This window comes from Candidatus Baltobacteraceae bacterium, from assembly GCA_035502855.1.
Lineage (GTDB): Bacteria > Vulcanimicrobiota > Vulcanimicrobiia > Vulcanimicrobiales > Vulcanimicrobiaceae > Aquilonibacter.
Genome location: DATJTX010000016.1, coordinates 1 through 230082, shown reverse-complemented (window position 1 = coordinate 230082; position 230082 = coordinate 1). Strand labels below are relative to the sequence as shown.

The 230082-nt window shown below is 63.3% G+C and carries 216 protein-coding genes and 2 tRNA genes; 102 read left to right on the top strand and 116 right to left on the bottom strand.

The genetic code is table 11. From position 1 onward, the window contains the following. Nucleotides 1–96: 96 nt before the first annotated feature. Nucleotides 97–246: a DUF5679 domain-containing protein gene (locus tag VMF11_04320; GenBank protein HTU69526.1), complete on the bottom strand. Its 150-nt coding sequence runs from the start codon at nt 244–246 to the stop codon at nt 97–99. Between the two features lie 104 nt (nt 247–350). On the opposite strand from VMF11_04320, the gene VMF11_04315 reads away from it, so the two are divergent. Then, nucleotides 351–1208 carry a DNA-processing protein DprA gene (locus tag VMF11_04315; GenBank protein HTU69525.1) on the top strand — a complete coding sequence of 286 codons (858 nt, stop codon included), beginning with the start codon at nt 351–353 and terminating at the stop codon, nt 1206–1208. Nucleotides 1209–1219: 11 nt separating this feature from the next. Here the strand turns inward: VMF11_04315 and VMF11_04310 are convergent, their stop codons facing one another. After that, complete coding sequence (locus VMF11_04310; protein HTU69524.1) at nt 1220–1558, bottom strand: hypothetical protein; 339 nt, start codon at nt 1556–1558, stop codon at nt 1220–1222. Nucleotides 1559–1763: 205 nt separating this feature from the next. Here VMF11_04310 and VMF11_04305 point away from each other — a divergent pair, with 205 nt between their 5' ends. Further along, nucleotides 1764–2225 carry a 23S rRNA (pseudouridine(1915)-N(3))-methyltransferase RlmH gene (locus tag VMF11_04305; protein ID HTU69523.1) on the top strand — a complete coding sequence of 154 codons (462 nt, stop codon included), beginning with the start codon at nt 1764–1766 and terminating at the stop codon, nt 2223–2225. Nucleotides 2226–2250: 25 nt separating this feature from the next. Then, nucleotides 2251–3906, top strand: coding sequence for an arginine--tRNA ligase (argS, locus tag VMF11_04300; protein HTU69522.1), 1656 nt, complete (start codon nt 2251–2253; stop codon nt 3904–3906). 37 nt (nt 3907–3943) lie between these two features. Here the strand turns inward: argS and VMF11_04295 are convergent, their stop codons facing one another. The 10 genes from VMF11_04295 to VMF11_04250 form a co-directional block, all read right to left on the bottom strand. Beyond that, nucleotides 3944–4264 carry a type II toxin-antitoxin system PemK/MazF family toxin gene (locus tag VMF11_04295; protein ID HTU69521.1) on the bottom strand — a complete coding sequence of 107 codons (321 nt, stop codon included), beginning with the start codon at nt 4262–4264 and terminating at the stop codon, nt 3944–3946. A gap of 4 nt (nt 4265–4268) precedes the next feature. Further along, entirely contained in the window at nt 4269–4424 is a 156-nt protein-coding gene (locus VMF11_04290) for a hypothetical protein (GenBank protein HTU69520.1), read from the bottom strand. Nucleotides 4425–5017: 593 nt separating this feature from the next. Then, entirely contained in the window at nt 5018–6511 is a 1494-nt protein-coding gene (locus VMF11_04285; GenBank protein ID HTU69519.1) for a S53 family peptidase, read from the bottom strand. A gap of 6 nt (nt 6512–6517) precedes the next feature. Then, nucleotides 6518–7570, bottom strand: a complete 1053-nt coding sequence (locus VMF11_04280) for a mechanosensitive ion channel family protein (GenBank protein ID HTU69518.1) — start codon at nt 7568–7570, stop codon at nt 6518–6520. Nucleotides 7571–7599: 29 nt separating this feature from the next. Further along, nucleotides 7600–8676, bottom strand: coding sequence for an AI-2E family transporter (locus tag VMF11_04275; protein ID HTU69517.1), 1077 nt, complete (start codon nt 8674–8676; stop codon nt 7600–7602). After that, the gene (locus tag VMF11_04270) at nt 8661–9122 is read right to left on the bottom strand and encodes a GNAT family N-acetyltransferase (GenBank protein ID HTU69516.1); all 462 of its coding nucleotides are present in this window, start codon (nt 9120–9122) and stop codon (nt 8661–8663) included. Before VMF11_04270 ends, VMF11_04275 begins: the two co-directional genes overlap by 16 nt. After that, nucleotides 9119–9685 carry an orotate phosphoribosyltransferase gene (gene pyrE, locus VMF11_04265; GenBank protein ID HTU69515.1) on the bottom strand — a complete coding sequence of 189 codons (567 nt, stop codon included), beginning with the start codon at nt 9683–9685 and terminating at the stop codon, nt 9119–9121. Before pyrE ends, VMF11_04270 begins: the two co-directional genes overlap by 4 nt. After that, nucleotides 9678–10388 carry an orotidine-5'-phosphate decarboxylase gene (pyrF, locus tag VMF11_04260; GenBank protein HTU69514.1) on the bottom strand — a complete coding sequence of 237 codons (711 nt, stop codon included), beginning with the start codon at nt 10386–10388 and terminating at the stop codon, nt 9678–9680. The genes pyrE and pyrF overlap by 8 nt, the downstream gene beginning before the upstream one ends. A gap of 10 nt (nt 10389–10398) precedes the next feature. After that, on the bottom strand, nt 10399–11382 hold the full coding sequence (locus tag VMF11_04255; GenBank protein HTU69513.1) for a dihydroorotate dehydrogenase: 984 nt from the start codon (nt 11380–11382) through the stop codon (nt 10399–10401). Beyond that, complete coding sequence (locus tag VMF11_04250) at nt 11358–12182, bottom strand: dihydroorotate dehydrogenase electron transfer subunit (protein ID HTU69512.1); 825 nt, start codon at nt 12180–12182, stop codon at nt 11358–11360. The genes VMF11_04255 and VMF11_04250 overlap by 25 nt, the downstream gene beginning before the upstream one ends. 118 nt (nt 12183–12300) lie before the next feature. On the opposite strand from VMF11_04250, the gene VMF11_04245 reads away from it, so the two are divergent. After that, complete coding sequence (locus VMF11_04245) at nt 12301–12441, top strand: hypothetical protein (GenBank protein ID HTU69511.1); 141 nt, start codon at nt 12301–12303, stop codon at nt 12439–12441. Between the two features lie 89 nt (nt 12442–12530). Here VMF11_04245 and VMF11_04240 read toward each other — a convergent pair whose 3' ends face one another. Beyond that, on the bottom strand, nt 12531–13133 hold the full coding sequence (locus VMF11_04240; protein HTU69510.1) for a hypothetical protein: 603 nt from the start codon (nt 13131–13133) through the stop codon (nt 12531–12533). Nucleotides 13134–13386: 253 nt separating this feature from the next. On the opposite strand from VMF11_04240, the gene VMF11_04235 reads away from it, so the two are divergent. The 5 genes from VMF11_04235 to VMF11_04215 are packed head-to-tail and all read left to right on the top strand — an operon-like array spanning nt 13387 to nt 17487. Then, nucleotides 13387–13977, top strand: a complete 591-nt coding sequence (locus VMF11_04235; GenBank protein ID HTU69509.1) for a sigma-70 family RNA polymerase sigma factor — start codon at nt 13387–13389, stop codon at nt 13975–13977. Then, nucleotides 13974–14345 (top strand): hypothetical protein, encoded by a 372-nt coding sequence (locus VMF11_04230; protein ID HTU69508.1) that lies wholly within the window; start codon nt 13974–13976, stop codon nt 14343–14345. The genes VMF11_04235 and VMF11_04230 overlap by 4 nt, the downstream gene beginning before the upstream one ends. 10 nt (nt 14346–14355) lie before the next feature. Further along, nucleotides 14356–15033: a response regulator transcription factor gene (locus VMF11_04225; GenBank protein HTU69507.1), complete on the top strand. Its 678-nt coding sequence runs from the start codon at nt 14356–14358 to the stop codon at nt 15031–15033. Next, complete coding sequence (locus tag VMF11_04220; protein HTU69506.1) at nt 15030–16457, top strand: ATP-binding protein; 1428 nt, start codon at nt 15030–15032, stop codon at nt 16455–16457. Before VMF11_04225 ends, VMF11_04220 begins: the two co-directional genes overlap by 4 nt. 31 nt (nt 16458–16488) lie before the next feature. Beyond that, nucleotides 16489–17487: a hypothetical protein gene (locus VMF11_04215; protein ID HTU69505.1), complete on the top strand. Its 999-nt coding sequence runs from the start codon at nt 16489–16491 to the stop codon at nt 17485–17487. 5 nt (nt 17488–17492) lie between these two features. On the opposite strand, the gene VMF11_04210 is transcribed toward VMF11_04215, so the two are convergent. From VMF11_04210 to VMF11_04190, 5 genes are all read right to left on the bottom strand, one after another. Beyond that, the gene (locus VMF11_04210; protein HTU69504.1) at nt 17493–17918 is read right to left on the bottom strand and encodes a GNAT family N-acetyltransferase; all 426 of its coding nucleotides are present in this window, start codon (nt 17916–17918) and stop codon (nt 17493–17495) included. Next, nucleotides 17908–18705, bottom strand: a complete 798-nt coding sequence (locus VMF11_04205; GenBank protein ID HTU69503.1) for an MBL fold metallo-hydrolase — start codon at nt 18703–18705, stop codon at nt 17908–17910. The genes VMF11_04210 and VMF11_04205 overlap by 11 nt, the downstream gene beginning before the upstream one ends. Continuing rightward, complete coding sequence (locus VMF11_04200; GenBank protein HTU69502.1) at nt 18695–19000, bottom strand: helix-turn-helix transcriptional regulator; 306 nt, start codon at nt 18998–19000, stop codon at nt 18695–18697. The genes VMF11_04205 and VMF11_04200 overlap by 11 nt, the downstream gene beginning before the upstream one ends. Nucleotides 19001–19285: 285 nt before the next feature. Next, nucleotides 19286–20512 (bottom strand): DUF1501 domain-containing protein, encoded by a 1227-nt coding sequence (locus VMF11_04195; protein ID HTU69501.1) that lies wholly within the window; start codon nt 20510–20512, stop codon nt 19286–19288. 8 nt (nt 20513–20520) lie between these two features. Next, nucleotides 20521–21969 (bottom strand): DUF1800 domain-containing protein, encoded by a 1449-nt coding sequence (locus tag VMF11_04190; protein ID HTU69500.1) that lies wholly within the window; start codon nt 21967–21969, stop codon nt 20521–20523. 35 nt (nt 21970–22004) lie between these two features. On the opposite strand from VMF11_04190, the gene VMF11_04185 reads away from it, so the two are divergent. Beyond that, entirely contained in the window at nt 22005–23633 is a 1629-nt protein-coding gene (locus VMF11_04185) for a carboxyl transferase domain-containing protein (GenBank protein ID HTU69499.1), read from the top strand. An 8-nt stretch (nt 23634–23641) separates the two neighbouring features. On the opposite strand, the gene VMF11_04180 is transcribed toward VMF11_04185, so the two are convergent. The 3 genes from VMF11_04180 to VMF11_04170 form a co-directional block, all read right to left on the bottom strand. Continuing rightward, complete coding sequence (locus VMF11_04180) at nt 23642–24343, bottom strand: hypothetical protein (GenBank protein ID HTU69498.1); 702 nt, start codon at nt 24341–24343, stop codon at nt 23642–23644. Between the two features lie 132 nt (nt 24344–24475). Then, nucleotides 24476–25216: a molybdopterin-dependent oxidoreductase gene (locus tag VMF11_04175; GenBank protein ID HTU69497.1), complete on the bottom strand. Its 741-nt coding sequence runs from the start codon at nt 25214–25216 to the stop codon at nt 24476–24478. Then, nucleotides 25213–26016 (bottom strand): cytochrome b/b6 domain-containing protein, encoded by an 804-nt coding sequence (locus VMF11_04170; GenBank protein ID HTU69496.1) that lies wholly within the window; start codon nt 26014–26016, stop codon nt 25213–25215. The genes VMF11_04175 and VMF11_04170 overlap by 4 nt, the downstream gene beginning before the upstream one ends. A gap of 60 nt (nt 26017–26076) precedes the next feature. On the opposite strand from VMF11_04170, the gene VMF11_04165 reads away from it, so the two are divergent. From VMF11_04165 to VMF11_04140, 6 genes are all read left to right on the top strand, one after another. After that, nucleotides 26077–26865 carry an enoyl-CoA hydratase-related protein gene (locus tag VMF11_04165; GenBank protein ID HTU69495.1) on the top strand — a complete coding sequence of 263 codons (789 nt, stop codon included), beginning with the start codon at nt 26077–26079 and terminating at the stop codon, nt 26863–26865. Further along, nucleotides 26862–28754 carry an acetyl-CoA carboxylase biotin carboxylase subunit gene (locus tag VMF11_04160; protein ID HTU69494.1) on the top strand — a complete coding sequence of 631 codons (1893 nt, stop codon included), beginning with the start codon at nt 26862–26864 and terminating at the stop codon, nt 28752–28754. The genes VMF11_04165 and VMF11_04160 overlap by 4 nt, the downstream gene beginning before the upstream one ends. Next, nucleotides 28751–29677 carry a hydroxymethylglutaryl-CoA lyase gene (locus VMF11_04155; GenBank protein ID HTU69493.1) on the top strand — a complete coding sequence of 309 codons (927 nt, stop codon included), beginning with the start codon at nt 28751–28753 and terminating at the stop codon, nt 29675–29677. Before VMF11_04160 ends, VMF11_04155 begins: the two co-directional genes overlap by 4 nt. A 59-nt stretch (nt 29678–29736) precedes the next feature. Then, on the top strand, nt 29737–30360 hold the full coding sequence (locus tag VMF11_04150; protein ID HTU69492.1) for a hypothetical protein: 624 nt from the start codon (nt 29737–29739) through the stop codon (nt 30358–30360). A gap of 247 nt (nt 30361–30607) precedes the next feature. After that, complete coding sequence (locus VMF11_04145) at nt 30608–31765, top strand: amidohydrolase family protein (GenBank protein HTU69491.1); 1158 nt, start codon at nt 30608–30610, stop codon at nt 31763–31765. Then, nucleotides 31762–32904, top strand: a complete 1143-nt coding sequence (locus VMF11_04140; protein HTU69490.1) for a glycosyltransferase family 4 protein — start codon at nt 31762–31764, stop codon at nt 32902–32904. Before VMF11_04145 ends, VMF11_04140 begins: the two co-directional genes overlap by 4 nt. On the opposite strand, the gene purK is transcribed toward VMF11_04140, so the two are convergent. Continuing rightward, nucleotides 32901–34031, bottom strand: coding sequence for a 5-(carboxyamino)imidazole ribonucleotide synthase (gene purK / locus VMF11_04135; protein HTU69489.1), 1131 nt, complete (start codon nt 34029–34031; stop codon nt 32901–32903). The two genes, VMF11_04140 and purK, sit on opposite strands and share 4 nt — an antisense overlap. Then, nucleotides 34028–34513, bottom strand: coding sequence for a 5-(carboxyamino)imidazole ribonucleotide mutase (gene purE, locus VMF11_04130; GenBank protein HTU69488.1), 486 nt, complete (start codon nt 34511–34513; stop codon nt 34028–34030). The genes purK and purE overlap by 4 nt, the downstream gene beginning before the upstream one ends. A 42-nt stretch (nt 34514–34555) precedes the next feature. Between purE and VMF11_04125 the strand changes: the two genes are divergently transcribed. Genes VMF11_04125 through VMF11_04115 form a run of 3 tightly spaced genes read left to right on the top strand, consistent with a single transcriptional unit; the run spans nt 34556 to nt 36712 of the window. Then, nucleotides 34556–35716 carry a cellulase family glycosylhydrolase gene (locus VMF11_04125; GenBank protein HTU69487.1) on the top strand — a complete coding sequence of 387 codons (1161 nt, stop codon included), beginning with the start codon at nt 34556–34558 and terminating at the stop codon, nt 35714–35716. After that, nucleotides 35688–36461: an SDR family NAD(P)-dependent oxidoreductase gene (locus VMF11_04120; GenBank protein HTU69486.1), complete on the top strand. Its 774-nt coding sequence runs from the start codon at nt 35688–35690 to the stop codon at nt 36459–36461. The genes VMF11_04125 and VMF11_04120 overlap by 29 nt, the downstream gene beginning before the upstream one ends. Next, nucleotides 36458–36712 carry a hypothetical protein gene (locus VMF11_04115; protein HTU69485.1) on the top strand — a complete coding sequence of 85 codons (255 nt, stop codon included), beginning with the start codon at nt 36458–36460 and terminating at the stop codon, nt 36710–36712. The genes VMF11_04120 and VMF11_04115 overlap by 4 nt, the downstream gene beginning before the upstream one ends. A 3-nt stretch (nt 36713–36715) precedes the next feature. On the opposite strand, the gene VMF11_04110 is transcribed toward VMF11_04115, so the two are convergent. Further along, nucleotides 36716–37294: a hypothetical protein gene (locus tag VMF11_04110; protein HTU69484.1), complete on the bottom strand. Its 579-nt coding sequence runs from the start codon at nt 37292–37294 to the stop codon at nt 36716–36718. A 100-nt stretch (nt 37295–37394) separates the two neighbouring features. Here VMF11_04110 and VMF11_04105 point away from each other — a divergent pair. From VMF11_04105 to VMF11_04080, 6 genes are all read left to right on the top strand, one after another. Further along, nucleotides 37395–37467: transfer RNA gene (locus VMF11_04105), tRNA-Ala, on the top strand. 391 nt (nt 37468–37858) lie between these two features. Beyond that, nucleotides 37859–38281 carry a hypothetical protein gene (locus VMF11_04100; GenBank protein ID HTU69483.1) on the top strand — a complete coding sequence of 141 codons (423 nt, stop codon included), beginning with the start codon at nt 37859–37861 and terminating at the stop codon, nt 38279–38281. A 203-nt stretch (nt 38282–38484) separates the two neighbouring features. Beyond that, a complete protein-coding gene (locus tag VMF11_04095) occupies nt 38485–38820 on the top strand; it encodes a response regulator transcription factor (protein HTU69482.1) in 336 nt (111 codons plus the stop codon). A gap of 114 nt (nt 38821–38934) precedes the next feature. Next, nucleotides 38935–39177, top strand: coding sequence for a hypothetical protein (locus VMF11_04090; GenBank protein ID HTU69481.1), 243 nt, complete (start codon nt 38935–38937; stop codon nt 39175–39177). A gap of 19 nt (nt 39178–39196) precedes the next feature. Next, nucleotides 39197–39622 carry a hypothetical protein gene (locus VMF11_04085; GenBank protein HTU69480.1) on the top strand — a complete coding sequence of 142 codons (426 nt, stop codon included), beginning with the start codon at nt 39197–39199 and terminating at the stop codon, nt 39620–39622. A 276-nt stretch (nt 39623–39898) separates the two neighbouring features. Beyond that, entirely contained in the window at nt 39899–40567 is a 669-nt protein-coding gene (locus VMF11_04080) for a hypothetical protein (protein HTU69479.1), read from the top strand. A 195-nt stretch (nt 40568–40762) separates the two neighbouring features. Here the strand turns inward: VMF11_04080 and VMF11_04075 are convergent, their stop codons facing one another. Further along, complete coding sequence (locus tag VMF11_04075; protein ID HTU69478.1) at nt 40763–42778, bottom strand: acetoacetate--CoA ligase; 2016 nt, start codon at nt 42776–42778, stop codon at nt 40763–40765. A gap of 242 nt (nt 42779–43020) precedes the next feature. After that, nucleotides 43021–43407 carry a DUF6582 domain-containing protein gene (locus VMF11_04070; GenBank protein HTU69477.1) on the bottom strand — a complete coding sequence of 129 codons (387 nt, stop codon included), beginning with the start codon at nt 43405–43407 and terminating at the stop codon, nt 43021–43023. Nucleotides 43408–43741: 334 nt separating this feature from the next. Between VMF11_04070 and VMF11_04065 the strand changes: the two genes are divergently transcribed. Further along, on the top strand, nt 43742–44782 hold the full coding sequence (locus tag VMF11_04065) for a hypothetical protein (GenBank protein HTU69476.1): 1041 nt from the start codon (nt 43742–43744) through the stop codon (nt 44780–44782). Between the two features lie 3 nt (nt 44783–44785). Here the strand turns inward: VMF11_04065 and VMF11_04060 are convergent, their stop codons facing one another. Next, nucleotides 44786–46573 (bottom strand): feruloyl-CoA synthase, encoded by a 1788-nt coding sequence (locus VMF11_04060; protein HTU69475.1) that lies wholly within the window; start codon nt 46571–46573, stop codon nt 44786–44788. A gap of 143 nt (nt 46574–46716) precedes the next feature. Here VMF11_04060 and VMF11_04055 point away from each other — a divergent pair, with 143 nt between their 5' ends. Further along, the gene (locus tag VMF11_04055; protein HTU69474.1) at nt 46717–47439 is read left to right on the top strand and encodes a hypothetical protein; all 723 of its coding nucleotides are present in this window, start codon (nt 46717–46719) and stop codon (nt 47437–47439) included. Between the two features lie 24 nt (nt 47440–47463). Here the strand turns inward: VMF11_04055 and VMF11_04050 are convergent, their stop codons facing one another. Further along, the gene (locus VMF11_04050) at nt 47464–48285 is read right to left on the bottom strand and encodes a helix-turn-helix transcriptional regulator (protein ID HTU69473.1); all 822 of its coding nucleotides are present in this window, start codon (nt 48283–48285) and stop codon (nt 47464–47466) included. An 86-nt stretch (nt 48286–48371) separates the two neighbouring features. On the opposite strand from VMF11_04050, the gene VMF11_04045 reads away from it, so the two are divergent. From VMF11_04045 to VMF11_04030, 4 genes are all read left to right on the top strand, one after another. Then, a complete protein-coding gene (locus VMF11_04045; protein ID HTU69472.1) occupies nt 48372–49307 on the top strand; it encodes an SDR family oxidoreductase in 936 nt (311 codons plus the stop codon). Between the two features lie 205 nt (nt 49308–49512). Then, on the top strand, nt 49513–49917 hold the full coding sequence (locus VMF11_04040; GenBank protein HTU69471.1) for a hypothetical protein: 405 nt from the start codon (nt 49513–49515) through the stop codon (nt 49915–49917). Between the two features lie 4 nt (nt 49918–49921). Then, the gene (locus VMF11_04035; protein ID HTU69470.1) at nt 49922–50311 is read left to right on the top strand and encodes a hypothetical protein; all 390 of its coding nucleotides are present in this window, start codon (nt 49922–49924) and stop codon (nt 50309–50311) included. Between the two features lie 98 nt (nt 50312–50409). After that, nucleotides 50410–51651, top strand: coding sequence for an MFS transporter (locus tag VMF11_04030; protein HTU69469.1), 1242 nt, complete (start codon nt 50410–50412; stop codon nt 51649–51651). Between the two features lie 9 nt (nt 51652–51660). Here the strand turns inward: VMF11_04030 and VMF11_04025 are convergent, their stop codons facing one another. After that, a complete protein-coding gene (locus tag VMF11_04025) occupies nt 51661–53661 on the bottom strand; it encodes a hypothetical protein (GenBank protein HTU69468.1) in 2001 nt (666 codons plus the stop codon). A 73-nt stretch (nt 53662–53734) separates the two neighbouring features. On the opposite strand from VMF11_04025, the gene VMF11_04020 reads away from it, so the two are divergent. After that, nucleotides 53735–55012 carry a hydroxyacid-oxoacid transhydrogenase gene (locus VMF11_04020; protein HTU69467.1) on the top strand — a complete coding sequence of 426 codons (1278 nt, stop codon included), beginning with the start codon at nt 53735–53737 and terminating at the stop codon, nt 55010–55012. Between the two features lies 1 nt (nt 55013). Here VMF11_04020 and VMF11_04015 read toward each other — a convergent pair whose 3' ends face one another. Both VMF11_04015 and VMF11_04010 read right to left on the bottom strand, forming a co-directional pair. Continuing rightward, entirely contained in the window at nt 55014–57116 is a 2103-nt protein-coding gene (locus VMF11_04015; GenBank protein HTU69466.1) for a PQQ-binding-like beta-propeller repeat protein, read from the bottom strand. 35 nt (nt 57117–57151) lie between these two features. Beyond that, nucleotides 57152–58219: a PAS domain S-box protein gene (locus tag VMF11_04010; GenBank protein ID HTU69465.1), complete on the bottom strand. Its 1068-nt coding sequence runs from the start codon at nt 58217–58219 to the stop codon at nt 57152–57154. A 19-nt stretch (nt 58220–58238) separates the two neighbouring features. Here VMF11_04010 and VMF11_04005 point away from each other — a divergent pair, with 19 nt between their 5' ends. Beyond that, nucleotides 58239–59435: a PQQ-binding-like beta-propeller repeat protein gene (locus VMF11_04005; GenBank protein ID HTU69464.1), complete on the top strand. Its 1197-nt coding sequence runs from the start codon at nt 58239–58241 to the stop codon at nt 59433–59435. On the opposite strand, the gene VMF11_04000 is transcribed toward VMF11_04005, so the two are convergent. From VMF11_04000 to VMF11_03990, 3 genes are all read right to left on the bottom strand, one after another. Then, nucleotides 59432–60634 carry a flagellin gene (locus VMF11_04000; protein ID HTU69463.1) on the bottom strand — a complete coding sequence of 401 codons (1203 nt, stop codon included), beginning with the start codon at nt 60632–60634 and terminating at the stop codon, nt 59432–59434. The two genes, VMF11_04005 and VMF11_04000, sit on opposite strands and share 4 nt — an antisense overlap. 78 nt (nt 60635–60712) lie before the next feature. Then, nucleotides 60713–61153, bottom strand: a complete 441-nt coding sequence (locus tag VMF11_03995) for a GreA/GreB family elongation factor (GenBank protein HTU69462.1) — start codon at nt 61151–61153, stop codon at nt 60713–60715. Beyond that, nucleotides 61150–62499, bottom strand: a complete 1350-nt coding sequence (locus VMF11_03990; GenBank protein HTU69461.1) for a sugar porter family MFS transporter — start codon at nt 62497–62499, stop codon at nt 61150–61152. Before VMF11_03990 ends, VMF11_03995 begins: the two co-directional genes overlap by 4 nt. Nucleotides 62500–62537: 38 nt before the next feature. On the opposite strand from VMF11_03990, the gene VMF11_03985 reads away from it, so the two are divergent. After that, the gene (locus VMF11_03985; protein HTU69460.1) at nt 62538–63317 is read left to right on the top strand and encodes a serine hydrolase domain-containing protein; all 780 of its coding nucleotides are present in this window, start codon (nt 62538–62540) and stop codon (nt 63315–63317) included. Here the strand turns inward: VMF11_03985 and VMF11_03980 are convergent. Both VMF11_03980 and VMF11_03975 read right to left on the bottom strand, forming a co-directional pair. Then, a complete protein-coding gene (locus VMF11_03980; GenBank protein ID HTU69459.1) occupies nt 63298–66366 on the bottom strand; it encodes a hypothetical protein in 3069 nt (1022 codons plus the stop codon). The genes VMF11_03985 and VMF11_03980 overlap by 20 nt on opposite strands. After that, nucleotides 66363–69557, bottom strand: a complete 3195-nt coding sequence (locus VMF11_03975) for a hypothetical protein (protein HTU69458.1) — start codon at nt 69555–69557, stop codon at nt 66363–66365. Before VMF11_03975 ends, VMF11_03980 begins: the two co-directional genes overlap by 4 nt. Nucleotides 69558–69863: 306 nt before the next feature. Between VMF11_03975 and VMF11_03970 the strand changes: the two genes are divergently transcribed. Next, on the top strand, nt 69864–70508 hold the full coding sequence (locus VMF11_03970) for a lytic transglycosylase domain-containing protein (protein HTU69457.1): 645 nt from the start codon (nt 69864–69866) through the stop codon (nt 70506–70508). Here VMF11_03970 and VMF11_03965 read toward each other — a convergent pair. Continuing rightward, nucleotides 70484–70972 (bottom strand): HAD family hydrolase, encoded by a 489-nt coding sequence (locus tag VMF11_03965; GenBank protein ID HTU69456.1) that lies wholly within the window; start codon nt 70970–70972, stop codon nt 70484–70486. The two genes, VMF11_03970 and VMF11_03965, sit on opposite strands and share 25 nt — an antisense overlap. Further along, the gene (gene thiC, locus VMF11_03960; GenBank protein ID HTU69455.1) at nt 70969–72516 is read right to left on the bottom strand and encodes a phosphomethylpyrimidine synthase ThiC; all 1548 of its coding nucleotides are present in this window, start codon (nt 72514–72516) and stop codon (nt 70969–70971) included. Before thiC ends, VMF11_03965 begins: the two co-directional genes overlap by 4 nt. Before the next feature lie 239 nt (nt 72517–72755). Between thiC and VMF11_03955 the strand changes: the two genes are divergently transcribed. The 5 genes from VMF11_03955 to VMF11_03935 all read left to right on the top strand — a co-directional run bounded on the left by VMF11_03955 (nt 72756) and on the right by VMF11_03935 (nt 80019). After that, nucleotides 72756–73712, top strand: a complete 957-nt coding sequence (locus VMF11_03955) for a FecR family protein (protein ID HTU69454.1) — start codon at nt 72756–72758, stop codon at nt 73710–73712. Nucleotides 73713–73715: 3 nt separating this feature from the next. Next, nucleotides 73716–74588, top strand: coding sequence for an EamA family transporter (locus VMF11_03950; protein ID HTU69453.1), 873 nt, complete (start codon nt 73716–73718; stop codon nt 74586–74588). Nucleotides 74589–74643: 55 nt separating this feature from the next. Continuing rightward, the gene (gene aceE, locus VMF11_03945) at nt 74644–77301 is read left to right on the top strand and encodes a pyruvate dehydrogenase (acetyl-transferring), homodimeric type (GenBank protein HTU69452.1); all 2658 of its coding nucleotides are present in this window, start codon (nt 74644–74646) and stop codon (nt 77299–77301) included. 6 nt (nt 77302–77307) lie between these two features. Continuing rightward, entirely contained in the window at nt 77308–78855 is a 1548-nt protein-coding gene (locus tag VMF11_03940) for a dihydrolipoyllysine-residue acetyltransferase (GenBank protein ID HTU69451.1), read from the top strand. Between the two features lie 129 nt (nt 78856–78984). Then, complete coding sequence (locus VMF11_03935) at nt 78985–80019, top strand: GGDEF domain-containing protein (GenBank protein ID HTU69450.1); 1035 nt, start codon at nt 78985–78987, stop codon at nt 80017–80019. Here VMF11_03935 and VMF11_03930 read toward each other — a convergent pair. Then, nucleotides 80001–80954: a WYL domain-containing protein gene (locus VMF11_03930; protein HTU69449.1), complete on the bottom strand. Its 954-nt coding sequence runs from the start codon at nt 80952–80954 to the stop codon at nt 80001–80003. The genes VMF11_03935 and VMF11_03930 overlap by 19 nt on opposite strands. Nucleotides 80955–81012: 58 nt before the next feature. Between VMF11_03930 and VMF11_03925 the strand changes: the two genes are divergently transcribed. Further along, nucleotides 81013–81363 carry a VOC family protein gene (locus VMF11_03925; GenBank protein HTU69448.1) on the top strand — a complete coding sequence of 117 codons (351 nt, stop codon included), beginning with the start codon at nt 81013–81015 and terminating at the stop codon, nt 81361–81363. On the opposite strand, the gene VMF11_03920 is transcribed toward VMF11_03925, so the two are convergent. From VMF11_03920 to VMF11_03905, 4 genes are read right to left on the bottom strand one after another with little or no spacing between them, the layout of a single operon-like run. Further along, a complete protein-coding gene (locus VMF11_03920) occupies nt 81348–81995 on the bottom strand; it encodes a TMEM175 family protein (protein HTU69447.1) in 648 nt (215 codons plus the stop codon). The two genes, VMF11_03925 and VMF11_03920, sit on opposite strands and share 16 nt — an antisense overlap. A gap of 6 nt (nt 81996–82001) precedes the next feature. Then, nucleotides 82002–84752, bottom strand: a complete 2751-nt coding sequence (gene acnA / locus VMF11_03915; GenBank protein HTU69446.1) for an aconitate hydratase AcnA — start codon at nt 84750–84752, stop codon at nt 82002–82004. Further along, a complete protein-coding gene (locus VMF11_03910; GenBank protein ID HTU69445.1) occupies nt 84749–85930 on the bottom strand; it encodes an HRDC domain-containing protein in 1182 nt (393 codons plus the stop codon). Before VMF11_03910 ends, acnA begins: the two co-directional genes overlap by 4 nt. Next, on the bottom strand, nt 85927–86526 hold the full coding sequence (locus tag VMF11_03905) for a VTT domain-containing protein (GenBank protein ID HTU69444.1): 600 nt from the start codon (nt 86524–86526) through the stop codon (nt 85927–85929). The genes VMF11_03910 and VMF11_03905 overlap by 4 nt, the downstream gene beginning before the upstream one ends. 51 nt (nt 86527–86577) lie before the next feature. Here VMF11_03905 and VMF11_03900 point away from each other — a divergent pair, with 51 nt between their 5' ends. After that, nucleotides 86578–86955: a vitamin K epoxide reductase family protein gene (locus VMF11_03900; GenBank protein ID HTU69443.1), complete on the top strand. Its 378-nt coding sequence runs from the start codon at nt 86578–86580 to the stop codon at nt 86953–86955. Here VMF11_03900 and VMF11_03895 read toward each other — a convergent pair. Together VMF11_03895 and VMF11_03890 are read right to left on the bottom strand one after the other, a co-directional pair. Further along, entirely contained in the window at nt 86941–87159 is a 219-nt protein-coding gene (locus tag VMF11_03895) for an RpiB/LacA/LacB family sugar-phosphate isomerase (protein HTU69442.1), read from the bottom strand. The two genes, VMF11_03900 and VMF11_03895, sit on opposite strands and share 15 nt — an antisense overlap. Nucleotides 87160–87239: 80 nt before the next feature. Next, the gene (locus VMF11_03890; GenBank protein HTU69441.1) at nt 87240–87623 is read right to left on the bottom strand and encodes a hypothetical protein; all 384 of its coding nucleotides are present in this window, start codon (nt 87621–87623) and stop codon (nt 87240–87242) included. A 66-nt stretch (nt 87624–87689) separates the two neighbouring features. Here VMF11_03890 and VMF11_03885 point away from each other — a divergent pair, with 66 nt between their 5' ends. Further along, nucleotides 87690–88325, top strand: coding sequence for an NUDIX hydrolase (locus VMF11_03885; protein HTU69440.1), 636 nt, complete (start codon nt 87690–87692; stop codon nt 88323–88325). Continuing rightward, nucleotides 88322–89242, top strand: a complete 921-nt coding sequence (locus VMF11_03880; GenBank protein ID HTU69439.1) for an MBL fold metallo-hydrolase — start codon at nt 88322–88324, stop codon at nt 89240–89242. Before VMF11_03885 ends, VMF11_03880 begins: the two co-directional genes overlap by 4 nt. 76 nt (nt 89243–89318) lie before the next feature. Here VMF11_03880 and VMF11_03875 read toward each other — a convergent pair whose 3' ends face one another. From VMF11_03875 to VMF11_03865, 3 genes are all read right to left on the bottom strand, one after another. Beyond that, entirely contained in the window at nt 89319–90137 is an 819-nt protein-coding gene (locus tag VMF11_03875) for a nucleotidyl transferase AbiEii/AbiGii toxin family protein (protein HTU69438.1), read from the bottom strand. Then, on the bottom strand, nt 90127–90696 hold the full coding sequence (locus tag VMF11_03870) for a type IV toxin-antitoxin system AbiEi family antitoxin domain-containing protein (GenBank protein HTU69437.1): 570 nt from the start codon (nt 90694–90696) through the stop codon (nt 90127–90129). The genes VMF11_03875 and VMF11_03870 overlap by 11 nt, the downstream gene beginning before the upstream one ends. Before the next feature lie 300 nt (nt 90697–90996). Beyond that, nucleotides 90997–91980, bottom strand: coding sequence for an NAD(P)-dependent alcohol dehydrogenase (locus VMF11_03865; GenBank protein ID HTU69436.1), 984 nt, complete (start codon nt 91978–91980; stop codon nt 90997–90999). 59 nt (nt 91981–92039) lie between these two features. On the opposite strand from VMF11_03865, the gene VMF11_03860 reads away from it, so the two are divergent. Then, nucleotides 92040–92903, top strand: coding sequence for a hypothetical protein (locus VMF11_03860; protein HTU69435.1), 864 nt, complete (start codon nt 92040–92042; stop codon nt 92901–92903). Here the strand turns inward: VMF11_03860 and VMF11_03855 are convergent. Further along, complete coding sequence (locus VMF11_03855) at nt 92900–93676, bottom strand: hypothetical protein (protein ID HTU69434.1); 777 nt, start codon at nt 93674–93676, stop codon at nt 92900–92902. The genes VMF11_03860 and VMF11_03855 overlap by 4 nt on opposite strands. A gap of 125 nt (nt 93677–93801) precedes the next feature. Between VMF11_03855 and VMF11_03850 the strand changes: the two genes are divergently transcribed. The 4 genes from VMF11_03850 to VMF11_03835 are packed head-to-tail and all read left to right on the top strand — an operon-like array spanning nt 93802 to nt 95499. After that, nucleotides 93802–94056 (top strand): hypothetical protein, encoded by a 255-nt coding sequence (locus VMF11_03850; GenBank protein ID HTU69433.1) that lies wholly within the window; start codon nt 93802–93804, stop codon nt 94054–94056. 12 nt (nt 94057–94068) lie between these two features. Then, nucleotides 94069–94305 (top strand): BolA/IbaG family iron-sulfur metabolism protein, encoded by a 237-nt coding sequence (locus tag VMF11_03845; protein ID HTU69432.1) that lies wholly within the window; start codon nt 94069–94071, stop codon nt 94303–94305. 4 nt (nt 94306–94309) lie between these two features. Next, a complete protein-coding gene (locus tag VMF11_03840; GenBank protein ID HTU69431.1) occupies nt 94310–94666 on the top strand; it encodes a glutaredoxin domain-containing protein in 357 nt (118 codons plus the stop codon). Next, nucleotides 94666–95499: a sulfurtransferase gene (locus tag VMF11_03835; protein ID HTU69430.1), complete on the top strand. Its 834-nt coding sequence runs from the start codon at nt 94666–94668 to the stop codon at nt 95497–95499. The genes VMF11_03840 and VMF11_03835 overlap by 1 nt, the downstream gene beginning before the upstream one ends. Here VMF11_03835 and VMF11_03830 read toward each other — a convergent pair. After that, nucleotides 95486–96910, bottom strand: coding sequence for a hypothetical protein (locus VMF11_03830; protein HTU69429.1), 1425 nt, complete (start codon nt 96908–96910; stop codon nt 95486–95488). The genes VMF11_03835 and VMF11_03830 overlap by 14 nt on opposite strands. 31 nt (nt 96911–96941) lie before the next feature. Between VMF11_03830 and VMF11_03825 the strand changes: the two genes are divergently transcribed. Next, nucleotides 96942–97370, top strand: coding sequence for an EVE domain-containing protein (locus VMF11_03825; protein HTU69428.1), 429 nt, complete (start codon nt 96942–96944; stop codon nt 97368–97370). 23 nt (nt 97371–97393) lie between these two features. Here VMF11_03825 and VMF11_03820 read toward each other — a convergent pair whose 3' ends face one another. The 4 genes from VMF11_03820 to ppk1 form a co-directional block, all read right to left on the bottom strand. Then, the gene (locus VMF11_03820; protein HTU69427.1) at nt 97394–100471 is read right to left on the bottom strand and encodes a TonB-dependent receptor; all 3078 of its coding nucleotides are present in this window, start codon (nt 100469–100471) and stop codon (nt 97394–97396) included. Nucleotides 100472–100636: 165 nt separating this feature from the next. Further along, nucleotides 100637–102601 (bottom strand): hypothetical protein, encoded by a 1965-nt coding sequence (locus VMF11_03815; protein HTU69426.1) that lies wholly within the window; start codon nt 102599–102601, stop codon nt 100637–100639. Nucleotides 102602–102654: 53 nt separating this feature from the next. After that, nucleotides 102655–105657, bottom strand: a complete 3003-nt coding sequence (locus tag VMF11_03810; GenBank protein HTU69425.1) for a TonB-dependent receptor — start codon at nt 105655–105657, stop codon at nt 102655–102657. A 111-nt stretch (nt 105658–105768) separates the two neighbouring features. Then, complete coding sequence (ppk1, locus tag VMF11_03805) at nt 105769–107874, bottom strand: polyphosphate kinase 1 (GenBank protein HTU69424.1); 2106 nt, start codon at nt 107872–107874, stop codon at nt 105769–105771. A gap of 41 nt (nt 107875–107915) precedes the next feature. Between ppk1 and VMF11_03800 the strand changes: the two genes are divergently transcribed. Genes VMF11_03800 through VMF11_03785 form a run of 4 tightly spaced genes read left to right on the top strand, consistent with a single transcriptional unit; the run spans nt 107916 to nt 110738 of the window. Next, nucleotides 107916–108482: an ABC transporter permease subunit gene (locus VMF11_03800; GenBank protein ID HTU69423.1), complete on the top strand. Its 567-nt coding sequence runs from the start codon at nt 107916–107918 to the stop codon at nt 108480–108482. Next, on the top strand, nt 108479–109354 hold the full coding sequence (locus VMF11_03795; protein ID HTU69422.1) for a glycine betaine ABC transporter substrate-binding protein: 876 nt from the start codon (nt 108479–108481) through the stop codon (nt 109352–109354). The genes VMF11_03800 and VMF11_03795 overlap by 4 nt, the downstream gene beginning before the upstream one ends. Beyond that, nucleotides 109351–110127, top strand: a complete 777-nt coding sequence (locus VMF11_03790) for an ABC transporter ATP-binding protein (GenBank protein HTU69421.1) — start codon at nt 109351–109353, stop codon at nt 110125–110127. Before VMF11_03795 ends, VMF11_03790 begins: the two co-directional genes overlap by 4 nt. Continuing rightward, nucleotides 110124–110738, top strand: coding sequence for an ABC transporter permease subunit (locus VMF11_03785; protein HTU69420.1), 615 nt, complete (start codon nt 110124–110126; stop codon nt 110736–110738). The genes VMF11_03790 and VMF11_03785 overlap by 4 nt, the downstream gene beginning before the upstream one ends. Here VMF11_03785 and egtD read toward each other — a convergent pair. The 3 genes from egtD to VMF11_03770 are packed head-to-tail and all read right to left on the bottom strand — an operon-like array spanning nt 110735 to nt 112764. After that, the gene (gene egtD / locus VMF11_03780; protein HTU69419.1) at nt 110735–111736 is read right to left on the bottom strand and encodes an L-histidine N(alpha)-methyltransferase; all 1002 of its coding nucleotides are present in this window, start codon (nt 111734–111736) and stop codon (nt 110735–110737) included. The genes VMF11_03785 and egtD overlap by 4 nt on opposite strands. 36 nt (nt 111737–111772) lie before the next feature. Beyond that, nucleotides 111773–112252: a hypothetical protein gene (locus tag VMF11_03775; protein HTU69418.1), complete on the bottom strand. Its 480-nt coding sequence runs from the start codon at nt 112250–112252 to the stop codon at nt 111773–111775. 11 nt (nt 112253–112263) lie between these two features. Next, a complete protein-coding gene (locus VMF11_03770) occupies nt 112264–112764 on the bottom strand; it encodes a lytic transglycosylase domain-containing protein (GenBank protein ID HTU69417.1) in 501 nt (166 codons plus the stop codon). A 212-nt stretch (nt 112765–112976) separates the two neighbouring features. On the opposite strand from VMF11_03770, the gene VMF11_03765 reads away from it, so the two are divergent. The 9 genes from VMF11_03765 (at nt 112977) to VMF11_03725 (ending at nt 123397) form a co-directional block, all read left to right on the top strand. Further along, nucleotides 112977–113504, top strand: a complete 528-nt coding sequence (locus VMF11_03765) for a hypothetical protein (GenBank protein HTU69416.1) — start codon at nt 112977–112979, stop codon at nt 113502–113504. Between the two features lie 17 nt (nt 113505–113521). Then, nucleotides 113522–114718, top strand: a complete 1197-nt coding sequence (locus VMF11_03760; protein HTU69415.1) for a glycosyltransferase — start codon at nt 113522–113524, stop codon at nt 114716–114718. A gap of 475 nt (nt 114719–115193) precedes the next feature. Further along, nucleotides 115194–118031: a tetratricopeptide repeat protein gene (locus tag VMF11_03755; protein ID HTU69414.1), complete on the top strand. Its 2838-nt coding sequence runs from the start codon at nt 115194–115196 to the stop codon at nt 118029–118031. A 76-nt stretch (nt 118032–118107) separates the two neighbouring features. Continuing rightward, complete coding sequence (locus tag VMF11_03750) at nt 118108–119736, top strand: DUF6531 domain-containing protein (GenBank protein HTU69413.1); 1629 nt, start codon at nt 118108–118110, stop codon at nt 119734–119736. A 15-nt stretch (nt 119737–119751) separates the two neighbouring features. Continuing rightward, a complete protein-coding gene (locus VMF11_03745; GenBank protein ID HTU69412.1) occupies nt 119752–121500 on the top strand; it encodes a toll/interleukin-1 receptor domain-containing protein in 1749 nt (582 codons plus the stop codon). Then, nucleotides 121497–121982 (top strand): hypothetical protein, encoded by a 486-nt coding sequence (locus tag VMF11_03740; GenBank protein ID HTU69411.1) that lies wholly within the window; start codon nt 121497–121499, stop codon nt 121980–121982. The genes VMF11_03745 and VMF11_03740 overlap by 4 nt, the downstream gene beginning before the upstream one ends. Nucleotides 121983–122000: 18 nt before the next feature. Then, the gene (locus VMF11_03735) at nt 122001–122360 is read left to right on the top strand and encodes a hypothetical protein (protein HTU69410.1); all 360 of its coding nucleotides are present in this window, start codon (nt 122001–122003) and stop codon (nt 122358–122360) included. 317 nt (nt 122361–122677) lie between these two features. Continuing rightward, entirely contained in the window at nt 122678–122971 is a 294-nt protein-coding gene (locus VMF11_03730) for a hypothetical protein (protein ID HTU69409.1), read from the top strand. An 87-nt stretch (nt 122972–123058) separates the two neighbouring features. Next, entirely contained in the window at nt 123059–123397 is a 339-nt protein-coding gene (locus VMF11_03725; protein HTU69408.1) for a hypothetical protein, read from the top strand. A 161-nt stretch (nt 123398–123558) separates the two neighbouring features. Here VMF11_03725 and VMF11_03720 read toward each other — a convergent pair whose 3' ends face one another. The 3 genes from VMF11_03720 to VMF11_03710 all read right to left on the bottom strand — a co-directional run bounded on the left by VMF11_03720 (nt 123559) and on the right by VMF11_03710 (nt 127840). Continuing rightward, the gene (locus VMF11_03720) at nt 123559–125814 is read right to left on the bottom strand and encodes a protease pro-enzyme activation domain-containing protein (GenBank protein ID HTU69407.1); all 2256 of its coding nucleotides are present in this window, start codon (nt 125812–125814) and stop codon (nt 123559–123561) included. A 296-nt stretch (nt 125815–126110) separates the two neighbouring features. After that, nucleotides 126111–126884 (bottom strand): SDR family oxidoreductase, encoded by a 774-nt coding sequence (locus VMF11_03715; protein HTU69406.1) that lies wholly within the window; start codon nt 126882–126884, stop codon nt 126111–126113. Further along, complete coding sequence (locus VMF11_03710; protein HTU69405.1) at nt 126881–127840, bottom strand: ROK family protein; 960 nt, start codon at nt 127838–127840, stop codon at nt 126881–126883. Before VMF11_03710 ends, VMF11_03715 begins: the two co-directional genes overlap by 4 nt. 95 nt (nt 127841–127935) lie before the next feature. Here VMF11_03710 and VMF11_03705 point away from each other — a divergent pair, with 95 nt between their 5' ends. The 4 genes from VMF11_03705 (at nt 127936) to VMF11_03690 (ending at nt 134291) form a co-directional block, all read left to right on the top strand. After that, nucleotides 127936–128616 (top strand): YkgJ family cysteine cluster protein, encoded by a 681-nt coding sequence (locus VMF11_03705; GenBank protein ID HTU69404.1) that lies wholly within the window; start codon nt 127936–127938, stop codon nt 128614–128616. A 30-nt stretch (nt 128617–128646) separates the two neighbouring features. After that, nucleotides 128647–131634 (top strand): hypothetical protein, encoded by a 2988-nt coding sequence (locus VMF11_03700; GenBank protein ID HTU69403.1) that lies wholly within the window; start codon nt 128647–128649, stop codon nt 131632–131634. A 34-nt stretch (nt 131635–131668) separates the two neighbouring features. Continuing rightward, complete coding sequence (locus VMF11_03695; GenBank protein ID HTU69402.1) at nt 131669–132082, top strand: hypothetical protein; 414 nt, start codon at nt 131669–131671, stop codon at nt 132080–132082. A 79-nt stretch (nt 132083–132161) separates the two neighbouring features. Continuing rightward, entirely contained in the window at nt 132162–134291 is a 2130-nt protein-coding gene (locus VMF11_03690; GenBank protein HTU69401.1) for a sugar-binding protein, read from the top strand. A gap of 20 nt (nt 134292–134311) precedes the next feature. Here the strand turns inward: VMF11_03690 and VMF11_03685 are convergent, their stop codons facing one another. Genes VMF11_03685 through VMF11_03660 form a run of 6 tightly spaced genes read right to left on the bottom strand, consistent with a single transcriptional unit; the run spans nt 134312 to nt 139178 of the window. Next, nucleotides 134312–135274, bottom strand: coding sequence for a threo-3-hydroxy-L-aspartate ammonia-lyase (locus tag VMF11_03685; protein HTU69400.1), 963 nt, complete (start codon nt 135272–135274; stop codon nt 134312–134314). Beyond that, a complete protein-coding gene (locus tag VMF11_03680) occupies nt 135264–135629 on the bottom strand; it encodes a hypothetical protein (protein HTU69399.1) in 366 nt (121 codons plus the stop codon). Before VMF11_03680 ends, VMF11_03685 begins: the two co-directional genes overlap by 11 nt. Continuing rightward, nucleotides 135626–137212, bottom strand: a complete 1587-nt coding sequence (locus tag VMF11_03675) for a peptide chain release factor 3 (GenBank protein HTU69398.1) — start codon at nt 137210–137212, stop codon at nt 135626–135628. The genes VMF11_03680 and VMF11_03675 overlap by 4 nt, the downstream gene beginning before the upstream one ends. After that, the gene (locus VMF11_03670) at nt 137209–137700 is read right to left on the bottom strand and encodes a hypothetical protein (GenBank protein HTU69397.1); all 492 of its coding nucleotides are present in this window, start codon (nt 137698–137700) and stop codon (nt 137209–137211) included. The genes VMF11_03675 and VMF11_03670 overlap by 4 nt, the downstream gene beginning before the upstream one ends. Before the next feature lie 2 nt (nt 137701–137702). Continuing rightward, complete coding sequence (locus VMF11_03665; GenBank protein HTU69396.1) at nt 137703–138743, bottom strand: hypothetical protein; 1041 nt, start codon at nt 138741–138743, stop codon at nt 137703–137705. A 3-nt stretch (nt 138744–138746) separates the two neighbouring features. After that, nucleotides 138747–139178: a hypothetical protein gene (locus VMF11_03660; GenBank protein HTU69395.1), complete on the bottom strand. Its 432-nt coding sequence runs from the start codon at nt 139176–139178 to the stop codon at nt 138747–138749. 81 nt (nt 139179–139259) lie between these two features. On the opposite strand from VMF11_03660, the gene VMF11_03655 reads away from it, so the two are divergent. The 6 genes from VMF11_03655 to VMF11_03630 are packed head-to-tail and all read left to right on the top strand — an operon-like array spanning nt 139260 to nt 145411. Then, nucleotides 139260–139994, top strand: a complete 735-nt coding sequence (locus VMF11_03655; GenBank protein HTU69394.1) for a hypothetical protein — start codon at nt 139260–139262, stop codon at nt 139992–139994. 51 nt (nt 139995–140045) lie between these two features. Next, nucleotides 140046–140963, top strand: coding sequence for a COX15/CtaA family protein (locus VMF11_03650; GenBank protein ID HTU69393.1), 918 nt, complete (start codon nt 140046–140048; stop codon nt 140961–140963). Beyond that, nucleotides 140960–141820, top strand: a complete 861-nt coding sequence (locus tag VMF11_03645) for a heme o synthase (GenBank protein HTU69392.1) — start codon at nt 140960–140962, stop codon at nt 141818–141820. The genes VMF11_03650 and VMF11_03645 overlap by 4 nt, the downstream gene beginning before the upstream one ends. Next, on the top strand, nt 141813–143162 hold the full coding sequence (locus VMF11_03640; GenBank protein ID HTU69391.1) for an MFS transporter: 1350 nt from the start codon (nt 141813–141815) through the stop codon (nt 143160–143162). Before VMF11_03645 ends, VMF11_03640 begins: the two co-directional genes overlap by 8 nt. Nucleotides 143163–143171: 9 nt before the next feature. Continuing rightward, nucleotides 143172–144821, top strand: coding sequence for an acyl-CoA dehydrogenase family protein (locus VMF11_03635; protein HTU69390.1), 1650 nt, complete (start codon nt 143172–143174; stop codon nt 144819–144821). Further along, on the top strand, nt 144818–145411 hold the full coding sequence (locus VMF11_03630; GenBank protein HTU69389.1) for a hypothetical protein: 594 nt from the start codon (nt 144818–144820) through the stop codon (nt 145409–145411). The genes VMF11_03635 and VMF11_03630 overlap by 4 nt, the downstream gene beginning before the upstream one ends. A 25-nt stretch (nt 145412–145436) precedes the next feature. Here VMF11_03630 and VMF11_03625 read toward each other — a convergent pair whose 3' ends face one another. From VMF11_03625 to VMF11_03585, 9 genes are all read right to left on the bottom strand, one after another. Further along, entirely contained in the window at nt 145437–145637 is a 201-nt protein-coding gene (locus VMF11_03625; GenBank protein ID HTU69388.1) for a hypothetical protein, read from the bottom strand. A 2-nt stretch (nt 145638–145639) separates the two neighbouring features. Then, nucleotides 145640–145855: a hypothetical protein gene (locus VMF11_03620; GenBank protein HTU69387.1), complete on the bottom strand. Its 216-nt coding sequence runs from the start codon at nt 145853–145855 to the stop codon at nt 145640–145642. Nucleotides 145856–145970: 115 nt separating this feature from the next. Continuing rightward, complete coding sequence (locus VMF11_03615; GenBank protein HTU69386.1) at nt 145971–146594, bottom strand: cytochrome c oxidase subunit 3; 624 nt, start codon at nt 146592–146594, stop codon at nt 145971–145973. Nucleotides 146595–146602: 8 nt separating this feature from the next. Continuing rightward, nucleotides 146603–148273, bottom strand: coding sequence for a cytochrome c oxidase subunit I (gene ctaD / locus VMF11_03610; protein HTU69385.1), 1671 nt, complete (start codon nt 148271–148273; stop codon nt 146603–146605). Between the two features lie 18 nt (nt 148274–148291). Next, on the bottom strand, nt 148292–149428 hold the full coding sequence (gene coxB / locus VMF11_03605; protein ID HTU69384.1) for a cytochrome c oxidase subunit II: 1137 nt from the start codon (nt 149426–149428) through the stop codon (nt 148292–148294). 69 nt (nt 149429–149497) lie between these two features. Next, nucleotides 149498–150196: an N-acetylmannosamine-6-phosphate 2-epimerase gene (locus tag VMF11_03600; GenBank protein HTU69383.1), complete on the bottom strand. Its 699-nt coding sequence runs from the start codon at nt 150194–150196 to the stop codon at nt 149498–149500. Beyond that, nucleotides 150193–151029, bottom strand: coding sequence for a BadF/BadG/BcrA/BcrD ATPase family protein (locus VMF11_03595; protein HTU69382.1), 837 nt, complete (start codon nt 151027–151029; stop codon nt 150193–150195). The genes VMF11_03600 and VMF11_03595 overlap by 4 nt, the downstream gene beginning before the upstream one ends. Beyond that, complete coding sequence (locus VMF11_03590) at nt 151029–151334, bottom strand: hypothetical protein (GenBank protein HTU69381.1); 306 nt, start codon at nt 151332–151334, stop codon at nt 151029–151031. The genes VMF11_03595 and VMF11_03590 overlap by 1 nt, the downstream gene beginning before the upstream one ends. Beyond that, nucleotides 151331–152689: an FAD-dependent oxidoreductase gene (locus tag VMF11_03585; protein HTU69380.1), complete on the bottom strand. Its 1359-nt coding sequence runs from the start codon at nt 152687–152689 to the stop codon at nt 151331–151333. The genes VMF11_03590 and VMF11_03585 overlap by 4 nt, the downstream gene beginning before the upstream one ends. 69 nt (nt 152690–152758) lie before the next feature. Here VMF11_03585 and VMF11_03580 point away from each other — a divergent pair, with 69 nt between their 5' ends. Beyond that, nucleotides 152759–154228 (top strand): amino acid permease, encoded by a 1470-nt coding sequence (locus VMF11_03580; GenBank protein HTU69379.1) that lies wholly within the window; start codon nt 152759–152761, stop codon nt 154226–154228. On the opposite strand, the gene VMF11_03575 is transcribed toward VMF11_03580, so the two are convergent. The 8 genes from VMF11_03575 to VMF11_03540 form a co-directional block, all read right to left on the bottom strand. Continuing rightward, a complete protein-coding gene (locus VMF11_03575) occupies nt 154206–156215 on the bottom strand; it encodes a hydantoinase/oxoprolinase family protein (protein ID HTU69378.1) in 2010 nt (669 codons plus the stop codon). The two genes, VMF11_03580 and VMF11_03575, sit on opposite strands and share 23 nt — an antisense overlap. Nucleotides 156216–156224: 9 nt before the next feature. Next, complete coding sequence (locus VMF11_03570; protein HTU69377.1) at nt 156225–157322, bottom strand: cytochrome c; 1098 nt, start codon at nt 157320–157322, stop codon at nt 156225–156227. A gap of 2 nt (nt 157323–157324) precedes the next feature. Next, nucleotides 157325–158860: a PQQ-binding-like beta-propeller repeat protein gene (locus VMF11_03565; GenBank protein ID HTU69376.1), complete on the bottom strand. Its 1536-nt coding sequence runs from the start codon at nt 158858–158860 to the stop codon at nt 157325–157327. A gap of 211 nt (nt 158861–159071) precedes the next feature. Continuing rightward, nucleotides 159072–159809, bottom strand: coding sequence for a serine hydrolase (locus VMF11_03560; protein HTU69375.1), 738 nt, complete (start codon nt 159807–159809; stop codon nt 159072–159074). Continuing rightward, nucleotides 159806–161197 (bottom strand): dipeptidase, encoded by a 1392-nt coding sequence (locus tag VMF11_03555; protein ID HTU69374.1) that lies wholly within the window; start codon nt 161195–161197, stop codon nt 159806–159808. Before VMF11_03555 ends, VMF11_03560 begins: the two co-directional genes overlap by 4 nt. Nucleotides 161198–161210: 13 nt before the next feature. Further along, nucleotides 161211–163193: a hypothetical protein gene (locus VMF11_03550; GenBank protein ID HTU69373.1), complete on the bottom strand. Its 1983-nt coding sequence runs from the start codon at nt 163191–163193 to the stop codon at nt 161211–161213. Beyond that, entirely contained in the window at nt 163190–165094 is a 1905-nt protein-coding gene (locus VMF11_03545; GenBank protein HTU69372.1) for a glycoside hydrolase family 20 zincin-like fold domain-containing protein, read from the bottom strand. Before VMF11_03545 ends, VMF11_03550 begins: the two co-directional genes overlap by 4 nt. Continuing rightward, nucleotides 165094–165489: a hypothetical protein gene (locus VMF11_03540; GenBank protein HTU69371.1), complete on the bottom strand. Its 396-nt coding sequence runs from the start codon at nt 165487–165489 to the stop codon at nt 165094–165096. Before VMF11_03540 ends, VMF11_03545 begins: the two co-directional genes overlap by 1 nt. 54 nt (nt 165490–165543) lie before the next feature. On the opposite strand from VMF11_03540, the gene VMF11_03535 reads away from it, so the two are divergent. Next, nucleotides 165544–166593 carry an adenylate/guanylate cyclase domain-containing protein gene (locus tag VMF11_03535; protein ID HTU69370.1) on the top strand — a complete coding sequence of 350 codons (1050 nt, stop codon included), beginning with the start codon at nt 165544–165546 and terminating at the stop codon, nt 166591–166593. Between the two features lie 15 nt (nt 166594–166608). On the opposite strand, the gene VMF11_03530 is transcribed toward VMF11_03535, so the two are convergent. Next, nucleotides 166609–167319, bottom strand: a complete 711-nt coding sequence (locus tag VMF11_03530) for an NAD-dependent deacylase (GenBank protein ID HTU69369.1) — start codon at nt 167317–167319, stop codon at nt 166609–166611. Between the two features lie 62 nt (nt 167320–167381). On the opposite strand from VMF11_03530, the gene VMF11_03525 reads away from it, so the two are divergent. Continuing rightward, the gene (locus VMF11_03525; protein HTU69368.1) at nt 167382–167900 is read left to right on the top strand and encodes an anti-sigma factor; all 519 of its coding nucleotides are present in this window, start codon (nt 167382–167384) and stop codon (nt 167898–167900) included. Further along, nucleotides 167900–168724 carry a GNAT family N-acetyltransferase gene (locus VMF11_03520; GenBank protein ID HTU69367.1) on the top strand — a complete coding sequence of 275 codons (825 nt, stop codon included), beginning with the start codon at nt 167900–167902 and terminating at the stop codon, nt 168722–168724. Before VMF11_03525 ends, VMF11_03520 begins: the two co-directional genes overlap by 1 nt. A gap of 6 nt (nt 168725–168730) precedes the next feature. Here the strand turns inward: VMF11_03520 and VMF11_03515 are convergent, their stop codons facing one another. Continuing rightward, nucleotides 168731–168916, bottom strand: coding sequence for a hypothetical protein (locus VMF11_03515; GenBank protein ID HTU69366.1), 186 nt, complete (start codon nt 168914–168916; stop codon nt 168731–168733). 52 nt (nt 168917–168968) lie between these two features. Continuing rightward, on the bottom strand, nt 168969–169364 hold the full coding sequence (locus VMF11_03510) for an AraC family transcriptional regulator (protein HTU69365.1): 396 nt from the start codon (nt 169362–169364) through the stop codon (nt 168969–168971). A gap of 114 nt (nt 169365–169478) precedes the next feature. Here VMF11_03510 and VMF11_03505 point away from each other — a divergent pair, with 114 nt between their 5' ends. Genes VMF11_03505 through VMF11_03495 form a run of 3 tightly spaced genes read left to right on the top strand, consistent with a single transcriptional unit; the run spans nt 169479 to nt 173257 of the window. After that, nucleotides 169479–170999: a helix-turn-helix transcriptional regulator gene (locus VMF11_03505; protein ID HTU69364.1), complete on the top strand. Its 1521-nt coding sequence runs from the start codon at nt 169479–169481 to the stop codon at nt 170997–170999. Between the two features lie 27 nt (nt 171000–171026). Continuing rightward, nucleotides 171027–171731 (top strand): hypothetical protein, encoded by a 705-nt coding sequence (locus tag VMF11_03500; GenBank protein ID HTU69363.1) that lies wholly within the window; start codon nt 171027–171029, stop codon nt 171729–171731. A 14-nt stretch (nt 171732–171745) separates the two neighbouring features. Beyond that, the gene (locus VMF11_03495; protein ID HTU69362.1) at nt 171746–173257 is read left to right on the top strand and encodes a PQQ-binding-like beta-propeller repeat protein; all 1512 of its coding nucleotides are present in this window, start codon (nt 171746–171748) and stop codon (nt 173255–173257) included. 4 nt (nt 173258–173261) lie between these two features. Here VMF11_03495 and VMF11_03490 read toward each other — a convergent pair whose 3' ends face one another. Next, the gene (locus VMF11_03490) at nt 173262–175322 is read right to left on the bottom strand and encodes a PQQ-binding-like beta-propeller repeat protein (protein ID HTU69361.1); all 2061 of its coding nucleotides are present in this window, start codon (nt 175320–175322) and stop codon (nt 173262–173264) included. Nucleotides 175323–175544: 222 nt separating this feature from the next. Here VMF11_03490 and VMF11_03485 point away from each other — a divergent pair, with 222 nt between their 5' ends. Both VMF11_03485 and VMF11_03480 read left to right on the top strand, forming a co-directional pair. Continuing rightward, nucleotides 175545–176378, top strand: coding sequence for a hypothetical protein (locus VMF11_03485; protein ID HTU69360.1), 834 nt, complete (start codon nt 175545–175547; stop codon nt 176376–176378). Nucleotides 176379–176406: 28 nt separating this feature from the next. Beyond that, nucleotides 176407–176862 carry a DUF3237 family protein gene (locus VMF11_03480; protein ID HTU69359.1) on the top strand — a complete coding sequence of 152 codons (456 nt, stop codon included), beginning with the start codon at nt 176407–176409 and terminating at the stop codon, nt 176860–176862. Here the strand turns inward: VMF11_03480 and VMF11_03475 are convergent. Then, the gene (locus VMF11_03475; GenBank protein ID HTU69358.1) at nt 176859–177737 is read right to left on the bottom strand and encodes a transcriptional regulator; all 879 of its coding nucleotides are present in this window, start codon (nt 177735–177737) and stop codon (nt 176859–176861) included. The two genes, VMF11_03480 and VMF11_03475, sit on opposite strands and share 4 nt — an antisense overlap. A 237-nt stretch (nt 177738–177974) precedes the next feature. On the opposite strand from VMF11_03475, the gene VMF11_03470 reads away from it, so the two are divergent. Continuing rightward, the gene (locus VMF11_03470; GenBank protein HTU69357.1) at nt 177975–178352 is read left to right on the top strand and encodes a helix-turn-helix transcriptional regulator; all 378 of its coding nucleotides are present in this window, start codon (nt 177975–177977) and stop codon (nt 178350–178352) included. Between the two features lie 154 nt (nt 178353–178506). On the opposite strand, the gene VMF11_03465 is transcribed toward VMF11_03470, so the two are convergent. From VMF11_03465 to VMF11_03445, 5 genes are all read right to left on the bottom strand, one after another. Beyond that, complete coding sequence (locus VMF11_03465; protein HTU69356.1) at nt 178507–179757, bottom strand: HipA domain-containing protein; 1251 nt, start codon at nt 179755–179757, stop codon at nt 178507–178509. Continuing rightward, nucleotides 179754–180062 carry a helix-turn-helix domain-containing protein gene (locus VMF11_03460; protein HTU69355.1) on the bottom strand — a complete coding sequence of 103 codons (309 nt, stop codon included), beginning with the start codon at nt 180060–180062 and terminating at the stop codon, nt 179754–179756. The genes VMF11_03465 and VMF11_03460 overlap by 4 nt, the downstream gene beginning before the upstream one ends. A 131-nt stretch (nt 180063–180193) precedes the next feature. Continuing rightward, nucleotides 180194–180287 (bottom strand) — tRNA-Sec (locus VMF11_03455). A gap of 180 nt (nt 180288–180467) precedes the next feature. Further along, the gene (locus tag VMF11_03450; GenBank protein ID HTU69354.1) at nt 180468–182708 is read right to left on the bottom strand and encodes an EAL domain-containing protein; all 2241 of its coding nucleotides are present in this window, start codon (nt 182706–182708) and stop codon (nt 180468–180470) included. A 90-nt stretch (nt 182709–182798) separates the two neighbouring features. Beyond that, a complete protein-coding gene (locus VMF11_03445) occupies nt 182799–183191 on the bottom strand; it encodes a hypothetical protein (protein ID HTU69353.1) in 393 nt (130 codons plus the stop codon). A 76-nt stretch (nt 183192–183267) separates the two neighbouring features. Here VMF11_03445 and VMF11_03440 point away from each other — a divergent pair, with 76 nt between their 5' ends. Then, nucleotides 183268–184551 (top strand): HAMP domain-containing sensor histidine kinase, encoded by a 1284-nt coding sequence (locus tag VMF11_03440; protein HTU69352.1) that lies wholly within the window; start codon nt 183268–183270, stop codon nt 184549–184551. Between the two features lie 72 nt (nt 184552–184623). Further along, nucleotides 184624–186450 (top strand): translational GTPase TypA, encoded by a 1827-nt coding sequence (typA, locus tag VMF11_03435; GenBank protein HTU69351.1) that lies wholly within the window; start codon nt 184624–184626, stop codon nt 186448–186450. Nucleotides 186451–186720: 270 nt separating this feature from the next. On the opposite strand, the gene VMF11_03430 is transcribed toward typA, so the two are convergent. The 3 genes from VMF11_03430 to VMF11_03420 form a co-directional block, all read right to left on the bottom strand. Continuing rightward, nucleotides 186721–187287, bottom strand: a complete 567-nt coding sequence (locus tag VMF11_03430) for a hypothetical protein (GenBank protein ID HTU69350.1) — start codon at nt 187285–187287, stop codon at nt 186721–186723. Nucleotides 187288–187357: 70 nt separating this feature from the next. Beyond that, on the bottom strand, nt 187358–188935 hold the full coding sequence (locus VMF11_03425) for a DHA2 family efflux MFS transporter permease subunit (protein HTU69349.1): 1578 nt from the start codon (nt 188933–188935) through the stop codon (nt 187358–187360). Between the two features lie 26 nt (nt 188936–188961). Beyond that, a complete protein-coding gene (locus VMF11_03420; GenBank protein HTU69348.1) occupies nt 188962–189117 on the bottom strand; it encodes a hypothetical protein in 156 nt (51 codons plus the stop codon). Nucleotides 189118–189351: 234 nt separating this feature from the next. Between VMF11_03420 and VMF11_03415 the strand changes: the two genes are divergently transcribed. Then, nucleotides 189352–189693, top strand: a complete 342-nt coding sequence (locus tag VMF11_03415; GenBank protein HTU69347.1) for a metalloregulator ArsR/SmtB family transcription factor — start codon at nt 189352–189354, stop codon at nt 189691–189693. A gap of 14 nt (nt 189694–189707) precedes the next feature. Here the strand turns inward: VMF11_03415 and VMF11_03410 are convergent, their stop codons facing one another. Both VMF11_03410 and clpB read right to left on the bottom strand, forming a co-directional pair. Beyond that, nucleotides 189708–190355: a hypothetical protein gene (locus VMF11_03410; protein ID HTU69346.1), complete on the bottom strand. Its 648-nt coding sequence runs from the start codon at nt 190353–190355 to the stop codon at nt 189708–189710. 7 nt (nt 190356–190362) lie between these two features. Further along, a complete protein-coding gene (gene clpB, locus VMF11_03405) occupies nt 190363–192993 on the bottom strand; it encodes an ATP-dependent chaperone ClpB (GenBank protein ID HTU69345.1) in 2631 nt (876 codons plus the stop codon). Between the two features lie 102 nt (nt 192994–193095). On the opposite strand from clpB, the gene VMF11_03400 reads away from it, so the two are divergent. Beyond that, a complete protein-coding gene (locus VMF11_03400; GenBank protein HTU69344.1) occupies nt 193096–194202 on the top strand; it encodes a hypothetical protein in 1107 nt (368 codons plus the stop codon). Here VMF11_03400 and VMF11_03395 read toward each other — a convergent pair. The 6 genes from VMF11_03395 to trxA form a co-directional block, all read right to left on the bottom strand. Then, complete coding sequence (locus VMF11_03395) at nt 194183–195190, bottom strand: adenosine deaminase (protein ID HTU69343.1); 1008 nt, start codon at nt 195188–195190, stop codon at nt 194183–194185. The two genes, VMF11_03400 and VMF11_03395, sit on opposite strands and share 20 nt — an antisense overlap. Nucleotides 195191–195200: 10 nt before the next feature. Next, complete coding sequence (gene selB / locus VMF11_03390) at nt 195201–197072, bottom strand: selenocysteine-specific translation elongation factor (protein ID HTU69342.1); 1872 nt, start codon at nt 197070–197072, stop codon at nt 195201–195203. A gap of 9 nt (nt 197073–197081) precedes the next feature. Further along, a complete protein-coding gene (locus tag VMF11_03385; protein HTU69341.1) occupies nt 197082–198470 on the bottom strand; it encodes an amino acid permease in 1389 nt (462 codons plus the stop codon). A gap of 167 nt (nt 198471–198637) precedes the next feature. After that, nucleotides 198638–198958 carry a hypothetical protein gene (locus VMF11_03380; GenBank protein HTU69340.1) on the bottom strand — a complete coding sequence of 107 codons (321 nt, stop codon included), beginning with the start codon at nt 198956–198958 and terminating at the stop codon, nt 198638–198640. Between the two features lie 54 nt (nt 198959–199012). After that, nucleotides 199013–200353, bottom strand: coding sequence for an L-seryl-tRNA(Sec) selenium transferase (gene selA, locus VMF11_03375; GenBank protein HTU69339.1), 1341 nt, complete (start codon nt 200351–200353; stop codon nt 199013–199015). 103 nt (nt 200354–200456) lie between these two features. After that, nucleotides 200457–200783: a thioredoxin gene (gene trxA, locus VMF11_03370; GenBank protein ID HTU69338.1), complete on the bottom strand. Its 327-nt coding sequence runs from the start codon at nt 200781–200783 to the stop codon at nt 200457–200459. Between the two features lie 62 nt (nt 200784–200845). Between trxA and VMF11_03365 the strand changes: the two genes are divergently transcribed. After that, on the top strand, nt 200846–201349 hold the full coding sequence (locus VMF11_03365) for a hypothetical protein (protein HTU69337.1): 504 nt from the start codon (nt 200846–200848) through the stop codon (nt 201347–201349). A gap of 297 nt (nt 201350–201646) precedes the next feature. Here the strand turns inward: VMF11_03365 and VMF11_03360 are convergent, their stop codons facing one another. The 4 genes from VMF11_03360 to VMF11_03345 form a co-directional block, all read right to left on the bottom strand. Continuing rightward, on the bottom strand, nt 201647–203011 hold the full coding sequence (locus VMF11_03360) for a hypothetical protein (GenBank protein ID HTU69336.1): 1365 nt from the start codon (nt 203009–203011) through the stop codon (nt 201647–201649). Nucleotides 203012–203163: 152 nt separating this feature from the next. Next, nucleotides 203164–203685, bottom strand: a complete 522-nt coding sequence (locus tag VMF11_03355) for a hypothetical protein (protein HTU69335.1) — start codon at nt 203683–203685, stop codon at nt 203164–203166. 329 nt (nt 203686–204014) lie between these two features. Further along, nucleotides 204015–206519, bottom strand: a complete 2505-nt coding sequence (gene gyrA, locus VMF11_03350) for a DNA gyrase subunit A (GenBank protein ID HTU69334.1) — start codon at nt 206517–206519, stop codon at nt 204015–204017. Between the two features lie 103 nt (nt 206520–206622). After that, complete coding sequence (locus tag VMF11_03345; GenBank protein HTU69333.1) at nt 206623–207000, bottom strand: hypothetical protein; 378 nt, start codon at nt 206998–207000, stop codon at nt 206623–206625. Here VMF11_03345 and tsaE point away from each other — a divergent pair. The 8 genes from tsaE (at nt 206999) to VMF11_03305 (ending at nt 211783) form a co-directional block, all read left to right on the top strand. After that, on the top strand, nt 206999–207436 hold the full coding sequence (gene tsaE, locus VMF11_03340; GenBank protein ID HTU69332.1) for a tRNA (adenosine(37)-N6)-threonylcarbamoyltransferase complex ATPase subunit type 1 TsaE: 438 nt from the start codon (nt 206999–207001) through the stop codon (nt 207434–207436). The genes VMF11_03345 and tsaE overlap by 2 nt on opposite strands. Beyond that, nucleotides 207433–208104: a tRNA (adenosine(37)-N6)-threonylcarbamoyltransferase complex dimerization subunit type 1 TsaB gene (tsaB, locus tag VMF11_03335; protein ID HTU69331.1), complete on the top strand. Its 672-nt coding sequence runs from the start codon at nt 207433–207435 to the stop codon at nt 208102–208104. The genes tsaE and tsaB overlap by 4 nt, the downstream gene beginning before the upstream one ends. Beyond that, entirely contained in the window at nt 208101–208637 is a 537-nt protein-coding gene (rimI, locus tag VMF11_03330) for a ribosomal protein S18-alanine N-acetyltransferase (GenBank protein ID HTU69330.1), read from the top strand. Before tsaB ends, rimI begins: the two co-directional genes overlap by 4 nt. Before the next feature lie 32 nt (nt 208638–208669). Further along, on the top strand, nt 208670–209233 hold the full coding sequence (gene yqeK / locus VMF11_03325; GenBank protein ID HTU69329.1) for a bis(5'-nucleosyl)-tetraphosphatase (symmetrical) YqeK: 564 nt from the start codon (nt 208670–208672) through the stop codon (nt 209231–209233). Continuing rightward, nucleotides 209134–209562, top strand: a complete 429-nt coding sequence (gene rsfS / locus VMF11_03320; protein ID HTU69328.1) for a ribosome silencing factor — start codon at nt 209134–209136, stop codon at nt 209560–209562. The genes yqeK and rsfS overlap by 100 nt, the downstream gene beginning before the upstream one ends. Next, the gene (locus VMF11_03315; protein HTU69327.1) at nt 209559–209705 is read left to right on the top strand and encodes a hypothetical protein; all 147 of its coding nucleotides are present in this window, start codon (nt 209559–209561) and stop codon (nt 209703–209705) included. The genes rsfS and VMF11_03315 overlap by 4 nt, the downstream gene beginning before the upstream one ends. Nucleotides 209706–209748: 43 nt before the next feature. Beyond that, nucleotides 209749–210789 carry a TPM domain-containing protein gene (locus tag VMF11_03310; GenBank protein ID HTU69326.1) on the top strand — a complete coding sequence of 347 codons (1041 nt, stop codon included), beginning with the start codon at nt 209749–209751 and terminating at the stop codon, nt 210787–210789. Between the two features lie 157 nt (nt 210790–210946). Continuing rightward, nucleotides 210947–211783 carry an arginine deiminase-related protein gene (locus tag VMF11_03305; protein ID HTU69325.1) on the top strand — a complete coding sequence of 279 codons (837 nt, stop codon included), beginning with the start codon at nt 210947–210949 and terminating at the stop codon, nt 211781–211783. On the opposite strand, the gene VMF11_03300 is transcribed toward VMF11_03305, so the two are convergent. Further along, nucleotides 211764–212315, bottom strand: a complete 552-nt coding sequence (locus tag VMF11_03300; protein ID HTU69324.1) for a hypothetical protein — start codon at nt 212313–212315, stop codon at nt 211764–211766. The two genes, VMF11_03305 and VMF11_03300, sit on opposite strands and share 20 nt — an antisense overlap. Nucleotides 212316–212405: 90 nt before the next feature. Continuing rightward, entirely contained in the window at nt 212406–212750 is a 345-nt protein-coding gene (locus tag VMF11_03295; GenBank protein ID HTU69323.1) for a hypothetical protein, read from the bottom strand. Nucleotides 212751–212841: 91 nt separating this feature from the next. On the opposite strand from VMF11_03295, the gene VMF11_03290 reads away from it, so the two are divergent. Further along, the gene (locus VMF11_03290) at nt 212842–215895 is read left to right on the top strand and encodes a hypothetical protein (GenBank protein ID HTU69322.1); all 3054 of its coding nucleotides are present in this window, start codon (nt 212842–212844) and stop codon (nt 215893–215895) included. Between the two features lie 11 nt (nt 215896–215906). Here VMF11_03290 and VMF11_03285 read toward each other — a convergent pair whose 3' ends face one another. Genes VMF11_03285 through VMF11_03265 form a run of 5 tightly spaced genes read right to left on the bottom strand, consistent with a single transcriptional unit; the run spans nt 215907 to nt 221943 of the window. After that, complete coding sequence (locus tag VMF11_03285; GenBank protein HTU69321.1) at nt 215907–217433, bottom strand: hypothetical protein; 1527 nt, start codon at nt 217431–217433, stop codon at nt 215907–215909. 10 nt (nt 217434–217443) lie between these two features. Next, nucleotides 217444–219009 carry a hypothetical protein gene (locus VMF11_03280; GenBank protein HTU69320.1) on the bottom strand — a complete coding sequence of 522 codons (1566 nt, stop codon included), beginning with the start codon at nt 219007–219009 and terminating at the stop codon, nt 217444–217446. A gap of 59 nt (nt 219010–219068) precedes the next feature. Beyond that, nucleotides 219069–219506 carry a PadR family transcriptional regulator gene (locus VMF11_03275; protein HTU69319.1) on the bottom strand — a complete coding sequence of 146 codons (438 nt, stop codon included), beginning with the start codon at nt 219504–219506 and terminating at the stop codon, nt 219069–219071. Next, on the bottom strand, nt 219499–221298 hold the full coding sequence (locus VMF11_03270; GenBank protein HTU69318.1) for an AMP-dependent synthetase/ligase: 1800 nt from the start codon (nt 221296–221298) through the stop codon (nt 219499–219501). The genes VMF11_03275 and VMF11_03270 overlap by 8 nt, the downstream gene beginning before the upstream one ends. Nucleotides 221299–221337: 39 nt before the next feature. After that, nucleotides 221338–221943 (bottom strand): ComEA family DNA-binding protein, encoded by a 606-nt coding sequence (locus tag VMF11_03265; protein HTU69317.1) that lies wholly within the window; start codon nt 221941–221943, stop codon nt 221338–221340. Between the two features lie 74 nt (nt 221944–222017). Here VMF11_03265 and leuS point away from each other — a divergent pair, with 74 nt between their 5' ends. Both leuS and VMF11_03255 read left to right on the top strand, forming a co-directional pair. Further along, nucleotides 222018–224495 carry a leucine--tRNA ligase gene (gene leuS / locus VMF11_03260; protein HTU69316.1) on the top strand — a complete coding sequence of 826 codons (2478 nt, stop codon included), beginning with the start codon at nt 222018–222020 and terminating at the stop codon, nt 224493–224495. Then, nucleotides 224492–225730: an FAD-dependent oxidoreductase gene (locus tag VMF11_03255; GenBank protein ID HTU69315.1), complete on the top strand. Its 1239-nt coding sequence runs from the start codon at nt 224492–224494 to the stop codon at nt 225728–225730. The genes leuS and VMF11_03255 overlap by 4 nt, the downstream gene beginning before the upstream one ends. On the opposite strand, the gene VMF11_03250 is transcribed toward VMF11_03255, so the two are convergent. Then, the gene (locus VMF11_03250; protein HTU69314.1) at nt 225702–226640 is read right to left on the bottom strand and encodes an NAD-dependent epimerase/dehydratase family protein; all 939 of its coding nucleotides are present in this window, start codon (nt 226638–226640) and stop codon (nt 225702–225704) included. The genes VMF11_03255 and VMF11_03250 overlap by 29 nt on opposite strands. 54 nt (nt 226641–226694) lie before the next feature. Between VMF11_03250 and VMF11_03245 the strand changes: the two genes are divergently transcribed. The 3 genes from VMF11_03245 to VMF11_03235 form a co-directional block, all read left to right on the top strand. Beyond that, complete coding sequence (locus VMF11_03245) at nt 226695–228929, top strand: DNA internalization-related competence protein ComEC/Rec2 (protein ID HTU69313.1); 2235 nt, start codon at nt 226695–226697, stop codon at nt 228927–228929. Between the two features lie 18 nt (nt 228930–228947). Next, complete coding sequence (locus VMF11_03240; protein ID HTU69312.1) at nt 228948–229592, top strand: hypothetical protein; 645 nt, start codon at nt 228948–228950, stop codon at nt 229590–229592. 63 nt (nt 229593–229655) lie between these two features. Beyond that, on the top strand, nt 229656–230082 hold a 427-nt coding region (locus tag VMF11_03235), incomplete at its 3' end, for a hypothetical protein (GenBank protein HTU69311.1).

The window sequence follows — 230082 nt, the reverse complement described above, 5'->3', positions numbered from 1 at the left end:
AACGAAAAGGCCGTCCAGCGTCCCCGCCGTCCGGCCCTTCGAAAATTTGGTTCGCGAGGGGAACGCCTCGCCGGCGTAGGTTTTGGGCTGCAAAACCTACGAGGCGGCGCCTATCTTGAACATCTTCGTACCGCACTCGGGGCACTTGCCTTCGGTTGCGGGACGGCCGTTCTTCATCGTGATCTGGACCGCGTCTTTGATCTGTCGCTTGGTTTTACACTTGACGCAATACGCTTCTGCTGCCACCTGTGGATCCTCCAGAGCTTCGGGCGAGGTGCGGGTCCCCGTATTCGGGTATGCCCCTTCGCCTCCCCCTAGACGACGAGGGCGCCGTGCGGGAAGGCTGCGGCGTGGATGCTCCGGAGTATACCACCCGGGCGGCCTTCGAGGACGCCCGCGGTGGACGGGATTTCGCCTGGGACGGAAACGGCCTCTGGCGCTGCGGTTCGCTGGCGGGCTTGCGGCAGCCAAGCGTGGCGATCGTCGGAACGCGAGCCGCGACGCCGTACGGGAGGCGTTTGGCGCGTAGCTTCGCGCGCGAACTTGGGGCAGCCGGCTGCTGCGTGATCTCGGGCCTGGCGCTCGGGATCGATGCGGCAGCGCACGAGGGCGCGCTGGACGCCGGCGCGCCCACCGTCGGCATCTTGGGCAGCGGTCACGCCCGTTTCTTCCCGCAGCGGAACCGCGAGCTCGCCGAACGCATGCTCGCAGGGGGCGGAGCGGTCCTCTCGCCCTTCCCGCCCGAGCAAGAGGCCGCGCCGTGGCATTTCCTTGCGCGCAACGCGATCGTCGCGGCGCTCGCCGACGCGGTGCTCGTGATCGAGGCGCCGGCGCGCAGCGGCGCGCTCAACACGGCGGGGTGGGCCGCGCCGCGCATCCCCGTGCTGGCCGTCCCGGGCGATGTCGACCGCGCGCACGTCGCCGGTTGCCACGCGCTGATCCGCGACGGCGCAATTCTCGCGCGCTGCGCCGCCGACGTGCTCGAAGTGTTGCATCTTCCCGGCCGCAAGCCGCCTCCGGCGATTCGTCGCGACGGCGCGCCCGGCGCGCTCTTGGCCGTCCTGTCAAACGGCGAACGCGATCTCGACGATCTGGTCGAAGCGACCGGATTGCCCGCCGCGCAGGCGCTCGCCGAACTCGCGATGCTCGAACTCGAAGGCGTGGTCGAGCGCCGCGGCGCAACGCGTTTCGCATCCAGTTGCGGCTGATCGGCGGCGCGTTAGTCGCCGATGCTGTTCCAAAACGAATATGGCACACCGTTCTCCTTGAGAAACGGTTCGAGCTGGCTCGCCGTACTTTGGTGGAAACGGCGGCGGAGCGCGTCCAGCAGACCGCGACGGCACCGCAGCAAATCGAAGGGGCCCTGACCGCGCTTCAACGCCGCCAAGAGTTTGGGCGTGTCGACTGCCGCGACCGTCAACGTCCACTCGTATTCGTTGTAGCCGAAGAGCGACTCGACGCCTTTGCCGAGATCCTGGCCCTCGACGATCAAGTCGCCTTCCGGTCCGAGCCGGGCCGAGAGCGAGCGCCAATCGGTTGAGGTTCGTTCATGGCGCAATTCAACTGTCCGGGACGCGCGCCATATCGCAGGGATGCCGAGCGCTGCGGTAACGCGCCTAATTGCTTCGGACAATAATTCGCAGCGCATCGCTAACAGCCGTTCACCACGATATGCTCGGCGCCTCTTCGGGAGTACCGAGACGGGTGGAGTCTGCGTCCGTTCGCGAAGGCGTGACCGAGCGCCGCGACGCAACACGCTTCACATGCACCTTCGGTTGATTGCCGTCGACAAGATTCGCACCGGATACATCGCCGATGCGTGCGCCGATTTTCGTAAGCGGCTGGAGCCGTATTTCAGCTACGCCGAGATCGAAGTGCGCGCGGCGCACGGCGGCGACCCGCAAGCCGCAGTGCGCGAGGAGGCCGAGCGCATCCTCAAGCACGTGCGGCCCGACGATCGCGTGTGGCTGCTCGAACGCGACGGAGCCGAATTTTCCAGCACCGGGCTCGCCGCGGAAATCGAGAAAATCGCGCGCGACGGGACCTCGCGCCTGACCTTTGTCGTAGCCGGAACCTATGGTGCGGACGCGACGCTGCGCGATCGCGCGAACGTGCTATGGTCGCTCTCGCCGCTGACGTTCTTGCACGAGTGGGCTCGCGCCATCGTGCTGGAACAGCTCTACCGTGCGGCGAAGATTTCGCGTAATGAACCCTACCACCACTGACGAGGGTTCGGCGGACGCTGAACCCATGTTGCCCGACGACGCGCTCGACGCATTCGCGCGGGCGATCGAGGCGATCGTCGGGCGCGCGTATCCGCAGGCGCCGCCGGCCGCCGTCGAGTTCGAGGCTCCGCGCCGGCCGGAGTTCGGTGATTTCGCGACCAACGTCGCGTTCTCGCTGGCGAAGATCGCGCGCCGCTCGCCCAACGACGTCGCGAATGCGCTCATCGAGCAACTGCGCGCGCAATCGCCCGAGATCGCCGGGCGCTTTGCCTCGATCGACGCGGTTGCCGGGTTCATCAACGTGCGACTCGCGCCCGCTCTCTGGCAGGCGCTCGTCGCGCAGATCTTGCGCCAAGGCGCGGACTTCGGTCGCGCGCTGCCGCGCGGAGAGCGCATCTCGCTCGAGTTCGGCAGCGCCAATCCGACCGGTCCGCTGGTCGTCGTGCAAGGACGCACGCTCTCGATCGGCGATACGCTCGCGCGCGCGTTCCGTTTCCGCGGCTACGACGTCTTTGCCGAATGGATCATCAACGACGCAGGCTCGCAGGTCGAGACGCTCGGCCGTTCGCTCTACGCTCGCTACATGCAGCACTACGATCCGTCCTATCCATTCCCCGAGGACGGCTACCCCGGCGATTATCTCGTCGCTCTCGCCCAGGCGATCGCGCGGCGCGACGGCGAGAAGTGGCGCGATCACGCGGACGCGATCGCGACGCTCGCGAAATTCGGTCGCGATGCGATCGTAGCCGAACAACGGGCGACCGCGGAACGCTTCGGCGTTCATTACGATCTCTGGCAGAGCGAGCGCGAGTTGCGCAAGTCCGGCCGCATGAACGAGGACCTCGACAAACTGCGCGCGATGGGATTGATCTACGAAGCCGACGGCGCGCAGTATTTCCGCACCTCGGAATTCGGCGACGACAAGGATCGCGTCATCATCCGCAGCGACGGCAGCCCAACCTACTTTGCGCCCGACATCGCCTACCACTTCGAGAAACTCAGCCGCTCGAACCGTGCGATCGACATCCTCGGTCCCGACCACCACGGGTACATCGGGCGGCTCAAAGCGGCCGCTGCGGCCATGGGCTTCCCCGGCAAGCTCGATATCTTGATCGCACAGCAGATTACGCTGATGCGCGGCGGCGAGCAGGTAAGCATGAGCAAACGCGAGGGCAACATCATCACCCTCGACGAGATTCTCGACGAAGTCGGCGTCGATGCGGCGCGCTTCTTCTTCGCGATGCTCAGCACCGACTCACCGCTGACCTTCGACTTGAAACTGGCAGTCGAGCAGAGCAGCGACAACCCGGTCTACTACGTCCAGTACGGTCACGCGCGTATCGCCTCGGTGCTGCGCCGCGCCGACCCGGCCGACGTCGATGCAGCGCGCGCCGTTCCGCCGCTAACCGTCTTGAACGAACCGGCCGAAATCGCGCTCGCGCGCCGCGTCGCCGAGCTGCCCCGTGTCGTGCAGGGCGTCGTCGACCATCTCGCGCCGCACCGGCTCACCAAATACGCACGCGACGTCGCGACCGAGTTCCACCAGTTTTACGCCGAGTGCACGATCTTGGTCGACGAGCGCGACCTCCGTCTCGCGCGACTCGCGCTGTGCGTTGCCACGCGATCGGTGCTCGCGCAGGTGCTCGAACTGATCGGCGTCAGCGCGCCGGAATCGATGTGAGATCGGCACCGAAAAGCTAGGCCGTCTTTGCCGGGCGCTATGGGATCTGAAATGCGTCCTTGATTGCTGCGTTGAGCCGCTCGACATCTTCGGCATCGGTAAACCTACGAATCAGCCGTCCGATATCAGAGCGCCGGTAAAAATGCGGCAGGTCGAAGCGGATGTAGCCTCGGAGATCATGCGCGTCTCTTAGCGAGAGAATATCCGGCAGTCCGTGGCACTGAAAGGGCGGCGGCTTCGTGCGAATCGGCACCGCGACGACAGTTTCTTGGGCGGCACATGCGTCATCATGGGAGATGAGCAGAACCGGACGATCCTTCCCAAGTGCCGTGGCAATGCGAACGTCGAAGCGATTCAAAAGCTTAGATCGACTCGTCGTCCAAGACCTCTTTTGCCCGGTTCACGAAGGCCTCGAGGTCGTCGTAGATTTCAGCTCCGGTCTCAAACGCATTAGTTAGCACGTAAGAGGAATCCATCGCGTATTCAGCTTCGATGGCAGTGAAGTATGTGTATTGCATCGTGCTGTTCCTTTTCGCTACGCCTATTGAGGACCAGATGGCGGCGCCTGTGGCGGGCGCGCAACCTGTCGGATGTCGAGCGACGTCCGTGTCAGCTCTTCGCCGTCAACGAGAAGCGCGAACCAATACGTGCCAGCCTCCTCCACGATTGGTTCAGCCGAAATTTGCTGTAGATTCCAAGTCAAGTTAGCCGATTTTATTTGCGTGGTGAACGGGACATCGGGCCCATTGCCTTCGGCGCGTTGCACGCCACGTGCGTCAAATGCACGAAACTTCGTCGAATATATCTTGCCTGGCTGACCTCCCGAGACAATCACGACCAAGGTAAGCGGTGGAAGGACTTGAGGGAATTGCCAGGTCGCCGCAGTTGGCTGCACACCGAGAATATTAGCCCTCCCTGCGGGTTCATCTGCGTCCCTTGGGCTAGCAGCATTAGAGCCCGGGGAAGATCCGGTCTAGGCATGCTTCCCCACTTCGGTGAACCGCTCGGCTTTCATTTGGTCTTTGTTTCCTATCGCACGAAACTAACCGCCGCGTAACATTCCTGCCATATGCGCCCCCGTGCCGTCCCTTTTCAGCTATGTTCGTTGGTCCTAGCGCAGCGCCGTTTCCAAGCGCGCACCATCCGGACTACCCAAGCCCGTCACCGGATCCCATCCGGTGCCCGCCTCATACGCGCCGTTGCTTCCGCTGGTAATGTCGTGCAAGGGACCCGGCGAATTCGGATACCCCGCAAGCGTGTAGAGCTTGGGGTTGAGAAAACCCGCGCTGGTTCCGAGCTGCTGGTTCATCAGGGCGATCAGCGCGGCCCATAACGGCGCCGAAGCGCTCGTTCCGCCGACGACTTCGCTCGTTCCGTTCACGCGGATCGCGTAACCGGTGTTCGGATCGCCGTCGGCGCACACGTCGGGCACGCCGCGTCCGCCGCTCGGATCGGGGGGCGCCGGAACGTTGGCGTTGATTTGCCAGGACGGAAGCGCGAAGACGGCGCTCACGCCTCCGCCGGAATCACTCCACGCCACCTCGGAATTGATTTCGCCGCCTGAGGCGCTGACGGTCGTCGCCCCGCAGCCCAGCGCATGCGGACTCGAAGCCGGAAAATCCGCGTGCGGCGCGCCGTCGTTGACACCGTCGCTCGAGCCGCCGTCGCCGGAGGCAACGCAGACCGTCACGCCCATTGCCGCCGCTGCCGCGCAGGCGGAGTCCAGCGCGTTCATCGCCGCGCTCGTCCATTCCGACTCCGGCGCGCCCCAACTGATCGAGATCACCGACGGCTCGTTGGTTTGGTCGTGAACCGCGGTCGTCACCGCGTCGATGAAGCCCTGATCCGTGTTGGGCGTGAAGTACAGGACGATCTTCGCTCCGTGCGCGATCGTGCCCACCATTTCGACGTCGAGCATGACTTCCGTGTCCGCATCCGATCCGGGGGAATTCGTCGCGCCGTCGACGGTTACGATCGTGACCGCCGGCTCGGAAACGCCGAGTTGCGCGCAGTACGCCGAGAAGTCCGCAGCCGTGTAGCCGCCGCCGAGTTCGATGATGCCGATGGTCTCGCCCGTGCCGTCGACTCCGCTCGGAAAATCATAGAGCGCAGCGATTTGCGGCGGCGTGAACGACGTTGCCGCGTGTTCGGCGATTTGAAAATGCGGACGCGCTTGCGGACGCGTGTCGAGCCCGAGCACTGCCTCGATCACGTTTTGCAATGACGGCGGCAGTGAAATCGTTCCGGTGCGAGCGCGAAAGGACTTCGATTCGACTTTGTATGTCGAAAGCGAAACCCCGAACGCCTCGCTCATCTGCGCGACGTTCCCTTCCAAACGAATCGTGCGGCGTGCCGGATCGCGCTCGATCACGCTGAGCCGGTGATCGCGGGCAAATGCCTCGACGCGTTCGAGATCGCCTTCACCGGCGCCGTACGCGCCGGCGTACTCTTCGCGCGTCAGATGACCCGGAGGCGGCGCACTCGAGTGTTTCGAGCGCACGATCACCGTCACCGTGACCCGCTCGGCCGGATCGGAGGCGGCAACGAACTCGCCGGGCGGCCGTTCGCGCGTGCTGCCGGGTACGACCCAACGCTCCTCGTCCATCGAACGCTAACCTCTGCCGGCGGGCTCGGGATGCGGTACGATCGGGCCGGCAGCCGGGGATTCGACGCCGTGCTGCTGCATCAGCTCGTAGAGACGCCGCAAATATTCGCTGCTTGCGCGTTCCTGATCGACCGCGCGCCGGACGAAGAAATTCACCGACAGGTTTATCGTGGTGTCGGCGAACTCGTGAACTCGCACGTATGGCTCGTGCGACGCTCGCGGATCGTTGATCTCCTCCCCCATGCGCGAAACGGCATCGAGCGCGAGCTTCTCGACGAACGTAAGATCGCTGCCGTATGCCACCCGCAGCGGAACGCGCACCGCGACGCGCGGCTCGGGGAGGCGATAGTTGATGAACAGTTCTTGCGCCAACACCAAGTTCGGAACGACGACCAAGTTGTTCGCCGACTCACGGATCGAAATGCTGCGCCAGTTGATGTCCTCGACGAAGCCTTGCTGGCCGCTGGGAAGCGCGATGTAATCGCCCGGCCGAATCTGGCGCGACGCGACGAGCTGGAGTCCCGAGAAAAGATTGGCGAGCGGCGGCTGCAGCGCAAGCGCAACAGCCAAGCCGCCGACGCCGAGCGCGGTGAGCAGCGGCGTTATCGCGATCCCCAACGAGCTGAGCGTGATCAGAAAGCCGATCACCACGACCACGCCGCTCGCGACGCTGGCGAGCAGCGTCGCGGACGCGATCTGTTCGCCGGTTCCGCGCGTGAACCGGTGCACCGTGTTGGCGGCTAAACGCGCGCCGATAATCGTGACCGACGCCAGTACGAGCACGAGCAGCGTCTCGTCGAGCAGATGTTCGATCTTCGCAGGCGCCGACGATATCGTGAGCGCGATATGGATACCCAGGGCGGTGCTCCAGAACAACATCCCGGCTTCGAGCGCATCGACCAGGGCGAAGAGCCACGCGTGCCCGCGCACGTATGCCATCTTCGAAACCTTGCGCGTTAGGATCAGTTCGACGAGCGCTCCGGCGCCTGCCGCCACCACGATGCAAGCGACCGGAATTACGATCGCGCGAATCGTGGGCCAGGTCGAGGGGAAATCCATGCGGCTCTTCTACCCGCCGGCCACGATCTCTACGCCTGATTAAGGCGCGCGTTCAGCCACGGAGCGACAAAGTATCGCCATAAAATCTTAATGAGCGCAGCGGCCGGAATGCCGAGCAGCAAGCCCGGTATACCGAAGAGTTCGCCGCCGGCGAACACCGCGAACATCACGCCGATCGGCGAGACCCCGACCGACTGTCCCATGATCTTCGGGACCAAGATATTGTCGCTGATGCGCGCCATCACGAACATAATGACCTGCACCCAGAGAATCATCCAGCCGCCTTGCGGAGCACACAGCACGACGGCGATGGCCTGCGCGATCAACATACCGATCACCGGGATCGCGTACGCAATCGCGGTGATGATGCCGAGGATCAGGGAAAACTTGAACCCGAGCAGCGCCGAGAGCACGGCGACGACGACGCCCGTGATTGCGCTCACCAGCACCTGGCCCGAGATGAAACTGCCGAAGGTGTCCGTGACCTCGGTCGCCAGTTTGCGCGCGGTCGCGCGCCGCTTGGCCGGAAAGAGCGACGCGAACGCTTCGACGATCTGTTCGTCGTTGAGTAAGAAGAAAAACGACAGCACGATCGACGAGAAGGCCACGAAGAACGCGGTCGCCGTGCCAATGACGATCGCACCGAGCGAGGTCAGCGTCCCTGTCGCGAGCGCGGTGAGCCGTTCACTGCCGAGTTGGCCGATGTCGAATGCGCCGGGCGGAACGTGCAGCCCGGGCACGCGGTTTTGCAGCCAGAGTTCGGCGGCATGCGACCAGTTCTGTACAGAGACGACGTATGACGGTGCGTTGGTGATCAGGGCTTGCAATTGCGCGATCGTCAGCGGAACGATCACGAGCAGGCCGACGACGATCACGACCAAGAGCACGACGAAGACGATCGTGATCGCGAGCGCTTTTGGAATGCCGCGCACGGTCAGGCGGCGGCAGACGGGTTGTAAGCCGAAGGCGATAAACGCCGCGATCAGAAAAATCGAGATCGTGCGCGGAATGTGCTCGGCAAAAAGGTAGAGCACGATCGCGACCGCGATCGCGATCAGGATGGTAAAGAAACGCCGCCAGCCGGCCGGTGTTACAGCGTTTTGCACAGCAGCCGCCGCTCGGTGCGATACCCGGCGCGTTCGTAGAGCGCTCGAGCCGCCGCGTTCTCCTCGGTCACCATCAACGCCATATACGGCGCGCCGCGCCTTCGGGCCTCATGCTCCGCGTTCGCAAGCAGGGCTGACCCGACTCCCATGCCGCGCCGGTCGCGTTCCACGGCCATGTACACGATGAAGGCCTGGTCTTCGCCGGTTACCTCGTCGGGCAGCGAGTCCAGAACGAGCATGAATCCGACCGGAAGGCCGTCGTCTTCGGCGATCAGGCCCGTGTAATCGCGTTGGTCGAGGATCGCCAGGAGCCGTTCGAAGTTCGTCAGCACCGCGGCCGGATCGGGGTGCCGCAGCGGCGAGACACTGTCCATCGCGGTGCGCTTTCCCAGCGATTCGATGAACGCGCGGTCGGCCGCGGTTGCGCTACGGATTGCGAGCTTCAAGTTCGGCGCGAACCGGGATCGTCGATCGGTTGACCGTTCTTGCACTGCGGACAATCGGCGGGATCGTGCGATTCCAGCGGCATGTTCAAGAGCGCGCGGGTCGGCACGCCGAAGTCGGCCGCGCCCCGCTGCACGATCACGCCGACGCCCGCAACGCTCGCTCCCGAGCGACGCACCACGTCGATCACCTCGCGCACCGAGAGCCCCGTGGTCACCACGTCCTCGACGACCAAGGCGCGATCCTCGGGCTTGAGCGAGAAGCTGCGCCGCAGCGTTGCCGCGCCGTCCTCTTTCTCGACGAAGATCGCGTCCGTGCCGAGCTGACGCGCGGTTTCGTAGCCGAGCACGATGCCGCCGACCGCGGCACTCACCACCACCGTCGGTTTGGTCGCGCGAAATGCGGCTGCAATCTCTTTGGCGACCGCCTCGACCAGCGGCGGGTTTTCGAGAATCCGAAACTTTTGGATAAAGACGTCGCTGTGGCGCCCCGAGCTCAAGCGAAAATGTCCGCGCATCAGTGCACCGCGCTCGCGCAAGGCGCGCTCGAGATCGACCTCAAGCAAGGGCGTGAATATCTGCCAGGATCGCACGAGCCGCCGCGAGCGGATCGGGGGCCTGAACGATCGGACGCCCCACCACCAGATAGTCGGCGCCGGCGGCGACGGCCTGCGCCGCCGTCATCACGCGCTTTTGGTCGCCGTGCACCTCGCCCACCGGACGAATTCCGGGCGTCAGCGTGAGGAAATCTTGACCGAAGAACCCTTTCAGATCGGCGACCTCGTACGCGCTGCACACGACCCCGGCGCAGCCGGCATCGCGTGCCAGCGCCGCAAGCCGCGTGGCGTTCTCACCCGGTCCGCCGTGCAGCCCCAGCTCGGCCAAATCTTCGGGTGCGTGGCTGGTGAGAATCGTGACCGCGAAGACCTGCGGCGCCGCGATGCCGAGTTCGTCCGCGCGCTCGGCCGCCGCTTCGACCGCCGCGCGCATCATCTCCACCCCTCCCAGCGCGTGCACGTTGACGATCCGGGCACCGGGACGTACCAGTTGCTTCATCGCGGCACCCACCGTTCGCGGGATGTCGTGCAATTTCGCGTCGATGAAAAACCGAACGTCGCGAGCTTCGCAGTACGAGAAGATGCGCTCCGGGTAACCGTAGAGTGACTCCATCCCTACTTTGAAGATCACGTCGAGCTCGTAGAGCCGATCGATCAGCTGCTCCGCTTCGTCGGCGGAGGGAACGTCGAGCGCGACGATCAGTTGCGCCACGGTTTCAGCCTCACCCCTCGTCTCCTTCGTACTGATACGCGTTCGCGAATCCCACGTTCGCTTTTCCTACGATTTGCGCGAGCGAGCGCAGGTTACGCTGCTGCAAGTATAGCATGAGCTCGGCAGCGATCCCGACCGGTATTTGCGGATCGGTGAAATTCGCGGTACCGATCGAGATTGCGCTCGCGCCGGCGAGCAGAAACTCGAGCGCGTCGCTCGCGGTTTCGATACCGCCCTGCCCGACGATCGGAATCTTCACCGCGCGCGCTACTTCGTACACCGCGAGTACCGCGATCGGACGAATCGCCGCTCCCGAAAGGCCGCCGGTGACATTGCCCAGCCGCGGCTGCCAACGCTCAACGTCGATGGCCATGCCGCGTACGGTGTTGATGACGGCCAGCGCGTCCGCACCGGCGGCCTCGGCCTCGCGCGCGATCGAAGCGATGTCGGTGACGTTCGGAGAAAGCTTGACGATCAGCGTTTTGTCGGTTACGCCGCGCACCGCGCGCACGACCTCGGCGGTAAGGTGCGGATCGCACGCAAACGTTTCGCCTTCGCTCGCGACGTTCGGGCATGAAATGTTCACTTCGAGCGCGTCGATTTCGGCACGCGCGGCGAGCCGTTCGCCGACGTAGGCATAGTCATCGACCGAGAATCCGGCCACGCTGCCGATGATCGCGCACGGGCGGTTCGCGAACTTCTCGACCTCGTGATCGAGATACCACTCGATCCCGGGATTCTGCAATCCGATCGCGTTGAGCATGCCGGCGGGTGTGTGTACCAGACGCGGCGTCGGATTCCCCAGACGCGGCAAACGCGTGACGCTCTTGAGCACGACGCCGCCGATACGCGCGAGATCCACGAACGGTGCGAACTCCTCGCCGCTTCCGTAACAGCCGCTGCCCATCAGCGTCGGGTAGTCCAATTTCAACGCGCCGATCGTCACCGAGAGATCGACGCCGCGGGCGTTCACCATCGCAACTCGTGCGCCCAAAACACGGGGCCTTCTTTACACACGCGTGCATACACGACGTCGCTTCCGTCGCGTTCCGGCGGCGGGAAACTCGGCGCCTGCGCCGAGGTGCCGGCCAACGGAACGACGCAACCCCAGCAACCGCCGACGCCGCAGGCAAACGTTTCCTCGAGCGAGAGTTGCGCCGGAACGTTCATTTCCTCCGCGATGCGTGCAACCGCGCGCAGCATCGGCGTCGGCCCGCACGCCAAAATCAGATCGGGGGGTTCGTCGGTTCGGCCGAACAGCTCGGTGACGTAGCCCGAATGACCCACGCTGCCGTCGTCGGTCGCGACGTGAACCTCGCACCCATGGCGCGCGAAACGCTCGCGCTCGACCAACGAAACCGAAGAACGCGCGCCATAGTAGAGACGCACCCGCGCACCGGCGCGCACGAGTGCCTGCGCCGCAAGCAGTACCGATGCGATTCCCACGCCGCCGGCGACGATCGCCACGTCACGCGCGGCGCCAAGTGTAAAGCCGTTGCCAAGCGGCCCAGCGAGCGAGATTACGTCGCCTTCACGCAGTGCCGCAAGCTTGGCCGTGCGTTTACCGACGACGAAAAATAGCACGCTTGCACGGCCTTCGCTCGCCTCGTAGATGCCAAGCGCCACCGCGGCGCTCTCGCCGCTCGGCGGAACGACCATGACAAACTGCCCGGGAACAGTCATTCTGACCAGCTCCGGTGCGTTGAATCCAAGCAACACCACGCCGGGTGCAAGCTCTTGTCGATCGAGGATGAAGGCGTGATGGATAGCAGCGGAGGATGCGGCAGTCGCCATATGCGTGGACGCATTTTCGCCAAATTTTAAAAAAAGTCCGTGCGCCGCACTGAACCGCGGAGCAACAACGGCCGTTATAGATAGTAGAGAGTGAAAACTCGGAAAGGAGGGTCCGCAGATGGCAGGTCTCATGGTCTTCAAGTCTCTAGCCGACGCGCTTCGAGCCGGCTACCAAGTCTACGATCGTACTGCGGACGGGTATCTCGTGCGAACGAGAACGACGGCAGGATGGGCAATCGCGCTGGTCTCCTGCAAGTGACCCCTCCTCGACGCATCCGGCTTTATACGTGAATCATCTTCGCAGCAAATGACGACGCCGGTTCCACGGAACCGGCGTCGTCATTTCTTTTAGCGCTGATCCGGAGGCTGAACCGGGCGCTCGATTTCGGGCGTCGGTCCCGGCCGCCAGGCGTAGGGTCCGCCCGGAGGCTGGGGCGACGATCCCGGCGGTGGCGGCGGCGGCCCGAAGGTCGTGTGCCGGAACCCGCTTCCCGGCCCAAAACCGGGAAGGCGCGCGCCGTTGAGCACCGCGTTCACGATTTGGGCGATGCCGACGAACATCGGTACCAGGCCGCCGAGCAACCAGGGACCCACGTACGAAATGCCGGCGAGCGGACCGATCGAACCCAGACCGATCAGCAGTGCCAACCCGATGCACGTGATCGTGATGCCTTTGCGAAGTTGACGTTGCGCGTAATAGTAGTCTTCGAAGTAGCCGGCCGGAGGCGGGTAGCCGCGTTTGCCAGGGGGAGGGGGAGGCGGGGGCATCGGGCCGTAGCCGGCTCCCGGCATCGGGGGGATGCCCGAAGGGGGCGGCACCATGCCGCGGCGGATCATCTCCATCCGCTCGTTGTGGGCGAAGACGCGCGACACGATCCAGGCCGCGACCGGTGCTCCGAAGATCACCATGATCGCGATCGCCGCGACAAAATCGTCGTTGCCATGATCCATTAGAATTCTCCCTTCGTCACAGGCGCGGGCCCCAGCCTTCGAAGGTAGGGCGCAGGGCTTGAGCGGAGTCTGGAGCGCAGGCGTCCGGCAGCGTCGGGCGTGTACCGTGGGGGAGCGTTTTGTTCAGCGTCATCGTCAGGACCATGATGGGGTTGGGCCTCCGTAGTTCGTCCTGCCACAGATACGTCCGGCTCACCGGCATGTTTCAGCGGCGCCCGCGAAACACGCCGCCCCCGCCGGACGTATTCCAGACGTGGTCGCAGCACTCGCGGAGGCGCCCCGTATAAACACGACGGAACGCTCCGGCCCCGAGGACGGTGAACTGGTAGCGATGACGCTTGGAGGTCACTCCGAGGCGTTCGCCACGCTGGTCGAGCGCTACGATCGGGCCGTCTATCATCTCGCGTATCGCACGCTGCACGACGTCGAAGAAGCGCGCGACGCCGCCCAGGAGGCGTTCTTCAAAGCCTACCGCTCGCTGCGAACGTTCAAACCGGGCGCGAAGTTCTCGACCTGGATCTTCGCAATCACCTACCATGCCTGCTGCGATCGCTTGAATCGCCGCAAGCGTTATAGTAACGATGAATTGCCCGAACGCGCCGACCCCGGTCCCGGGCCGGAGACGCAAGCCATCGCCATCGATCAGGCGCGCCGCCTGCACGATGCCATCGATCGGCTCCCGGAGAAGTATCGCGCGGTGATTACGCTCTACCATTTGCAGGGAAAACAGTACGACGAGATCGCCGAAGTATTGGAACTGCCGATGGGAACGGTGAAGACGCATTTATTCCGGGCAAAGGAGCATTTACGCAAGCTCCTGCGCGCGGAGGAGGTAACCGAATGACGTTCGATAACGACGATGCGCTGGATGCGGCGCTCTTTGCCCTCCCGCTCGAGGAACCGCCGGCCGATCTGCGCGCCGCGATCTTGACGGCCACCGTGTATCGTCCCGCACCGCTTTTCTCGCCGCGCGAACTGATCTTTCTGGGCGTGATGTGCGCGCTCGTCATCTGGCTCGTCGCCCTCGTAATCATGGGCGGCGGTTCGCTCTTCGCGTATTCACTGCAGGCACTGGGCGCCGGAACGCAGCGCGCGCTCTCCGATCAGACGTTGCTCGCGTGGGTGGCAGCCGGCGGTGCGACCGCGGTCTGGCTTTCGATTTTCACCGGATTCCAACCGCGTACGCAGGGCAAGGCGGCGGATCGTCGCTAACTCCGGTCGGATGGAGTCTGAGCGCAAATTCAAGGTTTTGGTGATCGAGGACGATGCGGCAATCAGCCGCGTGCTGAATCTCGAACTGGAACACGAGGGATACGAGGTCGAGATCGCGCGCGACGGACTCGAGGGTTTGGAGAAGGCGCTCAAGGAGCCGGACCTGGTGATACTCGACCTCATGCTGCCGCGGATGGACGGCCTGGAAGTCTGCCGCCGTATTCGCGCCAAGAGCCGCGTTCCGATCATCATGCTGACCGCCAAGGATCGCGTGCCCGACCGGGTAAGCGGGCTGGACGTGGGAGCGGACGACTACCTCACCAAACCGTTCGCTACCGAAGAATTGCTGGCGCGCGTGCGCGCGCGTCTGCGCGAGCGGCATCCGCAAGGGAACGTGATCCGTCATCAGGACGTAGTGATGGACCGCGACCGGCATGAAGTCTCGCGCGCCGGCAAGCCGGTGACGTTGACCGCAAAGGAATACGCGCTGCTCGAATATCTTCTGCTGCACCGCAACAAGGTGCACACGCGCGACGAGCTCTTCAACGGCGTCTGGGGCAGCGATTTTCTGGGCGACTCGAATCTCATCGACGTCTACATCCGTTATTTGCGCGGAAAGATCGACGAGGGATTCGACGAGAAATTGATCACGACGGTGCGCGGCGTCGGTTATACCATCAGGGATTGAGACTCTCCCTGCGGTGGCGCATTGCCGCCTCGTACGCGTTGTTGTTGCTGGCCGCCCTGGGCGCCACGAGCGGCGTCATCGTCTGGCGTTTTCAAGCGATCCTCTACGCCGAAGCCCGTTCTCGGATCAATTCGACCATGGACGAGATCGTGAACGCCACGCAACCGGTCACTCCGTTTTCGCTCGGCAACGTCACGACCGATTCGTTCTTGCAGATCTTCAACAGCAATAACCTGGCCGCGTGGCAATCGCCAACGACGTTCATTCAAGTCGACACGGTACGGGGATATCCGATCGCGCGCTCGCCGAACCTGGGCGCGGCGAGTATCCCGGCGAACCTCACCTTGAGCGCTAAGCACCCGCGGGCGTTTCGAACGGTGCAGCTCGGCGAGCGCACGTTGCTGGTGGAAGACCGGTTCTTGCGCAGCGGTTCATTTGCGGTGATCGTTCACGTGGCCGAATCGCTCGACCAGCTGCAGCGAACCTTCGCGCAGACCAGCCGCACGATTTTTACGATATTGATCGTGGCCGCTACGCTGGTCGTCATACTTTCGATTCTCTTGGCCTCGCAAGCGATCGGCCCGATCACGCGGCTTTCACGTGCGATGCGCGAAATAGGATCCGAGCGTCTCGACCGCCGGCTGCCCGGTGCAAGCCGGCCGGACGAGATCGGCGAACTCACCCGCAGTTTCAACGATCTCCTTGCGCGTCTCCAAGAAGCCTTCGCGCGCGAACGGCAGTTCATCTCCGACGCGTCGCACGAGCTCAAAACGCCGCTCACGTCGATCAACGCCAACGCCCAGTTGCTGCTGCGCTGGGGTGATCGCGACGAGCGGATCCGGCGCGAAAGCCTCGAGACGATTCAACGCGAGAGCGCGGCCTTGGCCGATATGGTCAATGGCATGCTCATGCTGGCCAAAGCCGATCGCGGCGACGCGATTCCCAAGGAACCGGTCTCGCTCTCGCTCGTCGCGCAAGAAGCGCTTCGGGGCGTTGCTCAACGCGCGGCCGAGAAGGGGGTGCAGCTCGAGTTCGACGCGCCCACGCCCTCGCCGCTCGTCGAAGGCGACGCACATTTGCTGCGTCAGTTGGTGAGCAATTTGCTGGATAATGCGCTCAAATTCACCGCGCAGGGCAGCGTGAGCATACGCATCGGCGCCGACGACGGCACCGCGTGGATCGAAGTCGCCGATACCGGGCCGGGGATTTCCGACGAGGAGTTGGGGCACGTCTTCGACCGGTTCTACCGCGCCGATAAAGCACGTTCGCGCGACGTGCCGGGAACGGGTTTGGGGCTTGCAATCGTCCGTTCGATCGCACACGTGCACGGCGGCGAGGTGCAAGCGGAACGTGCGCCGCAAGGAGGTGCGCTCTTTCGGGCACGGTTCCCCCGAATTACCGACACGCTCACCGAGTCTTCATGAAGCGGCCTCCGTTGCCGCCTATCATCAGACTATGACGGCGACCACTAGGCGGCGGGGGCTCGCAGGGCTCCTGGCTGTCTTTGCGTTTTTTGCCGGCGTGTGTGCGCGTGCCCATGCCGCGAACATGTATATTCCGACCACGCCCGCACCGTTCATCGTCCTCCAAATCGGTAACGGCTCGGTAACGATCCGCACCTGGGACCGCCCCGGCATCCAGTTCGAGAGCGACCCCTCGATCACGTACACCCATGCGCCGCCGCGCGACATCGCTTCGCGCGTTCCGCATCAGATCATGTTGTGGTCGCAAACGATTCAGACACCCGTCGGCCAACTCACCCTCGCTCCCGAACCGTTTTTACTTCCCCCTTTTGCTCCGGGTGAGCACGATGCAATCATCGTGCGCGGCGACGGGGACGTGACGCTGATCGTGCCCCAGCAAACGCCGCTGATCTTGGCAAACGTAAGAGTTGGCTCGATAACGCTCGAGGACTTTCAGGGCACGGCGTTCGTCGCGCACGTCACCGCCGGCGAGGTTCATATAAACGACAGCTCGGGAACGGCCGCGATCCAAGTGAACAACGGCCCGATCTACGTGGACAACTCGGCCTTCGGACGCCTTCGTCTGCGAACCGGCCGCGGAAACATCCTGATGAGCGGGTGCCGTTCGCAGCAGATCCAAGTCACGAGCCTCGCCGGCTCGATTCTCTACGACAACGGCTTCTTCGAGCCCGGGCTCGCGCAGTTCGAAACCGACCGCGGCGTCGTCGCGCTCGGCGTTGCGAACGGCGCACAGATCGACGCGCATGCGGGCAGCGGACGGATCTTTTACGATATCGGGCCGGACGGCAGCGTTAACCGCAGCCCCAACGACGCGCAGGCAACGCTGATGGGCGGCGGTCCGGTGGTCACCGCGTCGAGCGTCGACGGCGGCGTGGTCTTCTATCGCGGCGCGCTTCGCGACCATCCCGAGCTCGAGCGCCGCGTCGGGCCGCGGCTGCGCAATGCGGGGCAGAACCCGCCGTTCCCCTAGGGAAGCTAGAGTAGGTACTTCCGCATCATCGCCATGTCGAGTTTGAAAGTGTGCTGCGGCAGCACCGCCTCGACGCCGTATCCGCACGCTTCGAAGAAACGCTGCGCACCGCGCAGGTGCGGAACCATTGCGGTCATCTTGTGGCAGTTGTAGTAATTTGCGACCTCGGCCATCGCGTCGAGGAGCGCACGCCCCAAGCCGCCGCGCCGTCGTTCTTGCGCGACGATCACGCGATCGACGTGACCCAGAGACGCCGCGATGCGCACCACGCCGGCGCCGAGCATCCGCTCGTCCTCGAGCGCGGCAAAGCCATAGGATTGTTCGTGCCACACGACCGGAAATTCGTAGAAGGCCCGCAACGCCTCGCGCTCGTGTTCGCGGAAAAACGACTCGAGCGCCGGCGGCTGCAGGCGCACGACCTCAAGCGACAATCGCCGCAACCTCGGTATCCACGTCGACTTCGAGACCGTCGTAGGCGGCAATCGCTCGAATACCCAGTTCGTCTTCGAGGCTCTGCGCGAGTTTGGCCGGCTCCGCTTCGAGCATCTTGGTGCCGAAATGTTGAAAGATCGCGACGCGGGGCGAAACGGATTCAACGACGCGGCGCGCGTCGTCCCAGGTGAGGTGATCGACGTTCATCGCATCGTGAAAGCGCAGTACGTTGACGATCAGGACGTCGGGTTCATGCCTTGCGTAATCTGCCGCGAGGCCATCGAAAAACCGGCCGCAGGGCAGATACGATACGCGCAGCCCTCCTCCGCGAAAATGCATACCGTAGGTTTGTACGGCATGATGGTGCGCGAGCGAGGTGTAGAGTTCGACGTCGCCGAGGTGATACGGGCCGCTGCTCGGCTCGAGGACTTCGATGCGCTCGACGAAGCGCTGCGCGTAGGGAAGGACGCTCGGCTCTCCTTCGAGTGCGTCTTTCGGCGCGAGCAGCACGCCGCGCCGCCGAAACCCGCCCGAGGTCATTGCTTCGATCATCGCCGTCGCGTCGGCCGCGTGGTCGAGGTGCTTGTGCGAGAGCGCGATGGCCGAAAGTTCGCGCGGGTTGCAGGGCGGCACGTGCGAGAGTGCGCGCACGAGCGCACCGGGCCCCGGGTCGACGTGAATCTGGGTCTGCCCGAAGCGCAGCCACATGCCGCCTGACGCGCGAAATTGCCGCGCGACGACGAAGCGCGCGCCGCCGCTGCCGAGAAAGAGAATGCTAACCGACAAGTGTGCCGGCGTAAAAGCTAAAGAATTGATCGAGATTCGAGCGGTACTGCTCGAGGACGACGCTCCACATGTGCAGCGCGGCCGTACCCGCCTCGGTCAGGGTGTACACGCGCCGCGCCGGGCCTTGGTCTTTCGAATCCCACCACGAGGCGATATACCCGTCGCGTTCGAGTTGACGCAGCGCGCGGTAGATCGTACCCGCGTCGGTGACGACGTCGAACTTGAGCTTGAGATCCTTCATGATCTCGTATCCATGAAGATTGTGATCTTTGAGCATGACGAGAAGCCAGGCCATCAAGTAGTTCTTTGGCGTGCCTCTGGGCGGCAGGCCGCACTCGCGCCCTCCGGGAGAAATGCCGGCGTCGATCATTGCCCCTCCGGTCATGGGCCATGCGGACCATGGCCCTGCTACGTTGGCGGGTAGTTGAACGAACGCGAAATGCGGACCTTCGGCAAAAGTCGCTTTTGCGTGGTATTTATACCACTAGTGATCCTAGAACCGGCATTTCATCGAACATTTTGCTACCGAGATCGTAAATTATATGAGATTCTTTCGGCTGAACCGAGCGAGCAACCGCTATTACGCCAGTACCGGAAGCTGCGAAAAATTGCCCGCGAGGATCGTCTGCGAGGGCCGCCCCAGCCAGCGCTCGAGCACCGTCGCGTAGACGCTGCGGAAATCGGTCGAGTAGCGCACGTTGCCCATGTTGGTATCGCTCAGGTCGGGCATCTGCCCGTAGAGGCCGCCCTTGACGCCGCCGCCGATCATAAACAGCGGCGAGGCTTCACCATGATCGGTGCCGCGGCTTCCGTTCTCGGCGATGCGCCGGCCGAATTCGCTGAAGGTGAGGGTGAGCACGCGCGTATCGTTGCCGTGCGCGGCCAGATCATCGTAGAACGCGCCGATCGCATCGGAGAATTCGCCGAGCAAGCGGTCTTGCGTCGCTTTCTGGCTGACGTGGGTGTCGAACGAACCGTGCTGCACATACAGCACTTTCGTGCCGATGTTGCTGCCGGCAATTTGTGCGGCCAACGCCAAGCTGCGCCCGAGCGGCGTCGCCGGATAGGTCGCATCGGTTTTGTAGCCGGCGACCAGCTTTGGCAATTCTTCCGAACCGCGTTGGGCGTGATCCTCGATCTCGGCGACGTGCGCCAGATAGGGCGATTGGAACGGGAAGCCATGATCGGTGACCAATTCCGTGTACGTACGCTTCGCGGTCGCGTTGCGGTCGCTGAGCAGCCCATACCCGTTCAAACTCGCGATCGACGGCACGTCGACTTGATTCGAAACGAGTACCTCGGGCAACACCTGTGCGACCGCGACGCCGTTGAACAGATTGTTCTTGGGCAAACCTGCTTCGTCGAGATAGCGTCCGAGCCAACCGGTATGTTCGTAGGTCTCGGGAGCAGCCGTCTGCCAAATCTCGGTCGAGCGGAAGTGCGAATGGTCCGGATTGGGATAGCCGACGCCTTGCACGACGGCGACTTCGCCCTTGTCGTACATCACCTTGAGCGCGCGCATCTGCGGGTTGAAGCCGACGTTGGCATCGATCGCGAGCACGTCGCTTTGGGGAACCGCGAGCGTCGGGCGCAGTTGATAGTACTGCGGATTTCCGTGCGGCACCACGCAATTCAACCCGTCGTTACCACCCTGCAGATTGATCAGCAGCACGACCCGATCGCTCGCCCCCGGAAGCCCGGGCAGCGGCGTGCCGGCCAGGGCACGTGCCAGCACGTGATCCATGTTGGCCACGACCGTGAGGCCCGAGAGCGCGCCGAGCAAGAAGCGCCCGCGTTTCATCGTCATCGTCATCGTTATCCTAACTGGTAGGCCGGCATCGCCATGGTCAGATAAGCCGCGCCGCGAGCGCGCTCGTCGTAATTCTCGACCGAGAGCGCGCCGAGCGCGGAGGTCCCGGCACCGTCGAGATACGCGATCAACTGCACGTACGCCTGACTTGGGGCATCGTTTTGCAGGATAGCTGCGATGAACTCGCGGGAGGCGCGTTTCGCATCCAACGGGACCGCAGCCAGCCAGCTCGACTGCGTCGCCGTCTGCGCGTTCACGATGCGCGCGATGAAGTTCTCACGCGCGATCAGCATCTGCGAGGTAAGCCAGTTCGCGCCGCCCGGCCAGCCCGCGACGTTGGGCGGATAGAACAGAATCTGACCCATCGCGCGCAGCGCCTGCGGCGTGCCCTCGACGATCGTCGCGAGATCCAGCGACTTGTGCGCACCGACAACGAACTCGACCGGGCTCTTCACCAGCGCGCGATAGGCACGCTGCGAATAGAAGACGTTGCTGCGCAGCAGCACCGACATCGACGGCGCAAGCTCGAAGTGATTGCGCGAGATCACGTTGGCGAACTCGTCGACCAGCTCCGGCTCGGGATCGTTGTAGACGAACGCGCTGAGCAGCGATTTAGCCCAGAACCTCTCGCAGGCGCGCTGTTGATAGATGATGTCGACGATATCCGTCCCGTCGAAGTTGCCGGTGCGGCTGAGGAACGTTTTTGTGCCGTCGTCGTGCGTGCGCGGGTTGAAGGTAAACTCGCCGGTCCGACGATCGATGGTCCACCCGGTAAACGCACGTGCCGACTGGCGCACGTCTTCCTCGGTGTAACTACCCAGACCGAGCGTGAAGAGCTCCATCAGCTCGCGGGAGTAATTTTCGTTCGGATGCGATTTGTTGTTCTCGGCATTGTCGAGGTAGAGCAGCATCGCCGGATCTTTGCTCACCGCGATCGTGAGGTCGTGAAGATTGCCCAGCGCGTTTTGACGGAAGAGCTGGTTCTGCGCGAGGACCAGGTTGGGCCACACGCCCTTTTGGATCGCGGCGGTCGTGAAGTGGCCGTGCAGGAAGAAGGTCATCTTTTCTTGCAGCGGCGCCGGCGTGGTGAGCATGCGATTCAGCCACCACTCCTGCAGCGCGAGAATGTCGCCGATCGCTTCCTTACGGCGCGCGCGCGCTGCGTCGCGCTTCTGCATGTCGTCCATTCCCTTGAACGCGATGCGGCGCGGATCGGGATAGGCCATCACGCCGGGCGGCGGCGCGAGACGGGAGGTGTCGGGGAAGTGGATCAGCGCCTCGGCCGCATCGTGCGGGCTCATCGCCCCGTAGCGCGCGACCTCGTCCGGCGTTGCGCCGAAGCCGGCGCGGCGCATCAGATGCGCCGCCAGCCGATCGTTCCACGGCCCGGCGTAGGGGCTCAGTGCCGTCGTGAAGTCGAGCTGCCCCGCCGGGCGGACGTATCCCGCAGCCATACGGCCATTCTATCGGGAAACGCAGTCGACACGCCATGAGGAACGGGTTAAGCTCGGCGGTCGAGCGAATCGCGTGGCTCGTGAGCCTTCTGGAGAGTAACCTCGATCGGCATAGCGAGAGCTTTGCTTGCAACGCCGAGCGCATGGTGAACTTGTGTCACCAATTGCGCGAGCGGCTGCGGCACGTGCGCCGCGGAGGCGGGCCCGAGGCGACCGCAAAACACCGCGAGCGCGGCAAGCTGACCGCGCGCGAGCGGATCGACGCATTGATCGACCCGGGCTCGGATTTTCTCGAATTCTCCGCGCTCGCGGCATTCGATATGTACGAGAACGACTCGCCGAGCGCCGGGATCGTCACCGGTATCGGCTGCGTCGAGAGTCAGATGTGCGTAATCGTTGCCAACGACTCGACCGTCAAGGGCGGCACCTACTATCCGATGACGGTCAAGAAACATCTGCGCGCGCAAGAGATCGCCGAACAGAATCATTTGCCCTGCATCTACCTGGTCGATTCGGGCGGCGCGTTCTTGCCGCTGCAGGCCGACGTTTTTCCCGATCGCGAGCACTTCGGCCGCATCTTTTATAACCAAGCGCGGATGTCGAGCAAGCGCATCCCGCAGATCGCGGCGGTGATGGGCTCGTGCACCGCGGGCGGCGCCTACGTGCCGGCGATGAGCGATGAGACGGTGATCGTACGCGGCACCGGCACGATCTTTTTGGGCGGCCCGCCGCTGGTCAAGGCCGCCACCGGTGAGGTCGTCACGGCCGAAGAGCTGGGCGGGGCCGACGTGCACACGCGCATCTCGGGCGTGGCCGATCACTTTGCCAACGACGACCCGCACGCGCTCGGCATCGTGCGCGAGATCGTGCGCAATCTGCACCGCGAGCTCCCGCTGCAGTGGGACAAGATCGAGGCGCGACCGCCGGCCTACGATCCGGCGGATATCTACGGCCTCGTTCCGAGCGATAGCCGGATCGCCTACGACGTGCGCGAGGTGATCGCACGATTGATCGATGCTTCCGAATTCCATGAATTCAAGGCGCGTTACGGCACGACGCTGGTCTGCGGATTCGCGCGCATCGAGGGCCATCCGATCGGCATCCTCGCCAATAACGGCATCCTTTTCTCGGAGAGCGCGCTCAAGGGCGCGCATTTCATCGAGCTGTGCGCACAGCGCGGGACACCGCTTCTCTTTTTGCAGAACATCACCGGCTTCATGGTGGGCAAAGAGTACGAGAACCGCGGGATCGCCAAGGACGGCGCGAAGCTCGTGATGGCCGTCGCTTGCGCCGAGGTGCCGAAATTCACGGTCGTCATCGGCGGCAGCTTCGGCGCCGGAAATTACGGAATGTGCGGTCGCGCGTTTTCACCGCGGCAGCTCTGGATGTGGCCGAACGCGCGCATCAGCGTGATGGGCGGAGCGCAAGCGGCCGGCGTGCTCTCGACCGTCAAAGGCGAGATGACGCCCGAACAAAAGGCAGCGTTCGAAGCGCCGATCCTGGCGAAGTACGAACACGAAGGAAATCCGTACTACTCGACGGCGCGCCTTTGGGACGACGGCATCATCGACCCGCTCGACACGCGCCACGTCATCGCGCTGGGTCTGGACGCGGCGGCCAACGCGCCTCAGCCGCCGACGCATTTCGGCATCTTTAGAATGTAGGCGTCCGGCTACGGCGTGGGCGTCACCTTGAAGTAGCGCGGCGTCTGGGTCCAGCCTTTGCTCGTCATGCGGAAGATCGCGGTCGCCTTCGGTTTCGTCGGACAACACATCGGGGCGTCCGGGCCGTAGTACGGGCCGGTAACGGCGAGCGCCGTGCCCTGCGCATCCTTGACGATCTTGGCCGAAAGATCGCAGGGGTTTTCGATCGAGAGCGTCGGCATGACCGCGTTCATCGCTGCGCCCGCAAAGAACACGTCGACGCGCGCCATGCCGCAATCCGCCGCCATCTGGTGGCTCACGATGACGACTTGTTGAGCGCCAGGGCCCATCAACTCACCAGCGCCGGCGATCGATCCGTCGGCGACCGGAAACCAGAGGTTTGCCCCGTGGGCTTTCTCAACCGCCCTGAACGGGACCGGATTTTTCGGCGACTGGTATTTCAGACGATAGACCGTTGCGTCGATCGCGTAGATCGAAAGATACCATTGGTAGAACGATTCTTTCCCGTTGGTCCCGACCGGCTTCTTGCTGAGCACGGCGCGCCACTGCGAGTGCATCGCCTCGCCCCCAAGATACACCACCTTACTTTGCACGATCGTGCCGGGCGGCCGCGGGCTATAGGTGTAGTTCGGCGGCTCTGCGGCGATCGCGTTCGCGCAAACCACAAAGAGCGCTGCCACCAGCAACGAGGTAAACCGAAATCGCTTCATGGTATCCCCCAAAGCGCGCGTATAACTCATCTTGTCATGCTGAGCGTAGGTGCAAAGCACGGGAGTCGAAGCACTCGAAGCACCGGCACTATGCCGACCCTCGACTACGCTCGGGGTGATAACGTAGCACGGCTATATGCCGGCATACCACTCGTACCCTTGGTCTTCCCAATAACCGCCGCCGCCGCCGTAGATGTTGGCGTAGCTGCCGACGACTTCGATACGGCCCACCCACTTTGCGCTCTTGTAACCGAGCTGCGTCGGCACTTTGAGCCGGACGGGCGCGCCGTGATCGACCGGAACCGGCCGGTCGTTCATGCGCAGGGCGAGGATTGTCTGCGGATGGCGCGCTTCGTGCAGGTCGAGGCTTTCGTAGTACGGCGTGCCCTGGTCGTCTTTGTCCATGCAGTGGAAGACGACGTAGCGCGCGTCGCTGCGCGGCTGCACGAGATCCAGCAGCGCGCCGAGCTGCACGCCGCTCCATTTTGCCACGACGCTCCAGCCTTCGACGCAGTCGTGACGAGTGATCTGCGTGACTTGATTCATTCGCTGCAGTGCAGCCAGCGAGAACGCGCTGCGCCGCGCCACCGCGCCGTCGACGATGAGCCGGTAATCGCGAAATCCGTCGAGCGCGAGATCCGTGTAGCGCGTATCGCTCGGCGTCGGCAGCGAGTCGATCGGGAAATCGGGGCTGATGTCGCGCGCGCTGTATTCCTTGGCCAGTCCTCGTGTGCCGATCACCGCGTGGGTCAAGCCCTGCGTCGAGCCGAGCAGATTGTGAAAGGCGGCGTTGTCGTTGAGTTTGGTTCCGATCGGCGAGCACGCCGCAAGCGCCGACGAGATCGTGCTGGCGACGAAAAGGCGGCGATTCACGGTCCCGCCTCGTCGTATTTGCCGAGCCGATACCAACCGGTGATCATGGCGTTCAATTGGTTGATCACGCCTTGGGTCAGCACTTGGAACGTGTGAATCAAGAAGAAGCCGATGAGGAGCAGCATCGCGACGAAATGCCAAAGCCGCGCGAATTGGCGGCCGCCGAAGAGCCAGGTGAGCGGATGCGCGATCGCGTCGATTCCGGGGGAGAGCGCGAGGCCGGTCAGCACGATCAGCGGGGCAAGAATCACCAGCACGAACGTGTACGCGGCCTTCTGCAGCGGGTTGTAGATGCCGTGCCGCGGCGGCTCCTTGCGCAGCCGGAAATAGTAGGCTTGCATCGGCCACAACTTCGGAATATCGCTCGGACGGAGAATCATGTCGCGCAGATTTCCCTTGATCGCGGTCGAGATCAACCAGGCGAGGCCGCAGATCAGCGCGATCCACGCAAAGAAGAGATGCCAGCGGCGACCGTCGGCGAGATCTTGATAGGCCGGAATCGTGATCCAGCCCGGAAACGCGCGCGCGGTGCGGCCGCCTTGCCCGTCGTCGGTGTAGCCGAGCCACCCGGTGGTGACAAATGTATGGCCGAGGATCGTCGTCGTTCCGACGTCGTCCTGGGTCGCACCGATCGCGAGCACGCGATGCGCCGGATTGGTCGTGTCGGATGCGTCGAGGAACGGCGCGGCATTGAAAATCTGCAAGCCGCTCGAGACCAGGGCTGCAAAGGCGATCACCCATAGCCAGTGGCTCGCGCGCGTGGTGACCGCATATCGGTAGATCCGCTCGCCGGTCTTCATTTCTACACTATAACGCCTCCAAGGCGGCTTCGGATCAGAGGCCGAAGCTGATCGCCCTGCATGGCTACCATCCGGATCCAGCGCGCGGCCGGCGTGGCGCGCGTGACGCTCGCCCGCCCCGACGTTCGTAACGCCTTCAACGCCGAGGTGATTCGCGAGCTGCACGAGGCCTTCACCGCGCTGGCCGGTGACCCAAGTATCCGCGCGATCGTTCTCGCCGGCGAGGGGAAGAGCTTTTGCGGTGGAGCGGACGTGAACTGGATGCGCGGCGCGCTCGCGTTGAGCTTCGATGAAAATGTAGCCGATGCCGAGGCGATGAGCGACATGTTTCGCGCGATCGACCGGTGTCCCAAGCCGGTGATCGGGCGCATCCACGGTGTCGCGCTGGGCGGCGGCGCCGGTCTGGCTGCCGTATGCGACGTCGCGGTCGCGAGCGACGAAACCTTGTTCGGCTTCACCGAAGTCAAACTCGGGATCATTCCCGCGGCGATCTCGCCTTTCGTGTTAGCAAAGATCGGCAGCTCGCATGCGCGCGCGCTCTTTCTGACCGGCGAGCGCTTCGATGCGCAGCGCGCGCGCGCGATCGGACTCGTGCACGAGGTCGTCCCGGCCGACGAGCTCGATGCGGCGATCGAGCGCATCCTCGCCGAATTGCGCACGGCGGGACCGAACGCGGTCGCCGCGGTGAAGGCCTTGATCCCGCGCGTTATCGCCGCGAGCTACGACCAGACGCGTTCGATCACCGCGAACGCGATCGCGATCCAGCGCACCGGCGATGAAGGGCAAGAGGGGCTGCGCGCATTCCTCGAACGGCGAAGAGCCGCCTTCGCTCGGGACGACGAGTCGTGATTGCGCGGCTGCTGATCGCCAACCGCGGCGAGATCGCGGTGCGCGTCGCGCGCGCGGCTCGCGAGATGGAGATCGCGGCGCTCGGCATCTACTCCGAAGCGGACGAAGAGGCATACCATCGACGCTTCATGGACGACGCGCGCTGCGTCGGGCCGGCGCCGGCGACGCAGTCGTATCTGAACATCGACGCGGTCATCGCGGCCGCGATTTCGATGAGGGCCGATGCGGTGCATCCGGGCTATGGGTTTCTCTCCGAGCGCGCCGACTTTGCGCAGGCCTGCATCGATGCCGGTTTGATCTGGGTCGGACCGCCGCCGCGCGCCATGGCGGCAATGGGCAGCAAGATCGAAGCCAAGCACCGCGTTCGTAGCGTCGACGTTCCGACCGTGCCGGGATATGATGGCGACGATCAGTCGCCGGAACGTTTACGCACCGAAGCTGCGGCAATCGGATTTCCCCTGCTGATAAAGGCGAGCGCGGGCGGCGGCGGCCGAGGCATGCGGGTGGTGGAGTCGCTTGCCGCATTCGACGAAGCACTCGATGCGGCTAAACGCGAGGCCAAGGCCGCCTTCGGCGACGACGCGGTTCTGCTCGAACGCTATCTGCGCGATCCGCGCCACATCGAATTCCAAATTCTGGCCGATTCGCACGGAACGACGATCCATCTGGGCGAGCGAGAGTGCTCGATTCAACGCCGCCATCAGAAGATCGTCGAGGAAGCACCCTCGGTCGCGCTTTCGCCCGAACTGCGTACGCGAATGGGCGCGGCAGCCGTGCGCGCCGCGAGCGCCGTCGGTTACGTGAATGCCGGCACGTGCGAGTTCATGCTCGACGGCGACGGATCGTTCTACTTCCTCGAGATGAACACCCGCTTGCAGGTCGAGCATCCCGTAACCGAACTGGTCTACGGTGTCGATCTCGTGCAGTGGCAGCTGCGGATCGCGAACTGCGAACGCTTGACGATCGCGCAGCAAGACGTACGCCCGCGCGGCTGGGCGATCGAGACGCGCATCTACGCGGAAGATCCGGCCAACCACATGTTGCCCTCGACCGGACGCATTACGGCGTGGGATCCGCCGGAGGGTCCTGGAATTCGGCTCGATTCCGGCGTCAGCCGCGGCAGCGAGGTCGGCGTCTACTACGATGCAATGCTCGCGAAGTTGATCGTCTTCGGCAGCGAACGTCTGCACGCGATCGCGCGTCTGCAACGCGCGCTCGGTGATTTCGTCATCGAGGGCGTGCGCGCCAATCTCTCGCTCCTGCAGTGGATTGCGCGCGATGAATGGTTTCTGGACGGACGCACGACGACGAGTTTCCTGGCCGAGCGTCTGGACGAGTCGATTTTTACGCCGCGCGCGGTTCCGCGCGAAGCCGTGCTCTTCGAAGTTGCGCGCCGCTTGGTCGCGGGTGAAGTGCCGTGGCGCATCGGCGGCGTCGGCAGGCCGGTTTGGATCGCCTCCGGCGGTAACGCGTTTCGCCTGTGGGCATCGCAGGCGGGCGAAGGGCGATGGCTGCTCACCGGTGATCTGGAGGGCGAACTGCGCGCGCACGATGCCGCGGGGCGCGTCGTGACGGAATTCGACGGTGCGCCGCTGGCGGATTCGGGCCTCACGTTTGTTGCGATTCCGCCGCCGTCAGCACAGTCGGACGCCGGCAGCGGCGCAAGCGCGGGAACCGATGGACGCATCACCGCGCCGATGCCCGGGAAGATCGTCAAGATCGCGGTAAAGGGCGGTGACGCGGTGGAACCGCACGCGTTACTGCTCGTGTTGGAAGCGATGAAGATGGAACATCGCATCGAAGCGCCCGCGGCCGCAACGGTGAAAAGCTTGCTCGTCAAAGAGGGCGACATCGTAAGCGGCGGCGCTGCGTTGGTGGAGCTCACGTGAAGCTGCCGAAATCCGTGAAGATCGTCGAGATGGGCGCCCGTGACGGCCTCCAGAACGAAGATGAGCTGATCGCGACTGCCGACAAGATTCGTTTTATCGACCTCCTCTCGGAAACGGGTTTACGCTGGATCGAAGCAACCTCGTTCGTGAGCCCGAAGGCGATCCCGCAGCTCGCTGACGCGGCCGAAGTTTTCAGCTCGATTCGCAAAGCGCCGGGCGTGCGTTACCCGGTGCTGGTGCCGAACATCAAAGGCTACGAACGCGCGCGTTCGGCCGGCGCCGACGCGATCGCGGTCTTCACCGCGGCGTCCGAGCCGTTCACGAAGCGCAACATCAATATGACGATCGATCAGTCGCTCGCGACGTTCGCGGACGTCGTGACGGCCGCAAAGCGTGACGGCGTCTGGGTGCGCGGCTACATCTCGACTGCGTTCGGCTCGCCTTTCGGCGATGTGGTCACGCCGCCGATGGTACTGGACGTCAGCCGTAAACTGCTCGAGATGGGCTGTGACGAACTCTCGGTCGGCGATACGATCGGCGTCGGCGTGCCGAGCCAAGTCGACGCGCTGGTGCCGGTGCTGCTCGACGCCATTCCGCTCGACCGGTTGGCGCTGCACTTTCACGACACGCGCGGCACGGCGCTCGCCAACATCTACGCCGCGCTGCAGCACGGGGTGCACATCTTCGACAGTTCGGCCGGCGGGTTGGGCGGATGTCCGTACGCGCCGGGCGCCACCGGCAACGTCGGCACCGAGGACGTGCTCTACATGCTGCATTCGATGGGCATCGAAACCGGCGTCGATCTGGCAAGAGTGCGCGCCGCGTCGCGCTTCATTCGCAGCGTGCTCGATCACGATCTGACCAGCAAAGCCTTCCAGGCGTTGGAAGCAGCCGAGGCGCGGTCAGGATCGGCTGCACACTAGTCGTGCCGCTCTCCTCTAATGAGCTCACAAACCTGGGTAATCGGCTGCGAACCGGGACCTTGCATCCGAAAGATGACCAGCTTATAGCCGAATTTCTTTTGTCATTTCGTGATTTTGCCGAGAACACGTTCTTCGCCATAACCGCCACACTGATGGATGCGCGCGATCGGATCGACCCGGTGAATACACTCCTCGCGGAACGAACCGCCAAGAGCACCCAATCGATAACCGAGAAGCTGCTGCGGCAACCGTCGCTGCGGTTGGACCAAATTCAAGATATCGTCGGCTGCCGGATCATTGCTATCAACCCTTCACAGCAGGAGGAGATTTTGTCGGTATTACAAGGCAGATTCCCCTCAAGCGATGTAAAGGATCGTCGAGCAAATCCTACGTTCGGCTATCGTGCAGTTCATCTCATCGTCCGAGATGGAAGGTTGCGGTACGAGGTCCAGGTAAGAACTCGCACTCAGCACATTTGGGCTACAATCGTCGAGCGATTAATCAGCAAGTATGGCATTCAGATAAAGTACGGAGGTGGACCGCCCGACGTCCAGGAACGCTTGCAACAGCTAGCCGGATTGATAAGTCTGTATGAAACCGAGGCCGATCCGGAGGCTTTGCTCACAGCAAGAATATCGTCGAGCATCGATGAACTCGAGTCGGCGCTGGGAGACGGCGAATGATATTTGTGATCGCGTTCGATCGCGCATCTAACGAACTTCTCGCCTTCGATCGATTCGCTGAGGGCCAGCGAGTCGCTGCCGAATCGCGATATCGAGAGCTATTGAAAGATCGCTGGTTTGACCCACGGGACTATACTATCGAGGTCAACGTCTTCGAATCGAAAGACGAAGCGACATTCCGTGTGACCCATGCGCGTTATTTCCAATCGACGGCCGAGACGATAGCGTCTCTACGTAAGGCGACCTCTTGATTCTTCGCACCGGGGTTTTCTACGACGGTACGCTGGACGCGCCGCGCCGCAACGTCGACGTGGCAATCGAGGGCGATCGCATCGCCGAGATTCGCAACGCCGCCGCCGGTGTGGCCCCTGACGCGAGCGCCGCGTGCATCACGCCCGGGATGGTGAACGCGCACGTGCACCTGGTCAGCAGCGGCGAAGCGAACACGATGGCCGCGGTCGCCACGATGAATCAGAACCAAGTCATGCTGGCCGCGGTCACCAACGCCGCCAAGTCGCTGCGCGCCGGCATCACCACCGTGCGCGACCTCGGTTCACAGCTCGGGATCGCCCAAGCCTTGCGCGACGCGATCAATAGTGGTTCAATTCCCGGCCCGCGGATGCGCGCCGCCGGACGCGCGCTCTGCATGACGGGCGGACATGGATGGTTCGTCGGCCGCCAGATCGACGGCCCGTGGGATGCGCGCAAAGCCGTTCGCGAGGAACTCTTCGCCAGCGCCGACTGCATCAAGGTCATCGCGACCGGCGGCGTGCTGACCAAAGGCGCCGTCCCGGGCAACGCACAGCTCTTGCCGGAGGAGCTCGAGGCCGCGATCGACGAGGCGCATCGTCACGGACTGCGCGTCGCCTCGCATGCAATCGGCACCGAAGGAATCAACAACGCACTACGCGCAGGCATCGACTCGATCGAACACGGGCACATGCTCGATGATGAATCGATCGCGCTCTTCAAGACGCGCGATGTCTATCTGGTGCCGACACTCGCGGCTCCGACCTGCATTCTGGAGCACATCCACGACGGCGGCCAGCCGGACTTTGTCGTCAAAAAGGCCGAGCAAGTGAACGAAGCGATGCTGCGCAACATCCGCCGCGCATACGAAGCAGGCGTCAAGATCGCGGGCGGATCCGACGCCGGCACGCCGTTCAACGATCACGAGAACTACGCGTACGAAGTCGAGCTGATGCATCGTCTGCTTGGCATGACGCCGCAGCAGGCACTCCACGCGGCTACCAACGTCGCTGCCGAGCTGATCGGCTTGCATCGCGGCGTGCTTGCACCAGGCGAACCGGCCGATCTTCTTCTCTTAGCGCGCGACGTCGGCAAAGACATCGGCGCGCTGCGCGAACCGCAGGCGGTAATCAAAGCGGGAATAACAGCTGGGTGAACGATCTCACCGGGCTACGGCTGGCCGTCCTCGCGTCAATCTCCTGGCCGACGCCGCCGCCCGGGTACGGACCTTGGGAACAAATCGCATACAATATCGCCGAGGGCATGCGCGCGCAAGGGCTGGACGTCACGCTCTTCGCGACCGGTAACTCATCTTTCCGCGGCAAGCTTGCTTCGGTCGTGCCGGTTGGAATCAACGAAGACCCGGCGCTCAACGGCGAAGTGTTTACCGCGCTGCACATCGGCGAACTCTTCGCTCGCGTCGGCGAGTTCGACTTGATCCACAACAATTTCGACTGGAAACCGATGACCTATGCGCTCGCGACGTCATCGCCGCCGCTGCTCACCACGATCCACGGCTTCTCCTCGCCGCACATTCTCGCTGCCTATTACGCCTGTGCCCGGCGCAGCTTCTTCTGTTCGATCAGCGATTCGGACCGCGACCCGGGCCTCGGCTATCTGAGCACCGCCTACAACGGCATCGATCCGCATGAGTTCACGTTCCGCGATCGGCCCGGCGACTATCTCGTCTTCCTGGGCCGGTTTCACCCCGAGAAGGGCACGCATCTGGCGATCGAGGTTGCCAAGCGTGCCGGCGTGCGCCTGAAGATCGCGGCAATCCCGCACGACGAGCGGTACTTTCGCGAAGAAGTCGAGCCGCACATCGACGGCGATCGCGTCCAATTTCTCGGCGCGGTCGAACGTGAAGCGCGCAACGAATTACTCGGTAACGCGCTCGCGCTGGTGCACATGACCACGCGTCCCGAACGTTTCGGATTGACGCTGGTCGAGGCGATGGCATGCGGAACGCCGGTGCTGGGCGCGGCGATGGGTTCGATTCCGGAAATCGTGGTCGATGGTGTGACCGGGTTCGTCTGCGCGAGCGTCGACGACGCGGTGGCGCGGGTGCCGCAGCTCGCGCAGCTCGACCGGCGCGCATGCCGCGCACGCGTCGAGCGCGAATTCACCGTCGAGCGCATGATCGACCGCTACCTCGATGCGTATCGGCTCGCGCTCGCGCAAAAACTTCCGCCCCCGCCGACGCCCGAGCAGTTGCAGTGGCGCGCGCACGACTGGTGGGACCGTCCGATGTCGTACACCGATATCCCCGAAAAGCCGAAGACGCTGGGGTTCTAGTCCCAACCGAGTTTCGCGTGGGCGGCCTTGGCGCGCGCGATTGCCGGCTCGTCGATCGGGCCCTCGACGAGCATCGTGAAGTGCCCCATCTTGCGGCGATCGACCGCGTGACGCTTACCGTACATGTGCAGCACGATCGCCGGATCGGAAAGCAACGCGGCTTCGCCGGTGAGATGATTCCCTTTCCCGTTCCCGAGAATATTCATCATGATCGCGCTGCTCAGCATCTCGGGCTCGGCGAGCGGCAGATCGCAGATCGCGCGAACGTGCTGTTCGTACTGCGAGCACTGCGTCACGTCGATCGTATAGTGGCCGCTGTTGTGCGGGCGCGGCGCGATCTCGTTGACCAGCAGTTCGCCGCTGGCGATCAGGAAGAGCTCGACGCAATACGTACCGACGATGCCGAGTTTACGGCCGATCGTACTTGCGATCGAACGCGCGCGCTGCCGTGCATCGCTGCTGATCCGGGCCGGCGCAACCGTCATCGCTAGAATGCCGCGGTCGTGTGTGTTTTCGACGACCGGATAGGTAACGACCGCGTCGTTCGAGGCACGCGTCGCGATCACGCTCAGCTCGCGCACGAACGGCACAATGCGTTCGTAGATCAACTGCACGCCCTTCGCCGCTGCGAACGCCGCCCGCGCCTCATCGAGCGACTTGACCTGCCATTGCCCTTTTCCGTCGTAGCCGCCGCGAACGGTCTTGAGAATCGCGGGAAAGCCGATGCTCATCGCCGCCTGCGAGAGATCGTCGAGGCGGTTGATTTCGGCGAAGTCCGCCGTCGCCACACCGCACGAGCGCACGAACCGCTTTTCCAGCAGCCGGTCTTGCGTGATCCGCAACACGCCGCTCGACGGCGTAACCGCAAATCCATGCTGCTCCAAGTATTCGATCGAGGCGATCGCGATATTTTCGAATTCATACGTCACGACGTCGGTGCGCTGACCGAGTTGTTCGATCGCTTTCGTGTCGTCGTAGGCCGCGACGATCTGTTCATCGGCGACTTGTCCGCAGGGAGAGTGCTCCTGCGGATCGAGCGTGATCACGTCGAAGCCCATCTGTTTGGCCTCGATGGTAAACATCCGCCCGAGCTGACCGCCGCCGATTACGCCGATCGTACGAATCACGGGGTGCTCGATGCGGCCTCGTCGTGCATCCGCTGCACGTAGGCCGCCAGCCGTGCGGCGACCGCATCATCATTCAGGGCGACGATGCGCGCGGCCAGAAGCGCCGCATTTACCGCACCGTTGATCGCCATCGTCGCAACCGGAACGCCGGGCGGCATCTGCGCGATCGAGAGCAGGGAATCGATTCCGCTCAGGGCCTTGGATTGAACCGGCACCCCGATGACCGGCACCAAGGTTTTGGCCGCCACCATGCCTGGCAGATGCGCCGCGCCGCCGGCGGCGGCGATGATCGCGCACAGACCGCGCGCCCGCGCCTTCTCGGCATAGGCGAACATCTCGTCGGGCATGCGATGGGCGGAGACAACGCGCATCTCACAGGCGATCTGCAGCTCGTCGAGCGTTTCGCGTGCCGGAACCAGCGTCTCCCAGTCGGAGCGGCTACCCATGATAATGCCGACCAGGGCGTGCGTTGCTTGCGTCACGTTGCAGGCGCTTCGAGTCGCGGCGTTGGACAACCTACGGAAATGTCGGCGTTTTTGCTTGGTGTCAACTACTGGCCGCGACGCAGCGCGATGTACATGTGGGAGCGTTTCGATCTCGGTGAGATCCGCGAGGATCTGGCGCGGATCAAAGACTTCGGACTCGATCTGGTGCGGTTTTTCCTGCGCTGGGACGACTTCCAACCCGCGCCCGACTCCATGGACAAGGACATGCTGCGGCGCTTCGATGCGATGATGCATGCAATCGCCGACGCGGGCCTGCGCGCGATGCCCACGCTCTTTTGCGGGCACATGAGCGGCGTGAACTGGCTGCCGGCGTGGTCGCTCGATCCCGGCACGCCGCATGGACGCTTTCGCACGATCGTGCGGGGAACGAGTTCGCCGTACGGGATCGGTGATTTTTATCACGACCCCAAGCTGATCGACGCGCAGGAGCGGTTTGCGCTGGCCGTCGGCGAGCGCGTCCGGGACCATCCCTCGCTCTACGCATGGGATCTGGGCAACGAGTTTTCCAATATGCGCGAGCCGCGGCAACCCGAAGATGCGGCGCAGTGGAGCGCGCGCCTGACGCAAGCGCTGGCGGAATCTTCCGGCGGCGCCGTGACCGCCGGCACGCATGGCGAGGACGTCGAGCGTGACCGGCATCTGCGCCCCTCGAGCCTCGCAGCGCCGTGGCCGCTGGCGACGATGCACGGCTATTCGGTCTATGCGACGTTCTCGACCGGCCGGCTCGACACCGATGTCGTTCCGTTCTATGCCGCATTGATCCAATCGTTTACCGGAAAGCCGTTGTTGTTTACAGAGTTCGGAAATCCGGAATGCCCGCCGGGCGCAAACACGGTCGGCGGACACGCCTGCCTGAACGAAGACGAGATGAGCACGTATGCGCAAGGCGTGCTCGAGCGTTTGCACGCGCAAGGCGCGATCGGCGCGATGTGGTGGTGCTGGAGCGATTACGATCTCTCGCTCGCCGATCAACCGCCGTTCGACCTAGCGCCGCACGAACTGCGGTTCGGCATGATTCGCGCCGACGGCGGCGAGAAGCCGGTCGCGCGCGTGCTCGCGCGCTTCGCGGCAGAGCGGCGCACGGTCAGCGCGACGCCGCCGCCGATCGCCGACGAAGCCGAGTTCTATGCCAGCCTTCCTGCGGGGATCGATGCGCTCTATCGTCGTTACCGGGGCTAGTTCGGGGATCGGCGCCGCGCTCGCGCGCCGCGCGGCGGAAGCCGGCTGGGGCGTGTTGCTGGTCGCGCGTCGCCGTGAGCGCCTCGAAGAGGTCGCGCGTGACATCCGTTTGCGCGGCGGAACGTGCGCGGCGCTCGTCGCCGACGTCATCGCGCTCGAGACACCGCAGGCAATCGTGGAGCATGCACTGCGCGCGTTCGATCGCATCGACGTCGTGGTCAATAACGCCGGCGCGGCGCACGCCTCGACGTTGCTCGATGAAAGCGCGGAGCAGATCGAACGGCAGTGGCAACTGCACGTCGCGGCGCCGCTGCGCATCGCGTCCGCGACGCTCGGCGCGGTGGAACGCGCGCGGGGCGGGTTCGTGTTCTTCGGCTCGGGACTTGCCCGGGTGCCCTCGCCCGGTTACGGCGCATATGCGCCGGCGAAGGCCGCGGTTCGTGCCGCGGCCATTCAACTGCGGCGCGAGCTGCGTCCGCGCGGCGTCTTCGTCACCTACGTCGACCCCGGCGTCGTCGACACGGAATTCTCGCGCGCCTCGGGCATGCACGAACGGCCCGCGTGGTGGCATGCCACGCCTGAACGCGTCGCTGCCGCGATCCTAGGCGGCATCGAGCGGCGCGCCGCGCGCGTCAACGCCGTTCCCTGGCAAACCGCAGCCACTGTTCTAGGTGAATGGCTGCCGGCGCTCGCCGATCGCGCAATGGTCTCGCTGGTCACGCAGCCGAAAGAAGAGCGGGAATGAGTGCATTCACCGAAGCGCTCGAACCGCTGCGACGACGCATGGAACGTGTCAAACTTCCCGAGTCGTTTGTGCGCGAGCTCCTTGTTCCGAACAGCACGATTCACCTGAACGAGGCAGCGATGCGCTGGGCCGGCATGCCGAACAAAAACGAACGCGCAGCGATGCACGAGGTGCTCGCGGCGCTGGCCGATGCGGGTTTTTTGGAACCTGAGGGAGAGGAGCACTGGCGCGTGCTGCGCGCAGCGGATTGAGCGCTACGGCGTCGGCGTGGGCATCATCATCTTGGAACCGCAATCGATCATTGCTTGCTTCGCGCTGTTCTCGTAATGCTGCTCCCAATACGCCGTCGCCTGAGCAAAGGGGGGCAGCGTCAACCCTCCTTTTGCGGCCAACGCTCGAACCTGCGGGGTCAACGTCGCCACCAAGGAGGTAGGCGTCGATGTGACCGTTGCCGCCAGTGCGAGTTGTTGCCAGGCATGCGCGGCCGTCCCGATCATGACTTTCTTGTTGGCGTCGGGGCAGATCTTGTCCATTGGGCTCGGTCCGATGGTGGCGTAGCCGAGCAGATCGCCCCAGGCCTCGAGCGCGTAGAGACGCGAAGCCAGGCGGCCATAGTCGCTCGCGGGGCAGACGCCTTGGAGGATCGTGCGCTCCTGCTCCGCGTCGGTTTGGGTAAGCGCGATCTGGACACTGCGCTGGGTCTGGTCAGACGGGTGCTTCGCGTAGTCTTGGAGCTTCTCGGCAATCGCGTCGGCCTGGATGCTGTTGCAGCGCGAGTAGGCAACGGAGACGGGCGCGCTACCAAGCGCAACCACGAGGACGGCAGCAATCATGCGCCTTGGTTCCCCCTGCCCGAAATGCCACCTTTGTAGGAACCCGCGCTTTTTTTGACAGGGCCCGCGCCCGGCGCGTATAATTCAGCGCGTTGCCCTGGGGGATGTAGCTCAGCTGGTAGAGCACTTGCTTCGCATGTAAGGGGTCAGGAGTTCGAGTCTCCTCATCTCCATAATTGAAAACCCGCGTCGTTATTGGCGATTGCGGGTTTTTCAATTTTTTGAGCGCGCGCAATTCGGACGCGAAACGTGCCATTGTCGGGTATTGTCGGGTAGTGCAATCTGCTATTCCGGACCGCGGCTCGCTTTTCTCGCAATTTCAACGCTCGTTGCTTGTGGCGGCGGAGGCGTGACCGGTGATAATCGGCCGGCGCGAAATCCCGCAAACGCATCTGCCGAGCGAGCGACGTCCGGAGTTCGGTGAACTTATTCAGATCGATGGGTCGCCCACGATTGGTTTGAAGGCCGAGCGCCTAAATGCGCGTTGCCGGTTGACGTTAAAGAAGGTCAAGCCGGGGGAGGAACCCGTACTCATATGGATTCGGGTAGAGGGAGACTCCTTTCATGAAGATTCGCGCTCTCGCAGCTGCCATCGGCGCAATCACGGTAATGTTTTTGCCACGACCGGCAAGTGCCGTCATCGAAAAAATCCTTCTTTTTAATTCGTCGGATAGGTGTGCTGTTTTTCTGGTGTCGTCCACGCCGGGCGTGTCGGGCATGGAACTGCAGACGAGAAGAATAGTGTCCGGCGGTGAGGCAAGTATAACGCCGCAGGCTAAGTACGGCCCAACGTCAGGCGCTCTTAGGATAACTGTTGAAGCCAGCGTGTACAGATCGGTGCAAGATTGTACCAGAGCAGCCAACGGAACCACCGGTCTTTACTTCACAAAGGTCAGCGGGGTGGCAAACCGCATCCCCTCAAGTAAGCCGGTCACGTGGCACGTGCGTCTGACAGGCGGGAACGGTCACTACCGCATCTATATGTAGCATATAGCAGATCCAAAACTAGGATAGACGCCTATCGGACGCACCTCGATCACCGTCGACGTGGAACTTTGGGCCGAACGCGCATCGCTCGCGGTGAGCCGTTCGAGCAATGCCCACACCCGGCGTTTGGACGGAAACAAAAAGGCCTCGCATATTTGCTAGGCTTTCTTGTTTCTCTATGCTGCTCGCAGGCGGCGCTCGATATGCTCACCCGCGACGGTCCGCGGTTCGAAGCGCGGCTCGTCCGCGCATATGCCTCGCTCTTCATCAAGCCGAACGACGTGGCGAAACCTATTCGCCGTAATTTCGAACTGACCGCACGCGAGCGGGAGATTCTCGCTTTGCTCGTCGACGGTCTCACAAACAAGGAGATCGCACAGCGCCTCGTCTTGAGCCCGCGCACGGTCGAGACGCATGTAGAGCGCGTCCTGGGGAAACTGCAGGTTGGATCACGCTCGCGCGCCATCGCGATGGCTATTCGGCTCGGATTGGTCGCGCTGGAGTTCGATGCGCCCTTTGCTCCAAGCTCGGCACCGTGATGCTTGGTCCGCCGGCATTCTGCCGATAAGACCTTCATGAAACCTACCTCGGAGCCCACCGTTTCGTTCAAGCCTTCGCCGTACCTGATTACCGTCGAGGGACCCCCACCCACGTTGGCGCTCTTTCTCGATATGCTCTATCGGCACAACGAGATCGATCGGAACTCGTGGGGCGTGTCACATAAGCGCGCAAACCGCACCGAGTTTATCAACGAGCTTCGCGCATCAAAAGATCCGTCGATGCGCTTGGGACTGTCCGTCCAAACCAAAGCGACGGCGTCGCAGATCGAGCGCTTGATTTCGACGTTGAAGTTGAAGGGCTACTTGATGCGGTCCGGTGGCGAGGAAACAGCTTAAATAGCCAGAAGGGACGCAAATGAAGGTTTTTCCAAAAGCGTTATTCCTCGTCTTTTTGTGCACCGGCGTCGCGCTTGCCGGGAAGACACTCTATCCACCCGAAACGATCGCCGTCAACGTGAGCAACCACACGCGAAATAGCGCGTGGATTACACTCTACGGGAAGACCGAGGGTAGCTCGTACAAAATTTCGCGCGCTGCCTGCGTGGATTCCGGTTCGGGCCAGGTCTTCGTCGCGCACTACACCAATACGGGCCTCTTTAACGCCGCATTTGCAAAAGTGCGGGCCGAAGTGATGGAGGGCATGGGATGCAAAGGCAAGATCATTGCCGACCTCTCCGTCGAGAGCGGTAAGCAGATCGTCACGGAGAAGAACGCCACGACCAGGCTCACCACGACGCTCATCGGCGGCAACGGGATGAACTACACGCTGACCCGGCTGTAATGCGGTAAGTCACTAAGCGCTAGAAGCCCATCGCTCTTGGGCTGCAGCCTTCGGGTTCTAGCGTTCGCGCGGCCTCGGCGACCAACTTTTCTTCACGCGAGTTCTCCTTGGGCCGAAGCCGGGAAGCTCGCGGTTCAACCTTGAGCCGTTTTGCCACCTCATGGCGGCATAGTTCGCCGGGCAGCAGCCCTACTGCGCTCGGCAAGATTTAGGCAGCGCTAGGCCATTCAGCTTCGCGAGGATAAGCCGCGCACCAAGAAAAAGCGTAAGCAACCTATGGTGACGGATATTAGCAAGCTCGTACCTTTTACAGGATACTACTCAATGAGCGTCGGCGCCGGCGCATTCCTGTCTATCGACACTATAGAGAAGCGATTCATGCCTCCGGGCGACGCAACGTCTCCTCTTCACGAGATAAGCGAAATATCCATTAACGTCTCGATGGACGGTAGATCCTGTGCGACGTATCCCTTCAACCAGGGCGGCACTTTTAATGGCAGCAGGTTGAACATTCCCGGCCGGCTGACTCTCGACTTTCGAAGAGAATACCAGAAGGGTCGCTTAGCGTCTTTTTCGGGAACGATCGAAGGCGTTAACGTAACTGGCGAGACGTATTTCAATCAGGTACCACTCTCGGCGTTCGTGGGCAACTACTATGACGTCCAAACGTCCAGAAGTGCTCTATCAGTTACAGACAGCTTGGAGGTGCTATTCGATTTTGATATGTTTCTCAATGGACCGGCTCGGGAGCTACGGCGAGTGCAAAGCTATAACTATGTGCCGGCAATGTTCGTCCTAACCTTTAGCGACGAATCGAGTGCACAGCCAAGTAAGTTTACCTTGATGTTGGGAACTGCGGGCAAGAATGGATTGGCGTGCAGCATTCAGGGTGGAGGCGCGCCGAGGCTTGCGGTATCTATTCTGCCATTCACTCCGAAAGACTAACGCTCGCGCGAGCAGTTTCGTTAGACACTAGAGACATCCGGTTCGAGCAGGTTCTCACTCGCGGCTCGGCCGCCGGTACGACCTCGGAGGAGTAGCTGCTGATTGCTGTCGTGAATCGGGAATTAGCACGCCTTTTACTTCTGACAATTTCTCCTTGCTCTATTTCGGCAGCTTGGGATTTCGCAAGCTGCTCGATCATCTGCTCGCGGGTCCCGCGGTGGACCCCGCGCGATACCAGCGCGCGAACGCCAGGTACCAATCGAGGGACTTCGGATTCATCATCGCGTCGCGGCTCGCGACGCAGTCGGGCTCGGCGCCTCCGAGGATCCGGCGCACTGCCACTTCCATCTTCTTGCCGGTCAGCGTATAGGGGATTGCATCGACCGCATGCATCTCGTCGGGAACGTGGCGCGGGCTACAATCCGCTCGCAATTTGTCCGCGATGCGCGACCGCAGGGCGTCGTCGAGTTCGACGCCCGAGGCCGTCTTCACGAAGAGGGGCATATAGAAACCGCCACCGGGCAATTCGAGACAGACGACGAGACTGTCCGCAACTTCTTCGAGTGCTTCGACTGCGCGATAGATTTCCGCGGAACCGATCCGAACGCCGTAGCGGTTGAGCGTCGCATCGGAGCGACCGTAGATGTACGCGCCGCCGCGATCGTTGATGCGGATAAAATCGCCGTGACACCAGACGCCCGGAAATTTCTCGAAGTACGTTGCGCGATAGCGTTCGCCGCCAGGATCATTCCAGAAGAACAGCGGCATCGACGGCGCCGGGCTCGTAACGACGAGTTCACCGACTTCGTCGTCGACCTCTTCGCCCGCGTCGTTCCATACGTGCACGTCCATGCCAAGCCCGCGCGCTTGGATTTCGCCCGCGTAGACCGGTTGGAGCGGCGTGCCGCCGACCCACGCCCCGACGATCTCGGTGCCGCCGGACGGCGAATTAACCCAGATGTCGTCTTTGACATTGTCGTAAAACCAGGCCGTCGTCTCCGGCGAAACGGGCGATCCTGTCAAGAGCACGCTGTCGAGTTTCGAGAGATCGAAGCGTTCGCGCGGCACAATGGCCGCTTTCTTCATCATTTCAACGAATGCCGGACTCGCGCCGAATGTGGTCGCGCCCGCGCCGGCAGCCAACTGCCAAAGCATCGACGGATCCGGATACGCCGGATGGCCGTCGTAGAGCACGGCGGAACTGCCTTGCAGCATCACCGAGAGCAATGCGTTCCACATCATCCAACCGGTCGTGGAATAGAAGAACATCCGCTTTGAGGGCCCGAGATTCTGGCCAAGTCCCGTCGACTTGAGGTGTTCGACGAGCACGCCGACATGCGCGTGCGCGATCGCTTTTGGCAGGCCTGTCGTTCCCGACGAGAAGAGCACCCAGAGCGGATGGTCGTAGGCGACGCGCTCAAACGTAAACGCTTCACGCGCGACCGGCGCTGCATTCGCGACTTGCGACCACGGCAATGCGCCTGCGATCGGTGGATCGACCTGGTCCGGCCTAAGATACGGAAACCACACAACGTGCTGCACCGTCGGAAGTTCGGCGAGGATCTCGCGAATGACGGGCGTTCGATCGTAGTCTTTGCCCGCGAACCGATAGCCGTCGGCGACAAAGATCAGCCTCGGCTCGATCTGGGCGAAGCGATCGATGACGGTGCGCGCGCCGAACTCGGGAGCAGCCGAGGACCACACCGCCCCGATGGCCGTCGTCGCGAGCATGGCGATCGCAGTTTCGGGTACGTTCGGCATGTAGGCGACCACGCGATCCCCTGGTGCGATGCCAAGATCGCGTAGCGCGGTCGCGAACGAACGTACGGCTGCGCCAAGTTCGTGCCACGTCATTGTCGCGAGTGCACGCGTTTCCGAGCCGTGGACGAACGCGATCTCATCCGGTGCCGCAGATCGCTCGCGGCGGAGCAAGTGCTCGGCGTAGTTCACTCGCGAACCCGTGAACCATCGCGCGCCGGGCATCACGCGGGCATCGAGCACCTGGTCGTACGGGCGATCGGATTCTACGTCGTAGAACGACCAGATCGCGCTCCAAAACCCCACGAGATCGGTGACCGACCAGCGGCGCAAAGCCTCATAGTCGCTGAAACGAAGCTCTCGTTCGCGCGCGAGCCAGCCCATGAACCTGGCGATCTGCGACTGCGCGACTTGCGCGGGATCCGGTGTCCAGAGGAGTTGGCCTTCGGTCATCGAGTTCGCAGGCTTGCTCGATCGGGCAACGTTTTCCCGCAAAATGTCCGGAATCGTCCGGATGTTTCAGTCGACGGTCACGACCCCCGTCGCATCGACGTAATCGCAAAGCGCGAAGCACCGGCACCGCCCTGCGTCACGCCGAACCGACGCCTCGCGTTCAGGCAATGTTCGCTTACTCGACGAAAGTACGAAGTGGGTGCTCGCCGGCGTCCCTAGGAGTTCGAACCTTTCCACATCCGCTATTCCTCTTCGCGCTCGCGGCGGCGCGTCTGCGCGGCCTTTCGCGCCGCGGACTCCGCCACTCCGGTGCGTTCCTTGGTTGCCACCGCTTTCCGGGCGCTCTCTTGGCGATGCGCTTGCGGGTGAACGCCAAGCTCCTGCCATGACGTTTCCGAGAGGTCGACGCCATAATACGTTGCCGCCGCTTCGATGTTGGCGAAAGCAAGAGCGCGATCGTCATCAGAGACGCCCGTCACTTGATCGAATCGAGCTACGGCGTTGCGAACGTGCTGGGCGTCGGTCAGCGGCTCTTTGCGCTGCTTCGGGAAAGCAAAGACGCTGTCGGGCAAATCGCTTTGCATGGTAAGCGGCCCATGCTTTTCATGCGGTTCCCAAGTCGTTTTCATCGTAGTTACTCCTATCAGACGCTGCCGACGACGAGATCGTCCTCAGACTGCCGTGACGCCCCGCACCGACCACGCACGCGCAGCCTCGTCATCGCTCGATGAGTCAATGTGAAATTTCGCATCCGAGAGCACGTGCGGGAGCGTGCAATAGCTAGACGTACGTGAAGGTTATACATCCGCGAATTGACCGGATGAAGAAGCAAGCCTACAGCGAATTCAGTGACCGTACTACCGGCCGCAAGCCTGTTTCCAAACGCCGCAGGGGTGACTCGATGTTTTCTCATGGTACCAGCGAACGACAATCGCCGAATATGAACCTTTTGGGCGGTCTTTAATGGCCTTTCAGTGCCATATCGATGAGTTCGGCACGCAAACCGCCGCCGCGTCGGGAATCCCCACCGTTGCGCAGGGAAGAGCCATTCACGTTTCGGGGCGCGTCGTGGACCCCGAACGCGGCGTCGTACCGCGCCGCATCTTCGGCGCCGTCGACGACAGCCTGATCGTGCACGCGACGAGAATCGCAAAAGATGGTTTCAACCTAGCCGTTGCCACTCGCGATCTGTTGCCGAGACGGCACATGCTCTCGATCGTCGCGGAGGACCCGGATGGCTTGCTGTGGCGTGTCGAGCAGAGATCTTTTGTCGTCACGCCGGCGGATTCGTCGCCGGCATTCCCGCGCGTCATCGTGATCGGGGCGCCCAAAAGCGGCTCGACGTATACCTGGCTGGTCCTGACGAAGTACTTTGGCACCGAAGAGTTGACGCCGGGTGCGCTCTTCCGCGGCACGCAGCCGCTGCTCGATGATTGGACACTCGAACGCTTGCACGGGCGCTCCTATGTTGCGCACATGCACTTATCGCCCAACTCGTTCAACCTTCGCGCAGTCGCCGATGAATCGATCACTCCAATCGTGCTGTGGCGCAATCTGGGCGACGCGATCGTCTCGAACGACGACCACTTCCGGCGGATCCAGGAAGCGGCGCCCGACGACGACGGCACCAAATATCTTGCCATGACAGCGCAAGTGCGGTACCAGTTTCTCATCCGTTTCCATCTGGCGGAGTATATTAGCTTTTATCTTGGTTGGCGGCGCGCAGGCCAGCCGGTCTTTCGTTACGAGGAGATGGTCGCGAACGAGAACACCTTTTTCGAGCGAATCATCACGCGCATCGCGGACGCCGTCGATGCCGAACGGCTGCAGATCGCCCGCGCCGCGGCTGGATCAGACTCGCAGACACGGCAGAACAAGAACGTCGGCAAGGTCGGCCGGTCCACGCAGCTGTTTACCGACGAAACGAAAGCGTTCCTCGAGGAGACGCTACGAAACTATTTCGTGCCGCTCGACGAACTCATCGCTGAGCTTCCGTGGCGCTAGTCGCTACCCCGGTCCTTCGCGTACGACGATGACCTCGGCATCTTCGGCCTCGCCGAACAGACGACTGACGAGTTCCGGACGTCGCTCGAGCACGCGGCGCTGGTTGACGGAGCCCTTGTCCGTGATCTCGCCCTCAACCGGGGAGAGCGCCTCGAACGTGAGGATCGCGCGACCGATCCGAAACGTCGATCCGCTGGGTTTAGAATTGTGTGCGCGCAGCAGCGATGCAACGGCGTCGCGCAGCGAGCCGGCTTGCGGGTGGGCGGCGCGCGCTCGCTCGCCAAGAATGAGCACGACCCCGACCTCGTCTTGATTCTCGCCGCACACAACGCAGTCGTCGACGAGCGAACCCGCCACGCTCAGTACCGCGACGCGCACGCCGCCCGCGTCGACCCACGCGCCGTTCGAGAGTTTGAAATTCTCCGCGATCCGTCCATCGAAGAGCAGTCCCCGCGCCGGATCGCTTGGATCCTGGAACTTCATCGCATCGCCCGTGCGATAGAATCCCTGCGTATCGAATGCTTCCGCCGTCAGGTCTGGGCTGCGCCAATATCCCGGCGTCACATTCGGGCCTTTCACACGCACTTCGAGCCGGTGCTCACTCTTGACGAAAAGCATCTCCGTACCAGGCAGCGGCAACCCGACGTCGGCGGGGTTTTGCAGCGGGTAGTGGATAGCGGTCACTGCCGGCGCCGTCTCCGTAAGCCCCCACGCGCCGACGACCACGATCTCGCGCGTAGCGTATCGCTGCGAGAGCTCGCGCAGCGCGTCCCACGTCGACGGCGGCAGCGCGGCCGCCGCGTTTTGAATAAGGCGTAACCGCGAGAAGAATCGCTTCGCGAACGTCTGGTCGGCCTTCAGCGCTTCCACCAGCATCGCGTGTCCACGCGGCACATTGAAGTAAAGCGTCGGAGGCTGCTCGCGCAAGTTCTGCAGCGATCGTTCGAAGCGCCCGGGCAACGGACGCCCGTCATCGATATACAGCGTGCCTCCATTGAAGAGGACCATGTTGAAGTTATGGTTGCCGCCGAACGTGTGATGCCACGGCAGCCAGTCGTTGAGAATGACGTCGCCCTCACGCAGGTGCGGCCAAACCTGCGCGAGCATCTGCTGGTTCGAGCAAAGCATCCGGAAGGTGTTCACGACACCTTTCGGTTCGCCGGTCGACCCCGACGTGAAAAGCACCTTCGCGATGTCGTCCGGCTTGACGTTGCGATGCATCGCGTCGACGCGTTCGGATACGGGCGTTGCTGCGAGCTTCTCCAAGCGCAGCGCGTCGCCGCGCGGCCCCGTTCCATGGGCGACGAGGATGGGAACACGCGCGCCGAGCGACGCGAGCGCATCGCGGTAGAGGTCGGCATCGTCCGCGAACACGAGCTTCGGGTCGAGGGCGTCCAGTACCATCCGCAGCCGGCGAAGGTCGCCGTAAAGCACCGAATACGGCGGCGAAATCGGCGCCGCGGGAATCCCGACGTACTGGGCCGCGAGCGACACGATTGCGTGCGCGATCGATGCACCGGAGAGCAGCGCGATCGGCGTTTCGCGGTCCAAACCGAGCTCCACGAACGCGGCGGCGACACCCTGCACGGCGTTGCGCATCTCAAGATACGTTATCGAACGCCATTCTTCGCCGTTGCGTTCGGCTAAGAAGACGCGGTCCGGGCGCTCCTGCGCCCAACGGTCGAGCACCGCGCCGGTGTTTGGAGGATACGCCAGTAAGGGATCGCGAGAACGTAGGAGTAGCGTGCCGTCGGAGCGCGTCAACAGCTCGACATTGGGCGCGGCAAACATCTCCACCTCAGAGCAGTCCGCGGAACATCGTGGCACCTCCCGTTTGGTGCGCGCAGCGCCCCCAGCCCGACCGCGCCGGAAAAATTTTCACAACCGAGCACGTTCACGCGTTGATCCCTCCGAGTAAGCTCGAGGAGGTCCCCTTGAAAGACTTCGCACGATTCGCGCTCGCCCTGCTGCTCACGGCTTGCGCCACCGCTAACGCGCAAGAGGGGCAGACCCCGAGTGCGCACTCGACGATGGCACCGATCGGCCAGTACCTCATGAGGAGCGCCGCCGCGGAAATCGCGCTCGCGCGCTCGGCGGCGCCGCCCTCCATCGGCGACCACGCCGAGGTGCTCGTGCTCGGCAAGCATGGGTATTACGTTGCAGCGAAGGGGACCAACGGCTTCGTCTGCTTCGTCGGTCGCCAGTGGTTCTCGTCCGAATTTTCCAACGCGCTATTTTGGAGTCCCAAGACGCGGGGACCGGAATGTATGAACCCGCCGGCCGCACGCAGCGTGCTGCCGCAGTTCCTCGCTCGCACGAAGTGGGTGCTCGCCGGTGCGACGCTGCAGCAGCTCATCGCGAAAACAAAGGCTGCGTTCGCAAGCCATCGCTTCGCGACGCCCGCGCCCGCCTCGTTTTCGTTCATGCTCTCGCATCAGCAGTACTTTGCCGCGGCCGATGGCCCGTGGCTGCCCCATGTGATGCCGTACGTTCCGCACGGACAAGCGGCACAGTGGGGGGCCGGGCTTCCCGGATCGCCGGTCCTGGGCGGCGAGGGCTCGCCGTACTTGCCGACCGTGCTCTACATCCCGGTGCGCCGCTGGTCGGACGGCTCGCCCGCACCGTCGCCGCCCCCGATGGACCACCACAAGATGTGATCACCGGCGTGCACGTCTATGCACCTACGAAATACTGACGGCAGTTTCGAGAAGCATCTGCACGGCGGCCTTATCGTGCGGCGTCGCCGGATTGTAAACGACCATACTCAGGTGCCGTTTCCCGTCGATCGCGAAAGCGGAATATTCGAGGGTGATCGGGCCTGCGATGGGATGGGCAATATATTTCGTGCCCTCGCCATGCGTGCGCACGGCATGATCGCGCCACAATGCGCGAAATTCCGGCGAGGACACGCTCAGCTCGTCGACCAACGTCCTCGCGTGTTCGGAGACACCCGCTCTCGCCGTTTCGGTTCGGAACGTCGCTACCACAAAGGTCGCGACGCTCTCCCAGTGCAGCATCGTTTCGCGAACGCGCGGATCGAAGACCACGCGCAGCAAATTGCGCCGGTCTTCCGGAAGCGCCATCAAGTCGCGAAAGACCGCCGCAGCCACGCGATTCCACGCAACGACGTCCCACTCGGGCGTCTTGATGTACGCCGCGCTATACTCCATGGCGTCGAGAATGCGCTGCAGTTGCGGCGAAACGCCGCCGGCTTCGCGGTGACGGACCTCCGGCGGCCGGTTTTGCGCCAGTAAGAAGAGATGCTCGCGCTCGGTATCTGTCAACGCGAGCGCATCAGCCAGCCGATCGAGCACGTCGGCCGACGGTGGACCGCCGCGTCCCTGCTCGAGCCAGGTGTACCACGTCGTGCTCACGCCGGCGCGCTCTGCAACTTCCTCGCGCCGCAAGCCCGGCGTGCGGCGCCGGCTGCCGTTGTAACCGAAGCTCGCGGCGTCGAGCTTGGTGCGGCGGTCTTTTAGAAAATCTCCGAGCCCGTTACTCATTATAGGGGTATAACCCCACGGCTTTTCGCGGGGTGGCGCCGCGCGTACGATAAATCACGGCTAACAGCGAAAGGGGAGAATTTTCAGTGCGTGTTTTTGTAACCGGCGCGTCAGGATTCGTCGGCTCGGCGGTCGTGAAGGAACTGCTCGATGCCGGGCACCAGGTTCTGGGTCTTGCCCGCTCGGATGAGACAGCTGCGTCGGTCAAAGGCTCCGGAGCGGACGTTCAGCGTGGCGATTTGAACGATCTCGAGAGTTTGAGGCGTGGCGCCCAGGGAGCGGACGGCGTCATTCACACGGCCTTTCGTCACGACTTCTTGCGGGGCGACTCGAGCGGCGAGGATTTCATGGCGGCCTTCGCGGCCGCGGCGGAGACGGATCGGCGCGCCATCGAAACGCTGGGCGAGACGCTCGCCGGCTCCGGCCGCCCGCTCGTCATCACCTCGGGTACCGGAGTCCTGGCGCCCGGCCGCGTTGCGACCGAAGAGGACATGTCGCCTGCCGATGGACATCCGCGCGGAAAATCGGAGGTGCTCGCATCGGAACTGGCGTCGCGCGGTGTGCGCACGGCGATCGTGCGTCTGCCGCCGTCGGTCCATGGCGACGGCGATCACGGGTTCGTACCGCGCTTGATCGGGATCGCTCGCGCGAAGGGCGCCTCGGGCTACGTGGGCGACGGAGCCAATCGCTGGGCCGCCGTGCACCGGCTCGATGCCGCCGTGCTCTTTCGGCTGGCGCTGGAGAAAGCACCGGCGGGTTCGCGGCTGCACGCGGTGGGCGAGGAAGGCATTCCGTTGCGCGAGGTCGCGAGCGTGATCGGAACGCACTTGAATTTGCCGATTATTTCGGTTGCGCCCGATGCGGTTGCGGACCACTTCGGCCCGTTCGGGCTCTTCGTTTCGTGGGACGTTCCGGCTTCGAGCACGCTCACCCGCGAACGATTTGCGTGGCGCCCCACGCATCGCGGTCTGATACAAGACCTCGAGCAAGGCACCTACTTCACCCCGGTTGTTGCATCGTAACGCTGCAAGCGTTCGACGCGCACGAAAAGGGCCTTTTGCCCACGGGTTGAGCATGCGTATGCGCTTCCCGCGCCGAATTCCTCGTGAGCGGTCGGTTTAGGGAACCGACCGCGGTTAGTTATACGTTCCTGATGGTACCCGGAGCTTTCCATCGCTCTTTTTTCGTAAGAAAGAGAGAGGAGCCCTTATGTTATCTACTTCTCGGGTGCTCGGCATCGTCGCGATCATTGCCGCGCTCGCGCTCGGAGCACCGCCCGCACAGGCACAGAATAGCCCCATCCACGTTGGCTTCGTGAACACGACTCCCGCGTGCATTTGGGTCACCATGTATAAGCGCGATGCAAGCGGCATCGGCGGAACGCTTGCAGGCCCCGTCATCATTAGCGGAAATCGCGCGCAAACGGGTCCGCGCGAGGTCAAACCCAAGACCACCTTCACGTTCGTCATTCCACGCACACGCTGGATCAAATTCCGTGTGGAAACCATGAATCCCAATTGCCACGGAAACACCGGCGGCGATACGTCGATGCAGGCGGATGTCGCCAACATCGACGCGTTGCAGTTTACGCTCCATCAAAGCGGAAAAAGCTACTGGTTAACGAGGCCATAAGAACATGAAAAAGACGTTACTTTGCATGGCGGCAGCGCTCGCCATGCTTGCACCCGCGGCCGCAACCGCAGGCGGTCAAGCAAGCGGCATCTGGATCTACAACGAAACTGACCATTGCCTTTGGGCAACCGTCTACACCGCGGGAAGCATCGTCAAACAGGGCGGCTTTCCCAACTGGGTCCCGGCTAAGGACAAGCGCCTCTATCCCGTTACGTGGAAAGGCGTAGGCCAGGCATTTGACGTGCGTACGGAAATATTGAGCACGAAGCAATGCGTGCCTCAAAACGCTCGTAATCCTCTCGTTGCGGACATCCGCACAACGGTGCAGGGAAGCCTCGCTTATCGTGTTGCCGTGACCGGTAAACCGGGGAGCTTCAGACTCGTACGCTACTAGAAATCTAACCCTCCTTTTGCTCCGGGTCACCTTGTGTCGAAAAGCTCGCCGAAGAGGCGGGCTTTTCGCTTGCCGCTCGGAAATCCGTACGCGTGCGTTTGGAAGAAATTCGTAACGGCTTCGAGCGGCCGTTTTGGATTGCGAACACAAGCGAGATCTTCGAGCGGCTCTCGTACTACGCGGTCTTTTCCACGCTCGCGCTCTATCTGAACCAGACACTGGGTTTTCCGAGTTCGCAGGCCGCCGGGTTGAGCGGAATCTTCGGGGGCGCCGTATGGGTGATGGCGGTGTTCGGCGGCGCGCTGGCCGACCGGATCGGCTTCCGCCGCGCGCTCTCCTGCGCGTATTTCATCTTGACGTGCGCCTATTTTCTGGTCGGATCGATCGGCGCACCGTGGCTCGCTCCCGTGCGCAGCGTGATGCCGCTCGGATTACTCGCCGGCATCATCCTGGTTCTGCCGGCACTCGGAGTTGCACTCGTCAAACCCTCCGTCGTCGGCACCACCGCACGCGCTTCGAACGAGAACGTGCGCTCGATTGGCTACGCGATCTATTACACGATGGTCAACGTCGGCAGCACCGCGGGACCATTCGTGGCCGGCTGGATGCATTCGCGCCTGCCGGCGCAGGACGTTTTCATGGTCGCGGCGGCGAGCGTCTTCCTCATGTTTCTCACGGTGCTGCTCTTTTTCAAAGAGCCGCGCACCGGCGGCGCGCACGCTTCCGCCTCGCTCACGCAGAGCTGGCGCGATCTGCTCACAGTGCTCGGCAACGGCCGCTTCGTGCTCTTTCTGCTGATCTTCTCGGGCTACTGGATCGTCTTTTGGCAGCAATACCTCATTCTGCCGATCTACATCCACGACTATGTCGATCCGAATGCCAACACGGCGATGATTCTCATCGCCGATCCGCTCATCGTCATCGCCTTCACGGTGGCGATCAATGCGCTCACCCGAAACATCCGCGCATTTAACGCGATCATTCTCGGCACGCTCATCACCTCCGCCGGGTGGCTCTTGATCGCCGCGAAGGCGAGCGTGCTGATGGCGGTGCTGAGCCTGGTCGTGCTGGCGCTCGGCGAGATCACGCAGTCGCCGCGCTACTACGAATACATCTCGCGGCTGGCGCCCCAGGGACAGCAAGGAACGTACATGGGGTTCGCGTTTCTTCCGATCGGTATCGGCTCGCTCGCCGGCGGCTGGTTCAGCGGCGCGCTGTTCCACCATTTCGGCGAGGTTCTGCATCAGCCCGCACTGATTTGGCCGATCTTCACCCTCGTCGGCGCGCTCACGGCGGCGCTGCTCTGGCTCTACGACGTCACCCTTTCGAAGCGCGTCTAGCCGGGACCGTTACATGTTCGTGAGGTTGCCCGACACGGTATCCGACGTACTGCCGGGGCTCACGAAAATCGGATCGGTGGCATTGGGCACCGCCGAGCCGAGGAAATTCAGCCCGATCCAGTTTCCGGCAACGGTGATCGCGCTCGTCCCCGCGTCGAGGTAAACGCCGTACCCGCCGTTACCACTGACGAGGTTCTTGGTCGGTGCGTTTGGATTGAGCGTGGTGCCGCCGATCGTGTTGTTCGTAGCCGATCCGCCGACGTAGATTCCGCCCAATTGATTCGGAAGCGCGGTGATGCCGAGAACGCCTAGGCCGACATAGCTATAGAACACCTGATTCGCGTACGCCGAACCCGTGATTGCTATGCCGTAGCCCCTGTTTCCCGAGAACGTATTTTGCGGAATCACCGAGAGATAGTAGCCGCCGATCAGGTTGTTGTTCGCCGTACCGTCGATGAGCAAACCGTCGTTGCCGTTCGGCAGTGCGGTTAGGCCGACCGTATCGAGGCCCATGATGTTGGGATCGACGGTCACGCCCGTGGCCGCGCCGCCGATCTCCAATCCGTTGTTTTCGTTGCCCGAGAGGACATTGGTACGAACGAGTTGATTGCCGCCGGTTGCGGTGATCAGAACCCCGTCGTTGCCGTTGGGAGCGGCGCCCTTGAAGGCCAGAAGTCCTCCGAACGTATTGAAGGTCGTGAAACCCGAGACGGTACCGGTGACCTCGATTCCGTTGAGCGTGTTGCCCGCCGCGACGTTTCCAAGCGGAATGACCCCGCCCACCTGCGTGTTCTGCGATGAACCGTCGATCAAGATGCCGTTGCCGTTATTGGCCACGATCGTCGTGTTGTCGGCACCGATTCCAAAAAAATTTCCCTGCGCGACGACGGCGTTGGAGCTCGTGACGTGCAAGCCGTTTCCGCCGTTACCGCTCACCACGTTGTAGTACACGAAGGGATTGTTGACGACTTGGCAGCCGATCAGCGCGTTTGCGCCGGCGCCGTTGATGAAAACGCCGTCGCCGCCGTTTCCGAGAGGCGCATCCCCACTCGCCGTCGTGCCGATGAAGTTGCCGTTCAGAGTATTGTCGAGCGAAAGATTGTCGATCAGGACGCCGCTGCGAGCGTTCCCGGAAATGAGATTTCCCAGCGGCGGCACGACGAAGACCGGCGTTACCGTACCCTTGTCGCCGGTCGGATCGTTGCTCTTGCCGGAGACGGAATCGGTGTAGACGGTGCCGCCGATCTCATTTCCATGCGATCCGGCCGTGACCCAAATACCGTTTGCGCCGTTGGCGAGCGCGGCCGTTCCCGCCGGATTGGTGCCGATGCGATTCGCGACGAACGTATCGCCGGAGCTGCCGTACACGCGGATGCCGTTGCCGCCGTTTCCCGAGATCACGTTAGCAACGACGCCGGATGCGTTCGATGCGTTCAGCCCGATCAGATCGTCCGACGACGCGCTCGAAATATACACGCCGTCGCCGCCATTGCCCGCAGCGCTTCCCGCGAGATTCACACCGACGTAGTCGAGATTGAGCGTGATGGCCGATGCGTCCAGCGTAACGCCGTTCCCGCTCGCGTTATCGACGGCGAGCGCGAGCAGCTGCGATCCACTCGAGCCGCTCGAAAACGTCAATCCGGCGTTGCCGTTCGCGTTGATCTCTACCACCGGTCCGGATCCTGCATAGGCCGGCGCGCTCGTTCCGTCGATTTTGACGTCGGCCGCAATCGCCGGTAGGGCGCTTGCGAGCACGATCGTGCCGCTGACCGTGAACGTGATCGCGCTCAGGGTGCCCGCGGGTTCGGCGTCGACCGCGGTAAGCGCCGCTCGAAGCGAACCGGGGCCCGAGTCGGCCAGCGTCGTGACCGTCGCCGTATACGTGATTCCATGGGCGGTCGGCACGGCCGCCGGGGTCGACGACCCGCTGCTGCCGCCCCCACAGCTCGCGAGGGAGAGCTCACCGGAAAAAATGACGGCCGCGCCGGCCAAAACACTGCATAGCCGCATCGTGTACACCCTCCGAAGGGGGCTTGCCTTCGGCGCGAGGGCTTTGACCGCCCTGCGTCCGAACGCTCGTTGCATGCTGTGCGAATATGGTTTTGAGATCGACGGCGCGCGGATCAAGTACGGACGCGGCGTCTTGGCCGAGGTAGGCGATGCCGCAACCGCGCTGCGCATCCGGCGGGCGGGCGTCTTCATCGATCCGTATCTGCGTGAATTCGATTTCGTTCACACCGCGCTGCAATCGCTGCGTGATGCCGGCATCGATACGGCGATCTTCACCGACATCGCCATCGAGCCGACCGACGCGTCGTTCAAGGCGGCGGCGGCGTTCGCCGTCGACGGCACGTTCGATGGATTCATTTCGATCGGCGGCGGATCCACGATCGACACCGCCAAAGCCGCCGACCTTTATGCGACCTACCCCGCGCCGTTCATGGATTACGTCAATGCGCCGATCGGCGGCGGCAAGCCCGTTCCGGGTCCGCTTCGTCCGCATATCGCCTGCCCGACGACGTCGGGCACAGGCAGCGAATGCACCGGCGCCGCGATTTTCGACTACCTCGAGATGAATGCCAAAACCGGCATTCGCGCTCGCGAATTGCGTCCGACGCTCGGTATCATCGATCCCAATGTGACGCGAACGCTCCCCGCGATGGTGGTTGCGTGCAGTGGGTTCGACGTGCTCAGTCACGCACTCGAATCGTACACCGCGCTTCCGTATTCGAGCCGCGCGCGCATGCCCAAAGGTGTCGCGCGCCCACTCTATCAAGGCGCGAATCCCTACAGCGACATCGGCTGCGTCGGCGCGCTTTCGATTCTGGGCAAGCATATCGTGCGCGCAGTCAACGACGCGAGCGACGACGAAGCGCGCGAGCGCATGATGTTCGCGGCGATGCTCGCCGGCATCGCATTCGGAAATGCCGGCCTGCACCTGCCGCATGCGATGTCCTATGCGGTCTCGGGCAACGTGCGCAGCTATCACGCGCCGCAATATCCCGGCGGTGAGCCGATCGTTCCCCACGGCATGTCGGTCGTCCTGAACGCACCTGCCGTCTTCCGCTTCACCGCGCAGGCGTGCCCGGAACGTCACCTCGAGGCGGCCGAACTGCTCGGCGCCGATACGCGCGATGCGAGTCTCGAGAATGCGGGTGAGATCTTGAGCCGCCGCATCACCGAATTCATGAAGGCGACCGGCATGCCGAGCGGTCTCGCCGCGGTCGGCTATTCGAGCGCCGATCTCGACGTGCTTGCAGACGGCTCGTTTCCGCAGAAGAGCCTGGTCAACAACGCGCCGCGCGAGACCTCACGCGAACAATTGCGCGAGCTCTTCGCCGGCGCGTTGCATCACTGGTAGGCTACCTCAAGCGGAAGATCGCAACCGCGTCGCCGTAGGGGTAACCGAGCTGGAAGTTCCCGCCGGCCGCAACGGCGATGTATTGCTTTCCCCCGATCTCGTAGGTGATCGGCGGAGCGTTCACGCCGGCGCCGAGCTGGTAACGCCAGACGCGCTGTCCGGTCGTCGCGTTGAAGGCGTCGAACCAGCCGTTGCCTTCACCCATGAAGACCAGATTGCCGCCCGTTGCCAGTGCACCGCCGATGAGCGGCTGGGGCGCCAGATACTGCCAGGCGATCTTTCCGGTATCCATGTTCACCGCCACGAACGGCCCGTTTTGAATCGCGCCCTTCTTCACGTTGAGGAAGGCGCTGCCCAAGCGGATTTGCCCCGTGCCCGCCTTCGGTTCGTTGGTCGTGAAGGTCATGAGCTGATTCATCGCCGGAACGTACATGTCGTGCGTCTTCGGTGAATACGCGGGGGGCGACCACTCGTCTCCGCCGTTCGCGCCGGGGAGCATGTTGACGCCCGCCGAGGTCGGCATCGAAAACATGTTCTTCGACATCATCACGTAGGGCGCAGACTTGCGGATCAGCTTGCCCGTGCGGCGATCGACGATGAAGATCCAGCCGACCTTGCCGGCTTCACCCGCGGCCGGAATCGTCTGGCCGTTTTGATGGACGTCGAACAGCAAGGGATTACTGACCGCGTCGTAATCCCACACGTCGTGTTTGACCTCTTGATAGGCCCAACGCAACGCGCCGGTCTTCAGATCGAGCGCGACGATCGAATCGCTATTTTTATTGTCGCCCTCGCGCGAAGTACCATAGAGGTCGGGATTCGGATTTCCGGTGCTCAAGATCAAGAGGCCTAGCTTGGAATCGATCGCCGGCGTCGTCCACGACATTGCGCCGCCGGTCTTCCATGAATCGCCCGAATATGTCTTGGGATCGGTCGACCACCACTGCCACTTTTTGTCGCCGGTGTTTGCGTCGAACGCGGCGACGAAGCCGCGGATCGCCCATTCGCCGCCGGCGCTGCCGACGTACACGGTGCCGTCATAGAGCTGCGGCGCCATCGTCTCGGAGTAGCCGAGGGTCGGGTCGGCAAGGTTCTTTTGCCAGAGCAGCTTTCCGGTCGTCGCGTCGAGTGCGAGCAGGTTGTCGTCGAGCGTGACCACGTAGACCTTGCCGTAGCCCACCGCGACGCCGCGATTGACCGGGCCGCAGCAGATCTGGAACGTACCCAGGTTGTACGTGGTCTCCCAGATGCGCTCGCCGGTCGCCGCGTTGAGCGCCATGATCTTCATCTGGCTGTTCACGACCGGCGTCGTGAGGAACATCGTTCCGCCCACGACGATCGGCGTCGTCTCGAAACTCGCCGTCATGCCGGTCTGCACGATCGCGACCGGAGAAAGCGTCGAGATCGTACCGGGGTTGATCTGCGAGAGGGGCGAGTAGCGGTCGTTGCTATAATCGCGACCGTGCAAAACCCAGTCGCTCGTATCGCTCGCCGCGTTGCTCATCATTGCGTCCGAGACGTTGACGTTACCGGCCGGTGCGCCGTAGTCAACCGTCGTCGGCGGCGCGACGCGCACGATTTCATTGGTGTTGCTCGTGCCGCCTTGATTGGCCGCCGCCAGGCTGACGGCATTGGAGAGGTTGACGCTGGCTAGCGTCGTTGCGTCGAGCGGATGCGATCCGCTCGGATAGCCGTTTTGCTGCAGCAGGTATGCGGTGACCGCGAGATAGTTGGCCGTCGACAAACTCCCCGGCGCGTTCGCCGGCATCTGCTTGCTGATGAAATTGTACATCTGTTCGCCGGTGCCGTACGCTTGCAGCGACTTGGCGAACCGAGCGCCGCTAAGCGAGGGACCGCTCTGTCCCTGGAGATTTGCGCCGTGGCACGCAGCGCATTTGCCCGCGTACACGGTTGCGCCCGTCGAGGCTTGAGCGGCGGTGAAGTAGCCGGCGGCCGCGGGCGATCCCGCCGCGGCGACGGAGGCTCCGGCGCTTGCCGCCATGGTCGATGATGATGTGGTGGTGGCCGAGTTGGAAGTATTGCAGCCCGCGAGCAAGAGACTCGCAAGGAAGGCGGCGCCCGCCGCCAGCACCCGATCTTGCATCGGCTTCTCTCTTTCCAACCGCCCATTTGGGCGGCCTATTCCACCGCTATTCTCAAGATCGTATCGACCAACCCTTCGTGGTCGAAGAGCGGAATCAGCGTCATGCCGTGCTCGCCAAGCACTGCTTCGGTACGGCCCTCTTCCAAAAAGCGCAGCGCCTCTTCTCTCCCTCCGGCGGGCGCCCTTCTTGCGGCAATTTCGTTCTGGAACACCAGCGAGACGCGCCCCTCTTCGGAGCCGTAGATCTCGACCGGGATCGGCAACGCGTCGACGACGCGCACGAGCGTGGCGCGCTCTTCGACCGCGCGCCGGCGCGCCGTGATATCGCGTCCGACGACGAACCAGTGTTCGCGCAGATCGTCGGTGTGGACCGGATGCGCACTGAACTCGATCCAGAACACACTCCCGTCCTTGCGCCGAACGCGGACCTCCTTTTCCATCGGATGCGAACTCTCCGCCATCTGCGCGATGTACGTCAACAGGCGCTCGTCGTTGTCGCCCGAGAGAAACTCTCTGTACGACATGCCGAGCATTTCGCTCGATTGGTAACCGAGCGCGTGCCGGAAGGCGGCGTTTGCGTAGGTGAGAATCGGGCCGCCCCGCGAGGGCGGCGTTGCGTCGTAGAGCGCGACGAAATCGGAAGCCATCTCGATGGCACGGTAGAGCAGCTCGCGTTCGGCGCTCGCCTTTCGCCGTTCGCCGATGTCGCGCAACACGGCGACGTAGTGCGTAACCTCGCCGTCGTGGTAGCGTATCGGCGTCCACCGGATCTCCATTGGCGTAGCGCGGCCCGGCGGCCCGAGCTCCACCTCGAAGTGCACGGGCTCGCCTGCCCGTACGCGCTGGAAGAGCTTGTTATAGAGCGCGCGGTTCTGAGTCTGAACGCGCAGCAGTGGATTGTTCGGAGCGAGCAGCTCGTCGTTTGTATAACCGGTCACGCGCTCGAGGCTTTGGTTGGCGTAGACGATTTGAACGGGTACGTCCGGGTCGCCGGTAAACGCCATGATGGCGATGCAGTCATTTGCGTGGTCGATCGCGCATTCCAACAGCTCGAGCCGCCGTGCAATGCCCAAGTGCAGCGGTAAACCCGGCCCACTACCCATCGAGGAAAGGAATGCAACATTGACCGGACTTCTCCTCGCCGTGCTCACGCTCAAGCCGATCTGGTCCTATCACGCAACGCATTGGATAACGTCGATGCCTACCGTCGCCGACGGATCCGTTTACGTCGGAACGTGGGGCGGGACCGTGCTTGCGCTCGACGCGACGAGCGGACGCCTTCGCTGGCGTTCGGCGCTGGGCGCAAATCCGGATCAGTTCTACGGGCAAACGCGCGGCGTCGTCTCGTCGATCGCGGTTACCGGGCGCGTGGCCTATGCCGTCAGCGGCAGTTGTCTGGCCGGAGCATTCGATACCGGCACCGGACGAACGCTTTGGAAGCGCCGCGTTTGTTCGATTGCGCGAAACGATGACACCTACGCTACGCCGGTCGTCGCGGACGGAGTGGTTCTGATCGGGATCGACGTGCTCGGTGACCGGCCCACCGATCGCGGTTCCATCGTCGCGCTCGATGCACGAACCGGAACGCCGCGCTGGCGCCTCTTCCCCGAACGCTATCGCGGAAGCGGAACCGGCATCTCGGCAACGCCGGCCGTGGACCCGGTACGAGGCATCGCCTATGTGGGAACCGGAAACCCGACGCCTATCGGCTCGCCGCCCGCCGGACCCGATCCCTATTCCGATTCGATCATCAGCTTCGACGTGCACAGCGGACGCGTGCGCTGGGTATTTGGTCCCATTCACCCGCACGACACCCACGACCGGGACATGTTCGCTTCGCCCAACCGCTTCACGGTCGGAACCGGTTCGCGCGCGCGCGAGGTCATCGGCGAAGGCGGCAAGGACGGCATCTACTACGCCGTGGACGCCGCGGACGGTCATCTCGTGTGGCGCACCCCGGTTGATCCGGCCGATCCGTATGCCTCGATCATCGGCAGCGCCGCGTGCGGCAGCGGGCTCATTTTCGTGCCCGTGTACGGCGGGGCGCACGGAGCGTTGGTCGCGCTTTCGCAGCGCACAGGCCGCATGCGCTGGCGCGCTTCGCTTGCCGGTATTTACGAAGCGCCGGCGTTATGGAAAGGAATCGTCTTCGTCATCGGCGTGAACGGCACGCTGGCCGCCTTCGACGCCGCCGACGGCCGGCGGCTTCTGACGATGCACGTTACGGGCCGTTCGTACGGACGCGGCCCGCGCGCACAAGGCTCGCGGCTCTATGTCACCGCGGGTTCGAGAGTAACCGCGTATGCGATATGGCGCTAGCCGAAGAGGCCGAGAACAGCCGCCGCGTTGACGTTGTTCTTCGCTTGGAGCGCGAGCTGAATCTGTTGCTGAATCTGCTGAAGCGACGACTGCGCCGCGCCCTGGTACACGTTCTCGTCGGCGATGTTCGACTGCGAGGTCGTGAGGTTGTTTGCGTACACGTCGTCGGCTTGCGCGGCGTTCTGCAGCGACGCCTGCTGCGCACCGAGCGTCGCTTGCGCGGTCGTCAGCGAGTTCAGCGCGTTGGTGATCTGGCCGATCGCTTGCGTCGAACTCAGGGCGCTCGAGAGGTTGATGTTATTGATCTGCAGCGTCGTCGAATTCACGCCGGGGATGGCGACGTTGGTGATCGCGCCCTCGTTGGCTCCCGACTGCACCGTGAGCGCGCTGTTCTGCGTGTTCGCCGGCGTCGCTTGCGCGATCTGAATCGTCGCGGTCTGTCCGACGTCGGCGAGCGAGATGTTCCCGACGGTGATATTGACGTTTTCGAATCCGCTGATCGTTCCGCCCGCGCCGACCGGAGCGGAGGTCGCCTGCTGACCGGTCGCGTTATCGAGCACGGTCGCGACCGCGGCAGCCTGGCCGTTGTTGTTGACAACCTGAACCTGAATGGTCGAATTCGTGGTGGAGGTGCCGCCGAATCCCTGAGCGGCGCCGGCCGGCGGAGCTTGGAAGTTCGCGTTGGCGGCCGCGACCTGGGTGACCACGGTTCCGCCGTTTTGCACGATATCGTTGTTGGTGACGTTCGCGACCGCTGCGGTTCCGGCTTGCGGCCCCGCCAGCGAACCGTTCAAGAGCGGCAAGCCGTTGAAGTTCACCGATTGCGCGATCGTATTCGCCTGCTGCACGAGCTGATTGCTCTCAGCCTGAAGGTCCGCGCGGTCGGCCGGACTCAAGAACGAGTCGGCGCCCTGCACCGCGAGATTCTGTACCGTTTGGAGCACGCCGGTCAATTGCTGCAACGCGCCCTGCGCGACGTTGGTCGCGTTGAACGCTTCTTGAATGTTGTCGGAGGCGGTGCTGGCGGCCGCCGCTTGCGTGGCGAGCGAGGTCGCGATCGCATAGCCGGCGGGATCGACGGCTGCGCTGGTGAGACGCTTGCCGCTGCTGAGCTGCTGGAACGTCGTGAGCTGACTCTGTTGGGTCTGCTCGAGCGAATTGATCGACTGATTGCTGGTCAGGCTGGTAATCGAAGCCATGGCTACCCGATTATAGCAGAGGTCGCCCCCGTTCTGCGCCTAACCCTTACTATAGCCTTCACGAAATCTTTACAAAACTCACTCGTACTCGACCTGGTCGATCGTATATTCGATCGGCCCGGCCGGACGGCGCACCAGCACGGTATCGCCCGCGCGATGATCGGTGAGCGCGCGCGCAATCGGCGACTCCCAGCTGATCGCCCCGCGCGGCGGATCGGCCTCGTCCTCGCCTACGATGCGCACGCGCAGTTCGTGCCCGTCGGCGTCGTGAGCCCGCACGCTCGCTCCGAACTCCACCACGCCCTGCGGATGCGCGGACGGATCGATCACGATCGCCGAGTCGATGCGCTCCTGCACGTAACGCATCTCCCGATCGTTGCCGGCGGCCTGTGCGCGGACGAGCGCGCTGCGCAGCAGCGCAAGCCCTCCGGGCGTTACATAGTTTGGCAAGACGCTGACGGGACGTTCGAAACGAGGTTCCGGCGCGTCGCTATCGTCTTTCACGAATGCGCGGCTCATCGAGTCACCTCCGCGGCGCGCGGAATACCCGGCGCCAGCGAGATATTTTCCAGTATTTCGCGCCTGGTCTCCGGCACCCCCCGTGCGACGACCACGATGGTCACGATGCACAGCGCGGCGTAGATACCGAACGTCAGTGGACGCCCCAACGCCTGAACCATCGACAGGAAGAAGAGCGAAACGGCAAAATTTGCCAACCAGTTTCCGAGCGTGCAGATGCTCATGCCGAGGCCGCGCGCTTGCAGCGGAAAGATCTCCGAGATCAAGAGCCACAAGATCGGGCCCAAGCTGTAGGCGAACGAGCCGACGTAGAGCATCATGCTCGCCAATGCGATCGTACCGAGCGAGCCCTGCAGGTGCGGCTGGGCGAACGCAAACGAGAGCGCGGAGAGTCCCACGAACATCCCCGCGCAGCCCGCGTACAGCAGCGGTTTGCGCCCAATGCGATCGACGAAGAAGATCGCGATGAGCGTCGCAAGGCAATTGACCGTGCCCACCAGCGTCTCCGCAAGGATCGATGCTTGGTTGGTGGTAACGCCGGCCATCAGAAAGATTTGCGGGCCATAATAGATGATGGTGTTGATTCCGGTAACCTGCTGCAGAACCGCCAGCGAAAAGCCCAGGATGAGCGCGCTGCGCACCGCAGGCTGACGAAAGACTTCGAAGCCCGCGCCCTCGGTTTGCAGTGACGCCTCGATCGCCTGCTCCTCGGCGGTAACCTCGTCGTGACCGGCGATGCGTCGCAGCACGTCACGCGCATTATCACCAAGCCCGAGTTTGAAGAGGAACCGCGGGCTTTCGGGCAGCGGGAGCATGCCGACGATCAGGACCAGCGCAGGGAAGACGCCCAGACCGAGCATCCAGCGCCATTCCCCAGCGCCCGCGAACGCATAATCGACCACGTACGCGGCGACAATGCCGATGGTGATCGCAAATTGGTAGAGCGAAACGAGTGCGCCGCGGACGTTCGCCGGAGCGACCTCGGCAATATAGAGCGGGGCGACGACCGAGCAGAACCCGATCGCGATGCCGACGACGAAGCGGCTGACGAGCAGCATGGCGATCGTCGGCGCAAGCGCGGAGCCCAGTGCACCAATGCCAAAGATGATGCCGCTGATCAGCAGCGTCCTGCGCCGCCCGGCACGATCGGCAATCGAGCCCGCGACCGCCGATCCGATGATGCAGCCGATCAGCACGACGCTGATCGTGAACTCTTGTAACCGGACTGAGAGCCCGAATTGGTGCGTGATGAACAGAATCGCACCGGAGATCACACCGGTATCGTAGCCGAAGAGCAGGCCGCCCAGCGCAGCAACGGACGCGACCAGCAAAACGAATGGCCTCATGCGAGCGCTTTCGGGAGGCGGCGGCGAAGGCCCCGCTCATGCAGCAAGCCCTCCTGGTTCAGCGCGCCGGGCGTATCGTGCATGAGACGTACGAGCGCGGATTCGATGCGAATGCGCCACATGCGCTTTACAGCGGCACGAAAAGCTTTTGGGGAATCGCCGCGCTCGAAGCACGCGCCGAGGGACTGTTCGACCTCGACGAACCGGTTCGCAGCGGATACACGGTGCGCATGCTGCTCGACATGACGGCCGGCTACGGATTCGGCGGATTGGGAAAGGCCGTTCCAACCTACGAACGCGCGCTGGAGATTCCGCTCAAGAACGCACCCGGCAGCACGTTCACCTACAGCGGAATTCCGCTCCAGGTGTTCGGCACGTTCTTCGCCGAGCGCCTCGCGCCGCGTGGACGTACGCCGCACGAGTATCTGCGCGAACGCGTACTCGATCCCGCCGGCGTGAACGTCTCCTCCTGGCGCACGCTCTCCGACGGGACGCACCCGTTGCCGACCGGTGCGTTCCTACGTGCGCGCGATTGGCTGGCTTACGGCGCCTACGTGCTCGCGCATCGCGACCGCTACCGCGATGCCTTCACCGGTTCGGCGCGCAATGCGCGTTACGGATTGTGCTGGTGGCTGGGCGGCCCCAAGATGCCGCCGGACCTTTTCTACGCGAGCGGCTCCGGCGGTCAGGCGCTCTACGTGATTCCCTCGCAGGAACTGGTGGCCGTGCGATTCAGTGACGGCGGATCGCCCAATCACCCGGCCACCGTTAAGAAACTGCTCATGACAACGGAAGCACTTACGGACTTACGTTCTTAGCTCCGTCGATCGGTTTGGCGCCGCTCGCCTGCAGTCGCTTGGAGAGCGATTGCAGCGAGGTGACGTAGTCGTTGTAGCGCGCCATCGCTGCTGCATAGGCCGTATCGAATCGCGAGGCATAGTCGAGCTGCTCGGCCGTCGGCGGCTGCGCCGCACCGAACCCGGTGCGCGGAATTTCCTCGCGCAGCGAGCCCGGCCGCTGGATCTGGTCTTCGTCGTTGTGGAAATCAGCCGTAAAGCTCGAGAAGATCGTCCCCCACTGCGCGTTGGCCTTGGCGACGTCACCTTGCAGCGCTGCGCCGCTCGGTTTTGCGGATGCTAGCGATTTCTTGATCGCATCCAAATTGTTGAGCACTTGGTCGATCTTACCGTACACGATCGTGTACTTCTCGGCAAAATCGTAGGCTGACTGATAATCGGCTTGGGTGAGGTCGTCGCGCGGATCCGGCTTGACCGTCACCGTTTGCGTCAGCGTTCTACCGCCGAGCACGAGACGAACCGTGTATTCGCCGGGTACCATTTGTGGACCGGTCTTCGGCCCGCGATATTCCGGACGCGCCGCGCCCATCCACTGCGTTGGACCGTTTTCGCGGAAATCCCACGTCAGACGATTGATGCCGGCCTTGTTCGGAACGTTCGGAACGTCCTTACCCTTGACTTTGTGCGTCCCCGAGATCGTGCGCACGACCTTACCGCTCGCATCCGCGACCTCGATCACCGGCGCCTTTTTTTGCGGTGCCGAGAGATAGTAGTCGATGATGACGCCGCCCGGCGGATTCTGGGCCGCGAACATCGCGTAGGTACCGTAGTCTTGGTTGGAGTGTTGATGGTATTCGTAGGACGTGCGCGGCTTGAAGAGCATCACGCCGTCTTTTTGCGCCTGCGGTAGCTGCTGAACCGCGCTCAAATCGTCGAGCACGTAAAGGTCATGCCCGTGCGTGCCGACGAGCAGATCGTCGAACTCGGGTTGAATCCGGATATCACGAACCGAGACCGTCGGCATGTTCAGCTTGAAGTTCTCCCAATGCGCGCCGCTATCGTAGGAGATCCACATGCCGTTTTCGGTCCCGGCATAGACGAGGTCGGGATTTTTCAGATCGGGCCGCACCGTGCGGGCGTATTGATCGGCGGGCAACCCGTTCACGATCGAGGTCCACGTTTTTCCGTAATCGTGCGTCACGTAGACGAACGGCGCATAGTCGCCGAGCAAATGATCGTCGGCGATCGCGTAAGCCGTGCCGGCCTCGAGCGGAGAGGGGGCCACCGTTTCGAAGCGCGCGAATTCCGGCGCGCCTTTCGGCGTCACCGTTTCCCAATGCTCGCCGCCGTCACGCGTGAGCGAGACGACGCCGTCGTCGGAACCGGTCCAGATCTCGCCCTTGTCGATCGGCGAACCTTCGATGTCGAGCAGCGTGTCGGAGTATTCCGCCCCGGAGACGTCCTCCGCCAACGGCCCACCCGCCGGTCTTTGATGATCCTTGATGTTCCGGGTGAGATCGGGGCTGATCACCGTCCAGTGCTCGCCACGGTCGGTCGTTTGGAACACCACGTCACCGCCGAACCACGCCGTGTGGCCATCCCACGGGGCGAACGCGAGCGGGGAATCCCAGTTGAAGCGATACTTCGCCTCGCGCGAGTCGAACGGCCCGAGCGCACCGGCCGGAAACGCGTCGTACGGACGAACCCAATGATAGGTCTGCGCTTTGCGATCGTAGATCATGAGCACGCCGTCTTCGAGGTCGGACCAGATGTAGCGTGAATCGGAGGGATCGGGAATCGCCCATTCGCCATCGCCGCCGACGACCGCGAACCAATCGCTGTTCACGATCCCGTCGCTAGAGAGCGAATTCGATGGCCCGCAGAAGGCTTCGTTGTCCTGCAACGCGGCACAGATGAGATACGGATTTTCGCCGAGCGAGTAGCCGACGTGGTAGATCTCTCCGACCGTCACGTTCTGCGAGAACGACCAGGTCTTGCCGCCGTCCAGCGTTAGCGCGTAGCCGCCGTCTTCCCCGGTCATCATACGATCGGGGTCATTGGGCGCGATCCACATCGCGTGATAATCGACGTGCACGTCCTTGGCGATCGCTTCGAATTTCTTGCCGCCGTCCTTGCTTTCGGCAAGCATTTCCGAAACGGCATAGACGTGATCGGGATTGCGCGGATCAACCGCGAGATGCGAGAAATAGAACGGACGCTGATCGACCAGCGTATCGTCGCTGACCATCTTCCAGTGCGCGCCGGCATCGTCCGAACGCCAGAGAATCCCGCCTTTCGCTTCGATCACCGCGTAGACGCGCTTGGGATCGCTCGGCGCAAGCGCGAGGCCGATACGTCCGGTCGAACCCGGCGGCAATCCGTTGCCGGTCAACTTCTTCCAGCTCTTGCCGCCGTCGGTCGATTTGAAGAGGCCGCCGTCCGGGCCGCCGCTGGTGAACGTCCACGGCTTGCGGCGGAACGGCCACATGCCCGCGTACACGACGCTTGGATCTTGCGGGTTCATCGCCAAATCGCTCGCGCCGGTCGTCTGATCGACGTAGAGCGTCTTCGCGAACGTTCGTCCCCCGTTGAACGTGACGTAGACGCCGCGATCGCTCGAGTCTTTGAACGGATCGCCGAACGCGGCTACGACGACGTGCTGCGGATCTTTCGGATCCACCGCGATGCGCGAGATGCTCCACACGCCGGCCAGGCCGGCGCGCTTCCAGTGTTTGCCGCCGTCGGTCGTCTTGTACAGACCGTCGCCATAGCTCACGTCGTTGCGCGGGTTGGCTTCGCCGGTGCCGACCCACACGACGTTCGCGTTGCGTGGATCGATTGCGACCGCGCCGATCGCCGAGACGCGCTGATCGTCGAAGACCGGCGACCAGGTCGCGCCGCCGTTCTCCGATTTCCACACGCCGCCTCCGGCGCTGCCGATGTAGTAGAGCTTGTCATTCTGCGGCGTTCCCGCGACGGCAGCGATGCGGCCGCCGGCGATGGCCGGACCGACCTCGCGCATCGTGAGGTTCCCGTAGGTTGAGGCGACCAGCGCCAACAGTGGCATCATCGGATCGTCACCGCTTTCACGTTCACTGCCTTGAGAGCGTCGTTGAGAATCGGGATTTGCTCTTTGACGAACACGTCGTAGTTCGCCGCTGCTTTCTGGAGCTCGTCGGCACAGCGATGCGCGTACTCGCGCATCGCGGGCGTAACGTAGGCTCCGCTGAAGAACATGATCGTTTCCACGTCCTCGCGGACCTTGCCCGGCCGCTGGATCGAGTCTTCATCGTTGTGGAAATCTGCGGTGAGTTGGTTGAAGACGCTCATCCGCTGCGTTTCGATCGCTTCCAGCTTGCTCTGCGTCGCGGTATCACCGGTTTTCTTCGCCGCCGCGATGCCGTCGTCGATGCCTTTCTTCACCGCATCGAGGTTGTCGAGCATCGTGTCGATCTGCGAGAACATCGCCTCGCCGCGGCGCGCGAAGTCGTAGGACTCCACCATCTGCGCCTGGGTGTAGAGCGTGCGCGGATCGGCTTTCACGATGAAGCGCTGGGTGAAGGTCGAGCTGCCGAGCGTCAAACGCGCGACGTACACGCCCGGCGGGACCGCCGGTCCGTCGTTCGGGCCTTGATAGGATTTTTTCGCGGCACCATACCATTTGACCGGGCCGTCGATCGTCCAATCCCACACGAAGCGGTTCAGTCCGACCTTGTTCGGAATCCACGGTTCCTGTTTTTTGTGGACTTCGTGCGTCCCCTTATAGGTGCGGATCACCTTCCCGGAAGCATCGACGATCTCGAGCTCCGGCGGCGTCTTTTGCTCGGCGCTCTGATAGTAGTCGATCATCGCGCCGGTTGGCGGATTGTCCGCGGCGTAGTTTGTGTAGACGCCCTCGTCGTCTTCACGCGTATTGTATTGATAGGACACGCGAACGGGGAACATGTAATCGCCGTGCGCGATTGCCGTCTGCAACTGCTGGATCGGCGTCATGTCGTCCATGATGTACGCCGCACGGCCGTGCGTCGCGATCACCAAGTCGTCGAACTGCTGCTGCATGCGGATGTCGTGCACCGAGACCGTCGGCAAGTCGTTCTTGAACGACTTCCACGACGCACCGCCGTCGTACGAAATCCAGATACCTTCCTCGGTTCCGAGATAGACCAAATTCGGATTGCGGATGTCGGCCGCGATCGAACGCGCCCATTGATCGTCGGGAAGACCGTTCGTGATCGTGGTCCAGGTTTTCCCGAAATCGTGCGTGACGAACACGTACGGCTTGTTGTCGCCGGTGTAATGCCCGTCGTTGATCGCGTACGCGGTACCGTCGACGAGCGGCGAGGGAGAGATGGAAGCGAAGCGTCCGAACTGCGGAGCCCCCGGCGGGGTAACGTTGTGCCAGTGCGCTCCGCCGTCGAGCGTGAGCTGAATCAGTCCGTCGTCGGTGCCGACCCAAATCTCGCCTTTGTGGACGCGCGAACCCTCGATGTCGAGAATCGTGTCGCTCTCTTCCGCGCCCGAGACGTCATGGGTGATCGGTCCGCCCGAAGGCGCTTGATGATCCTTGACGTTGCGGGTGAGATCCGGGCTGATGATCTTCCAATGCAGCCCGCGATCCGTGCTTTGGAAGAGCACGTTGCCGCCGGTCCAGGCGATGTGGCCGTCCCAGGGCGCAAAGGCGATTGGCGTCTCCCAATTCCAGCGGACCTTCGCAATGCGGTTGTCGAAGCCTTCCGCGGCAAGCTGCAGATACGGTTGCACGAACCAGCCGTCTTTGGTGACTTTGTTGACGACCGTGATCGAACCGTTTTCGGAGTCGGCCCAAATATAGTTTGGGTCGACCGGATCGGGGACCGCCCACTCGCCGTCGCCGCCCGCAACCGCAATCCACGCCTTGTTTTGAATACCGGACGGATCTTGCGTGTTGTTGGGGGCGCACCAGGCGTTGTTGTCCTGCAGGCCGACGCACACCCAGTACGGATTTTCGTTCGAGAGACCGACGCGATAGATTTGCGCGATCGGCAGGTTGGCCGAGAAGAACCAATTCTCTCCGCCGTCGAGCGTGAGCGCGTAGCCGCCGTCCTCACCGGTGATGATGCGGGTGGGATCGTTTGGCGCGATCCAGATCGCGTGATAGTCGACGTGGACGCTGTCGGCGATCGCCTTGAACGTCTTCCCGCCATCGGTCGATTTGGAGAGCATCATCGACACACCGTAGACGACGTCAGGGTTCTTCGGATCGACCGCGATGTGGGTGAAATAGAACGGACGCTGATCGACCAGCGTGTTGTCCGAAACCATCTTCCAATGGCTGCCGCCGTCGTCGGAGCGCCAGAGAATGCCTTGCGTCGATTCGATCAGCGCATAGACGCGGTTGCCGTCACTGGGCGCGACGGCGAGTCCGATGCGCCCGGTCGTATCGGTCGGAAGACCGTTGCCCTCGAGCTTCTTCCAGGTCCGTCCGCCGTCGGTCGATTTGTACAAGCCGTCCTGAGGACCGCCGCTGCGAAACGTCCACGGACGCCGTTGAAATTGCCAAATCCCGGCGTACATCACGCTCGGGTCCTGCGAATCCATCGCCAGATCGGATGCGCCCGCCTCGGGACCGGTGTAGAGCGTCTTGCTCCAGGTCTTGCCGCCGTCCCAAGTCACGTAAACACCGCGCTCGGTGCTGTCGTTGAAGACGTCCCCTTGCGCCCCGACGATCACGTGGTTGTGATCGCGCGGATCGACCAGAATACGCGAAATGTATTTCGTCGCCGCCAGGCCCATGTTGGTCCAATGCTCGCCGCCGTCGGTCGTCTTGTAGACACCGTCGCCGTAGCTCACGTCGTTACGCGGATTGTCCTCGCCCGTTCCGACCCAAACGACGTTGTTGTCGGTGGGGTCGATCGTGACCGCCCCGATCGCCGAGACCGGCTCCTTGGCAAAAACCGGGTCCCAGGTCTGGCCGCTGTCCTCGCTCTTCCACACGCCTCCGCCGGCGCTGCCGACGTAGTAGAGCTTCGGATCGGTCGCCGACCCGGCAACCGCCGCAACCCGGCCGCCCGCCGCGGCCGGCCCGATCTCGCGCCAGTTCATGTTGCTGAAGGGCGGACCCGGCGTGGGAGTGGGCGAGGGGGTCGGAGTCGGTTTGCCCGGCTTGGGCGGCGCCGGGCTCGTTGACGGTGAGGGTTGTACCGCAGCCGTCTGCGCCAGCGCGGTGCCCGTCATGAGCATCACGATCGAGCACGCCAAAAAACCAGCGAAGCGAACCTTCACGAACGGGACCTCCCTAGAAAATGGAAGCAGCGAGAGCGAAACGCACCGAGGGTGTGCCGTCCGCAGCCGCGGTCCCAAACTCCTGCGCGCGCGCGATCAAAGAAGCATCAGAGTCTACCGTTTGGCGTTCTTTGCCTCATATTTCGGAATGTTGACGTTGTATGCGTACCATTCTGAGACGGCAATACCGGCGCACAAGATAAGGAAGACGAGTATCGCCCCGATTGCCCAGGCGCGCCGCGCCTTCGGCGACATTCCATTCATACACAGGGGATATGGCGGGCCTCGCCGGAAACCCCGCCCTCCATGAGCCGATGCCGCGCCCCGTTCCTGGCGGGACTCGTCTTCATGTGTGGAGCGTTTTTCCCCGCGCCCGCCCCCGCGGCGACGCGACCGGTTCCCGCAACCCCGGCGAGTATTGCCGTGTACGCCAACATCCTACGCCAGTACAATCCCGAAATGCCGGAGTGGCAGAGCAAGGATCTGGCCCGCCATCTGCTCTTGACGGCGGCACGCTGGAAGATCGATACCAACATGCTGGCGGCGATCGTGACCGTCGAGTCGAGCTGGCATACGCACGCGGTTTCGTATGCCGGCGCGATCGGGCTAGGCCAGCTGATGCCGGGGACGGCCGCGACGCTCGGAGTCAACCCGCGCGATCCGGCGGAGAATCTGCAAGGCGCCGCGCGCTATCTGCGCGGTTTGCTCGAGCGCTTCGGCTCGAATCCCAATCGTTACACGCTGGTCTTTGCCGCGTACAACGCCGGACCGGAGGCGGTAAAACGATACGGCGGCGTACCGCCCTATTACGAAACGCAGCACTACGTGATCAGAGTGCTGCGCGCATGGAACGCGCTGCGCAGCGCGGTGCATCTGCCGCGCAGCGTCTTCGCGGCGGCGCCGCATCCGCACGCGGCCGACATCGATTACTGGCTCGACGACGGGCGTTGAGCGAGCAACGCCTCAACCGCCTCACCGAACGCGCGACCCTCTCGGATACGCAGCGCCGCCGCACCCGCATTTCGTGCCGCGTCGACATCGCTCTGTTTGTCACCGATGACCGCGATCTCCGATGGATCCAGTTGCCATGCGCGCGCCGCATCGAAGACGAGCTTGGGCTTCGGTTTGCGGCATTCACAACCGTCATCCGGGCCGTGCGGGCAGATGAACCACCCGTCGAACGGGCCTAGGAGTTCCTCGATGCGCGCGTTCACGGCTCGCATCTGCGAGTCGGTGATCATCCCGCGCCCAACGCCGCTTTGATTGGTCAGCACGCCGACTCGTAATCCGGCGGCGCGGAGACGTTCGATCGCCTCCGCGGCCCCTTCGACGAGTTGCACCAGCGCGGGGTCGCCGTTATACGGAACGTCGATGACGATCGTGCCGTCGCGATCGAGGAGGACGCCCCGAATCACGTTGATACGTAGACTTCCGCGCCCTTCTCGAGGAACTCCTTACTCTTCTCGGCCATGCCGCGCTCGGCGTATTCGCGCACCTCTTGCGTGATCTTCATCGAGCAGAAGTGCGGCCCGCACATTGAACAGAAGTGCGCGATCTTTGCGCCCGGCGCCGGCAGCGTTTCATCGTGAAACTCCCGCGCGGTCTCCGGATCGAGCGCGAGTTCGAATTGATCTTCCCACCGGAATTCGAACCGCGCTTTCGAGAGAACGTCGTCCCAATGGCGCGCGCGGGGGTGGCCTTTTGCAAGGTCCGCCGCGTGGGCAGCGATCTTGTAGGCGATCACGCCGTCCTTGACGTCCTTCTTGTTCGGCAATCCGAGGTGCTCTTTCGGCGTCACGTAGCAGAGCATCGCCGTGCCGTACCAGCCGATCATCGCCGCGCCGATTGCACTGGTAATGTGATCGTAGCCGGGGGCAATATCGGTCACCAGCGGTCCGAGCGTGTAGAACGGCGCTTCGTGACAGATCGCGAGCTGCTTGTCCATGTTCTCTTTGATCAGATGCATCGGCACGTGACCGGGGCCTTCGATCATCACCTGCACGTCGTGTTTCCACGCGATCGCGGTCAGCTCGCCGAGCGTTTCGAGTTCGGCAAATTGCGCGGCGTCGTTCGCGTCGGCCGTGCACCCCGGCCGCAGTCCGTCGCCGAGCGAGAACGAGATATCGTACGTCTTCATGATTTCGCAGATATCTTCGAAGTGCGTGTAGAGAAAATTCTCACGGTGATGCGCCAGGCACCACTTGGCTAGAATCGATCCTCCACGCGAGACGATCCCGGTGACGCGGTTCGCGGTCAGCGGCACATATTGCAAGAGCACGCCGGCGTGGATAGTGAAATAATCGACGCCTTGCTCCGCCTGTTCGATCAGCGTGTCTCGATAGATCTCCCACGTGAGCTCTTCGGCTTTGCCCTCGACTTTCTCGAGCGCTTGATAGATCGGCACCGTGCCGATCGGGACCGACGAATTGCGCACGATCCATTCACGCGTTTCGTGAATGTTCTTGCCGGTCGAGAGATCCATGACCGTGTCGGCTCCCCAGCGCGTCGCCCACGTCATCTTCTCGACCTCTTCGTCGATACTCGACGTTACCACTGAATTACCGATGTTGGCGTTGATCTTCACCAGAAAGTTTCGCCCGATGATCATCGGCTCGCTCTCCGGATGGTTGACGTTGGCCGGAATGATTGCGCGCCCGCGCGCCACTTCATCTCGTACGAACGCCGGTTCGACCCCCTCGCGGATCGCGATGAATTCCATCTCCGCCGTGATCTCGCCACGCCGCGCGTAGTGCATCTGCGTGACGTTCGGCCCGCCGCTGCGCGCGTCGATCCACGGTTTGCGCAACTTCGGGAGCCCACGTTTGAGGTCGACGGTGAAGTGCGGATCGGTATAGGGTCCGCTCGTATCATATACGGCATGCGCCGTTCCGTCGGTGAGCGCAATTTCACGCACGGGCACGCGAATCGAGGGATCGCGACCCGAGATGTAACGCTTCATGGTTCTCCTCTCCTATGCCGGCATTACCCGGACCAGTCATGGCGGTCGGCGCGCGATGCGCCCTCTCAGCCTGCCCGTTCGCAAGCTCCCGCAATACGGCAAAGGCTACGACGCGGCCGTGGCGCTTCCCCCGGGCGGTGACCGTGGTATTTTTTCCCTGAGCCGAACGACTGAAGGGGGTCGAAGCAGCCAATCGAACGGGTGACTTCAGAGAGCCCGTCTGTCCGAGGAGCACCGTTATGAAGGCCCTTTGCGCTTCGCTTCTTACCGTGCTTTTGGCCGCGGTGCCGTTGACTGCGTCGCCCGCCGATAACACCGAGACGCTCCAGAACATGAAGGGAGCCGTCACCTACGGAGCTCAGCCGCGACCGACGACACGGCTCGCGGTCAAGGCGACTACCACCCTGGGCGGCAGCGACTACGCCGCCACCGGCGCGAATTCGCTCGCGACGATCACGCTTCCGGACAGCTCGCAAATCGAGATGGCTTCGAACAGCCAGGTCCAGATGACGTCGTTTACCCAGACGAACATCGCGCACGCGCGATTCGTCGTCGTCGGCAAGATGCGATTTACCGTCAACCATCCGGCGGGCGCGCAGGCCGACTACCATTTCCAGACGACCACCGGCGAGATTGCCGTGCGCGGCACGGTCGGAGACATCTTCGCGAGTCCCAACGGTTTACAGGTCAACGTGTACGCCGTCAGCAACGCCGCGTTGCCGGTACAAGTCACGCTGGTGAACGGTCAAGTCTTCACGCTCGCCGCCGGACAATCGCTGGTAGCGAGCGCTGCCGCTGCCGGCGCGGTAACCGCGTCGGTGACCAGCGTGTCGCAGTCGATGTTTACGCCGTTCAGTGAGCTTGGCGCGCCGGCGAACGCGGGCAGCCTCGGGATCACCGCGACCACCGCCACCACCGCGACGACGGCGGCCGCAACCTCGACCGCGATTACGACGGCAGCCGCCGGGGCGGTCGGCGCAGCCGCTGCCGTAACGACGATCTCGAACAGCAGCACCAAGGCAACACCCGCGCCTACGCCTACGCCCACGCTCCCTCCAACGCCCACACCGTCCCCGATGCCGAGCACGACCTCGGTACCGATCACGGTGAACAAAGCCGCGCCCAGCCGTCCGGGAAATAGCGTGCCGAGTATGTTTCCGCGCCCCGGAGCGCGACCGACACCGCCGGGTATCTAGCCGATACTGCTTCGCTATCTGATCCTCGGCGGCGCCCAACTTGCGGTTGGCGCCGCCGCTATTTTTGCGCGCTACGCGTTGACCGGAGCTGCGCCGCTTGCCGTCGCAGCAGCGCGGATGTGCATCGCCGCGACGGCACTGCTTGCGCTGCGCGCATTCGATCGGAAAAGCGAACGCACGAGCCGCGGTCAACGCACGATCCTTTGGTGCGCCGGCGTCGCCCTGGCGCTCCACTTTGCCACCTGGATCGCCTCACTCGACTACACCACCGTCGCGATTTCCACGCTGCTGGTTTCCGCCTCGCCCTTGTGGACCGCCCTCTACGACGGACTGGTTCGACGCCGGCGCTTTCCGCTCACGGTCCCGCTCGCGTTCGTGGCCGCCACGCTGGGCTTGATACTGATCACGAGTTCGCACCACAGCGCGCCGCCCTATCCCGGACATGCGACCCTGGGAGCGCTGCTCGCGCTGCTCGGTAGCGTGGCCTTTGCGGCCTATCTCCTGCTCGTGCGCGAGGTACGCAGCGTGTTGCGCACGCGCACGATCGTGCTCAACACCTACACCTGCGCCGCGATCGTACTGGTTCTCGCCGCCGCAGTCGCACATCAGGGGCCGCCGGCGCTTCACTCCACTACCGCCTGGGGCGGAATTTTGGCGATGGCGCTGGTTTCGCAGCTCTTGGGTCACACCGGCATGAACGCCGCGCTGCGCTGGTTCTCCCCGAGCGCGGTCTCGTTCTCCACCCTCCTCGAGCCCGTGATCGCGGCATTTCTCGCGCTGCTGCTCTTCGGCGAGCAGCTCTCCGGTCTCGCGATCGCCGGCGCCATACTGCTCCTAGGGGCGATTGGCTTGGCAATTTGGACTGCTCCGGACTGATAATCGGCCCGATCCATTAGCAAGGGATTCCCCGCTCCCGCGGAATGCCCGAAGCATGAAAACCGATCCTGATCCGCAGGAGACCCAGGAGTGGCTCGAATCGATGCGCGCGGTCGTCGCGGTCGAAGGACCGGATCGTGCGCGCGAACTGCTCGAGCGGCTCGTCGATGAAGCGCAGCGCGGCGGCGCGCATGTGTCACTCGGCCTGGAAACGCCGTACGTCAATACGATTCCGCCGAATAAAGAGCCGCCGATGCCGGGCGACCCCGAGCTGGAAGCGCGGCTCCGGCACTACGTGCGCTGGAACGCGATGGCGATGGTCGTGCGCGCGAACAAAGTGAGTTCGGAGCTCGGCGGGCACGTGGCAACCTTTGCATCGGCCGCGACGCTTTACGACGTCGGCTTCAATCACTTCTTCCGTGCTCCGTCCGAAACGTTCGGCGGCGACATGGTCTTCTTTCAGGGTCACAGTTCACCCGGTATTTACGCGCGCGCGTTTCTCGAAGGACGCATCACGCACGAGCAACTCGAGAACTTTCGGCAAGAGGTCGACCACAAAGGCATTTCGTCGTATCCGCACCCGTGGCTGATGCCGGACTTCTGGCAATATCCGACGGTCTCGATGGGCCTGGGGCCGATCATGTCGATCTATCAGGCGCACTTCATGCGCTACGTCCACGATCGGGGTTTTCGTGATACGACCGGGCGAAAAGTGTGGGCGTTCGTCGGCGACGGTGAAACCGACGAGCCCGAAACGCTGGGGGCGATCTCACTCGCCGGACGGGAAAAGCTCGACAACCTGATCTGGGTGATCAACGCGAACCTCCAGCGTCTGGACGGACCGGTGCGCGGCAACGGCAAGATCATCCAAGAGCTCGAGCGCGTCTTCCGCGGCGCCGGTTGGAACGTCATCAAAGTCATTTGGGGCAGCGGTTGGGACAAGCTGCTCGATAACGACGCAAGCGGACGGCTCGTACAATTGATGAACGAGACGGTCGACGGCGATTATCAGACGTACAAATCGCGCAACGGCAAATACGTGCGCGACGAGTTCTTCGGCCGCTATCCGGAAACCGCGGCGCTGGTCGCCGATTGGAGCGACGACGAGATTTGGGCGCTGATGCGCGGCGGACACGATCCGGTCAAGGTGTATGCCGCCTACAAGGCCGCGGTCGAACACACGGGCGAGCCGACGGTCATTCTCGCCAAGACGATCAAGGGCTACGGCATGGGCGACGCCGGCGAAGGGCTCAACATCGCGCACCAAGCCAAGAAGATGGACGTGGAAGATATGCGGGCGTTCCGCGATCGCTTCTATCTGCCGATCAGCGACGCGGAGATTCCGAACGTCCCGTTTTATCATCCGCCGGAAGACTCCGAGGAGATGCGCTACTTACGCGAACGGATCAAGGCGCAAGGGTCGCTGCCGCAGCGCCGCCGCAAATCCGAATCGCTTGCCGTTCCCGAGCTTTCCGCCTTCGATGCGCAACTGCAGAGCACGGGCGATCGCGAAATCTCCACCACGATGGCATTCGTGCGGATTCTCAACACGGCGACGCGTGATGCGACCATCGGTCCGCGCATCGTGCCGATCGTCGCCGACGAATCGCGCACGTTCGGCATGGAGGGGATGTTCCGGCAACTCGGCATCTATTCGTCGATCGGTCAACTCTATCACCCGCAAGACGCCGAGCAGCTGATGTGGTACCGCGAGGACAAGCACGGCCAGATTCTTCAAGAAGGTATCAACGAGGCCGGTGCGATCTCGTCCTGGATTGCCGCCGGCACCTCGTATTCCAACCACGATCTGCCGATGGTCCCGTTCTACATCTTTTACTCGATGTTCGGATTTCAGCGCGTCGGCGACCTGGCGTGGGCGGCCGGCGACTCGCGCACCCGCGGTTTCCTGCTCGGCGGAACGTCCGGCCGCACGACGCTCAACGGCGAAGGACTTCAGCACGAGGACGGACACAGCCAAGTCTTCGCATCGTTCATTCCGAATTGCCGCAGCTACGACCCCACCTACGGATACGAAGTCGCGGTGATCATCCAGGACGGCCTGCGGCGCATGCTGACCGAGCAAGAAGACGTGTATTATTACATCACGCTCCTCAACGAGAACTATACGCACCCGGCGATGCCTCAGGGCGCGGCCGACGGCATCCTGCGCGGCATCTACTTGCTGCGGGACGGCGGCAAGGCGGCGAAGAATCAGCCGCGCGTCCAACTGATGGGCTGCGGCGCGATCCTGCGCGAAGTGTTGGCCGCAGCCGATCTGCTCGCCGGCGACTGGAACGTTGCAAGCGACGTGTGGAGCGTAACCAGTTTCAACGAGCTGGCACGGGACGGGGTGGAATGTGCGCGCCAGAACCTGTTCCATCCCGAAGCCAAGCCGCGCGTACCATACGTTGCGAGCAGCCTAGCCGGACGCGACGGTCCGGTCGTTGCTTCCACCGACTACATCCGGCTGTTCGCCGAATCGATCCGCCCGCATTTGGGTGGCCGGCGCTACGCCACGCTCGGGACCGACGGATACGGCCGCAGTGACTACCGGCGCAAATTGCGCGCGTTCTTCGAAGTCGACCGTCACTACGTCGCGGCCAGCGCGCTGCACGCGCTCGCGCAGGAGGGGACGATCGATGCGAGCGTGGTGAGCAAGGCGATCGCCAAGTATGGTATCGATCCGGCCAAAGCCAATCCGGTAACGGTGTAAACGGTCATGGCTGATACGCTCGAAGTCCGCGTCCCCGACATCGGTGATTTCAAGGACGTGCCGGTAATCGAAGTCCTGGTCAAGCCGGGCGATCGCATCAAGAAAGACGATTCGCTCGTCACGCTCGAGAGCGAAAAGGCGTCGATGGAAGTGCCGAGCGAGCGCGAGGGCGTGGTGAAAGACGTCAGCGTGAAGGTCGGCGACAGAGTTTCGAAAGGTACCGTGCTGCTGACGCTGGAGGGTGCGCCCGCCGGGCGGGCTCCTCAGGATGACAAAGCGCATCACGCCGAGGTGCAACCCGAAGAGTCGCCTCGAAGCGCGGGTGCGCAAACCATCGAGCTGCGCGTTCCCGATCTCGGCGATTTCAAAGACATTCCGGTCATCGACGTCTTGGTCAAGCCGGGCGATCGCATCGAAAAAGAAGCGCCGCTCGTGACGCTCGAATCCGAAAAAGCCTCGATGGACATTCCCGCGAGCGCCGGCGGCACGATCGAAGACGTGCGCGTGAAAGCGGGCGACAAAGTCTCACGAGGAACGGTGATCGCTACGATCGTCGCCCCGAGCGTGGGCGGTCCGTCGTCCTTCGAGACGCCCGCTGCGCGGGCTCCTCAGGATGACGTGCCCCAGCCGCCAAAAGCGCCATCGAACGGCATCATTCACGCAAGTCCGGCGATTCGCCGGTTCGCGCGCGAGCTCGGCGTCGATCTCCACGGGGTGAGCGGGAGCGGTCCGCACGGACGCGTCACCCGCGAAGACGTGCAGGGCTTCGTCAAACGCGCGCTCACGCAAAGCGGCGCGAGCGCCGGCACGGCAACGTTTGCGGGTCTGCCGGCGTGGCCGAAAGTCGACTTCGCACAATACGGGCCGATCGAGCGCAAGCCGCTGCCGCGAATCAAGAAGTTTTCTGGACCGAATCTCCATCGCAATTGGCTGCAGATCCCGCATATCACAAATTACGACGAAGCCGACATTACCGATCTGGAAGTCTTTCGGAACGAAGTGAACGCGGAGCAGAGTAAGACGGGCGCTGCGAAACTGACGATGCTCGCCTTTCTGATCAAAGCATCGGTAGCTGCGTTGGCGCGCTATCCCGACTTTAATACCTCGCTCGACGGCGAAGAGTTGGTCTACAAACGATACTACAACGTCGGCTTCGCCGCCGACACGCCGAACGGCTTGGTCGTTCCCGTGCTCAAGGACGCCGATAAGAAAGGCTTGCTCGAGATCGCGCGAGAGAGCGCGGAACTTGCGGCCAAAGCGCGCGACGGCAAGCTCGGCATGGCGGAGATGCAGGGCGGAACGTTCACGATCTCATCGATCGGCGGCATCGGCGGCACGCAGTTCACGCAGATCGTGAACGCACCCGAAGTCGCGATCCTCGGCGCGACGCGCGCGGCCACCAAACCGGTTTGGGACGGCAGTGCGTTCGTGCCGCGGCTGATCCTCCCGATCAGCGTGAGTTACGATCATCGGGTCATCGACGGCGCAGGAGCTGCGCGATTCCTCGTATATCTCGCGTCGCTCCTGCGCGATTTTCGCCGCGTGTCGTTGTAGAAGCCCTTATGGCTTCGGGCTTGCGTACATCTGCCGGCGAAGAGCCGGGAGGTGGGGGGTTACGCCAGGTCGCGCCGTCAGCAAACTTGGCGAAGAGCTTTTGAGAAGTCACGACGAACCCTCCGTATTGTGAAGGAAGAGACCTCGGACGGCATCGCCTTCCTCACCGAACGCATCGATGCGGTCGAGCGCGAGCGCGACGCGTTGCTCGAGCGCTCGCAACTGCTCGAGCAGCTCGCGCGCTCGTTCGTCGACGTCATTGCCGCTCGGGACGAGCGGGAACTCGCCTCCCAGGCGCTACGTGCGGCGGTCGTCGGCCTCGGTTTTACCCGCTCGATCTGGTTTCGAATCGAAGGCGCACATGCGATGAGCGCGCTCTACGAACTCGACGGTCCGAGCGTCACCGAATCGGAGTACGGCGGCACTTTGCCCGAAGGGTCGACGCTTTACCGCGTGACTACCGGCGACAGCGACATCGTTACCGGATGGGCGAGCGACGCGGACGCGCCATTGTTCGATACACGGCGACGCTTTGCCGCGGCGTCGGTGCGCGCGGGGTCCGGCGATGCGTATCTCTTCTACGCCGACGGATCCAACGACCGCGGCGGATCGAGCTGGAGCCTCAACTCAATGCGGGAGCTGGCGCTGCATGCCTCGTTCGCGCTCGAACGCATGAGGCTCTCAGCCGAACTCGAACGCCTCGCGATGCACGACTCGCTCACCGGATTGTTCAACCGGCGCGCCTTGATGGAACGATTGGCGGCCGAGCTGCGCACGATCAATCGCACCGGCGAAACGCTCGCCTTCGCAATGATCGACATCGACGATTTCAAGCACATCAACGACACTCGCGGCCATGCCGGAGGCGACGCCGCGCTGGTGACGGTCGCAACCGTGCTTCGCACGCAAACGCGCGACATCGACGTGCCCGCTCGTTTCGCAGGCGACGAATTCTCGCTCATTCTTCCGCGCACCGATCGAGACGCCGCGCAGGCTGCACTCAAGCGTATCCTCGACGCACTCCGCACTCATGCCCTTTCGGCCTCGATCGGCGCCGCATTTGCGACGCCGGGAATGCCCCCGAGCGAACTGATGCGCCGCGCCGACGACGCAGTCTACCAGGCTAAGGCCGCGGGCAAGAATTGCTATTGCCTGGCCGATTGACGCTCGTAGCGATCGCACAGCTCGCGAGCATGCTCGAGCACGCCCGCACATAAAGAAAGCGGCTCGATCAGGTCGACCGCGTCGCCCCAGGTAACCAGATGTGAAATGGCCGCGCGTTCGCTCATGAAATCGACACAGAGGAGACGGTCCCCGCCGCGATCAATCCAACGCGTCGGCCAAAAGCCGGTAATCATGTCGACCGCGTCGCGCCGCACGCGCAGCGTCACGGGGAAGTGCTCCAGGCCCTCGCGCATCCGCTCCGAACTCGTGCGCCAGTACGCGTCGAGGTCGAAGGCCGCATCGCGCTCGAACCGTTCGCCGCGTTCGCGCACGTCACACATTCGCTCGACGCGAAAGCTGCGATAGCCCTCCGCCGTTCGCGCGACCAGATACCACACGCCCGCTTTAGAAACCAGCCCGTACGGCTCGACACCACGAGTCGTGCGCGCCTTTTGCCGGTCTTCGTAGACGATCTCGAGGCAGCGATCGTCCCACACCGCGCGGCGCAGCAATGCAAGCCGCTCGAGCGGCGGATCACTCTGATACCAGCGGCGCTGATCGATATGAATGCGGCCGCGCGCCTTTTCCGCCGCCTTGCGCTGCACGTCGGAGAATCCGCCGCGAAGCTTCTCGAGCGCGCGGTCCAGGTTGGCGCCCAAGCCAAGGTCGGCGAGGATCGCCGAACCGGAGATGAAGAGCGCGCGGACTTCGTCCTCGGCGAAGTGCGTGAGCGCCTTGCGGTATCCGTCGGCAAGTGCGATGCCGCCGTCGGGGCCACGCTCCGCGTAGACGGGCACGCCCGAAGCGCAAAGCGCATCGACGTCGCGGTAGATCGTGCGCTCGCAGACCTCGAGGCGTTTCGCCAAGTCGCGGGCGGTCCGGCGCGGAGCCGATTGGAGCAAGAGCAGCAGCGAGACGAGCCGGTCAGCCTTCATATCCGCAGCCTCGCAAACTTGACAGCAGGTGTCAAGTATGGGCTGCTAGGATCGAAATATGAGTAAAGCAACGGGTATCGACGCCGTCTATTATTCCGTGCGCGACGTCGCGCGCGCGAGCGCGTTCTATAAAACGCTGCTGGACGTGAGCGAAACCGTCTGGGAGAGCGAACACGGCGCCGAGTACGTCCTGGCCGATGGAACGGCATTCGGCATCGGCAAGCTCGCTGAGCACCGCGCCTCGGGGTGCGTGCTTTTCGCCGTGCCCGACCTCGAGGCGCTGCGCGGCCGCGTCGCGCAGCTCGGCGGAACGCTCGACGGTGAGGTGCGCACGCTACCGGTCTGCGTGCAGCAGTGGTGCTTCGATCCGGACGGCAACTCGTTCGTGCTCCATCAGCGCACGGTCTGAACGCCGACGATCCTCGACTTGAGCAGTCGCGCGCCGACGCGCGCGAGCAAGAGTCCGGCGAGGGCGGCGTACGCTAAGGGAAGCGCGTCGTCCATCGTTCGGGCCGGCCTGAGCGCGCTCACCCCAATGCCGAGCAGAATGGAGGCGCCGGCGATGAGACTGCGGCTTCCGTGGAGGATCCCGACGTAGCGCTCGTGCGGGTCGAGCTGATTCCAGCGCGCACGTACCCCGATCGAGTAGAGCACGCCTATCGCCAAGCCGCTAAGACCTTGGATGAGGAAATACACGAGAAAAGTCCAGATCTTGTCGAAATCGCTTTGTACGTGCACGAAGACCTGCACGAAATAGACCATCAGGCCGAGCGTCGAGAGCAAGAAGAAATTCAACACGATCGTGTACGGCCGCACCACGAAGTACACCGAAAATAGACGCTGGTGGTTGTACCAGATCGACGCAATCACGGCGTATGTCCACACGTATGCGACCATCCACCACGTATTGCGGATGAGCTCGGTGACGTGCTGTGGAATCACGAGGGTGAGGCTGAGGAGTGCGAGGCTGAACCCGATGACCACGTCGGAGAACGATTCCAACCGGTGGACTAAGCGCTCGTCACGCTCGTGCGTCGGCACGTGTCGCTAGTTCGAGTGATGCCGTAGCTGGCGCAAGACGTATTGTAATATCCCGCCGTGGCGATAGTACTCGGCTTCGTCGGGCGTATCGATCCGTACCAGCACCTTGAACTGCACCGATTTGCCGGTTTTCGGATCGGTCGCGCGCACGTGTGCGTGCATGCGCGGGGTGATGCCATGCTCGATACCGCTGATGTCGTAGAACTCCTCGCCGGTCAAGGCATAGGTCGAGCGATCCGCCCCGGCTTCGAACTGCAACGGGAGCACGCCCATCCCGATCAGATTGCTGCGGTGAATGCGCTCGAACGATTCGGCGATCACCGCCTTCACACCCAACAGATACGGGCCTTTGGCTGCCCAATCGCGCGAAGATCCCGAACCGTACTCCTTGCCGGCAAGCACGATGAGCGGGGTACCTTCTTCCTTATACTTCATCGCCGCATCGTAGATCGACATCTGCTCGTTCGAAGGAAGATGGCGGGTCACGCCGCCCTCGACACCGGGGACGAGCTGGTTGCGCAAGCGCACGTTGGCAAACGTGCCGCGCACCATCACCTCGTGATTGCCGCGCCGCGCGCCGTATGAGTTGAAATCCTTCGGCTCGATGCCGTGCGCGATCAGATACTTGGCGGCGGGTGAGGTTTTGGCGATGTTGCCGGCCGGCGAGATATGATCGGTCGTGATCGAATCGCCAAAGACCGCCAGCGCGCGCGCTTTCTTGATATCGTCAAGCGGCGCGGGCGCTTCGGGCATATTCTCGAAATACGGCGGCAGCTTCACGTATTCCGATTTCGGATCCCACGCGTAGCGTTCGCTGGGAGCCACCTGCAGCTTCGACCAATGTTCGTCGCCTTTGAAAACGTCGGCGTAGCGTTTCTTGAACATGTCGTCGTTTACACACGCCGTGACGGTCTTGGCAATCTCGTCGTTGGACGGCCACACGTCGCTCAAATAGACGGGCTTTCCGTCGCGGCCCGTACCGAGCGGCTCGCTCGTCAAATCGACGTCCATGCGCCCGGTGAGCGCATACGCGACGACCAGCGGCGGCGAGGCCAAGTAGTTCGCGCGCACCTGCGGATGGATGCGCCCCTCGAAATTGCGGTTACCCGAGAGTACGGCCGCAACGATCAAATCCTGTTCGGCAACGGTTTCGGCGACGTCGGCGGGCAGCGGGCCGGAATTCCCGATGCACGTGGTGCAGCCGTAGCCGACGATGTTGAAGCCGAGCTCGTCGAGATACGGCTGTAATCCGGCTTTGGCCAGATAGTCGGTCACGACTTTCGATCCCGGCGCGAGCGACGTCTTGACCCACGGCTGGCTGCGCAGGCCGCGCTCGACCGCGTTCTTCGCAAGCAAACCGGCGCCGATCAGCACCGACGGGTTCGAGGTGTTCGTGCACGAGGTGATCGCGGCGATCACGACCGCGCCGTCGCTCACGTCTTTCTTGGTGAGCGCGATCGTCGCGGTCTGGCTCCCGCCTTCGCCTTGCCAGCGCGAGACCGCACCGTTCTTACCTTCGCGCGCTTCCATCCACTCGTCCATCGCGGCGTTGAACGTGCGCTTCACGTCGCCCAAACTCACGCGATCCTGCGGACGGCGCGGACCGGCAAGATTCGGCTCGACGCCGGCCAGGTCGAGATGCAGCACGTCGGTATATTCGGCGTCAGGCATCGCATCCGTGCGGAAAAGCCCCTGCGCCTTCGCATACGCTTCGACCAGCGCGACGTGTTCGGGCGCGCGTCCGGTCAAACGCAGATACTCGAGCGTGCGGTCGTCGATCGGAAAGATCGCACAGGTCGACCCGAATTCGGGCGACATGTTGCCGATCGTCGTGCGATCGGCCACCGGCAGCGAGGAGAGTCCCTTGCCGAAGAACTCGACGAACTTGCCGACCACGCCCTTCTTGCGAAGCATCTCGGTAATCGTGAGCACCAGATCGGTGGCGGTGACGCCTTCGCGCAACTTGCCTTCGAGCCGCACGCCGATCACCTCGGGAATGAGCATCGTCACCGGTTGACCCAGCATCGCCGCTTCGGCCTCGATGCCGCCGACGCCCCAGGCCAGCACGCCCACGCCGTTGACCATCGTGGTGTGGGAATCGGTCCCTACCGCGGTGTCGGGATACGCGAGCGCGTTCTTCGCATCGAAGGCAAGGCCCGCGCCGCCGCCGCCGAAGACGACGCGCGCGAGATACTCGATGTTCACCTGATGCACGATGCCGGTGTCCGGCGGCACGGCGCGGAAACCGTCGAGCGCCGACTGCCCCCATTTCAAAAACGCGTAGCGCTCGCGATTGCGTTCGAATTCCAGCTCCGCATTTTTCTGAAGCGCGTCGTTCGAGCCGAAGTAATCGATCTGCACCGAGTGATCGATGACCAGCTCGACGGGCTGCAACGGATTGATCGCTTTCGGATCGCCGCCCATCGCCGCCATCGCATCGCGCATCGCGGCCAGATCCACGACGCACGGCACACCGGTAAAGTCTTGCAAGAGCACGCGCGCCGGGCGAAACGCGATCTCTTTTTCGGATTGCTCGCGTGGATTCCAGCGCGCCAGTGCTTCGATGTCGGCCCGCGTAACCGAACGCCCGTCTTCGAAACGAAGCAGATTCTCGAGCAGAATCTTCAAGCTGTAGGGCAAGCGCGCAAGCTTGGTGAGTCCGGCTTTTTCGACGGCGTCCAGACGGTAATACGTGTACGTGCGCTCGCCGGCGTGCAGCGTACCGACCGCATCGAAGCTTTTGACGTTCTGATTCATGGCAATAGGCGTATTTTGGGATCGCGCTCGGCGTAGCCTTCGATTGCCAGATGCAGTTCGCCGGACAAAAGTCGCCAGAGCGGATCACCCACGAGCGCCAAACGCCAGTGCGAGAGTTCGAGCGCGCGCTCGAAACTCGCGCGGTCACCGGGCGCCTCCCGTGCCACGCGATCGAGTGCCGCCCGCGGCACGAGCAGGCTCTGGGGAAGCTCGTGCTCCCGGGCGATTTCACCGACCAGGACGCCCATCATTGCCGCCAGCGTGTCGCGGCTGGGCCCGAGCGGGCGTGCCGGACGCTCCGGCAGTTGCTCTTCCGGGAGTGCTTCGGCGCGCGCTACGGCCTCGACGACGGCCGCGCCGAGCGACCGCCGCACGCCGGCGTCGAGCCGCCGAAGCTGGTCAAGTTCTTCGACGCGCTTCGGACGCAGGGTCGCCAGGCCCGAGACCACGTCGTCGGGGATGATGTACTTCGGGGGCAGGTCGCGCGCGCGCGCCTGCTCGTCACGCAATTTGACGATCTCACTGAGCACGGCGAGCTCACGCCGGCTCATGCGCATCGCTCCCGGCAGCCGCAGATACGCGCGCCGCTCGTCGCCGCGATAGCGCTCGACGTCGCCCAGCGACGCGCACTCCTCGGCGGCCCATTCGAGACGGCCCGCTGCCTCCAGGCGTGAAGCGAGCGTGCGGTGCATCGGGAGCAGATGCGCAACGTCATCGACCAAATAGTCGAGTTGTTTGGGTGTGAGCGGCCGCGTCGACCAGTCGCTCACCGTTTGCGATTTGGCCAACCGTAAACGTTCGAGGTCGCGCACGAGATCGGCCAGCGAGATCTGCATGCCGTAGCCGAGAAACGCCGCCGCAATCTGCGTGTCGAAGATGCTCGCGGGCACCCGATCGTAGCGATCGGCAAAGATTTTCAGGTCCGACGAGAGTGCATGACCGACGACCGTCACCGACGAGAGCGCGTCGATGAGCGGACGCAAATCGCGTACCGCCAGCGGATCGACGATCACCGCTCCTTCATCGAATGCCAGCTGCACGACCATCAGCCGCGGCGAGTAGGTGCGCTCGGTGTGAAACTCGGTGTCGAGCGCGACGTGCGTGCTGCGCGCGATCCGCTCGCACAGCAGCGCGACCTGCTCCGGCGTCTCGACCATTTCGATCGGGAGTGCTTTCACGGCGTGGGTTTCACTCGCACGCGATGCGGTAAATGCAGATGCGGCCGATGCGCCTCCCAGTACACGTGCGCGCGATACTCGTAACGATGGACCACCACGGTCACGCGATCGCCGAAGATCGCGAGAATGGTGCACAGCGGGACCGCGACCGCACACATCGTCCACACGTGTACCCAGACCGGCACGCGAAACGTCGCCGCGCTCGCCGTCGCGACGGTGCCGCCGAAACCCGGAATCAACCGAACGGCGATGAGAAATGCCGGCGAGCCGACCGGAAATCGTTTGACCCATCGCGGAACGCGTTCCAAATACGCGTCGAGGTCCAGCATCTGCGAGGCGCGCCGGTTGATCCAGTAGCCGCCGAGTGCGCCGAGCACGAGTCCGATCGCGCTGACGAGCGAGCCTTTCACCGGGCCGAAGATGGCGCCGTTCATGATCGCCAGCGCATCGGTCACGGAGAACGGGGCCGATGCGACGATCGCGAAGATCACGATTGCGAGTGGATACGCCGAGAGTCCCAGCGAGCGGATTTCACGTTCGACCAGGGGTTGGAAACGAATGACGAGCGCAGCCAGCAAGAACGAGGCTGCGAGCATCGCAATCGCTCCGAGGCGCTTGGCGATCGGGTTCAACCGGGGAAAGGCACGATGCGGACGATTATCACGGTGCTGTGCGGAGTTGGTCTCTACGCCTCCCTTTTCATGCTGCGTAAGGGAATTCGGGCCGAGCGGGGCGAGCTCACCGAGCGCAGCGTCGTCCAGACGCCGCGGGCGCGGCTCTTCGGGGGTGTTCCGAACGCCCTCATCGGCACGGCGTACTACCCGGCGCTCGCGATCGCGGTTTGGTTCGCGACCGAGCGGACCGAAATGATCGTGATCTTCGCTGCGGCGCTTTTTGCCGCGGCTGTTTCCGCGGTGCTCGCGTATTCATTGCTCTACGTCACAAAAATGCCGTGCGTCTACTGTTGGACGTCGCACCTGGTCAACTGGACGCTCGCGGTCTGCACCGCGCTATTGCTCGCGTAGTGAATCGATCAATGCCCGATAGCTCGGGTCCTCCGTCGGACGGCCGCTGAACCAGGCGTCGAGAATCTCGCGCGCGACCTCCGGCGCGGTTGCGCGCAGGCTCAGCGCCAAGACGTTCGCATCGTTCCATTCGCGCGCAGCTCGCGCCGTGACGGCATCGCCGCACAAGGCAGCGCGGATGCCGCGAACTTTGTTGGCGGCGATGCTCGCGCAGCCAGGCGTCGATCGCGCCCGTCAATTCGGTCGCTTCGTCACTCGCGAACGCGACGCGCATCAGGAGCCGCTTACGAGTGCACGATCGTGATGACGTCGGCGTTGAGCGAACCGTCGGGGTTGGCGTGTCCAACCACGTCGACCACCTGCCCGGGCTCGAGGCTCGCACCGCGCGGATCGATCACCGTGCCTTGATGGAGATGCACGTCACGATAGACGTTGAGCGGCATCCGAATCTGCAAATCGAAGCGATGGAAGTACGTCACCGCACCGCGGCTGTGATTCGGATCGATGCCGTACGGCGCGGCGGCGTCTCCGGCCAGCCGCGTCACGATGTTTTCGACCGCGTTGATCGCAGCCGGCGGAATCGTCGGTTTCGGCGTCGTCTGCGCGGCTGCAGCGAGCGGGAAGGCGAACAGGATGGCCGCGGCGGCGGCAACAACTCGCACATTCATAACGATGAAACGATACCTCTCGAGAACCTGGTTCCCGCATTGCGCTTAGCGGCGACCGTAGTCCTGGTGCGTGCGCACCAGGCGGGGCTCGAAGTCCTCATGCTGCGCCGCAGTCCGGCCAGCCCGTTCATGCCGGGCGCCTTCGTCTTCCCCGGAGGTGCGGTCGACCCCGAAGACTATGCTGCGGGACCGGCCTCCGGTTGGAACGATTCGCGGATCGCGCGTGAGTTTCGTGCGCAGCTTCCGCGCGAACTCTCGGTCGATCAACCCCCTGTCAGCTTGCGTGACGCGCACGCGCTCGTGCACGCCGCCGCGCGTGAAGTTCGTGAAGAGTCGGCCATCGCGATCGACGCGGATACGCTCGCGCTCTTCTCCCATTGGATCACGCCGCCCACGGAGTCTCGGCGCTACGACACGCATTTCTTCGTTGCGCCCGCGCCGGCGGGAGCCACGGCGCTCGCCGATCGGATCGAGACGCTTGACGCAACCTGGATCGCGCCGCTGCGCGCGCTCGAGGCATTTGCCGCCGGCGCGCTGCAACTCGTCTATCCGACCATCAAACATCTCGAGCGCTTTGCCGCGTTCGCCGACGTGGACGCCCTCTTGGCCTACGCGCGCGGCAAACCGATCGTCACGATCATGCCGAACCGGAAGCCCGATAAAGGGTTCGTTCTGCCCAGCGAGTTAGAGGGCCGGTGGTGAGCCGTATTGCGCTGGTCCGCGCCCCGAATCCATCGCCGATGACGCTGACCGGAACCAACTCGCACGTCATCGACGCGGGCGACGGTGAAGCGATCGTGATCGATCCCGGGCCCGTCATCGAGCGCCACCTCGACGCGCTGGTTGCGAACGCGCGCGAACGTGGATTGCGGATCACGACGATCGCGGTGACGCACGGTCATCCCGATCATGCGCCGGCCGCGGCGCCGCTCGCCGCTCGCACCGGCGCGACCGTATGGGCGCATCCGAATTCGGACACACCGCACGATCGCGCGTTCGACCTCGACGGCGAACTGCGCGCCGGCCGCAGCGCGCTGCGCGTCGTCGATGCGCCGGGCCACACCTTCGAGCATGTCGTGCTCTACGACCCGCTCGAGCGCGCACTCTTTACCGGCGACGTGATCTTGGGAGAGGGACCCGTCGTCATCGCGCCGCCGGGCGGCGCAATGCGCCCTTACCAGCGCACGTTGCAACGATTGCGCGACGACTTTCAGCAAGCGCAGCGGATCTATGGCGGACATGGCCCGATCGTCGAGGACGCGCGTGCGAAGATCGACGAGTACATCGAGCACCGCAAGATGCGCGAGACCGAATTGATCGATGCGCTGGCGCGCGGGCCGATGACGATTCCGCAGCTCGTCCTGGCGATCTACGGCTCGCAGCGGCCGATGCTCTGGCCGGCGATGGCGCGCCAGCTCCTCGCTTACCTGATCGCGCTGACCGCGGAAGGGAAGGTTCGCGCAAGGCCGCTGGACCGGCCGATGACGGACCGCGAAAACACGATCCTCAATCCCCGGTGGGAATCGATCGTCGGAGCCGAACACGCGCCGGTGATCGCGGCGGAGCTCGGCGCGATGCTCAAGCTCGACGCACTCTACGAGTACAGACTCTCACCCTGAGCCGCCAACCGCTCACGCCTGTCGATGGGTTCGCTCGTACGTTTTAGCAAGATGCTGCCATGCGAAAGTTCTGGGCTTACGCTTCAACAATTCCCTGATAGATGTTCACGAATGCAGCGACGACCTCGTCGCCCGTAGCGAATGGGAGAGCCTGCTCAGCAGCGAGAGATGCGAGCTCGATTCTCCACGCCGGCGGGATGTCGATCGCTGGCGGCCACGCATGCTCGGCGCGCTGTTGAAAGACGCGAATGCAGGCGGACTGCACTGCTTTCGGATCGAGCTGACCGAGCATGTCGACAAAAACGACGTCAAGGATGTCTCTTGCGCGGTTCTCGCCTTCGACGACTCGTGGATTTGTGCTCGCGTGGAGCTTCTGTGCGATCTGAATATCGAGCGTAATACAGCGGACTGGCGACGTAACCGGAATACCGAGTTCGGCAACGCCTCTGATCGCCGGCGCAACAAGATCTACCGTCGATTCATCAGCGGAGCCGAGGTCAATCTGTATTGTTTGGAAACCGCGGGCGCGGTAGGCTATCGCGACATCAACGCGCACGGTATCGACACGTTCTAGGTCATGCGGGACTTTCACGCGGAACGTGAATTCATCGAATCCTAGCGCGGCTGCGCGCTCAAAGGCCGCAAACCGGTCGCGGCGGGTATTGCCGCGCAGGCCAACGTCCATATCCTTCGTGGTACGGGCCCGATCTGCGAATCGAAGCTCGAGTGCCGCACCGCCCTTGAGGTGATAGTCAGCAATGACGCCTTCATCGATCGCTCGTTGGAGCACGCCGCATAACGCGAGAAACGAGACCCAACGGCGCAGCCTGAGTTCGTCGACGTCAGCCTCTCTCGCAACTCGGTAAAGGGCCTTGTCGAGCCGCTCACGCGCCACGTACGTTTTTCAATTCCTTGGTCAGCCGGCGACTTTCGATTTCAGAAATAAAGCCTTCGTGGCGCGCTTGCACAACGGCGTCGGCAGCAAAACGCAAGTTGCCGCTTCGCGCAAGATCGAGAACCGTTCGCGGGACGGATGTGACGGGCAGACCCTCGTGTTCGATGACGTCGCTGCTGTCGAGAATCGCCCGATGGATCACTATCCGCGCGGGCGCAGTGCGTCGGAGTCGAGCATGCGGCGGAACCGTGAGCTGGATCGTCGCCGGGTTCGCATCGGTAAGGCCGAGGACCGCGAGGGCCGTCTCGTGGGAAAGAGCCACGCGCGGGCCGCGATGCGATTGGGCCCAGAGAATCGCTTCGCGATACGGGGAGAGCGAATCGCGATGCGAATGGACGAGTCGGTAGACGCCCCGCGAAATGCGCTCCAGCCGGCCGCGTTCGGCCATACCGGCAAGGGTTCGCCGGCTGATCCCGGCTTCGGCCGCGGACCGAGTGGTCACGAGGCCTTCATTTTCGGCTGCGAGTTCTAGGAGGGCATCGAGGTGGCTTTGAGGCACGGTCAAAATGTTACCATAACAGTGACATTCTGACAACCGATCGCCGACGCGTCAGACTCCGTTCGGCGCCGACAAGCGGACGTCTCGGACGACAACGACGCCAGTAGCTTAAGGCAGTCCGGCGCTTCCGGTCCAGACGGCGATAGGCTACCGGCGCAAGCGCCAGTGGGGAGAACGCGTGCGCAGCCGACTGGATGCCCAGAATATGAGGGCTTCCATCTTCATAGGAGCGAGACAGCTCTCGCGACTATGCTCCCCACGGCTCCGGACCCCAATACCGGGGGTCCCAACTCCGAAGCGTCAATCGATCTTCAAAACGATTTTGCCGAACTGCTCGCCGCGGGCCATGCGTTCGGCCGCCGCCACCACGTCATCCATCGCGTAGACGCGATCGATCGACGGTTTGATTTCGTGCTTTGCCACGAAGGCGAGCATCGCGCGGAAATCGGCCGGGCTGCCCATCGACGTCCCGCGAACGTCCAGATGATTCCAAAAGATCGGAAAGATGCGGATCGTCGCCTCGGGACGCGTACCGCCGTAGAGTACGACGCGCCCGCCGGTCCGCACGACGCCGAGCGCTTTGTTCAGCGTGTCGCCGCCGGACGAGTCGACGACCAGGTCGACTTCACCGCGCCGCAGGCGCTTGTGCCAATCGGGATCTTCGCGGTAGTCGAGCATTACGTCGGCGCCGAGCTCACGGGCTCGCTCGAGCTTTTCCTTGCTGCCCGAGGTGACGATCGCACGCGCGCCGGCCGCCTTTGCAAAGAGCAACACGAAGGTTTGCACGCCGCCGCCGATGCCCGGAATCAACACCGTTTCGCCGGCGCGAAGTTCACCGCGCGTGAACGTCGCGCGATACGCGGTCAGTCCGGCCAGCGGAAGCGCCCCCGCCTCTTCCATCGATAAGTGCGACGGCTTCGGATAAACGTTCTCTTTCGGCACCGCTACGTATTGCGCAAAGGTGCCGTCGTGCGGCATGCCCAGGATCGAGGCGTTCGCGCCCCACACGCGCGGATCGTCGCCCCAATCGAGCATCGGATCGATCACGACCTCTGCGCCGCTGCGTTCGACCACGCCGGCACCGTCGGAACCGAGGGTACGCGGCAGCGCGATACCGGGATAGAGGCCCTGGGTGATGAACACGTCGCGTCGATTGAACGCGGCGGCTGCGACGCGAACCAATTGCTCTGCCGCCGTGGCAACCGGGCGGTCGATTTCGTCGACGCGTAAATTCTGCGGGCCGCCGATCTCGTGCAGCCGTACGGCCCTCATCTTCGTGCTCATGGCCCGACGATTGCCTCACGCGGCTCCAAAATCATGCGCCGGTTGCCGATTCCCTAAGCATGGGACGCCTTTGCATGGCCGTGGCGGTCTCGGCGTTTCTGCTCGGGACTGCGGCCTTATGCGACGCAACCGCCGCAGCGCGCACGATTTCCGGTGTGGTTCTCGATCAGCATAGTGGAAGGCCGCTTGCCGGACTCACGGTTGCATCGTCTCCCGCCGGCGATCCGTACGACGAAGCAATGGCCGGCGATGCGCCGCCGAATCTCGCCGCCGTTCACGTCGTGACAACCGCTTCCGATGGAAGCTTCCGCATCGATACCGACTCTTCGAGCCCGCAGGTTTTCATCGATATCTACGGCGCGCCGCGCGGCTACGTCACGTTTCATGGAACGTTCCCCGCCGGCGCAGGAGCGTTGCCGGCAATTCACCTCATCCGGCCGACGGTCGAAGAACGCCGCGCGCTCGCGCAGATCAACGCGTTCCGCCGCGCGCCGGGCGGTTTTGCCGCGTTCGGCACGAGGCAGCCGCTGATTTTCGATCAAAATCTCGTCGCGACCGCGCGTTATTGGGCGGTTGAGGAAGCGCGGGCCGGACGCATCGGTCACACTTGCGCGCAGCTCGGTAACCCGTCCGGATGCGTCGAATTCAACGCATACTTCCATCGCCTGCCCGGCGCGCCGCAAGACGACGACGCCGGACAAAACGCCGCGTTCGACAGCGATCCGTCCTGGCGCGATGCGAATCGTCTATTCGAGATCGAGGGCGAGCTGTGTCATTTCAATTGGCGCGCCTGCCCGAGCGGACCGGACGGCTCGCAAACGCAAACCGGTCACTACATCAATCTCATGCTCGCGCAGCGGTGGATCGGACTGGGTGAAGCGCTCGCCGCCGCGGGTGCGTTCTTCGCGCAGAACCTGCTCTAAGTCCGGCGCCGCCGCGCCGAGGGGCAGCCGACGACGGGCGCCGGCGTCGCCGTGGCGATGGGAGCCGGGGCCGGCGGCGGTGGACCGCTGCGCACGCCCACTCCGTGTCCGCCGGCGATGAGAAAGCCGGCCACGACCGCTCCGAGTAAGAGTGGAAGCATTCCAAGATGGTGCGTCACCGGCGCGGCAGCCGGAGCGAGCGTGACATCGAGAGACGGTGTCGTCATCGGCGGCACGACGGCCGCGATCGGCGCCGGCGTTTCAAAGATCGGCGGCGCGGCATACACCATGGGCGGCGGTGCGTGATGCACGGGCGCAACCGCCAGCACCTCGGCGCGATGACGCACGACCGAAATATTCCCGCAGCGATTCGGCAGATAGACGCTCACGGTCTCGCCGGGCTCGTGTAAATCGACCTCCCATCCGTGGACGCCCGCCGGAATCCGGATGTCGTGCACGACGAAGACGCGGCCGTCGTAGTCGCCGCTCATGACGTCGATGTGGCGAGGAATCGTGACATACCGCGCCTTTCCCGCGGCGATGGCTTCGCGCATTTCGCGATATTCCTCGGGCGAAAGTCCGACGTCGTTACCCGCTGCCGCCAAAAGCCGGCTGTTTCGCACGAAATCGTCTTGGAGCGCTTGGGTAGAGTCGATCGGGCCGATGAGGGCCGAGGTGGAGAGGTCGCTGATGTTCCGGTCGCGGGCGGCAGCGGGTGCAACCGACGCGAGGAGGCTGAGGGCGAGGACGACGCAGACGATGCGCGCGGACATGCATCCAATCTACTCCATCGCAGCGCGCGCCAGGTTCCCCTGCGTACCGTTCTTCCTTGGTATTTTCAGGGAAGGAACGCGTCAGCCGAATGGCCCTACATATGGAAAACCGGAAAGGAAGAACCATGTCCAAACGTGCGGCTATCGTGAGAGCGGTATTCAAAGGCCTGGCCCGCCTCGAACGCGGCTATGCGATCGAAGTCGGACCGGTGCGAGCGACCGGCGTCCCGGCAATTCTGCTGGGCGTATGCGGCATCGTTACGGCCGCCGGCGTGGCCGCGTTCCTCTCGCGAAGTGCGGGACGCCTGCCCGAAACCCTGAGCGAGGCCCAGGGGTTGGCACAGACGTTACGCGGCGACCGGCCGCGCCTTGCACCGTAAAATGGATTGGGCATGATCGATAACGATTCGCTTACCGCGCTGATCCGCCGCGATCTCCCCGACGCGCAGGTCGAGATCGTCGACCGCACCGGCACGATGGATCACTTCAACGTGACCGTTCGTTCGCGAACGTTCGCCGGCCGGACGCTCATCGAACAGCACCAACTCGTGTACGGCGCGTTGCGCGCCGCGCTCAAAGACGGCCGCGTGCACGCGGTCGAACTCAAAACCCTGGTCAGCGAAGGTTGATAGCATGTCGGAACGACTGAAAGCAGAGATTGCCGCGGAAGTCGCGGCCAATAAGATTCTGGTCTACGGGAAAGGCACCAAGACCGCACCGCGCTGCGGCTTCACGCTGGAGACGATCCAGTTCTTCGATCACTTCGGCTATCCGTTCGAAGTGATCGACGTGCTCGAGAACATGGAGAAGCGTGAAGCCCTCGCCGAGATGACCGACTGGCCGACTCTGCCGAAGGTCTTCATCGACGGCAAATTCTACGGCGATACCGACATTCTCGGTCCGATGGCGCAGAGCGGCGAGCTGCAAACGGTTTTGCGCGACGCGTTCGGTACCGAACCGCAAGCAAAATCGACGATCAACCTGCGTTAGTGTACACGACGCTCATCGATGCCGGGACGCTCGCCCCGCACGTCGACGACGCGGATTGGGTGATCGTCGACTGCCGCCACGCGCTGGCGGATTTTTCGCTCGGACGGCGCCGGTACGACGACGCGCACATTCCGGGCGCGTTCTTTGCCGACGTCGAGCGCGATCTCACCGGCGAAAAGACGGGCGCGAACGGACGCCATCCGCTGCCCGACCCGTACGCGTTCGCCGTCTATCTGCGCGGCATCGGCGTTGACGATGCGACGCAAATCGTCGCCTACGACGACGGCGGCGACATGTTCGCGGCGCGGTTTTGGTTCTTGTGCCGCTGGATCGGGCACGACGCATGCGCCGTACTCGACGGCGGCATCGCGGCGTGGCGCGCATCCGCGCTTCCCACGACCTCCGCGTTGCCGCCGCCGCGCGCCGGCACGGTCCGAGCGCACGTTCGTTCCGAACTCGTCGTCGGCGCCGACGAGGTGCTCGCACACCTGCACGATCCGCAGATGCAGATCCTCGACGCACGCGGTGCGGATCGATTCGCCGGCGAGAACGAAACGGTCGATCCGGTCGCGGGCCACATTCCGGGCGCGCGCAACCGTCCGTTCAAAGAGAACTTCGGCGACGACGCGCATTTCAAACCGTCACGCGACCTGCGCGCGGCATTCGAGCGCTTCGGCCCGAGCGGGACGATCGTGCATCAATGCGGCTCGGGCGTCTCGGCCGCCGTCAACGCACTCGCCATGGAAATAGCCGGCTTGCCCGGCGCGCGGCTCTATGCCGGCTCGTGGAGCGAGTGGATCGCCGACCCCGCGCGGCCCGTCACGAGGGACTAGCTGACGGCGACGGTGACGGTGAGGGTAACGGCGGCGGCGAGGGATGCGGCGGCAGATTGTGCTGGATCTGCGGCTGCGCACACGCCGTGTACTCCGTAACGGTCAGCGCCACGTCGGCGCACCAGAACGCGCGCCAGAACAGTTCAGTGACCGGCGTGAGCGCACCGCCGCTCTGGTAGAACTCTTCGAACCGGCGGCGCACGCGTTCATCCCCGAAGATCGTCTGTTGGACGCGCCAGAGATCGCTCGCGTCGATCGGGCCGCTGCCGTAAATGCTGTCGAAATCGTACTCGCGGTGCCAGCTCCATTGACTGCGGATTTTCGAAAGGATGAAGACTCGCGAGTCGTCGACCTGCGCGCTATTCGGGTCCACCGCCAGCACGGTAAACGAAGGCGCGTTGCCGAAAATCGGACTCACCGCCGGAACCACGAGCATCGGCGCACGCGGCGTGCTCGCATCCGGACCGATGACGCGGAAGCTATCCATGTGGGTGTGACCGGCGATCGCCATGACGACCGCCGAACCCGAGTCGAGCGCGGTAATGAATGCCTGGTTGAAGCCGTCGGTCAAAAACGGCACGACCGCGCGACCGCGTATCGTCGAGATCGCGTCGATACCCGGCGGAATGTGCGCGATGATCCACACCGGCGTTCCGGCGGGTATCGCGTTCTGCGCGCTCTGCAGCCACTTCACTTCGTCGCCGCCCGGATCGGCCTTGGGATCGCCGCACGCGTTCTTGTAATCCGCGGACCAGAAGACGTCGTTGAGCACGATCGCTCGTGCACCGTCGACGGGAAGCGGTGCGGTATAGTACCCGCCGGTCGAGAATTGGGCGATGAACGCGGTCGGATCGGTCACGCCGATCGAGCCCGCAAATGCGGCCGCCATGTGCGCGAGAAATGCGCCGTGCGGCGCGGTTTCGTAGTCGCCGCAGTAGCTGTCATTGTTGCCGATCGCCGGGAGAAGCCGCGAGCGGGGGAAGGCCTCTTGCAGCTCCCACGCGAGAAAACCGATCGTCTTGTCGACGAACGCGTCGTAGGCGGCGTCATCGTGGTCCGTTGCCGTTCGATCGAACTTCGCGCGAAACTCGTGCGCGAGCAAGTCGCCCGCGACGATCACGATCGGCGGGTTGGGGACCGCGTTGCGCGCTCCTTCGAGCGTCGACTCGAGCAACGCGTAGTTGGTATCGCTGCCGATTCCCGACGGCGCGGTTGCGGGCGCGGCAGCAAAGATCGCGCGCCAGCGGTCGGCCGGCGCCGCCGCCAAGCGGTCGACGAGATGCGGCTGCGTGAACGGATCGAAATGAATATCGCTCAGAACCAGCCAGGCCTGCGCCGGCCCCGCCGCGCGAGCGGGCGCTACGAGGAGGAGCGCGGCGCCCAGCACAATCGCGAGGGAAGACCGGAGCATAACCCGAGCGCATTTCCGAGAGGGGAGGGTCATGTCCCGCTACTGGCTTTTCAAAAGCGAGCCGCATGCGTACAGCTTCGAGCAGCTGAGCAAAGATCGCGTCACACCGTGGAGCGGCGTGCGCAATTTCCAAGCGCGCAACAACATGCTGGAGATGGCGGTGGGCGACCTCGGCTTCTTCTATCACTCGAGCATCGCCGAGCCCGCGGCCGTCGGCGTCGTCAAGGTCGTGAAGACGGCATACCCCGATGCGACCGCGCCGCCCGACTCGCGCTGGATGAACGTCGACGTCGAGTACGTCGAGCCGCTGCAACATCCGGTGACGCTCGCGCGCATGCGCGCCGAGCCGCGCCTGCTCGGCATGGCCCTGCTCAAACGCGGTCAGCGATTATCCGTGCAGCCCGTCATGCCGCACGAATGGAAGATCATTTTGGAGTTATCACGCAGCGCCGGCGGCTAGCGCCGGCGCTGCCTTTACGCGCGTTACGGAAGCGTCTTGGTCAGTTGGAAGCGATAGGTCGCCGGCCCGACTGTATTGCCGATCGTTGCGCCGAGTGTGCCATTCGCCAGCGGGTAGGCGATGCCGCCGCCGACGATCGGGAAAACCTGCGTCCATGCGTTGAAGATGTTATCGCCCGAGGCTTGGATCGATATCGTCTTCGAGATAGGAACGCGAATCGTAGCGTAGGCAATGCCGAACGGCGGCAGATTGTAGCCGTTGTTCTTGCCGTAGAGCGTGTCGCCAAGCGCGGCGTAGATCCCGCTCGTCGAGGTCCAGTTGATCTCGGCGTTGCCTTGCAGATACGGGATCGCCGTGTTCGAGAAGCCGCTTGCACCGACTGAGGAGTTTGCGTAGACTCCACCCGGGGCTCCGTAAACCGTACCGAACGTGTTGCCGGTGAAATTCTCGCCGGCGATGATCGGCAAGTTTACGTTGTAGTTCGCCGGGATGCACGGAACACCGGCTTTGAGGCCTACGCAGTAGAACCCGGGAGGCAGATTGTAGGCGTACGAGTGCTGAATCGCGCCGTCGACTTCGAAGCCAAAGCCCTGCGGTACGACGCGTTTGAGCGAGAGTTCGATGCCCTCGTAGCGCGAGTTGTTCAAGTTGGTATTGAGGGACTGATAGACCAAGTAGGCCGGATTGCCCGCTTCCGCTCCGGGGCAGGTGATGCCGGCGCTTGAGCAGTTCCCAACGGTATACTCTTCGGCGAGGAAGCGATTGAAGAGATTCGTCATGTAGCCGTCGACCGAGATAACCGTCACATTGTCTTTGAGCCGGTAATCCGCACCGAGATCGTAGCCGAACGCTGTTTCCGGCAGCAGGTTCGGATTGTTGGCAGCAGAGCTGCAAATTCCAGTGGAGGTCGAGCAGGTGATGGCCGTCGAGACCTTGCTGAGCAAGCTCAGGTACGGCGGCGCAATCGAGGAACCGGCTGAGAGCCGAATTGCGATATTGTTCTTGGGACGGTACTCGAGCGCGATGCGCTCGTCGAAGTGCGAGTTATGGTTGGTAGTGAAGCGCGCGTTCGAGCCGTTGATCGCGCAAGAGCTCGTGAGCGCGCCCGCGCCCGTCACACACTCGTAGGGGAACGTATTCTGATACAGGTTGTCGTAGAGCGCCAGCGTGCCGGTCAGGTTGGGCGAGATGTTGTAGACGTTACGCAGAAGGATCGTCGTGAACAGCTGGCTCGTGCCGAGCGGGTTGGTGACCGAGGGCGTTTGCGTCGGCGTCGACGGCGGAGCGTACGTGTCCGTGCCGGAGACGATGCCCGGGTAGTTCGCCGACCAGCTCCCGGCCGACGACGACGCGTTCGTTTGATCGACAGAGAGCGTGACGTCGTTTCCGTCGCCGTAACCATGATCGTATTCGAGCGAAAGACCGTTGAGGCGATCTTCTTCCCATTGGTTATACCAGTCGAAGTTTGCCAGCTCCGTCGTCTGGCCGTTGAACACCGTGGGCGGACAGGTCGTCGCCGCACAGGAATTGCTCGATGCCGGATTGACGCCATAGAGTTGATAGAATCCGACGACCGGCGTCGACGGATTCGGATTCCCTTCGTAGATCAGGCGATCGATCGAGGCGTGATAGTAACGCGCCAAAACCGTGTCTTGCCCGAGCAGCGTCCGAATTTCGGCCTGGAAAATCGGCTCGTTGTTGATCTCTTGCGCCGTGTCCGGATAGACCGCGTTGGGCACGAGCAGCGAGGTTCCTTGAGCGAGCGAGCCCGTATAGGTGGCTGCTGCCGTGCTGTAGGTGGGGCTGCTCGTCTTGTAATAGATCGAACCAACCTCGTCGGGGCTAAAGACGGACGGAATCATTTCCGAGCCGGTGTTTTCGTTCTGATCGGCGTAGGTCTGGCTACCCAGATAGCTGGCGGTGGCTGTCGTCGCATTCGAGAACTTGTACCGCAGCTTGAACAGCTCGGCTGTCTGGTCGAAATTCGCGCCGTAGGTGTAACAGCACGCAAGCAGACCATAGATGTGGTTGAGTGCAGTCGTTGTTCCAGCGAGCTTGGGATCGGTGCTGCTCGTAGACGGAATGTACGTGTAGTTGTACGAGACGTTCGTCCCCGTCGTGCCGTTCCAATTGGCAACGCCGTTGTTTCCGTAGGTCTGGAAGTAGGTCGACGTTCCGTCCAGCGCCGAGGGATTGTCGTCGCCGGCGAGATCCACTACGAAGCCGAGCCGGCCGATCGTGTCCGACACACCGAAGTTGAAGTACGTTTCACCGTGCGTGCTGATGCCGAAGGTGTAGTCGGGCGTAAACGTGTCGGTTGGATCCTTGGTGCGGAAGTTGACCGTACCGTTGATCGCGTAGTTGGTCTCGGGCGCCATGACGCCGGGGCCCTTGATGACTTCTACGCTTCCCAACATGAAACTATTGAGGAAGGTCGTGACGTAGTCGCCGTAGTCGCCGACCGCGAGCGGGTGACCGTCGATCAGCGTTGCCGTCTCGAACGAGAGCCCGCCGCGGATGTTCGGCACCGTCACCGCACCCGGCACCGCGCCGTTGGCGCTGGAGGTCGGGAGCGTGTTCTGCACGCCCGGAATCTGGTTGAGGATGCGATTGACCTGCGGCTGCGCCTCATCGACAAAGGCCTGACCGCTCACGACGTTGACCGACGCGGTCGAGGTGTTGAACGTCGCCTGGCCGTAGGCGCGCACCGTCGCAATCGTCCGCAGCGAGGTGAACGTTTCCGCGTGCAGGGTTACCAGGACGTTCTGCGTCGCCCCGCCGAGCAGTGCGAAGTCGGTCTCGGTCGCGGTCTGATAGCCGGGTTTCTGGGCCGCGAGTACGTAGACGCCCGGCGTGACGTTGGAAATCGTGAAGGCGCCGGTGGCATCGGTATTCGCCGAATAGGTCGACGGACCGCGCAGATCGATGTGCGCCCCGGCCAGCGGCGCGCCGGAATCATCTTTGACGGTGCCTTGCACCGTCGCGGTGGATGCACCCTGGGCCACGATGACCGGGACGCTCGGAGACGTTGCCGCGCTGACGGGTCCAACGCTGAGCGCCGCGGTCATGATTGCAGCCAGGATGCGCGTGAGTGTGCTCACACTGCCTCCATAACAACAAGCAAGAAAGAGCCACTGCGGCCTTGAGCCGCAGTAACATTCTCAGTGTAGATTGAGAATCTTAAGGCCTCTTTATCTTTGATTGAAGAGGTCAAGTTCGGTCAAAAAGGGGTCGCCGTGGCGACCCCTTCATTCAACTGCCGTTGGTTATCGCGGCTTGAGCGTCATCGTTAGGACTCGATGCGCCGTGTACGGCGTTGTGGAGGGGAAGGCGGACGACGAACTCGTCTGCACGTTACCGAGGAACATCATCTCCGAGTGGTATGCGCTAGCCGAAGCGGCGTATGTCTTGTACAGGTCCTGCCCAACGTAGAAGACCACCGTTTGTCCGGCAAGGCCACTAAGATCGTATGGACCTCGCTGCACCCAGTATCCACCGTTAACCCAGTAGTTATTGTTGTACTTATCGTCGGAGGGATCGCAGCCGTTGTCGTAGGCTGATGGCGGCCCGAGCCCGGCCTCGACGCCCGCAGGTGACGAGTCCTGGAAGCAGTTCTCCTCCTGGAACAGCGCTTGCACGATCGTACCAGTGCCTGTCGAGTTGCTGAGCAGTACGGCGTCCTGATCGCCATAGTCGGGCGGTCCGTAATTGAAGCCGCCCTCCCAAACCCAAAACGAAAGGTACGGACTTGCCGCTGAGACGGTAAAGGTCTGGCAGATGCCGAGTTCTCCAGCCTCGGTTGCCTCATCTGAGCCGATGAAAGCAACGTCACTGCCGAGCACCGGCGGTGGTGTTGTACCAACACCGGGCGGATCTGTCGGAGCGGCTGTAGCGCCCGGCGCGGCAGTCGGTTCGGCCGTGTAGTTCATCCGGTCATTCATTGGAGGCGCCGTCACCGACACGAAGTTCGCGGCGGTCGCCGAAGAGACCACCGTCTCCAAGCCCGTTTGATCGCCACTAGAGATCGTGCTCTGCGCAGGCCACGGCGAGGGCGCGTATGCCGGCGGTCCAGGCGAGGGGCTCGTATATGAGGCAAGCAGGGTGTGCGGATATGAGCATCCGGTCCACCCAGTGAGGCCGTTATTGAATGCACCGTTCGTGATCGACGAAACGTTGACCGTGAGCGAACCGGTGTTACCAAACACGTCGGTGAAGGTCACGGTCGCCGTACCCGGTGCAACGGCCGTGATCGGATACGAAACCGAACCCGTACTGCTTGCCGACTCCGAACTGGGGAAAGAAATCACGCCGGTCGCGCTTCCCGCCGCAAGAGTGGCCGTAATGGTCGAATCGGGCTTGGTCGTGATCGCCACGTCGGTCGTGTCGTTGGCCGAAAGTGAGATCGCCGACGGTGCCGGCTCCGGTGAGCTGTAGCTGTTGTTGGTCGTCACCACGAGCGTTGCCGTCTGATTGATCGGATCGGTGAAGGTTACGTTCGCGGTTGAGGCAACGTATTGAGCCGTGACGGTAAACGAGGCCGTGCCGTCGCTTCCGACGGTTTCCGACGCAGGCGACACCGTCACGACGTTCGTATTCGAACTCAGCGCCGTGATCGTCAGCCCGGCCTTACTCGTGACCGTAACCGTCTGGGACGTGCCTTCCGCAAGAGTCAGTGGATTGGGTGAAACAACCGGCACCGGCGGCGGTGGCGTGCCGATCTGCTGCCCTTCGTAGGCGGCCAAATAGAGCGACTGCCCTGCCTGAACCGTGATCGGCAGCGCCGACGACGGCAGCGAAAGCGTGACCTCGCCGGCCGCGTAGGCCCCCGGCGTCGAGCCCGCGACCCATTCCGTCCCGTCCCAGTACGCGAGATAGACCGACTCGGTCGGGGCCGCAGTGAAGCCGACCTGTACCGAGAGCGCCTTGATGGTCAGCGTAGACGATGCGGTCACGGTGTAATAAATGAGCGCCTCGTTCGAAGAACCGGTCTGCGCTCGCTGCTTCAGCTGGGGGATCGCGCCTACCGACGGGGCAGAGGCCGAAGAGCTCGCCGTCAAGGTTCCCGTGCCGGTGACCGACATGGTTGAATTGATGCCGTTCACGGCTGGAAACGTGTATGCACTTGCTCCGGCAATACCGCCCGACGTCGGGGGATAGAGCGGCGTCGGGTTACCGCCGCCGGAGCACGCCGCTGCTACCGCCAGCACGGCAAAAGCAACCAGAATACTCAAGCGCTGCCACTTCGAACTCTTGGTAAACACCGGATGTTCCCCCCTGTGATGCATTATGGTTGCGATTGCGATTGCGACGAGTTTGGTTTACTTCCGTTGCCGCTATAGACTTTGCCGAAGGTCTTGGTAAGTTCAAAACGGTACGTCGCCGGCCCGAGAACGTTCGCATTCGTGGCAGCGAGCGCTGGTAATTTGACGCCGTTGAGAACCGGAGATGCCGCCAGCGGCGCATCGACGCCGCCGCCGAGAATCGGGAAATAGCCGTTCAAAGAATTGAAAATGTTGTCCCCCGACACTTGGAGCGACAGCGTGTCGGAGAGGGGTATACGAAGCGTTGCGTACGAGATCGAGAACGGCGCTTCGTTGAACGAATTGTTCTTACCGTAGAGCGTCGTCCCCAGTTCGGCGTAGAGTCCGTTGGCCCAGTAGTACGCAACCGATGCGTTGCCCTGGAAGTACGGAATGCTCTGATTCGAGAAGCTGTTGTACCCGTAGCCGGAGACTTCTCCGCCCGTGTAGGCTGCCGTGAAATTCTCGCCGGGAATGATGCCGAGATTCGTGTAGTAGCCGCACGCCCCAGTCGTCGCGCTGAAGCCGTAGAAGCAGGGCGGCAAGTTGTAGGCATACGCGTGCTGGATCGCACCCGAGACGGTGAAATTCAATCCCTGGGGCGCAACGCGCTTGAAGGAAAGCTCGACGCCTTGAAAGCGTGAGTTGCTCAAATTGAAGTACTGCTCCGAATAGAGCGGCGTCGTAGGGCTGCCCGTCGGGCAGGTCAAGCCTGCACTGTTACTTCCGCACGTTCCGATCGACTGGTATGTCTCTATGAAGTGATTGAAGAGATTCGTCTGGTACGCATCGGCCGAGAAGTACAGCGAGGTCTTTGGCACCCGGACATCTGCACCCAGATCGATTCCGGCCGCCGTCTCCGGTAGGAGGTTGCCGTTATTGAGCTTCACGGTCGCCGTGTTGGTGGTCGTGTTCACGCTCACCGAGCCATTGAGCTGCGAAAGGATATACAGGTACGGAGGTGCGATCGCCGAACCCGCTGCCAACCGCAGGATCGCGTTCGGATTGAGGCGGTATGTCAATCCGAGTCTTTCATCGAAGTGCGACGTGTTTGTCGTCTTGAAGAGCCAGTCGGGGCTGTTGTACGCGCACACCGCCGTTCCGCTCGCCGCCGAACATTCCGGATTCGAATATGTGTACGTGTTCCGGTAGAGATTGTCATAGAGGCTCAACGTGGCGCTGAGCCGGTTGCCTAGAGTAGCCTGGTCGCGGAGAAGGAACGTGCTGGAGGTTTGGGCCGAACCCTCCGGCAGATCCGTGCTGGCGTAATAGGGGGACGCCGTCAGATCGATCGTGCCGCCGCTCGAGTCGTAGAGGGTATTGGACTCGATCTCATAGTCGATCGACTGGTCTGTCGACGTATCCCACGAGAACGTGAGATTGTTGTTCGTCGAAATCGGATGATCCCATTCGACCGAATAGCCGTTGAGTTTGTCGGTTTCATTTTCCTGAAAATAATCGAAATAGTACACGGGCGTCGGCGTCCCGTTGTAGGTGACCGGCACACCGCTGCCATTATTGCCGACGCCGTAGAGTTGTTCGGTTAGCTCGGTCGGAACGTTGGGCTCCTCACCTTGCAGCACCAATCGCACGATCCCGGCGTGATAAAAGCGCCCAAGGATCGTGTCGTTTCCGAGCGTAGTGCGAACCTCTCCCTCGAGGATGGGCTCATTGTTGTTCGTGAGAACGGGTTGACCACTGGCAAAAACGTTCGATATCAGCAGCGGGGAGTTGGGAGCCAGCGCGGTGCCGGTGTATGATGCCCCCGGAGTAAACAGGCTAGGCGTGTACGAGGAGTTATCGCCATTTTCGTCTGCCGTGGTCTGACCGCCGAGATAGGTGAACGTGGCCGTGGTTGCCCCTGAGAGCTTGTAGCGCAGCTTGAGCAGTTCGGAGGCATTGTCGTAATCGCCGAGGATCGTGTAGCAGCATGCGACGAGCGGGTACAGATTGTACACGTAACTCGCCGTGCCCGGAATCAGGCTGCGCCCTTGCGACACGGAGGTCAAGGCGTAGCCCTGGCCCGACGGAACGTTGCCGACGGCTCCGTCATCGCCCTCGCTCGTGGGGTCATACCAGACCCGCTGCCCGTTCAGCGCCGAAGGGTCGTCGTATCCCGCGAAGTCAAAGACGAAGCCTACGCGCCCGACCGTGTCTGAAACGCCGAAATTGTAATATGTTCCGCCGTGGTTGGTCACTCCGAATGTGTAATCCGGTGTAAATGTGAGCGTCGGGTCCTTGGTCTCGAAGTTCACCGTACCGCCGATCGCGTTGTTGACCTCGGGAGCCATGGCCCCCGGTCCCTTGATCACTTCGACCGAACCTAGCATGAAGCTATTGAGATACGTGGTCACATAATCGCCGAACGACTGCGTTGCGAGCGGATGCCCGTCGATCAAGGTCGCGGTTTCGTAACTCAGTCCGCCGCGGATATCGGGAAAGGTGACCGCGCCGAGCGCGGCGCCGTTCGCGTCATCGGACGGTAAGCTGATCTGGACGCCCGGGATCTGATTGAGAACCCGATTGACTTGCGTAGCCGCTTGATCCTCAAAGGTCTGCGACGGAACTACGTTGACGGAAGCCGTCGACGTGTTGAAAGTACCCTGCCCGTACGCGCGGACGGTCGCGATCGTTCGCAGCGACGAAAATGTAGCCGTATGCAAGGTGACATTCAAATGCTCGACCTCGCCCGAGAAGATCGCGAAATCGGACTCGCTCGCCGTATTGTATCCGGCCTTCTGTACCGTAAATACGTACAGCCCCGGGGCAACGCCCTCCACTACGAACTGGCCCTTCGCGTCAGTCGTCGTGTCGTATGTGCTGGCGCCGTGCACGGTCACCCTCGCCCCTACCACGGGCGCGCCGGTCTCGTCGCTTACGGTGCCCCGAACCGCTCCTGTCGTCGACGAGGTTGCCTGCGCGAAAACAGGTTGCGCGATTGAGCAGGCAAGCAACGCGGCGAGGAAAGCTCCAACGAATCTATGCACGCGGCCTCCATGTCGAAAGCAAATACAGCACCACCTGCCGCGGATCACCGGAGCAGATTCTCCGACGAGCGTAAGCGTGCGCGAATTAAGAAGTCATTATGTTCAGGACGATTATGCCGATTGTGCCTGGGCCAAATAGATGCGTTGTGCATGTATTGGCATCTCTCTAGCGGGAATTTGCAATCGCGAATAGGACCCGTCCGGATTGAGCACGCGGCCCTTGACGTTATCCGAGAGCAAGACCGAAAGAACCCCGCTGGTCAACGTCTCGGCCAGCACCGGGTCCATGACCGGCACGGCCAGCTCGACCCGGCGATCCAGGTTGCGGCCCATCCAATCCGCGCTCGACATATAGACCTCGCGGTCGCCGCCGTTTTCGAAAACGTAGATGCGCGAGTGCTCGAGGAACCGGCCGACGATGCTTCGCACGCGGATCGTCTCGCTTACACCGGGGATTCCCGGGCGCAAAATACACATGCCGCGAACGAGCAACTCGATCGGCACGCCGGCTTGCGAGGCGCGATAGAGCGCGCGCACGATCTCGGGGTCGGTGATCGCGTTCAGTTTGGCGCGGATGCCCGCCGGCCGGCCGGCGCGCGCATGATCGGTCTCGCGATCGATCATCGCCAGCATCTCGCGCCGCAGCGTCACCGGCGCCACCAAGAGGTCCTCGTAATCGGTGATGTTCGAGAAGCCGGTGAGCGCATTGAAGAGCTGCGTCACGTCGGCTCCGAGTTCATGCCGGCAGGTGAACAGGCTCAGGTCGGTATAGAGGCGCGCGGTCTTCTCGTTGTAGTTGCCGGTGCCGAAGTGCATGTAACGGCGGATGCCGTCCTCTTCCTGGCGCACGACCATCAGCGTTTTGGCGTGCACCTTCTGACCGGGGAATCCGTAGACGACGTGTACGCCCGCCCGTTCTAGCCGCCGCGCCCATTCGATGTTGTTCTCCTCGTCGAAGCGCGCTTTCAGTTCGATGACGACGGCAACTTGCTTCTCGTTCTCGGCCGCCTCGAGCAGCGCGCGCACGATCGGAGAATTTTTCCCGGAGGTGCGGTATAGCGTCGCCTTGATCGCCAGTACCTGTTCGTCCTCGGCGGCCTGCTGCAAGAATTGCAGCACCGGATCGAAGGACTCGTACGGGTGGTGCAAGAGCAGATCGCTCTCGCGGATCAATGCGAAGAGATCGGTTTTACCGACCAGCATCCGCGGAATCGCCGGCATGAAGGGCGCATCGCGTAGCGATTCGTAATCGGGTAGATTCACGATCTGCCAAAGATCGGAAAGCGCCATCAGCCCGTCGACTTCATAGCAATCCACGTCGCCGAGCTCGAGCGATTTCAAGAGAAAGTCGCGCATGTACTCGGGCATGCCGCGCTCGACTTCGAGCCGTACCGGTTCGCCGAAGCGGCGGCGCTGCAGTTCCGACTCGATCGCCCGCAGCAAATCGTCGGCTTCGTCTTCCTGCAATTCGAGATCGGCGTCGCGCGTCACGCGAAAGAGGTACGCTTCGCGCACGGTCATCCCGGGGAAGAGCGCGTCGAGGTGGTGCGCGATCAGATCTTCGATGAGCACGAAATGCCGCTCGCCCTCCGGGGTGCCTTCCAACGGAACGAAACGCGGCACCGTCGGCGGAATCTTGACCCGCGCGAAATGCAGCTCGACGCCCTCGGCCGTCGGCTCCTCGAGTTCGACCGCAAGCGAGAGCGAGAGGTTCGAAATGTACGGAAACGGGTGCCCGGAATCGACGGCGAGCGGGGTCAGTACCGGAAAGAGACGGTCGTCGAACGTGCGCTCGAGCGCGAGCTGGCGATCTTCGGGTAATTCCGAGATGCGCAGGACTTGGATGCCCTCGCGTTCGAGCGCCGGCAGCAGCTCCTCGTTGAGCAGACGCGTCTGCGTGGCGAGCGAGGTGCGAAGCCGCGTCGATACCGCGGCGAGATGCTCGGCGGGCATGCGCCCGTCATCCGAGCGCCATACGACTTGAGCTTCGATCTGCTGTTTGATCGCCGCGACGCGAATCATGAAGAATTCGTCGAGATTCGTACCGTAGATCGCGACGAATTTGAGCCGTTCGAAGAGCGGATTGCTCGAATCCAGCGCTTCCTCCAAAACGCGGTCGTTGAACTCCAGCCACGAAAGTTCGCGGCTGAAGTACAGTGAAGGATCGTCGAGCGGGAGGGGCGGCCGCTCGAGCGCTGGGTCTTCCTGCGTGAGCATCGTCGATGGTTTCGCCCCGGTCAGGTAAAAATCCAGCGAATATGTGGCAAACGTTGTTCCCCGATACCCTGCGCCATGCCGAGCTGGCCCTCAGCGCGCTCGTCCTCGCCTGCTCGATCGGCGCGCCTTTCGGCCTGCTCGCCGCCTCGCGCGGCTGGGCACGCTCGCCGATCCTCGCGGCTGCCGCGCTCGGACGCACGCTTCCGAGCATCGCGGTCCTCGCGCTGCTCGTTCCGCTGCTCGGCGTCGGCGCGCCGCCGGCGATCGCGGCGCTCACGCTTCTCGCGCTCCCGCCGATCGTGTTCAATGTCGATTTGGCCGTTCGCAGCGCTCCGGCTGCGGCGCTCGACGTTGCTACCGGCCTCGGGATGACCGCGCGCCAACGCTTCGTTCGCGTCGTTGTTCCGTTCGCACTTCCGACGGCGCTGGCCGGCGTGCGCACCGCGTCGATCGAAGTGATCGGCAGCGCCGCGCTCGCGACCTTCGTCGGCGCCGGCGGACTGGGCGACGACATCGTTCGCGGCTTGCAAACCGCCGACTCCGCGCTGTTGATCGCGGCATCGATCCTGGTCGCGGCGCTTGCCTTTCTCGCGGGCATTCGCTCGTGACGATCTCGCGCGCTCGCGCACTCGCGCTGCTCGCCTCGCTGCCGATCGCGACCGCATGCACCGCGCGCAACGCGATTGCGGTTGGATCGAAGAACTTCACCGAATCGATCGTGATCGCGGAGATTTACGCGCAGGCGCTCGAACGCGCCGGGCTGCCCGTCGAACGGCGGCTGAACCTCGGTTCGACCCAGATCGCGCTCGCGGCGATGGCGCGCGGCGATATCGATCTGTATCCCGAATATACGGGGACGGCGTTGATCGATGTGCTGCATCACGCGCCGATCCGTGACGCGCGCGCGAGTTACGATTACGTCAGAGACGAATTCAAACGTCGCTACGATCTCGTTTGGCTCACCCCCTCGCCGATGAACGATTCCCAAGGGCTCGCCACGACCGCCGCCATCGCTGCGCGCTATCATCTGCGTACGCTCTCGCAGCTTGCTCTGGCCGCGCCGCGCTTGCGCCTGGCGACGATTCCCGAATTCATCAGCCGGCCCGACGGACTCCCCGGCCTGCAGCGCGTCTACGGCGGCTTTCGTTTCAAGTCGGTTCATGTGTACGACATCGCGCTGAAGTACCAAGCGCTGCTCACCGGCAACGCCGACGTCGCCACCGCGTTTACGACCGACGGTGCGATCGTCGTCGATCGGCTCGTCGTTCTCGAAGACGACAAGCATCTCTGGCCGGCCTATAACGTCGCACCAGTCGTACGCGCCGCGACGCTCGCGCGCGAACCGCGCATCGCGCGCGTGCTGGACGAAATCTCCCCCCGGATCAACGACGAGCGCGCGCGCATGATGAACGCGGCCGTCGAAAGCCGGGATCGCGATCCAGCCGACGTGGCCGCCGACTTCTTGAAGGGGGCCGCATGAGCGGCGCGGCGATTCACCTCTCGGGCGTACGCGCAACCTACTCAAATAGCACGAGGCCTGCGATCGACGCAATCGACCTCGACGTACAGCCGGGCGAATTCATCGCGCTCGTTGGTCCGTCGGGATGTGGCAAGAGCACGTTGCTGCGCACGATCAACCGGCTGGTTCCGATCGAGGCCGGGCGCATCGAGTTTGACGGTACCGACATCGCCGGCCTCGATCCGGTGGCGATGCGCCGCACGATCGGCTATGCGATTCAGGCCGTCGGGCTCTTCGCGCACATGGATGTAGCGGCCAACGTCGGCGTCGTCCCTTCGCTGCTGGGCTGGGATCGCGCCGCCATCGACGCGCGCGTCGACGAAATGCTCGAGCTCGCGCGGTTGGATCCGCGCCAATATCGTCATCGCCGGCCACACGAACTCTCGGGCGGAGAAGCACAGCGCGTCGGCGTCGCTCGCGCGCTGGCGGCGCGCCCGCGCGCGCTCTTGATGGATGAGCCGTTCGGTGCGCTCGATGCGATCGTGCGCCGCGAACTCCAGCACGAATTGCACGACATCGTCCGAGGGGCAGGCACGACGACGCTGTTCGTAACCCACGACGTGAACGAGTCGCTGCTGCTGGCCGATCGCATTGCGGTGATGAACGCCGGCCGGATAGAACAGTGCGCGACGCCGCTGGAGGTCCTGGCCGACCCGGCAAACGAGCACGTGCGCGATCTCTTCGCCGATGACGCGGCGGTGGCCAAACTGCGCGAGCGAGCAAAGCACGGATGAGCTATCTCTTCGCGCATCCGCTGCACGTTGCAGCCCTCGGCGCCGCGCATCTCGCCTTGGTCGCGACGGCGCTTGCCGCAGCACTTGCGATCGCGCTTCCACTCGGGCTGGTCCTTGCCCGGCGGGAACACGCCTCGAACCTGGTTCTCGGCGTGCTCGGTGCGATCTACACGATCCCCAGCCTCGCGCTGCTCGCCGTGCTGGTCGAATTGATCGGCCTTGGTTCCGCACCGATTTTCGTCGCGCTGGTCGCCTACGCCCAGTTCGTGCTCGTGCGTAACGTCATCGCAGGCGTGCGCGGCGTCGATCCGGCGCAGCGTGACGCCGCGCTCGGCATGGGCATGTCGGCCGTTCAGCGCACCTGGCGCGTCATCGTTCCGCAGGCCCTGCCGGTCGTCGTCGGCGGCGTCCGCGTTGCCGCGGTTGCGATGGTGGCGCTCGCGACGCTCGGTGGTTATGTCGGGGCCGGCGGCCTCGGATCGCTGATCTTCATCGGCTTCACCATCCATCATACCGACGAAATCGTAGCCGGCAGCGTAGCCGCCTGTGCGTTGGCGATCGCGATCGACGGATCGCTGCGCCTGCTGGAACGGCTCGTTCGCGTGAACTAACCGCGCACTAAAAGGTAGAGAGCAAACCGCTGCGCGGAGTCGGTCCAGCGCTTGACCAGCGTGAAGCCGGCGCCCGACGCCAGCTCGGCGACGTCCGCATCGTCGAATTTGTAGGAGGACTCGGTATGAATGGACTCACCGCGCGCAAAGGCGACGTCGAGGTCGATCGCTTCGATCCGCACCCGTTGGTCACGATCAGAACGCAAGAAGGACTCGATGCATCCGCGCTCCTGGTTGTAACGCGCGACGTGCTCGAACGTATGTAAGTCGAACGCCCCGCCTAGTTCTCGATTGATCCGTCCGAGCAAATTCTTGTCGAATGCCGCGGTAACGCCGGTCGGATCGTCGTACGCGAGCTCCAACGTAGCTCGATCCTTCTTGCGGTCGAGGCCGAGCAGCAGACCGTCGCCCGGGCGTAGAGCGCGCGCAATCAGGGCGACGAGTTCGCGCGCCGTCTGGGGCTCGTAATTGCCGAGGTTGGATCCCATCAGCATTGCCAGGACGCGCCGCTCGAATCTGAGCGCCCCGGAGCGCAGTACGGTGAAGTAGTCGCCCGCATATGCCCGCACCGAGAGCGCCGCATACCGCTCCACCAACGCAAGCGACGCGTTGCGCAGCGCGTCGGCTGAAATATCGATCGGGCTGTAGTGCAGGTTGGGTTGAACGCGCAGCGCCTCTTCGATCAACAGCCGCGTTTTGTTCGCGCTGCCGCTGCCCAGTTCGAGAAAGTCGACCGGTTCATCGAGCACGCGCACGATCTCCCAACCCCATTCACGCAGGATCTCGGTTTCACTCGACGTCAGGTAATACTCGGGCGTATAGGTGACCGCATCGAAGAGCGCTGAGCCCAATTCGTCGTAGAAATACTTCGGCGAGAGGGCTTTGGACCGCGCGGAGAGTCCGCGGCGGACGTCGTCGGCAAAGTGATGGTCGGCGGCAGCGCCCGCAACTTCGACGATTTCAAGCCGATCCCGGGGGATGGTAACCCGCAACTGCATGCCCCCCTATACCCAGGGAAGGGGCGGTTTAGTTGCCTACTTGGGGCAGATTTCGTGGATGGCCCCTTCGGCAGCCGGATCTTGCGGCGTCCCGAGCGGCCGCATGTACATCGCCATATAGGTCTTGCCGTTCGCATTGGTGGCGAGAAAATCGATCTGCCGCTTTTCGGCGTTCGAACCCGGCGCCGGGGAGCCGAGCACGTCGCGCTCGCCGATCATCGATACGTACACGGCTTGCTGGCCGCCGCCGCAGATTCGGATCGTGGCCTTCTTCTGAATCTCCGCGTCGCGTACGTCGGAACTGGAGACGGCCTTGTCGAGATCGATCTCGGTCGGCATCGCCATCAGCATCAGCACGCCCTGGTTCGGACCCCGCCACATTTGCATGAACGGTCCGAGGGACATGACCGACGTATAACCGGCGGGCGCTTTGAAGGTCAAGGCTTCGCCGGCGCTTCCGCAGCTCGCAAGTACGGCGATTGCGGCCGCACCGGAAAAACAGCGATGCAGATTCATGCGCGTCCGCTTCAACGCTGTGCGACGAAATCCGCCCCGCGACGCTCGTAGCCGGCGATCCGCGCCCACCGTTCGTAGATCAACTCGATGTATTCGCGTGTCTCGGGATACGGCGGAACGCCGCGGTAATACGCGACCGCGCCCGGTCCCGCGTTATACGCCGCGAGGGCAATCGCATAGGGATTTGCATAGGCCGCGCGATACGCGGCGACATACGACGCCAACAGCGACGCGGCGCCCGGAATCGCGCGGTACGGATCGAACGGATCGACGCCATGATCGTCCGCCGTTCCGATCTCGAATTGTGCGATCCCGATCGCACCCGCGGAGGAAAGCGCTCGCGGATCGTATGCGCTCTCTTGCAGGATCGTTGCCGCCAGAAATTCGGGCGGCAACCCGGACGCGCGTGCGGCGCGGACCGTCGCGTCGGCAAGTGAGAGCGAACCAATCGCGGTGATCCGTGGGTTGGTGCGAAGAATCGCACGCGCGATTGCCAGCTCGGCTGAATCCAAGCGCCCGCCGTCTTCAATCAGACGAGCTCCGAACAGTGCGTCGACGTGCGAGGGCGCCGGCCAGCTTAACGTGGTGTTAAAGGCAAATTTCAGGTTGGGAATTGCCATCCGCTGCATCACCGTAGTACGGTCAAAGGTAGAAGCGTTGCAGCCGCACAACATGGCCGCAGCGGCTAGGACGAAGACCGTCTTCGGACGAAGGAAGCGGATACATGGCACTTGCACTTGCAATGTTGATCGTTCTCGTGGTGGGAGATTTCGCATCGACGTTCTTCTACCATGTCCCACAACATCTTTGGTTTACGTTGCATCTGCGCACGCATCACGATCGCCGGCGGTCGTACTGGGATCATGCGGTCCTCTCCACCAACGGTGAAGTGCTGCTCGACGGCTTTCTCGGCGCCGTCCCCTATCTGATCGTCGCGACCCTGGTCTGGCAACTCTCGATACCCGGGGCACTGCTCGGCCTGGTTCTCGGGCAGCTGCACGTGTGGTGGCGCCACACCACGGAGTTGGGCTGGAAGACGCCGGCGTGGCTACTGGCGGTGGCCCGGCCCATGCAGATCGTGCTCCCCGAGGACCACGACGGCCACCACCGAAACCCCGATATCGAGTTTGGCGACATTTTTCGCTTCTATGACGCACCAGCCCGGTATCTGCTGGCCAAACTTGCCCCCACTTCCCGCCGCGTGCGCAATGCCGCGCTCCGGCGATCGAAACGGGCTCCGGTGCGCGCATAGACGATAGCGGAGACTGAATGACCAAACGGGCGCTCTTCCTGATTTCGGACACGGGCGGCGGGCACCGAAGCGCATCGAACGCAATCACCGCAGCCTTGGACGAAATCACGGAGCCCGTTTCATTCGAGCACCGCATCGAAGACGTCGCCGCCCACTGCTCCTTCCCGCTCACCCAACTCGGTCTGGGCTACAGCATGGCGCTGCGCTACGCACCGCCGGTCTATGGCGCGCTGTACTATGCGACCAACGGGCGCCGTCGTTACCGGGCGTTGGTCCGCTTCTGTGAACCGCTCTACCGCGAACGCCTGCGCGACCTTTTCCTGAGCTATGGACCGGACGTGATCGTCTCGGTCCATCCGCTTCTCAATCACGCCGCGCTGCGCGCGCGAGCCGATGCGCAGCTGGAACACGTGCCGATCGTGACCGTCATCACCGATCTCGGGAAGGTCCACGAGTCGTGGCTCATGCCCGATGCCGACGCGGTCGTCGTGCCGGCGCGCGAAGTCTACGAACGCGCCCTCTCGCGCGGTATCTCGCCTAGCCGGCTGCGGCTCCTGGGTCAGCCGATCCATCCACGGTTCGACGACGTGGTCGGGACCAAACCGATGCTGCGCGCTCAGCTCGGCCTACCGGGCGATCGGCTCGTCGTCATGCTGATGGCAGGCGGCGAGGGCGGCGGCAAACTTCTTCCGACGACGCTGGCGCTCGCGAAAGCGCGCTTGCCGATCCATTTGCTGGTCGTGTGCGGCCGCAACGAAACGCTCCGCGTCCGGCTGGAAGAGATCGCCCGGCGGCTGCCGACGCCGATCTCGGTGCTCGGCTTCACCGACAAGATTCCCGAATATTTCCGCGCCGTCGATCTGTTGGTGACCAAAGCCGGGCCCGGGTCCATTGCCGAGGCCAACGCCGCCCAGCTTCCAATGGTCGTCTACGACTACGTGCCCGGACAGGAACGCGGCAACGTCGAGTTCGTCCGGCACAACGGCCTAGGCGCGATCGCCATCCACAGCGCCGCCGAGGTCGTGCGCTCGGTGCGCGCGATGATTCGCACGCCGCACCGGCTCGAGGAGATTCGACGCAATCAGGAGTTGGTCGCGCCAAAACACAGCTCGCGCCGCATTGCCGCATTGATCGCGCAGGTTGCGAACTCGGGAACGCTACCGGCCCAGGATGATATGCCGCCGCGCGGCCTCGCCGTGGCTGCTTCGCTTTAGTCGGGTACGCCTTAGGACTGCCCGGGTGTTGAGGCGAACCAGGGCGACGCGCCACGACCATTCGTAAGCGGGGAGGCCCGCGTCATGGGGCTGGCTGACAGAGTACCGACGACAACGGATGCGTACGCTATTTGGATGCGAACGCATTCCGCTGTGGCTGGGTCGACTGCTCGGATCAGAACGGGAACGTTATAGCGTACGGCCTGCTGTAGCGTATTACAACCCCCCGCAAAGCGGCAGTTCTCAGTGCAGGGCACTCGATCGCATTGCGCGCGTCGTGCGCCGACTGCCGCCCGACCGCACGGCGACCGGCGCACGCACGCACTCCGTTCGCACGCTCGATTCCGATGGCGTTGGAGGCGGTCGTCACGATAAGGGCAGTCGAGAAGAGACCTAGCGAGAGGTTCGCAGCCCGCGCTACAGAACGCTCCAGCACTGCCGAAGAGTGACGATGAGACTGCAGCGACGGATTGTTATGATCGTCACCCTGCTCGCATTCTGTGCGAGCGGGCGTACGAGTGCGGCCGATTCGGGAACGTTGAGGGTCGGAAGCGTTTGGCCCGAGGCGCGCCGTCCGGATCTACGGTTTGCTGCGCAAATTACGCAGGCGCAACTTCAGGGGAACGCGCCGCTTCCCGATGCGTTTCAAGTTGCAGTGCCGGCCGGCGTGAGCGTAGCGATCGTCGCGGGGGCGCAAACCGTGACGCTTTTCTCAGGATCGTACCGATTCCAAAAGATCGGGACGCATGAAAATGTCGCCTGCGTTGCCGCGTGTAAAGCGGCGCTGAACGATCCGCGCGGATTCTACACCGTGAGCGCGCACGGCGTCGATGCTGCCGCCGAGGACCCGGTCTACACGGTCGAAGCAGACGAGCATGGAGTCACCGTTTCCTGCAGCGCGGGCCGCGTGAACGCCACGAGCACGGCGACGGTCTTCATAAAAGATTCGGGCAGCGAAGTTCCCAACGTACGCGAGATCGACGTCATCGGGCCAAACGATGCAAAATACTACAGTTTCACCGAGGGGCAGTATATCAAGAGCTTCGGGACGCTCGTCGGTGCCGTGCAGTATTACAAGGATCGATTGGCAGAGGCGCAGCACAGCGGCGATCCCGACCGGATAGAAACCGCGCTGGACGCACTCTCCCGCGTCGAAGGTGATAGCGGCGATTACAAGAGCGAAGAAGAGCACGCGCGAGACGCTCTGAAATTGGCGCAGCAACGCTTTACTGGCGACAACGCCGACGTCGCGAATGAGTACTCCACGCTCGCCGCCGCTTTGAACAGCAACGACGAGGACGCGCAAGCGCTCTCGATGGCGCAAGCGTCGGTCGCGATGTGGAACCGGCTGGATCCGGCCGGCACGCAGAAAGGGCACGCATGGGCGCTCGGGTCGGAAGCCGACGTGTTCATGGACCTCGGCCGATTCGAACGAGCAATCGACGCGTACACGCAGGAACTCAAGATTTTTCGGGCCGCCGAGAATAAGCCCGGTCGAGGCGATGTCGTAGCGCTGGAACGCCTCGGAAATGCGTATTACAGCATCGATACGCAAAAGGAGCTTGGCTATGTTCTACAGGCGCTCTCCGTCGCGAAGAATCTCGGGGGTGCAAACGCCACCACGCCGACGGTCGCGCGCCTTCTTCAGCAAGTGTCGATCGCCTATGGGAACACGGACAATCCCGATTTGGCGCTATCGTACGCGCAGAGAGCGTACGACGCGTGGTTGCACTTGCTCGGAACGGAGAAGGCCGAGAAAGTCGTGGGGCAAGGCATTCGTCCGTTGATTCTCGCTTACATCGACAAACAAGATTACGTGAAAGCGCTTGCGCTGACGCAGCATGCGATCTCGATCCTCGACGTGCTGCCGAACGTCCCGGCCGAGGACGACTACGAGATGTATTGGGAACTCGGCGAGATCGATTCGCACTTGCACGACGACGATGCGGAGAAGCAAGCGTATCTCAAGGCGCTGAGCTATGCCAAGGAGCTCGAGGGCCACGGTAATCCCGCGGAAAACCGCGAGACGTACGCTGAATTGAGCGGTATCGCAAACGGGCTCCACGATGACGACGCGTCGATTCGCTATGCGCAGATGGAACTCGCGACCGCAAAGGAAATGTCCGACGCTCCCGACGAGCTGGTTTGGGCTTACGAAGACGTTGCGCGGACGCAGTGGAACCTTTCTTCCCGCGAGCCCTCGTATCTGGCGCAGGCCGAAGCCAATTATCAGTCTGCCGCGAATCTCGCGACGAGCGAGCACCTCGACGCGCGGACCGTTCTCGTGGCGGATGAGTCTTTGGGAAGGGAGGCGGCGGATGCTGCGGACTATCTCACCGCTGCCAAAGGCGAGGAGTTAGCCTATGGCGCCGCGACCGCCGCCGGCGGTGCGTGGCCCAACGACGTCTACGACGACGGCGTTCGGTACGTCGCACCGCGTATCTTCGCGGGCGGCATCCAGGCGCTCGATGCAAACGATCTCGATCGCGCGCGTTCGCTCTATTCACTCGCTCTCGATCTCGTCACGCTGGGCGGCCGCAACGCAAGCTCGCTCAATCATCTCGGGCCGCTCGACACGGGGACGGTCGAGCTCGCCTTCCGGGATCTGGCCGATGCGGACGTCAAAGCGCATCAACCTCAGCGGGTCGCGACGGATCTCGCAAGAATCGACGCGCTCCTGCCCGAGGCGGTCGAGCTGCAACTCGCGCTTGGCGAAGGTGCGCTCTATTCGGGCGATGCGGATTCGGCCGCTAGCGTGTTTTTACGTTACCACGACCGGCCGATTCAGGTCTCCGCGACGCCCGTCATCTTCGACGACGCGGGAGATGTGCTGATCAAGGCGATCGACGCGTACCGGACCGGCGGCGTCGACGTCGCGCAGTCGAGCGAGATCGAGGCTATGCTGAAAGGGAACGGCGCTGCGCGCGACCGGCTCGCGAGCGCGTTCCGGTCGGATTCTCCAAGCGCCAAGACTGAATTCGTCGATGATGCCGAGGCGCTCGCGGATGAGGACATTTTGAACGGTGCGCCGGCCGACGCCGTCCGGATCGCGCAGGCCGGTCTGCAGGTCGACGCGACGAACCCGCTACTCTTGCTGCGGCTCGCACATGCGTATCTGTACTCGAACGACCTTGCTTCGGCAAAGCCGCTCTACCTGCGGATCCGCGATGCGAGGTACGGCGATTCCGGCGAAACCTTTGCGGCGATCGCGCTCGCGGATTTTACACGCTACCGGCAGCACGGCGTCGATTCGCCGAACGTGCCTGCCATCCAGTCACTCCTGAGCGGCACCGGAGCGCCGCTCTGGCACTAGCAACGTGAGAGGAGACCGGTTCATGGGCATCGCGGGGAAGCAGAGACATTGCCTTACGATTGTCGCTTGCGTGGGCATGTTCGTGCTCGGGGTCGAAAACGCGAGCGCGAACGTCAGCTTGAAAAACGGAAATTTTTTCATCGCGTACACGGACACCGACGATTATGCGGTCGGATCCCTCGACACGCAGGTCGAGCGCGTGTACAACAGCAAGACCGACTTCACCGGTATGTTCGGCGAGGGCTGGGGCGCCGACTTCGAAGTGAACTTGCGCGTGCAAGCCGATGGGTCGCTCGTCGTCCATGAGTACGGCGGCGGCGCGGACAATCATTTCGCGCCGCGGGACGTTCCTTTGAGAACCCAGGACACGATCGTCGCCGAGGTGATGGACGCGGCGACCAAGAGCGGTGCTTTCTCGAGTGACGATGCGAAGCGCAAGTACGAGTCTTCGTTGCAGGGAGACTATCTCGAGAAGCAATGGGAGTACTATCGCGAGCGGAATCTCATCGCGCCGCTGGTTCTACCAGTCGGCGAGCGATTCTTCAGCGGCCGGTTTTCAACACAGATCGTCACACGCACCGCCGATGGCTACCGCCGCGATACGCCAGACGGAAAAACGCAGCTCTTCGATCCTTCCGGGCACCTGGTGCGAGCCGAGGATTCGAACGGTAATTCCGTTTCGTATACCTACGATGCGAATGGGCATCTCACGGAGATCGACAACAGCAAGGGAGATCGCTTGATCTTCCACGTGGACGCGAACGGCTTTGTGGCGTCGGTAACCGAAGCGTCCGGCAAAACGGCGCAATACAGCTATAGCGGCAAGGATCTCGTTCACGCCGTCGACGTAGACGGCCACGTGTACGACTACACGTACGACGGACGGCACAATCTCGTTGCCGTCAAGGTTTCGGGGACGCCGGGAGGGGGCACGAGTTATGCCATCGCCTACTACCCGTACGACCAGCTCGAGAACGTCAAGAGCGTCAAGACGAGTGACGGCGTTTTGAGCCAATATAAGTACTTTCAAACGGTGCGCGGCGGAAACAGCGTGCAGACCGCGGTCGTTACGACGACCGGGCAAGACGGCGCCAAATCGCAGCAGCTGGATCGGTACACGTATCTTGGCACGACCGAACCACTCCAGCTCCACGAGCTCTACGAAAACACCGACGGCGATTGGAAGGACACGATCTACGACGCTGCGGGGTATCCGCTAAAGATTACGACGGCAGATGGTTGGTCGGCCTTTGCCTACGACTCGCTGGAACGCGTCGTCATGAAGCAGACCCCGTACGAGAAGGTTGCATTGCAATACGATCCCGAGACGGGTAAGCCAAGCTACGTCGCCGACACGATTGGAAAGAAGACGACGTGGTCTAAATTCACGTACGACTCCAAGGGCAACGTCACGCATGCGCTCGACAGCGATGGTCACGACCTGGCGCTTACCTACGACGACAAGGGGCAGATCGCTTCGATTACGAGTGGAGCGCACGTAATGACGTTCGCGTACGACGCGGACGGCCATCCAACGGTCATCGCCGTCACCGGACTCGGAAGCATCAACGTGACCTATAAAGCCAACGGCGATATCAAAGACGTATCCAGCAGCGCCGGCCCGAAGGTTGCCGCGCAAGTCACGACGATGTTCCAAGAGCTGCTCAACGTCGTGAATCGCGCGAACGTGACCTTCGATAACTAGGCACTCCGGTTGTCGATGAAGCGAGCGATCAACCGCTGGCGGCTCATTCCGCGATGGATACGCCAGACGGTGGTGCTGTGCCTCATTTATGCGGTGCTGATGATCGCTGCCTATTGGTGGTTCCCCTGGCACGGATTGGATATGCAGCTCGCCGCGCGTTACAGCGTGCTGCAATCGCGACTCAGCCCGCAGATCACGCTCGTCGATCTGGGAAGCTATATCGCAGGAAACCGCCCGGCAAATCAGCGCAGCCTCGCCATGCTCCTCACGCGCCTCGACGGTCTGCACCCGAACGAGCGGCGTCTGATTCTCGACCTGCACTTCCTGCCGTGCGAGCCGTGCGAAGGGCAGGCACTGCAAGCTCGCACGGGACTTGTCAACGCGCTCTCGCGGCTCAGAAAGGACGGTTGGCAGCTTTATGCAGTCGAGCTGTTGCAAACCGACGACCTGACCGGTGCTCCTACGGGGCGGGAAGCGGACGACGGACCGATCTACGCGACGCTTTCCGGCGCGGCTCATACGCGCTTCGGCGCGCACGATTCGGGTGTCGTCTTCTATCGGCACTGCTACTCGGGCGCGGAATTTCCGCCATCGAGCGATGCGGCGTCTTGGGACGTCTGGTCGATGATGGACGTGCTGCGGCAAGGCCATGATACGAGCACCCCGTGCGATACGGGCAATCTCTTTGTTTCGATCGGTGACTGGTCGAAGGACGATTATGCCAAACCGAACGGCCCGGCGAACGCGCAATTCTATACGGTCCATGACTCCGATCGCGCCCTGCCGGCCGGTCTGCGCGAGAATCCCGGTGCGTACATCATCGTCGGGACGTTCGAAAACGACCTTCCGTTTCAACATCTGAATACGGCGGCGACAGCGAATGTGATCGAATCGCTGAATCAGCTGCATGGACCGGGCTTTGTCGATGTTCCAGGACCTATGCTTTTGGCTTGGGCGCTAAGCGATATGATTGGTGGCGCCGGATACCAGGTGAAACCACTCGAGAGCGGGCTTCTCGTCTTCGTCGTGCTCTGCTCGCTCGTGACCGCGTTCGCCACCGCGGCGTTCTTTCTGCTGCTGCGCCGTTTCCGTCTGCGGGGAGCGCGCTATCTGCTGCCTGCGATAAGTGCAACGCTTGGACTGATGGTGACGGCGCTTGCATTGTTCGTCGCGGGGAAGATCTCGATCGACGTCTTGAGCCCGCCGGCGGTCTATCCGCAAGTCTCGCTCGCGTATGCGGGGATTCTTCTGAGTGCCGTACTTTCGGGAGTCCGGGCGAGTCAAGTTCCGACGTGGGAAGACGACCCGCGAGCCAAACGCGATTGGGATGTTTTCCTGAGCTATGCACACGCCGACATCGACTGGGTTTACAGCCACATCAAGGTCCCGCTCGACAAGGTGACGCTGCCGAACCGGAAACTCAACGTCTTCTTCGATAAAGACTGGGACAGTCTCGAGTCGGGAATCGATTGGCTCCCGCAACTCACGCGCGACGTCATGAACAGCCGTTTTGTCATAGCGATATACTCCGACAGCTATTTCAAGCAGGGGGAGAAAGGGTATTGCTATCACGAGTTGACGTGCGCGTACAAACGTTGGATAGAGACCGGCGATCCATCGTTTCTGCGCCCCATCATGATCGGGGCGCCCAACATTCCGCAGGAATTCCAGCGTGTCAACGCAGTCGGCCCCGATAAATTAGATGACATCATCGCCGATATCGTCCGGCGCCTCACGCGCGCGGATGAGGAGGTTAGCGTATGATCCTTGCGGTCGTGCTGTCGGCGTCGCTGCGTGCCGGGAGCGCCGGCAACCTCTCGACCGCGTGCTGCGGAACGATGACGAACGTGCAGATCGTCGCGGCAACGCCGCTGGCCGTCACGTTACTCGACAACGGCACGAATGAGGCGGATTGCGACTGGCCGGAGATCGTGCCGGTCGCGCAGATTCGCTCTTTTCTAGCAACCGAGCGCGGGCGCTGGACGATTTCCGAGCAAAGCGCTTGGCTGCGGCGCTTCGGACTCGACCCTCCCGCAATCTCGAGCTGGGATTCGTTTTTCGTATCGCGTACCGGCGCGCTCGATGTTTTCGACACCTCCGGCAAAACGTGGTGCGGCGCGTGCAGCGTGCGGCGCGTCGTTACGAGCGGCGTCTATATGTCCGAAGAAACGCCGGGCGGTCGAAAAAACCAGAGATATATTCCCTTCGCGCGCATAGGACGCGTTCAAATCGAAAACGCTTGCTGAAAGGTGTATGCTGAGACCATGTTTTTCATCATCTGGCGCGGCTGGGGATTTCTCGCGGTTCTCATCCCGCTCGTCCTCGTCTTCGTGTGCGCCGTGATCGGTGCCATGATTTCGCCGATAGCAAGCGCCGTTGGCGTTGCCGTCGGCGGCGCGATCGGTGCATACCTGGTGTGGATACTGGGCGTCAGGTGGAATTCAGAGCCGGGACGTGTGCTCGTCGATCCCAGCGACGGCTCGCAGGTCGTACTTCGCCGGACGCATTCGCTCTTCTGGATTCCAATGCAGTGGTGGGGGCCGGTCATGGGCGTGCTCGCGCTGCTTCTCGCGCTCTCGATGGCGTTTGCAGGGAATCCGGGGGCGCACGGGTCGACGACCTAACGTGATCGCCGCTCCGAGAGCTATGGACCGGACGTGATCGTCTCGGTCCATCCGCTTCTCAATCACGCCGCGCTGCGCGCGCGAGCCGATGCGCAGCTGGAACACGTGCCGATCGTGACCGTCATCACGGATCTCGGGAAGGTCCACGAGTCCTGGCTCATGCCCGATGCCGACGCGGTCGTCGTGCCGGCGCGCGAAGTCTACGAACGCGCCCTCTCGCGCGGTATCTCGCCTAACCGGCTGCGGCTCCTGGGTCAGCCGATCCATCCACAGCCGGGCCCGGGTCCATTGCCGAGGCCAACGCCGCCCAGCTTCCAATGGTCGTCTACGACTACGTGCCCGGACAGGAGCGCGGCAACGTCGAGTTCGTCCGGCACAACGGCCTGGGCGCGATCGCCATCCATAGCGCCGCCGAGGTCGTGCGCGCGGTGCGCGCGATGATTCGCACGCCGCACCGGCTCGACGAGATTCGACGCAATCAGGAATTGGTCGCGCCAAAACACAGCTCGCGCCGCATTGCCGCGTTGATCGCGCAGGTTGCGAACACGGGAACGCTTCCGGCGCAGGATGATATGCCGCCGCGGGGCCTCGCCGTGGCTGCTTCGCTGTAAAGGATTCAGCGGGCGCTCCGTCGCTAGTCGACGTGAGGAGGACTAACGATGAAGCGACGCTCTTTTTTGTTTATAGCTCTAGCGACCATGATGCTCACCTCCCTGACCGTTACGCAAACCGTGTCGGCAAAGCCCGGCGACCGGATGAAGTACGTGGTCTACAGCAAAATCAACACGAAGACATGGGTAACGTGGTACAAAACGGAAACGTTCGGCATTCGCAAGATGATCGCGGGCGGCTGGATGGAGCCCGGCAAGTCGTTCACCCAAGAGTTGATCGAAGGCAATACGTATTACGTTCGCGGTGACGTCATGAACGATCAAGGCAAGAAGATTTATGACACGACCGCGAAGGTCGAGATCGGACCCGGATATCCAACGAGCAAGACGCTGATGAAAGGTAGCGACAACTACTACTGGCAGTAAGCGCCGGTTCTCATCGCGTCACGAGACACAGAAAAAGGGCCGGCATTTCTGCCGGCCCTTTTAACGCGCGAACCTCGGGAATTTTCGTTCTGGTTAGGCGCCGGGAGGCGACGTGATCAAGAGCGACCATGAGCCTCCCGGCGACGACACCAGGGCGAACATTACAACGCGTTCGCCAGGGCCCAGCCCTTTGGTGCGCCGATCCCCGCGGCTTGGTTGTACTCGGTGGCGCTGCACGAGTACGCGATATTGTCGCCGGAGGTGCAGGGCGTGTAGTAGTCGCTGTAGCCGGTCGATGAGAACAGGCTGTACAGCGTCGAGTTGAGCCATCCGAGCTTACTCGCGTGGAGTTCGTCGGCTTCGATGAACAATGCCACCGATGCCGGTGAAGACCACGACGTACCGAGGTATTCGCCCCACGCGCCGCCCGTGTAGACGGCAACGTAGTCGAACGGCAACGAGATGTCGGGTTGATTGCGGCCCGAGGTGATCATACCCGCGATGCCGCTCTGCCAGCTCGGCAGCGCGACGACCGTCGAGACGCCGCCGCCGCCGTAGCACGTGTCGTCGACACCGCCCGAGCAGGACGCATCGCCCGCCGTGACGGTTTCGAGTGCGCCGGTGCTGCTGTTCTCGGTGAAGTTGATGCCGCCGACCGACGTGAAGTACGGATCACCGGCCGGTGAACTCACGCCCTTCTCGTTGTCGTCGGAACCGCATTCGTCCGAGCCGGTGTCGCCGGCCGAGGCCGAGAACTCGACGCCTTCGGCAGCGCCTTGTTCCGCGATCGAGTTGGTGGCGGATTCGAACGACGTATCGCTCGATTCGCAGCCGCCGAACGAGGAGTTCACCGCGCTCGCCTTACCATCGCTGAGCACCTGATTGTAGGCGTCTTCGATGTTTTGATCCGAGAGCGAGCCTTCGTCGTACACGATGATGTTCGCGCCCGGCGCAAGACCGGAGATCGTCTGCACGTCGAGATCCGTTTCCGGATCGTCGCCGCTGCCGCCGCCGTCGACGGCTTCATTGGTGATGGTGCCGGTTTGCGTTACGCCGGCCGCGCTGAGATAGGTCGCGACGTAGCTGGTGTCGACCGGGTCGTCGATCACGATCGCGGCCGTGTACCCCGCACCGTTGCACCCGTGCTGAACCGGGAAGTCGAACGGCTTGGCAAGTCCGGTAGCCAGCGTGCCATCCGAGTTCGTGAGCGGTCCGCTATCGGCGGCCGCGCCGTTACACCCGCTGCTCGGCGAACTCGTCGGTGCGGTGGTCGGCGTTGCCGTCGGGGCCGCGGTCGGGGTTGCGGTTGGCCCGCTCGTCGGCGTTGCCGTCGGCTTCGCGGTTGGGCTGGCCGTCGGCGAGGGAGACGGCGTTGGGGTGCTCGTCCCGCCGCTGAGCGCCAGCGCGGTCGAGTCGATGAAGAAGCTCGTTTCACGGCTTCCCGTCTGATTCGACGTCCAGAGAATCTTGGCGCTGGAACCGGCGAACGACGAGAGGTTGACGGTCTCCTCCACGTAGCCGTCGGTGGTCGTCTTATTCGAGAACGACTGCTCGGTCGTACCGTTCACCGTGAGCGCCATCGTGTCGATCGCACCGGCGCTTTTGCGCTCCGACGTCGAGACGTAGAGGTAATAGGTCAGCGTCGCAGTGCAGCCCGACGGAATCGAGACGGTCTGCGAGAGCGTGTCGGTCTCGGCCTCGTCGTAGCCGTCCAGCCAGGCGAACCAATCGCCTTGGTACGCGTACGAGGGATCGTCGGTAATCACGTCGGCCGTCGAGGTCCAGTCGACGTCACCCGATTCGAAGCCCGGGTTGAGCAGGAGTTGACCGGTGCAGCCGGTGGCCAACGTGCGCATCGTCGCCGGCGCTTCCTGACCAGCCGGCGTGCCGCCCATGGGCTTTAGTCCCGGTGCGCTCGGGGATTGGTTGATCGCTCCGCCGTCTTGCGCGACTTTCGTTTCCGCGATTACGACGTCGCTCAGCGACGCCGTGTTGACGTACTGCGCGATCGACGAGGGAACGGTTGCGGCGGTCAGGTTCGCAAAGCGCTGCCCGTATTTGCCTTGTGAAACCGTGTGCATCTGGGTCGAGAAGAATTTCTCGACGACCGAGCTAGGCGCGCTCGCGTCGACCATCGTACGATTCGCATACGTGTGCGTAATCGTGAAGCCGGCGTTTTGCAGTGCGGTTATAACCGCTTGTTCCTGCTGAACCGTCGGCGCGAATTCGCTGTTGAACTCGGCCGGCGTAAGGAACTGATGCGATCCGTGCGGTCCGCTCGCGCTTGCGACGAATTGATCGAGCGCGCTTTGGTTGTTGTATCGCAGCAGAATCGCAACGCTGACGGGGGCGGTGGCCGCACGCCGACCGAGATCGGTGTACGCAAGTGATCCATACGTCTTCGGAATCGAAATCATCGGCGCCGAAGCGGACGCTTGACCGACGGACTGAGTACCGAGAGTAGAGCCGGCAGGGCCGGTTCCCGGAAGCGATGAGTGTCCGCCGCAAGCGGAAACCGACATCGCCAGGACCAGAGACCCCGCCAGAATCCTGTACGATTTTCGCATAAGACTCCTAGCAGTAGCAGCAACATGCAGTGCGCACAGCGGCACGCATTGCATTAATCTACTGTAAAGACGGTCAAAGCGACAGAACGGCGTTTCTCATATGTGCAGTTCGCATATATGGAGGCACCGCTGCCGAGCGGCCCGTGCTATCGTGGTTCGACGAGCCTGCGCGAAATGGCGAGCAGCAGCCGGCGCGGAGTGATTTTCGGCGATAATCCGACGAGTTTATTGAAGAGGCCCGGAACGATGAGATCCTTGCCGTTCATCATCCCGGTATATCCCGCCCGCGCGACGGATGGTGCGTCGGCGACCGGAAGACGGAAGAGGCCGGAGGCTTCGACATGCGCGCGGCGAGCGAATCCGGTCGCGGTGGCACCGGGGCAGAGGCAGCTCACCGTGACCCCGCTGCCGCGCAGCTCTTCGGCGAGCGCTTGTGAAAACGAGAGCACGTAGGCCTTCGTAGCGTAGTAGACCGCCATGAACGGACCGGGCAGAAAGGCCGCAGTCGAGGCGACGTTCATGATGCGGCCGCTTCCGCGCTCCCGCATGCCCGGCAGGTAGCGGCGCGTCAGTTCGGTGAGCGCGACGACGTTCAGGAGCAGCTCCTCGCGGATGCGTTCGAGCGGCAACGTATCGAACGCGCCGTTGCTCCCAAAGCCCGCGTTGTTGATCAAGATATCGCAGGAAGGAACGCGCGCGAACACCCGCGCGGCGGAATCGAGCGTAGCGAGATCCTCGGCCAGCGTCTCCACCGCAACGCCGCAGCGGGTGCGCAAATCCGCGGCCTCGGCCTCGAGCGCATCGCGCGAGCGCGCGACCAGGACGAGATCGATCCCGTCTGCGGCCAGCAATCTCGCGAACTCGAGGCCGAGTCCACCCGATGCGCCGGTGACGATCGCTCGGGGCGCGGTTGCAATCATGACCCGAGCGTCGTGAGCCCGCCGCGGAACGCCATCGTAGCCGCCCCGACTTGGCCCGCGTCATTTCCAAGCTGGGCGACGACGATGCGCGTCGTTCCGCGCGGAACCATCGTCGTGAGCTCGTCGACACGCCCGCGCACCGCATCGAGCATGAAGTCGGACGCGCTCGAAACGCCGCCGCCGAGTGCGATCACTTCGGGATTGACGAAAGCGATGACGTTGGCCAGTCCGATCGCAAGATCGGCCGTGAAATTCTTCCAGGCGGCGAGCGCATGTTGATCGCCGGCCTGCGCGAGCTTGCGAATCTTCTTCGACCCGAGTTTGTCGCGATCCATATCGAGCAGCGTACTGCGCGGGAACGAGGGCGCGACCGCAAAGGCATGGCGGATCAATCCGGTGCCCGAGGCTTGTGCCTCAAAGCATCCGATCTTGCCGCACGAGCAGACGAAGCCGTCGGTCGGCCGGATCTGATGATGCCCGATTTCGCCGGCCCCGAATCGGTTCCCCAAGATCAAATCGCCGTCGGCAACGATGCCGCCGCCGATCCCGGTCCCCAGGGTGAGGAGCACGAAGTTGCGCGTCCCGCGACCCATACCATAGGTGTACTCGCCCAGCGTGGCGCAGCGCGCGTCGTTGCCGACGAAGACCGGCATGTCGAAGTGGGAACGCAACGTCTCTCCCAGCGGGATGTTCGTCCACTTGAAATTCGGGCTGTATAGGATCGCGCCGGAGCGCGCCTCGACGTTGCCGGGCGACCCGATGCCGATACCGACGACCTCCTTGGCATCGGGATCGCGCAGCGCTTGTTCGATCGTCGAGAAGAGCACCTCGCTGACCACTTTGAACGAGAGGTCCTCGAGATCGACCTCGTGCTGGCGATGGATCGTGCCGTCTTCACTGACGACGGAGGCCGTGACGTGTGACCCGCCGAGGTCGACGCCGATTGCGGTGCGCAAGAAATCATCCCCCTACATCAAAGACCCGCCGGGCGGATAATCTTATCCGCCCCACCAGGCCGCACCCGCAACGAGTATCGAACTCCGGTCGAATTATGGAAACCATCGATCTGATCGGCCTGCGCAACTTTACCAAGAGAACCGGGCAACCCACACACCCCGAGCTGCTCGATGCGCGCCCGATGCAGCACGTCAACGAGATCGAGATCACCGAAGAACACATTACGATCAGCTACGACGAAGAGACGACGCGCTACTACAACGCCAACGAGATCACCAAGCGCGAGTGGGTCTATAAATATAACGATGACCCGGAATTCGTACGCGCGATCGGTAAGGTCATCGAACTGGCGCGCAAACACCTCAAGGATTTACCGGAGAACGTCGCCTGCCCACCCGGCTGCGCCGAATGCTGCGCCGGATATGAACCGTTCGTGAGCCGTGCCGACGTCGAACGCATCGCAGCGCACCTAGGAATGACGTATGCACAGGTGATGGACGAGTACGTCGTCAAGCGGCCCTCGGCCGACGGCTTCCACGTCGGCTGGCTTCGCAAAGTGAGCGACGATCTGGCCGATAACTGCGTGTTCTTGATGGGCAGCAAAAGCGGAAAGTACTATTGTGGGATTTACGAGGCGCGCCCACACGATTGCGGCGATTTCACGCCGATCGGATGCCAAGACGTCGACACGGCGCTCTCGCATCGCGCGAAGTTGAAGATCGGTCCGGCCTTCAGACCGAATGCCAAACGGCGTAACGGAACGAAACGGAGGTAACCGCTTTCGTTCGCCGGTAGTTAGGCGAATATGACGCCGACGATCGTTCGCCGCGCCCTTGCGCTTTGCGCCGCGCTGGCTTTCCTCGCACAACTCACGCCGGTTCAGGCGCAGCCGTCCGTCTCGTCCTACGCGGGGCTGCGCTGGCGTTTCATCGGCCCGCTGCGGGGTGGGCGCACCAAAGCGCTCGCAGGCGTGCCGAGCATGCCCAACCGCTTCTACATCGGCGCGGTCGACGGCGGCATCTGGCGAACCGATAACGCCGGGCGCACCTGGACGCCGATCTTCGGGGCCGAATCGACCGGCTCGATCGGCTCGCTCGCGGTAGCACCGAGCGATCCGAACGTGATCTACGCCGGCAGCGGCGAGGGGTTGCAGCGTCCCGATCTTTCGGTCGGGAACGGCATCTATAAATCGACCGACGGCGGCGCTACCTGGAAACACCTCGGCCTGCGCGACGGCGAGCAGATTCCGCAAATCGCGGTCGATCCGACCGATCCGCAGCGGCTCTTCGTCGCGGTGCTCGGACATCCGTATGGTCCCAATCCGCAGCGCGGCATCTATCGTTCGACCGACGGCGGCGCTACCTTCACTCAAGTGCTCTATCGCGACGAAAACACCGGCGCCTACGACGTGCGCATCGATCCGTCGAATCCGCGAATCGTTTACGCAACGCTGTGGGCGGCGCGGCAGGCGCCGTGGGAGATGGGCTCGTCGTACGAACGGCCGGGAAGCGGGATCTTCAAGTCGACGGACGGCGGCGATCACTGGACGCGGTTGCAAGGCGGGCTACCGGTCGCGATGGGACGCGCCGAGATCGCGATCGCGCCCTCGGATCCGCAAACCGTCTACGCCTTCGTCGACGGTTACGGCGATTCGGGCGGTTCGGTATTCCGCAGCACCAACGGCGGCGAGCATTTCTCGCTGATGAACGACGACCAAACCACGGTCGGCAAGCGCGGTGACGACTTGGTCGCAATCGCCGTCGATCCCAAGGACCCCAGCACGCTCTACGTCACCAACACCTCGACCTACCGCTCGACCGACGGCGGCAAAACGTTCGTCGCGATCAAGGGCGCACCGGGCGGCGACGATTATCAGAACGTTTGGATCAATCCGAACGATACGAACATCATCGCGCTCACCAGCGATCAGGGTGCAACGATCTCGCTCGATCACGGTGCAACCTGGAGTTCGTGGTACAACCAGCCGACCGCGCAGATGTACCACGTCAACACCGACGACCGTTTCCCGTACGAAGTCTGCGGCGGTCAACAGGAATCGGGTTCGGCGTGCGTCTCGAGCCGCGGCGATTGGGGTGAGATCACCGAGCGCGACTGGCATACGGCCGGCGCGGAGGAATACGGCTACGTCGTCCCCGATCCGCTGCATCCCGGCATCGATTACGGCGGCAAGGTCGAGAAATACGACGAGCGCACGACGCAGGCACAGGAGGTCTCGCCGAACCCGCTACGCTCGAACGGCTATCGCGTCGTTCGCACCGAGCCGATCGCCTTCGATCACTTCGACCGCTCCCTGATGTACTTCGGCGCCAACCGCATCTACGCAACGCGCAACGGCGGGATGAACTGGCACACGATCAGTCCCGATCTCACCCGGAAACACCCGAAGATTCCAAGTGTCATCACCGCCTTCGAAGGCAACGATCCGCGCAGGGGGATGCATCGCGGCGTCGTCTACGCGCTCGCGCCCTCGTACAAACATGCGGGCACGCTGTGGGCCGGCACCGATGACGGTTTGGTATGGATCACGCGCGACGGCGGTGCGCACTGGCGCAACGTCACGCCGCCTTCGCTCACCGCCTGGAGCAAGATTTCGATCATCGATGCGTCACGCTTCGACGACGATACGGCCTACATCGCGGTCAATCGTTTCCGGCTCGATGACCTGCGCCCGTGGATTTACCGCACGCACGACGGGGGCGCGCATTGGACGCTGATCACGGCCGGCTTGCCGGCCGACGAGCCGGTGAACGCGGTGCGCGCCGATCCGCGAGTCCCGGGCTTGCTTTATGCAGGCACCGAAGGCAACGTGTTTGTTTCGTTCGACGACGGGGAGCGCTGGCAATCGCTCCAGCTCAATCTTCCGCACACCTCGATGCGCGATCTCGACGTGCACGGCAACGATTTGGTGGTCGCCACGCATGGCCGCGGGTTCTGGATCCTCGACGACGTCGAGCCGCTGCGCGAGCTGGCGCGCACCGCCGCCTGGAACGGCCCGCATCTCTTCGCACCGGTGGCGGCATATCGCGTTCGGCGCGACACCAATACCGATACGCCGCTTCCGCCCGAGGTGCCGCACGGTATGAATCCGCCCGACGGCGCAATTTTCTACTACACGCTCTCCAAACCGGCCACACGGGTTACGATCTCGATTTACGACGCGCACGGCAGACTCGTGCGCGCGTATGCGAGCAACGATCCCGCGCCGGCGCCGGTCGAGTTCGACAAGCCTACTTATTGGGAGAAGCCGTTCGTGCGTCCCTCGGCCGATGCCGGCATGCACCGCTTCGTCTGGGATCTGCGCGAGCCGGCGCCGCGCTCGGTTTCCGTCGATCTGCCGATCTCGGCCGTCGACCACGACACGCCGCGTGTGCCCCAAGGCGCGCTCGTCGTCCCGGGACGCTACACGGTGCGGCTCGATGCGGACGGCATCGTGCCCACCGCACCGCTGACCGTCCTCATGGATCCGCGGATTCGCATCGCGGCGGCGGCGCTCGAGCGGCAGTATCGCATCGCGCATGACGTGGCTAAGCTGATCGACCGTACCTATGAGGCGCGCGGACGCGCCGAGGCGCGCAAGAACGCAGCCTCGGCGGCGACGTTCTCGAAGCTGAACGACTCCCTCACCTTCCTGATCGGCCTCGTCGACGGCGCGGACGCGCCCGTCCCCGCCGGCACGGTCGCCGCCTATTGTTCGCTTCGTTCGCAGGTGCTGCGAGCACTAGGCAGTCCGGTCAGCAGTCCGGTCATCCGCAACCCCGATTGCGGTCGTTAGGTTTTCACAGATGCCAATAAGGAGACTCGCACTCATGAAGAATCTTCGCTTCGCTCTCCTAGCAGCTACGCTTGCGGGCGTGCTCGCTTCAAGCACGGCGGCCGCGGCGCCGGTGACGACGCTGACGGTCAAGATGGTCGCGCAAAACGATAGCGGCGAGAATGGAACGGCGGTGCTCACGCAAGTGTCCGACGGCGTGCGTATCGCGGTCAAGCTCGACGGAACCCCGCAAGACGTTCCGCAGCCGACCCACATTCACATCGGGAACTGCGGACACATCAACAAGGCGCCGGAATACCCGCTCAGCAACACGGTGAACGGCTCCGGTCTTTCCACCGTCAAAGGCGTCACGCTGGATCAGCTGCTCGCCGGGACCTACGCGATCAACGTGCACAAGAGCGGCACCGATCTCGGCACCTACGTTTCATGCGGGAACATCAAGGCGTAGCTTTAAAAACCCGCTCAAAGATCGCTCAAAACGGCGCGCCGCTGAAACCGGCCCGCCGTTTTTGCGTATGTGATTGACGATGAGGCGACCGTTCCTTGCTTGCTGCGCGCTCGTTGCAGCCTTGACCGGCGTTGCCCGGGCCGGCGATCCGCCGCCGGCTGCGAGGGTGCCCGCCCTTGCCGCGCCGTCGGTTGCCGGGACCATCGACGCGTCCTGGGCAAAAGCAGCGACACTTCACCTCGACCACGACTTCACCTATCGGCGCAGCGCCACCGAGCCGACTGAGGTGCGAGTCGCCGAAGACGGAACCGCAATCTACGTTGCCTTCGAGGTGACGCAGGCTGAGCCGCTGACCGCGAACCAGCACACCAACGGCAGTTCGGTGCAAAGCGACGACTATGTCGGCGTCTACCTCGATCCGCAAGGGCAGCGTGGATTCGACTACGGCTTCTTCGCCAATCCCAACGGCGCGCGGTATCAAACCTCGAGCGAGAACAGCGCCTATTCGCCCGAGTGGATCGCGGTCGCCAAGCGAACCGCCGGCGGCTACGTCGTGACCATGCGCATTCCGCTGCGCATCATACGCACCGCCGGTTCACGCGTGTGGAGCGCGCAGTTCGTCCGTTTCACGGTCGCGACCAACTCGCTCGACGTGTGGGCGTACTCGCCCGTCGCGACCACGGCGATCGATCCCACCTTCATCGGCACGCTCGCGGGAATCGGGATTGCGCCCGCCGGCGGACGCGGCGGCGCCGCGCGCAATCCCGTGCGCATTCAGCCCTACGTTCTCGGTGAGGCAACCTCCCACGCGAACGGCGGAAGCACCTCGCGCGTCGGCGCGGATTTTTCTCTCCCCCTGACGCCGACCGCCTCGTTTGTCGGCACCGTGCATCCGGACTACTCCAACGTCGAGACCGATCAGCAGACGATCGCGCCGACGGCCTTCGCCCGGCAGTACGTCGAGGTGCGTCCCTTTTTCACGCAGCTCGCGTCGTTCTTCAACGCGCACACCGGCTGCGACAACTGCACGACGACTCTTTATACGCCGGCAATTCCGGTCTTCTCCCAGGGTTACGGCATCGAGGGGACACAGGGGCACACGAACTTCGCCGCCTTCGACGCTTTGGGCTTCGACCGGACCGATCAAGCCGAAACGCTCAACTACAACTACGCCGACACCAAAGACAGCTTCGGCTGGGAGCTGCAGCGCGTCAACGTCGCGGCCTACGGGCTACAGGACAACACGTTCACCTATGACGGCGGGTATATCGATCAGCGAACGCGTTTGCTGGTCTATACCAACAACGGCGTCGAGACCGGCACGCTCGTCACCGATCCGGGCCTGGGCACCTATCACGACGGCGGCATCGGCTACGCAACCGCGCTCACGACGATTCTCGCCGGCATCCAGCGCATCGGCGCCCAATTCGACCCGCTCGACGGGTACACCGCGCAAAGCGACATCTTGGGGTATCAAATCTATACGAGCCAGATGATGAATTTCTCGCCGTCGTTCTGGCTTCACGACATTTTGGTGACGAATTACTTCGCTCGTTACAACAACCATTTCGATCTGCTCTCGCAGACCGACGAAGATCCGCAGGTCAACGTCGACTTTCGCAACCTGATGACGGTCCACGTCTATAACGCCTCGAACGGGGTTCGCACGTTCGCAAACGAGTTTCTGCCGTTCGACCAGAGCGGCGCTCTTCTCGGATACCGGATCAACACCAACACGCCCGCATACGTTGCGTATACCGGCGGACCATATTATCATGGGCACCTGGACTCGTGGATTTATCTGGCGACCTTGCCGATCACACGCCGCGTCCACCTCGCGCTGGAGACCGACGAAGACAAGTACCTCACCGCATATCCAGGCGAGCTGACGACGAATCAGTGGCTCGAACGCACCTCGCTCGACTGGCAGCCCAGCAAAGTGCTGCAATTCGACGTCGGCCTGCGCCGGATCATCGGCGGTAACCTGCCGAACTCGTTCGAGCCGCTCACCTACGCGGCGTCATCCTGCGCCGCCGATCCATATTTGGCAGGCTGTTTCGTGAACGCCGGCAACGTCTCGCTGGCGGCACACTTCCTCTACGCGCGCAACGAGTTCTACCTGGTCTACGGGAACGCGAACGATCTCTCGACCGAACCCGCGCTCTTCCTCAAGTGGATCCGCTACGTCGGCGCCGAGAAGGGAACGTAGTTGTACGTTCGCTGCGCTCACTACGCTCGGGATGACAAAAGTTCCGCAAATCGATCCTTGTCCACGTTTCCGCCGCTCAACACGATGCCCACGCGCCGGCCCTCGACGGGAATCCGGCCGTTCAATACGGCGGCGAAACCGGCGACGCCGCTCGGCTCGACGACCAGTTTCATGCGTTCGAAGACAAGGCGCATCGCCTCGACCAGCTCGTCATCGCTCACGGTGACGATACCCCGCGCGTGATCGCGCACGATCGGAAAGGTCACCTCGCCCACCATCTGCGTCTGCAAACCGTCGGCGATCGTCTTTGGAACGGCGATCAGCACGCGTTCGCCGCGCTCGAACGACTGCTGCACGTCGTTGCCGGCCTGCGGCTCGACGCCCCACATCTCGATATCCGCATCGAGGCCGTGCGCCGCGACACAGCAACCGCCGAACAGCCCGCCGCCGCCGACCGGTGTCACGATCGCGTCGAGCGGACCCGCGTCGTGCAGTAATTCGAGCGCGGTCGTGCCCGCGCCGGCGACGATCCGCTCGTCATCGTAGGGCGGCACGATCGTGGCGCCGCGCTCCGCCGCGATGCCCTGCGCGATCACCGCACGGTTCTCTTCCGAGCGTTCGTAGAGGACGACCTCGGCGCCATATCCGCGGGTGGCCGCGAGCTTGCTCTCCGGTGCGTCGCGCGGCATCACGATCGCCGCCGGAATATCGAGCAATTTGGCCGCCAGCGCCACGCCTTGCGCGTGATTGCCGCTCGAATAGGCGACGACGCCCGCGCGCCGTTCTTCCGGCGAGAGCTGGGCCAGACGATTGTACGCTCCGCGAAACTTGAAGGCGCCCATGCGCTGCAGGTTCTCGCATTTGAAGAACAACTGCGCGCCGGTGAGCCGGTCGAACGTCTGCGAAGTCAGCGTCGGCGTGTGGTGTGCCACGCCGCGAATGCACTGCGCCGCCTCGACGACGTCGCTGAAGCTAACGGGCATCGATCATATGAAAGCGCCAGGCCGTTACCTTGTCCTGATCGTCGATCGCCAGCTCCTCGCGGTAGGTGTGCTTCTCGAACTTGACGTCGAAGCAATGCGCACCGGGATCGCAGGGCGTCACCTCCTTGACCGAGAGCAATTTTCCTTGGTCGTCGAGTTCGTCGGCCCACTGCGCCACCTGCAGCCGCGTGATATTCACCCCGGGCGCAATGTCGTTCTTGACCGGCGCGAGGTCGTTGTTCATCACCGCTCGCGTGATACGATCGGCCTCGCGCTCGTATTTGTTTTCCGACGCGCAACCGCTCAAAAGGACGGCCGCGCACGCGAGCACCGCGGCGATTTTGGCAACCTTCACGTCGATATGACCTCCCGGGTGACGTACGGCAAAAACGTGAGCGACGGGTTCCATTCCTGCGCTAAACGGACGCTCCACTCGTTCTCGAAAAGCGCGACCGGCCGGCCTTCCCAATCTTCGACCAAACGGGCATTGGTGGGCAGCTGCGCGCGCGCGGCCGCATCCGGGTCCCCGCCGATCCGCAGCGCCAGCGCGAGCGCCAGCGGTGAAACGTGCGTTTTCACGCTGTACTCGGCTTCGAGCCGGTATTTCGCCACCTCGAACTGCAGCTCGCCGACGACGCCGAAGATCGGCTCCGTACGGGTGGATGCCCAGGGGTAAAAGACCTGCACCGCTCCCTCTTCGCGCAGCTGCGCGACGCCTTTGGCAAACGACTTGTAGCTCGACGTATCGATACTACGCACGGACGCGAAATGTTCCGGCGGGAAGGCCGGAATCGGCGGAAAGACGACCGGCGCGCCCTCGTAAAGCGTGTCGCCGATCGCGAAGACGCCCGGGTTTGCCAGCCCGACCACGTCACCGGCGTACGCCGCCTCGAGCGATTCGCGTTCGTCGGCAAAAAGTTTCATCGCGCGCGCCAGGCGTACGTCCTTGCCGGTGCGCTCGTTGCGCACCGTCATGTCGCGTTCGAATTTTCCGGAGCACACGCGCACGAACGCGACCCGGTCGCGATGGCGCGGATCCATATTGGCTTGAATCTTGAAGACGAATCCGGTGAAGCGCTCGTCGTTCGGATCGATCATCCCGCGGCCGGCCGGCGGCGGGCTCATTTCGACGAACTCATCGAGAAAGAGCTGCACGCCGAAGTTGGTCACCGCCGACCCGAAGAAGACCGGCGTGACCCCGCCGCGCAGCATCGCCGCGCGATCGAACGCACCGCCCGCGCCTTCCAGCAGATCGAGACCCTCGACGAACGAGGTGAAGGTGACGCCGTCCACCAGCTGCCTCAGCTGCGGATCGCGCGCGTCGGCCGTTTGGACCAGCGCTTTGGTTGCGCCGTGCGCGCTGCGCTCGAAGAGATGCAGTTCGCGAGTACGCCGGTCGTAGACGCCCCGAAACGTTTCACCGTTGCCGAGCGGCCAATTCATCGGATAGGCGGCGATGCCGAGTACGCGCTCCAGTTCGTCGAGCAATTCGAGCGGGTCGCGGCTGGGCCGGTCCATCTTGTTGATAAACGTAAAAAGCGGCACTTTGCGATCGCGGCAGATCGCAAAGAGTTTTTTCGTCTGCGGCTCGACGCCCTTGGCCGCGTCGATCAGCATCACCGCCGCATCGGCGGCGAGGAGCGTGCGGTACGTATCTTCGCCGAAGTCTTGGTGGCCGGGCGTATCGAGCAAGTTGATCGTGTACCCGTGATACGGAAACTGGAGAACCGTCGAGGTGATCGATATCCCACGCTCCCGCTCGAGTTCCATCCAATCGCTGGTGACGGCGCGCTGCCGGCGCCGTGCCGAGACCTGGCCCGCAACGTGAATCGCACCACCGTAGAGCAGCAGCTTTTCGGTTAGCGTGGTCTTGCCCGCGTCGGGATGCGAGATGATGGCGAACGTGCGTCGCCGCGAAACTTCTTCGGTAATGCTCATCGATGATTGCTCGTCACGTCGTAGGTGCGCAATACGGCGGTCCCGCCGTCGACGCGAAAGAGCGCAAGCGAATCGCCGACGCGATAGAGCGTCGCACGCGGCGGAACGCGCAAGCGATCCGAACCGCGGTCGACCAGCAGCTCGCCGCTTCGCACCACGATCGTGCAGGGTCCGTACGATAGACGCGTTCCGGCCGGCACGGGTTGCGCTCCCGCCGGAATCCGTGCGCGCACGTAGGCCGGGCCGCCGCGCGATTCGCTGCGTTGGACGAAACAATCGGGAAGCGCCGAAAGCGCCCACGGCGCATCCCCGGTTACGCCCGAGTCCGCCGCTCCGCCGCCGCCTTCCGCGATTTTCAGGTGCTGCGGCGGCATCGGATGCTTCGAGCTCGCGAGACGGAAGCGGAGGAAATCGCGGTTGTACCAGGCGGTGGCGAGCACGGCAACGGCGAGGACGATCACCGTCGAAATCGCAAGATACCGGAGCACGGCTAACGCAACGTCATACGGGCCGCCCCGACCGCGTAGTCAGCCATGCCGTAGTAGAAATCGAAAACGCGCTCGCCGAGATCCTCTCGCGCGTCGATCCCGGACGGAAAGACGACGTTGTCGACGATACCCTCGCGCTCGCGCGCCGTCTCGGGCACGAGCACCGGCGCCGGTGAACGATACAGAACGTGGTGCGGACGCCGGTAGTCGTGAACGACGACTCCGGCACTGTAGCGAAATTTTGGCCGGGAACCGCTGTTGTCGATCAAATCGACGCCATGGAACAGCGAGAGCCATCCTTCGCGCACGCGAACGGGCGGCGTGCCCGCACCGACCTTGATCGATCCCCAATGCTCGTCGGGCGAGAGCACGATGACGCTCTCGCGCACCTCCAGCAACGCGTCGCGATCGCGCAAGGCGGCCTCCAGCGGAATGTAGCCGATGCGAATCGATTCGCGGTCTTCATAGGGTAAACGTTCGATGATCGGAATGGCCGCGCGTCCGTCGACCGCCGAGAGATGCAGCATTGGGCGGTGATAGAAAGCGAGCGAACGAACACCGCGCGGCGAGGTCACCGGTTCCGGAAAGAACGCGGCATCCTTGTCGTCGCCGCCGTCCATTCCCGGTTGATTGAAGCGCAAGAGGCCGATCCGTTCCCACGAATAACCGTCGTCGGAGAGCGCCAGCGCGATCCGCGGACCCGGCGGCCCGAAGGCGGTGTACGCCATCACGTACCGGTCGAGAACCGGGACGAACGTGACGCGCGGATCCTCGCAGCCGAACCCGGGAGAAGGGCGGCGTTCGTATTCGGCCTGCGGTTCGAGTGCAAATCCGTCGCGTTCGACGTCAAACCGTCCGTCGATCTGATCGACGCGAACGCGCCCGACACGCGAAATATTTCCCTTCGCGACGTCGCGCGGATAGAGCAACAGCTTTCCGTCACGGGTGCGCGCGCTCGCGGGATTCAAAGTCCCCTCCGCTTCACGCGGGTCGCCGTCCGGCACGAGGACCAGACCGAGTCGTTCGACGATCGTTTGCATCATGCGTTAGGGGAGGACCGTTTGGACAATGGGATCGTTGCTCGGCGTCACGACTTGGACGTGGATGCCGCGACGATACACCGAGTTCGGAACGATCCAGAGCGTATACGTTCGGTAGTCGGGTGAAGGTTCGCCGCCGTCGGCAGGCGCCTGCTCGAAGGCGACCACTCGAACGCCTTGATCGGTCGCGCGAATCGATTCGACGACCTGTCGGTATCCGCTGCGCGAATGCGGCCCCATGAGCAAAACCACTCCGAACTCGCCTTTGAAGCGGATCGGGGCCTTGATCCCCAGGCGCGCCAGGGAGTCCGGATCGCGAACGACGACGATTTGATTGCCGCCCGGTGCGGTCGTCGTGCCGACGCTCAGCGTCTGCACGCGTACCTCGCGACAACCGGCGAGGAGCAGCAGCGCCACGAGGGCCATCCAGCGCTTCACAGGCTCCTCGTTTTCGCATGCCCGACCGCGAGACATTCCTCCTGTCACCACCTTCCCCGGTCGGGCGTTGTAGAATGAGTCATGCTAGCGCTCGTGCTCGCGGCGATGACGGTCTCACCGAGCCCGTCACCGACTCCGTTGCTCAAGACTATCGTTACCGTGAAATCGTCGCCCCTCTGCGGCGAATTCGCGGCGCATGCCAACGCCGCGATCGGTTCGGCTGTGCTCAACGATGCGAGCCTCGGTTCGACGATCCTGGCGCTGCGCTCGAATGACCTGGCGGCGGGCACGATCGACCGTACCGCGGAGCTGCACCGCTTGAGCGATCTCGCCGATAGCATCTACCGGCAATATCGGGCGGGGGAACGCGAAGTCGGTATATTGCGTGACTTGGCGAGCAAGACGACCGATCCGCAGGAGAAGGCCGCGTTGAAGGATTCGGCCGACGCGCTCGGCGGCACCCTGTACCGGCAGCATCTGATGCAACGCGACCTCGACGGTTTCGTATCCTACCTCGAGACTGCCGACATGCGCGGCGGCTGGGACGAAGCCGAATCGAACGCTGCTCGCAGCCTCGGCGGTTCGGACATCGAGAACGGCGCGGTCGAAAACGACGGGCCGGCCGCCTATTGGCTTCCCCCGGGGTACGATCGTTATCTGCTCCCCGCCCCGCTCATGGTCGGCCACGAGTCCGTCGACGACGACGTGCGCATGGCGGCGTCCGCATCCTCAGATTTCCAAGATCGCATGCTCGCGGTCGAGCGGGACGAGATGACCGCCGGCGGACGGATCGAACAAGCCGCAGATAACTGCTAAGACGATAATCGTTGCCCTGCCAGGGGCACCCCGCGTACGCTTGAGGCTCTGATGAAGACCCTGCGACGTCTATCGGCCGCGTCGGTGGTCGTTGCGCTGGGCACGGTGTTGCTCGGTAGCTGGACCCGTATCAACGGCGCCGGCATGACCTGTCCCGACTGGCCGCTCTGCCACGGGATGCTCATTCCATCGATGGGCGGCGGAACGATCTGGGAGTGGATGCACCGTCTGTTCGCGTTCAGCGTCGCTCCGCTGGTGCTCGCGGTCATGATCGCCGCCTGGCGCGTGCGCGACCGAGCCCGCTACGTCACCCCGACGCTCGGCGTCATCGGTGCGCTTTTCGTCGTGCAGTGCTTGCTCGGTGCGGCAACGGTGCATCTGGCAAACAGCCCGATCTCGGTCGTATCGCACTGGGCGACGGCGATGGCATTCATCGCCGCGCTCTGCGCGATGATGCTCTTCGCCGGAAATCCCGATGATGCGCAACCGCCTGCGTCGGCTTCGCACGCCGAAATCGCGCTCGTCGGTATCCTGGCAGGCACCACGCTGGTGACCTTCGTCACCATGTGCATCGGCGCGTACGTCAGTTCGAGCGGTGACGGTCTTGCCTGCCTTTCGATTCCGGGATGCGCGGGAACCATTGTCGTATACACGCAAGGACAGTACGTTCAAATGTTGCATCGCGCGATTGCCGCCGCTACTCTACTCTGTGCCGTTTCCAGCTTCGCGTTTGCGTGGATGCGGCCGGTTTCGGTGCGCGTCCGGATCGCCGTCACCACCGGCTTGGGTTTGGTATTCGTACAAATCGTTCTCGGCCTGCTCAACGTGGTGCTGCGCTTGCCGATGGATCTTCGCGAAGCACATGCGTTTAACGCCGCACTGCTCTTTCTCGCCTTCGTGATTGCGACGCTGCTCGCGGCGCTCGACGCGCGCGAGCTCCGCCTCGAGTCGAGCCGCACGCCGACGTGAGCGCGATCGTCGATTATTTCGCGCTGGTCAAGCCGCGCATCATCGTACTCCTCTTGATCACGACGGCGGCAGCGATGATCATGGCGCAGCGCGGCGTTCCGCCGTTTGCCCTCGTCTTCTGGACCTTGCTCGGCGGCGCGCTGGCGGCCGGATCGGCCGGGGCGCTCAACTGCGTCTTCGACGCCGACATCGACGCGGTGATGCGGCGCACGATGGATCGCCCGATTCCGCGCGGCCGAATCTCGGTTACGAACGCAACGGTCTTTGCGGTCCTCCTGGGCGTCGCGGGGTTCGCGCTGCTCTATCTCCTGGTCAATCCGCTTGCCGCGTGGCTTTCGCTGGCCGGAAACGTCTTTTACGTTGCGATCTACACCATGTGGCTCAAGCGAACGACGCCGCTCAACATCGTCATCGGCGGTGCGGCCGGAGCCGTTCCGCCGCTCGTCGGGTGGGCCGCGGTAACGCATCAAATCGGCGCGCCCGCCCTGGGACTCTTCGCGCTGATCTTCCTCTGGACACCTCCGCACTTTTGGTCGCTCGCACTCATGACCGAGACGGATTATGACAAAGCGCACGTACCGATGATGCCGAACGTCGCGGGCGACGAGCGCACGAAACGCGAGATCATCTATTACACGATCCTCCTCGTTCTTGCTTCGCTCGTTCTTTATCCGCTGCACGTGATGGGCGCGCTCTACACGGCTGCCGCCGCGGTGCTCGGCGCGATCTTTCTCTACGACACGATCCGCACGTGGAAAGACGGCGGTACGCAGTGGGCGCGCCGTACCTTTAAATTCTCATTGCTCTACTTGGCGCTCATGTGCCTGGTGATGGTCGTCGATCGGATCATTGCGTAACAATCGTCCGTTCCTGCTGACACTCGCGCTGGGGGTCTTCGCCGGAGCGCTCGACCTCGGCGTTCTCTCCCCCGCCCTGCCCGCGATCGGGCGCGAATTCGGCGTCCCGACCGGCGACCTGGCCTGGATTTTCACGCTGTATCTGCTGGTGACGGTTGCGTCGATTGCGATCGCGAGCAGCTTGGCCGATCGCTTAGGACGGCGCACCGTTTACGCGGCGTGCATCGGCCTTTTTGCGCTCGGCAGCATCGTGGCGGTGACGGCACCGAATTACGGCATGCTGCTCTTTGCGCGCGTGCTGCAGGCGCTCGGCGCGGGCGGCATCTTTCCGGTCGCGACCGCGGCAATCGGCGACGTGGTCGAACCCGAGCGGCGTGGGGCCGCACTCGGCTTGGTTGCCGCCACGTGGGGATTGGCCGCGATCATCGGCCCCACGTTCGGTGGTATCGTGACGCATTTCATTTCGTGGCGCGCGATCTTCGCGCTCAACTTTCCGCTCGCGGCGATCGTGCTCGTTCTCGCGTATCGCTACGTCCCGAACAATGCGCCGCGCCGGCGCGGGCCGCTCGACGGCCTCGGCCTTACGCTGCTCTGCATCGGGCTGCTGTTGTTGATGGACGGCCTGATCACCGCACGCGCGCTCAACGCCGTGCTCGGTGCCGGCGCGCTGGCCGCCTTCGCGTGGTGGGAACGCAACGCCGAGTTTCCGATCGTTCCGCCCTCCCTCTTCACGCCGCAACTTGCGAAGACGTATATTCTGGAGATCGCGATCGGCGTGCTCGAAGGCTCGCTTTTCTTCATTCCAACCGTGATCGTCGGCGCGCAGGGGCTGTCGTATGCCGCCGCGGGATTGATCGCCGCGCTCGGCGCGCTGATGTTCGTCATCGTCATCCCCGTCTCAGGCCGCGCGCTCGATCGCCTCGGAAGTCGCGACGTGTTGCTTGCGGGCGGGTTGTTGACGGAGCTGGGCCTCGCGCTCTTCGCGGTCGGGTTCCACTCGCTTGCACTCACGATCGTTTCGATGATCGTCGCGGGATGCGGCTTCGGTGCGCTGCTCGGCGCTCCGACGCGCTACATCGTGACCGGTGAGGTCGACGAGGCCTCGCGCGCGACCGCTGTCGGGCTCTTGAGCCAAGCGCTGATCGTGGGACAAATTCTCGGCGGATCGCTGGCCGGCGGGGTGATCGGACTCGCGACGAACGAGCTGCACGGCTATCGCGACGCGTACCTGTGCTTTTGCGGCGTTGCCCTGGTGGCGTTGGCCATCGCCGCCACCCTCAAACCCCGCAATCAAGAACGCGGGACTCCGCTCAAGAAGCAATCGGCGCTCCCCATCCAATAGCTCTTCCTGATGGGATCCTCACACGACGCAAATCAGGCCCCGCCGCTCCAAGACTACAATCTCTTCTCCACCGATCGCGCGCTGCTCGATTTCGTCGAGCGTGCCGCCCCGGCGTTCGATCGCAGCGAGCCTGCCGTCCTCGGAGAGCTTGCGGGCGATCCGGCGATGATCGCCGCCGGTTTCGATGCCGATCGCAATCCGCCGGAATTACAAACGCACGATCGCTTCGGCGAGCGCATCGATGAAGTGCGCTTCCATCCGGCCTGGCATGTGTTGATGGGCGTTGCTACCAAGCACGGCCTGCACGGCGCACCGTGGATCGAGCGCAGTCCGCACGCGCATCTGCAGCGGGCGGTGAAATTTTTCGTGTGGTCGCAAGTGGAAGCCGGACACCTGTGCCCGATCTCGATGACCTACGCCGCGGTGCCCGCGCTCGAGCACGCGCCGACGCTCGCCCCGCATTGGATCTCGAAGCTGGCAGCCCGTGAATACGATCCGCGCCTGCTCCCGATTACGCAAAAAGCGAGCGCGATCTGCGGCATGGGCATGACCGAGCGCCAAGGCGGCAGCGACGTGCGCGCCAACGAAACGCGTGCCGCCCGTGCCGGCACCGACGGCGAGTACGTGCTCGAGGGCCATAAGTGGTTCTGCTCCGCGCCGATGAGCGACGCGTTTCTCGTGCTCGCGCAAGCCGATCGCGGCCTCAGCTGTTTTTTGGTACCGCGCGTCCTACCGGACGGCACGCGAAATCCGTTTGCCCTGCAGCGTCTCAAAGACAAACTCGGAAACCGCAGCAACGCGTCGAGCGAGGTCGAGTTTACCGGCACGCACGGATGGATCGTCGGCGAAGAGGGGCGCGGCGTTCAGACGATCGTCGACATGGTCAACGGCACCCGTCTCGACTGCGTGATCGGCTCGGCCGCGCTTCTGCGCGCGGCATTGGCTCAAGCAATTCATCACGCGACCTATCGCAAGACGTTCGGCGCGGCGCTGATCGACCACGGGCTGATGCAGAACGTGCTGGCCGACCTCGCGCTCGAGTCCGAAGCGGCCACCGCGCTCTTCGTGCGCCTGGCGCGCGCGGCCGACGAGGCGCCGCGCGATGCGCAGGCTGCCGCACTCAAGCGCATCGGCACGGCGGTCGCAAAGTATTACATCTGCAAGCGCGCACCCGCCGCTGCGGCCGAAGCGCTCGAGTGTTTGGGCGGAAACGGCTACGTGGAGGAGTCGATCATCCCGCGCCTCTATCGTGAGGCGCCGCTGAACTCGATCTGGGAAGGTTGCGGAAACATCAACGCGCTCGACGTCGTACGGATTTTGCGCAAGCAGCCCGAGGCCGTGGAGGCACTGATTGCCGAGATCGATCCGGTGCTCGGCGATGCGCGCCTTGCCGGCGTCGCACGTTCGTTGCGCACCGACCTGGCGGAAGAGGACGTCGAGTGGCGCGCACGCGCGCTGGTCGAGCGCATGGCGCTGCTGTGGCAGTCCAGCCTATTGCTGCAACAAGCTCCGGAGTACGTCAGCGATGCCTTCATTGCGAGCCGCCTAGAAGGCGGGAGCGGCCGTACGCTGGGGACGCTGCCGATCAAGACCACGCTGCGCGCGATCGTCGACCGCGCCGCTCCACGCGAGATTTCGGCTGCATCGCCGGCGCGATGAAGCACCGGCTCTTCGATCGCCGTACCCGGCAGTTGGCGCACCGCCGCTGGACCGAGGCGGAACGCAAAGTCGTGTGGCGGGGACTGACCGGGCGCATGGCGATCGCGATCGAGCCCTTCCTCGGCATGATCTTCATGACGTTCCTGACCTGGGGCATCGTCTATCGCTCGCAACACGTTCCGGCCGAACGCACGCTGATCAAGATCGCGTGGATCTTTGCGATCGGTGCCATCGCCTTCTTCGGTTACTTCGTCGCGGTGCTGGTGGCGCCGTTCCTCGCCTACCTTCAAACCTACAAACCGATCTATATCGTCGACGGCTACGTGCGCTATCGTGAACCGGACGAGCACTCCGGTGAAGACGGCCAGGGCTACGTGGCTACGCTCTTCGAAGATCAGACGGTGGCGTGCGAGTGGGAGTATTTCGGCAAACGGAAACTCGAGAACGTTACGATTGCCGCGATGATCGAATTTTCGGTCTTCGCGGGAATCCACAAGATCAACGGACGTTCAACCGGCCTCCTGCCGGACGAGCTGCCGCTGCTCGCGATCGGCATTGCGCCCCGCAAAGGACCTCACCCGGACCCATAAAGTCATGGTGATGACAAAGGCGGTCCTATTTCGAGAGGTTGCCGAGGTCCATGCGCAGCGTGTGATCCGAAGGCCACATGTGGCCCCAGTAGGCGAAGCCCACCGTAAGGCCGCCGATGCAAAAGATCATCACGATGCCGACCGCGAGAATCCACCTCGTGCCGGTGCCGATGCCCTTGGACTGCGGCAGGTTGCTGAAATCAATGACGTCCTGGTGTTCGATCATCTCTAGGCCGCCTTCGGGAAGTTGCCGAGCACGCCCGCCCCTGCCAGGATCGCGATCACCGCGCCAACGCACAGCAGCCCGAGCATCAGCTTGAACACGTTGTTGTCGACGCCGGGAGTCGTCCAATCGTCTTTGAGCGCCTTCGCCGACGTTATTGCGACGACGATGCCGCCGATGATGGCGATCGTTCTCTCGAGAACGGGAAGATCGATATGCATGCGCCGGGTCCTTTTTAGGAGGAATGGATTTTGTGCAGATTGAGGAGCCGACGTCCGACGCGTGCAGGGGCACGCGAGGACCGAGGCGACGAAGAGCTGCGCAAAATACGTCCTCCTATATAAGGTAAAAGATGGAAAACAGTACAACCCAGATCACGTCGACGAAGTGCCAGTAGAGCGTGCCGGCGGTAAGGCCGAAATACCGGTCCTTGTCGTAGACGCCGTGAACCGATTGCAAGAAGAGGATGATCAGGTAAGCCACGCCGACGGACACGTGAAAACCGTGCATGCCGGTCAGCGTGAAGAACGACGCGCCGAAAATCCCACTGCCCGCCCACGTGACGTGATCCTGAAAGATCAGATGCGTGTACTCGTACGCCTGACCGCTGAGGAAGCCGACGCCGAGAATGATCGTTGCGATTATGAAGAACGCATAACGCCCGAAGTTGTTGTGCTTCCAATTCTCGAGCGCGTAGTGCATCGTCGCGCCCGAACCGAAGAGTACGACCGAGTTGAGCGAGGCGAACGCCACATCGAGACGGCTGATGCCGGGCGGCGGCCAGCCCTGACCGCTGTTGCGCATGTAGAGATACGCAAAGATGAACGACGAGAACAGGACGCAGTCCGAAACGAGGAAGAGGAGAAAGCCCATCAGACGCAGCTGGCGCGTCTCGACGTAGAGCTGATCCGCGGTTCCATGCTCGGCTGCCGCGCCGTGCGAGAGAGTCGCTACTGCCATATCGCTCCTCAGTGCGCTCCCGCCGTGACCGGCGGCGTGTCGGTGAGTTCTTCCTCGAGTCCCCTATACGGCAGCGGCTGTCCGAAGTTGTACGGCAAGCCGTAGACGGTCGGGATGTGCTTGAAATTGTAGTAGTTCGGCGGCGAAGGAATTTGCCAGTCGAGCGTACGGCCGCCCCACGGATTCGGACCGGATTTCTTGCCGTTGCGAATGCTCCATACGATATTGATGAAGAAGAGCAAGATCGCGAACGTCATCACGTACGACGAGATCGACGCAACGTCGTTCCAGAACTGGAATTGCGGATCGTACTCGGGCACGCGCCGCGGCATGCCGAGCATCCCGACCCAGTGCAACGGTAGGAACGTCCCGTTGAAGCCGATGACGAACAGCCAGAAGTGCCATTTGCCGAGGTGCTCGTTCATGAGGCGCCCGCTCATCTTCGGGAAGTAGAAGTAGGTGCCGGCGAAGATGCCCATCAGCGAGCCGCCGACCAGGACGTAGTGCAGATGCGCGACCACGAAGTACGTGCCGTGCACGTGGAGATCGAACGGCACCGCGGCCAAGAAGACGCCGGTGATGCCGCCCAGCGTGAAGAGCGCGACGAACCCGACCGCGAACAGCATCGCGGTCGTGAAGTGAATCCTGCCGCCCCACAGGGTCGCCGTCCACGAGAAGATCTTTACGCCGGTCGGAATCGCGATCGTGAAGGTGAGAATCATGAAGGGCAACTGGAGATACGGCGCCAGACCCGAGGTGAACATGTGGTGGGCCCAAACCATGAAACCGGCTAGCGCGATCGCCATCGAAGAAAACGCGATCATCTTGTAGCCGAAGATCGGTTTGCGGGCGAAGGTCGGGATGATCTCCGAGATCATGCCGAACGCGGGTAGGATCATGATATAGACGGCCGGGTGCGAATAGAACCAGAACATATGCTGCCACATGATCGGGCTTCCGCCTTTGGTCGGATCGTAGAACGGCACGCCGAATTGGCGTTCCATGAAGAGCGCCGCGAGCGCTGCCGCGAGCGCCGTCGTCGCGATCATCAGCAGGGGCGCGGTCGCGAATTGTCCCCAGACGAAAAGCGGCATGCGGGTGAAGGTCATGCCCGGCGCGCGCATCTGGTAGATCGTCACCAGGAAGTTGATACCGGTCAGCGTCGAGCTCACCCCGACTAAGAAGATTGCTGCCGCCCACATCGAGGTGCCGGGGCCGGCCTGCAGCGACATCGGCGGATACTCGGTCCATCCCGCGACCGGTGCGCCGATCAGAAACGACGAGAACAGCATCAAGCCCGCGACCGGGAAGATCCAGAAGCTGATCATGTTGAGCCAGGGGAACGCGACGTCGCGCGCACCGATCTGAAGCGGCATGATGATGTTGCCGAAGGCGCCCGTGAGCAGCGGAATAACGACGAGCCAGACCATCGTCGAGCCGTGCATCGAGTAGACTTCGTCGTAGACGTCGGGGCTGACGAAGCCGCCGTTGGCGTGCAGCAGTTGCGTGCGAATCACCTCGGCGAGCAGACCGCCGAGAATCAAGAAAACGAAGCCCGTGATCAGGTACTGAATTCCGATGATCTTGTGATCGATCGAGAAGATGTACCGCCGGACGAACCCCTGCGGCTCAGGATGGATATGGTCGGCAATTCCGCCGTGCACCGCTGTTGCTGACATGAAATGATTGCTCCCGGTTTACTTTAGCGAATCCAAGAAAGCGACCAGATTCGCGATGTCCGAACTGGAAAGGCCGTTTTGGGTGGCGTTGGGCATGGTGCCGATCGAACCGGTATAGCCCTGCTGCAGAATCTTCGCGACGTTGGCCGGCGTTGCTGGATCGCCGTCGACGAGATTGGGATGCGTCGGATCGTGCAGCACGCCTTTGAGCCCCGGACCGACGATGCGCTGCGAGAACGGCCCAAGCGCGTGACAAGCGCTGCACTTCTGCGAGAATAGCGCCTGGCCGGCCGTTGCATTACCCCCCGCGAGCGAGACCGTACCCGTGGTACTCGGCAGCGCGTTGCTCACATGAGCGTTCTTGACTTGCCAGCCGTGGTACCACTGCTGGAAAGCGGATGGGGTGTCGACCACGACCCAGGCCGCGCTCGGATTGGGCTTGCCGTCCACGCCGGGAACCATCGCGTTCATCAGCCCGTGTTCGGTACCGCAGAATTCGGTACAGACGATCGGATAGCGGCCCAATTTCGTCGGCGTGAAGCGAATGGTGTTGATCAGGCCCGGCACCATGTCGGCCTTGAGCCGGAACGCCGGCACCCAGAACGAGTGAATCACGTCGCTCGAGGTGACGTTGAGCACGACCGGCTGATCGATCGGCAGATGCATCTCGCCGGTAACTTCGCCGTTGATCTGCGGATAGCGGAAGGTGAAGTACCACTGGTGTCCGATCGACTCGACTGCCAGACCGTTGGCCGGCTGCGCGATCTGGATCTGGTACCAAATCCGGATGCTCAAGTATGAGAGCAGCACGACGAAGAGCGTGGGGATCAGCGTCCACCAAAACTCGAGCACGTGATTGTCGTGAATCTGAACGCCGATCGCGTCCGGCGAATCGCTCGGGCGTGCACGGAAGGCGATGCAGAAATAAATGATGTAGCCGGCAACGAAAACGAAGAGCGCGGTTCCGGAGGCCGCCATGAAGCGCAACAACGAATCGACCTGCGATCCCGGCTCGCCCGCGACCGGCGGCAGAACGAGATCGAGCGGTCCCACCGTCCAAAAGACGATACCCACGATCGAAATGATCGCGAGCACGGCGGTAATAGTCCAGAAGCCGCGACCCAGCGAAACGGGCGCAGCGCGATTCTCAACCAAGAATTCCTCTCCCTAAACCCGCGAGACTTCTCTCCACTATATTGAGCACCGGGCCTACCAGCATCGACTTTAGCGTGTTCCCTGCGCCGTAGGGGGCCTTTTAGGCGCGCGGGAGGCAAACTCCCGGACGAGCCAGTCGACATTCGTGATCGCACTGCCGACCACGACCGCGTCGGCACCTGCGTCGAACGCGTCGGACACGCGTTCGGGCCGAGCGACGCCGCCCTCGCACACGACGAACGCGTCGAGCTCCGCGAGTTCCGCAACCAGGGCGAGTGCGGGCAAGGGCGTCCCGCTCGTTTCCTCGGTATAGCCGCACAGGGTGGTGGCGAGCATTTCGGCTCCCGCAGCCTGTGCGCAGAGCGCGTCGCCCACGGTGGCACAGTCAGCCATCGCGACGCAGCCGGCGTCGTGGATCGCCTCCACCAGCGTCTCGACGCTCGCCCCATCGGGGCGCGGGCGCGGGGTCGCATCGAAGGCGACGATCTCCACGCCGCACGCCGCGAGCGCCTGCACTTCCTTCACGCTCGGCGTGATGTACGGCGCGAATCCGGGATACTCGGTCTTGATGATGCCGATCATCGGCAGGTCGAGTTGCGCGCGCGCGGCGCGTATGTTCTCGACGCTCTGCATCCGCACGCCGGCGGCGCCGTTGCGCTGCGCCGATCGAGCCATCGCCGCGAGAATGCCCGGCTCGTCGATCGGTGAGCCCGGCCACGCCTGAACGGAAACGATGAGTCCGCCGCGCAACCGATCGAGCGTCTTCACGTGCGCGTAGCCAAGATCAGCGCGCCCTCGGCCGGATCGGCGGCAGGCTCGACCAGCGTACAATCGGGCAGCCGCTCGCGCGTCGCCTCGCCGACGCGCCGCGCAAATTGTGAATCGCGCATCAAGCCGCCGGTAAACGCGATCGCGCAGGGACGCTCGAGTACGGCGTGGGCGGCGAGTGCAGCGAGCTCGCGCGCGGCGGCCTCCGCGACCTCGCCCTCGGTAAGCGCCACCGGTGCGAAGGACGCGAAGCGATCGCGCGTGATCGCGCCGCTGTACAAAGCGCGCACGAGTTCGCGCAGATTCGAAACGCCGAAAAATCGTAACGCCGGCGCTGCGCGTGATTCATCGCCGATCGCCTGCGAAACGAAGGCTCGCGCAATCCAGAACGCGCTGCCTTCGTCGCCGAAGAGATAGCCCCACCCACCGGTCGTCTTCGTGCGGCCGTCACGCGCGACCGTATACGCGACCGATCCCGTGCCGGCGATCACCACGACGCCCGCTCTTCCGTAGAGCGCGCCGGCGTGGGCGATGGGCGCATCGTGCATCAACACGAATCGTGCGGCCGGCAGCCGCGGCTGCGCTCCGTAGACGCGCCCTTCGTAGCCGGAAATGCCGGCGACGATCGCTTCGAACCGCGCGTCGAGCGGGAGCCCGGCCCGAGCGAGCGCATCGGCCAGCGCGCCTTCGAGGGCGTCGCGCAGCCGGGTCGAGTCCGGACCGGCGCCGACCTCGTCGGCCGGGCCGCCGCGCCCGCGCGCGAGGACCCGCGTGCCGTCACCGATTGCCGCCGTCGTCGTGCTTTGACCGCCGTCGATCCCGGCAAAGAGCATCACTCGCGCCTGGTCAGCAGCGCGTGCGCGAATTCGTTGGCGGCGACTTCGCGGTCCTTGCGTTGCGGAAGCCGCTCTACTTCGCCGATCGCCTCGCGGTGGTGGTAGAGTTCGTGTCCGACACAGAACCCGACGAACTCGCCGAGTTCGGCCGGCCCCAGCCGTTCGGCGATGCGCGAGTTGATGCGAATGACCGGTCCCTTCGGGTCGTATTCGGAGCGCAGCTCGTCGACGCCCCAATCGCCCAGATCGGCAAAAACGACGCTTACCCCGTATTCGCGCGCGATGCGAAGCGCCGTGCTCACGTCGCCCTGCGCAGGTCGACGCCGTCCGCGACGAGCGCCGAACGCAAGTGATCGGTATCGATGTCGCCGGCAAGCACGCCGGATTGATTCGCGAGCGCCGCGGCGGTTCCGGCCGCCTGGCCGAGCGTCATGACGGTCGGCGTGAGGCGCGTCGACGCAAGCGCTTCGTGCGTCGTCGAGATGCAGCGTCCGGCAACCAACAACTGTTCGCGATTGATCGGAACCAAACAACGATACGGGATCTCGTAGCTCGAACCGGGCGGCGGCCGGTGCGTCGTGGTTCCGCTCCCCGACGGATTGTGAATGTCGATCGGGTACGCGCTGCGCGCGACCGCATCGGGGAACGTGCGGGCCTGCAGCACGTCCTGCGCGGTCAGCGTGTAGCGGCCCTCGATGCGGCGCGACTCGCGAATGCCTACTTGCGTACCGGTCGCCGCGAGACGCGCATTTTCGAAGCCGGGAACGCGTTCGCGAAAGAAACGCAGAAGCTGCATCACTTGCAGCCGCGCATCGACTTCCGCCCGCGTGAGATCGACCGGGTCGAGCGGATCGATATCGGTGACGCGCGTCATGTTCACCGTCACTTCGTCGGGATAGGGGGAGATGAAAAACGAAGCGAGTTCGCGGGGGACGTCGACGATCCCATCCTCGCGTGCCTGTTCCCACAACTCGTACAATCCCGCGACGGCGGTAAGCGCGGGCGCGGTGCGCTCGTGGGCTTTGAGCGACGTGCGCATTTGGTCGGCGTGCATACGCAGATACGTCGCGGTTTTCGAAAGGTCGACGTGACTCAAGCGGAACATCAGACTCGCCGGCTGCACGCGGCCGCGTTCGTCGCCTTTCTGGGTGGGAACGCCGGCCGACGCCGCCACGTAGGCATCCGCGGTCGCGTCGATCACGACGCGCGCCCGATAGCTGCGTCCGCCGCCGACCGTCGCGACGCTTGCACCGATCACGCGTTCGTCCTCGACGTGCGTCCCCAGAAACCACGCATGCAGTAACAGCTCGACGCCCGCTTCGCGCGTCATCTCGAAAAGCAGCGCCTTGTGGATTTCGGGATCGAACGGCGTGATCGTCGGAACGTAATCGGAGGAGTCCGTGATATGGCCGGGCGAGGCGCCGCGGCGAACCAAGCGCTCTACGATCTCCTGCGCGATGCCGCCGACGATGCGCTCACTTCCCGAATGGAACGTCATCCACGGGCCGACCATCGCCGCGGTGGCGGTGCCGCCGAGGAATCCGTAGCGCTCGACCAAAAGCGTGCGAGCGCCGTGACGCGCGGCCGCCAACGCTGCCGCACATCCGGCATTGCCGCCGCCGATGACCAGCACGTCGTACGTGCCCGCGGTACTCACCACGCAGGGGTACGCCTGTCAAGACAAGTATTCCGCTGCTGGTACAGCGACTTCTTCGGAGGCTCCTTAATGCTGCTACAACGTGTGAAGCCGCTCGAGCGCCTATTGGCGGAGACTCAAGAGCAAGGCCATAGTCTAAAGAAGACGCTGGGGCCGTTCTCGCTCATCGCGATGGGGATCGGTGCGATCATCGGCACCGGCATCTTCGTGCTCACGGGCGTGGCTTCGGCGAAGTTCGCCGGGCCCTCGCTGACGATCTCCTTCGTCATTTCGGGTATCGTCAGCGCGTTCGCAGCGCTGTGCTATTCCGAGGTCGCGAGCCGCGTACCGATCGCCGGCAGCGCGTACACCTTTGCCTATGCCTCGCTCGGCGAATTCATCGCCTGGATCATCGGCTGGGATCTCGTTCTCGAATACGCGCTCGGCGCGTCGACGGTGAGCATCGGGTGGGCGGGGTACTTTGTGACGCTCGTGCGGAATCTCTTCGGCTGGAACATTCCGGCGGCGCTGCTGCACAATCCGTGGGACACGGGGCCGATGGGCGAGCCGCTCCACGGTTTCATGAACCTTCCGGCGTTCTGCATCATCTGCCTGATCGGCGTCTTGCTCTATCGCGGCACCCGCGAGTCGGCGCTCTTCAACAACATCGTGGTCACGGCCAAAGTGCTGGTCGTCTTGTTTTTCATCGCGATTGGTTTCGGTCACGTGCAGCCCGGGAACTGGACGCCGTATTTTCCGTTCGGTTGGGGCGGCACGTTCTTCGGAGCGTTCTTCATCTTCTTCGCGTACATCGGTTTCGACGCGGTTTCGACCGCGGCTGAAGAAGCGAAGGACCCAAAGAAGGACATGCCGATCGGCATCATCGGAAGCTTGGCGATCTGCACCGTGCTCTACATCATCGTGGCCGCGATTCTCACCGGCATGGTTCCGTACAACCACCTCAACGTTCCGCAGCCGGTCGCATACGCCGTCGAGCAAGTCGGCTTGCCGTGGGCGAGCGTGATCATCTCCCTGGGCGCCATCGCCGGGCTGACGACGGTTCTGCTCGTCATGATGTTCGGCCAGACGCGCGTCTTCTTCGCGATGGCGCGCGACGGCTTGCTGCCCTCGGTGTTCTCGAAAGTGCATCCGCGCTTCCGCACGCCGGGGCTCTCGACGATTCTCTTCACGATTCTGATCGCGTTAGTCGCGGCGTTCACGCCGATAGCCGTCGTCGGCTCGCTGACGAACATGGGCACGCTGGCGGCGTTCGTCTTGGTCTCGATATCGCTGCCCATCCTTCGCAAGCGCTACCCGACGACACGGGGATTTACCGTTCCCTTCGGCCCTTACGTCATTCCGGTGATCTCAGCGGTACTCGCCTTCGCGCTCTTGCTCGCGCCGTTCTTCGACGAAGGCATCGGCCACATATACGGAATTCCGCTGCCTTGGTTCGGCTTTATCGTCTGGCTCATCATTGGCCTGGTCGTGTACTTCATCTACAGCCGTTCCCACAGCACCGTCGGCAGAGAGGAAGCTACGGGCGCCGCTTTACCGTAAGGATCGTCACCGCCTCGCCGCCGTCGCGCCCGCTCACCTCTTCGCGCGCAAGCGCGCGCGCCTGCTCGATGCTCGCCAGACCGCTGAAATCCGCGATGCGCCCGGCGTAGAGCACGTGCACCGACGGTAGACTTCGGCCCACGTCTCCGAACGAGGTCTCGGATTCCATCGCGGTCTCGAGCGCGTCATCGAGCTGCGCCACGGTCGTGTGCGCGACGCGGGCTCCCGGCGGCGCCAGGCGAACGACGCCGCGCTCGTCGACCACGCGCACGCTCTCCCCGTCCCGCTCGATATGAAGCGACGCAGGCGCGGCCGATTCGGAAAGCGCGGTCGCGCCCGAGGCGGTCGCCCGCACCCGGTTGCGCTGCGTGTCGATCTCGATGCTGACCTCGACGCGATCCGGTGCTGCGCCGGCGGCGATGACGCGATCCTCGACCTCCCGCCGCAAGCGGACGATGTCGGCGGGGGTCGGATCGACGATCGTTCGCTCGACCACGTCGCGCACCAGTGCCAGCGCGACGCCGATCGGAGAAATGACCTCGGCGTCGCGCGCGATGCGGTACGGCATTTCCATCGCCTCGGCCAAAAACGGCACGAGCGCGGCTGCACCACCTCCGCCCCCGATCAGCACCGTGCGATCGCGCGGCATCTCGTAGTGCGCGATCAACTCTTCGACGCACGGGCGCACCTTGGCGGCGGCAAGCTCCAATATGCGCCGCGCATGCATGCGCGCGTCGCCGCCCAGTTCGCGCGCGAGCAGCGTAAATGCCGCCAGCGCCGCCTGCGCGTCTCCGCGCGCAAACGCACCCTCGGGAACGTAACCGAGCAGATTGCTCGCGCATGTCGGCGTCACCGCGGCATGCCCGCCGTCACGCAGGGCAAATCGCAGATAATTCGCCGGATCGTGCGGACGCGGAGCAAACCGTTCGATCCGCGCGCCCTCGAAATCCAACCGCCGCAGAAAGCTCGCATAGCGCAAACCGGCGATGTGCGCCGAGCGCGGGCCGACGTCGGTGATCGCGTGTGCGCCGATCCGCGGCATACTTCCGCCCGCGATTCCGAGCGTGCGCGAGTCGATCGTCTGCAGCATCGTTCGCAATCCGCCCACGCGCGCCGCGCGCATTTGCGGGCGCCCGAACCGGATCGCCGAGCAATCGACGCTCGTGCCGCCGACTTCGAGAAAGACACCGTCGGTCACGTTCTCGTAGAGCAACGCGCCCGCCACGCCGGCGGCCGGCCCGGAAAGCAGGGTGAGAATGGGGCGGCGCTCGACCTCGCCGACGTTCATCACCCCGCCATCGCTGCGCATGATCATCAGCGGCGCCGCGATGCCGGAACGCGCCACCGAGGCTGCCGTCGACTGCGCGGTCTCCAGCATCTTCGGCAGGATCGCCGCGTTGAGCGCTGCCGTTCGCGTGCGCGCGCGCAAGCCGTACATCGTACTGACGTCGTGCCCGCTGGTCGCAGCGATGCCAAGCGCGCGCACCGAATCCGTGACCGCGCGTTCGTACGCGGGCCGGTCGACGCCGAACGGTTCGCTCGCGGCGATCGCGGTTACACCCGATTCCACCAGACGCTCGATCGCGCGTTCGATCGCCTTCTCATCGGTACCGCGCGCAAAAACGAATGACGGCGAGAAATCCACCCCCGGCGCGAGCCGGACGGGCGCGAAGCGCATGTGTGCGCGCGCAAACCACGCCGGCGTATGGGTCAAACCGAGCACGCCGACCTTCGCCACGTCGCCTTCCAGCAGCGCGTTGGTCGCCTGCGTCGTCGAATGGGCGATAAAGGTTACCGCCTCCGGCACGATCCCGTTCTCGTCTAGGATGCGCGCGATACCGGTCACGATTCCGGCCGCGACGCCCGCGGGCGCATCGTGCGTGGTTGGAACCTTGACGCGCGCAAGCAACGCTCGCGTAGAAGCGTCGATTGCGACGACGTCGGTAAACGTGCCCCCGACGTCGACGCCCAAACGAATTTTCGTCACCGCCGAGGGTTATTTGACGGCACAGGTTCCATTCTTTGGATTCGTCGCCCGTACGCCGCTCATCGGGCCGAGCTTGATCGACGCGAACGAGGCTTGGTCCGACTGCGGGAACGGTTTCGTCCCAGCCGGGTAGCAGCTGGAGGCAAGCAGGAAGGCCATCACGTCGGCGTATTGCTGCGCGCTCAGCGAACCCGGATCCGAGAACGGCATATTCTCGAATACCGTCGTGCGCACGTCGCGCAGCGTCCAACCGTCGAACTTCGCGGTTTTCAGGAAATCGGTTCCGGCGACCGCCGGGCCGGCGGTTCCCTGAAGATCGGTCCCGTGACATTGCAGGCAATGCCGGACGTAAACGATCTTTCCGGCGTGCGCCTGCGCGGCGGTGTAGAGCATCGGCATCGCCGGCGTCGCCGCCGCGACGTCGTGCGCGCGCTGGAGTTTGCACGTCGCGGCGTGCGCGGTGTAAAGCACGATTTCGTCTCCGCGCACGGCGACCGACCGAATTGCGAGATTCGCCGGAACCCGCGCGGCCGCCGCGGCGCGCGGCAGTGCCACGTATACCAAAGCTCCCGCGTTGATGCCGTAGGCCGGAGCGCGTGCAGGCACGCCGCATCCGGCGACGCGAACCGCGCCGGCCGGAACGGCGAGTTCGGTGTTTGCGAGCGCGCCGCTGAGCCCGCCGAGAACACCGTCTTGTGAGGGCCGGCCGATGGCCAGCGCGAGGCTTGCCAGCGCGCGCGTGAGATCGAACCGGTAATCGTCCAATTCGCGTTCGCCAAGCGCGTCATTCAAGTTCTCCTGCGCTTCGAGGAGGTTCACTTTCGTGCCCTCGACGGCGGGTTGCCATGGCGGCGTCGCGACCTGATCCAACAGGTGATTGACACGATCGAGCGCACCGCTGACTTCGCCGAGCGCGCGGCGCGCGGCGTTCCGGTAAGCGGTGCGCCCGACGGCGTAGCTATCCTCGATGTGCACGATCTCCGCGACGGCCGACTGCAGGCCGGCCAGCGCCGCGATCGCGTCGCCGTGATCGTCGCGCGACGACTTCGCGTTCGCCGTCGCGTTGAGCGCGAAGACGACCACGAGGACCGCGGCGATCGTGCGCATCGTCACGGGGTGGTGAACGCGGTGATCAGCGCTCGAACCGGGTGACTGTAGGTGCCTTCGAGCGTCGGCGCACCTTGGCCAAAGCGCGGATCGGCGAAGTTCACGCCCGCCGGCCCCGCCCCGACGACGACGTACGGCTTGCCGTCGAGTTCGTAATAACTCGCCGGTGCTTGAATCGTCAATCCGGTCGGATAATGCCACAAGACGGCGCCGGTCTTGGCATCGTAGGCCCTGAAGTCACCGTTCACGCCGCCGGTGAAGACCACGCCGGTCGAAAGTGCGAGCGCCCCGCCGATTTGCGGGAACGCCAGTTTCTTACGCCACGCGAACTTCCCGGTATTGATGTTGATTGCGTTCATGTAGCCGGTGCTCGGTCCGTATTGTTTCGGAAAGGCGCCGCCGAGATAGAATTGTCCGGCGATGTACGCCGCCGTTCCCGGCGAGGTCCAGATGCCGCATTGGTTCGTACTCGGTACGTAAAAGAAGTTCGTTTCGGGCAGGTAACTTCCGCCGTTGAACTCGACGCCCCCGTTGGTGTTGGGACATGCGATGTCGCCGGCCTTACTCGGCTGCGTGTTTTGTCCGCGCTGCATGCTCACCGCGAGATGGTACACGAGCTTTCCGGTTCCGGCGTCCAGGACCCAGAAGTTCCCGGCCTTGTCGCCCGCCGCAACGAGATCTCGCGGCGAGCCGCCGACTTGTCCGGTGAAGAGCACCGGAGGCATGGCGGGATCCCAGTCGTGCGTATCGTGGGGGATGAACTGGTGATACCACTTCATCGTCGGTTTCGCGCCGCTGATGTCGAGCGCGACCATCGAATCGCTATAGAGATTTGAACCGGCGCGAATCGTGCCGAGGAAGTCCGGCTGCGGATTCCCGAGATCGGCGTAGAGCGTATCGGTCGACGGATCGATCGCGATGCCGCTCCAGATCGCGGCGCCGCCGCGTTTCCAGGAGTCGCCGCTCCACGTATTGTGGCCGGCTTGGCCCGGACCCGGGATCGTGTACCAATCCCACAGACGCTTTCCCGTCGCCGCGTCGAAGGCGCTCAGGTAGCCGATGCCTCCCCAGTCGCCGTTGGAAGCGCCGAGCAGCAACATGTTCTTGTACGGCACGGGCTGCATCGTAAAGAACGTATTGCGCGGATCGTGCGCCGCGAGAACGTTCCACACGATTTTTCCGGTGGCCGCATTCAACGCGATCAGGTGTCCGTCGAGCGTTGCTTCGTACACCCTACCGTCGCCGAGCGCGACGCCGCGGTTGGCCGAAAACGCAATGACGTGCGGAACGTAATGGAAGTGCCACTTGATCGCGCCGGTCTTAGCGTCGAGCGCGTACACGTCGTTGTGCGACGACGTGACATACATCGTGCCCTGCCAAACGATCGGCGATACCTCGAGTGGCCCACGGGCATCGACGCTCGTCGACCACGCTTTCCGAAGCTTGGCCGTAGCCCCGGCACCGAGCTTGGCCGCGGGAACGTAACGGTTGTCGCTGTAGGTGCGCGCCGGTAGGATCCAAGCACTGTTGTTTCCCATCGCGTTCGTATACGAGCTGGAGGTTGGCCATGAGCTTTGCCCCTCCAACGGGGGCATCGCCAAAAGAAAAAGTAAGCCGGCAATCACGAGAACGGGTGCAAAACGCAACATAAACCCCTCCTTATGCTAGCTTATCGTACCATCAATTGCGCTGCGGCGAGCCTATTCTTCGGCTCACAAAGCAACCGAGTAAGCCCGCCTGGCGGCCGTGCTACGGCGTTGCGGCGGTTGCGTCGGCGGCCGCTTGCACGAGCGCAGCGATGACCGCGTCGCGGGCCTCATCGCTGCCGCTTCCCGCGTTCAACATCGCCGCGATCGCCACGGTGCGGCGATTGATATAGAGAATCTGCGCCTCGTTCGTCGAGGTTTGCGTATGTGTCAAGTGCATCGTCTTCATTTCGTTCAAGAGCAGTTTGGTGCTTGCGGGCGCGAGCAATCCGCCGTTTACCAGTTGGCTCAAGAGACGCGCGAGCGCGTTGGGCGTCGCGTACCCGGCGTCGTCCGGCGCCACGAAGACCGCATCGAAGCCGAGCGCGCGCAACCGCGCGTTGACGGCGTCGCCTCCCCCAAGCGCTTGAATCAGCGCGTTCGCGGATGCATAGTCGTTATCCATCACCATGCGGGAGATGAGGTCGCGCACGGTCACCCCGTCGAGGCTTTGCGTCAGCGCAAGCTCCCCCGCATCGACGGCCCGCATGGTCACGATTGCCAACGCAAGCCGTTGAACGCCGGCCATCGGCAGGTTGACGTCGCCGCCGCTGCTGGCCGTTGCACCGGTCGTCAGGTCGACGATCCTCACGCCGAGCGTTGCTCCAAGCGTCTTCGCACGCGCCTGCGCGCTTTGCATCTCTTCTTCGAGGATCGCGCGTTCGGAGATCGGTGCGGTCGTCGGCGTAAAGAGCGGAGACGGTCCGATCGGCTGAAGGGCTACGAGCACCAACGCGATCACCGCTTCAGTGCGGCGAGTTCATCGTAGAGCACGGCCATAGTCACGATTCCGCCGAAAAACTGCGAGAGGTTGAACTTCTCGTTGGGCGCGTGAATGTGATCGTCCGGTAATCCCACGCCGATCATGACTTGCGGGATTCCCAAAATGCGATCGAAGCTCGCCACCGGACCGATCGAGCCGCCGGTTCCGATGTACACCGGAGCGATGCCGAAGCCCGCGTGCATGGCGCGTCCCGCCGCAAGCGCCGCCGGATGATCGCGTGAGAGGACGACCGGCGCGACGTCGCCGCCCGACTCGACTTCGACGCGCACGCCGCGCGGTGCGTTCGCGCGAACGTACTCGGTGACGAGCGTGCGCACGTGGACCGGATCCTGTTCACCGACCAGCCGCGCCGATAACTTCGCGCGCGCAAAGGCTGGAATGATCGTTTTGGTGCCCGGGCCCTGATAACCGCCCCAGATCCCGTTGCACTCGAGCGTCGGACGAAACCACATCCGTTCGAGCGGCGTTCGTCCTGCCTCGCCGCACAGCTCGGGGACGCCGAGCAACTCGGCTTCGCGCCCTTCGTCGAATGGGAGATTCGTGAGTTCGTCGATCGTCGCGGCGTCGGGTTCGGGCACGCCGTCGTAGAATCCGGGAACCAGCACGCGGCCGCTCGCGTCTTTCAGGCCGGCGATGATGCGCGCCAATGCTTCGATCGGGTTGGCGACGACGCCGCCGTAGTAGCCCGAATGCGTATCGTCCGCCGGTCCGTGGACCGCGATCTCCCAATGAACCAAGCCGCGAACACTCGCGGTCAGCGACGGCACGTCTTCCGAAAAGACCGCCGTATCGCTGATTACCGCAACGTCGGCGGTGACGAGATCGCGGTAGCGTTCGAGCGCGCTCTCGAAACTGGGTGAACCGATCTCCTCTTCACCTTCGACGACGATCTTGACGTTGATCGGTAAACGGCCGCGCGTGCGCATATGCGCTTCGATCGCGGCAAAATGCATCAGCACTTGGCCCTTGTCGTCCACCGCTCCGCGCCCGTAAATCTTTCCGTCGCGCACCTCCGCGGCGAACGGCGGACTCTTCCACAGTTCCAACGGATCGGCCGGCTGCACATCGTAGTGGCCGTAAATCAAGACGGTGGGCGCGTCCGGCGCGCCCAGCCACTGCCCGTAGGCCAGCGGATTCCCCGCCGTTTCCAATACGCGCGCATCCAATCCGACCTCGCGCATGCGGTCCACCAACCGCTCGCAGCAGGTTCGCACGTCGTCGCGATGCGCCGGATCGGCCGAGATCGACGGGATCGCGACCCAGCGCTTCAGCTCGTCGAGATGCGAGTCGCGATGGGCCCTGCAATAGGCCGCGAGTTCCTGGTCTATCGCCGCGTTGACGCTCATCTCGTTCGCACCTTTAGGATGACGGAAGTGAAATATCGATGGTATGGCCATTGCGCTCGATTTCGAAATCGTGCGGTTTACCGTCGTATGCTCGCTGTTCGGTCTGATAGGTGCCGTATTCCCACCAAAACTGCCCGTCGAGTTTTTCTACCACGTCGCCCGTGCGCAGCCCGGCCGCGTAGGCCGGGCCCCCGGCCCGCACGTACACGCGCATGTTCCCGTCGACGGTCTTAAAGAGCGCATAAAGAAACCCGGGCGACTGGCCGGGCGCCAGGGCAAGGCCGCGAGCGAACAGTTCATCCGCGCGCGGATCGCTCCGGGCCCAAGCCCGCAGCCGCGCGGTTCCCTCATGCGCCAGCGCTTGTGCCTGCGCCGCGGTCGGCGAATCGAGCTCGACCGCATGATCGTGCCACTCCTGCACGATCCATCCGCCGCAGTCTTCCAAGCGCAGCCCGATATCCAAATCGGTCCCCTCGATCAACCGGAACGTTGCCGCGCTCACGTAGACATACGCCGCATATCCTTTGGAAGAGCAGTCGCGCGCATCGGGATCGTCGTGATCTGCGAAAGCGGTCCACGGCGGCCGGCCCAGATCGGTGAGCACCGCGCCGGCTGCCGCGCGAGCGAGCGGCGAGCCGTCGTCGTCGACCGCGATGCGTTCGCTTGCGCGCGCCGGCGCGAAGAGTCCGGGCAGGGGCGCGGCCAGCGCGGGCTGCAGCGCCGCCGCAAACGCGCGCGCGCCGAAGAGCCGGGGCGCGCCCACGGCGACCGCAAGCACGGCAAGCGTCGCGACCGCCACTTGAAAGGGCAACGTACGTTTCGTAATGGTATCGAGCGGCGTGCCGGTGAAGTTTGCGACCCAGACGTTGGCGGTATTCGTCGGATCGCAAACATTCTGCACCTGCACGACCGCCATTACGGCCGCGACCAGCACGACCGGCGGCAGGGCATGGGTCGAGAGGAGTACCGTGAAGACGGCGATGCCGACGCCGAACGGATTGAGCGGTCCGCGATAGAGCACGAGCGGGCTGCCCAGCCCGAATATCACGACATACGCGAGCGGATTGTCGGCCCAGCCGCTCACCAGCGGCCGCACCGCGTCCCGGAACAGCGGCTCTTGCGTCGCAACGAAGAGTATCCCGATGCCGATGAACAGCAACACCGCGGCCGCGACGTCTTCCACGCCGCGAATCGCCGCAGCTACGAGCGTCTCGACGCAGCGTGTACCGCGCGTCACGACGGCACCGAAGATCGCGGCCAGGACGAAGGAAATCGTCGGATCGAGATGCAGCACGAAATACAGCACGATCGGCAGGAGCGGCGTCACCAGGGCGATGGCCGGAACGCGCGGCGCCTCGGGCTCGTCGCCGGCGTCGGCATAGGTGGCGTAATCGCGCTCGCGGGCAAAGCTGAGCGCCGCGTACGCGATCAGCGCTACCGCGTCGATCGCCGCGAGCAATAGTGCGTAATGCGTCATTTGCTGCGGGACGACGCCGAAGAGTTGCGTGTAGAAGCGCCAGTTGGTGAGGTTGAAGATGAAGCCGAGCGCAAAGGCCATGAGAAAGAGCGTCGCGGCGACGGTGCGCGGCACCCCCGTCGTCATCATCACCGGCAACACGATCGCGCCGACCATGATGATCGCTCCCAATCCGGAGAGCGAAGTAAAGAGCAGCGCAACGACCGCGCAAAGAACCAGCGCGAGCGCGAAGGGCGCTTCGCCGCCGTATTCCGCCGCCAGATTGACGAGCGCGCGGGCAATACCGGTATCGAGCGTCACGCGTGCGAGCAGCGCACCGAAAATCACCGTGACGTAGACCGGGGCGAGCGCGACGGCGCCGCGCGTGATCAGACCGGCAAGATGCCCTGCGGGCACGCCGGCGACGAGCAGCATCAGCACGGCCATGCACGGCAGCGCGACGATCGCCGGCATCATTCGCCGGTACATCGCAAACGCGAACGCGAAAAAGACCGCCAGCAGCGCGACGCCGTGGATCACTGCGGCAAGCCGAGAACCGAATCGAGCGGGGGCAGCGTCTTGCTCGGCACGTACTGGTTGTAGATCACGCGATCGATCGCGTCGGCGCGCTCGATCGCCCGCTGTGCGTCGAGATGATAGCGCTCGAGGTTGCTCGCCAAATGATCCTCGCGATCCTCGTACCGCCACGCCCGCGCGTAGGGAATCGCGAGCCGCTCGTCGATGTCGCGCTGCTCCCAAAACCAATACTTGCACCAGAAGAGGTCGCGCAGCGCGTCCTTGGGATGCGCGGCGGCATCGGCGTAGTACCCGCGCACCTCCGCCGCGATCTGATAGCGCCGTCCGAGCGCGTCGTAGCGCCGTGCCGCGAGCAGCATGACGGCCGCCGCGTTGGCGTGCAGCGGCGGATGCGCCGCGATCAGGTCGGTCTCGACATGCTCCGCGTCGAGCCGAAGCGTGCGCAGATCGACCTTGCTCATCTCGTCGGTGATCGTTCCCGGCACGAACGGATCCGCCCAGGCGAGCAGATCGCTGAACTCGGGCAAGCGATCGGTCATCGAACCCAGCAGCACCGCATCGCTCGCGTAGCGCGGATCGTCGACGCCGAAGAACGCGCTCGGAAAATCGTGCTCGAAGCCGTCGGTGGTACTCCACGCGTCGGCCGCCGCGTAAATGACCGGGTACCATGTGGCTTCGAAGAGCGTCTCGCCGTCGTCGTTCCAAACGGTTTCGAAGAGGCCGAGGACGTGCGCGCGTTTGCCCTCGTCGATGAAACGGCCCTCGTTGGCGAGCGCCGCGGTCACATTGGGGAAAATACGGCTCCAGTTGTTTGCACCCGGGGCAACCATTTGCTCGAAGCCGCCATTCGCGATCAGGCGAATATACGGCTCGAAGGTTTTCTCGGCGCCGTAATGCCAGTTGACGATGACCGCGCTACGCGGCAACAGCTTCATGATCGACGGGTCGGCTTCGATGCCGTCGTCCCAAAGCATGATCCGTGCGCCCGAAGGCGCGATCAGTGCGTTCATGTCGCGGACGTGTTGCGCGTAAACCGCGCTGCGTCCGCCGTGCGCCGCAACGTAGGCCGCGGTGCCGCCTTCACCCAGCGTCGCCGTTTCATCCGAACCGATGTGGAAGAACGGCGGGTGCGGAACCGCCGCCAGCTCCCCTCCGATAATGCGCCGCAAGTATTCGGCGGCCAAATCCGATGCGGGCGAGAGCAGGAAACCGTGAGGGAAGGCGGCGGCGCTCGCGTATTGCTCGACGGCCAGCGTGTTGTGCATGTGGGCGAAGGTCTGCTGCTCGGGGATCAGCGCGACGTGGTAGCGCGCGGCGTACAGGGCGAGCGCGTGCAGCTGCGCCGGCGTGATCCCGTCCGGCGGCGCCGGGAGCGGATCGGTCGGACTCGCGAAGACGTGTTCCATGTACGGCGAGTAGCCGTTCATCTTGAATGCCGCGATCGTGCGAATGCGCTCTTCGAAGTAGCGCATCGTCGGCAGCGGTCCGCGCGAAACGTCGTCGGAGAGAATGCGCCACCGCAGCGCCGGCGCATCGTCGACGCGAACGCAGGGAACGACCCATCGCCCGCCGTCGCGCACCGGGAGCTGCGCCAACGTCATCACGCCGTAGAAGGCGCCGTCACCGTCGGCGCTGCGGATCGTGACGCCGCGCAGCGACACGTCCAGGCGATACGCCTGCGGCTGCAGCAACGGATCGCGAACGAACCGAACGTTCGATCGCGGCGATCTCGTGACGTGCGCAATGCCGAGTGCGGTCCAGCGGCGCTGCCATTCGTCGAGCGCGCCCGGATCGATGCCGATCGGTGCAAATCGGGGCGGCGGAATCGAGCACGCGCCGCGAACGAGGGAGACGGGCCGCGGAAGAACGTGCAGCGCGACCGCGGCGAGTATCGGAGCCAGCACTATCCCGCCGCGGCTTCCATCGCGCGATCGCGCACGTCGAGCGCCGCGCTCACCTCGTCGATGTACGCGGGCAGCGCGGCGGCGTCGACGCCCTCGGCGCGGTCGGCCAATTCCACGGCGGCGAGATCGGCGCGGCTGATGCGATCGACCGTACCGGCGTCGGTCGAGGCGGACTCGAAGGAGCCGAATACCTTCTGATTGGTGAAGTCGGTGCGCAGGATCGCGGCGTCGAGCCGCTCGCCGGCGTCACCGGTGGGAGCGAGACGCTCCCGCAGGCGCGCCAGCGCCTCCCCGAGGTAGGCTCGTACCATCTCGTCCGCACGATGCCGGTCGCTCATCTCGCCGTATCCGGGAAAGCCCGCGATTTTCCCGCGTAATGTCAAGAGAGCGTCCATTCGCGGCTCTTACGACGGGTTTCCGCGTGGGGCCTCGGGAACTCCAGGAGTCCGATGGCTGCCTTGCTGGTCCTCGCACTCGCAGCTCTCGCTGGTGCGGCGATCTACTACGCCTCGATCTTCTTCCGGCGATACGTGCTCGCGCGTCAAGATCATCGCCGTGTTCTTGCGCTCTTCTCACGCTACGTGCCCTCACCGGTGGTCGAGGAGCTGCTCGCCCGCAAGGACGCGCGCCTCTTCGAAGCACGAGAGTACTATGCCACGATCCTGTGCGCGCGGATTCGCAACTTTGCCCTCTTCGCCGAATCGCTCTCACCGGAAGAGACGCTGCGTTACCTCAACGAATTTTACACGATCGTGGGCCAGGCGGTGCAGCGTCACCGCGGCATGATCGAGAGTTTGCGCGGCGACACCGTGACGGCCGTCTTCGGCGTGCTCATCGAAGAGAAATTTCAGGAAGAACGCGCACTGCGCGCCGGACTGGACGTCATGCGTGTAATCAACGCGATGGAGGCGCGCTGGCGCGCGCAGGGACGTAAGCCGATCGCCGTCGGTATGGGCGTCAACTCCGGAAAAATCATCGCCGGCGACACGGGCTACAAGGACCGGCGTGAATTTGCGATCGTGGGAAATCCCGCGCAGGTCGCGGCGCGGTTAGAGGCGGCCTCCGAAGAGCTCAACGCCGGAATCATTGCCTCGGAAGCCACCTACGACGTGGTGCGCGAGCTCTTCGTGGGGGTTCCAACCTCCTCGCTTCCGCTGCGCGGACTGCGCCGGCTGCAAAACGCGTATATCGTTCGCGGGCTCACGCGCCGCGCGGCCGACGACGACCTGCTCACCTTGCCCTCGCAGCGCGCGTTCAACGAAACGAAAGTTCACTCGTACGAAGCCGAGGAGATCCCGGCAGTCGAACCGGACTCGTACATTGCTCCCGAAGAAACCGCGCCGCAACAAGCCATCGACGAACGCGTTACCGCCACAGCCCCGCCGGAATTCACGCACTTCTCGCGCTACGACGACGACTCGCCGGCCCTTCCCGAGCCTCCGCCGGTGGTGGGAACCTACGAAGACGATCAAGGGCCGCCCGTGCAGCTGCCGCCCTGACGCATCGCTCAAACGTCAGAGCAATGAGAGAAGCCGCGGCAGCGTTTCAGCCGCCGAACCGCGCACGACGCAATCGACCTGGTCGCTGATCGCAGTGGGTTCCGGGTTGATCTCCGCGATGAACGCAGCCCCGTTGCGCCGGGCAAGCGCGGCTGCCGGATAGACCACCGCGCTGGTTCCGATTACCAGGATGACGTCGGCCCGATCGGCCGCCGCGCGGGCGCGTTCCCACCCCTCCGCCGGAAGCGGTTCGCCGAACCAGACGATGTCGGGACGAAGACGTCCGCCGCAGTGATGCTCGATACGGTGGAGCGCAAGCCCGAGCGAATCGAGCGGCTCTCGCTCCTCGCACCCGGTGCAGCGTGCGGTTCGCAGAGCGCCGTGCAGTTCGACGACGTTGCGCGAGCCGGCACGAAGATGCAGGGAATCGACGTTTTGGGTGGCGAGCGTGAAGTCGCGATAGCGTTCTTCGAGCGCAGCGAGCGCGTAGTGACCGGCATTCGGTTGTGCGCGCCGGTGCGCGGCATTTCGCTCGTTGTACCACGTCCACACCAATTGCGGGTCGGCCGCAAATCCCTGCGGAGACGCGAGTTCTTCAACGCGATGCGTGCGCCAAAGTCCGCCCACACCGCGAAACGTCGGCAATCCGCTCTCGGCCGAGATGCCTGAGCCGGTGAGCACCAGAACCGCGCGTGCTGCGCGCAATCGTCGAACCAGGTCGTCCATCGCCGGCTCTTTCGCCGCGTGCTTGCGGGAATCTACCGGCGCGGCGGACGAAGGGGCACGACATGAGCGGCAAGGATGATGTCCGCACGCGCACCTGGCCGGCCTATCTGGTTGCGGCCGTGTGCTTCGCCATCGCCGTTGCGGTCTCGCTCGTCAACCTTTCGTTGATCGAACAACTGCGGGCCGCACAAGCGCAGGCGGCGCGCACGCAGTCGCACTCGATCGGCCTCGTGCGCGATCTCGATAGCGAACGCTCGACGATGGCCGATCTCATGGACGAGAGCGCGCAGCGCTTCGATATTCCCGGTGGGCAGATCGTGCGCGTGCGCGGCCATCTCTACATCACGATGCACGATCTCGCGGCTGCGCCGCACGGCAAAGTTTACCAGGCGTGGACGATAGCGGCCGCCGGCAAAGCGCCGCAGCCCTCGCTGACGTTCGTCCCGGATGCGCACGGCGTCGCCGTCGTGGCGCTCCCCGGCGATGCGAAAGAGATCGCGGCACTCGCGATCAGCATCGAGCCCGAGGGCGGCAGCAAGACGCTGACGACCAAGCCGTTGGTAGTAGAACAGCTCGACTGATGGTGCGCACCACGCGCTTGACCAGCGCGCACGAGCGGGACGCGTTAGCCTATTTGGCGCTCGCGCCGTACGCGAACGTGTTCTTGACGTATCTGATCCTCTTCGATCTCGGCTCAACCACGCGCAGCGCCCTTCACGTGGCACTCGACGAGTCCGGCAAGATCACCGGCGTCGCGTACTTTGCGCGCCAGGTCGTGCTGGCCGCCGACGGTCAGGCGACGGTCGAGGCCTTCGCGCGCGTGGGCGCCGCGCACCACGGTGAAAAGATGATCGTCGGACCGCGCCGGGAGGTCTCCGCTTATTGGAGGCTGGTCCGGCACAACCACGAACCCGCTCGCCTCGTGCGCGAGCGCCAACACGTGATGATGCTCGATCGTTCGATGCTGCGTCCGTACGAACACACCGTCGTCGCGCGGCGGGCACGGCTCGACGAGTGGCCCATCGTTGCCGACAACTCGGCCTCGATGATCGCGCTCGAACTCGACTACGATCCGATGCGGACCTCACCCGAATTCACCTCGAACGTGCGCACGATGATCGATCGCGGACTGTGGTGGGTCGGTGAATCGCTCGGGCGGCTTTGCTTCTTTTGCAACGTCGGGCCGTGGAGTCCGATGACCGCGCAGCTGCAGGGCATTTGGACGCCGCCCGAACTACGCGGCCGGGGCCTTGCGACCGCCGCGCTGGGCGCTGTCTGCGACCGGTTGCTGGAACTCACGCCCTCGCTCTCACTGTACGTCAACGACTTCAACGAGAAAGCCATCGCGCTCTACGAACGCGCCGGCTTCGTGACCGTCGGCGAATTTCAGACGATTCTGTTTTGAGCTACCCTAGTCGCCGCGGTGCGTGATGCTGTCTTCGACGTTACGCACGCCGCCTTCGACGGCCCGCTCTGCGCCGGTGACGAGATTGACGATCCAGCGGACCGTCGCGACGACGCCGATGATCGCGAACACGAAGATGATGAAGAACGCCCAAGCGGCGGTCTCGGCCATGTGGATGAGCGTGTGTTCCATAGCGACGAACCGCTTGGCGGTCGCGGCGTCTAGACCTGCCGGCCCTCGAGCGTCAGGGTTCGAAAAGCATCCGGCGGCGGTATTGCGACGGCGATTGTCCCATGACGTCTTTGAACGCGCGCGAAAACGTGCAGCAGCTCTGATAGCCGGTTTGCGTTGCGAGCGTGGAGATCGCACCGTCGCGGCGTTCGAGGTGCGTGAGCGCGTATTCGATCCGTAGCGTTTTTACCAGCGTCGAGAACGTGATACCGACTTTTTCGGCAAAATAGCGCGAGAAGGCGCAGGTGGTCATTCCGGCGAGCGCAGCGACCGTTTCCAGGCGAATCGGTTCGCCGATGTGCTCGCGAACGTACTGCGCCGCGGCCAGCGTCCGCGGATAGTAGAGAATCCGCCGTTGCACGTCGTCGGCCAAAAGACGGGACTCAAAGGCTTGAACGGTATCGAGCACGCTGCAGCCTCCAATAGACGGGGTGGAGCTAGCCCATTTGGGCTAGTTCGGCTCTAGTCCTTTTGGGGAAGGCCAGGCGGGTCAGGCCCTGGGCGCTCGCCAATCCACTTGGCAATGCCACGCCGACCCGAGGCCGCTCAAGCGCCGTGGACCACCCGCGTGCGGGCGGCGTACGCCGCTGCGCGTTTTCGCGAGGCTGCCGCACTTTACGACCGTCATGCGGCCGGGACCGCCGAAATCCCAGCCGACGTGGTTTTCGTGCGGGCCCGGATCGCGCTCGACGCTGATCCCGCGAGCGCCGTCGACCTGCTGCTCGCGCATCGCGCCGGATTCGTCCAGAAGGCGGATCGGCTCACCGCCGAGCTGCTGCTCGGCTCGAGCTTCGCGCAGCTGCGCGAGTTTGCCGCCGCCGACGCGCACTTCGAGCGTGCCCGCACATTGCTGGATCGCCGTTCGCTCGTACAGTCGGCTGCCCTCGCCGCCGCGCGCGGACGCCGCTACATTTGTGAATCGCGTATCGGTGACGCGTGGCGCTGCTACGAATCGACGCTGGTCGACGTCCGGACCGAAGGCCAAATCGAGAGCGAGCGGCTCAAGGGTGAGATCCACCTTGCCGAGTCGCGCAGCGGTGAAGCCGCGGACTCGCTGTTGCGTCTGCTCGCGCTGATGCAGGGCAACATCGATGCGAAGCTGGCGCTCTGGTATCGCGCGGTCACGCAGTTGGCACATCTTGCTTGCGAACTTCCCGCTCCGGCGGCGGCAGCCGCCGCGGCGGACGCGCTCGCGGTTCGTCCGTCGTGGTCACCCGATTTTGCGGCCGACCGGTTTCAGGCGCTGCGCGCGCTGGCGTGGCGGAAGACGCTTGCCGGCGATCGGCTCGGATCGTTCCGGTACTTGCGCGAAGCCGGCGCCGTTGCCGAAGGGCTCGGAAGCGCGCCGCTGCGGGCCATCGTCTTACTCGATCGCGCTTTCTTCGCGCGCACGGCACACGAAGAACACTGGTGCGCAAACGAACTGGCGGCGGCGACCGATCTGCTGCGCGACGTCGACTGGGCGCGCGCCGGCGTTTTGGAACGCACGGCGCTTCCGCTCTTCGCCGAGGCGCTCGCGGCGAGCGATCCGGACGCGGCGGCCGCGGCGATCGCGCGCTATTTCACGCTCTCGCGTACGTTCGATCCGGTCGCGACCGCGGCGCGGGGCATGGTGCACTTTGCAAACGGACGCACGCGCGAGGCCGTGCGCGACTTGAGCGCCGCCTACGATGAGTTCGATCGCCTCGGCTCGGACTGGCGCGCCGGCAAAGCGGCGCTTGCGCTGGCGCACGCAACCGCACACGCACGCTGGCAATTGCTGGCGTTGGAGAAGTTGGAATTTTACGCGTCCTCCTGGCTCTACGAGCAGGCCGCGAGCCTGGCCGTGCCGCCGCAAAGCTCCGGGGGTTCGTCACTAACGCCGATGCAGGAGCGTGTCTTCAACATGATCTGCGAGGGGCTCTCGACCGACGCCATCGCTGCGCGCCTGGGCCGCAGCCGCTCGACGGTTCGCAATCATCTCAAGCTGATTTTTAAGGCGCTCGGCGTACGTTCTCGTTCGGCGCTGGTAGCCAAGGCGGCGCGCAGCGGCCGCTTCACCTAGCCGGTAACCCAAGGAGCGATCACCTCCATGCTCGGTGCCCATGTCGTCCTTCACCTCGGTCTGTGCCATGCGATGCTGAACTTGCCGCCGGAAACGGCGATTACGGCGCACGTCCGCGTGATCGACCGGATCGGGCGACCGCACCTCGATCAGAACATGAGCTTCCTGCGTAATTACGAGAACACCGGCGTCGTACAATTCGACGTTCCTTTCGGTCTGTATGCGCTGCAAGTAAGCGTTCCGCGATACGGCTGCTACGCTCAAGATTTCTTTTTCATCATCAACGGTCACGATCGCACGATGACCGAGCAGCTGACCGACGGCGCCCCGGCCGCAACATATCCCATGCTGATGGACGGAACCGCACCGGCCTCGTTCATCTACCTTTCGCCGACGTACGTGTTGTTCGACAAAGATACGCAGTGCAACAAGCCCGTGGGCGATCCGATTCAGGTACAAACCAAGATCGAGGACGATCAAGACTCGTTCTACGTCTGGATGTATCCGGACGCATCGCTGGTCGCGCGCGGGCAAGAAACGATTGCGATGCAAATCCAAACGCCGACCGGTGACTATCACTACGTGCGGATCAAAGCGCCGTTTCCGGTACCGTGGCACGGGTGGCCGATCAACATCCAGTTCACGCTGAACGAGGGCGCGATCGACTTCATCTCGACCCAGCCTACCGGCGTGCTGCTCTGTCCGAAGATCTACGAGACGTCCTCGGGTTAAGAGGGGTGTAGAACATGCTGCGGCACGTGACGACCTGGTTCATCGTTCTCGCATCACTCGGCGTCGTTGCGTTGGCGGCGTGCTCCGGGGGCGCCGCTCAGAACCCGACGACGAAAGCCTCGCCGGGAGCGACTCCGACGCCTTCGCCGGTGCCGACCGGGGCGGCGCTGAGCTGGCCGGTGTTCGGGCACGATCCCGCGCGCAGCGGTGTCGACGTCGGGGATACGACGCTCACGACAACAAACGTTTCTCAACTCGTGGAGAAGTGGCAAATTTCGTTTGGGAGCGGTAACGTGGCGGATTCCACGCCAATCTTGCTGGCGAACATCCAGATCGGCGGCACCGCGCAGCAGATGCTTTATCAAACCGACAAGAACGGCGAGACCTTCGCAATCGAAGCGCAGACCGGCAAAGTCATATGGACGTACACGACCAGCGGGCCGAATATTACCCAGTCGACGCCTGCGGCCGATCCGTCAGGTCAGGCAATCTACGTTCCCGGCGTCGATGGAAAAGTGCATAAGCTCGATGCGGCGACCGGCGCAGAAATGAGCGCGCCGGGATTCCCCGCCACGATCACGACGATTCCCAATACCGAAAAAGACGCTTCGGCACTCAACGTCGCAAACGGCTACCTGTATGCAACGACGTCGGGATACTATGGCGACACGCCATATTACGACGGTCACGTCGTGAGCGTGAACCTCTCGACCGGCGCAACCAGCGTGTTCAACTCGCTGTGCAGTTCGCAGACCACGCTGCCGACAGACTCGTCCTGTCCGAATAGCGACTCGGGCATTTGGGCACGCGGCGGTGCGGTGGTCGATCCGTATCCGTCGATGAACGGCGACGTCTACGTCGCGACCGGCAACGGCTTGTACGACGGCAGCGACAACTACGGCGACTCCGTGATCGCGCTCACGGCCAACCTCTCGATGATCGGCAGTTACACGCCAACCACGTACGCAAGCTTACAGAATGGCGATATCGACCTCGGCTCGACCTCGCCAACCTTGCTCCCCGTTCAGAGTACGAGCACGACGCCGCTGATGCTCGTACAGGGCGGAAAAGACTCGACCCTGCGCTTGCTGAATCGTTCGCCGCTTCCCGGCGTCGGCGGTGAGTTGCAAGAGATCGATTTACCGGATCGATTGTACGCAACCCCCGCGGTCTGGACCAATCCGGCGGGCGTGACGTATATCTTCTTCGGATTGCCGAATCAGATCGATGCGTACGAGCTAGAGACGAACGGGGCCGGCGCGAGCAGCCTCGTGGAAGCATGGAGCGCGTCAGACGGGTCCACGAGCGGCGAGGGAACCTCGCCGGTGGTCAGCAACGGCATCGTCTTCGTCGCGATGGATAACGCCATCTATGCGCTCTCGGCGCAAACCGGAAACGAGTTATGGAGCAGCGCGAGCACCGCTCATTCGATCGGGCCCGTGCACTGGCAGAGTCCGATCGTCGTAAACGGCTGGGTCTACTGCTCGGACCAGAACGGGAATCTGACGGCATACGGCTTGCCGTGACGCATCACGGACACGTGCGTCCTCCGAGAATGACCTTCGAGAATTGCGGCTGAGCGGTGATCGGGAAGGGCTGCGCACCACCGCCGGCAACGCGCACGCAATCGTAGGATAAGAGATAGGCCATGACGTTCGCGTACTCGCTCGGTTTCAACGAGCCGGGCGCGGTGAGGGGCATCTGGGTCGTCACGATCGTCCGAACCTGCGTCAGGTTCAAATGCGATCTCGCGAAGCTCGCGCCCGTCAGCGCCGGCGCTGAAATTCCCTGAAGATGCACGCCATGGCACGTTGAGCACCGCGCCTGGTAGAGCGTCTTGCCTGCTGCCACCTGTGCCGGCGTGTACGGCGCCGAACCGGTCGAAGGCAACGCGCTCGAGGTGCTCGTCGCTGCAAGTACCACCTGCCCGGCCGAGCTATTCGCGATCGGTGAAGGAACGGGGCCGAGACGGTACGCCGTCACGAAGCTGCTTTTTGCAACCGGAGCGTTGGGCGTCTGCTGCGCGCCGGCCGAGCCGCTCACCACGGTGATATACTCGTTGCCGCCGACGCTGTAGGCACTGATCGGCGCCACGATCGAAGCGCCGGTGTTCGTTTTCCAGAGCTGCTTACCGTTCTTCGGATCGAAGGCATAGAGATTACCGCTGAGGTCGCTGGTGAACACCAATCCGCTACGCGTGACGAGCGCGCCGCCTTGCGCCGCGTATGGAAGACGCGCGATCCATACGATCTTTCCCGTCGCAATGTCGACGGCGGTGAGCCTTCCGGTTGCATCTTGCCGTTTCGGAAGCGGTCCGCCCTCGTACGGCTGGCCGGGAACGTACACCGGATCGGTGCTCGTAATCTTCCAAATGCCGCATTCGACGGTGTTCGGAACAAGCACGTAATTCGTGCCCGGATCGTAAGCGAATCCATTGAACTCGAGTCCGCCGCCGTGATTCGGACAGGCCGGCGTTCCCTTCAGTGAAGGCGCCGTCGTGTTGAGGCCCGTCTGATCGTCGACGGGAAAGCGATAGATGACCTTACCGTCGGTACGATCCAAAACCGCAAAGTCTCCGCCTTTGTCGCCGATGGCAAGGAGCTGCCGCATCGTTCCTGCGACCTTGCCGTCGAAGAGAATAGGCGGCATGGCCGGATCCGCGTCGTGCGTGTCGTTGTGGAGCAGCTGATAGTACCATTTCATCCGCGGCTTCGGCCCGCTGATGTCGAGCGCAACGACCGAGTCGGTATAAAGATTCAATCCCTTCCGGTAGGTATCGACCATGTCGGGGCCCGGGTTGCCCGGTGCGACGTAGAGCGTGTTCGTTTCCGGATCGATCGTGAGTCCGCCCCACACGGCGCCTCCGCCGTGTTCCCACGACGTTCCGGGCCACGTGTTGTGTCCCGGCTCGCCCGGAAATGGAATGCTATGCCAGTCCCACAACCGATGGCCGTCGCTCGTACTGAACGCCTGAACGTGACCGATGCCTCCGGTATCGCCCGCAGAATTGCCAAGAATGATTTCGTTCTTGTAAACGTACGCGGCCATGTGGAACCACGAATTCGCGGTCGAGGTGTACCGGTCGTTCGGGCAGCCGTTCACGTCCCACAATTGTTTTCCGGTGGTCGCGTCGATGGCGATGACGCGGCAGTCCTGCGTCGCAAGAAAGATCTTGCCGTCCTCGATGCCGACGCCTTGATTCACCGCGAAGGTCAACGTATAAGCGGGCGTGTACGGAAATTCCCACTCGAGTTTGCCGGTGGCGGCGTCGAGCGCGAGCACGCTTTCGTGGGGAGTCGACAGATACATCGTGCCGTGCCAGATGATCGGCGAGGTCTCTTGCTGACCGTTATCGGCGATCAGCGTCGACCAGGCTTTCGTCAGCGTACCAACGTTTTCGGGTGTAATCTGGGTTAGGCCGCTGTAGCGGTTGTTGGCATAATCCTTGCCCGGGAGGATCCAATCGTTGTCGTCGGCGGCCGCGTTGACCAGCGCACGCGCGTTCGGGAAGCTCGCGCCGCCGGAACCGCCGTTGCATGACGCGAGCGTCAAGACGAGTACCGCCGTCACCACCTGCGAGATACGCTTCATTCGATTCTCCCGACGCTGCGAGTTCGTGCCTCAGTCTAGCATCGCGGCGACGACGTGTCTGTTAATAAGGGCTTGGCAGACAACCCCACGCATCGCGGCTACTGTGATCCGGTGATACCCGGACCGAGGAGCGCTCTTACATCTATCGCGTTGCTAGTCGCTCTTGTGCTCGCGTCTTCGGGCTCTGCTCCGGCGCAGCAAGCTCCGGCGCAACAACCGCCGGTGAAGCAGGATCGCACCATCCTCGACATCATCGGGTCGTACAATACGATGGCGGGAACTGACTCCGGCGTTGGCTCGCCCGCCGATCCGAGGACAAACGACCTGCGTTTGAGCGGGAGAATAACGCAGCTCGTCGGCAGCCGTTTACAATTCTACTATTTCTACGATAACGGCGGGTACGACAGCACTCTTGGGCGCGTTTCCAACGCGACGGGCGAGTACATCTACCCGAACCCGAGCAGACAAAATTCCATCGAAATCGGCGCTCGTTACACCACGAGCAGCCGCACGTATCTTCAAACGGCGTATTTCTACCGGTGGCAAGTGTGCTGCCCGGCGTCCGGCGCCGCAAGCAATCTCGCCCCGACGAATACCGAGCGCCTCTACTATCTGGAGGCGGGTTATCATACCTCGCCGCTTTGGCATACGGGCATCGTCGCGGGCTATGCGGTGCATGGCGTCTTGGATCCCTATCATCTGACGACGCCGGCGTATCTCGCTGCGTTGCATCTCGGCCTCTCCGATAAAGAGCGCTCCATCACCGGCCTGTATCAAATCCTATCGCTCTCGACGCCGCTCGGCCATGCGGAAAAACTCAACGCGTTCGGAAGCTACTTGTTCGGGGCGGTCGACTATTTCGATAATAGCTACGCGCCGTACTATTACAATGCTTTCGTTTACGGCCTCGACTACCGCTTCACCAAGCGCTTCACGCTGACGTCCGAGATCAACATCTTTACGCAAGATCATCTGGTCGGCGAGCCCTTCGTCTACCCCAATGCCATTCACCGATCCATCTTCATCGTGAGCGGCGATTACACGCTCCCGCTGTAGCACCTTGGAGGCCCACACGTAGTTCGTCATGGGGAAACTATTGGGTGAGGCGTTACTCGGTTTCGCAGCGGAGCACTATCGGATCGGTCCTGCGCCGGACGAGATCATCCTCCACTACATTATCGCGTCGGGCACGATCGACGGAGCACGTCTTCGGCTTTCCGCTATTCCGAGCTGCGGCGCGGAATGGAACAGGGTCGGAGGAGACGGTGTGATGGCGTTCGAGTCACGCGGGGTTCTTCAGAGTCCATCCGGCGATCTCGTCTGCGCCAGCTTCTCCGGTATCTACGACCTGGGAGACGACGGCTACGTTGACGCTCTGGGCGATGCCCTCACGTCGAAGGTCGTCGCCGAGGCCGTGATCCGGTTTCAGACGGGGTCCAAGATCTACCGGTGGCTCAACCGCGAGTTGTTCGTTGGACGCGGTCAGCGCGATTTTGCGGCTCGAACATTGCGGCTACGGATCTTTTCGGTGGACGATTAACCCGGCGCGTCGGCCAGAGCGAGCGATGTTAGATCGGCGACTGCACTCAGCATTGCAAGATCGACTCTCGAGGGTTGCTGCCCCTCGTAAATTGCTTCGAGGCGAGCGACGAACCCGTTCCGAGAGTGGACGGCGGCCATAAACACGTGCTCGAGCGCCGGCCACTTTACGCGCTCCAGGCCCCGAGAAAAGTGCAAAGCCAACCCGGTGCTCATCGTTGCTTTGGATCGCGCGAGCACGTGGCCCGGATGCTTCAGCGTTCCAATCAAGTGAAGCTCATCGCGCAGGGCAGGCGGCCAATTCGCCACGATGTATGAGCTGATTTCCAGCGTCGATCGGATTGCAGCGGTATGACCGGTTCGCTGAATCTCCCACATGCCCGGACCGGTATGAGTCGCACTAACCAGGGAGCTCGCCGGCAATTTTCTCGCGCAATGCTCGCGTACGAGCGTCAATGCCTCCTCCGCCGTTGTCGCCGCCCAAAGACGTCGCGAGAGCGACCGAAGCGAGGTAAAGGCCTCGAGAACGGCGTGCGATTGCGGTTGAAGACATGGCAATACCGCGAGCTCGACGATTGCGAGCGAAAAGAGATAGGCTTTCTCTTCGTCAGTCAATCGCAGCGCCGATGCAACGCGGTCGAGCACGCGCGGGGAAACGCGGATATCGGATCCCGTTTCAAGTTGCGTATACCAAGCCGGCGTGATGCCGGCGAGCTCGGCCACTTCTTCCCTACGCAAGCCGGGAACCCGGCGGCGCCCGACCGAGGGGAGACCGACGTCGTGCGGACTCAAACGGGCCCGGCAGCCCATGAGAAATTCGCGCAGCGCAGCTCTTCTGCGGCCTTCGCTGCTTACGGCATTTGATTTAAGAGCCACGCTCGGCCTGACGATCGGCATGTGAAGCGCCCCACTGACACTCGATGGAACCGCTTTCGGCAGCCGAGGTTTACGGCCTCGCGCACCAACGGACGGGTAGCCAGCCGCCCCGCGCTATGCACTCTACTGCCACTAGGGGGTATACGGTCTGCGTGGCAGGGCTCTCTCTCGTGCCATATCTTTTTTCTGTGTCGTTCAGCGCCTTGGGCGCATCAAGAACGTTGAGGGAATGGCCCCATGTCTCACATCGATGCCTACGATCAACTATTTGCGCAGCCAAAGCCGACTGAAGTTCCTCGACCACGACGCCGTCCGTCGTCACAGTTGACGATTCTGCTGCGGCATTTTCGGTGGAGGATCGATCCGAAGATCGCAGCGCTGGGCCCGTACCGGCGTCTGCCGTCTCGGCGTGGAAAGCCGGTGACGCAGGAAGAGCTTGCCGAGTATCTCGGCGTGAGCCGTACGTGGTACGGTCTGCTCGAATCGAAGAAGCCGGTTCGCGCCTCCCTTGTCCTGCTCGATCGTCTTTCTGCGGCATTGATGCTTACGCGCGAAGAACGCGCAAAGCTCTTTGCTTCAGCTCTTCCGGAACTGGATTTTCCCTTCGCACGCTAACGCGCGTCTCGCCGAACCACCTTTGGATCGCGCCCAGCATTCAGCCTGACAACTACGTAGCGGACGAGTTCGCGATCGATTCCAAATCTGAAGAAGGCGAATCGATGGAATCCAACGGCAAGCGCCCGTGACGTGAGCCGGTCGCTCCACGCAGCTATTTTGTGGCTCGGAATGCCGGCGCCATCATATCCTGCTCGCCGCCTGTGATACCAAGTTTCGCTGCGGTTTCGCGCCAGCCAGCGACCGTCTCGTACATTCGTTTAATGGTCGCATCCGGATCCCGGACGCGAAAATATGGTGCGACGGATCGCGCGAGGTCGAGATCGAGCGCGTTGTCGCTATCGTCGATATCGAGTGCTAATCCAAGCGAATCGGGATTCGGATTCATATCATAGGCTGGAGAGAGTCTCCATCCATTCGGCGTTAGCAAGAAACCGTGATTGCGTAGATGATCGTCGGTATTCGAGACCATGATGTTGAAGACGATTCGCGTCCATAGTTCTAAAAGGTCATCGCCGGCTTCCGCCCCCTGTGAAGCAAGGACATCTGCGATCTCAAGATAGCTCGCGTTCTCACCATCGACATGTCCGGTCAACGTCATCGCCGAGGCAAAATGGATACGCGCACCAGTTTCACTTCGGTCGAAGCGCCGTATCAGAAACGTGTGCGCGCTACCGCCGAAACGGCGGGCCTGCGCAACCGGCACGCGGATACCGCATCGAGAAGCCAATTCATGCAGGACGTACTCCCAGGCGCCGGCATCATAGCGATCGTTCACGCTCGGGAACTTCGCGATCCAGAGACTGCCATCAGTATCGCTCACCGACGCCTTCGGGCGCGCTCCGCCGAGCGATGCACCGGGTGCGAGCAAGATGCGCAGTTGTTCGTCAAGGCCCGGGTTGTCGTCCGTGTCGCTTTCGAACGCGCGGCTCGCCGCTTCGAGTTCGCGAATGCGTACGAACGGCGGCGCCGCCGTCGGGAGGTCGGCGGCAAGAAAAGCACCCGCATCGTCGAGTTTGAAACGCAGCGCCCCCAACCGAAATGTGTCATGAACACCGAGCAGGTAGTCCGATTCGTTCAGCCGCGCGTTGGTCGGCAGATCGCCTGCGCGCTTGCGGCGTGCAAAACTGCGGTCGATCAAACGCCGTCCCCAGCGGTCGGGGCTCGCGTCGGCAAACATTCCAAACTGTGTGCGCCCATTGCGCGGATACTGCGGCCCGGCAAAAAGGCTGATATCCGGATCGAGCTGCTGCCGCGCGAGCTGGGGGTCACCGAGCGCATCTTTTGAAAGTGCAAATTCGAAGATCTCACCGGTTCGGCCGGCGCGTGCGTCGAGCAATCCGAGTTGCATCGGCTCCCGGTCGTGCAGCCAATCGGCGTAAACGCCAATGCGATGGTCGCTCACGCTTTCACGCGTTGACGGCGCTTCAAATTCGCGTCCTGAAGATCGCGCCCGATAGGATCGGTGGCAGCGACGGCGTCGAGGTCAGCGTCGAGTCCGAGTACGTGGAGGACCGCGGTGTAGGCGCCGATCGTCGCGCCCGGACGGCCCTGCTCGATCCCGCGTAACGTCATGAGCGACATGCCGGCGCGCTCCGCGACGAGGGCCGCAGGAAGCCCACGGCGGCGGCGGGCGCTACGAATACGCTCCCCAAGCTGATGCAAGCGGCGCTGGACACGGGGGAGCAGAGGTGCGGTGGTCCTGGCCATAGACAATATTCTAGCTCTTAGCGTCTTTAATGTCTAGAATACTAGCACTTTACTGGTTCAGAGGGCGCGCGCGCACTCGCCCACAGGTTCGCACTGCTAGGCGCGATTGGCGCGCTGGAGGATTGGCAGGTTGGCGGGAGCGTGTAGGAATCGAACCTACCAGCCGCGTTGCGGCGGCCTCAGCGATTTTGAAGACCGTGCGAGCCACCAGACTCGTACGCTCCCACGATACGATGGTTTGGTTCGGACGCGCTTACCACATGAGCTTGAAGTGTTCGCCGGTGTAGGTCTTCATATAGTCTAGGCGGACCGACATCATGTGGCTCTTACGGGTGCGGAAATCAAAGCCGGTGCGCAGATCCTTTGACCGGTCCCTTTCGAGCCACCTGCCGGACTGAAAGACCCTCACACGTAGTTTTGCTGTACTTCGGCGGCGGTCCGAACGAAGTTCTCGAACTCGCGAAGCGGCAGCGGCCGACTGATTTGGAAGCCTTGGAGACGGTCGCACCCGAGCGCCGTCAGCACTTCACGTTGATGAAGCGTTTCGACGCCTTCGGCGGTGACCGACAACCGGAGTTTGTGCGCGATCGAAATGATCGATTCTGCCAGCGAGCGGTCTATGTCTCGTTCGATGCCTTCCACAAACGTTTGATCGATCTTGAGCGTATCGAGCGGCAGCCGCTTGAGGTAAGAAAACGAACTGTAGCCCGTTCCGAAATCATCGACGGCGATGCGAATGCCCATGCGCTTGATGCGCTCGAGCACGCTGATATCCGCTTCCGCGTTGGGCACGAGCGCCGACTCGGTGATTTCGATTTCCAAGAGCGAGGGGTCGGCGTCGTTGTCTCGCAGCACGCTCGCCATCATTTCCACGAATTCGGGATGACTCAATTGGCGCGACGAAATATTCACCGCGATCGAGAGCGGCCGGCCCTCGATTCGCCACCGCATCGCCTGCCGCACCGCCGTCTCGATAACCCACTTGCCAATCGGCGCGATCGCTCCGGTTTCTTCGGCAATCGAGATGAAATCGGACGGGGGATGCATGCGCCCGTCGGGGCCGGTCAAGCGAAGCAACGCTTCCACCGCGACGATGCGGTTGCTCCGCGCGTCGACGATCGGTTGGTATTGCAAGGTCAAACTGTCGGAACTCACCGCCGACTGCAGGTGATTCTGAATGTTATGGCGGCGCGCCGCGCCCTCATGCATGTGTGGGGCGAACACGGCGTATGGCGGAACCGATTTCTCCTTCGCGACGTACATCGCGGTGTCGGCGCTCCGGATGAGCACTTCGGGATCGGTGCCGTGCGCGGGATACAACGCGACCCCGATGCTGGCCGCCACGGAAAACTCGTAGGCATTGACGTAGAACGGCGCCGAAAGCCCATGGATCGCACGCTTGCACATTCTTTCCACGAACGCTTCGTTCTCGATCGATTGCATAACGGCCACGAACTCATCACCGCCCCACCGGGCGACGAGTGTATTCTCGGGCAGGAGCAAGCGAATGCGATCGGCGACGGCTTTCAACAGCAGATCGCCGACCGAATGACCGAGCGTGTCGTTGACGTCTTTGAACCGGTTGAGGTCGAGAAAAAGAACGGCGCAAATGTGTCCCTCGCGCTTCGCGCGCTCCAACGCGTCGATGAGCGCTTCCCGCATCGTTGCCCGATTCGGCAAGCCCGTGAGCTGGTCGTAGCGCGCAAGGCGTTCGAGCGATAGTTCCGCCTCCTTGCGCGCGGTAACGTCCATGACCGTGCCGAGCCGGCGGACGGCTCTTCCGGCGGAGTCATATTCGTGCTTCCCGTGCAACTGGACCCACCGCGTGCTTCCGTCGAGTAGTTCGATACGATGGTCCACCGTGAACTCTTCACCCGTTGACTGCGCGCGCTCGAGGTCGATGTCGACGCGGCCGCGATCCTCGAGAGGAATCGCACGCCGGTACAATTCGGCAAGAGCGGAATTCGGCGTGCCCGGCGGAAGTCCAAAGATGCGCAGAACCTCGGCGGAACACTCGATGCTGCCGCTTTGCACCGTCTGCGTCCATTTTCCCAAATGCGTGATCGCGTGGGCCTCTTCCAAGTCGGCCATGGCCTGCTCTGCGGCAAGCTGATTCAGAATCGCGGTGCGTTGACTGCGAATGTGCAGCGAGGCCGGGATGAACGCCAGCGCGTACGCGGTTGCGTACACGACGAGCGTCGTAAAATTGTCGGGCGTCCAAAACAGACCGCGAAACGCCGAATAGCCCGCCATGAAGATGAATCCGCTCGCCATCGCCGCCGCGAGCGCGCGCGAATCGTAAAATGCGTTTTGCGCGCCGATAATGACCAGCAACCCGGAAGCAATATACAGGTTCTGGTCGCCGCTGTTGACGACCAGCGCCGCGACGACGCAAAGCGCGAGCACGCCTTGGACGAATTGCAACACGGAAGCATAGCGCCGCGCCGCCGGAGCGAAGAGGAGCAGGCCGGCGACGACGATCGAACAGCCGGTACACACAAAGCGCAGGGGAAGCGAATCCGGCGGCAGGCCCGGCAGAACCGCGAGCACGTAGTGAAACGCCGGTAGAAGCACGCCGATGAGAGCGCTGTATAACAGCGCCGTGTTGTAGCTATTTCGCTGGAGCCACAGCTTGTAAGCGTGCACACTATCTCATCGGCACCGGCAGTCCGCCGTCCGAAGTACCGTCGGCGCGGTCACGCGCCGCCTGTCAAAAAGTTTACAATACGAGGAAGACTATTGCCCGACCACGAGCGGGTAGTCGATTGTCTTTCCGTCGTACGTGATGTGGATCGTCCAGGATCCGGAAATCGAGAACTCGACGCGCCCTTTGAAGATATCGGGGTCGGAGGTCGGCTTGAACGTCACGTGGGGCGATCGCATCGGCCTGTCTCCCACGGCCATGGTCGCGACCGCGGTCACGCTTTTTGGCGGCGTTCCTGAAAATTTAATGGTAACATCCGCATAGTCGCTTGGATGCGGCGGGCCAATCGTGATCACCGGTTGATCGTTCGGCGTCGGGGTAGCCGTTGGATTCGTGATCGGCGCACCGCAGACTGCGGCGCTCACGTAAAAAACGAACGCAGCCGCTCCGGCGGCCGCCGCGATCCATCGTGCGAAGTTGCGCATGTAGGCTTCTTCGCGTAAAGGGCCGGAAAATACCGCAGGATGACTGCAGTCCCCGCATAAGCAGGCTAGCGGGATCATGATGTTTTTCGAAGCCGAAGCGACCGGCGACGGGGGGCTGCTCCAGCGGCTGCTCGGCATTACCTATGAGATTTTGCACGCGCAGGAGATCGCGCCGGCGCTGGAATCGATCGCTCGCGCGGTTGCCGAACTCTTCGGATTCAAGTACGTCACGATCGTCGCCGCCGACGCCCCCGGCGGCGAACTTCACCGGCGCGTGCTGCTCGGCTTCCCCGAAGAGGTCATCCGCGAACGTCTCGGCGAGCACATCGATCGCAAATCCGTTTTGGAGATTCTTCCGCCCGAATCGGAAGTGCTGCCGTATTGCTTCTATAATCCCGCCGAACGCGAGATCTACTGGAAGCAGAGCATCTACACCGGTTATCGCCCGCTCAACGAACCGCGCCTGTCTCCCGACGCGTGGCACGAGCGCGATACGCTCACCCTGGTCCTACCCGATCGCGATGGGAACATGCTGGGCTATCTCTCCGCCGACGCGCCGCTCGATGGGAAGGTTCCGTCGATCGAAACGCTGCGCCGCATGCAGCTCTTTACCAATCTCGTCGGACTCGCGCTCGCAAACGCGCGCGCCCACCGCGCCGAGCTCGAACAACGCCTGGATCTGGAAGAGAGCGCGCGACTGCAAAACGAGTTCTTCGGCATGGTCTCCCACGAGGTTCGCTCGCCGCTCGCCGCAATCCGAGGCGCGACCGCGCTGTTGCAGACCCACTTCGAAACGCTCGGACTCGAGCGGCGGCAAGAATTGCTCGGCGTGCTCTCCAGCTCGACCGGCCGCCTTTCATCGATCTTCGAAGATTTTCTGCTGCTCTCGCGGATGGACGCGGGGCATCTCTCGCTGCGCATCGAGCGCATCACCCCGATCGCGATCATCGAAGAATCGGTGGCGCGCATGCGCAGCGAATATCCCGAACGCTCGTTCAATGCGGCCTATCTCGAACCGGTGCCGCCGATGTTGGGCGATGAGGGACGCGCGGTTCAGATACTGACCAATTTGCTTTCGAACGCGGTGAAGTACAGTTACCCCACCAGCCCGATCCACATCGACCTCAAACCCGGAGAGGATCACGTGCGCATCTCCGTCATCAACGAGGGGCCGGGCATCACGAAGGAAGATCGAGCCAAGGTCTTCACGCGGTTCGGACGCGTTTCATCCGGCGAGGGCTCGACGGGCCTGGGCCTCTACATCTGCCGCGAGCTGGTAGAAATGATGCACGGGCAGATCGGTTTCGAAAGCGAGCCCAACCACCGCACGTCGTTCTGGTTCAGCCTGCCGCGACCATAGCGAAAGCAAGCTCGGAGGGTTCCTTAACCTTAGAAGTAGCTTTATTTGCGCTTCTATGGTAGAACCGGGGGCGTGAAGACCCGTCCGGACATCCGCAACGTCGCCATCATCGCCCATGTCGACCACGGCAAAACCACACTCGTCGACGCCATGCTCAAGCAAAGCGGCGTTTTTCGTGAGGGCCAGCACGTGGAGACGCGGGTCATGGATTCCAACCCGCTCGAGCGGGAGCGCGGGATCACGATCTTGGCCAAAAACACCGCCGTACGCCACGGTGACGTGAAGTTCAACATCGTCGATACGCCCGGCCACGCCGATTTCGGCGGGGAGGTCGAACGCGTGCTGCAGATGGTGCAGGGCGTGCTGCTGCTGGTCGACGCGGCCGAGGGCGTGATGCCGCAGACGCGCTTCGTCTTACGCAAGGCGCTCGAACTCGACCTGAAGGCGCTGGTCGCGATCAACAAGATCGACCGCAAGGACGCACGGCCGACCGAGATCGTCAATGAAGTCTTCGATCTCTTCATCGAATTGGGTGCGAGCGACGAACAGGCCGACTTTCCGGTCGTCTTTACCAACGGCAAAGCCGGCATCGCGAAGCGAACGCTGGAAGACGACTCGAACGACCTCGAGCCGCTCTTCGAGATCATCAAGGCCCACGTTCCCGAGGCGCCGGCCGAGGACGGTCCCTTTCAACTCTTGATCTCCGCGATCGACCACAACAAGTACGTGGGCCGGATCGGCATCGGCCGGGTTTTCCGGGGCAGCTCAAAGGTGAACGCCCCGATCTCGAAAGTCGACCGCGAAGGAAAGGTCATGGGCGGCTTGCGCTTGACGACCCTGCTGACGTTCGCCGGCCTCGAACGCGTCGAGGTGGAGGAAGCTTCGGCCGGCGACATCGTGTGCGTTTCCGGGATCGAGGAGCTGAACATCGGCGACACGATCGCCGACGCGCAATCGCCCGAAGGCATCCATGCGGTCGCCGTGGATGAACCGACCGTTTCGATGTTCTTTTCGGTCAACAACTCGCCGTTTGCCGGCAAAGAAGGAAAGTTTTTGACCTCGCGGCAGATTCGCGAGCGTTTGACGCGCGAACTCGAATCGAACGTCGCGCTGCGCGTTGCCGACACCGACTCGGCCGATACGTTCGAAGTACGCGGCCGCGGCGAGCTGCATCTTTCGATCTTGATCGAAACGATGCGGCGCGAAGGCTACGAGTTGGCCGTTTCCAAACCGCAGGTCATCCTCACCGAGCGCGACGGCAAGCAGTGGGAGCCGGTCGAGTACGTCGTCGTCGACGTTGCCGAAGAGTATGCGGGGGCGGTGATCGAGTCGCTCGGCCGCCGTAAAGCGATCATGTCGAACATGCTCAACGTCGGTGATTCGCGCCGGCTGGAGTACACGATGCCGACGCGCGCGATCTTCGGGCTGCGCGGCGAGCTGCTCACGCTCACCCGCGGCACGGCCGTCATGTCGCACACGTACTACGATCATCAAGAATGGCAAGGTGAATTGCCGGGGCGCAACGTGGGCGCGCTGGTCGCGACCGACACCGGCCGCGTAACGGGTTACGCGTTGATGGGCGTCGAGCAGCGCGGGCGCTTTTTCGTCGATCCGGGCACCGACGTGTACGAAGGCATGATCGTCGGCCGCGCCAACGACGACAAAGACGTCGGCCTCAACGTTGTGCGCGAGAAGAAACTGACCAACATGCGCGCGGCCGGCAGCGACGAGAACGTCAAGCTGCCGCCGGCCGAGGTGATGTCGCTCGAGCGCGCGATCGAATTCATCGAAGACGACGAACTCGTCGAGGTCACGCCGCAGTCGATTCGGCTGCGCAAGCGTATCCTCAACGAGTCTGACCGGCTCAAAGCACGCCGTCGCGAAAAGACGAGCGTTTGATGCTCCCGCCGGCGGTCGTCTTGACGCTCGCGCTGGCAACGCGGCCGTCGCAGCAAGCGGCTGCCTCGGAAACCTGCGAAATCACGCTCCCGGGTGGGCCCTCACCCAACATCTGGCCGTCTGATCCATCGCATGTACGAGAGCATGGAGGGGATCTGGACGATCGCGCTCGATGATCGCGGTCACCTCTTCGTATCGACTGGATGGCCCACGTACGTACGCGGCGCGACCGTCAATTCGCGCCCCTCACTTACGCTTTGATCGCTCCCCTTACGGTGCTTGATCGCTCGCGAAGAGCATCATGTTCCCGTTGAGGGTGAAGGCAATCGGTTGCCCGACCATGCCCTGCAACTGCGCGGCGGTCGCCGCGTTCACGGTGTAGTTCGTCAGCTTACCGGCCTTGTCGCGAAGGGTAGCCACGCCGTTGCGCACCGCTTGGAGCGTGGCCCACTCGGTGTTTTTTGCGACCTGCATCGTGCCCTTGACGACGCGGAAGGCGATCGCCTTCCCGATCGACGGCCGTAGTGCTGCGCTCTCGCCGGTGCTGAGATTATACGTCTGCGTCGCGCCGTTCGCGAAGCGCACCTTTGCGGTCCCGCCGCTGGTGCTCTCCAGCGTCGCTTGATGCGTCGTCACACCGGCCATGGAGTTGCTTTGGTCGGCGAACTGCGCTTGAATCGGCGGCCGCGCAGCGTTCGGCTGGATCTGTCCTTGCATTTGCGTCTGCGTTTGCGTTTGCGTTTGCGTCTGGGGTAGGATCTGCGGCGCGCTCGGAGCGTGCGGAACCGGTACGACTCCGCCGAGAACGCCGGCAAGAATAATTGCGAGTGCTGCCATGTGATTTAAGACCTCCGACGGTGCTCGTGCCCGATGTGTCGCGCACGTACACGCAGGAGCCGCTCGCTCACTAGGCGTGGACGGGCCGGCGTTCGGGCACCTCGCCGCGCGTGACCGGCACGGGAGGGGCTGGGGCAGGCACGGGCGTGGGGAGGATGGGGCGGCGGATCATCAGCAGCGGCAGCAACGTCGTCGCGATCGTGGCCAGTGCGAAGAATTGTGTCGTCGACATGGCGGCGAGATTCGCCGCCTGCTCGTTGGCAATGCCGTTGAGCGTGAGGAGTGCCTGCGACCCGTGCGCCGCAATTGCCGACGCGATCTCCGGGCGGCCGAGGTTGATCGAGCTTGCGATGCCGCTCAGCGCCTGCGCGAAGTTTTGGTCGAGGAGCGTCGCCGCATAGGCCGATCCCACCGATGCGCCGATCTGCTGCATCAAACGCACGAGCGCAAGCGCCGGCGGCACGATGGCGTGCTCGATTCCCGCAAGCAGTACGACGTTGACCGGTACGAACACGAAAGCTAGACCGATACCGCCCAGCGCCTGCGTGATCACGAAATTACCGAACGCGGCATTGGTGGCCATATCGAAGGTTTGCAGCCAGGTCGTGATGCCCATGAAGAAGATTCCGGCGGCGGCGACGATTCGCAGATCCCATTTCTGCTGCGAGACGACCCAGGTCGTCATCGGATAGAGAATCGCGAGCATTCCCGCACGCACCATCAACAGATAACCGGCCATCGTCGTCGTGAAGCCGAGCGACTCTTGCACGTATTGCGGCTGGATGAAGATCAACGCGTACATCGTCGCGCCGATCGCGAACATGACGACCGAGCTCGACCAGACGTTGCGATCGCGAAAGACGCGCAACGCAACGGCCGGATGCTTCGTTCCCCACAGCTCCCAGGCCACGAACGCCGCGAGTGCGATCACCGAGACGACGCAACACGTCAGTATCGTCGAATCGCCGAGCCAGCCGTTTCGCTCACCTTCGTCGAGCACGTACTGCATCGTCGCCAAGCCGACGGCGAGCAAACCCATGCCGATCCCGTCGATGGGGATGCGTTTGGGCGCTTGCGGGTCGCGCACGAACATCAGCACCAGCAGCGTCGCAAAGATGCCCGGCAGCACGTTCACGAAAAACACCCAGCGCCAGCTGAGATCGTCGGTGAGAATGCCTCCGAGGGTCGGGCCGATCGTCGGGCCGATGACGATCGCGAGCGCGAAGAGGGATTGGCTCTTGCCCAGCTCCTGCGGCGGGAACGTGTCGCGAATGATCTGTTGAGCCGGCACCATCAAGCCGCCGCCGAACGCGCCTTGGACAAAGCGAAGCAGGATCTCGGTATTCGTATCGTTCGCGAGCCCGCACAAGATCGAGACGGCGGTGAACCCGGCGATCGAGATCGCGAAATAGCGTTTGCGGCCGAAGATCGATTGAAGCCACGGCGTCAGCGGGATCACGATCACGTTGGCGATGATATAGGCAGTGATAAACCACGCGCCCTCATCGGTCGAAGCGCCGAGCGCGCCGTCGATGGTCGGCAACGCGACGTTGACGATCGTCGTATCCGCGAGCTGCATCAGGGCTGCGAGCATGACGGCAGCTACGACGAACGCACGGCGTGCGCCGTATTCGACCACGGTAGTCACGGAAAGTTCCTTTGTGTGGTTAGCGGTTAGGCGATGGCCAGGTCGCGCTGCGGCGCCAGCAGATCCGCATTTTCATCGGCGATCTGCCGGAAGAAGCGCCAGGCGACGCGTTCGGTTTCACCTAGGCCCAGGAGCTGCTCGACCGTCTGCCCATGTCCGGCGAGCTGGGCTGCGGCTTGCACGAGGCGCGACCACGGCGAGGAATCGCCGGAGTCGAGCGCCTGGCGGTAGGCCGCGGTGACCTCCTGGGCCTCGCTTTGAAAGGAAGCCGAAAGGCTGGCCAGAGCCTGAGCGTGGCTGCGAAGGGTATTGAAGGACCGCCGGGCGTCTTGGGTAGCGCTAGACGGCTCCTGCTCGTCTATAGTAAAATACATCTTGTACCGTAGAATAGTACAAAGGATGTTTTACTGTCAAGCATGAGCCCCGAAATTTCCGAAACCCTCCAAGCCCCTCGCGCCCACTGGTATCCCGAGCGCGAGGACATCACCATTTACGGAATCCTGGCGGCACTCAGCGACCCCACGCGGTTGACGATCGTCCGGCAGCTGTCCGCGCGCGAAGAACAGTGTCCGTTCGAGTTCCTCGACCTCGCCTCGAAGCAAAACCTCAGCCATCACTTCAAAGTCTTGCGCGAAGCCGGACTGATCATGGCGCGCTACGAGGGACGGCAGAAGTTCATCTGGCTGCGCCGTGACATCCTCGACGACATGTTCCCGGGGCTCCTCGACGGCGTGCTGAACGCCGTCGAAAACGCGTAGCCGGAACTTTTTCGCTACAGCGAGGTCACACCCACGGCCGCAACGAGGTGCCGCCTGCCATCGAAGATCAGCGTCAAGACTTGTTCTTGCGCGACTGCGTCGGTCACCGAAACGGCGATCATGCCGCAGCGCGTCATTCGATACGCCGGCGGTACCGAATCGAGAACGGGTGCGAATCGGTAGGCGATCGATTTGGCGATGGCATCGGCCGCGCCGCTGCGCGCGACCTCGACCGGGGCAGCCGAGCCGAGCGGCATGTATCCGATGATCCACTGCTCGTAGTACTGGCCGCCGGCGACCCCCGCGCGTTCGTACCAGGCGATGCGGCCGGATCCGCGCGTCATGCGTAGGATCACGTCCTCCTGCGGGTTCGACCCGCGGTAATGGTACACGTCATCGGCTTGCGGCAACGACGCCAGCGCGGCCAGCAACGGCGCAACGCGATGATGCGCGAGCAGAAATACCCGCGGCACGGTCACGTTCCGGGCGTCGTCGCGCTCATGCGTGCGGAAGAGCCCCGCCGCAAGAAACGGAAAGCACCGCACGATCGGCTGGGCGCGAAACCACGGCTCGAGTGCGCGCAGTCCGCTCGTCCCCGCCGGCGAACCCGCGGCAGGCGCGGCAGCCAGAACGGCGGCCACCGCCAGCGCTACCGCACGCACGCGACTCTTACACCGTTGCCGGAACTTTGGTGGGTGCGGCGTTGAACGTGAGCTCGCCCGAGATGTCGTTGAATCCCACGTTCACCGTGTCGCCGTCCTTGATCTCGCCCGCGAGAATCTTGCGTCCGAGCGGCGTCTCCACTTCTTTCTGAAGCGTCCGCTTGAGCGGGCGCGCACCGTAATGCGGATCGTACCCGGCCTTGACCAGATGACGCTTCGCCGCCTCGTCGAGCGCGAGCGAGATGTGCCGCTCGGCAAGCCGTGCGCGCAAGCGCCCAAGCTGGATGTCGACGATCTGCATCAACTGATCCTCGGAGAGCGCATGGAAGACGATGACCTCGTCGACGCGATTGAGGAACTCCGGCCGGAAGTGCGCGCGCAGCTCTTCCATCACGGTCGCTCGCATGATCGCCTCGTCGGCACCGCCCCACGTCCCCTTGTAATCGAGGATACGATGGCTGCCGATGTTCGAGGTCATGATCACGATCGTGTTGCGGAAATCGACGGTGTGGCCTTGACCGTCGGTCAAACGGCCGTCGTCGAGAATCTGCAAGAAGACGTTGAATACGTCCGGGTGCGCTTTCTCGATCTCATCGAAGAGCACGACGCAATACGGACGGCGCCGGACCGCTTCGGTGAGCTGCCCGCCCTCGTCGTACCCGACGTAGCCCGGAGGCGCGCCGAGCATCCGCGCGACGCTATGCCTCTCGCCGTACTCCGACATATCGATACGCACGAGCGCGCGCTCGTCGTCGAAGAGATACTCGGCCAGTGCCCGCGCGAGTTCGGTCTTCCCAACGCCGGTCGGCCCGAGGAAGATGAACGAGCCGATCGGCCGATTCGGGTCGGAAAGACCCGAACGCGAGCGCAAGACCGCTTCGGCAACCGCCGTTACGGCTTCATCTTGCCCGATGACGCGTTTGTGCAGTTCCTCATCGAGATGAAGCAGCTTCTGCCGTTCGCCCTCGAGCAATTTGGAGACGGGAATCCCGGTCCAACGCGCGATCACCTCGGCGATGTCTTCTTCGTCGACCTCTTCTTTCGAAAGACGGCCGCCGTCCACGCTGCGCAGACGCGTCTCCTCGGCGGCAAGCTGCTTTTCGAGCTGCGCCAAGCGGCCGTACTTCAACTCCGCCACGCGATTGAGATCGTATTGGCGTTCGGCCTGTTCGATCTGCACCTTGGTCTCGGTGATCTGCTCGCGCAGCTCGCGCAAGCGAACGGACGCGTTCTTCTCCGCATCCCATTGCGTGCGTAGTTTCGCCTGCGACTCGCGCAGTTCGGCGAGCTCGCGTTCGAGCACGTCGAGGCGCGCACGGCTTGCGCTATCGCTTTCTTTGCGCAGCGCTTCGCGCTCGATCTCGAGCTGCATGATGCGGCGCGAAACCTCGTCGAGCTCTTGCGGCATCGAGTCGATCTCGGTGCGCAGCTTGGCCGCGGCCTCGTCGACCAGGTCGATCGCCTTGTCGGGAAGGAAGCGATCCGAGATGTAGCGGTTGCTCATCGTCGCCGCCGCGACCAACGCGCTGTCCTTGATCCGCACCCCGTGGTGGGTCTCGTATTTTTCGCGCAAACCACGCAGAATCGAAATCGTATCCTCGACGCTGGGCTGATCGACGAAGACCGGTTGGAACCGCCGTTCCAGCGCCGCGTCCTTTTCGATGTACCTCCGATACTCATCGAGTGTCGTCGCGCCGATCATGTGCAGCTCGCCGCGCGCCAGCATCGGTTTGAGCAGATTCCCCGCGTCCATCGAGCCTTCGGTCTTCCCCGCGCCGACGACGGTGTGCAGCTCGTCGACGAAGAGAATGATGCCGCCTTCGGAGGTGGCGACGTCCTTGAGTACGGCTTTGAGCCGCTCCTCGAACTCACCGCGATACTTTGCGCCGGCAATCAGTGCGCCCATGTCGAGCGACACGATGCGCTTGTTCTTCAATCCTTCGGGAACGTCGCCGCGCACGATGCGCTGCGCCAATCCTTCGACGATCGCGGTCTTGCCGACGCCGGGATCGCCGATCAGCACCGGGTTATTCTTGGTGCGGCGTGAGAGCACTTGAACGATGCGGCGAATCTCGTCGTCGCGGCCGATCACCGGATCGAGCTTTCCCCGCTCGGCCTCGAGCGTGAGATCACGCCCATAGCGTTCGAGCGATTTGTACGTGCCTTCCGGATCTTTCGAGGTCACACGTTGATTGCCGCGGACGTCGCGCAGCGCCGCGAGCAGTTTGTCTTTGGTCAGCCCGGCGTCGCGAAAGAGCTTACCGACCGTCCCGGTGGATTGCGCCATGGCGAGCAGTACGTGCTCGACCGAAACGTAGTCGTCTTGCAGCGCCTTGGCCTCGTTCTCCGCGGCGTTCATGATCCGCCCGAGCTCGGGCGAGAGCGTGACCTGCGCCGACTCGGCGTTCGGCCCGGAGAGATGCGGCAAGTGCGCGATCGCTTCGTCGACGCGCCGCGCGAAGGCTTTGGGATCGGCACCCGCTTTGGTCAGGATGTCGGGCGCGATGCCGCGCTCCTGTTCGAGCAGCGCCGCAAGCACATGCTCGGGCATCGTTTGGGTGTTGTGTTCGCGGAGCGCGCGCGAATATGCCTCATTGAGGCCGTCCGCTACGCGCTCGGTCATTTTATCGACGTTCATGCTTCACTCTACAGAACCGCAATTCGCGGCGCTTGGTTGCAGGGCAGACCTCCCAGTGCGAGCAGCGGAGCCCTAGCCGGCCCGAAGGCCACTGCTCCCGGTATGGTCTATTCTATCCCGATGAAGATCGCGGCGGGAGCGGTTCGCGCATTTTACCTATTCGACGTCGCCGACACCATCGATCTCGCGGCGCTTCGCACGGTGGAAGGCGAAGGCGTCGCCCCGGCCGACATCCCGCTGCGCCCGCATCAGAGCAACTCCTATCTCCAGTTCCCCGTTCCGCCGCTGGTCGCGCGCCTGCCCGACACGATGCTGGCCGAGCTGCAGTGCACGGTGCGCGCCAAGTTTTTTGACTACGGTGTCATTTCGCTGCGTCTCTCCTTTGCAGCCGGCGGCGCGTGGGGCGAACTCGAAGCGGTAGCCGCCCGGGTGCGACGCAACGAGGAAATCGCCAAATACGCGATCGCCGTGGTGCGGCGCGTCTGTGACGAGCTGGGTGCTGCGCTCGACGACCGGCACGAACCGCTGATCGAGGATTACCTGGTCATCGACATCGAGCGGTTCGATCCGCGCCTCGATGCCGAGGCGCTGCTGCACGATCACTCCGAAGCGCTGTCGAATATCCTGCTCGGTGAATCCGGTTCGCTTTCACAGGGCGAGATCGAAGAGTCGTTGCGCACGCGCTTCTCGTATTACGCAGACGATCTGACGATCGTGCAATGGGATACGGCCTTCGTCTACGACCGGCGCGAATCGAGCGACGCGATCCAAGACATCTTGGAATTCGCCAATTCGCAACTGCTCGAACTGCGGACTTACGACGCGCTGCTCGATCGCGAGCTCGACTCGATCTACGCGACCGCACCGGGCCAGCGGTCGCGCTCGCTTTTCGGCCGGCGCGAGGCGGAACTCGCCGCCGACGTACGCTATCTGATCGTCGACGTGCTCGAATTGATCGATCGATCGAGCAACGCACTCAAAGTCGTCGGCGATGCATACTACGCGCGCATCTACCGCGCTGCGGCGGCGCGGCTGGGTTTGGCTGACTGGCAGCGCCAGATCGACAGCAAGCTCGCCAGCGTTCGCGACCTGTACCGGTTCTTCATCGACCAGGCGCGAGTGCAGCGCGACGAATTTCTCGAGGTCATCGTGATCCTGTTGATCGCGATCGAGGTCGTGATCGGCGTGGTCACGCTCGTGCGGCATTGATCATGCGGTCGATCTCTTCGAGATGTATTCGTTTGCTCGCATCGTCGATGAACGACGCCTCGAACGAATTTTTGGCGAGCGTGATCACGTCATGCTCCGAAAGCCCCAGCGCAACCGCTGCGCCTTCCAAGTTCGCGGTGACGTAGCCCCCAAAGTAGGCGGGGTCATCGGAGTTCACGGTCGCGAGCAGTCCCGCGGCCAACATGCGCTTGAGCGGATGGTGGGCGAGGTCACTGACCACGCGCAACTTGACGTTCGAGAAGGGGCACACGGTCAGCGGAACGCGCTGGCGGCGAAGACGCTCGACCAATTGCGGGTCTTCCAGCGCGCGGACGCCGTGATCGATGCGCGATACGTGCAGCAAATCCAGCGCCTCCCACACGTATTCCGGCGGGCCCTCCTCGCCGGCGTGCGCGACGGTCAAGAAGCCCTCGGCACGCGCGCGATCGAAGACCGTCAAGAATTTCGCCGGCGGGTTGCCGATCTCAGCCGAATCGAGTCCGACCGCGACGATTCGATCGCGAAACGGGATCGCTTGATCGAGCGTCGCCATCGCCGATTCAACCGGCAGGTCGCGCAAGAAACACAGGATCAGGTGCGAGGTGATGCCGTGCCGCTCGCGCGCCGAATCGAGCGCCGCGCTCAGACCTTCGAGCACGACCGCGAACGAGATGCCGCGTTGCGTGTGGGCCTGCGGATCGAAGAAGATCTCGGCGTGGCGCACGCCTTGCGCCGCCGCACGTTCGAGGTAGCCGGTAGCGAGATCGTAGTAGTCGCGCTGCGTGCGCAGGACGCGCATACCGGCGTAGTACAAGTTCAGAAATGACTGCAGATCGGTGAAGTGATACGCCTCGCGCAACGCGTCGACCGAAGGATAGCCGGGATCGACACCGTTACGCCGGGCGATGGTGAAGATCAGTTCGGGTTCGAGAGTGCCTTCGATGTGGAGATGGAGTTCGGCCTTGGGAAGTCGCCGGAGATCGATCACCCGGCCCAGGTTATACGAGCTGTTCCCGCGCGCCTTTTCGCGCGCGCAGCGCGCGCAGATCGCCGGTACGCACGGTGATTCCGCGCGCGTCGAACCATTCCAGCAGGGGAACCGCAAACTTACGCGACGTTCCAAGCAAGTCGCGAAACTGGGCCATCGTCATCGGACCGTTGCTCGCGATGAACGTCTCGATGCGTTCGTGGGCGCGTTCGATCTGCGTTCCGCGATACAGAGCATCACCGATCTTCACCAGCACGCCGCGGGCGAGCAATGTATCAAAGGCCTTCTTGAGTCCGGTGATCTCCGAACACTTCACCTGCGCTGCAAGATCGTCGAACGCAACCGGAAGGAACGGGATCGCGGGGTCGAGCGGGACGTTCTCCTCGAAGAATGCGCGCTGTTCGGGTGAGAGTTTGGGCTGATGGTCGGTGGTCGCGTAGTAGCCGTGGCGCTGCACGATGCGGCCCTCTTCGACGAGTGCGGCGAGCAAGCGGATCACGAGCGGTTCATCGATCGTAAGAAGGCGCGCGAGTGCGAGAGAGGTCACGCCCATCGACCAGGGCTCGTCGCGCTGCCGCGTCTCGAGCGCGTCGACGACCCGCGCGCCGAATCCCGTGAACGCCGCTGCGTCCAGATAGGCGGCCGGTCGCGCGAGCGCGACCGCCTCGCCGCGTTCCGCCAGCTCGCTCAGGGCGTTCTGCGCGACCTCCTCGCGCACGTTGGCGGCAAAGGCAACCGCGGCAACATCTTGCGGTTCGAGCCCGTGCTGAGCAAGCAGCGCGCGAATCACGCCGTGATCGTCGCTCGACGGCGCGGGCGCCTCGCCCTCGAGCGCGACGATCTCGCCGCCGCCGAGCAGCGTCTTGGGCGAGACGCGGCGCAGCACGAAGCGCACGCCCGGAAATGCGAGCACGCTCCGGCGCAGGAAGAGCTGCGCGTCGACGACGCCCTCGTCCGCCGGCGGCCGCTCGATCACGAGCGTACCGAGGATCTCGGCGGATCCGATGTGCGCGCGCACGTGCGTGCGCCGGCGGATCAGCGGCAGCGCGTCACGCAGCGCGGAGAATCGTACGGCGAAATTCGCGCGCGCCGAGAATGCGGGATCGGCCAGCACCGCGCCGCGTCCGATCTGCGCGCGCTCGATCCCGGGCAAATTTAACGCCACGCGCGTTCCGCCGGTTGCCGCATCGCGCGCGGCGCCGAAGACGTGCAAACTGCGCGCCCGCACGCGCTCGCCGGGCGGATCGAGTGCCATCGAATCGCCGGCCGCGATTCGGCCTTGCATCAGCGTACCGGTTACGATCGTCCCGCGCCCCGGCAACACGAAGACGCGATCGATCGGCAGGTAGGCCGGCGCGTGCGGTTCGCGCGAGGGCAGCGCCGCCAGCGCATCGTGCAACGCGATTTTCAGCATGTCGAGATTTTCACCGGTGACGCTCGACACCGCGAAGATGACCGCGTCGCGCGCGATCGTGTCGCCGAGTTGCTCGCGAACGCGCCTCGACGCTTCATCCCGCCGCTCCGGCGAAATCAGGTCGACTTTGGTGAGCGCGACCACGATCCGCTTGACATTGAGGTATCGCAGAATCTGCAGGTGCTCGATCGTCTGCGGCATCACGCCGTCGTCGGCGGCCACGACCAGCAAGAGCAGTTCCATCCCGGCGGCGCCGGCGAGCATGTTGTGCAGAAAGCGCTCGTGCCCGGGAACGTCGACGATCCCCGCCTCGATTCCGTCCTCGAAGCGCAGATGCGCAAAGCCCAGGTCGAGGGTCATCCCGCGCTCTTGCTCTTCGAGCCAGCGATCGGGATTGGTTCCGGTCAGCGCCAACACGAGCGAGGACTTGCCGTGATCGACGTGCCCGGCGGTTCCGATGATGTGCATGCTACGAACCTACGGTGGCAATGGCGTTCGCAGCCGGCTCTTGCGATACCCGTAGACGGCGTAGATCGCGATGCCGATCGCGAACCATAGGGCAAAGCGGATCCACGTCGGCAGCGAGAGGCCGGTGATCAAGAGCAAGCACGAGAGTGCGCCCCCGATCGTGAAGAGCCATACGAACGGCACGCGAAAGGGGCGGTGCGCATCCGGTTGCACGACCCGCAGCACCAGCACGCCGGCGCACACGATGGCGAAGGCCGAGAGCGTCCCGATATTGACGAAATCGAGCAGGTCGGAGAGCGGCAGCGTTGCCGCCAGGACGGCGACGATACCGCCGGTGATCAGCGTCATGCGCGCCGGGGTGCGAAAGCGCGGATGAATCTTGGCGACGCCGGGCGGCAGCATGCGATCGCGCGCCATCACGTAAAAGATCCGAATCTGGCCGAGCAACGACGTAACCGCGACCGTCGTGTTTCCGGCCACGCCGCCCAGCGCGACGATCCAGAAGAGTACCGGGTTTGTGGTCGCCGCCTTGAGCGCATCCAGCATCGCCGCACCGCCGCTGAGCTTCTGGTACGGCAGCGCCGCGACGGTGAAGAACGTCAGGGCAACATAGAGCAACGCGCCGATGATAAGCGCGAGAATGATGCCCACCGGCACGTGGCGCACAGGGTCGTTCGCTTCCTCCGAGGCCACCGTAACCGTATCGAAGCCGATGTACGCGTAGAAGACGAGCGCCGTGCTCGCGAGAATCCCGTGGAAACCGTGCGGCGCAAATGGGCGCAGATAGGCTGCGTGTACGGCGTGGAAGGTGGCGCCGATGAAGACCAGCATCGTGACGATCTGAAACACGACCAATGCGCCGTTGACGTTGGCCGATTCACGGATGCCGATTGCGACCAGAACCGTAATGCCGATGACGACGAGCGCCGCGACGACGTCGATCTGTCCGGAGAGGATCGAGCCTGTTTGCGCCCACGCCGGGAGCGTGATGCCGACCGAGCCGAGCAACTGCTGAGCGTACGCCGACCACGATGACGCAGTCGGCGCGACCGAAAGACCGTATTCGAGAATCAGATCCCATCCGATCACCCATGCGACCACTTCGCCGAGCGTCGCGTATGCGTACGTATACGCGCTGCCGGCGACCGGCACCATCGAGGCAAACTCGGCGTAGCAGAGCGCAACGCAGAGACTGACCAAGCCGGAAAGCACGTAGGCGAGGATGACGCCCGGGCCGGCCGCGTGCGCGCCGGCGCCGATGGTGGGAAAGATGCCGCCGAGCATCGTGCCCAGGCCGATCGCGGTGAGCGCGGGCCAGCCCAGCGTGCGGCGCAACCTGGGCCCTTCGTGCTCGCGCGAAGTCCACGCGAGCGGCTGCCGCGCGAAGAGTCCTTTCACCGGCATCGCCATTCAGCCTCGGCCGCAACTTGTCATCCCGACCAACAGTTCACGTCACGCGCCCTCTATCTGATGTCGTGCTAATCGCGCTTATGTTGGCCGCTGCCGTATGGACGTGCTCGGTCACGTATCTCTACGTCGGCCTCACCGCTCGGCGGGCGCCGCGATTAGCGGTGAAAGAGGATCGCCAGCATCGTCGTGACCCACGTGCCGAAGATCGAGCCCACCAGCCACAGAAACTGCTGCTGCATCCGGTTCTCGATCTGACCGAACCGGGAATCGACCTGCGCGAAACGCCCGTCGACCTGCGCGAAACGCCCGTCGATCTGCGCGAAACGCGCGTCGACCTGTGCAAAGCGCGCGTCGACCTGTGCAAAGCGCGCGTCGATCTGCGCGAAGCGCCCGTCGATCGAATTCAAACGGTCGGCAACTTGGGCATACGCCCCCTCGAGGCGCGCGAGGCCTGCTTCCCAGGGCTGGGCGGTCATGCTGTCTCCTTCATCGGCAGTATAGCATGACACTGCGCCGCGCTATCTTGACGTCTAGAGGGCCGGGCCGAGGCGTGCAAGCGCGGTGCCGATGGCGTCGTCGTGTTCAGGTTCGACCGTGCGCAGATCGAGCACAACACGTTCGCCGTCGATTCGCGCGACGACCGGCGGATTGCCGGCTCGCAGCCGCGCCGCGAGCGCATCGGGCCGCTCGCTCCTGCGCGCAAGGCCGATCGAAGCGATGCGGGCGTGCGGGAGCGAGCCGCCGCCGACGCGCCCTTCGGTTTCCACGACGTCGAGCGCCGGAACCGTTGCCGCAATGCGCGCGGCCCGCGCACGCAAGCTCTCGAGCGAGAGTGCGAGCATGCGATAGAACGGAATCAGCTCGCGCGATTCTTTGCTTGCGTACAGACGCAGCGTCGCCGAGAGCAGCGCCAGCGTCACCTTGTCGACGCGCAGTGCGCGAAGCAACGGATTCGAGCGCAGGCGCGCCACGTGCGCGCGTGTGCCGGCAATGATGCCCGCTTGCGGCCCGCCCAGCAATTTGTCGCCGGAGAACGCGACCAGCGAGATGCCGTCGGCGAGCGCGTCCTGTACGGTGCGTTCGTGCGGAAGTCCGTACTCGCGCAGGTCGACCAGGGCACCGCTGCCGAGATCTTCGACCACCGCGACGCCCATGCGCCGTCCGAGCGCGGCCAGCTCCGCCGGCGCCACGTCGTGCACGAAACCTTCGATCGAATAGTTCGATTGATGCGAGCGCATCAGCAGCATCGTCTTCGGCGAGAGCGCGCGTTCGTAGTCGTGGAGGTAGATTTTGTTCGTCGTGCCGACTTCGATCAATCTCGCGCCGCTGCGAGCCAGCACGTCGGGCAGGCGGAAACCGCCACCGATCTCGATCAATTGATTGCGCGCGAGCACGACCTCGCCTCCGCGCGCGAACGTATCCAGAATCAGCAAAATCGCTGCAGCGCAATTGTTGACCACGAGCGCGTCCTGCGCACCGGTGATGCGGCGCAGCAGCTCACCGGCATGCTCGTAGCGCGAGCCGCGTTCGCCCGCGTCCAGATCGAATTCGAGATTCGAATATCCTTGTGCGATCGCGCAAGCTTGGTCGAATGCGGGTGCGGCGACCGGCGCCCGGCCCAGGTTCGTGTGGAGGAGAACGCCGGTGGCGTTCACCACCGGGTGCAAACTCGCCGACGCGTGCGCTTGAAGCCGGACGAGCAGGTGCTCCACGATCGCCTCGAACGGTGCCGTGCTCTCGGCCGCACGCACGCGATCGAGCTCGGCCGCGATCAGCTCGCGCAACGCATCGCGCCCCACGAGAACCTCGTAGGGCGCAACGGACGGATCTTCGAGCAGTTTGTTGACGGCCGGGATCTGACGTTTAGACATGGGAAAAACGGAGGCTTTCGTTCAGGCCGAGGCGCGGAACGGCGCGGTTTGCTCCAGCAAATAAGCCGTTACGCAACGAAGGCATGGACGAAAGCATGCGTTTTTACGCTACGTGCTTAGCCAGCATCCCCGTAATGACGTTTTCGGGGACGTATCCGACGATACGGTCGACCGGCTTGCCGTCCTTGAACAGGATCAGGCACGGGATACCCGAGACCTGGTACTGGCCGGCGATGTTCGGATTGTCGTCGGTGTTCAGCTTGACGAACTTCGCCTTGCCGCTGTTCGCCGAAGCAACCTTCTCAACGACCGGCGAGAGCATCTTACACGGGCCGCACCACGGGGCCCAAAAATCGACGAGCACCGGCTCTTTGCTGCCGAGCACCTCGTCCTGGAAATTCGTCTGGCCGACGTCTGCTAAAGCACTCATGGGTTGTAGAATTCTTACCTCCGGCTCCCTCAACCCTTGAGCCGCCTGGCGAGGTTGCGTGCATGAGCGGACTGATCGACCGGCTGTTCCTCGCAGGAGCCGCTCTGGCGGTTCTGACCGCGTGCGGCGGCGGAGGCATTCAAGCGCCAAGCACATCGGCGCCGGTTTGCTCCGTGGGCGCGACCGTGGCGGCAAGCTCCGCCGGGGGCACCCTTAGTTTTCCTGCGGTAGCGGGCGCCTCGGGATCGATCGTCTACACAGCGGTTGGACGCAATGCGAAGACGCAGCTCGCGTTCACGACCACGCCGAATCAAACACTGACGCTCGCCTCGCAAATCAGCGCCGTGCTGCCGACCGGCATCACACCAAGCGGACCGTATGGAATCCAGATCTTCCAGGGATACGGTGCAAGCATGTACAGCGAGGAGATCGGCGCAGCGGTTAGCGGCAACGTGATCTCCAGCTTCGGCACGGCGGGCCTCATCCTCGACGCGGGTCAGACGTACATTCCCGAAATCGTTCAGAATCCCGATATCAGCCAACTTCCTCCGCCGTCCGGGCCATAGCGAGCCTGGATGCAAAGAGCGCGACATTCGAAAGTCAGGCCTCGCGGATGTCGGCGCCCCCCACCGCATGAACTAGTTGCCGCTCCTGACCATCAGGATCTATGTGCGCGGCAATCCGCAACCCCGAAATTGCCTTACGCGTCAACCCTGTACGCGTAACCGAGAAGAGGCGCGCAAGGCCCCTTCCTTCGCTGCTTTTGTTTCTATATGCGGCGCTCGCAGCACCAGGCCGCCGGCGATACGCACGCTCAGCTTTACCGGACCTGCTCCGTAGGCGCCCCGCTGCTCCTTCTACGTCTATGGCCCCATGCCGACCTGTGGGCATGGAGGTTTTGTGCAAGGCTTGATGCTCGGAATAGGGGTGGGCGCCCGCGTCGGCGTCGGCGTGGGCGCTGGCGGTAGGGGCGCAAAGCCGCCGCTTGCGGCGCGTTGTGTGATGCCGTCGGAATTCCAACCGACAGGCAGCGCGATGCCGTCGTACGTTTCATACGGACCATATCCCGTCGGCCCGTAGTTACTTTGCGCGTACAAGCTGCTTGGATAGTTTTGCGCTCCACCGTAGTAGAGCCCAGGGTCGTTTGAAGTGTCCAACGTGCAAAGCGATGTACCCGATACGCAGTTGCTCGCCCAGTTTCCGAAGGCTACCTGAAGCCAATTGATATCGTTGTTCCCGATTCCGTTGGCGCTCACACCGAAATAGGAACCGTCCGGGTCTGGTGTTGCAACCGGACCACCATCGGGTCCGGTCTGGCCAAGTGCGGTCACTTGAGATACCGAGCACTGCTCGCACGGCGTTTGATTTCCAAGCGGGTCTGTGCCGGGTCCGCTAATGCCCACTGTAGGAGCGGGCCCGAATAGCCACGACGGGTCTGAAGGTGTGATGGCCGTTTCATTCACCCACACAGATTGCGGATCGTATTGTGAAGCATCTCCTATCATTGTGTACGTAAAAGCGCCGCTTTGAGTAAGGCCATGAGCAATGAACACATTTTCGCCGCAGTACTCTCTATTTGACGCGTTAATCAGTGACTCATATCCGTTCCCGCCGTAGGTGCTGGAACGGAGATACGGATCTAGCGTCGACCCGTCGGGTGTGAAGACGCCGCCCTCGACTTCGCTTGCGCCGTTAACGCCGGTGACTTCAAAATAAGCAAGCCCGTCTTCTCCCGGTTGAAGACTCGTCGAATAGCACGGGATGTTTACGAATGCCCAGCCCCCCGTAAAGCCACAAATAGACACCTGCCGAACGTAGGCTCCGCCTGAGGGATTTGGCGGGTCAGGAGGACTACACGAGGATACATAATCCATCCGATGGGTCGACGAAGCGGCCATGGATTGCTGCAGCGACGCCGATGCCATTGTTCCTCGCGTTACTGTCGCGTATTGAAGAAGCGCCGGGTTGTTGCTTATGAGCTGCCCGCTGCTGCTCATGTAGATGAAATCGCCGCGGAGGTTCGGCGGCATGAGTCTCATTAAGGTGTGGGCAAGCGTACGGTTCGCACCAGTAACCGAGGGATCGATATACGTGTCGATCTGTGCATCTGTAAGTGTTTTTGCCTGGGCCGCCGCAAAGTTATCCGGTACTAGCGGCTGCGGGCCAGCTACCGAATATCGCGTGATGGATTCGGTACCGCTCTGATTCGGACCGCCTACCGTTGGCAAGGATGACTGCCTTCCCGATGAACAGGCCACAACCAATACCAACGTTCCAGTGATGAGGGCGATTTTAGAGAGAGGGTATCTTCGCATAAATTCCTTTCGTGGCACCGGTTTTGCCTGGCGAGTGACCTCAGGCCAAGAGGAAGTATCAGGAGCTAGTTAGGGTATTTTGACCATGGCGTTGCGTTCTTGTTGCCACCATCATGCGGAATCCATGGCCGTGGTGCCTCATAACAACCAATCATCGCGCCAATTCCGTTATGAATGTCTGCTGGCACGTAGAACGCGTTGCACGCCCGGGCGTTGAGAGCGCCGAACTGGGTGCCCGAACAGACGCCATCGCGAGCGTCAAAGACGATGAACGGCAACGACCCAGGAGCGTTGACAGTGAACATTAATGTCTTCGAATGCACGTAGACTTGAATTGCATGAATCATCGCGAGATTGCGCGCGCTAAGTTTTGGAACGCCCGGCTTACCGATGTCAGCGACCGGATAGCTCGCCGGTCCGGTGTCGCCGCCCAAACGACAAGCCGTGCCAAAACCAATCCGCACGGCGCGGACCCTATTGTCGGCTGCACCCGGCGGTCCCGACGATTCATCAGATGCCCGCGCTCCAGAGTGACACGCCGTCATTAAGGCAAGCATGGCGCTAAGGATGCCGAATTGTATGCGCATCGCCGCTAGCACTCCGACCGAGCGCCGTAGGGGCCCTCGATGATTGCCAATCAAAGTCTCGACTCCTCAACCGCAAGCCGAAGTCTCTAAGACGGAAGGACGCGCCAAAATAAACGGAATCCATGCCTGCCCACACCTCGGCGAACAGACCTAATATAGCAAGCCCAGGTAGGAACCTGCAATGAGTCTATTGTCCTACATTAGGTCAAAGAACTGCTCCATTCGGACCGCCGCTGAAGGCAGCACACGGGGCTTAAACAGCGTCGGAAAAATATTTCTCTGCGGCAAGGCGAACAAGCCGACCACACAACGCAGATACGTCGGTGTGCCTAGCCCTCGATCTCTGCCGGCTCGCCGGTGATATCGGTGACCTGTTCGGCCTGCTTGCCGAGGTTCGTGATCGCGATGACTTCGTCGCCCTCGCCGAGGCGCTGCAGCCGGACGCCCTTGGTCGAACGCCCGGCCTTGCGGATGTCGGCGACTTTGAGCCGAATCACCTGATTGCCGCTCGTGATCATGAGGATCTGGTCCTCCGGCGCGACCATGATCTGATCGAGCACTTGGCCGATGTCTTCGCGCTCGCGCGCGAACGCCTTGACACCTTTACCGCCGCGCGAGGTGTGGCGATAATCCTCGATCGGCGTGCGCTTGCCGAACGCCTTCGAGGTAACGAGCAGCACTTCGCGCCGTTCGTCTTCGATCACGTCCATCGCGACGATCGTATCGCCCTCGTCGAGTGTCATCGCCTTCACGCCGCGCGCATTGCGGCCCATCGGCCGCACGTCCCTCTCGTTGAAATGCACGGCCATGCCGGCCGAGCTTGCCAGGATGATGTCGTGCGTGCCGTTCGAGAGGTCGACCGCCAGCAGTTCGTCGCCGTCGTCGAGGTTGATCGCGTTGAGGCCGTTGCGGCGCACGTTGGCGAACTCGGAGAGCGGGGTCTTCTTGATCACGCCCTTGTCGGTTACCATCACCATGTAGCGCCCAGCCACGAATTCGTGGATCGGGAAGACCGCGGTAACCTCTTCGCCCGGCGGGAGCGTGAGCAGGTTGACCAGCGCCGTGCCGCGCGCGGTGCGCGTCGTATCGGGGATCTCGTAGCCGCGCAAGCGATACGCGCGACCCTTGTTGGTGAAGAAGAGCACGTGATCGTGCGTCTTGGTCACGAAGAAGTTGCGCACCACGTCCTCGCGTTTGAGGTTCGCGATGCCGGTCACGCCGCGGCCTCCGCGGTTTTGCGTGCGGAAGGTATCGATGCCGACGCGCTTGATGTAACCGCCGACCGTATACGTGACGACCACGTCGACGTTGGGGACGAGCTGCTCCATCGAGATCTCGTCCTCGGCCGGCTGCACGTCGGTGCGGCGCTCGTCGCCGTATTTCTTTTTGAGTTCGAGCGTCTCGCTCTTGACGATTTGCGCGACGCGCCGTTCGCTGCGCAGAATATCTTCCAATTCTGCGATCGTCTTGAGCAGCTCGGCGTACTCGTCTTCGATCTTCTGCCGTTCGAGACCGACAAGCGTGCGCAGACGCATGTCGACGATCGCTTGCGACTGAATGTCGGAGAGCTCGAAGTGCGCCGAAAGTTTCGTCTTGGCTTCATCGGCCGTCTGACTGCCGCGCACGATCTCGATGACCGCATCGATGTTGTCGAGCGCGATCCGGTAGCCTTCGAGCAGGTGCCGGCGTTCCTCGGCTTTACGCAGATCGTAGCGCGTACGCCGCGTGATGACGTCTTTGCGGTGGGTGATGAAGTGCTCGAGCAGCTGCTTGAGGTTGAGCACCTGCGGTTCGAGCGCGACCGAGCCGTCAACGCGCCGCTCGCCCACCGGCACCAGCGCGAGCATATTGAAGCCGAAACTCGACTGCAGCGGCGTGTGCTTGAAGAGCTGGTTGAGCACGACTTTCGGCGTCGCGCTCTTCTGCAGCTCGACCACGACCTTCATGCCCTTACGGTTGGAGAGATCGTCAAGCCGCGCGATGCCCTGAATTTTCTTCTCGGTGTGCGCTTCGGCGATCGCCTCGACGATGCGGCCTTTGTAGACCTGATACGGAATCTCCGTGATCACGATCTTGTGGCGGCCCTTCTCCTCGATGATTTCGGCTTTGCCGCGCATCGTGATCGAACCGCGGCCGGTGCGATACGCTTCGCGAATCGCTTCGGTGCCGAGAATGGAACCGCCGGTCGGAAAGTCCGGGCCCTTGACTAGGTTGGCAAGGTCGTCGTCGCTCGTGTTCGGATCGTCGATCAGCAGCGCGATCGCATCGGCGATCTCGCCTAAGTTGTGCGGCGGAATGTTGGTCGCCATGCCGACCGCGATACCGCTCGAGCCGTTGAGCAAGAGTTGCGGGAGCCTGCCCGGCAGCACGCTCGGTTCGGTTCCCTGGTTATCGAAGTTGGGAACGAACGGAACCGTTTCTTTTTCGATGTCGGCGAGCATCTCGAGCGCGACGCGCGCAAGCCGTGCTTCGGTATAGCGGTAGGCTGCCGGCGAGTCGGGGTCGATCGATCCGAAGTTGCCGTGTCCGTCGACCAGCGGGTAGCGCAACGTGAAATCTTGCGCCATGCGCACGAGCGCGTCGTAGACCGAACTGTCGCCATGTGGGTGATAGCTCTTGAGCACCTCGCCGATGATACCGGCGCACTTGCGGTGCTGTTTGGTCGGATCCATTCCCATGTCGCGCATCGCGTAGAGGATGCGGCGCTGCACGGGCTTGAGGCCGTCGCGCACGTCGGGCAGTGCCCGCGAGGCGATGACCGACATGGCATACGAGAGATAGCTCTCCCGCATTTCGTCTTCGACGTTGACCTGTTGAACGATATCGTTGTGCATTATTTAAAAGAGCCGCGCCCAAAACGCGACTGCTCGCCCAGCCGGCTGTGCGGCGTGGGACCCCTTTCTCCTGAAAACAAGCTTCCTTAAATACCTTCGCTTTTTAGGGGCTTTCTTCCCACACCGGAATGCCCTCGTCGTCGACGCCCTCGACTGCCAGATCGTCAAACGAAATCGCGCCCCGCGGAAGGGCTCCCGGGGCCGGTTCGGCCGCAAAAGCATCGGCCTCACTGAGGGCCGCCGAGGCAAAGGCCGAATCGGCCTCGTCTTCGCGGACGTCGAAATTGACGGCCGGGCGCGGAACGCGCGGCGAGGGCTGCGGACGTTCGACCGCAGGGGACGCGGCGGGCTGCGTAGGCGCGCGCTGCACCTCGACCGCGGCTCCAATCCGCGACTTGGCCGCTTTGGCGGCGGCTGCGATCAAGGCCAGGTGGTCTTGGACGGACTGCTGCAGCTCGGATGCGAAATCGCCGCTCGACATGCCCGATAGGTTCGCCGCGCCGGCACGGCAGACTTTCCCCTCGTTGCCCGCCTTTGAAGCCTTTGCGGAAGAATTCGCGCGCGCGCTGCAGCCGGGCGACGTGATCGCGCTCTCGGGCGAACTCGGCTCAGGAAAAACGACCTTCGTCCGGGCAGCCGTGCGGGCGCGCCATGGGCAGGATCAGACCTCGAGTCCAACCTTCACGTTTTGGCACCGCTACGCGGGGGAACCGCCGATCGACCACCTCGACCTCTACCGGGTACAAGACCCGGCGGAACTCCGGGAACTTGGTCTGGACGAGGTTTTCGACGCGCGTTCGATCGTCTTCGTGGAATGGTGGACCCATGCGCCCGGTCTTCTGCCGCTGCATCGGTACGAGATCACGATCGCCGGATCGGGCGATTCGCCGCGCATCGTCGACGTGAACGTTCCGTGATCGTCCTCGGTTTGGACGGCGCGCTCGGCGGCTTCTCGGCGGCCGTCGCACGCGAAGGTGCGGTGCTGGCGGCGCGGGCGCTCGACGGCGCGGTCGCGCTCGAATCGGGCTTGGGCTCCCTCGCCGACGTCATGCGGGACGCAGGGGTCGCACCGTCCGCGCTCGACCGGCTCGCCGTTGGAATCGGCCCCGGCGGGTTCACCGGCCTGCGCATCGCGGTGACGTATGCGAAATCGCTGGCCCAAGCATGGGAACTGCCGCTCGCTCCGATCTCCTCGTTCGACGCGCTCGAATTCGGGCGCCCGCTGACGACCGTGCTGACGGTGGTCGTCGGCCGAACCGGCGTCATCTCCGCCCGCTATCGCTCGCCGGGAGGCCTTGCGCGCGCCTCGGGGCGGATCGGCGAGGTCCTCTTCGAGGTTCTGCGGGACGCGGCACCGGGCGAATTGCCGGTGGTCGGCGCGCCGGAGGACGTGCTCTGCGCCCTCGCCGAAGGCGGGTGGGTTGTGAATGCCATGGCGCCGCTCGTGACGCCGCCCGCAGCAGCCGTCGCGCTCGCGGGTGCGCATGCGTGCGTGGCTGCGAGCGCGCACGAAGTGCGCGCCGATTACGGTGAGCGCGCCGCCGCGAAGGTTCCTCGCTTCGTTTCCACCCGACGGACCCGATGAAAGCCGAACTCTCGCGCGCACCGGCAGAACGCCCCGAGCCGCTGACCATCTCACCGATGACGCCCGCCGACATCAGCGACGTATTGACGATCGAACGCGCCTCCTTCGCAACCACCTGGCCGGCCGACGCCTTCTATAACGAGTTGCACACCAACAAGTTGGCGCACTATTTCGTCGGACGGATAGCGGGTAAGATCGTCGCGTACGGCGGCATTTGGGTGATTTTCGAGGACTCGCACATTACGACGATCGCGGTCGATCCCGCGCTGCGCGGCCGGCGCTACGGCGAGAGGTTGGTGCTGTATCTGCTCGATGACGCGATCGCGCGCGGTGCTTCGTGGATGACGCTCGAAGTGCGCGAGAGCAACGTCGGGGCACAGCAGCTCTACCGGAAATACGGCTTCACCACGGTGACGACGCGCAAGGGCTATTACAGCGACAACAACGAGAACGCCATGGTGATGTGGGCAGGCAACCTCAAGGGCGAACTCTTCCGCGCGCGCCTGGACGCGCTGCGCTCGCGTCTGGCATAGCGACGCTGAGATACGCCGAATTCGCGCGCTCGGTGCGCGCGCATCTGGACCAGGGGCACCGCTTCGATCACGTCGTGCGGGTCGCACGCTGCGCCGATCTCCTCGCCCAGCGGCACGGCGTCGACGCCGGCAAGGCGCGCACCGCCGCGATGCTGCACGATTTGGCGCGGCTTTATTCCGGAGAACGGCTGCTGGCGGAGTGCGAACGGCGCGGCCTGCGAATCGGTGAATTCGAGCGGCGCAACCCAATCGTGCTGCACGCACCGCTCGGCGCCGCGCTGGCGCGCGAACGGTTCGATATCGACGATCCGCAGGTTCTCTCGGCGATCGAGAAGCACACGTTGGCCGATGCGGAGATGTCGCCGCTGGACTGCATCGTCTATCTTGCAGACTCACTCGAACCCGGGCGCAACTTCGAAGACCGGACGCTGCTCTGGCAGCTCGCGTTGCGTGATCTGCGCGCCGCGATGGCCGCGACGATCGCGCGTTCGATCGAATATCTTTCCGAACAAGGGCGCGAACCGGCGCCGCAAACGCTGGCCGCGCTGCGCGCGTTTACAACCGACACGACGGAGGGGCTACCATCGCTGAACTGATCGACGTCGTACGCGACGCCGCGCTCGATAAAAAGGGCGAAGATTTCATCACCATCGACGTGAGCGGGCGCACGATCCTCGCCGACGCGTTCGCGATCGTGACCGGACGGTCGAAAATTCAAACCCGCGCGATCGCCGATTCGATCGTCGAGGGCGCGCGCAAGGAGGGCTTCAGCGTCACGCGCGTTGAGGGCTATGCCGACGGCGCGTGGATCCTGATCGATCTCGGAAACGTGATCGTCCACGTTTTCGTGCCGGAGCAGCGCCAGTTCTACAATCTCGAGCGCCTCTGGAGCGAGGTCGAGAAACGCCGGGCACACGGTTCATGAGCAACCGCGTACGTGTCACCCACGAGACCCGCGCCCGGCGAGCCCGGCGCGATTTCTGGAAGCGCTTTTTTATCTGGGCCTTCATCGTGCTCTTCGCCTTCAGCGTAGCCGGCGGCGTGATCGCGATCGCCCTGGTGCGGTGAAACACGCCCGCCCCGGCAAGATACTAGGAATCGGAGGATCTTCGTGAACGCCAAAGTCTTCGTGCAAACGCTCGTTTCCCTGGCGGCCGCGGCGCTGATCGCCGGGCTGCCGGCCGCCGCAGCGGCCACGCCCGTGCAGGACGGCGCGGGCCTCTTCTCCTCGTCCACGGCGGCGCAGCTCGACCAACAGATCGAAGCGTTCACCGGCCAAACCGGTAAGCAGGTCGTGGTCGTCACCGTACCCTCGCTCAACGGCGTCCCGCTCGCGCAAGCCGCCCAAGCTTCGTTCCAGCAGCAGAATGTGAACGGCGTGCTGGTCTTCATCGCCAAGGACGATCGGCAAGACATCATCCTCACCGATAACGCGACGGCGCAGTTCTTCCCCACGCCGACGATCGTGTCGATCCGTCAGTCGATGGAAGCGCAGTTTCGCGACGGCGATTACGACGGCGGCGTCACGACCGCCGTCAACGGGATCCTCAACGTTTTCCGCGCGCATCTGAGCAGCGCGCCCACCAACGGCGCGGCGCAAAACTACCCCGCCGCTCCTGCTGCGACGACGCTCGCGCCGAGCAGGCGTTACGGGCCCCATCTCAGCGTCTGGACGCTCGTCTTTCTGGTCGTGATCGGCTACCTGGTCCTGCGCTCGATTTTCCGGCCGCGTTACTATGGTGGACCGGGCGCACCCGTCGGCCCCGGCGGGGCACCGGGAGCAGGCGGATCGGGCTACGGCGGCCCCGGTTACGGCGGCTATGGCTACGGACCGGGCTATTACGGCGGCGGCGGATTTTGGAGTGGATTGCTCGGCGGACTCGGCGGTGCGTGGCTGGGCAACGAAATGTTCGGCAACCGCGGGACGACCATCGTCGACCAGCCGGGAGGCAACATCATGCCGGCCGGTCAGGGCGGCTCGTGGGGCGGCGGCGATGCGGGCGGATGGGCGAACGATGCGGGGCAAGCCGATATGGGCGGTTCGAGCAGCGGCGACTGGAGCGGCGGAGGCTTCGGCGGCGGCGGTTTCGGTGAGGGCGGCGGGTTTGGCGGTGGCGGCTTCGGGGGCGGGGATTCGGGCGGCGGATGGTGAGCGTGAGGGCTACACGGTCAGGGTGCTCGCCGCTCGGCTAACCCGTTCGGGGGAAACGTCATACCTCACGCCCACCAGTCCTCCGGTTAATGTGGATTGAGAACAGCGTAACGAATGGCGAATGCAACGTTAAGCTGCGTTCGCCATACTTTTTACCATGGCCAGACTCCTCATGTGCGCGCCGACCCACTTCGGGGTCACCTACGATATCAATCCTTGGATGACGCGCCACGTCGGCGCGGTGACGCGGGATGCGCAGCGACAGTGGGAGCGTTTGGCGGCACTGTTGCTCGACGTCGGGGCGGCGACGATCGAACTCGTCGAGCCGCAGCCCGGTCTACCCGACATCGTGTTCACCGCCAATGCCGCGCTGATCAGCGGGCGGCTTGCGGTCATGAGCAGCTTTCGCTACCCGGAGCGGCGCGGCGAAGAGACGCGGTATCGCGAGCGGCTCTCCTCGCTCGGCTACGCGACGACGATGCTCGAGGATGCATTCTTCGAAGGCGCCGGCGACGCGCTCTTCGACCGGCGCTTGGCGCTGCTCTATTTCGGCTACGGTTGGCGCAGCGATCGCGCCGCCGCCGCGCAACTGGAACGTCTGTGCGGCACGCGCGTGATCGGGCTGCGATTAGTCGATCCGCGCTTCTATCACCTGGACACGTGCCTGTGTCCACTGACGAGCGGTCACGTGATCGCATTCATGCCCGCCTTCTCGCAGAAATCGCAAGCGCTCTTGCGCATGACCCTGGGCGAGTATCTCATCGAAGTCGATGAGGGCGATGCGCTCGGCTTTGCCTGCAACGCGGTCGAGATCGGTGACGCGATCGTGCTGCATCGCGCGAGCCGCGAGCTACGCCGGCGTTTGGATGCAGCGGGCTACCGGGTGTTCGAGACCGATCTCTCCGACTTTCATAAGGCCGGCGGATCGTCGAAATGCCTGACGCTCAAACTCGACGATGGGCCGGTGCGAAAGACTAGGGCGAGATCAGCGTGAGGGTCTCCGGGTCGAGATGATAGATGCCGGGGACGATTTTGCCGTTCGGGAGGGCGCAGATTTCGCTACCGTTCGGCTCGAGAATTTCGACGAGATTCGGTAGTCCGCACCGCGTTTGCGTGAGACCGTAGCGCTGCAGGAACGGCGCGCCCGGCGCCGGCGGGCTCTCTACTGTCACGTCGGCGTTTGAATTCGAATGGTCGTGCGACCCGTGCGGCTCGTGCGTTTGCTGGGCGCCGCCGGTGACGACCGGCGTGCGCGGTTGAGGACGGGGCAACGGCAGAACCGGCGCCGGAGGCACCGGTCGCGGCGCGCCGTGAGCGTCACCGCCGGCGTTATTTTGTGCAGCGCCTCCGCTGCTGCTGCGAGCATCACTGCCGCCACCGCCGCTGCTGCGAGCATCACTGCCGCCACCGCCGCTGCTTTGCGCAGTGCCGGCCCCGACGTGGTCGGATGCGCTTGCCGGGAGTAGGGCGGTAACGCTCAGCGCGACCGTAAGGATCGATGCCGTGACAACGTTCAGGTTTTTCATGCTGACTCACCTCGTATCTTCAACCCGAGCGTACGCTCCGGACCTGATAAGAAGTCGCCTGATTGCATGAAAGATGGCTGATAAAGCCGCCTAGGGGTGGTGCGGCGGATGGTGTGAGCTGCGAAAGTCGCGATCGAATTTCGCGGGGTTGCGCTGGAAATCAGATTGATGCGCGCGATACCACTTCGGATCTTGATGCTGGTACCACGCCTGTGCCGTCGCGTTGTTGACGTAATGGCGATGACCGCCGTTGACATAATAGTACTGATGCTGGGTTGAATCGTAGATGAGCGTGCCGACGATCGCGGCGATCGCGATCGCGGCGGCGGTTGAAGCCGTGTTGGCCGCGGCGACGACCGGCGTCGCCAGGGAGCTGCCGATCCCAACGCAAGCCGCAATTGCCGCACTGCGGAAAAATAGGCGGGTCTTCGTCATGTTGCCGTCCTTATTAAAAGAAAAACGAGTAAGACGCTGCTTGTCTTACCCGTGGAAAGGCTTCTGAAAACGGCGCAGAGTAGCTGCATGTATGCGACGCTCACTTTGCCTTGCGCTTGCCGCGCTTTTCATGCTTTCGACGGGTGCGCTTGGTGCATCAACACCGGCCACAGGATTGGCACACGTCGACAGCTCGTACCTCACATCGCTCTCATGGCGCCTCATCGGTCCATTCCGCGGCGGGCGCGTGCTCGCGGTTACCGGCGTCCCCGGTCAGCCGGACCATTATTATTTCGGAGCGGTTGACGGCGGCGTGTGGGAGAGTACGAATGCCGGGCGCACTTGGAACCCGATCTTCGACGGTGAGGACGTCGCTTCGATCGGGTCGATTGCCGTAGCGCCGAGTGACGTACGCACGATCTACGTCGGCAGCGGCGAGTCGGACATGCGCTCCGACATCGCGCACGGCAACGGCATGTACAAGTCGGTTGACGGCGGGAAGACGTGGTCGCACATCGGTCTGGACGACACGCGTCAAATCGGCTCGATCGCCATCGATCCGCGCGATGCCAACGTCGTGTACGTCGCCGCACTGGGCCATCAATACGGCCCGAACGCGGAGCGGGGCGTGTTCAAAACGACCGACGGCGGCAAAACGTGGACAAAAGTTCTGTACAAAAACGAGAACACCGGAGCGATCTCGCTTTCGATCGACCCCCAACATCCCGACGTCGTGTACGCGGCGCTGTGGCAAACGCGCCGTCCACCGTGGAACACCTATCCGCCCTCGAACGGTCCGGGCGGCGGTCTGTACAAGACGACCGACGGCGGTAAGACGTGGACGCAGCTCACGAACGGACTGCCCAAACGCGTCGGCCGCATCGGCGTCGCGGTCTCGCCGAGCGATCCGTCGCGTGTCTACGCGCAAGTCGATACCGGTCCGAACGTTGCCGCCGGCGGCATCTACCGCTCGGAGGACGGCGGCCGGACATGGGCGCACATGGCGGGCGGCCAAGCGCAGCAGCGGCTCTGGCAGCGCGGCTGGTATTTCGGCCGCATCACCGCCGACCCGAAAAATCCCGACGTCGTGTACGTGATGGATACGGCGACCTACCGTTCCACCGACGGCGGCAAGACGTTCGTCGCCATCAAAGGTTCACCGGGCGGCGACGATTACCACACGCTCTGGATCAATCCCGACGATCCGACGCACATGATCTTGGGGAGCGATCAAGGGGTAACGGTTTCGCTCGACGGTGCGAAGACGTGGAGTTCGTGGTACAACCAGCCGACGGCGCAGCTCTATCACGTCATCACGGACAATCGCTTTCCGTACTGGGTCTACGGCGCGCAGCAAGACTCGGGCGCAATCGCGGTGCCGAGTCAATCGATTCACCAGAATATTTCCTTCATGGATTGGCGCCCGATCGACGTCGGGGGCGAAAACGGCTACATCGCGCCCGATCCCAGTCATCCCGGCAAACTCTTCGGCGGCAGCGACACGGTCACGTATGAGGACCTCGCGACCGGTTGGGAGCAAAACATCGATCCGCAGACGGCCTATCCCGATCGCGTCTGGCGCCACACGTGGACGCTGCCGCTGGTCGTCTCGCCGGTCGATCGTACGCTCTACACCGCGCGCCAGCAGATCTTTGCATCACGCGACGCCGGAAAAACATGGACGATCATCAGCCCGGATCTTACCGGCCCGGCCAGCGAGGATCAGCCGTCCAATCTCGACCCCGCAACGCTCGCCGACAACAGCGGCCAGCCGCGGCGCGGCGTCGTCTATGCGCTCGCGCCCTCGCCCTTCGATGCCAAAACGCTTTGGGCCGGCACCGACGACGGCCGCGTGTGGATCACCCGCGACGGCGGCGTCCAGTGGAAAAACATCACGCCGCCGCAACTGCGGCCGTGGAGCAAGGTTGGTATCATCGAGGCCTCTCGCCTCGATCGCAACACGGCGTACATCGCAGTGGACCGGCACCGCCTCGAAGACGACCGTCCCTACATCTACGAGACCAGAGACGGCGGGGCGCACTGGCACGCGATCGTGAACGGTATTCCCGACGGCTCCTTCGTGCGCGTCGTACGCGCCGACCCGACGGTGCGCAGCCTCCTCTATGCCGGCACCGAGTTCGGCGTGTACGTCTCGTTTGACGACGGCGCGCACTGGCAGCCGCTGCAGCGGAATCTGCCGGTGACTTCGGTACGCGACATCGACGTGCACGCCGGTGACCTCGTGCTCGCGACGCATGGACGATCGATGTGGATCATGGACGACATCGAGCCCTTGCGTGAGATGGCACGTGCGGTGAACGCCGCAGGGAACTATCTGTTCACGCCGCGCTACACCTACCGCATGTTCCGCGCCGGCGGCGTCGGAGGCGGAATCGCGGATGAAGGTACGCCGATCCAGCCCGACGATCCGCAAGCTCCCAATCCGCCGCTCGGCATGTACGTGGACTACTACCTGCACGGCGCGCCGTCGACCGCGGTCGTGCTCACCTTCATCGGTCCGCACGGCAATGTGGTCCGGCGCTACTCGAGCGCGGACAAACCCACGATCATCGATCCCTCGACCGTCGACATCGCGCCGCGCTGGATTCCCAAGCCGGTGACCGTGAATACCGATCCGGGCGCGCACCGGTTCGTATGGGATTTCTCCACCCGTCGCGACGGCGGACCGCTCGCGCCGCCGGGCGTCTACACGGTGCAGCTGAGGGTCGACGGTCACACCTTCTCGCGCAAAGTCACGCTCGCGCGCGATCCGCGCACGAACGCGACGAACGCCGATCTCTGGGCTCAGTACGATTTTGCCAACGCGATCGAAGATCGGCTCGCGCAAATCAGTGCCGCGCAAAAGCATGCGCACGCGCTGCTTGCCGGGGGTAAATTGCCTTCCACGGTTGCAGCGTCGGTGCGGCGCGACATCCTTGGCGAGCGGCCTCCCGGCGACCCGGACGACTCGGTCGGAAAACCGGCGACCGACTTCACCTCGCTGCGTTTTCTCGCCCGATCGTTCAGCGCGCTCGAAGGGGCGGTGGAAAGCGCGGATGCCGCACCGACGCACGATCAGCGCGCCGGATACGGCATCCTCACTCGTTCACTCGATCAGACGATCGCGAAATTGGGGAAGCTCTAGCGACGGCCGCGTCACCGGCCCGCCAGCGTCGCGTCGTACCAGCGCACCAGATCGTTGCGGTAAGCGACCAGCGCGTTCGGGTTCAGGTAGATCATGTGACCTGATTGATAGAACCCGAACGTGATGTTGCGCTGCAGCGGCGGTGCGAGGCCGAGGTGGTTGAGCGTGTATTCGGTCGCGAAGAACGGCGTTGCGAAGTCGAAGTATCCGTTCGCCGAGAAAACCTGCAAGTGCGGATTCTGCGTCATCGCGTCGGCGAGGTCGGGTGCGACGTTGGTAGGCGGATCGTCGCCGTTGTGGTGGAAGTCCCACCTCGCGCCGAGCAGGCCGCCGTACGAGACCGGGCGGTAGGGAATCAGCGAATCGTAGTGGAGCGTTCCGGTGATGTAGCTGTGGAAGGCGCCGACGAACGCGCCGTCGATGCCGACGTCCGACGGATCCCAGTCGGGGTAGTTCGAGAGCTGATCGGTCGAGTAAGTTTCGTAGCGGGCGTCGTAGCGGCCGATCAGCGTGTTGTCCCCGCGCAGCAGCTCCTTGAGATAGCGGAAGTACGGAACCCGCAGGTTCGAGTCACGAATGTACGTTTCCGAAAGCCCCAGGTAATAGTGCATGCGCGCGACGTCGGCGTTGAACTCGCCCGCAGCCAAGTTCGAGCCCATCGCCAGATCGTGCAGGTAGGTTGTGCTGGCGAACTGCTCGGCACCGCGAACGAAGTTCGCCAACGACGCTCCGGCGCCGGCCTTATGGTGATACCACGCGGTCGCCGCCTCGGTCGGGAAGTAGAGCACGAAGCCCCAGTCCCCGCCGCCCACCGGATTACCGCCGGCGAGTCCGCCCAGATTGAAGTTCAAGATCGAGGATTGCAGAACGACGCCGCTCATCTCGACGCCCGCTTGCTGCAACATGTTCACGAGCACGCAATCGCGCGTCGTTCCGTAGCTCTCGCCGAATAGAAACTTCGGCGAATTCCAGCGGCCGAATCGCGAGATGTACCGCTCGATGAATTGCGTGAAGGCGCGGCCGTCCTGATCGACGCCCATGAAATCCGACGGCTTGCCGGCGCCGTAGACGCGGCTGTAGCCGGTGTTGGGCGCGTCGATGAAAACTTCGTCGGTTACGTCGATCAAGCTGTACTGATTCGGAAGCAGCTGATACGGCGCCGGGCCGGTCGGTGCGCCGTTGGTCACGTGCACGCGCACGGGCGCGAACGAGCCCATGTGCAGCCAGATCGTCGAGCTTCCCGGACCGCCGTTGTAGAAGAACGTCACCGGCCGCCGGGCGGGATTCGCGCCGTCCTTCGTGTAGGCGACGTAGAACATTCGCCCGGTCTCGTCGTTCGTGACCGGATCGTGCAGCACGATCGTTCCGGCGCGGGCGGTGTAGGCGATGCGCCGGCCGGCAACGGTCACGACGTGATGCGTCACCGCATCCGGCGTATATGGTGCGGGAGCGATCGTGGGCGAGGGTTTGGGCGCCGGCGCGGCCGCCACGAGAAACGCAGCTGCCAGCAAGGCGCAAATCGAACGAGTGATTTTCATCGTGCGCCTCCTAGCGTCCGGTCGCGCTGTCATACCAGCGCGCAAGATCGGCTTTGTATTGCGCCAAAGCCGGAGTGCTCAAGTAGATCATGTGTCCGGAATGATAGAATCCGAAAGTAATGTTGCTCTCCAGCGTGGGTGATAGATTCAAATGTTCGAGCGTGTACTGTGTCGCGAAGAAGGGCGTCGCGAAATCGAAGTATCCGTTGGCCGAGAAGACCTTGAGCATCGGGTTCTGCGTCATCGCGTCGGCGAGGTCGGGAGCGACGTTGGTTGGGTAGCGGCCGTTATGAGCGAAGTCCCACCCGTCCGCGTTCGAGAAATCCGGGCCGTAAATGATATCGTAGATCTCCGCGCGATATGGGATCGGCGGATTGTACTTGAGATCGACGCGCAGATACTGATTGATCGCGGTCGTGTACGGACCGTCGATCGACGAGTCGGTCGGATCCCATGGCGGCCCTTCTTCGCTCGCGCGGTCGGTGGTCCACGTCGTGTAGCGCGCGTCGAGCCTCCCGATCACCTCACCTTGATTGCGCAAGAGTTGTGCCTGAAAGCGCGTGTACGGAACGCGTAGATTCGATTCACTGATGTATTGCGGCGAGAGGCCGAGATAGGCGCTCAATTTCCGGATGACGTCGTCGCGCTCGGCGTTTGAAATCTTGTCGCCGCGATAGAGCGCGTCGAGGTATTCGCCCATCGCAAATTGTTCGACCGTGTTGACGAACGAGGCGAGATCGGCCGGGCGGTTGGGGATCGCGTTGTGATACCACGCGGTCGCCGCCTCGGTCGGAAGATAGAGTACGTACGGCCAATCGCCGCCGCCGATCGGCACACCGCTGGTGAAGTCGAGACCGAAGTTCAGAATCGACGATTGCAGTACGACGCCGTTGAGCGCGATGCCGTGCTGCAAGAGATAATCGGCAAGGGCTGCCGAACGCGTCGTTCCGTAGCTTTCGCCGAAGAGAAACTTCGGCGAGTTCCAGCGGTCGAATCGCGAGATATACGTGTCGATGAACTGTCCGAACGCCTTCACGTCCTGATCGACGCCGAAAAATTCCTTTTCTTTTCCTGGGACGATTCGGCCGAACCCGGAGTCCGGCATGTCGATGAAGACGAGATCGCTCTTATCGAGCAGGCTGTACGGGTTGCTCTCGATGCGATACGGCGGAGGCCCCGACGGCTGTCCGTTCGCCGCCAGCACGCGCATCGGGCCGATCGAGCCCATGCGAAGCCACATCGTCGAGCTTCCCGGCCCGCCATTATAGATGAAGGTTACGGGGCGCGTGAGCGGGTTGGCGCCGTCGGCGACGTCGGCGGTGTAGAACATCGTCCCCATCGGCCGGCCGTTCTGATCCTTGATCGTGATCAGGCCGGCTCGCGTCGAGTACGCGATCGTCTTTCCGTCGATCACGATCGAGTGGCTGGTGACGGAGTCCGGGAAGCCGCCCGGCTCCGAAGGGACCATTTTCCTCTCGGCCGAGGGCTGCGTCTTTTGCGGCGCGTCGGCGGCATGAGCGACCGCGCTCGTGCCGACGAGCACCGCGAGCAGCAACAGTAAAAGCGCGCGATTCATATCGGGGTATGATCGTGCGCGCGTGCCCGGCTTCCTTCAGGCCACGATCATGGCATCATTCACGCGGACGGACGAGCACGAGAAACGGCATGTGCGCTCATCGGCTGGTACAGACGTTTCTTGAGCCTGAGCACTGCGCGTTCGATCGAGTCGAGGTACGGCAGCATCGCACCCTTGATCTTGGCCAGACGCTCCTCACCGGTCGCGGTGATCGAGTAGACGCGGCGCGAGCGTTTGGTGGGGTGATCCCAGGTCGCCGAAACGAACCCGCGCTCTTCCAGCCGCCGCAGCAGCGGATAGATCTTGTTCGTATTGACCGCCACGAGGTCACCGCAAATCGACTCGATACGCTGCATCAACCCGTAACCGTGATCGGGCTGCTCGTGGATGAGATGCAGCAGCAGTACCGGAAAAATCGTTTTGCTCTTGATCGGGCCCCGGATGACGTCGTCGACACGGCGCGAGGACGGCGCGCTCATCGCCAACGGATCACGCATGCGAGTGGGCCCGTTGCTCGGTCGAATACAGCTCGTCGATCAGATGTTGATACCGATCCTCGACCACGCGCCGCTTGATCTTCATCGACGGTGAGAGTTCGCCGCTCTCCACGCTGAACTCGCGCGGAAGCACGATGACGTAGCGCACCTGCTCGTAGCTTGCGAGATCGGCCGTCTGCTTGCGCACCTCGGCGGCGACGAATGCACGCACGTCGTCGCGCCGGGCCAGCTCCTCGGGCGAGATCGCCGGCAGATTCAACTCCGATCGCAGCAGATCCCAGGTTGGAACGATGAGCGCAACCGGGTACGCCCGGCCATCGCCGACGACCATCGCCTGCGCGACGAAAATGGAACGCTTGATTTCGGTTTCGACGCGCGCCGGTGAGACGTACTTGCCGGTTGCCGTTTTGAAGATTTCTTTTTTGCGATCGGTGATGTGCAGGTAGCCGCCGGCATCGATCTCACCGATGTCACCCGTATGGAACCAACCGTCGGCGAGCGCCTGCGCGGTGGCTTCGGGATCGCGGTAGTAGCCTTGCATGATGTTCCGGCCGCGAGCCAGCACCTCGCCGTCCGGCGCGATGCGCACCTCGCAGCCGGGAATCGGTTTGCCGACCGCACCGTATTCGTTGGCTTCCAGTTTGCTCGTGCTAATCACCGGCGAGGTTTCGGTCAACCCGTAGCCCTGCATGATCGGCACACCCATCGCCAAGAACGTCATCGCGATGTCCGTGTGCAGTTTTGCGCTTCCACTGGTCAGATGGCGGACCCGGTCCAAACCGAGCAGCGCCCGTAATTTGTCGAAAACGAGCCGCTTCGCGATCGCGTACTGCAGCGCGAGCATGGGACTCGGGGGCGGGCCAAAGGTCTTGGCTGCCATGTAGTCGCGCCCGACGCGCATCGCCCACGGCACCAGCCGCGCCTGCAAGCCGCCGTGCTTCATCGCCTTCCCTTCGACGCCGGCTAAAATGCGCTCGAAGATGCGCGGCACGCTGGTCATGTAGCTCGGGCGCACGTCCTGCATGTCGGTCAGCAGATCGTTCGGATCGTGGCAGATGTTGTAACGCACCTTTTCGAGCAGGTAGATGTAGATCATCGTGTGCTCGTAGATGTGCGAATACGGCAAGACCGAAAGCACGTTCTCGCCCTCGTGCTCGCCCTCCATCCCATACTGCAGTGCCGACTGCGCGTCGAATCCGAGGTTGTCGTGGGAGAGCATGACGCCCTTGGGGACTCCGGTCGTACCCGACGTGTAGATCAGGACGGCGAGATCATCGGGACGCAGATCGCGTTCGTATTCGCCCGGCAGCTCCGGATGCGCGACGCGAATCGCCGCGCCGCGCGCTTCGAACGCCGCGAGCGAACCATCTCCCACGCCATCGAACACGACGCATTGCGGGACCGTCATATTCCCCGAACGCAGCCGCTCGAGCGTCGCAGCGGCATCGACGAAGAGCAGTTTTGCTTCGGAGTGCTGCAAAATATACGCGGTGTGATCGAGCGCCTGCGTCGGATAGATCGGCACGACCACGCAGCCCGCGAAGAGCGTCGCGAAGTCGGCGACGATCCAATCGATGCAATCGTGAGCGATCAACGCGACGCGATCGCCCTGTTGCAGTCCCGCGGCGCGAATCGCGCAGGCGACGTCGAGAACGCGCGTGAGCATGCGCTGCGACGAGGTTGGCGTCCACGACCGGTTCACACGCTCGACGACGACTTCGGAACGATCGTCCGCGAGCGCGCGCCGGATCAGCGTCGGCAGCGTTTCCTTAGGCGGCAAAGAGTCGGGCATGCCGCTCGCATTTCGCCGAACGGGAAATTGATCATTCTATCAAAGATGCAAGTAGGGCTGCGCGCGTTCGAGCCGGCTCTCGGTCATTCCGGCAACGTCGAGCAGCTGATCGAAGCTTGCGTACGCGCCCTCGGCCTCGCGCACCGCGACGATGCGCGCAGCGATCGTCGCGCCGATGCCCGGTACCGTTGCGATCTGCGCAGCCGAGGCGGTATTGACGTCGACGACGTCGTGCGTCTTCGCGCGACTTCGCGAGCGCGCGCTTCGGGATCGCTTGGTATTTGCAGCAATTCGAGTGGATTGACCAAGCAGCGGCACTTGGATCTCGTCGCCGTCTTCGACGTGCGCGGCAAGATTGACGGCGGCCGGATCCGCCTTGGGTAGCAATCCGCCGGCGGCGCGAACCGCGTCGTCGATGCGAGCGCCGGGCGGCAACCGGTAGAGCCCGGAACGCTTCACCGCACCGACGACGTACACGAGCGTGACCGCGTCGGCCGCCGGCCCGCCGCGAACGCGCCGGCGAGGGTGGACGTGCGTGGGCGCCGGCGATACCGCCGGCTCGGCCAGCGGCGGGCGGGGCGCCGGATGCCAGATCGCGGCCGCGATCAGCAGCGCGAGGGCGGCGAGAATTCCGATTCGTACCATCGCTTCTTCCATCACGCCGGCGGCAGCGACCGGAAAGGTGGGCAGGCGCGAGCCGTCCCACTACTATCCTCTCTATGGCCGAGAGCTACGACTTCCGCACGATCGAACGCACCTGGCAAGCGCGCTGGGAACGTGAGGGCATCTATCGCGCCCGCGACGACGACCCGCGCCCGAAATATTACGTGCTCGAGATGCTGCCGTATCCGTCGGGCGATCTGCACGTCGGCCATGCCAAGAATTACGTGCTGGGTGATGCGATCGCGCGGACGATGCGCATGCTCGGCTACAACGTCTTGCACCCGATGGGATGGGACGCATTCGGACTGCCGGCCGAAAACGCGGCCATTCAGCGCGGCATCGAACCCGCGGCCTGGACGCGCTCGAACATCGAGAACATGCGGCGTCAGCTCCGGTTGATGGGAACCGGTTATGACTGGAGCCGCGAGATCGCGACGTGCCTGCCCGACTACTATCGCTGGAACCAGTGGCTGTTCTTGCGGCTCTACGAACACGGCCTAGCGTACAAGCGTGAAGCGCCGGTCAATTGGTGTCCGCACGATCAAACCGTGCTCGCCAACGAGCAGGTGATCGACGGCCGCTGCTGGCGCTGCGGTCATATGGTCGAGCGGCGCAACCTCTCGCAGTGGTTCCTGAAGATCACGGCCTACGCCGATCGTTTACTAGCCTCGCTCGATGAGCTCACCGGTTGGCCCGAGCGCACGAAAACGATGCAGCGTAACTGGATCGGGCGCAGCGAAGGCGTGCAGTTCGGGTTTGCCGTCGACGGCCTCGACGCGCGCATCGACGTCTTCACCACCCGCATCGACACGGTCTACGGCGTCACGTTTCTCGCAATCGCGCCCGAGCATCCGTTGGTCGAACGGCTCAAGCGGACGGTCTCACCCAAACACGTCGCCGAGATCGAGCGCTTTGCCGAAGGCTTGCGCTCGAAATCCGAACTCGAGCGCACCAGCCTGATGGAGAAAGACGGCCGCTTCACCGGGGCGTTCGCGATCAATCCGCTCTCGCACGAGCGCGTGCCGATCTGGGTCACCAACTACGTGCTGGCCGAATACGGTACCGGCGCCGTGATGGGCGTGCCCGCGCACGACGAACGCGATTTCGATTTTGCGCGAAAGCACGGCCTGCCGATCGTCCAAGTCATCGTGCGTCCCGGGCAGGAGGTGCGCGAACCGCTCGAAGCGGCGTTCGTCGACGACGGACGGCTGGTGGCGAGCGACGATTACAGCGGCATGTCGAGCGAACGCGCGCGCACCGCGCTCGGTGAACGATTGAACGCGATGGGCGTCGGGCGAACCACGATCAACTTCCGCTTTCGCGACTGGCTGGTTTCGCGCCAGCGCTATTGGGGAACGCCGATTCCGATCGTGTACTGCGAGGTCTGCGGCGAACTTCCCGTTCCCGAAGAGCAGCTGCCCGTGCTCTTGCCCGACGACGTGCCGATCACCGGCGAAGGCTCGCCGCTCGCACGCGATCCGGCCTTCATCAACACGAGCTGTCCGAAATGCGGCGGCCCGGCGCGGCGCGAGAGCGACACGATGGACACGTTCTTCGAATCCTCGTGGTATTACTTACGCTATCTCGATCCCCACAACGCGAACGCGCCGTGGAAGCACGAGCTCGCGCGCCATTGGATGAACGTCGATCAATACATCGGCGGTGCGGAGCATACGGTATTGCACCTGCTCTACTCGCGCTTCTTCTATAAGTTCTTTCACGACCAAGGCTGGGTCGGCACGGCGGACGAGCCGTTCCAGCGGCTGTTCCACCAAGGCATGGTCCTCTACAACGGCGAGAAGATGTCGAAGTCGCGCGGCAACGTGATCGGCATCGACGAGACCGCGGAGATCAACGGCGTCGACGCCATGCGCCTCTTCCTGCTCTACGTCACGCCGCCCGAAGATACGAGCGATTGGACCGACGAAGGCATCAGCGGCCGCGTGCGCTTTCTCAATCGCGTCTGGCGCGCAACCGAGCCGTACGCCGGTGCGGCGCGAACGGTCTCGCCGCGCAAGCTGCCGCGCGCCGGGACACCCGAAGAGAAAACGTTGGTGCGGGCCGTGCACGTGGTCGCGAAGTCGGCGATCGACGAGACCTCCTCGCGCCGCTTCCATTTCAACACGACGATTGCCAAGCTCGACGAATTGGTGAACGCCATGACGGTTGCGGCGCAGCGGATTGCGGAGTCGCCCGCGTTTCTCTATAGCGTGCACGCGCTGCCGCTGCTGCTCGCACCGTACGCACCGCATATCGCCGACGAGTTATGGTCGCGCCTGGGCCACGAGCGCTCGATTCACCTCGAGCGGGTGATCGAGCCGGACGACGCGGCACTCGCGCTCGACGAGATCACGCTCGTCGTCCAAGTCAACGGCAAGATTCGCGCACGCATCAACGCGCCGCCCGGCATCGGCGAGGACGAAGCCTTTGCGCTCGCACTGGCCGAGCCGAACGTGCTCGCCCAGATCGGCGATCGCGAACTGCGCAAACGCATCTACGTACCCGATAAGCTGGTGAACCTGGTGGCTGGTTGAACGCGAGCCGCCGGCTCGACGTTCGCGCGTGCATCGTCGGCGGCGGCCCGGCCGGCGTCGTGCTCGGCTACCTGCTGGCGCGCGCCGGCCATTCGGTCGCAATTTTGGAGAAGCACGTCGACTTCTTACGCGACTTTCGCGGCGATACGGTGCACCCGTCGACGATGACCGTGCTCGACGAGCTCGGCCTGCTCGACGAATTTCTCCGGCAGCCGCACTCCGAGATCAGGCAAATCGCCGGTCACGTCGGTAAAGACACGATCGTGATCGGAGACTTCTCGCACGTCCCCGCCAAGACGAAGTTCCTGGCGATCATGCCGCAATGGGATTTCTTGAACTTCCTTTCCTCGAAGGCGCGCGCCCATCCGGGCTTTGCGTTGTTGATGAAGACCGAAGCCACGGACGTCATCCGCGACGGTACCCGCGTCGCCGGCGTCCGCGCCAAGGACGAGCAGGGCGAACTGGAAATCCACGCCGACGTCGTGGTCGCGTGCGACGGGCGCACCTCGACGATGCGCAGCGTGGTTGGCGAGAAGCCGCGCGATCTCGGCGCGCCGATGGACGTGTTTTGGATGCGTCTCTCGCGGCGGCCGGGCGATCGAAACGCGGCGCTCGGCTACGTGGGCGCCGGTTCGATCCTCGTCTTGATCGATCGCGACGACTATTGGCAGTGCGGCTACGTGATCGCGAAGGGAAGCGCGGAAGCGGTGCGGTCGCGCGGGCTCGACGCGTTCCGCGCCGAGCTTGCAGCGATGGCGCCGGTCATCGCCGGCCGGGTCGGCGAGATCACGAGCTGGGAGGACGTCAAGCTGCTCTCGGTCGCCGTCGACCGGCTCGCGCGCTGGTACGTTCCGGGCTTGCTCTTCATCGGCGATGCAGCCCATGCGATGTCGCCGATCGGCGGCGTCGGCATCAATCTCGCCGTCCAGGATGCGGTCGCCGCCGCGAACACGCTCGGTGCGGCGCTGAAACGATCCGGGTCCGTGACCGAGGCCGTACTCGCAGCCGTGCAGCGGCGGCGAATGTTCCCGACCGTGATGACGCAGGGATTACAAGTGCTGATTCAACGCCGGATCGTTGCGGCGGTGTTGGGCTCGCGCACACCGCCCGTGCGTGCGCCGCTCGCGATTCGCGTGCTGACCTCGATCCCGGGCTTTCGCCGCATCCCCGCATACATCGTAGGCATCGGCTTCCGCCCGGAACACGTCAGCCGAGAGCAGGAACCAGCGCCTTGAAATACTCGTAGGTCTCGCGCATCCCGTCCGCCAGCTTGGTCTGGGGCTTCCAGCCGAGTTCGCGTTTGGCGAGCATCGGATCGAACTGCGCATCGCGGGCGTCGCCCGGGCGTTTCGGCGCCAGCGCGCGCGCGGGTTCAAAGCCGCTGATCTGAACGAGCACACGATAGATCTCGTTGACGCTGGTGCGCACGTTGGTGCCGATCACGTAGCAGCCGCCCGAACCTTTCTCGAGCGCGAGGACGTTGAGCTGTGCGACGTCTTTCACATAGACGTAGTCGCGCGTTTGATCGCCGTCCCAATCGATGCGCACGCCCTCGTGCTTGAGAAATTTGCCGATGAAGATCGAGATCACGCCGGCCTCGCCGTTGGGATCTTGCCGCGGACCGTAGACGTTGCCGTAGCGCAGCGCCGTGAAATCGAGGCCCTTCTCGGCTTTGTAGAAACGCAGGTAGTGCTCGGCGACCATCTTGGTGATGCCGTACGGCGAGGTTGGGCGCTGCGGGGTCGCCTCGGTCATCGGAAGGCGCTCCGGCGTTCCGAAGGTCGCGCCGCTGGAGGCGAAGATGATTTTTTTGACGTTCGCCTTGACCGCGTGGTCGAGGATGTTGAGCAGCCCCAGCACGTTGACGTCCGCGTCGTACTTCGGATCGCGCGAAGAGATCGCGACCGAATGTTGCGCGGCGTGATGGCTCACGATGTCCGGCTTGAACTCTTTGAAGATTCGCGCGATGCCTTCGTCGCGAATATCCATGTGGACGAAGCTCGCGCGCTCCGGCACGTTGATGCGCCGACCGCCTCCATGCTCCCAGAGCGAGTCGAGTGCGAGCACGTCGTGCCCGGCGGCGAGATAGGCATCGACGATATGTGACCCGATGAAACCGGCCCCGCCGGTCACGATGATACGCACGGCTGAATCCCTCGAACGACTAGTCATCGCCGCGCGCCGACGCAGAGGCCGCGGATGCTTTCAGCTTACACCTCGGCCCGCGTCTTTCGCGTCGTCGCGCTGGGCGCCCTCGTCGCCGCTGCGCTCCTATGCTCGTACGTCCGTTCGCACGCGCGCAACCCGGTGCGAGAATCACGAACGGCGCGCTTTAGCGGAGTCCTGCTCGCGGCGCATGCCGATGGCGAAGGCGGCAGCAGCTACACCTTTGCAATCGATCGCGGCCCACGCACGCTCGTCTCATTGCCGGATCTCCTGCCAAGCGGTTCGCGCGTCGTCATTCGCGGACGCCTCGAACCACTCGATGGCGCGCGCAATCCCGGCGAAACCTCCGAACGCGTGATCGAAGGCGAGCACGGCATCGACGCGCGGCTCGAAAGCGCGCACCTCATCGCCGTTCTTGGCGGCGATTCGTCCTGGCAAGCCGCTCTCGCGCGCGTGCGCGCGACCGCGCATGCGGCACTGCAAACGCGGCTCGGTGAACCGGCCGCGTCGATCGTGGCCGGCGAACTGTGGGGCGAGCGCGCTCAACTGCCGCCCGATTTACGCGCCGAGTTTCAAGAAAGCGGGACGGTACACGTGCTCGTGACCGCCGGGCTCCACGTGGGGCTGGTCGCGCTGGTCGTTGCATGGTGTTGCGCGCAGCTGCGAGCGCCGCGTCTGGTTGCGTGCGGTGCGGGCATCGTCGCGGTCTGGGCGTTTGCGGCGTTTAGCGGACTCGAACTGCCGGCGCTGCGCGCAGCGACGATGGCGACCTGCGCGCTCGCCGCCCGCGCCTGCGGCCGCGCCGCGTTCTCGTGGAACACGCTGATCCTTGCCGCGGCGGTGGTGATCGCGGCGATCCCAGGCAGCGTCGCGGCGCCCTCGTTCTGGCTCTCGTTCTGCTGCGTCGGCGCGATCTTCGCGCTTGGCGGCACGATCGACGACGCGCTGCACGACCGTGTGATATTGCCGCACCGCGTACGCGAGGCGCTCGTGCTCACGCTCGCAACGCAGCTCGGCACGTGGCCGATTACGGCCGCGATCTTCTTGCAGTGGTCGAGCTACGCGCTGGTTGCGAACTTGGCGGTGGTCCCGTGCGTGCCGCTCACGATGCTGCTCGGTGCCGCGCAGCTTGCGCTCGGATGGTGTGCACCGCTCGCGCAGGCGTGCGCGAATATCAACGGTTGGATCATCGCGTGGACGATCGGGGTGGTGCGCACGCTCGGTGCACTGCCCGCCGCTTCCGTAGTCATGACGCCGGCACCGCTGTGGTGCATCGCGCTCTACGAGTGCGCGCTCCTCGCCGCGGCCCCGCTCATGCGCCGCGGCGGCGCGACGCCCGCGCTGGCGTTCGCACTGACGGCCACCGCGCTCGTGCTCTGGCCGCCGCAAGCGTTTGCGCCGCAACTGAAGATCACGGTGCTCGATGTCGGGCAAGCTGACGCCATCGTCATCGAAACACCCGCGCATCACGCGATTCTCGTCGACGCCGGCGGCCGTCTCGAACGAGGAGCGCAAGGTGATGATTCGGTCGCCGAACGCGTCGGCGAGCGGATCGTGGTACCGTTTCTCATTCGTGAGGGAATCCACCAACTCGATGCACTGATTGTATCGCATCCTCATGGCGACCATGTCGGCGGGTGTTCGCCGGTGTTGCGGAAATTACGCGTTGCGGAAATCGCCGATAGCGGTCAGACGTACGGCGGACACGCGTATCACGATTGTCTCGACACCGCGCATGCTGAGCGCGTGCCGATCGTGTATCCGCGCGCCGGTGAGGTGTGGCGCACCGGCGACGGCGTAACGCTGCAATTCATCGGACCGCAATTGCCATTCGTGGGCGGCCGTAATGCAATCAACGAGAACTCGATCGCATTCATCCTGACGTATAGGCGCTTTCGGATGCTCTTCACCGGTGATGCCGGCAGCCTCGCCGAGCAACGCTTCTTGGATGAGGGGATCGATCTGCACGCCGATGTCCTGAAGGTCGGCCACCACGGTTCAGCCTACGGATCATCGCCGGCATTCATCACCGCCGTCCATCCGCGCTACGCGATCATCTCCGTCGGACGTCATAACATCTTCGGCCATCCGGCGCCGTCGACGATCGAGACGCTCGAACGCGCCGGGGCACAGGTCTACCGTACCGACGAGAATGGCGCTACAATCGTAACCAGCGACGGTGATCCGGCCTCTACCGTGGTCACCGAGGATTTAGCTTTGCGAGCCGACGATAACGATGAACAGCACGACCTCTTGCTATTCGACTAACCCGCGCTAGGAACCAACATGACACAGAGAACGATCTGCCTCGCCCTGTTCCTCATTCTCGCTCTTCCCCTTGCAACAAACGCGGCGATGACGGATGACCAGGTGCAACAACGGGTATCGTCTTCTATGCAGGACCTTCAGCGCTTCAAAGCCGAGCATTCATTTAGCGACCTGGAAAATGCGATCAACACTCTGTACAGCTTCGGAGACATCAGGTCGATCGCACCGGCAAACTACGTGGCGCGCAGAAGAAGTCTGGTTGAGGCATGGGCGCAGATCCTGAAGACAATTGAAGAATCGTACGACCCCACCTACAATCCTCATGATCTGAACGACCTTTATAATGACTGCCTCACAGCACCCCAAGCAACCACTCCTACGTGCTTCGATTACCAAGACATAAAAGATCCTAAGGCGCGCGCAGACTTCATAACGGCAATCAAAGCCAATGCTGTCAAGGCGCAAAAGGGGTTATACTACACGCGGCTTCGTAGCCTCGACGACGATGCGATGACCTCGCTAAAGGTGGATCTGCAGATCTTTAGCGCGGCAGGCGCACCGCCGGACGGTGCGGCGTTGGATGCGATTATTCAGCAGGCGGGTCTCAGCAAATCACGCCAGACAGCGGTAGACGCAATGGTCGCCGCGCCGGCTCTACGATGAGCGCCGTAAATTGGTTCCGGAAGCTGCCCCAAGGTAATTGCTCGCCACCGACGCCAATACGTGATGAAACGTGTGCTTTACAAACCGGTTAAGACAGCCTCTCTCGTTTGCGCTTTGAGCTTCTTCCCGGCGGTTGCGGCGCACACGGCAGTTAATCCGCAGATACAAGCGCGTGTAACGAGCTCAATGCAGGAACTGCAAACGTACAACGCGACCCATTCCTTCGCGGCACTCAAGACCGCAATCGAGACGCTGTTCAGCGCAGTGGACACACGCTCGGTCTCGCCCAGTGATTACGTGACGTTTCGCCGCACTATCATGCAGGGGTGGGCCAACATTCTCAAGGCGATCGAGCAATCTTATGACCCCACGTATGATCCAAATAACCCCGCAGATGTGGCGACTATTTGCGTGCTACCGCCCCACGGGTCTGTTACCTGCAACTTGCCTCCGGATCAGATTCAGGATCCTAAGGAGCGTGCAAAATACG

What these genes read in the sequence shown, in the direction of transcription:
- VMF11_04305 (HTU69523.1), top strand. Translation starts at nt 1,764, where the DNA reads ATGCACCTTCGGTTGATTGCCGTCGACAAGATTCGCACCGGATACATC.
- argS (HTU69522.1), top strand. Translation starts at nt 2,251, where the DNA reads ATGTTGCCCGACGACGCGCTCGACGCATTCGCGCGGGCGATCGAGGCG.
- VMF11_04290 (HTU69520.1), bottom strand. Translation starts at nt 4,424, where the DNA reads ATGCAATACACATACTTCACTGCCATCGAAGCTGAATACGCGATGGAT.
- VMF11_04285 (HTU69519.1), bottom strand. Translation starts at nt 6,511, where the DNA reads ATGGACGAGGAGCGTTGGGTCGTACCCGGCAGCACGCGCGAACGGCCG.
- VMF11_04280 (HTU69518.1), bottom strand. Translation starts at nt 7,570, where the DNA reads ATGGATTTCCCCTCGACCTGGCCCACGATTCGCGCGATCGTAATTCCG.
- VMF11_04250 (HTU69512.1), bottom strand. Translation starts at nt 12,182, where the DNA reads ATGGCGACTGCCGCATCCTCCGCTGCTATCCATCACGCCTTCATCCTC.
- VMF11_04245 (HTU69511.1), top strand. Translation starts at nt 12,301, where the DNA reads ATGGCAGGTCTCATGGTCTTCAAGTCTCTAGCCGACGCGCTTCGAGCC.
- VMF11_04240 (HTU69510.1), bottom strand. Translation starts at nt 13,133, where the DNA reads ATGGATCATGGCAACGACGATTTTGTCGCGGCGATCGCGATCATGGTG.
- VMF11_04230 (HTU69508.1), top strand. Translation starts at nt 13,974, where the DNA reads ATGACGTTCGATAACGACGATGCGCTGGATGCGGCGCTCTTTGCCCTC.
- VMF11_04225 (HTU69507.1), top strand. Translation starts at nt 14,356, where the DNA reads ATGGAGTCTGAGCGCAAATTCAAGGTTTTGGTGATCGAGGACGATGCG.
- VMF11_04215 (HTU69505.1), top strand. Translation starts at nt 16,489, where the DNA reads ATGACGGCGACCACTAGGCGGCGGGGGCTCGCAGGGCTCCTGGCTGTC.
- VMF11_04200 (HTU69502.1), bottom strand. Translation starts at nt 19,000, where the DNA reads ATGGCCTGGCTTCTCGTCATGCTCAAAGATCACAATCTTCATGGATAC.
- VMF11_04195 (HTU69501.1), bottom strand. Translation starts at nt 20,512, where the DNA reads ATGACGATGAAACGCGGGCGCTTCTTGCTCGGCGCGCTCTCGGGCCTC.
- VMF11_04190 (HTU69500.1), bottom strand. Translation starts at nt 21,969, where the DNA reads ATGGCTGCGGGATACGTCCGCCCGGCGGGGCAGCTCGACTTCACGACG.
- VMF11_04185 (HTU69499.1), top strand. Translation starts at nt 22,005, where the DNA reads ATGAGGAACGGGTTAAGCTCGGCGGTCGAGCGAATCGCGTGGCTCGTG.
- VMF11_04180 (HTU69498.1), bottom strand. Translation starts at nt 24,343, where the DNA reads ATGAAGCGATTTCGGTTTACCTCGTTGCTGGTGGCAGCGCTCTTTGTG.
- VMF11_04170 (HTU69496.1), bottom strand. Translation starts at nt 26,016, where the DNA reads ATGAAGACCGGCGAGCGGATCTACCGATATGCGGTCACCACGCGCGCG.
- VMF11_04165 (HTU69495.1), top strand. Translation starts at nt 26,077, where the DNA reads ATGGCTACCATCCGGATCCAGCGCGCGGCCGGCGTGGCGCGCGTGACG.
- VMF11_04125 (HTU69487.1), top strand. Translation starts at nt 34,556, where the DNA reads ATGTCGGCGTTTTTGCTTGGTGTCAACTACTGGCCGCGACGCAGCGCG.
- VMF11_04120 (HTU69486.1), top strand. Translation starts at nt 35,688, where the DNA reads ATGCGCTCTATCGTCGTTACCGGGGCTAGTTCGGGGATCGGCGCCGCG.
- VMF11_04115 (HTU69485.1), top strand. Translation starts at nt 36,458, where the DNA reads ATGAGTGCATTCACCGAAGCGCTCGAACCGCTGCGACGACGCATGGAA.
- VMF11_04110 (HTU69484.1), bottom strand. Translation starts at nt 37,294, where the DNA reads ATGATTGCTGCCGTCCTCGTGGTTGCGCTTGGTAGCGCGCCCGTCTCC.
- VMF11_04100 (HTU69483.1), top strand. Translation starts at nt 37,859, where the DNA reads ATGAAGATTCGCGCTCTCGCAGCTGCCATCGGCGCAATCACGGTAATG.
- VMF11_04095 (HTU69482.1), top strand. Translation starts at nt 38,485, where the DNA reads ATGCTCACCCGCGACGGTCCGCGGTTCGAAGCGCGGCTCGTCCGCGCA.
- VMF11_04085 (HTU69480.1), top strand. Translation starts at nt 39,197, where the DNA reads ATGAAGGTTTTTCCAAAAGCGTTATTCCTCGTCTTTTTGTGCACCGGC.
- VMF11_04080 (HTU69479.1), top strand. Translation starts at nt 39,899, where the DNA reads ATGGTGACGGATATTAGCAAGCTCGTACCTTTTACAGGATACTACTCA.
- VMF11_04075 (HTU69478.1), bottom strand. Translation starts at nt 42,778, where the DNA reads ATGACCGAAGGCCAACTCCTCTGGACACCGGATCCCGCGCAAGTCGCG.
- VMF11_04070 (HTU69477.1), bottom strand. Translation starts at nt 43,407, where the DNA reads ATGAAAACGACTTGGGAACCGCATGAAAAGCATGGGCCGCTTACCATG.
- VMF11_04065 (HTU69476.1), top strand. Translation starts at nt 43,742, where the DNA reads ATGGCCTTTCAGTGCCATATCGATGAGTTCGGCACGCAAACCGCCGCC.
- VMF11_04060 (HTU69475.1), bottom strand. Translation starts at nt 46,573, where the DNA reads ATGTTTGCCGCGCCCAATGTCGAGCTGTTGACGCGCTCCGACGGCACG.
- VMF11_04050 (HTU69473.1), bottom strand. Translation starts at nt 48,285, where the DNA reads ATGAGTAACGGGCTCGGAGATTTTCTAAAAGACCGCCGCACCAAGCTC.
- VMF11_04035 (HTU69470.1), top strand. Translation starts at nt 49,922, where the DNA reads ATGAAAAAGACGTTACTTTGCATGGCGGCAGCGCTCGCCATGCTTGCA.
- VMF11_04025 (HTU69468.1), bottom strand. Translation starts at nt 53,661, where the DNA reads ATGCGGCTATGCAGTGTTTTGGCCGGCGCGGCCGTCATTTTTTCCGGT.
- VMF11_04020 (HTU69467.1), top strand. Translation starts at nt 53,735, where the DNA reads ATGCTGTGCGAATATGGTTTTGAGATCGACGGCGCGCGGATCAAGTAC.
- VMF11_04015 (HTU69466.1), bottom strand. Translation starts at nt 57,116, where the DNA reads ATGCAAGATCGGGTGCTGGCGGCGGGCGCCGCCTTCCTTGCGAGTCTC.
- VMF11_04010 (HTU69465.1), bottom strand. Translation starts at nt 58,219, where the DNA reads ATGGGTAGTGGGCCGGGTTTACCGCTGCACTTGGGCATTGCACGGCGG.
- VMF11_04000 (HTU69463.1), bottom strand. Translation starts at nt 60,634, where the DNA reads ATGGCTTCGATTACCAGCCTGACCAGCAATCAGTCGATCAATTCGCTC.
- VMF11_03995 (HTU69462.1), bottom strand. Translation starts at nt 61,153, where the DNA reads ATGAGCCGCGCATTCGTGAAAGACGATAGCGACGCGCCGGAACCTCGT.
- VMF11_03990 (HTU69461.1), bottom strand. Translation starts at nt 62,499, where the DNA reads ATGAGGCCATTCGTTTTGCTGGTCGCGTCCGTTGCTGCGCTGGGCGGC.
- VMF11_03985 (HTU69460.1), top strand. Translation starts at nt 62,538, where the DNA reads ATGCAGCAAGCCCTCCTGGTTCAGCGCGCCGGGCGTATCGTGCATGAG.
- VMF11_03980 (HTU69459.1), bottom strand. Translation starts at nt 66,366, where the DNA reads ATGATGCCACTGTTGGCGCTGGTCGCCTCAACCTACGGGAACCTCACG.
- VMF11_03970 (HTU69457.1), top strand. Translation starts at nt 69,864, where the DNA reads ATGAGCCGATGCCGCGCCCCGTTCCTGGCGGGACTCGTCTTCATGTGT.
- thiC (HTU69455.1), bottom strand. Translation starts at nt 72,516, where the DNA reads ATGAAGCGTTACATCTCGGGTCGCGATCCCTCGATTCGCGTGCCCGTG.
- VMF11_03955 (HTU69454.1), top strand. Translation starts at nt 72,756, where the DNA reads ATGAAGGCCCTTTGCGCTTCGCTTCTTACCGTGCTTTTGGCCGCGGTG.
- aceE (HTU69452.1), top strand. Translation starts at nt 74,644, where the DNA reads ATGAAAACCGATCCTGATCCGCAGGAGACCCAGGAGTGGCTCGAATCG.
- VMF11_03940 (HTU69451.1), top strand. Translation starts at nt 77,308, where the DNA reads ATGGCTGATACGCTCGAAGTCCGCGTCCCCGACATCGGTGATTTCAAG.
- VMF11_03930 (HTU69449.1), bottom strand. Translation starts at nt 80,954, where the DNA reads ATGAAGGCTGACCGGCTCGTCTCGCTGCTGCTCTTGCTCCAATCGGCT.
- VMF11_03925 (HTU69448.1), top strand. Translation starts at nt 81,013, where the DNA reads ATGAGTAAAGCAACGGGTATCGACGCCGTCTATTATTCCGTGCGCGAC.
- acnA (HTU69446.1), bottom strand. Translation starts at nt 84,752, where the DNA reads ATGAATCAGAACGTCAAAAGCTTCGATGCGGTCGGTACGCTGCACGCC.
- VMF11_03905 (HTU69444.1), bottom strand. Translation starts at nt 86,526, where the DNA reads ATGCTCGCAGCCTCGTTCTTGCTGGCTGCGCTCGTCATTCGTTTCCAA.
- VMF11_03900 (HTU69443.1), top strand. Translation starts at nt 86,578, where the DNA reads ATGCGGACGATTATCACGGTGCTGTGCGGAGTTGGTCTCTACGCCTCC.
- VMF11_03890 (HTU69441.1), bottom strand. Translation starts at nt 87,623, where the DNA reads ATGAATGTGCGAGTTGTTGCCGCCGCCGCGGCCATCCTGTTCGCCTTC.
- VMF11_03865 (HTU69436.1), bottom strand. Translation starts at nt 91,980, where the DNA reads ATGAGCACGAAGATGAGGGCCGTACGGCTGCACGAGATCGGCGGCCCG.
- VMF11_03860 (HTU69435.1), top strand. Translation starts at nt 92,040, where the DNA reads ATGGGACGCCTTTGCATGGCCGTGGCGGTCTCGGCGTTTCTGCTCGGG.
- VMF11_03855 (HTU69434.1), bottom strand. Translation starts at nt 93,676, where the DNA reads ATGTCCGCGCGCATCGTCTGCGTCGTCCTCGCCCTCAGCCTCCTCGCG.
- VMF11_03850 (HTU69433.1), top strand. Translation starts at nt 93,802, where the DNA reads ATGTCCAAACGTGCGGCTATCGTGAGAGCGGTATTCAAAGGCCTGGCC.
- VMF11_03845 (HTU69432.1), top strand. Translation starts at nt 94,069, where the DNA reads ATGATCGATAACGATTCGCTTACCGCGCTGATCCGCCGCGATCTCCCC.
- VMF11_03840 (HTU69431.1), top strand. Translation starts at nt 94,310, where the DNA reads ATGTCGGAACGACTGAAAGCAGAGATTGCCGCGGAAGTCGCGGCCAAT.
- VMF11_03830 (HTU69429.1), bottom strand. Translation starts at nt 96,910, where the DNA reads ATGCTCCGGTCTTCCCTCGCGATTGTGCTGGGCGCCGCGCTCCTCCTC.
- VMF11_03825 (HTU69428.1), top strand. Translation starts at nt 96,942, where the DNA reads ATGTCCCGCTACTGGCTTTTCAAAAGCGAGCCGCATGCGTACAGCTTC.
- ppk1 (HTU69424.1), bottom strand. Translation starts at nt 107,874, where the DNA reads ATGCTCACGCAGGAAGACCCAGCGCTCGAGCGGCCGCCCCTCCCGCTC.
- VMF11_03800 (HTU69423.1), top strand. Translation starts at nt 107,916, where the DNA reads ATGTGGCAAACGTTGTTCCCCGATACCCTGCGCCATGCCGAGCTGGCC.
- VMF11_03790 (HTU69421.1), top strand. Translation starts at nt 109,351, where the DNA reads ATGAGCGGCGCGGCGATTCACCTCTCGGGCGTACGCGCAACCTACTCA.
- VMF11_03785 (HTU69420.1), top strand. Translation starts at nt 110,124, where the DNA reads ATGAGCTATCTCTTCGCGCATCCGCTGCACGTTGCAGCCCTCGGCGCC.
- egtD (HTU69419.1), bottom strand. Translation starts at nt 111,736, where the DNA reads ATGCAGTTGCGGGTTACCATCCCCCGGGATCGGCTTGAAATCGTCGAA.
- VMF11_03775 (HTU69418.1), bottom strand. Translation starts at nt 112,252, where the DNA reads ATGAATCTGCATCGCTGTTTTTCCGGTGCGGCCGCAATCGCCGTACTT.
- VMF11_03765 (HTU69416.1), top strand. Translation starts at nt 112,977, where the DNA reads ATGGCACTTGCACTTGCAATGTTGATCGTTCTCGTGGTGGGAGATTTC.
- VMF11_03760 (HTU69415.1), top strand. Translation starts at nt 113,522, where the DNA reads ATGACCAAACGGGCGCTCTTCCTGATTTCGGACACGGGCGGCGGGCAC.
- VMF11_03755 (HTU69414.1), top strand. Translation starts at nt 115,194, where the DNA reads ATGATCGTCACCCTGCTCGCATTCTGTGCGAGCGGGCGTACGAGTGCG.
- VMF11_03750 (HTU69413.1), top strand. Translation starts at nt 118,108, where the DNA reads ATGTTCGTGCTCGGGGTCGAAAACGCGAGCGCGAACGTCAGCTTGAAA.
- VMF11_03745 (HTU69412.1), top strand. Translation starts at nt 119,752, where the DNA reads ATGAAGCGAGCGATCAACCGCTGGCGGCTCATTCCGCGATGGATACGC.
- VMF11_03740 (HTU69411.1), top strand. Translation starts at nt 121,497, where the DNA reads ATGATCCTTGCGGTCGTGCTGTCGGCGTCGCTGCGTGCCGGGAGCGCC.
- VMF11_03735 (HTU69410.1), top strand. Translation starts at nt 122,001, where the DNA reads ATGTTTTTCATCATCTGGCGCGGCTGGGGATTTCTCGCGGTTCTCATC.
- VMF11_03730 (HTU69409.1), top strand. Translation starts at nt 122,678, where the DNA reads ATGGTCGTCTACGACTACGTGCCCGGACAGGAGCGCGGCAACGTCGAG.
- VMF11_03725 (HTU69408.1), top strand. Translation starts at nt 123,059, where the DNA reads ATGATGCTCACCTCCCTGACCGTTACGCAAACCGTGTCGGCAAAGCCC.
- VMF11_03720 (HTU69407.1), bottom strand. Translation starts at nt 125,814, where the DNA reads ATGATTTCGATTCCGAAGACGTATGGATCACTTGCGTACACCGATCTC.
- VMF11_03715 (HTU69406.1), bottom strand. Translation starts at nt 126,884, where the DNA reads ATGATTGCAACCGCGCCCCGAGCGATCGTCACCGGCGCATCGGGTGGA.
- VMF11_03705 (HTU69404.1), top strand. Translation starts at nt 127,936, where the DNA reads ATGGAAACCATCGATCTGATCGGCCTGCGCAACTTTACCAAGAGAACC.
- VMF11_03700 (HTU69403.1), top strand. Translation starts at nt 128,647, where the DNA reads ATGACGCCGACGATCGTTCGCCGCGCCCTTGCGCTTTGCGCCGCGCTG.
- VMF11_03695 (HTU69402.1), top strand. Translation starts at nt 131,669, where the DNA reads ATGAAGAATCTTCGCTTCGCTCTCCTAGCAGCTACGCTTGCGGGCGTG.
- VMF11_03690 (HTU69401.1), top strand. Translation starts at nt 132,162, where the DNA reads ATGAGGCGACCGTTCCTTGCTTGCTGCGCGCTCGTTGCAGCCTTGACC.
- VMF11_03685 (HTU69400.1), bottom strand. Translation starts at nt 135,274, where the DNA reads ATGCCCGTTAGCTTCAGCGACGTCGTCGAGGCGGCGCAGTGCATTCGC.
- VMF11_03675 (HTU69398.1), bottom strand. Translation starts at nt 137,212, where the DNA reads ATGAGCATTACCGAAGAAGTTTCGCGGCGACGCACGTTCGCCATCATC.
- VMF11_03665 (HTU69396.1), bottom strand. Translation starts at nt 138,743, where the DNA reads ATGATGCAAACGATCGTCGAACGACTCGGTCTGGTCCTCGTGCCGGAC.
- VMF11_03655 (HTU69394.1), top strand. Translation starts at nt 139,260, where the DNA reads ATGCTAGCGCTCGTGCTCGCGGCGATGACGGTCTCACCGAGCCCGTCA.
- VMF11_03650 (HTU69393.1), top strand. Translation starts at nt 140,046, where the DNA reads ATGAAGACCCTGCGACGTCTATCGGCCGCGTCGGTGGTCGTTGCGCTG.
- VMF11_03635 (HTU69390.1), top strand. Translation starts at nt 143,172, where the DNA reads ATGGGATCCTCACACGACGCAAATCAGGCCCCGCCGCTCCAAGACTAC.
- VMF11_03630 (HTU69389.1), top strand. Translation starts at nt 144,818, where the DNA reads ATGAAGCACCGGCTCTTCGATCGCCGTACCCGGCAGTTGGCGCACCGC.
- VMF11_03625 (HTU69388.1), bottom strand. Translation starts at nt 145,637, where the DNA reads ATGATCGAACACCAGGACGTCATTGATTTCAGCAACCTGCCGCAGTCC.
- VMF11_03620 (HTU69387.1), bottom strand. Translation starts at nt 145,855, where the DNA reads ATGCATATCGATCTTCCCGTTCTCGAGAGAACGATCGCCATCATCGGC.
- VMF11_03615 (HTU69386.1), bottom strand. Translation starts at nt 146,594, where the DNA reads ATGGCAGTAGCGACTCTCTCGCACGGCGCGGCAGCCGAGCATGGAACC.
- ctaD (HTU69385.1), bottom strand. Translation starts at nt 148,273, where the DNA reads ATGTCAGCAACAGCGGTGCACGGCGGAATTGCCGACCATATCCATCCT.
- VMF11_03595 (HTU69382.1), bottom strand. Translation starts at nt 151,029, where the DNA reads ATGCTCTTTGCCGGGATCGACGGCGGTCAAAGCACGACGACGGCGGCA.
- VMF11_03580 (HTU69379.1), top strand. Translation starts at nt 152,759, where the DNA reads ATGCTGCTACAACGTGTGAAGCCGCTCGAGCGCCTATTGGCGGAGACT.
- VMF11_03570 (HTU69377.1), bottom strand. Translation starts at nt 157,322, where the DNA reads ATGCGCACGATCGCCGCGGTCCTCGTGGTCGTCTTCGCGCTCAACGCG.
- VMF11_03565 (HTU69376.1), bottom strand. Translation starts at nt 158,860, where the DNA reads ATGGGAAACAACAGTGCTTGGATCCTACCGGCGCGCACCTACAGCGAC.
- VMF11_03555 (HTU69374.1), bottom strand. Translation starts at nt 161,197, where the DNA reads ATGAGCGTCAACGCGGCGATAGACCAGGAACTCGCGGCCTATTGCAGG.
- VMF11_03540 (HTU69371.1), bottom strand. Translation starts at nt 165,489, where the DNA reads ATGGACGCTCTCTTGACATTACGCGGGAAAATCGCGGGCTTTCCCGGA.
- VMF11_03535 (HTU69370.1), top strand. Translation starts at nt 165,544, where the DNA reads ATGGCTGCCTTGCTGGTCCTCGCACTCGCAGCTCTCGCTGGTGCGGCG.
- VMF11_03530 (HTU69369.1), bottom strand. Translation starts at nt 167,319, where the DNA reads ATGGACGACCTGGTTCGACGATTGCGCGCAGCACGCGCGGTTCTGGTG.
- VMF11_03525 (HTU69368.1), top strand. Translation starts at nt 167,382, where the DNA reads ATGAGCGGCAAGGATGATGTCCGCACGCGCACCTGGCCGGCCTATCTG.
- VMF11_03520 (HTU69367.1), top strand. Translation starts at nt 167,900, where the DNA reads ATGGTGCGCACCACGCGCTTGACCAGCGCGCACGAGCGGGACGCGTTA.
- VMF11_03515 (HTU69366.1), bottom strand. Translation starts at nt 168,916, where the DNA reads ATGGAACACACGCTCATCCACATGGCCGAGACCGCCGCTTGGGCGTTC.
- VMF11_03505 (HTU69364.1), top strand. Translation starts at nt 169,479, where the DNA reads ATGCCACGCCGACCCGAGGCCGCTCAAGCGCCGTGGACCACCCGCGTG.
- VMF11_03500 (HTU69363.1), top strand. Translation starts at nt 171,027, where the DNA reads ATGCTCGGTGCCCATGTCGTCCTTCACCTCGGTCTGTGCCATGCGATG.
- VMF11_03495 (HTU69362.1), top strand. Translation starts at nt 171,746, where the DNA reads ATGCTGCGGCACGTGACGACCTGGTTCATCGTTCTCGCATCACTCGGC.
- VMF11_03490 (HTU69361.1), bottom strand. Translation starts at nt 175,322, where the DNA reads ATGAAGCGTATCTCGCAGGTGGTGACGGCGGTACTCGTCTTGACGCTC.
- VMF11_03480 (HTU69359.1), top strand. Translation starts at nt 176,407, where the DNA reads ATGGGGAAACTATTGGGTGAGGCGTTACTCGGTTTCGCAGCGGAGCAC.
- VMF11_03470 (HTU69357.1), top strand. Translation starts at nt 177,975, where the DNA reads ATGTCTCACATCGATGCCTACGATCAACTATTTGCGCAGCCAAAGCCG.
- VMF11_03460 (HTU69355.1), bottom strand. Translation starts at nt 180,062, where the DNA reads ATGGCCAGGACCACCGCACCTCTGCTCCCCCGTGTCCAGCGCCGCTTG.
- VMF11_03445 (HTU69353.1), bottom strand. Translation starts at nt 183,191, where the DNA reads ATGCGCAACTTCGCACGATGGATCGCGGCGGCCGCCGGAGCGGCTGCG.
- VMF11_03440 (HTU69352.1), top strand. Translation starts at nt 183,268, where the DNA reads ATGATGTTTTTCGAAGCCGAAGCGACCGGCGACGGGGGGCTGCTCCAG.
- VMF11_03430 (HTU69350.1), bottom strand. Translation starts at nt 187,287, where the DNA reads ATGGCAGCACTCGCAATTATTCTTGCCGGCGTTCTCGGCGGAGTCGTA.
- VMF11_03415 (HTU69347.1), top strand. Translation starts at nt 189,352, where the DNA reads ATGAGCCCCGAAATTTCCGAAACCCTCCAAGCCCCTCGCGCCCACTGG.
- clpB (HTU69345.1), bottom strand. Translation starts at nt 192,993, where the DNA reads ATGAACGTCGATAAAATGACCGAGCGCGTAGCGGACGGCCTCAATGAG.
- VMF11_03400 (HTU69344.1), top strand. Translation starts at nt 193,096, where the DNA reads ATGGTCTATTCTATCCCGATGAAGATCGCGGCGGGAGCGGTTCGCGCA.
- selB (HTU69342.1), bottom strand. Translation starts at nt 197,072, where the DNA reads ATGCACATCATCGGAACCGCCGGGCACGTCGATCACGGCAAGTCCTCG.
- VMF11_03380 (HTU69340.1), bottom strand. Translation starts at nt 198,958, where the DNA reads ATGACCGCCCAGCCCTGGGAAGCAGGCCTCGCGCGCCTCGAGGGGGCG.
- selA (HTU69339.1), bottom strand. Translation starts at nt 200,353, where the DNA reads ATGTCTAAACGTCAGATCCCGGCCGTCAACAAACTGCTCGAAGATCCG.
- trxA (HTU69338.1), bottom strand. Translation starts at nt 200,783, where the DNA reads ATGAGTGCTTTAGCAGACGTCGGCCAGACGAATTTCCAGGACGAGGTG.
- VMF11_03365 (HTU69337.1), top strand. Translation starts at nt 200,846, where the DNA reads ATGAGCGGACTGATCGACCGGCTGTTCCTCGCAGGAGCCGCTCTGGCG.
- VMF11_03355 (HTU69335.1), bottom strand. Translation starts at nt 203,685, where the DNA reads ATGCGCATACAATTCGGCATCCTTAGCGCCATGCTTGCCTTAATGACG.
- gyrA (HTU69334.1), bottom strand. Translation starts at nt 206,519, where the DNA reads ATGCACAACGATATCGTTCAACAGGTCAACGTCGAAGACGAAATGCGG.
- tsaE (HTU69332.1), top strand. Translation starts at nt 206,999, where the DNA reads ATGCCCGATAGGTTCGCCGCGCCGGCACGGCAGACTTTCCCCTCGTTG.
- VMF11_03345 (HTU69333.1), bottom strand. Translation starts at nt 207,000, where the DNA reads ATGTCGAGCGGCGATTTCGCATCCGAGCTGCAGCAGTCCGTCCAAGAC.
- rimI (HTU69330.1), top strand. Translation starts at nt 208,101, where the DNA reads ATGAAAGCCGAACTCTCGCGCGCACCGGCAGAACGCCCCGAGCCGCTG.
- VMF11_03315 (HTU69327.1), top strand. Translation starts at nt 209,559, where the DNA reads ATGAGCAACCGCGTACGTGTCACCCACGAGACCCGCGCCCGGCGAGCC.
- VMF11_03305 (HTU69325.1), top strand. Translation starts at nt 210,947, where the DNA reads ATGGCCAGACTCCTCATGTGCGCGCCGACCCACTTCGGGGTCACCTAC.
- VMF11_03300 (HTU69324.1), bottom strand. Translation starts at nt 212,315, where the DNA reads ATGAAAAACCTGAACGTTGTCACGGCATCGATCCTTACGGTCGCGCTG.
- VMF11_03295 (HTU69323.1), bottom strand. Translation starts at nt 212,750, where the DNA reads ATGACGAAGACCCGCCTATTTTTCCGCAGTGCGGCAATTGCGGCTTGC.
- VMF11_03290 (HTU69322.1), top strand. Translation starts at nt 212,842, where the DNA reads ATGCGACGCTCACTTTGCCTTGCGCTTGCCGCGCTTTTCATGCTTTCG.
- VMF11_03285 (HTU69321.1), bottom strand. Translation starts at nt 217,433, where the DNA reads ATGAAAATCACTCGTTCGATTTGCGCCTTGCTGGCAGCTGCGTTTCTC.
- VMF11_03280 (HTU69320.1), bottom strand. Translation starts at nt 219,009, where the DNA reads ATGAATCGCGCGCTTTTACTGTTGCTGCTCGCGGTGCTCGTCGGCACG.
- VMF11_03275 (HTU69319.1), bottom strand. Translation starts at nt 219,506, where the DNA reads ATGCGTGATCCGTTGGCGATGAGCGCGCCGTCCTCGCGCCGTGTCGAC.
- VMF11_03270 (HTU69318.1), bottom strand. Translation starts at nt 221,298, where the DNA reads ATGCCCGACTCTTTGCCGCCTAAGGAAACGCTGCCGACGCTGATCCGG.
- VMF11_03265 (HTU69317.1), bottom strand. Translation starts at nt 221,943, where the DNA reads ATGGTACGAATCGGAATTCTCGCCGCCCTCGCGCTGCTGATCGCGGCC.
- leuS (HTU69316.1), top strand. Translation starts at nt 222,018, where the DNA reads ATGGCCGAGAGCTACGACTTCCGCACGATCGAACGCACCTGGCAAGCG.
- VMF11_03245 (HTU69313.1), top strand. Translation starts at nt 226,695, where the DNA reads ATGCTTTCAGCTTACACCTCGGCCCGCGTCTTTCGCGTCGTCGCGCTG.
- VMF11_03240 (HTU69312.1), top strand. Translation starts at nt 228,948, where the DNA reads ATGACACAGAGAACGATCTGCCTCGCCCTGTTCCTCATTCTCGCTCTT.